Below are 230686 nucleotides of genomic sequence, written 5' to 3'. Positions count from 1 at the left end.
CCACAGATAAAGTAGAGCAGTGTATGGGTAAAACGGTAATATGCCAGCATATCTTTCTTCACGGGACTTTATTCCCCAAATGCCCAAAATAGTGGACAAAGCAATAACCGCAAATTCATTGAGGTAGTAAATATTCCAATCCAGATAACCGATTTGGTGCAAATACAAGGCTACCAGATTCAGCAGATAAACAGAGCTGAGGACAATGAAATGAGTTGTATTATTGGAAGAAGATTTTGAATATGGGGTGGTGAGTGATAGAATGGCATAAACGATTTCGTGACCTACAATAAGGATAAAAATCAGACAAACTACGGCTGCAGGTAAGTATGAAAATCGAGTAAGAAAAAGCAGAGGCTGATCATACGAACTTCCAAAATGAATCAGCCCAAAGGTAACTAATAGTAAGGCCAGGAAAATTAAGAACCTTTTACCCAGTCCAATAGAATCATCTATGGTATTGAAATAATACGAAGCAGGTAGAAATAGCAAAGCGACTATGATAATAGGAATTTCATCGTAGAAGCCAAAAAGACCAATCTTACCAATTCCACTGAGCATAATCAGAAGAATCCAAAGCCCCATACTTAAGAAATACCAAAAATTCTCGAGATAAGTGGCCAGAGTCAAACAACCAATCAACCCCACGTACAAAACAATAAGATATGCATAGGTGTATCCTACAGAAAGAGTATTAGATCCTCCGAATATCTTTTGAAAGATCAAAGGCATATCTGTCGTAATGGTGCTTTCAATGAATTCAGAATGATTTGAAAACACGGGGAATGGAATATGCTCAAGGTATCCTGTAATCTTCCAATAGTAGAACGGGCTCAGTTGCCCCCATTCTATAATTAAAAATGCCCCAAGAAAAATTATAAGGAGTAGCGAAAGGGCTTTGAATGTTAGGCGGAAAGGAGTTTCCCAATCGTCCCAGAAGGCGAACTTATTCATATAATTAGCTAAGCACCTTGGGTACGATAAAATGTCCTTGATCACTTTCCGGGGCATTTTTAAGTGCTTCCTTGTCGGAAAAGTAATTATTGGCTTTATCTGCTCTCAGATGGATGGGTTCTTCATTTACATTGCCCAACGGCTCCACATTAGAGGTATCCACCTCTTCAAGTTTTTCCACCCATTCGAGGATATTTCCTAAATCTTCACTCATCTTTTCCTGCTCCTTATCTGTAAGTTCAAGTCTTGATAAGTGAGCCAGTTTCTGAACGGTCTTTTTGTCTATTGCCATGCGTGTGCTTAATAAGCTTCAAATTTAACAAAAGATGACTGTTCGACGCTTAGCACTTATAACAAAAAGGCATCTCTTGATCAAAAAAGCACCTAACAGCACCCTCCTCCGTCATAGAAGTACGTCGAGGGAGTGATATGAATGTCCTTCTGATTGAGATCGGCTAAGGCGTAAGCTGTTTTGTCACATACGGCCAATGGCTGATTTTGCATCAACACATGCCCTTTTTTATCATCCAGGTATTCATCGTTACCATAATAAATGGCTGCCTTTCCTGTAAATACGCATGGTCCGTCTGAAGGCATGGGATCTTTGATGGCACAGACCTCAAGACTTTCAATGATGATATTTTCTTCCACATCATAGTGATTAGGAGACAAAACTCTGTAAGGCCGTTTGGCTCTTATTTCAACCGTGCCGAAACCAACATCGGTCAACATTTTAATGTAATCCTTCATGGGAATAGAGCCACTCAGGCAAAGTGCACGCAATTTTTCGTCTTCCCTCAAATGATCAGGCATCGTTTGATCGCAAATTGGATCGGACATTACGAGTCTGCCATGTGGTTTCAATACCCTATACATCTCCTGCAATGCTTTTTTTAGTTCATCCGCCTTAAAGATGTTGAATAGGCAATTCTGAGCGGCTACATCAATGGACTCGTCAGCCAGAGGCAAGTCAAGTGCATCTCCTTTTTTTAATTCCACAAAATCACTGTTGAACCAATCGTTTTCTTCTTCAGCTTGTACAAAATTCTCCCTTGATGCCTGTAGCATTTCTTCCACTACGTCCACACCAATGACGCCAGATTTTTTTCTACTGAAATATGAAAACTGAAGCAGCTCCATGCCCCCACCTACACCTACATATAGAATGTTTGGATTGTTCGCCAGGTCTCTGGGATGCACGGTAGTACCACACCCGTAATTCATTTCCTGCATGATTTTAGGCATACTCAGGCCAGGCAGCTGCCAAATGGGTGAAGTGGTACAGCACAATCCTATATCAGGAGTGATGGCTGCGGCTTTATAAACGTCTATTGTAGTGTCTAAATAACTCATAGTTAATGAAAATAGAATAATGAATAATTATTAATTTGATCGTGCAGTTTTAATTGAGGCGACAAGCATTTTTAGTAGTTCCTCGCATTTTGGAGCTAATTCTTGAAAGCTTTCTTGAGTTATCAATCCAGCATCTTTTAAAAGATTGAGCCAATAATCCGTCTCATTTGCTTCCTTTAATGAGATACTGAGTTTATGAATGAAGTCTTTTTTGGTTTGACCAAATTCAGCTTCACGAATCAATGCACCAATGGCTGTTCCACTGCGAACCAGTTGACGTGAGAGATCAAACTCTTTGTGGTTGTTTTTTATTACTTGGACTTCATTGATCACATCAAGTGCAAAGTCATAGCTCTTGGTTTTAGAATGTTCTTTTTCATTAGTTGATTCGATTCTATTATTCATTTTTAATTATTCACTATTCATTAACAACCGTGCCACCGCAGCTAGATCCTGCACCGGCGGTGCAACCATAACAGTGATTATTAAGAATAATTTCTCTTTTGGATAAGACTTCGGCATCAAAATCTTTGATGTGATCAGGAGAACCGCCATTTAGTTTGAGATCGAGCATTTGATTGAAATCGCAATCGTACAGATATCCATCCCACCCTACTGAGATTGTATTTCTACACATGACTCCGTCCGCCGCAGTCGGATTAAATGCGTCTACAAGCTTCTGCATATAGTCTTCATAATTTCCTGAAACCACCAGATAATCCAAAAATCTGGATATAGGCAAATTGGTAATCGCATACAGTTCATTAAACTCAATATTGAACCCGTCTCTCAGCTTTCGCTTGAATTCAGATTCAAGACCTAGTTGATCAGGTGGCAGAAATGCCCCGGATGGATTATAGACCAGATTCAATTTTAGATCCGAATCCGGTTGTCCGTAGCCTACTTTGTTTAGCATTTGAAGTGCTTGAATAGATTTTTCAAATACGCCTTCACCGCGCTGGGCGTCCGTTCTTCGAGCAGAAAAGTGAGGCAAAGAGGATACCACTTCGACCTTATGCTTTCTGAAGAATTCGGGTAGATCATGATATTTTTTATTGGCCAGGATGATAGTCAGGTTGCAACGGACAATAACCTGCTTGCCACGACCAGATAACTCCTCTACAAACCATCTGAAATCCGGATTCATCTCCGGTGCACCACCTGTCAAATCAACAGTTGAGATATTTGACCGATCGAGCGCATCAAGACACCATTGCATGGTTTCCCGTGTCATTATTTCCTTGCGATCCGGACCTGCATCTACATGGCAATGTTTGCAGACTTGATTACACATCTTACCCATATTGACCTGGAAAATATCAATCGCTGTTGGTTTCAAGGGAAACCTATCGATCTTTTCAAGTCTATCAGTAAAGCTTTGCTGATTTATCTCTTCAAGAACCGCCAGTTGTTTGGAAGTTCTTGAAAGCTGATGATGTTGGGCCTGCAGAGATATTTTTCTTTCCTTTTGCATCACATCGTCAGGTCATCGATTTTATTCATCATTTGTACACCATGGACAAGTAAGGCACCACTTTTGATGGCTGCGGCTACATGAATGGCCTCCATCATTTGGGTTTCGTCGGCACCTTTTTCTAATGAATCAGAAGTATATGCATCAATGCAATAGGGACACTGGACGGCATGCGAAACAGCCAATGCGATTAGTGATTTTTCACGTTGGGTCAGCGCGCCTTCTTTAAAAACGTCTCCATAATAGTCGAAGAATTTTTTGCCGAGTTCGGGTTGAAGTTCAGATATATTACCAAATTTTTTAAGATCCTTAGGATCATAGTAAGTCTTTTCCATTCGGGTAGAGTTTGGAATTAATTAGCATGAAATTTTATACGAGGGCATAGATCACTCGCTCTATACCAATCTAGAGCTAAATGAAATCTCAGAATCGTTGTGGAGGACCTCTATGAGCAAGTACTAAATGGTATGATGAAGTATGAGGTTCCATTTTGCTGTCAGCCCAATTCATGGTAGCGCTGAGCAGCAGGTGGAAGATTTTTCTGATTTTTCTTGCCGCTCGCTGAACATAATTTTCAAGATCCTGTCTGTGGTTGAGATCTTGCTTTGTTTCCATGATTTGGCATACGCCAAAGTGCTCAACTAAGGATTTGAATGTATCCCTACTTTGCCACGGTAGTTGAGCTAGTCGACTTGCATTGAATTGGGTCCGGTTCAAGCCAATTAGGTAGGTGCCATTTCTTAGATCTGGCCCTAAAACCACTTCGCCTTGACTGACCAGTCGAGCAGCTTCTATTAAATCCGCCTCGCAAAGTTCCACGCAATCATTCCCAATGGCAATGACATGCTGATAACCCTGGTCAAAAACGCACTGAAAGGCATTTGCCAATCGCTGTCCAAAGGTATTTCCTGTTTGCTCTTCGATTAAGAAACTGGGAAGTCTTGTCGCTTGTACAACCTGAAGGGTCCTGTTCCTAAGCCACTTAAGCGAACTCTTGTTTGTGGTTTGATTTTGAGGGATCAATACTTTTTCATTTCCTTCTTTTTCAGAAGGTTTAGAAAAAATGAGAATAGCGGTATCGTGAGATCTCTTGTTCAATGTGCTAATCTACTAACCCCAGTCCGTCGGAAATAATTCCAGATTCAATATGTTTATTTAAAATCCGCTAGTTGGAGGCCTTATTCTCCTCGTATTTGTAGCTTAACAGAGACAATAAATCCCCAAACCGATCTACCATTTCCTGTTCTTCCGGTTGAATAGTTCTTTCAGCTATTTTCAGTAGAAGAAATCCATAGATACCATTCAGACATATTTGAATCTCGTCTCTTATAGCTCCCTTGGCATGACTCATGTTATTTTCAATAAAGGGAAGGGCTTTTTGATAAACACTGAAATAGTCGTCATCATCCAATTTTAATTGATCATGCATTCGGCTTAAAGTTAGTACCAGCTCTTTCACTTCTTCTAAGTGACCTTTTTCTTCAATACCCTGATCCTTCATTTTTTGCATGAATTCCTCATAGTGATTTACTTCAGCCAATTTTTCTTTATCCGAAATCGGAAAGAAATTAATGACTTGGGTACCGAATTTTTCAAGATCAAACTGATAGGCTCGCATCAGATCTTCCTTTCGGTAGATGGAGATAATGTATTCAGAAATATTGTTTGCTTGATCGGTCATAACGGCCATTTGGTTTAACTATTAATTTTAATTCAAAAACTACCTATCCATCTTTGAACCATAATGCAAATCTGAACCAAACTTTATCTATTTTTGCATTCTTTTTTGAAAAAATGGAGAACATAAGAAATTTTTGCATTATTGCACACATTGATCATGGCAAGAGCACCTTGGCTGATCGATTATTACAACACACAGGTACTGTATCGGATCGCGATATGCAAGAGCAGCTGTTGGATGATATGGACCTGGAGCGTGAGCGTGGAATCACAATCAAGAGTCACGCCATTCAAATGGGTTATAAATTTGAAGGGAAAGACTATATACTCAATCTAATCGATACTCCTGGCCACGTTGATTTTTCTTATGAAGTATCAAGGTCTATTGCTGCATGTGAAGGTGCATTGTTGATAGTAGATGCTTCTCAAGGCATAGAAGCACAGACCATTTCCAATCTTTACTTAGCGCTTGAGCACGACCTTGAAATCATTCCGGTTTTGAACAAAATTGATTTGCCGGGAGCCATGCCAGATGAAGTGTCTGATCAAATCATTGATTTGATTGGTTGTGACAAAGAAGATATTATTCATGCAAGTGGTAAGACTGGCGTCGGTGTGGATGACATTTTGGAGGGAATCATCAACAGAATTCCTGCACCAACGGGAAAATCGGATGAACCCTTACAGGCCATGATTTTTGATTCAGTTTTCAACTCTTTTAGAGGTATCGAGGTAATCTTTCGTGTGTTCAACGGAAGTATTAAAAAAGGAGACAAGGTTAAGTTTGTTGCTACGGGAAAAACTTATGACGCCGACGAAATTGGCATTTTGGGGCTGGAGCAGAAACCGCAAAAAGAAATTTCAGCAGGCAATGTAGGCTATCTTATTTCTGGTATCAAAGTGGCCAAAGAGGTCAAAGTGGGAGATACTATTACTCATGTAGACCGTCCGACTCAGGAAATGATCAAAGGTTTCGAGGATGTGAAACCCATGGTATTCGCCGGAATCTACCCAGTGGAAACTACCGACTATGAAGAGCTCAGAGCTTCTATGGAAAAACTCCAGCTCAATGATGCTTCGTTGGTTTGGGAACCTGAGACTTCCGCAGCATTAGGATTTGGATTTAGATGTGGATTCCTGGGTATGCTCCATATGGAGATTATTCAGGAGCGACTGGAACGAGAGTTTGACATGACTGTGATTACTACGGTGCCTTCCGTACAATTCAAGGCTGTGATGTCTGATGGAACGGAGAGGGCAATTAATGCGCCTTCTGAAATGCCAGATCCAACTCGCGTCAGTCATATAGAAGAACCATTTATTCGAGCACAAATTATCAGTAAAGCGGACTTTGTGGGGCCTATTATTTCTCTATGTATTGATAAAAGAGGAGAAATAAAGAATCAGGTTTACCTCACCTCTGATAGAGTGGAACTCACCTTTGAGCTGCCGCTGTCTGAGATCGTTTTTGATTTCTTTGATAAACTAAAAACCATTTCTAGAGGATATGCCTCATTGGATTATGAACTGATTGGATTACGCCAGTCGAAGATGGTGAAATTAGATATTATGCTCAATGGGGAGCCAGTAGATGCGTTATCCGCAGTTGTACATCGCGACAAAGCCTATGACTGGGGTAAAAGACTTTGTGAGAAGCTGAAAGAACTATTGCCGCGACAAATGTTTGAGATTGCGGTGCAAGCCTCGATCGGGACAAAAATTATTGCTCGCGAATCTGTAAAAGCCATGCGTAAGAATGTATTGGCCAAGTGCTATGGTGGTGACATCTCGCGTAAACGTAAACTGTTGGACAAGCAGAAAAAAGGAAAGAAAAGAATGCGTCAGGTTGGGAATGTAGAAATCCCACAAGATGCTTTTATGGCAGTTTTGAAACTTGATTAACTGGTAAAGACCAAATATAATTTCCTACATTTACCCAAATAGCATAGGAAAAAACAGATAAGTCAATGGCTACAATACTCGACGGAAAAAAGATCTCCGATCAAATTAAAGCAGAAATTAAGACGGAAGTAGAGACCATGGTTGGTCGCGGAGAAAAAAGACCCAATCTGGCAACCATTCTGGTAGGAGAAAACCCAGCCAGTCACACCTATGTTAATCATAAAATCAGGGCGTGCAAGGAAGTGGGTTTCATATCCACACATCTACAGTTCAGTGAGGACATTAGTGAGGAGTATCTCTTGAAAAAAATGGACGCCCTCAATGAGGATGATGAAATTGACGGCTATATCGTGCAGTTGCCCCTTCCTGATCACATTCACAAGGAGAAAATCATCGATAGAATCAATCCGATGAAAGATGTGGATGGATTTCATCATCTCAATTTTGGTCGGATGAGTTCTAATTTACCCTGTCATTTGCCTGCAACACCAAATGGAATACTCGAGCTTTTCAGGAGATACGATATAGAAACCAAAGGAAAGCATGTCGTTATGGTAGGAGCAAGCAATATAGTAGGACTTCCCATGAGTATTTTACTAGCTAAAGGTCACAATCCGGGAGATGCCACAGTTACGTTGACGCATATTCATACGGTAGACCTGGCGAGTCATACGAGGCTGGCAGACATATTGATCGTGGCTACGGGGGTAGCTGGTCTGATTACAGCCGATATGGTGAAGGAGGGTGTGATTGTTGTAGATGTAGGGATCAACAAGGTGGAAGATAAATCAAGAAAATCAGGCTTTAAGATTGTGGGAGATGTGGACTTCGAAGAAGTTGAAAAGAAGGCCAGCTTCATTACTCCGGTTCCAAAAGGTGTGGGTCCCATGACTATAGTGTCACTTCTCATGAATACCTTGGACGCTGCTAAGAAATCTTATTCTTAATTGACCTTCATTCCCAAAATATCAGAGAAACTACCCATTATGGAGATATTCTACTCCATCCAGGGGGAGGGTTTTTATTCTGGAAAACCCGCAATATTCGTGCGATTAGGAGGGTGTGACGTGGGATGCGTGTGGTGCGACGTGAAGGAATCCTGGAATGAAAAAGACCATCCTTTTTTGGCTATCCAAGAGATTTTGGATGAGTTGAGCCAATACCCTTGTAAAACGCTTATTATCACAGGTGGGGAGCCGTTGATGTATGATCTAAAAGAACTAACCAAATGCCTGAAATCGGAGGGTTATCGATTGCACTTAGAAACCTCTGGAGCTTATCCTATGACCGGGGTATGGGATTGGGTCTGTTTTTCTCCTAAGAAATTCAAGGCACCTCATGAATCTGTATATGATGAAGCTCATGAATTGAAAGCCATCGTATTCAACCAGTCAGATTTTAAATTTGCAGAAAAACATGCTGATGGAGTAGGAGAAAAATGTACGCTCTACCTTCAACCTGAATGGGGTAAGGCAGATCAAATGACAGAAAAGATCATAGATTACGCCAAGGCAAACCCCCAATGGAATATTTCATTACAAACACATAAATACCTCAATATTCCATAATATCTTCGTTATTGCATAAAACGATGTTTATGAGAATTGCCCTTACCACTTTAATTTGCTTTTCATTTCTGACCGCTTTTGCTCAAGGCACCAAGTATCACACCATTGATAAAAGAGCCGAAAAATATTATGAAGAGGCTCGTCAATACCTGAAACGATCACAGTTTAGAGAGGCCATGGAACCACTTCAGGATGCATTGGACAAAGATCCCAATTTCATTGAGGTTTGGCTGGCTATGGGGAGTGCCAATTACCGACTGGGGCGTGACAGCCTCACACTAGCTTGTTTTCACAAAGCATTGGAAATAGATCCGGACTATTCAAAATCCATGTATGCCTACTTTTTGATTGGTGAAATTTATTTCAAACAGTCTAATTACGAGGAATCTAAAGCTTACCTGGCTCACTACCTATCCCGAGAAGACACCGATCTTAAAAAAAGGATACAGGCCGAGGTGATGGTGGACAATTGTCAATTTGCCTTAAAGGCCATGACTTCTCCATTTGATTATCATATTGAAATATTACCAGATTTTGCCAACTCCTTTAAATTGCAATATTTTCCTGTGTTGTCAGTAGATCAGCAAAAGATATATTTTACCAGGCGCGAAGGACTTTCGGTCAAGAATGATGAGGATATTTTTTATAGTGATAAACTGAAGGATGGAAGCTGGTCTGTGCCCCAATCTATTTCCGATAATATCAATTCAGAATTTAATGAAGGAGCAGCCTCTTTGTCGGCGGATGGCAGAATGCTCGTGTTTACCTCATGCGATGGCAGGAGGGGGTATGGTAGTTGTGATATCTATGTGTCCTATAAGGAGGGTAATAACTGGTCGGTACCCGAAAACATGGGCCCTATGATAAACTCCGCAGCATGGGAGGCTCAGCCTTCGCTTTCTGCAGACGGGCGGACGATTTATTTTGTTTCCAACAAACAAGGAGGAATGGGGCGAAAGGATATATGGTCGTCGAGCAAGAACAAAAAAGGCAAGTGGGAGCCAGCTATAAACCTGGGGAAGAAAATAAACACCAACAAGGACGAAATATCACCCTTTATTCACGCGAATGGCGAGTCTATTTACTTTTCGTCCAATGGCAGGATTGGACTCGGTGGATTAGACATATACATGAGTGAAAAGACAGATTCTGTATGGTCAGAGGCACTCAATTTGGGATACCCGCTCAACGACGCACACGATCAGGTATCACTTTACATTTCCTCGGACGGGGAGAAAGGATACTATACGATAGAGAAGAAGATGCGCCATGATTTTGAAAGTAAACTGTACAGTTTTGATCTACCCGATAGCTTTCAGGTATCCAACAAAAGTTCTTATCTCAGAGGAACTGTTTCGGATGCCAGCTCAGGAGCACCGCTTCAGGCTGATATTAAACTTTACAAGTTGAATAACGAGAAGTATTTTTCTGAGCTGAGTTCAGATAAAAAGACGGGTACCTATACGGTAGTACTTTCTGAATCGAATCACTATGGATTGTATGTTTCTGCTACAGGCTACTTGTTTAAAGATTTTTCTTTCTCGTTCGAAGATATTGATCAATTCGATGAAAATTTATTGGATATTAAACTAGAGCCTGTGAAGGTTGGTGCCATTACCGTTTTAGGAAATATTTTCTTTGACTTTAATGAGTACAGCCTGCAAAGAAAGTCTATGTCCGAGCTAAAAGAAGTGTATGATTTTCTACGGCAAAACCCGAATGTAAAGGTGGAAATATCAGGTCATACTGACAACATTGGTTCGGCTCAATATAATATGGAATTGTCAACTAAGAGAGCTAAATCCGTTTATGATTTTTTACTATTCAAGAGAATTCGTCCTGAACAAATCACATATGTAGGATATGGACAAGATAAACCGATAGCACCCAATGATAATTTGGAAAACCAGTCTAAGAACAGAAGGATAGAGTTTAAAATATCAAGTATATCCAGTGATACAAAATAAAATCTCAAAATCAGGAATAAAATTTAAGAGAAAAAAGGATATCTGATTGAATTGACATAAGTTTGGAGATTGAATCAATTCAGGTGTTGTTCCATTTGATTGTTTAGCAACGATTTTCGAACCCCGGGATTGAATTATTTTTAAAAAAACCATACCCAAAATGAGAATTGCTCCTATCACTGTCGGATTGCTTACCGGCCTATGCCTGTTTTATCAGGCTAACGAACTAATCACCCAAAAAAAATCCTTTGACACAACTTATGATAACCCTATTCATTATGGACGTGATTCAGAGGCTAAAATTGCAGTGGTCTCTTACATTGACCGAATGACAAGAACCAGAAGAGGAGATGCTTCTGAGGAAATAAAAAGACCAGATATCGGTGCTCAATATTTGAAATCGATTTCCAATGTTAGATCAAATGCAAGAAAACGAGAATTGCTAGATTGGAAAGAAAGAGGGCCTGGCAATGTTCCTGGTAGAGCTAAAGCTTTCCTAGTCGATCAAAATGATGACACTAATTTTAGTTGGATAGTCGGTACTGCGGGAGGCGGTATATGGAAAACCTCGAATCAAGGTGTAAAGTGGATAAATGTAACAGAAGGTGTTCCTAATTTATCCATAGTTTGCCTTGCCCAAAATGATCAAAGTCCGCAAATCATCTATGCCGGTACAGGCGAGAATGCATATAGTGGCTCATTGCATAATGGATCGGGAATATTGAAGTCCACTGACGGTGGAGATACTTGGGCGCTGATTCCAAGTACGATCAAATCTGCATCTGAGGATTTTTCTAATGTCAATAGAATTGTTATTGACCCTACAGATGCCAATGTAATATTTGCATCTACATCTATTAATTTTCGTGCCGAGGGTCCTCATGGTGCTGTAATGAAGTCGACAGATGGCGGTGATTCTTGGACGAAAATCTATGAGTCTACAAACTTGGCGCATCAACTGAGCGCTGATCCCAACAATTTTGAAACCTTATATCTATCCGTTTTTCAAGAAGGAATAGTTAAGTCTACGGATGGTGGTGCTACTTGGAACGCGACTGGAATTGGGGCGGTAGCAAGTGCATTTAGCCCAGGTCGATTTGAATTTGCAATAGCGCCTTCTAATAGTAACTCGCTATTTGCATCGGTAGCATATGGTGGAGTGACAACCTCAGGTTCTGGTTTGTTTTATTCTGCTGATGCCGGTGATACCTGGACTTTGGTAAGAGACGGGTCCGTTGTTGGAGATACAGACTATTTGGTACAAGGAAATTATGATAACTGTATAGCTATTTACCCAGATAACGATAAGAAAATTATTTGGGGAGGAACCAATCTCTGGACTGGGGTCGTAGAATCTGATACGAAGATAAATGGGAAGAAAACTTTCCTCGGTGCTGACGATAGTGAAACCAAATGGTTCTTAGACTTGGTGAATTTTAATAATGGCACACATTATGGCAATAAGCTAGCCATCAAAAACTCTCTTGAAACACCATCATTGGAGATACGCTTTGGAACCAATAAAAAACAAATGGCGCATCGATTTACGGTACCAGCCGGAGAAAATGCAGGTGTGCCAGATGCTGATTATAGTTATCAAAACTATGTAGAAGTGCCCTTTGAAGTATGGGATACAGAAAACAATAAACAATTGATGGTCTCATTTAGAGATCAAGAACAGGACGGTGGTTTTACATTGAATTTCCCTGCAGATGAAGATTTGAGTAACAGTAGAGAGTACATCTTTGTGCATTCTATAGCATACAACGCCAGTTCACCTTCCTCAACAATTACCAAAAGCGGAGGACATGAAGAATCTCAGTATTTGTTCATGTGGCCAAAATTAGTTTTGGATTCAGATTTCAATGCTGGAAATATCGCTGATGCTACTTTCAGTGTCACCTTTGGTGAAGTTGATTTTTATAATATGTCGGTGAGTAATGTGTCGGAAAGCAACGAGGACATGCACCCGGACCATCACTCATTGAGTATTTTTGATATTGATGGAGTAAGTAGAGTTGTGTCTACTAATGACGGTGGTGTAGCTGTAAGTATTGATGACGGACAAACTTTTGGTAGTCGTTCCAAGGGAATGTCAACCACGCAATTTTATAATGTTTCTAAAAAACCAGGATCAGCTTCATATTTGGGCGGAACTCAAGATAATGGGGTTGTGTATTCCAGTGATGATCCTGAGGCCAGCTCGAGCTATCTTTATCAGCCCAATGGCGGAGATGGTTTGGATGTATTGTGGCATGGAAACGATGCCAATGTTATGTTGATTGCTATATATCAGAATATTCTACATAAAACAACTGACGGAGGGGCTACCTGGGAAGATTCTACTAATGGACTTGTAGATTCAGGTAATAATAGTTCTGAGGCTCCTTTCTTTTCAAAATTTGGAAACTCAAGAAACAATTCAAATTTTGTATTTGCTGTGAGCGACAGAGGGGTGTGGAAGTCTACGAACTTTGGAAGTTTGTGGAATTGGAAAGAATTGAAAGCTAGTGATGGCTGGGGGGGATTTCTCGATGTAGAAGTATCCGATGCCGACCCTTCAATCATTTGGGCTGGTGGAGCCATGGACAATGATCGTACGCTGTTTGTTTCTACCGATTTTGGAGATACGTTTAAGCCAGTTAAAAATTATGATTTGTTGCCGGATGCAGGTAATATCACGACTATTGTTCCGGATCCAAATGATGCACAAACTGTATATGTAACCATGTCAAGAACTGGCGAACCAAAAATCCTGAGATCTAAAAATCTGGGTGAAACTTGGGAAGACATCTCTGGTTTTGGTGTCAACAGCGAAAGCAGTAATGGCTTTCCTGATATATCAACCTACGATTTGTTGATTTTCCCTGATGGCATGACAATTTGGGCAGGAACTGAACTTGGACTTTATGAGTCCACTGACAATGGTGAATCTTGGCATTACGCAGATAATGGATTACCCTTTGTTATGATTCAAGACATCAAGGTTCAGGAGGGAGAAGTCGTTGTTGGAACGTATGGCCGTGGAATCTGGAGTGTAGATCTTGGTTTGGCGTATGAAGGACAGAAGGTAATATTATCTGCCGATAACTTTGATCCTGAAGTCAATGTCTATCCAAATCCTGCTTCGGATTACCTCAATATCAATATTGACAACAGTTATGTTCAGTCTATTGAGATTAGAAATATTCAGGGAGCTCTGGTTCACACTGAAGTCGCTGCAAGTGCATGGAAAAGTAAAAGAATTGAGACAAATCACCTGGATAGAGGGATGTATTTGTTGACGTTAGTTGATGGACAAGGAAGATCAAATGTTTCCAAGTTTATAATTGACTGAATCGAATGACTAATATTAATTCTAGAATTAGCCTGATCGTATTGTCCTTTCTTGTGATGTATTCTTGCAAGACAGTGAAAAATAACAAGGAGGATGCGAAAGTAAATACGGCAATTGAAGGGGTAGTTGAGGCCATTGGAGGCATAAACGAAACCCTAGTCAATGATGCTAATACTCTTACCTTATACATACACGTAGAGGAGCGGCAAGGAAGAACGAAGACTTTAAACTATGTGGTAATGGAAAATAAGTCAGGCAATATTGTACACAACGATAAGCACGCGGCAGGATATGTTAAGTGGTTCGATGACTATCGTTTGGAAGTACTCAAGTCCACTGAAATGCTTCAGCCTGGTGAGAAGCTAGCATCGCATGTTTTAGTTGTGGACATTAGAAATCAGAATGTAGTATTGAAATCCAAAATTGAATCTTTGGATCAAAGATGAGAAGTTTCGGATTGAAATTAATGGCTACATCTAAAATTATGAATTTGACTACTAATCAAATAAGAGTAAAGTTAGATTTCCTAAAAGGGATAGACTCATAAGGGATCAGACACTCCATTACGTTAGTATAAAAAAAAGGCATCAGTCCACTCCGGCTGATGCCTTTTTTGTTGATTTAGCTGCTGTTCAGTTTGGTACAAAACGCATTTTTGATCGCCAATTTGGGCAACAATCAAGAACCGGGCGAAAAGAAATTCTCAAACATCGTTCAGTGAAATGCCAAAATATCAGTGCCAATTATTATTTGGAAACAGAGATAAAAATATTCCCATTCAGCTGCAATCACTTATGAATATGGCATTCGTAAAAATTAAAATCCGCACAATTTCGATTCTGCATTATTATTCCTTTTTCTAGAGTAAATGTCGGCATAATAACGTTTTGAATTTTTTGTCTTAGGGCTGTAGGGGTAAAAATGAGCTTCCCTTTTATAGGCCAGTTAAACATATTTTATCATTAAAAACTAAGACAATATGAGAAAACTACTACTTAGTATCATGTTGATGTCCGCACTCATTGGTGAGTCGTGGGCTCAAGATCGTACTGTTTCTGGTAAAGTAACCTCCAATGAGGATGGTTCCACGTTGCCAGGCGTTACGGTAATTTTAAAGGGTACTACCAACGGTACCACATCCGATTTGGACGGAAATTGGAAATTGAGCATACCACAAGAAGGTGGTACGTTAGTCTTTTCATTCGTGGGAATGTCATCTCAGGAAATAGAGGTCGGAACCAGATCGGTTATTGATTTGGGAATGGCTACTGACGCTCAGCAACTAGCTGAAATCGTGGTGACAGCCCAAGGGATTGAAAGAGACGTTCGGAGCCTTGGTTATTCAGCTTCACAGGTAAACTCTGAGGAAGTCACTCGTGGGAGAACCACCGACGTAATGAGTTCATTACAAGGAAAGGTTGCCGGTGTTAATATTACCACGGCTTCCGGAGCTCCGGGTGCATCTACCAAAGTGATTTTGAGAGGCTACTCCTCTATTGGAGGAGCTAATAATCCTCTTTATATCGTAGACGGTGTTCCGATCAATAACAGTTCAAACAACTTCAACGATTCGAACGGTTCGAGCGCAACAGGTTTGGCAACTGATGTTAATAGAAGCCAGGATTTTGGTAACCGGGCTAATGACATTAACCCAGATGACGTTGAGTCTGTTACTATATTGAAAGGTGCATCCGCAACCGCTCTTTATGGTTCCAGAGCAGCGAATGGTGTGATTGTTATCACAACAAAAAAAGGTAAATCACAAGAAGGAGTTAAGTTGTCATTTTCAAGTTCAGCAACTTTTTCTCGACCATTGAGATTGCCTCAATTGCAAGACACCTTTGGTCAGGGCTGGAGTGGTCACTATGCTTCTGAAGAAAATGGTAGCTGGGGTCCTAGACTTGATGGACAGGAGAGATTGCATGGAAATGTGGTAGACAACAGTCAGCAGCTAAGAACCTTTGAAGCAAGAGATAACCTGAAAGATTTCTATGAAACAGGAACTTCCTATATCAACACAATTTCTCTTAGTGGAGGTAATGACTTAGCTACTTACTATCTGTCATACGGAAATGTGAAGGAGGATGGAATTGTACCTGGAGATGCTGATCAGTTGAATAGAAATAGTATTTCACTTAGAGGAACATTAAAAGGTGAAAAATTGAGTACAACTACCAGCTTGAATTATTCAAACAAAAAGCAAAGTGTTATTACAAGTGGTCAAGGTGGAGCAGGAACTACAACCTTCCAGGAGTTGATTCAGGTACCAAGAGATGCTAGTATTGTCGATTGGAGAGACTATAACAACCCTTTTAACAATCTGGATAATTTCCACACACAGTATGCTCAAAATCCATACTATTCTATTAACGAAAATGGTAACAGTTTCAATGAGGATAGAGTTTATGGAAAAATTGACCTGACTTACAAGTTCAATGATTGGTTGAATGCCACTTATAGAATTGGAGCTGATGTAGCAAATTCTCACCTCAAAGATTGGATTGCTATAGCGAATACAACACCAGGTTCTCCTAATGGCACAGTAACTGATATACCTGGTCAGGTGATAGATCAAAGCAGATATGCACGAGAAATTGATCACACTTTTATGGTTAATGCTTATAAAACTGTTACAAGCGACTTGAGTATCTCGGGACTTGTTGGCTTGAATAATAATGAGAGAGTACTTCGCAATCAGACGCAAACCGTTGCGGGCTTAGATATTCCTGGTTATTACAACATCAGCAATAGTTCTTCGAATCCGGTAGTAACTACGTTTGATTCAAAAAGAAGATTGATCGGAGTGTATGGTCAGCTTGAAGCATCATATAAGGATATGTTGTTTGTGACTGCAGTTGCTAGAAATGACTGGTCTTCAACACTTCCAAAGGATAACAACTCTTTCTTCTATCCTGGTGTGAATATGAGCTTTGTATTTTCAGAAGTTACCCCATTTCTAGATGGTATATTGTCTTTTGGTAAAGTCAGAGCCAGTTGGGGACAAACCGGTAATGATGCAGCTCCATACGCTGTCGAGTCAGTTTTGATTCCTGGGCAAGTAGGGCTCCCTTTTGGTAATATCAATTTGCCTTTCAATGGGGTTAACGGTTTTGAAGTCTCTAACATCATTGGTAATCCGGCATTACAGCCTGAGATCACAAGTGAATGGGAAATCGGTGCAGATTTGAAATTCTTTAATAATAGGTTTGGAATTGATGTGGCATACTATGATAGATCGACTACAGACCAAATATTAAGAGTCTCAGTGCCAGTTTCTAGTGGATACACACAGCAAACTAAGAACATTGGCGAAGTGACCAACAAAGGCGTAGAGCTCATGATTACTGCTACTCCTATCAAAACTGCTAATTTCAGTTGGGATATTTCTTACAACTACACCAAAAACAAAAACGAAGTGGTTTCTCTGACAGATGGTCTTGAGTTCTTAGTGCTTCATTCAGCTTTTGGGATAGAAATGAGAGCAGAGCCGGGTAAGCCAATGGGTGCCATCTATGGCCACACTGAGGCAACTGCACCTACGGGCGAAGTCATTGTGAATGGAGCGGGTATTCCTACCGTAGCAACTGATAAAGTTTATTACGGTGATGTTAACCCTGATTTTACTATGGGGCTAGCTAATGCATTCAAATACAAAAACTTTAGATTGAATGTAAACCTAGATTACAGAGAAGGTGGTATGATGTACTCATACACGCAGCGTCTGACTATGTTTGTAGGCAACGCGACCAATACCCTGTTCAATGAAAGAAGACCATGGATTGTTCCTAACTCTGTTGTTGACAATGGTGACGGTACATTTTCTGAAAATACTCAGGCCGTTGACTATTCCAACGTGAATAACTTCCACAATCAGTCGTCAAATAACAGCGTGAGTAGACAGCATATGCATAGTAAAACCTTCTTGAAGCTAAGAGAAGTTTCACTTGGCTATTCTTTCCCAAAGGCGTTGTTGGACAAGACTCCAATAGCTAGCTTGGATCTCAATATTGTAGGTAGAAACCTTCTATTGTTTACTCCGGAAAGCAACAATCTAGTAGATCCAGAATCTACCACTTTTGGTAATGATTTACTAGGTGAATTTGGTGAATTTGGAGTAGGACCTACTACAAGAAGTCTTGGGTTTAGCTTGAAAGCTACATTTTAATTAGGTCAAAATTAAAGAAGATTTATTATGAAAAAATTTATAAATATAAGCTTGGCCATAGCGATGATTTTTATGGCCTCGTGCGAAGATTATCTGGATGTAAATACAGATCCAAATAACCCCACGGACGCAACTGCAGGCCTGGTTTTTCCGGCCGCCACATTATCAGTTGTCAGTGTGATTGGTGGGGATTATGCCCTGACAGGTAACATTTGGTCTCAGTATTGGACACAAAACCATGCGGCGAATCAATACAAAGCCATCGATGGATATAATCTTATCTCTACTTTTCAAGGAGCAAGGTTCCAGGAGCTATATGCTGGTGCTTTGAATGACTTGAGATTTGTGAAGGAGAAGGCTACAGTTGATGAAGATTGGAGTTATTATTTGATGGCTACTGTTTTAGAAGCTTACTCTTTTCAAATTTTAGCGGACTTGTATGATGACGTTCCATTTGATGAGGCTCTACAGGGAGGCGAAGGTAATTTTTCTCCTGCTTATGTGAATGGACAAGTGATCTATGATTCGTTAATCGTAAGATTAGACAATGCTTTAGCTAAAGACTTGTCTGCAATCACTGTTACGAATCCAGGAACAGCCGATCTCATTTTTGGAGGTAATATGGCTGAGTGGGTGAAATTTGCAAATACCTTGAAACTGAAAATTTACATGCGTCAGACCGAGTCAAGAGCATCTGTAGCTCAGGCTGGGATTGATGCTCTTTATGCTAGCAATGCAGAATTTTTGGATGCATCGGCAGCAGTGACAAGCTTTGCAGATCAGGCTAACGCCAGTAACCCACTTTTTGAGCAAGATAGACGCCAATTGAATACTGCCAACAATTTGAAGGCAAGTACTACGATGGTTGATTATTTGACTAACAATGGCGATCCAAGGATCAATTCTCTTTATGAGGTGCCTGCAAACGGAGGATTAATCACCGGTCAGAGACAGGGCGATTATGAACTTTCTACGCTTGACTTGGATCCGGATGACGTTTCCAGAGCTATAGTTACTGCTACCGATCCCGTTTATTTCATTTCTGATGTAGAAAGCTTGTTTTTGCAAGCTGAGGCAGCGGCGAGAGGTTACGGAACTGGTGACGCAAAAACGCTTTATGATGCTGCAGTGAATGCATCTTTCAGCATGTATGGAGAAGATGCCAGCACTTTTATTGCAGCGGCAGGTTTATACGAATATCCAAATGGAACTTTAGCGCAAAACATAGAGGCCATCATCATGCAGAAATGGGTTGCCAACGCCAGAATTAATGGTTTGGAAGCCTGGTTTGATCATTTGAGAACAGGGTTTCCTCTGGAAAGCACGAGTGCTACAACATTCGTATCCGGACAGCTGAACTACCCAGTGAATGGTGTAACGAGCGGTCAGTATCCTAGAAGATACCTGTATCCGGATAGAGAAGTGAGTAGAAATGCAAATACACCTACTCAAAAGGATATTCATACTGCTGTATGGTGGGATCAATAAATGATGGATAATTCAAATATAAGAATCATGAAAAATTTAATATATATAGGATTTTTTCTTCTTGCTGTTGTATTTACAGGTTGCCAGGAAGATTTGGATACAGAGGGTGTTTCAAGGGTTACTACCTTTCCTACCTTTGAACTGACGGATGGAGCAAGTGTGGTGATTACCACAGGTACTAGCTTTACCCCAGATGCGATGGTGACGGAAGGGGATACTCAGCTTACACCTACGATAGTCAATGGTGTTGATAACGCAACACCCGGTATTTATACCGTGACCTATTCAGCAGAAAACTCTGATGGCTTTCCAGGTACCAGCAGTCAACAGGTCATCGTCTATGACCCGGCCATAGTTGCGACAGATGTTTCTGGGAATATTGCTGATATTGGTAGACCGGAAAGGAAAGGTGTAATTTCCCTTGTTCCTGGAACTACTAATATCTTTTTTGGTACTGATATGGGCTTTGGAGGGGTATTCCCTCTTTATTTTCAGATGGATGGAGATGTAATGACTGCTATTCCGCAGACTCTTGCATTTGGCCAGACAAGTGTTGATGCCACCTATGACCCAGTGGCCAGGACCTTTGCCATTACGATAAATCCGGCTGGATTTAGTTACAATTTTCAATACGAATAATAATACGAGATATGAAAAATTATATAATAAAACTATTTTCTCTAATTCTATCAATCGGCATTATTACTGGTTGCGAATTGGATGATCCGGAAATAGAGTATGCTGCAGTTACAGAACTGTCTGGTGAGTGGTATATTCAATATGAGATTCAGCAGACTGATGGTTCTTGGGTGAACCCAGGTTTTGGGTATTTCACCCTACTGACCTCGAACACTGCGGCTAATTCAGAAACGGAAATGATGGTAAATGATACTGACGGTTGGGGAATCCAATACAAAGTAAACGTCAGTGGTCTTTCATTTTCCGCATCAGACGTGACTGAATTGGGCGGCTCAGGAAATGTGACCGTAAGCAACGGAATCGTTATTAAGGATGGAGGGTTCTCCACCAGTGGCGTAGTTGCGGATAGCATTTACCTTGAATTCGTTCAGCCTACGGATGACCCTACGGTCTACAGGGCTTCAGGAGTTCGAAGAACAGGATTCCTTGAGGACGAGCATTGATTTTAATTAAAGTTTAAATATTTCAAAAGAGCTAAATTTATTTAGCTCTTTTGTTTTTATCATAGTCTTCCTAATTATGAAATACATATTCCTTCTATTGATACTTATCAACTTTAATGCTTCCTATGCCCAAACCCAAAAGGATAATATAGTAAACGAAAGGCTAGGAAACATACAAGAAAAAAAATTGACAAAGGCGCCAACTGAGGGGCACTACTACCTTACCGATGATAAGGTGAAATTAACCATACTAAGAATAGATAGCTCATTGTTGGAAAATGTTGTCGCCAGATATAATCTGAGAGATGATCTTTTTGAGACAGAAGGATTAAAGCTATTAGGTAGTGGGGTATTGACCTTCAGTCATAATGAGGAGCAATATGTCAGAAGTAGCCTGGTCAATGAATATTTTGCCTTAAAAGACCAATTTTGTAAAGTCATCTATCGCGGGATATACGAATTTTACGCGACACAAGAAGTTACTTTTATGCCCAGCAACTACAATGTAATATTGGACACCGGTAACAGGGCCGATACATATGTTCAGAACAGTACTTATTATTTATTTAGCAATGGCGAATTGATGTTAAAATCAAACTCAACAAAAAAGATTGCCAAGTATTTGAGGTCAAATCATAAAAGTTTAGTTGATTTTATCAAAAAAAGAAACCTTTCGGGCACGGAGGGAGATGTTTATAGCATGTTGCAATACATAGAGAATATATAAGTTGACTTCACAATGATCTGACACTGATTCATCTGCGAATGCAATTCAAACGTGTTGATTTCTTTCCTTAAAAGTTGCCTCATGCCCCAAAAAGACCTCCAAATATTAGTTGGTTATTCCATTCTGGCTAGCCTCCAAAGAGAGAAAAGATCGACCAATTCGGCAAGTGTGAAATTATAATTTGCCACACTCGTCAATCACAAAATTATCGCATTATTTTGCCATTAAGTCCGTGAAATAACCTTTGTATTTTATTGTCTTAGTCTTACTAAGGGGAATGTTCAGCTGCTCTTTTATTAGTCAGTTAATCATTTTAATCACTTAAAACTAAGACAATGAAAAAACTCTTACTTAGTATGATGTGTTCGCTTGTACTTTCTTTTGGAGTACAAGCGCAGGAGCGCACAATTTCTGGTAAAGTAACGTCTGAAGAAGACAATGCAACCTTACCAGGTGTTACGGTTATGCTAAAGGGCACAACCTCAGGAACCACCACAGATATGGATGGTAATTATAAACTGTCTGTTCCTTCCCAGGGAGGTACACTGGTTTATTCCTTTGTAGGGATGGCCTCTCAGGAAATAGAAATTGGTACACGCAGTGTCATAGACCTGGGGATGGCTGCCGATGCACAGCAACTAGCCGAAATCGTAGTCACTGCCTTGGGAGTGGAGCGCGAGAAAAAAGCACTGGGCTACTCAGTTCAGGAGGTAAAAGGCAAGATGCTTGATCAGTCTAAAGAGACCAATATTGTGAATGGTCTTGCTGGAAGAGTTGCAGGCCTAACGGTGAATAGTTCCTCTGGAGCTGCAGGTGCTTCTTCTAGAATTGTGATTCGTGGAAATAGCTCATTATTAGGTAACAATCAACCTTTGTTTGTGGTTGATGGTATTCCCGTTGATAACTCGCAATTTTCTTCTAGTGCGAGAAACAACACGAACGAACCTTCAAATGGAACAAGAAAAGGTGATGAAGAACAGGGTGGCGCTGATTATGGTAATGCCATCCAGGATTTGGACCCCAGTAGCATAGAAAGCCTTTCAGTACTTAAAGGCCCTACTGCTGTTGCACTTTACGGTTCTAGAGCTTCAAACGGAGCAATCATCATCACTACAAAATCAGGAAAAGGTCAAAAAGGACTTGGTGTGAGCTTTACCACTTCGTATACTCGACAAACACCATTGAGATTACCAGATTTTCAGAATGAGTTTGGACAAGGAACTACCGGAAATAGAGACTACCCTGAGTATCTCGACAAAGATGAAAGCTGGGGAGACAGATTGGACCAAGGTACAACCAAGAGAAATATTTTCAACCAAGATGTACCATGGGTTTCTAATCCCGATAATGTAAGAGACTTTTTTGAAGTAGGAAGCACTTTTTCTAACAGTGTTTCAATTCAAGGAAGCAATGACATGGCCAATTTTAGATTTTCTGTTTCAGATTTGGAGCAAGAAGGTATTATGCCAAATACTGGATTTGATAAAACCAATTTCAGCATCAACACCGGCATGAATATGACCGAAAAGTTGCGAGCTGATGTATCTTTAAACTATAGTATTACGAAAGGTAAAAACAGACCCAATACAGGCTATGACGGTCAAAATGCACTTCAATCTCTATTCAATTGGAATGGACGTCAAATTGACTACGCTCCGTTCAAGAATTACAAAGACGCAGATGGAAACTTGATTTTGAATACTTCTGATCCAAGTAATCCTCAATCTTTCGAGAAACCAATTTCTCCAATACCTGCCTGGTATGACAATCCTTATGCCATCTATAACGAAAACGTGAATGACGACAGGAGGGATAGAGTAATGGGTAATTTCAAGATTGCTTATGATGTTACAGATTGGTTGAACGCTTCAATAAGAGCTGGTACAGATTTTTATGAAGATAGTAGAAGGCAGAGATATAAGGCAGGTTTGCAAGCTGATCCTGCGCTAGTTGATGGCGGTTTCGTTTTTGACAACTATACAGTGAACACTTACAATGTGGATTTTGTATTAACTGCTACTAAGAATCTGACGGATGATATAGCAGGTAACCTGATCCTGGGTGCAAACAGATATAACAATACCGTTTCCAACGAATTCACCCGAGTTCAGGGATTATTGGTTCCGGATATTTATAATTTAGCTAATGCAAAAGGGACGCCGGAAGTGCGAAACTATACCACCGAAAAGCAAATCAATGGCTTGTATTTTGCTGGTCAGATAGCTTATAAGAACATGTTGTTCTTGGATATTACTGGCCGAAACGATTGGTCTTCTACTTTGCCAGCGAATAACAACTCTTACTTTTACCCATCAATAAGCACTTCGTTTGTTTTGACTGATGCATTTAATATTCCCGTAGTCAGTTTTGCTAAGATCAGGGCCGGTGTTTCAAAAGTTGGAAACGATACAGATCCCTATAACACGCAGTCCTTCTTTGTAGCAAAAAGAATTACCAATAATCAGGCGGACATTACTTTTCCATTCGGGGGAGCACCTTCCTTTGCTTTGGGCGATCAGTTGGCGAATGCTGACCTGAAACCAGAAGAGACCGTATCCTATGAAATAGGTACTGATCTTAGGTTTTTTGAAGGCAGAATGAATCTTGACCTGACGTACTATGCAGGAAAAACCACCAATCAACTCGTTCCACTTACCCTTCCATCTACGAGTGGATTCAGCAGCCAATTTATTAATGCCGGTGAAGTCAAAAATTCAGGGATAGAATTTATGTTGAGTGGTACGCCCATTCAGACAAGTACTGGGTTGCAAGTTGATTTGATGGTAAACTTCTCCAGAAACAGGAATGAAGTAGTAGAACTACACCCTGATGTAGAATCTTTGATTATCGAACAGCATAGAGCTCAAACTGAAGCTAGGGTTGGGAGACCATATGGAGAAATCTATGGAACGGCTTGGGCAAGAAATGATGCAGGAGAGCGTTTGATCGACCCATCAAGTGGGCTACCATTTAGAGCTTCAGGAGGAAATCAGTTGTTGGGTAATATTAACCCTGATTTTACAGCTGGCTTCAGTGCCGATGTTTCGTTCAAGGGAATTTCATTGAGTGCACTTCTGGATTGGAAAAGCGGAGGAGACGTATTTGCGCTGACTGAGTTCTTTGGAGGCTACTCTGGACAGTTGACTAAAACACTTGAAGGCAGAGACAATTTCGACTATGTAGCAGAGGGGGTGATCGACAATGGAGATGGTACTTATACTACCAACACCATCCAAGTAGACCCACAAGCTTACTGGCACAATACATTCTCTGCACAAGAAGAAGGTGTATTTGACGCATCATACGTTAAATTAAGAGAAGTGAGATTGTCTTATACATTACCTAAGAATATCATTGAAAAGACTCCATTTAATGCGGTGGATTTCTCAATTACGGGCAGAAATCTTGCAATCCTATACTCAAATGTGGACAGTATTGATCCAGAGAGTAGTGCATATGGAGCAAGTAATGGACAGGGATTTGAAGTAAACAATGTACCGTCAGTAAAGAGCTGGGGAGCTGCTTTAAATCTTAGATTCTAATTGACAAAAAAGAATAATCATGAAAATAATAAAATATATAAAAATTATTCCTCTGGCACTATTCCTATTGCTAGCAGGAGTGTCTTGTGACAATGGCTTTGATGAATTAGCTCAAAACCCAAATGCACCGAATGATGTGCCGGCCAGTTTTGTATTGGCTGGTGCTCAGGTAGATTTGTCTTATCAAACGTCCTATCAAATGGGTATTAATTATATCGGGCTATGGGTACAGCATCACGGTTCTGGAGAATATCCGGATGAAGATCAGTACAGCCCGAGATTGAATGATATCAATGTATATTGGAATAATATCTATGACAATGCTTTGAGGGATTTCAAACATATACTGGATGTGTCTGAATCTGAGGGAAATGTCAACCAACAAGCTGTAGCAATGATCATGAGTTCCTATGCTTATATGTCACTTGCAGACGTATGGGGAGATATCCCATATACAGAAGCTTTAAAAGGAGATGATGGAATATCAACTCCCGTTTTTGACACTCAACAAACGGTTTATGAAGGAATCATAGCTGACCTCAACACGGCAACGGGTTTGATTGTTGCTTCGAGAACCGATGGGTTTGGTTCAGAGGATGTCATGTATGGCGGTGATATGGATAAGTGGTTACGATTTGGTAATTCTTTGAGATTAAGAGCATTTATGCACTTGTCTAAAGTAGATCCTACAACTGCCGAAGCTGGAGTTGTTGCTATGCTTAGTCAGCCATTGATCTCAAGTCAGGCAGAAAATGCAGCTATTCAATATTCTACTACATCTGGTAATAAAAACCCTGTGCACAGTAGATTGGTCGGTAGAGAGAATGATTTTAGGATCAGCGCATCTGTCGCCACTAGAATGATTGGAAATGGTACTTCGGCCGCACCACAGGACCCAAGATTACCGGTATATGCTGAGTTGAATGATGCCAATGAGTATGTAGGTATTCCTAATGGTGTAGCTTCTCTTGCAGCTATTGGGTTGACCAATGCATCTTCCTCAAAAATAGGTGCCTTGTATGCTGCTGATAATGCACCGGCATATTTCATGACCTATGCTGAAGTTCAGTTTATCAGAGCAGAAGCAGCAGCAAGAGGGTGGATTGCGGATGATCCGGCTACAGCGTATGAAAATGCCATAAGCGCCTCAATGGAGCAAAATGGTGTGACCGATGCTGCAGCAATTACTACTTTCTTAGCGTCGACCGGCGTGGCTTACAATGCAGGTACTGCTCTAGAACAAATAGCTACGCAAAAGTGGATAGCCCTATACGGTCAGTCTATCGAGGCCTGGACCGAATGGAGAAGAACAGGTTTCCCTGATATTCCGGTGGCACTGAATGATCAAAATGGAGGAGTCATTCCTCGTCGATTGATGTATGGAAGCGTTGAGGCTACTACCAATGCGGCCAACGTGACCGTAGCAAGCGAACGACAAGGAGGAGCAGAATTGAGCAATAGGGTTTGGTGGGATAATTAATCAAGTCATACCTTATAATAAAAAAGCCTTGACAATTGTTTGTCAAGGCTTTTTTTGTACTAAAATTAGTATTTCTTCAAACTTACTTCCAGGTTGGCTCAGGCGAAATAAAATAACTAGTGCCTCTGGGTCGACTTTTTTATTCAAATAGATAAGGAAACTGATTGGCCAGTTCCTTCTGACTTTCTTTTAGGCTGTAGAGTTGAACATCATTGATTTGATTCGCCTTTTTTAAACAGCCAAGTGCTGACTTCTCATCCTTTTTTTGAGCAAAAATGACTGCCTGATTCCAGAGCACCCAAACTGAATGAGGGTAAAGCATGGTTTGAATCCGGCTGAGATTTAGTTTATACTCAATGTTATCCTCCGCATCTGTTTGAAGGCCTACTCCAAACACTTGACCTCTTATCACATCCAATGTCCTAGCTGCTATATCACCCCTCTCATCAGCTCTTTTTACTTTGCCTTGCAGGTCCCTAATGGTTTGCTTCCACCAGCTCAAAGGATAGGAAGTAGAATCTAGTGGTAAGGAGGTGTCATAGGAGCTGACCTTCAATTGATATAGAGCAGATGATATGATCTGATAAGATTGTCTTTCTTTTTTGAATAGCCTTTGCCTTCGGGAAATATTCTTTTGGAGATCCTTATTATTTCTGTACATCTCGATTTTTTCATCCAACACTTTATATTCAAAAGTGGCAATACTTTTTCTCAATCCAGTGAGGTATTCATACTTGTCAATCATTGACAAACCATCAAGTGTATCCACCCTTAGTATCTCCTTAGAAAGGTATTGAGCTAGCCCTTGATCCGTAATCTCATTCCCACTGCTTAATTTATGCTGAACGTCAAGCCACTCCAACGCAATTTCATATTCTCTGGCTGGTGCCCACCGATGTGGGGCCAGATAGGTCATAAGTAAATTCTTAATTTCATTTTTATCTAGCTCGTTCTGAAAGTCATGATGTTCGATATAGTTCATGTCCCTGCTTCCAACTATTCCATAGTATAGATACTGTTTTCCATTTATCCTTGACTCAAGCTTTGGTCCCGCAACGGCTATTACACCAGTAATTTGCTCTTGTGTATTTGCCAAGAATTGAGCGAATCGGGCTCCACCTGAAAATCCCGAGGTATATATACGATTGGGGTCAATCGAAAACCTATTCTCCGTATCATTTTCTAAGGCGTTAAATATATCCAGGCTTTTAGCAACCGAACCATTTCTTGAGTTATTGGAACAGACCAGGATGTATCCCCGACGGTCTGCCACCTCGGCGTATAATTCTATGGGCAGCTTACCTCTGGCCATTGGCTCGAAGAGGTATATTATTGGCCATCGCTTATTTGAGTCATAGTTGGAAGGCAGATACGCTGCGTAGGATAGCGATGGATCAGTTTGACATCTCACACTATCAATAATCTCTCCTACAGGTAATTCCTGATGGATAACCTGTGCAAATGAAGTGCTAAAGCACAGGTTAAAAAGTAAGAGTCCCAGTGCAGTTTTTTTAAAAAGGAGAAGAAGGTAAAATTTCATACCTGGCAAACACTACAATCAAGCCAATCACTTAGACCAAACCAGGGATTTACAACGAATTGTTATAAAACGACAAAAAGGTGATTTATAACTACTCTCAATCCTTATTAAAGCAAAAACCCCTTTCCTCTGAGTCTTCTACAAAATCAACTTCCAGTCCCATCAGGTACATCACATGTTTTTTCTCGATTACAATTGGGACTTCTTCGTGCAAGTAACTAATATCTGAGTCCTTGAGCTTATCAAAGCCAAGCATATAACCCATCGCTCCGCAACCACCGCCTTTGATACCAATGCGCAAGGCATAGTCCTCAGGAATACCTTTGTTGTTCATGATATTTTTCACTTCCTCAACGGCCTTTGGTGTAATGCTAACGGGTTCCGGACTCATTTTTCTATCTTCCATTTTTCTATGGCAAAAATACTTATTTTTGAATTATACAAATTAAAAATTAGACCTTGGAGGCACTGACAGAATTCGGAAAAATCATTCTACCCGCAGGAGCAGTTTTATACGCCATGTTCCTGACAACACGTATGTTTTTGAATAAGGAATATGAAAAAAGACTCATAGATATCAGAATAAAAAACAATGAGACTGTTCTTCCGGTTCGTCTACAGGCGTACGAGCGTATTTGTCTGTTTGTTGAGCGTATAGCGCCCAAAAATCTAATTGTGCGGCTCAATGTAGGAGAAATGACCGCAGGGGAATTTCAGCAAGTATTGTTGCATGAAATCCGAGAAGAGTTTAATCATAATCTGTCTCAGCAAGTTTACATGTCAGAGGAGTCATGGAATTTGGTTAAAAATGCCATGGAAGAAATAGTCATGCTGGTCAATGAGTCTGCCGGCGAGCTGGATGCGGAGGCAAAGAGCATCGATTTGGCCCGACGCATATTTGAAAAAGTAATAGAAAAACAAGAACTGGGTACTGATGTAGCGCTCACTTTCGTTAAGAATGAAATTCAACAAGTATTTTAATTGGCGCTATGAACAAAGAATCGAATTTTAAGAAATACCGAAAAAGGGCCGAAGAAGTACTCAAAGATAACGAGAGAGTGCAAAGCTTAATTGGTTCTACCAGACGGAAGCTGACAGATGTACTGGAGAACAACGACCGGCTAAAAGAATTTTCCGAAAAAGTGTACGTCATGATGCGAATGGTGAAGGCACAGATCTCTGGTGAATATCGAGAGTTTCCCTGGCGCACAATGGCTATGCTTGTAGGTGCGCTGATATATTTTGTTACACCCATGGATTTGATTCCAGACATCATTCCTATTCTTGGCCTTACAGATGACATATCCATTGTCTATTGGATATATAGAAGCGTGCAAGAAGACATCGAAAAATTCGAAAACTGGGAAAGAACCATCGAAATCTCATGAATATAAAAAAACTCAACCGATATGGGATTATCGGAGGTTTCGTACTCATATTTTTAGCATCTCTTCATTTCGTACGATCCTACCAGGCAGGCTCTCCCAGGTGGTTTTATCTAGTCATGGCCTGTGGAATGGGTATTATCCTATTCAATACGCTTTTTGGCAAAAGAAATAGAAAGTAGAAGGTCACTTCTGAATCCCTCAAATTCAAGTATTAAATCACAAACCTCAAATCTTAAATCCAAATTTGGAATTTTAAATGCGCTTGCATGCTTCATCCTACCTTATTTATATAATTTTACGGCTTGTTTTATCAGGAGTGAGCTAACCACGAGGCAAGCTCAGAAAAACGATTGAGACTAAGAAACTATTTTAACGACAGGAACGCCTGCCGCAGGAACACCTGCCGGACAAACCTCGAAGTATCGAACCTCACTTAGTGAGTAAAAAGAACAAAGATTAATGAAGATTTCACTTAATTGGTTAAAGGATTTTATTGCGTTGAACGAGGACGTAGAAGTAATTTCCGAAATTTTGACAGATACAGGATTAGAAGTAGAAGGCTTAGAGAAATTCGAAGAGATCGAAGGTGGTCTTGAAGGCCTGGTAATTGGTGAGATACTCACCTGCGCTAAACATCCTGATGCCGATAAACTAAGCGTTACTACTGTGGATATCGGAACCGACCAACCAGCACCCATTGTATGCGGAGCACCCAATGTAGCCAAGGGTCAAAAAGTAGTTGTCGCCACAGTTGGAACCACACTATTTCCGGAAGGTGGAGAATCCTTTAAAATTAAAAAAGCAAAGATTCGGGGAGAAGTGTCCGAAGGGATGATTTGTGCTGAAGATGAAATTGGTTTGGGCCAATCACATGATGGTATCATGGTTTTGGACACCGACTTACCTAATGGCACTCCGGCCAAAGATTACTTTAAGCCGGAATCAGATACCGTAATAGAAATTGGACTAACACCGAATAGGGCCGACGGAGCTTCTCACTATGGAGTGGCGAGAGATTTGAAAGCCGCATTCAGACGTCCAACAGTATTTCCTGAACTAAGTAACTTCAAGGTTGATAATCAGTCTAATCCAGTTGCCGTGACTGTAGAAAATCATGAAGCCTGTCCGAGATATTCTGGTTTGACACTATCAAACCTTCAGGTAAAAGAGTCTCCTAAGTGGCTAAAAAATAGACTCAAAAGTATTGGTCTGTCGCCGATCAATAATGTGGTAGACGTGACCAACTATGTGTTGCACGGCTTGGGACAGCCACTGCATGCTTTTGATATGGCAGACATAGGCGGAAAGAAAGTGGTGGTTAAGACATTATCAAATGGCTCAAAATTCACCACTTTGGACGAAAAAGAAAGAATACTTACGGATAAGGATCTGATGATTTGCGACGACAGCAAGGGGATGTGTATTGGTGGCGTTTTCGGGGGTATTGGTTCGGGTGTAAAGGACACCACGACAGAAATCTTTTTGGAGTCGGCTTACTTCTCTGCTGATTGGGTAAGGAATACAGCTACACGCCATGGTATTAAGACTGACGCCTCATTCAGGTATGAAAGAGGTACTGACCCTAACATGACCGTTCATGCATTAAAATATGCGGCACTTTTGATCAAAGAAGTGGCAGGAGGGGAAATCAGTTCAGAGATAGTAGATATCTATCCGGAGCCCATCTCTGATTTTGAGATAGATGTAAAATATAAGAATGTGGATCGGTTGATTGGCAAGCAGGTACCTCATGATCGAATCAAGGAAATTCTTGAGGACCTTGATATCAAAATAAGTGATGAATTAGGAGAAGGATTTAAAGCTACCGTACCTCCTTATAGAGTAGATGTCACCAGAGAGGCAGATGTGATCGAAGAGATTTTGCGTATCTATGGCTACAACAACGTAGAACTAGAGGAAAACTACGGAGCTGATTACCTGGCGGCATTTCCTATACCGGACAAAGATAAAATTCAGTCTAAAACGACTGACTTTCTGGCAGCCCAGGGGTTCAATGAAATTATAAGTAATTCACTGACTAATCCGGATTACGTTGCAAAAACCGGTATTTGGAATCCCGCTTTAAACGTGGAGGTGCTCAACAAACTGAGCGAAGAATTGGGAGTAATGAGACAGGCCATGGTTTTCTCTGGTCTGGAGTCGCTCAAGTACAACATAAACAGAAAACAATCTAACCTCAAGTTTTTTGAATTCGGAAGAACTTATACCTTTCAAGACGGCGATTATCGGGAACAGGAGCAGCTAGCCTTGTTCCTAACAGGAGATCAGACGGACGAAAGTTGGAATGTGGATAAAAAGTCGATTGATTTTTACAACATATCATCTACAGTTCATAAAATTTTGGATAAATTTAGCCTTGCTGAATTTGATTCTGTACCAACAAGCAATCCAGTATTCGATTATGGCCTAGACTTATCAAAGGATGGCCAACTTTTGGTATCCCTTGGTAAAATCAGTCCAAAGGTTCAAAAAGTAGCAGAAGTGACCCAGGATGTATTCTACGCTGAGTTCAACTGGGCCAAGATGCTTAAAAAGTACGGGAAGAAAATTCTTTATAAACCGGTACCAAAATTCCCGGAAGTACGACGAGACTTGTCTTTAGTTTTGGACGAACACGTCAGCTTCCAACAGATTTTGGAATTGGCTAAAAAAGAATCTAAAAAATTGGTTAAAAGGATCAATGTTTTCAGCATCTATCAGGGAGATAGTATTGGGGAGGGAAAGAAGTCTTATGCTTTGAGTTTTATCCTACAGGATGAAAATAAGACACTCAACGACAAAGCCATAGACAAAACGATGAACGGCCTGATAGCCAGTTTTGAAAATGATCTAAACGCAATAATTAGAAAGTAAAAATGTCAGACAATCCTCTACGTACAGAACTCAGCCAATTAGAACGAAAGTTAGTTTTGTTGATCAGCGATCATCAAAAAATGAGAGAGGAAATAAAAGTTCTGAAAAAAGAAAACGGTGACTTGCGTGAGCAAATTGAAAAAAAGGGAGAAGAAATCTCGAGTTTTCAAAATCAAGATAAAATTAGTAAAATTGTGAACGGCATGGCGGTGGGTAGCAATTACAGTGCTGCAGATTTGAGTGACATGCTAAATGAATATATAATTGAAGTTGATAAATGTATTGCTCAATTGAGCGAATAGAATAGTCTCAATGACAGAATTATCAATAAAAATAAAAATAGGCAACAGAGAGTACCCAATGAAGGTGGCTGCCAGTGAAGAAGCAACCATTCGTGAGGCGGGTAAAAAAATAAATGAGAAGCTAAAGTCTTTTCAGGATCAATTTGGTATCGACGATAAACAAGACCTTTTAGCCATGGTGGCTATCGATAGTTTTGTGGAAAAGCTGAGAGCGATGGAGCTCCGGCAGACCACAGATGAGGTTGCAATGGATCAAATTTCTAAACTCAATCGATTAATCTCTGCTGAACTATAATATTCATTTCTGCTAAGCATTCAGTGCTTGCGTGCCGTGATAAATATATATATCATGGACAATACACTACTTATAGTAATATGCTCCCTCAGCGCGCTCGTTGTGGGTTTTGGCATCAGTAAATTCATGGCCAAAAGAGCTGAAGGTAAGCGACTATCTGAGGCTAAAGGGCAAGCCGAAATGATCATCAAAGAGGCTAAAATCAACGCCGAGAGTGTCAGAAAAGAAAAAGAAATTGAAGCCAAAGAACATTTCCTGAAAAAGAAATCTGAATTTGAGGAGGAGGCCAATCGAAAGAAAAATCTTATCATAGCCAACGAAAACAAGGTAAAACAGCGCGAAAGCCACGTATCAAAGCAAATTGAGCAAAACAAACGACTAGAGGCAGAACTGGAAAGCCAAAAGGAAAATGTGGATGCCCAAATGGAGATTGTAAAAAGGAGAAAAGAAGAGCTCGAAAAAAACAAGCAGGAACAAACTGCCATCCTTGAAAAAATCTCTAATCTGTCAGCAAATGAAGCAATCGACCAACTGATGGAAACCTTGAAAGATGAAGCCAGAACCAAAGCGTCTTCACATATCAAGGACATCATCGAAGAGGCCAAACTGACAGCAACCAAGGAGGCCAAGAAGATTGTGATTCAGACGATCCAGCGTACTGCAACAGAACATGCGATAGAAAACTGTGTGTCCATTTTCAACATTGAAAGCGACGACGTCAAGGGAAAAATTATCGGACGTGAAGGCCGAAATATACGCGCACTTGAGGCGGCTACAGGTGTTGAAATTATTGTAGACGATACTCCGGAGGCGATTATCATTTCAGGATTTGATCCGGTCAGAAGAGAGGTAGCAAGATTGTCTCTGCACAGATTGGTTACTGATGGAAGAATTCATCCGGCACGCATCGAAGAGATTGTAGCCAAAACAACAAAAAACATTGAAGAAGAGATTGTTGAAACCGGTGAACGTACCGTCATTGATTTGGGTATTCACGGATTGCATCCGGAGCTGATTAAAATGGTAGGTAGGATGAGATTCCGTTCTTCTTACGGACAGAATTTGCTGCAGCACTCGCGAGAAGTTGCGAAACTTTGTGCCACCCTAGCATCAGAATTAGGACTGAATGCCAAGCAAGCCAAAAGAGCGGGGTTGTTGCACGACATAGGAAAAGTGTGGCCGGAAGAGGCAGAACAACCACATGCTATTGTAGGTATGGAGTTGGCTAAGAAATACAAAGAGCACCCCGATGTTTGCAATGCAATTGGTGCTCACCACGATGAAATTGAAATGACCACGCTCATTTCACCTATCATACAAACATGTGATGCTATCTCAGGCTCGCGCCCCGGAGCCAGACGAGAGATCATGGAATCCTATATTAAGCGACTAAAAGACTTGGAGGCTCTCGCACTTGGATTCGACGGTGTACATAAATGCTATGCTATTCAGGCTGGCAGGGAGTTGCGCGTACTTGTGGATGCAGATAAAGTAACCGATAAGTCAGCCGGTGATCTCGCCTTTGAGATATCCTCAAAAATAGAAAACGACATGCAGTATCCGGGGCAAATCAAAGTGACGGTTATTCGCGAAATGCGTTCGATCAGCTACGCGAAATAATAATAAGAGAGCACTCTGATTTTTAAAATAGATATCAGAGTGTCACGTTTTCGGTTTGATAATTGTCCTACCTGAACCAGGAAAAAAAATACGATTTGGAAAATTATCAGGACAAGCTATTTCCATTTGCTTACAATATTGTAGGGTCTGTCGAAGACGCAAAAGATGTGGTACAAGATGTAGTAATCAAACATTATGCATCAGATTCGGCAGGCATAGATAACGTTATGGGCTATCTGGTTAAATCTGTGATTAACCATGCGATCAATACCAAAAAGCGAAATCAAAAGATAGTGGCGGATCGTCTCTGGTTGCCAGAACCAATGGCCACTGATCGGTCAGATGCTAACATCAATAGAGAGGAAATCATCTCTTATTCCCTATTGGTGATGCTTGAGAAACTTAGCGCCCGAGAGAGAGCCGTTTTTATACTAAAAGAGGCCTTTGATTATTCACATAGCGAAATAGGGGATGTACTGGATATCAGTATTGAGAATGCTCGAAAACTTTTGAGCAGGTCCAAGAAGAAAATACATTCAGAGGAATATCAGTGTGCACCTGCAAATCACAAACAATCGTCAAGTTATCTGAATGATTATATAAAGGCAATCAAGAATGGTGATGTGAAGTCACTCGAAAAAATGCTCAGCGAAGATATCAGCTTGACGGCTGATGGAGGAGGACAGATCAAAGTGGTCAGAGAATTGACAGAGGGTAGAAAGTTGAGCCTAAAGATCTTGTTTTATGTTTTCCAGACTTATCAGGAATTTCAAACTATTAAGATCACCGAGGTCAACCATCAGCCTGCATTGCTGTTTTATGATGATGAAACATTGACCAACTGCCAGGTATTCGAACTGGACGAAAGCCAATCCATGGTGAAAAAGATATACTCTGTTTTGGACCCCGCCAAACTAGAGTTGCTTTCTTAAGATACCGGTGTCACGTTCTGGAGTGATTGTTTGTCATTGAGTTGTAACATTAAAAATACAACTAGATGCAAACACTACTAAGAATTGATTCGAGCTCTCGAGTCGAGGGGTCTCACTCCCGCGAGTTGGGAGATTACTTTGAAAAGCGATGGAAAGCAGCTCATCCCAAAGGGCAAGTGATACATCGGGATTTGGTCAGTAGCGTACTACCACATATCCACAACGATACAATCGAAGGTTTTTGCACAGCTCCGGAAGCACTGGACGAAAGGAAGCAAAAAGCAACCAAACTTTCAGACCATCTCATCTCCGAGCTTAAATCCGCAGATGAATTGTTGATAACCAGTCCTTTGTACAATCTAAATGTTCCATCAAATCTCAAAGCATATTTTGATCAGGTGACAAGAATCGGGCGCACATTTATGGTACAAGATGGTGAATATAAGGGTTTGCTATTGGATAAAGTGGCTTATATCGTAACCGCAAAAGGTGGAAGCTATCAGGGTACGCCGATGGAGGCATATGATTTTCAAGGCCCTTACCTAACAGCCATTCTGCATCATGTAGGAATCCCGGTAAGAAAAATCTTCAACCTCGAGGGAACCGCTGACCAGGGAACACTGGTCAGCAATAAAATAAAACTGACCCAATCAATTGATTCAATGTTTAACCATAAAAATTTAGCATATGAAGACTATGAATAAAACTGACTTCTTTAATGATGTATTAGAAAACAAGGCCTCTATTATCGAACCCAAAGAGGGGGAATCATTCGAAATGAATGGCATCGCTTTCACCTTCAAAGTGACCAGCGAGATGTCTAATGATCAGTTAGGAGTATATGAGATCGTTTTAGCTCCAATGGCGATTGGCGCCAAACTACACTATCATCGGTTTATGGATGAGACTTTTATTGTAGCCAAAGGTGTGCTGACCATTCAAGTTGGGGATGAGGAGCAGCAGGCCGGACCTGGTACGGTCGTGTATGCGCCGCGTTTTACTCCGCATGGATTTAGAAATGACACTGAGGAGGAAGTGAAATTGATCCTACTGTTCAATCCATCTCAGAAAAGAGAAAATTTTTTCAGAGGATTGTCTGAGACTTTGAGTGAAGAAACCATTGATCCTGAGAAGTATCTCAAATTATACAACAAGTATGACAGCTTTCCGGTGGACACATCGAATATGCTGCCGGTTAGAGAATAATTTAAGGTAGCAACTCTTACTGGGGTAGGGTAAAAGGAATCTTCTTCGTTTCATTATTAAGCAAGATTAAAGTAGACCAGAAATAGAGTTCTTAGACTCTTAGAATTACTGATAATTAAAATTTAGATTTTTAGGTTAAGGTGACAAACAGCCTCGGGGTGCAGATCTCGGGGCTGTTGTTTTATAACCTTTTGAACTTATCTTCGTTTTCTTTATTCTATTTTATAGAAAAAGTCTGAATTTGTATAAATTGTTATCATGACTCTACTTTCGCGAACTGAAGAAATGCTTTTGCTGATGGTATGCAAGCTTCAAGACGAAGCCTACGGTATGCAAATCAGAAACGAAGTAAAATCTCTAACCGGCAAACTGTATTCCATAGGAGGAATCTATGTCCCATTAGATCGTTTAGTGGCCAAGGGTTTCCTTGAGATGCAGGATATCGAGGCATCAGGTGATCGTTTAGGCCGGCCAAGGCGGAGGTTTACCATAACGGCTGAGGGCATTCAGGTTTTGAAAGAGACCCGTCAGATAGAGCAATCTATGTGGGAGTTACCAGATGCCGTGATGAAGAAAATGAAATTGGCATGAATGATCGAAAAACGAGAATTCCATGGCTTGGCATACAGCTTCTCAAGATGCTGGTACCCGAGGAAAACCTTTCACTGATTATTGGTGATTTTGAAGAATACCTGGCTGAAGAAGAGCAGGAGAAAGGACGAGTGGCTGTACTGCTAATGTTTTGGGTCCAAATTCTCAAATCAGTTCCGGCCTTTATGATTCAATCTTTGAGATTCAGAATTCTAATCTTCAATCATGCCATACATATGGCAGTTAGAAATATGAAAAGGCATTTCTCTGATGCATTGCTCAACCTGATAGGGTTATCAGTAGGGATTGCTGGATTTCTAATCATTATGATGTACGTGCAAGACGAACTTTCATACGACCAGTTTCATCAGAAATCCGAACGAATACACAGAGTATTGGATTTTCGCAAGGTTAATGACATAGGCGAAGAATCAGCAAGTGCACCCACCCCGCTTGCCGAAAGGATGATACTTGACTATCCGGATCAGATTCAGGCAGTGGTTCGTTTCTTTAATTTTCAGGCGCCGACCCTGGCCCTGGCCTCTTACTCCGAATTGGGAGAAATAAGGCAGTTCAACGAGCCAAGGTTATATTTTGTTGACGGTGAAATTTTTGATGTTTTTGATTTTAAGCTCAAACAGGGGAATCAGGAATCTGCCTTATCAGGCCCTAATAAAATTGTTTTAACTGCTGATATGGCAGCCAAATATTTCGATAAGAAAGACCCCATTGGCAAAACACTTCGATTTGAGGACAAAACAGATTTTGTGGTCTCAGGTGTACTGGAACCTCCACCATCAAATACTCATTTGAAATTTGATTTTTTAGTTTCGTTTGAAACTCTTGATAATCCTATTGTCATGCGCGAGCGATTGCGTACCAGCTGGATATGGAATCCCTGCTGGACCTATCTTTTGTTAAAGCCAGGTGTTTCCCCGGAAGTACTGGAAAGACAGTTTCCAACATTTGTGGCTAAACATTTTCCTGAATCACGCCGAGGCAGGGTTAAACTCTATTTGCAGCCGTTAGAAGCTATTCATTTGCATTCAAATCTGGATTATGAAATGTCTCCGAACAGCAGCATGATTTATGTTCGGATTTTTGTGGCAATTGCTGTTTTCATCCTTCTTATCTCTTGTATCAATTTTGTAAACCTGGTCACAGCTCGGGCAAACAGAAGATTTGCTGAAATTGGGATTCGTAAAATTTTAGGAAGTAGCAGGACTCAGCTGATTTGGCAACTTATACATGAGTCATTTTTTCTAAGTTTTGTAGCACTCTGTCTTGCACTTATTTTGGTGTGGCTGGCTATACCATATGTAAATGAATTGACAGCCAAAGATTTGGTGTTTTCTCCATTGCAAAATCCATGGGTGCTGAAATGGCTAATTATTACCTATTTGGGAGTAAGTGTAGTATCAGGTATTTATCCAGCCTTTTATATAGCTGATATTCAACCGATTCAGGCGATAAAGGGACGTGTGCTCAAAGGTGCTGCCAATGGAATTTCACTCAGACAATGTTTGGTTGTAGGACAATTTGGATTGTCCATGCTATTAATCATAGGAACCCTCGTTGCATTTACGCAATTCGATTATCTGCAAAAGCGTCAATTAGGATTTAAACCGGAGCAAGTACTCCTGCTACCAACGCTTCGATCGCCCATCATGGGCCACTACGAGGCACTAAAAGCTGACTTGTTGCAAAATACCAGTATTGTCTCACTTACAACAGTCGAGGATGTTCCAGGGATGCGGCATCAAACCGGAGGGTATAAGACTGCAGATGGTACTGAACAACAATTTGCCAGATTAATTGTGCATGACGATTTTGCACGGACACTGGGAGTTGAGTTGGTGACCGGCAGAGATTTCAGCCATGAATTCGGTACAGATGCTGAAGAGTCCATTGTTGTCAATGAGGAAATGATCAATCAATTGGGCTGGGGAACACCAGAAAACGCCCTGGGAAAAGTACTCAATGATGCAAAAGTAATTGGAGTGGTGAAGGATTTTCATTTTTCATCACTTCATCACCCGATTGGGCCTTTTGTATTGGAGAGAGTCTACAACGATGCAAGGTCATTGTCGTTTTCTGCCAGATATATCGCCATTCGAATGGAAACCAAAGAGATCGCTGAAACACTTGGCTTTATAGAGGGCAAGTGGAAGTCGTTGGTTCCGAATGCGCCGTTTGAGTATAAATTTTTGGATAACATGCTCAACTCACAATACAAAGCTGAGTCCACACTGAGCACATTGGTAGCTATTTTCTGCTCACTGTCATTGCTTATAGCCTGTATGGGACTTTATGGTTTGGCCTCTTTTGCGGCTCGGCAAAGGTTAAAGGAAGTAGGCATCAGAAAAGTCATGGGAGCGTCTGTTACTAATTTGGTCTTGATGCTTTCATCGTCATTCCTAAAATTAGTCGGATTGGCCGTTTTGATAGCGTGGCCGGTTGCCTATTTTTTACTAAATGAATGGCTTCAAGAATTTGCCTATCGAATTGATATCAACGTTTGGCCATTCTTGACATCAGGACTACTGGGCTTTTTTGTAGTCTTTATTACTGTGAGTTTTCAGGCCCTCAAAGTTTCTCTTGTCAACCCAGTTCATACCCTTCGCAATGAGTGATATTCCGTACTGGTACTAAGGCATTTCTTCTTATCGGGATCTATCAATTGATATTGTGACTTTATCACTCGCTTTGGATTCTTAAGACAAAGGCTCATTGATCCTGAAAAATTTTCAAGCTATCTTAGAATTCAACATTACAGCCCATGAAGAACCAACTCTTAATTCCAATTCTGTTTTTTTCTATTGCCTGTGACAACCCTAACGGTGAAATGTATGGAGATTTAGAAGTGTTTGAGAACTTAATGGAGGTTCCGAATACAGAACAACCCGCTCCACCGCAAGAAGATGTTTCTGAGCAGTTAACTAAGAAAGTAGTCAAAACCGGTGGCCTCGATTTTCAATCAGAGGATATAGAAAAAGACTATAGAATAATTCGTGAAATGCTGCCTCAATTCAATGCCTACATTGAAAACGAAAATCAGACCAAATCAGTCCATCGAATAAGCTACAGCCTGACCGTCAGAGTGCCCTCAGGCGTTTATGATACCCTATACGGTTCGTTTTCCAATATGGCGTATCGTCTTGACAATAAATACTCGAACATTGAAGACGTAACTGAACGCTACTACGATCTCAAAACAAGAATCAAAAATAAGAAAGCACTTGAACAGCGATATATCCAGCTTTTGGACAAAGCAAGCGCGGTAAAAGACATTCTTGAGATCGAAAGAAATCTAAATCAGGTCAGAACGGATATTGAACGCCTGGAAGGACAATTCAACTATTTGAGTAAGCGGGTTAACTTTAGCACCATTCACCTCTCCTTTTATGAAGTATTACCCTATGTTTATGATTCTTCACAACGGCCGGGGTTTGGAGCACGAATTTTAAGCGCGTTAGCAGACGGATGGCAAGGTCTACTGTCGTTGCTGGTCGGACTAGCGACCTTGTGGCCATTTGTTCTTCTTACGGTTGGAGGAATCTTTCTTTTTAGAAGAGTCAGAAAGAACAGGAAGAAATAAGTATACCCTATAACTCATGACACCTCATCCTCTTAAAACTCATATCGACGAAATTGTGTCACTCACTGATGATGAGTTCGAATATATACTAAGCTATTTCAAACCGGTAAAGAAGCGGAAGCATCAATTCATTGTGCAGGAGGGAGAGCTGGCTACCAAAGAATATTGGGTCATCAAAGGATGTTTGAAATCCTACTTCTTCGACGAAACAGGAAAGGAACATATTCTCCAGTTTGCTATGGAAAATTGGTGGACCACAGACTACGACTCCTTTCTAAATAAAACACCTTCCAAAACATCCGTAGACTGCATAGAAGATTGTGAATTGTTATCTATCACTTTTGAAAATCGCGAAAAGCTAACCTTAGAGATGCACAAAATGGAGAGGTTTTGGTCTAAAAAAACCAAGCTAGGCTATGTGGCTGCGCAAAACAGAATCCTCTCGCTATTGAAAAACACAGCTGCCGAAAGATACGATATCCTGCTCAACCAGTACCCTCAACTTTTCCAACGTGTACCTAAAAAACTCATCGCCTCCTATCTGGGTGTGTCCAGAGAAACCTTGAGCAGAATGGATTCATAAATACATTTACCCAGACAAATCCATATTTTCTTTTCATGTGACCTACCTCACAAAAACGTTGTGACATAGCTCCTATGTGCTTAGAAGCGGCCTTTTCACCTTTGTGAAGTAATTTATTTATAACCAAAATGAAAAGGCCATGCCATACATTAATATCAAAGTCACGGACGAACAAGTGACCCGAGAACAAAAGCAGCAGCTGATAGCAGGAGCTACACAGCTGGTGGTAGACATCCTCAGCAAGAATCCCGATACAACCCATGTTGTCATCGATGAGGTACCTGTCGACAACTGGGGAGTATCAGGAAAGCAGTATTCAGTCATTAAAAATTTGAAGTAAAAATGGAAAACAAAACAATAATCGTAACTGGTGCCTCATCGGGTATCGGGAAAGAAATAGCCAGACTATTTTTGGAAAAGGGCAGCAATGTCGTGCTCAATTCCTCGAATGAGGAAAACCTAAAGGCGGCCCGTTTAGAATTGGGTTCACCCGAGCGTGTCATCTGCGTAACCGGGGATATTGCAAAAAAATCGATAGCTGATAAAATTGTAAGTACAGCTATAGAGAAATTTGGAACCATAGATGTCTTGGTCAACAATGCTGGCGTGTTTCAGCCGAAACCATTTCTTGATGTAGCCGATGATGATTTGAACCGATTCCTGAACATCAATTTCAAAGGGACACTCTTTGCTTCTCAGGCAGCTATCAAACATATGATTGCACAAGGTGGTGGTTCCATCATTAACATTGGGACCGTACTGGTAGACCACGCCATAGCCGGCTTTCCGGCAACAGCAGCGGTGGCTAGCAAAGGAGCCATTCATGCCCTGACGAGACAGTTGGCAGCGGAGTTTGGGAAAGACAATATCAAAGTCAACACAATAGCACCAGGGATCATCAGAAGCCCATTGCAAGGGAAAATAGGTGTTGAAGACGCGGATAGTTTAGCTGGGCTTCACCTACTCAACAGAATCGGAGAAGCAAAGGAAGTAGCGGAAGCAGCTTACTATCTGGCAGATGCCGATTTCATCACAGGAGAAACAATTAATGTGGCTGGCGGACACACCGTTGGGCATGCCATTTAAAAAATTTAGGTCATGTACATAAACAAAGCAGAGCAAGTCACTAAAGTCATCAAAAACTACTTTGATGGTATCTACTATGGTGACATAGAAAAGTTAAGGAGAAGTTTTGGCGATGATGTTCATCTCTACGGTGATGTGAAAGGAGACGAATACTTGAAATCGCTGGATGAATACCTCGAGGGCGTAAAAAATCGCAAGAGTCCCAGTGAGCTCAATGAGAAAAATCAGATGGAAATCCTCTCGATTGAAATAATCGGTAATGTAGCCATAGCCAAACTTCATGTGCCTATGTTGGGTTTCAACTATTATGATTTTCTATCCTTAAGCCTGGTTCAAGGGGAATGGAAAATTGTAAATAAGTTGTTCACTCACGTGGAGTAAGTGAATCAGTAGAATTATTCAACTCGGATATTTTTATCTCCGATATGTTTGTCCGAGTTGAAATTTTTTCATACCTTGCTACAAATTATCAATGATATGTTTAGTAAAGCTTGTGAATACGGCTTAAAAGCAATGATCTCAATTTCCGCGAAGTCCTCCAGAGGAGAACGTACTAACCTCAAGGAGATCGCAGGTGATATTGACTCACCCGAACAGTTTACTGCTAAAGTATTGCAGCAGCTTTCAAGAAATAAATTGATTCACTCCGTACAGGGCGCATATGGTGGATTTGAAATCCCCAAGGATAAACTGAGCAAAATAAGATTGATAGATATCGTAAGAACCATAGATGGAGAAAAGATTTTTACAGGTTGTGGTTTGGGGTTGGAAGCATGCGACGCGAACAGACCATGTCCTATTCATCACAAGTTTGCTGAGATTAGAAACAATCTGGCCAAAGTATTGAACGAAACAAGTTTAGAAGAACTCGCAACTGGCGTAACAGGAGGATTGACTTTTCTGCATAGATAAAAAAAATTTAACCAAAACTCGGATAAAATTATCCGAGTTAACTTAAAACAAATTATGGACAAATGAAAACCTTAGAACAATCATTCTCCCAGACCAAGGTATTACTTTGGTATCTAGGCGTCAATTTTCCGCTCGTCGCCATTTCATGGTACGTACATTATTTATTAGTATCAATCAGCGAAACCTATGGTCACAACTATATGGAATCCTTTGGATTATGGTTTCTGATGGCCTTCAAAATAGTAGGCGCCAACCTAATTCTTACTGTAATTATTTTTGACAGAAAAATCACAAAGTCATGAAAAATGGAGCGCAACATTTGGTTAAATGGACTTGGTTGATGGTGGTTGCTGCACTACTGTTGGTGATCGTCTGTGTAGTTCCGGGGTTTCAATATCTCGTATTTGAAGTGACTATGATAGGTTCGGTTATTTCGATTGTTTGGGTTGGCTTTCTTCTTCATGCCACTTCTCATTAGACGGCGCATTTGCATGAATCGGACTTTTTGAAGCATTAAGCTAAATTTTTTTCTTGTTGGTCGGCAAAATTATTATATTAGTAACTGGTTACGTATATAATAACATATAAATGATCTTAAATCAAATAGGAGAAATGGCGTTGGGCAGTAGGCTAAGAATGCTAAGCGAGGTGGTTACACAAGATGCTCAACAGATTTACGAGCTTTATGAGGTGGAGCTTAAACCCAAATGGTTCCCTGTTTTTTATGTCCTTTCTCAGGGACACTCTGCAAAATCAATTACCGAAATAGCCAATGAAATAAATCATTCGCATCCATCAGTTATTAAGATTGTTCGGGAAATGTCAAGATCAGGGCTAGTTGATGAAAAGAAGGACGAAGCAGACGGAAGGAAAAATAATATCTATTTGACACCCAAAGGGGTCGAAATTTCGATTCGCATAAAGGATCAGTATCTCGATGTAAATGCTGCTGTTCAAAAAGCGCTTAAGCAAACCAAACACAATATCTGGCTGGCCATGCAGGAATTTGAATATCTGCTGGAAGAGAAATCTTTGTACTTACGTGTTCAGGAGGAAAGAAAAATCAGAGAGTCAGCAAACATTCAAATAGTCGAATATGAATCCAGGTTCCGCAGCGATTTCAAGAAACTAAACGAAGAATGGATTACCGCTTATTTCAAATTAGAACAGGCGGACAGCATAGCACTGGACAACCCTGAAGGATACATTTTGGATAAAGGAGGAGCCATCTTGATTGCGCTTGATAAAAACGAAGTTTTAGGTGTTTGTGCCCTTTTGAAAATGAATGATGAAAACTATGACTATGAACTGGCAAAAATGGCTGTTTCTCCAATGGCCAAGGGCAAGGGTATTGGTTCCTTACTGGGAAAGGCAATCGTCGATAAAGCGAGGTCTTTAGGTGCTTCCAATATTTATTTGGAAAGTAATACCATTTTGAAACCAGCTATATCGCTTTACGAAAAATTGGGATTTAAAAAGGTAGCAGGTCATCCCACACCATATGAAAGGTGTAATATTCAAATGGAGTTGAAATTGAATTAAACTGATGGAGTTTCACAACAAAGTCGCCATGATCATAAAGAATGATCTATTGGATTGGCAAAAGCTCAATGTGGCATCCTTTCTGGCCGGTTCGATTGCCATAGCGTTTCCTGAAACACATGGGAAAGCATTTGAGAATGCTTCCGGTTCTGAATACCTGCCATTTATAAAGCAGCCCATTTTAATCTATAAAGCAGATGATAAGGCCCAGATAGATCGGGCTTTTTCAAGAGCGAAAGAAAGAGAATTGTATATTGGCATTTATACCCATGCACTATTCGCTACCAAGAACGAAGAGGAAAATCATGCCGTGATCCTGAAATCAACCGACGAAGATCAGGAGCTGGTTGGAATTGTGCTATATGGAGAAAATCGGAAAGTAAGCAAGGCACTCGATGGGCTTGGGTTCCATGGGTGAAATATGCTTAAATTAGTCTTCTGCCAAGATTATGAAAATGAATTTCAAACCAAAATTTACCAATTTCAAGAAGAAAGTTGAAGACAGCTTCAACCGACAACAGTTTATGGAATTGATCGGTGCCAAACTGGTTGATGTAAAGCCTGGCTATTGCGAAATTCAGGTGCCCTATGATCAGACATTGACACAACAACATGGTTTTTTTCATGCCGGTATCATAAGTACCATTGCCGACAATGCGGCAGGATATGCAGGCTTTTCATTGATGGAAGAAAGCTCATCTGTGCTCACCGTAGAATTCAAATTGAATCTTCTATCCCCAGGTGATGGCGAGCTATTAATTGGAAAGTCCAATGTTTTAAAAAATGGCAGAACATTAACCATCTGTAGGTCTGAAATATATATCCGAAAAAATGGAGAGGAAAAGCTTTGCGCAGCCTCTCAAACAACCCTAATTGAGCTAAAGGATAGGTCGGATAAGAATGAGACTGCCTAACATACAATTAGAGCTAGTAAGAACACAAAAAAGAGACTGTCTCAAAAGGCCAAAAGTGACGTCTTTTCGAGGAATCGAGAAATCTCAAACAACTGATATTCAGTTCTTTAAAAGATTGAGGTTTCTCCCTTTTTGGTCGAAATGACGACTTTTGAGACAGTCTCTTCAAATTATGAGTTCAAGCACCTTTTATGGTATCACTTTAAAGCCAATAGTAAGATTTATCGCTTGATAAATTTGCTTACGGAATTGTTCACCGTTAGTGTGTACATCCCTGACATTAGTGCAGAAATGTCTATGCGAATCTCATTTTCAGAGACAGAGCGTGACAGCACTTCCCTTCCATAAAAATCATGAATGATCAGCTTAGTATCCACTTGGACGTCCCGAATATTCAGGTGAATGAAATGGTTGGTTGGATTAGGGTATAACACGACATCGCTGGTTGTTTCAATCGAATGGTCAATTTTCTCTCTTACTCTTGCTGAACCGCCACTGCCAGTTGCTTCAAAATGAGCCCAGCCTATGGTGCCAGAAAAATGGATGTAATAATTGCCGTCGATTCTGGCGGGCATCGAATTGGCCCAGGCGTTGGTGAAATCTACACCGTTGATCTCTACCAGATCTGCGGCCCATGAATTGATGATATCTATATTTCCAGAGGTCACCCAGCAGAAATCGCCGGGGCCATCATGACTGAATGGTAGCGATATCGCAGTAGACGAGCTGCATCCACCCGAGCCATCTGCTGCGAAGGTCGCTGTAATGCTTTTATTGGCATTCATGGTTACGTCTGTTGAGCTGTTAGTACCAGATGCATCTCCGGACCAACTTACAAAGTGCCAGCCGGCATCGGCTGTAGCTGTGGCAGTTACAACTGTTCCGTCAGCGTAAGACCCACCAGCAGGATTTAGAGATACTGATCCGGAGCCAGTAGCACTGGTACTCAAAGTATATGGCCCTCCATTGCTGCTGCCTGTGATTTCGAACCAGTTTAGATTCCAGCCTGCTGCAGTAGCCGCAATGGCTATGTCTTGCTCACCTGCAGTTAGAGTCACCTCATGCGAAATTGTTTGCCAGTTTTGCCAACCGCCCGTATTAGGCATGCCAATGGTTCCGAAGACTGGAGCGCCGCCTTTTTGTTCGAAGCTCAGGCTACCATTTCCAGTCAAACTCGCCACGCGGTAGCTCACCATATAAGTCCCTGTGCTTGGAACATTCACACGATAGGACATCCAATCGCCGGCATCAATATACCCTACATTTTGACCTCCTTCGCTGGAATCTTCCAATTGAATGCCCTCAGATTCGCAAAAATCCTCAGCTTCAATCACACCAGTTATAGCATGAGCTGTACACTCATTTGGATCAACACCGCCACCAATTTCGAGCCAGTTGAGGTTCCAGCCCCCAGATCCGGCTGCTATGGCTACACTTTGTACACCGGCCGTCAGTTGTACGTCATGCGAAATCGTTTGCCAGTTTTGCCATCCTCCGGTTGATGGTACGCTGATCGTACCGAAAAGAGGCGTACCTCCTTTTTGTTCAAGCCTGATCGATCCTCCTCCAGATAAGCTGGCAACTCTATAGCTGATTTGATAGGTACCCGTACTTGGTACATCAATACGATAAGCCATCCAATCATCAGTATCGATATAGCCCACGTTTTGGCCACCCTCAGACGAGTCTTCTAGCTGAACACCCTCAGATTCACAGTAAGACTCTGCTTCTATAGTAGTTGCTCCATTGATATTTATGGCGGTAGCATTGTCACAGTCGCTACCGCCGTTACCGTTTCCCGAGTAACTTTGCACAATGCTTTTGACCACTCCACCTGACCAGGTGAGGTCATTGTCCGACCAGCCGCCGGTAGTGCTGGCACCGGCATTGACAGCTGAGGCTCCTTCCGCCTTGTCGTTGATAGACCAGTTGCAGTGTGAAAGTTTATTGGCTTTCATCCAGCTCACCCATTCATTGGTAGAACTTTCATTCACAGATCCGTTTCCGTCTGCGTTTACAGTTCCCCATTCGGTCACAAACAAGGCCAATCCTGCATTAAGGGCGGCGTCTCCTTTGGCTCTCAGGCTTCCGAAGTGCGTGCCGGCATAAAAGTGAAGCGTATAAGCAGTGTTCGAATCGTTGATGGCGTTGCCGATGACTTGATCGACATCCTGGGACCAGGTGGGTGTACCTACGATCACAAGATTCTGCGAATGCGCTCTGATGCCGGAAATCACATCCTCTGCATAAGGTTTAATGTCGCTTCCCCACGATACTTGCAAGGGTTCGTTGTAGATCTCAAAAATCACATTTGGAGAGCTTCCATACTTTTGAGCCATTTCGGTAAAAAAGGCTTTTGACTGTGCCCAGTAAGCTGGCGCATCATGAGTATGAAAATCAATGATCACATAGATACCGGCCGCAATTGCTGCATCTACAACGGTCTCTACTTTGGCTTTATTACCAGCGGGGTCGTCAGCATAGCCCCCGCCGCCTTCCACGCCCATGGCGGCTCTAATGATAGTGGCATCCCAGTCATCTTTGACCCAATTGACTACACCGACGTTGTAGAATTTATCTCCACCCCAGCCATTGTTGCTCCAAAACAAACTGGGTCCGGCAAAGTCCACTGCCTGACCTTGTTCGTTTTCAATTCGGTTGCCATTGACTTGAAGTCGCCCGTTTTGTGCTACCACCGACTGAGCATAAATATTACCTGATGCCATCAAAATACAGACAAGCAATGCTAGCCGAAGCAGTGAGGGTATTTTTTTTGCATAACTACTAGCTATGTTTTGTTTAGAAAAGTTGGTTTCCATAATTACTGTTTTAATTGATATTTATTTCTGCTAATGAAATACTGATCTAATTTCTGCAGATCATGACTTTCATCATTTTGTTAATTTAGGGAGAGGCTTGAGGGCATCAAAAAATGCGGGGGCTACATTTTTTCGTCATCTGGGCAACGGATGATTAGTCGTTCGGAGATGGAAAAAACAGGAAAATTTCATTAGAAGATGAGGATTTACCCTTGTTATTTGAAACATAAAAGTGGCTGTCTATCAGTCTCATGTGCTATTTTTATGTAATTAGAATGAGGAGCCTATGGTGTAGAATAAACAGTTGTATTAGCTCTTAGGTGAAAAAAAATCAGGGTATTGGCGAGTGGAGAACAAATACATCAATTTTACTACAAAAGTTATGGAAGAGCTTGTTTCAAGCTCGTTGAGAGGGCTTTTTGGATGACCTTGGACGAATGCTAGATTTTGGCCGTGAAGAGCCAGCTAATGGGGTTGCATTTGGGTATGGTTTTGAAAATCTATACTTTCAGAGGTTGACCATTGTAGATTAATCAACAGCTATTGAGATCATGAAGACTTACCAAAACTATCAGTTAGTACTGATGTTCATTCTTACAGGGTATCTACTGATATTTTCAAACCAATCTTATTCACAGATTCACAGATTAAAGTTTGACCATTTGGGTGTGCGAGACGGCCTCTCCGATGCGACAGTCACCTGCGTGCTTCAGGATCAGAACGGCTTTATGTGGTTTGGTACTTATCGCGGAGTAAGTAGGTTCAATGGATACGAGTTTACCTCGTTTCTTTTTAATGAAAATGAACCAAATGCTCTGCACAACAATGTGATCTCATGCATGCTAGAGGATTATACGGGTAAGATCTGGATTGGAAGTTACAAATTTGGCATTGGAGTTTTTGACCCTCATTTGGAATCTTTCACGCATGTGCAGGGAGGAAGGGCAGATAGCCTGATGTTAGCTAATAATAGCATCAATACTTTGTTTGAAGATTCTGAAAACAATCTATGGGTAGGAACAGAGCATGGCCTGTCTATGATTAGTGCGGACAGGAAGTCGTTCAAAAAGTTTTACGAATCAGATACCTCAAAAAATACATTAAACGACGAAACCATCTACGATATAGCTGAAGGGCCCATGGGAAGAATTTGGATTGCTACAGGTCACAGCAATCTTTGCTATTATGATAAGCAAACAGGCCAATTTACACAGGTAGACTACACCGATGTTTCATTGAATAATGGCTCCGACAACTACCAAAAGAAGATCTACTTTCAAGACAGTTTATTATGGGTCACAAGCAATAAGGGAGGCCTATCAAAATTGAACATCATTTCTAATAGCAAGAAGAGTTATTTGCCTGATTTTTCTAACCGTGGGCCCAGTGCGTGGAAGATTATGGATATGCTGGCTTTTGAAGGCAAACTCTGGTTGGGCACTGACGGGGGAGGGCTGGATATTTTTGATCCGGAGACAGAGATCTTTACTAATTATAAGAATACCAGAAATGACCAGTCGTCCCTTACGAGCAATGTACTTTGGTCGCTGTGCCGGGATCGACAAGATAATATCTGGATAGGAACTTACCAGGGAGGAATCAGCAAATATGATGCTTTGAGTAATTTTTTTCACCTAACGGAAAATGAACCAAGTAATCCCAATAGCCTTTCGGGAAAACCGATCATAAGTTTGTGTGCCCGGCCTGAAGGTGGGCTATGGATTGGTACAGATTGGGGTGGGCTTCAGTTGATAAAGCCAGACGGTACTTTTGACCAATTTGTATGGCAGCAGCATCAAAACAGCCTAAGTACCAACGTAGTGAAGTCGCTTTGCTATGATCGAAACGGCAACTTGCTCATAGGCACATACAATCATGGTCTCAGTTCATATGACACCAAAACGGGCCAATTCAAACATTTCAGTAGTGGCAATGAGTTAAACAGTCTTAGTCATAATAACATCTGGTCGATGTATACGGATAGCAGAGGGATTACATGGCTGGGGACATTGGGTGCTGGAATTGCTACCTACAATCCTGATAAGGAAAGTTTTTCAAGGCCGGATGTCGGATATAGAGAAGGTGGACAGCTTCTTGTTTTTCAGATATTTGAAGACTCACAATCTAACCTGTGGTTTAGTACAGACAGTGGGGTTATCTTTTACAACCGTCGGACTGAGCGTTGGGAGCCTTTTTTATTGAGTGATCGAATTGAAAATTCCAATCACGAAATGAATTATGTAAAATCTGTGATAGAAGACAAATCCCATCATATCTGGTTTGCTACCTCCGCGGGTTTGATCAAGTACATGCCAGAAAATGAAACTTACGAATTAATAGATCAGCTCAGGGATCAGCTGGATTTGCCAGTGCTGGACATGGCGGAGGATGATTATGGTAATTTGATTCTCATAGCTAAAACAAATATTCTGCAATTCGATTTGCTTAAAGAGAAAGCCACTAATTACTATATCAGTGATAACTCTTTCACCACTGGAGCTTTGCTTAAAAAACCTTCTGGCGAAATTATTCTTGGAGGTTTTAACGGGTTAACTACCTTTCATCCCAAGGATCTGAGAAAGAACGACTTTGAACCGAGTGTTTTTTTGACCGAATTCCATGTCTTTAATGAGTCGCAAAAGCCGTTGCATAATAATTCCCCATTAGATACGGTCATTACATTCGATAAAGAACTAAACATTGATTTTCAGCAATCTGTAATCAACTTTAAATACACAGCCCTTAATTACACCCAACCAGAGCGCAATCAATTTGCTTATAAGCTTGAAGGCTTTGACCAGGACTGGAACTATGTAGGCAATAGACGTATAGCCACATATACCAATCTGAATCCCGGTACCTACACTTTCAAAGTAAAAGCTTCTAACAATCATGGAGTCTGGAATGAAGAAGGTAAGTCGATAGAGTTAAATGTTCGTCCTCCATTTTGGAAGACCACTTGGTTTAGTTTTCTGTCAACTTTGCTGATACTTATGAGCCTTTATTCAGTTTATAGAATGAGAATCACACAAGTGAAAAGACGCTTTGAAAACAGGACACTTAAAAATGAGAGAGAAATGATCGGCCTTAAGAATGCCAATCTAAAAGAGCAACTGAATGCTACAAAGAGTGAGCTCACCAATATCACAATGAACTATCTGCACAAAAATCAAAAATTGCAGCAGATTCGTCAGAAAATTGAGGATTCTGTCACCGATGCAAACCAGGCCCTGAAAGGCAAGATGAATCGAATAGTAAAAGAGATTGATAAGGAAATTCAGGATCATGAATATTGGGACAAATTTGAACACCAATTCAATAAATCGCATGACAACTTCCTGGATCGATTCAAACAAACATATCCTGACCTAAGTAAGCGAGAGCTTAGAATTTGCGCCTACCTCAGAATGGGATTGGATAATCACGAAATTTCTACCCTTATGAATGTGGCAGTTCGTACCGTTGAGACCTCCCGCTATCGTATTCGCAAGAAAATTGATTTGGAGGAGCGTCAATCGTTTACCAAGATGATACTTAGGTTCTAACTGCTTGTGAGCATGGTAATGGCTTCATTGTCAGCTACTTTTCGGATACTGAAGTAACCATGAGCGAAAAAAAATAGGCCCACAAAAGAGATCTCTTTGTGAGCCTATGATCTTCATTTATTAAACACTAAAAATTATTGTGCGGCTTGTTGCTGCTGCTTCGATGGTAGATATTTAAGAATCCTAAAGGTGGATCTTATCCCCTTAGGCCTGTTTTTAGCTACAGTTTCGAAAGCAACCTTAAACTCAAGCATCAATCCTTTTTTTGTCAGGTGATGAATCTGTGGTCCTATTGCAAAAACTGATTCCTTAGAATCAGGAATATCAACATCATTAGCCGTGTCGTCATTTAATTGCGTTCCAAAATAACCTTGTACACCTAGCCTTGTTTCGCCGGAAGTCCCTGGCTGGAATCTGCCCTTACCAATGATATGATCAACAGAGTAATTCAGGTGATAGAAATTTCCCACCCTAAGGTCCAAATTAGGCACTTCGGTATACTTGCCATTGAAAGACAAATGATGTCTCAAAGACACTGACAGCGCCGGACTAAACATTAAAGTTTGAGAGTAGTACGGTTGGAAAGTAAAAAATTTAGAACCGGCATTGATCGGTGTGGCTCCTCCACCAAAATCATGAGACCCAATGGGTATAATAAAATCCAATTCAACACGATGAAAATAAGGTATGCCAAACAATTTTTTATTGAACCATTGAATACCCGGACCGATAGTGATATCACCCAAACCATTTTTGCCGACTAAATCATATGGGCTTTTGGAATCGATAATAACAATTGGGACAACCACATTCGCTAGGAAGTTTCCTCCTAATATTTGCTTATTGGATATCCACACGAATTGATTTAATAATAAGGTGCTGGATATGTCAATGGCGTCCGTAGTATTTGGCTTTACCTCGTTGCCATCAGGGTCACGCAATGAACCTGAATAATGCGAGAGATATTCCATAAAGAAAATCCCCGGACCTGGAGGTGAGCCGTCCAATACTGTTGTCAATCCGAAATTCCCGGGAGGTTGAGCTAAATTTTGGGCATTTGCCTGCAGGCCTAGCACAAGACATAGGCTTAAAAAGGTTAAGATTGGTTTTGAAGTCATATATTCTAAGTTTAAGAGATTAAAAAATTTAAAAAATAGAAGCTAATCAAATTATAATAATAATTCAAATATAATTTGTCTAAGAACTGACCTACATAAGTGAATCTAGAAAGAAATGCATTAATGCCATTATAATAATCAATCAGGCTATTATTTATACAAGTATGGCCTGTGGCGATTGCTGCTATTCAATAATAAAAAGGTTATTAAATTTCTTATATCCTATAAAACAGATAAAAAATTTGCAATTCCTGATGTGTTATATATTCTATTTATAAATTATATAATTATTGTTCCAAATAAGAGAAAGTTCTTATAATAAGGAGGAATGAGGTGCTTTATTAATCCCGGTGAACGCTTCGGATTAAAAGCTGATCTTCCTGAGAACCTTTCTGATATAAGAATTTCTTACCTTGGTCATAGCACGGAAATTATCTTTCAATCGATAGGTTGAGAGGAATAATTAATCAGTTCTATAATTTTGGGATTGCCGCTCATTTAGGTAATTTGATTTGTCCTCAATAGAAAGATGAAATTTGACAATTAAAACTGAAGTAAACCGGCACGTTGACCAGCTGTTTAGGCACGAATCTGGCAAGATGGTAGCTGTACTTACCAAAGTATTGGGTACAGCCAACATAGATTTGGCCGAGGACGTGGTTCAGGATGCTATCGTTGAGGCCATCAACCAGTGGACTTACAAAGGAGTGCCGGAAAATCCGACCGGCTGGATTTACAATGTAGCCAAGTTCAAGGCACTCAATTTTATCAAAAGAGAAAAGTTAGGCCAAAAACATTCGGCAGAGCTCGCCCACTTTATTCGATCAGAGTCGGTCATGGAGCCTGTAGCAGATCACTTTTTTTCTGAAGAAGAAATTGCAGACGATCAGTTACGAATGATGTTTACTTGCTGCCATTCATCAATCTCAACAGATTCACAAATAGCACTGACTCTTAAGACTCTCTGTGGTTTCAGTATTCCTGAAATTGCAAATGCCTTTCTCACTAATGAAGAAAACATCAATAAACGATTGGTGAGGGCCAGACAGCATATTCGTGAAAGTAAGCTGAGTTTTGAATTGCCTTTTGGTACTGATTTTGAATCCAGGCTCAATAGCGTATTAGAAACCATTTTTTTGCTATTCAATGAAGGGTACAATGCCTCCGAAGGAGAAGATGCAATCCGCCTGGAGCTTTGTGAAGAAGCCATCCGACTGACGCAATTGATCGCTGATTACCCCAAGATTGATCAAAAAAACCAGGTATGGGCATTATTATCTTTAATGCTTCTGAATACCTCACGGTTTAAATCCAGGGGGAATGAAAATGATGAAATTGTGGAATTGGCCAATCAGGACCGTAAGCTTTGGGACAAAGGCATGATTCAAAAAGGAATTGAGTGCCTTGATAAGTCCATTGAAACAAACGTAATCTCCAAATATCAAATACTAGCTGCCATTTCGGCTCATCATTGTACAGCAGCTGCTTATGAAGACACGGACTGGGAAAGTATTCTTTCACTTTATGACAATTTGATGCAAATAGACGATTCCCCGATCATTTTGCTCAACAAGGCTGTAGCAGTTTCGAAAGTACACGGTTCAGCCAAAGCGATTACTGAACTTGAAAAACTTGGAAACAACCCATTACTCCAAAAGTATCCGTATTACTACACGACACTTGCGGAGCTGAATATGGAGCTAGGGGAATATCAAGCAGCCCTTCAATTCTTCGAAAAATCGATTGCTATTTCCCGCAATCAAAAAGAGATCAGGTACTTAAATGATAAGATAAAATACTGTAAATCAGTTATTTGAACTTAAGTAAAAAATATTTCTGAATTCATGTCCCTTTATGCCATGCCAAATTGATTTAGGGGCATAACAAACAATAAAATTAAATACTATGCAAGAATTTATGTTATTGGTTCGTACAGAGGACGACCACTTGGCTGATATGTCACCCAAGGAACAACAAGACCATGTAACCCAAATTGGTAACTACATAGGTAAGCTCATGCAGGATGGGAAGTTGAAAGGCGCCCAACCGCTTGACATGGCTGGCAAAATGATTTATGGTGATAAGGGAGTCTTCAAGGATGGACCTTACAGCGAAAGCAAAGAAGTGATAGTAGGCTACTTTCATATACTGGCCAATGATCTTGACGAAGCCATTGATATTGCCAAAGCAAACCCACTCTTTGAAGCTGCGAAAGCCAGTGTGGAGGTACGTCCAATTAAAGTCATGGAAGGAATAAACTGATAGGAAATGGATAACAACGTAGAATATAACGGACAATGTGCCTTCGCAGTGAGCACAGGAAAAACGGATGTAAAGGGAACAAGTCATTTTGCTACCATCGATGGAAAAACCTATTCGTTTTCAAATCCTGTCGCTAAAATCTTATTCAAAATACTACCCAATCGCATTAAAAAGGCAGATAAGGTTTGGGCTAAAAACAATTGATAAAATGAAGAATAAAGGAGTTAAAATAATAGCGATTGTGCTCTCAGCTATTTTGATCATTGTATTTGTTGGTGCTAAAATTAAAAGAGTAAACCCGCTGGCTTGGGGACACGAGGCTGTCAATACGCCGATGTTCTCCGACGAGGCTATTAACGGCTATGATCCGGTGGCGTACTTTACGGAAGGTAGTGCGGAAAAAGGTGAAGCGAATTTTACTTTTTTGTGGAAAGACGCCACATGGTATTTTTCTTCACAAACAAACTTGGATCTATTCAAAGCTAATCCCGAAAAATATGCGCCTCAGTTTGGTGGCTACTGTGCTTTTGCGGCCAGCAAAGGATTTACCGCAAATACGGATCCCACCACTTTCAAGGTAGTGGATGGGAAGCTTTATTTGTGTGCAGAGCAAAAGTTTCTTGACGAATGGATAGCTGGAGGAGAGGAGAGCAGAAGACTGTCAGAAGAGAACTGGAAGTGATTTTTGATTCAATCTAAAAACTAATCTTCTTCACGTCTATTTTGATATGCTAATGTCTCCCATTGTCATCAGTGAGGACAGCAGCCAATCACCGGATTGATGCAATGTCACCAAGACATGTACCAGGCTTCATGAATACGTAAGTTTGCAAGCAATTTCGAGTTTGCATGACATTAGTTAAATTTGAAAAAGGTGTTGTACATGCAAGGCAATGGAGAGGCAATCCACGATCCTTATGACATTTCTGATGCCGGATTAGCTCTTATGTTTTGAAGATTAAGGTAAAGAATATTGAATTCCTTGTAAACGAAAAGTTCAATCAACTTTTTTGGAACTACGTATCTTCCGGGAAATGGGAACCGCATACGTTCGAAATTATTGATAATTTTGTTTCTGAAAACAGCAGTGTAATTGACATTGGTAGTTGGATTGGTCCAATAAGTTTATTTATGGCTGGAAAGGGGGCTCAGGTCTATTCAGTTGAGCCAGATCCTGTTGCCTATCAGGAGTTAATATCAAACCTAAAATTAAATCCTGCACTAGATCAGCGGATACAATCATTCAACTTTGCCATAGCACCAGAAGACAAAGAAATAAAGCTATATGCAAGAAAATCTCATGGCGATTCTTCATCGAGCATATTGAATAGGATTGAAGACACCAACGATCACATTTATGTGAAAGGAGTGAGTTTTAGCCATTTTTTGAAGATGTCTAAACTGACGCAAGTTGATTTCATCAAAATGGACATCGAAGGAGGAGAATTCGAAGTACTACCTGCTATCGCACCTATGCTAGAAAAACTGGGTATGCCAACCGTTTTTGTATCCTTTCACTATTCATATTTGAATGAATTTCTTTACAAGAAGAAAATTCGTTTAAGATTCCTTTCGCGCTTACTAATGAAAGCAGAGAAAATTTTGAATTATAGCCTTTTCAAAACAAAAATAGCTGCAATGATAAAAAGTGCTATTAGTTTTTCAGAAAAGTACAAATACTTATATACAGAATCCGGGGAGGAAATTAAGTCGGCAAACTTGAGTCCCAGTATAATGGTAAAGAGTCAAATAAATTTGGTGTTGTCTAACAAAAAATGGGTTAATAAAAATGCCAATAAAGAATTAGATTAGAACATGGAGCAAAAAATCAATAGGAAAAAAGTGCTGGTTCTTGGTGGCAGCGGTTTTATTGGCTCAGCAATAGTCAATTTATTGATTTCTCATTCGAATAAATATGACGTCTGGGTGTTGGTCCACAGGAGCTATAACGTACAAGCGTTAGAATCGGTAAAGGTTATCCGGGGTTCTCTGGAAAGCCTTGATCTCAGTTGGTTAGATATTATTCAACCAGATCTGATTCTGCATATGGCCAGGATAAACGGAAGCGGGACCAGGGGTAGGCGTAGGGCTGCTCGCAGAGGGAGAAAAGCGAACCTTAGGTTGATTGACCGTATCAAGTTGTCTTGTCCGGAAGTTCATGTGATATATGTAAGCGGTACATTGGTATATGGGGATCATGGAGAAAAGACTGTGGACGAGGAATGCGCATTGAATCCAATTTCTTACGCTCGGGAGTATATTCATGCAGAAACACCTTGGATGGAAGCTTTGGATGCGGGGGAAATGAAGGTGTCTATGATGCACCCACCATGGATATTAGGGCTACAATCTTGGTTTGGTGAGTTCTTTATAAAATTTATGAAAAGGCACAATCAAATTCCGTTGTTTGGAAATGGGAACAATTGGATGAGTATCATAGACCTTGCTGATTGCGCAGGCCTCATTTTACGTTACATAGAATCTGAAAAGACCAATGATATATTCAATGTATTCAATCCAAATGGGCTGATCAAGATGAGAGATTTTGTCAAACTTATTCAAGAAGAAACCGGATTAGAAATTAAGAAGGTTCCAGTGGAAATGATCACCTCAACATTTGATAGAGCAACTGCGGAGGCATTTACCTTTTCGCTAAAATCTACCTCTTTACATGACGAGCTCATCACTACCTACACTTATAAGCATCTCAACCCAAAAAATATTATAGAAAATAATCTTAGCTTCTCATCATTGTGAAACTTCTGATTCTTTCAACTAGATATCCAAGTCCAAAGCATCCTATGAATGGAAACTTTAAAAGTGAATTTGGGTTGGAACTTAAGAAAAATGGAATTGATTTAGAAATACTGGTACCTCTGTCGATTTGGGAAGTGCTAATCAGTGGTTTTAAAATGGGCCGAGATGAAAGGTATGATGGTATTACTACCTTTCATCCCTGGTTCTTAAAAGTCCCTTTTGGTTCCAGTTATTTGTCTGGATTCCAGCGATTTTTGTTTAGAGTATCCATCAAAAAACATCTGTTAAATTATAAGAGTTCGGGAGGGCGATTGATTCATTCACACTCCATTTCTTTGGCTGGTGCAGCGGCAAATTATTTCAAAAAGTTAGGTTTCATATCAGTAGTTACACTTCATGATCATGAAATACACGACATCAAATACCGCCCAAAGAGTTATCTGAAATTTCTCGAAAAGCAAATCAACAGATCAGATCAATTGATATGCGTGTCTCTGAATCAACTGGCCAATATCAAGGCGTGCATGAATATAAATGTAGCAAACGAGGTTGTTCCTTATGGAATCAAGAAACAAGAAGTGGCCAAAAAACTACCGGCTCAATTTACTATTTGTACCGTATGTAGATTGGTGAAAAACAAAGGAGTAGATTTATTGATAAGAGCAGTTACTATTATAAACAATCGACAAATAGAGCAAATCAAATTGATCATAGTGGGTGCAGGAAATTATGAAATGAATCTACAAAAGTTAGTCACTGAACTAGACCAGAATTCCAACATAGTTTTTTATGGGCAACGGTCGAATGAAGAGATTCCTGGCATCATAGCTAATACGCATCTCTTTGTGCTGCCCAGCTTTGAAGAAGCTTTAGGTCTTGTTTATTTTGAAGCCATGTCGGTGAGGACGCCAATAGTTGGTATAATGGGTCAAGGTATTGCAGACTACGTTGATCATGGCAAAGATGGCTACTTGATACCTCCTCAAGACATGGATGCATTGGTAACTGTAATAGAAACTCTTAGAGAAAGCCCCAAAAATCTCAAAGGAGTGGGTGAAAAAGGCTTTCAGGTATTTGAAGAATCAAATGTGGAGTGGTCAAAGAATGTCAAAAAGCATCTTGAAATCTATGGACGTCTCTTGAAAGTATAGAGAAAATACTCTCCAAATTGCCATAAAAATGTTCTATTAATCCATTGGTCGGTTTTCCAAAGCAGTTCTGATAAACGACTACCAAATCTTGTCAACCAACTAGTTCGATACCAAGCCGGATATAGAATTGAAAATCCCTTGCTTCTTTCGATATCAAATCCCTGAGAAAAAATTTTCTTTACTTCTCCTGGGCTTAGACATTTACTGTCAAGTTGTTTGGTGTCAGAGTAACCTCCCCAAATTTTCTTAAACCTGCGAAATGCTTTGCTCGGACTTAACTTGAGCAGGCCCACCATTACTTCTAAGGCGTACCATTTATTGACGAAAGTCAGAACCAAACGGCCATTTTCATTTAGGTGAAAATGTAACGCTTTGGCTACAGCGTTGAGGTTATCTACAGTATTCAGCGCACCAAAAAAAACATATATCAAGTCGTATTTTTGTTCTGGAAACAAAACATCAAGATCTTCGATCACTCCAGTTTTAACAACAGCGTTTTGTGCTTTTCCGGTAGTTAATTTTGCTTGGGTAAGCCTCACCATTTCGCTAGATACATCAATTCCGGTAATACTGCATTCGGGATAGTTGGTCGCAAAATGAACAAGGTCTAGTCCCGTACCACACCCTACTTCAAGAATATTCTTGAATGGCAAGCGATAGACTTCTTCCCTGAATTGCTGTCTTATTTTTTGTAGTATCGGATTTTCCCAATAGCGTTTATCAAAAGAAGCAGAATCTTCGTTGTAGTACGCATTGACGCTCTCATAATAGGCTCTCATGTAATTCTTATCATAATACAATTCCCAAAATACATCTAAAATATAAATCAGTACATAGGCCTATCGTTTACAATCAAAAAAAAGATCATGTTGATAAGCGCCACTAACCAGAGCCCTTTTCATCTGTGAGCAAAGTATATTTTCTAAAAAGTTGCTTCATCTTAAAGTCCTCTATTTGGGAATCTGGCGAAAAGACAAAGGAATGTTCAGCAGGAAAAAGCTCTTCCATTAATGCTTCCGAATAGTAATCCTTAAAATTGTCTTTAAACAATTCTCCAAATTTTTTTTTGATAGCCTCCTGATATCCACCGCGCTCATTTGAAATTCGCAGAAAATTAAATCGTTGATTCGGATCGAAAGTTGTTTTCAAATCTCCTATTCCGATCAGATCAAATCTCTTTAAGCTTCTCATAAGACCAAATAAGATAAAAAACAGGTAGTTGACAGAGAATAAAATCGAGGAAGAGAAAGATTTATTAAAGACAGATGCGCTGATGCTTTCTTTGCTCTCTTTATTATAGTATTTATCAACCCACTGATTACAACAGATTAGTTTACTAAAGACCCCTTTGTCAATTATTGGTCTTAAATTAATAAGCTCTGTGGCTGTATAAAAATTCTTGTTATATATCTCCAAAAAGGAATCCTCCGTGACATAATTCAAACAGTAAAAATGATTGCCTTGAAAAAGTCTAACGATATTCGTGAAAATCCTTTCTACCAATATAAAGCACCATAAAGTGTTTTTAGAAGTCACTACAAAAAGATCTAAATCAACATGCTTCTCATCGAAATCATATGTAGGATTTTCGGCGGCTATTGAACCTGATATTCCGACAAATTTGATGAATGGCATCTTTGAGAGTAGCGTCAAGCCTTTTTGGCCTTTTGCGGTAATTTTTTCAGCTAGTTCAGATTTTCTTTTTTGATTTAGAATAACTTCTTCATTTCCTTTGCGGGCCAGAAAGCCTTTTGCCTCAATCATTAGCCCTTCATTTTTGAGTTCAGCAAGGGCAGTGTCAAACATCTGATGGTTCTCTCGCCCAACACCCAGCCATGTTTTTAATGCCTCTATTGATACAGGAGCATTAAAAACATCTCTGTAGCATACATGAACAACGATCAATTCTTTAATAGACATCTTCATTGATATAGAGTAGACTAGTTAAATAACCTTGCTAGGGTCGAAATGGTTCTAAAATTTATTGCACAATTTTGGCTATTACCGGACTTTTTTAGCAAATAAATAGTGTAAGCAAATCCTGAATCCAAAAGAGTCAAATTAGAAGTAGTGAATAGAACTTTGTTCGAACTGGGTAAGAAGTTTTTAGATGAATGACAATAACGAAGAAGAGGTAAGATAGTCCGGAAGAAGAAAAAATAGCATCTGATAAGCTTAAAAACTGATCCTCTTCACATCTATTTTGATATCTGAATGTCGCCCTTTGTCATCAGCACAGGAGATTTTGATTTCTCCCTCTTTTGGTGTGAAGTAGATGTTTTCGTTGGCTGAGGCCGATTCATGAAATCGATCATTGATATACCAGAAAACGCGATCTACATTATTGGCGGCCTGGCAGCTAAGCATGATTTGGAGGGAGTCGGTTTTGTCTACCAGATATTCCAATCTGTTCACTGGTGAAGTAATCTTTGGGGCTCCTTCCACAAACACTCGCTCGCAGGTCTCATCGTGTGACGGGATTTTCACATAGTTGATCTTTTCGGTCTCAAAGTAGTCCAGCAAATCAGCCGCATAATTTGGATAAAGTGCTTTCACATATCCGTTCTCGGGAAGACAGGTCTGACAGTATGATTTCGAAGAATCAGCAGATACGTAAATGAATTTCGAATGCAGACAATTTCGATAATCTGACACACCAGGGATATAATAGTCAATGATCTCTTGATTACAAAAGTCTGATTGAGTCAGGCCCGATTCGCTGCAAACATACCTGAAATTGACTCCCTTTGGCATGGCAAACCAATCCTTTGAAGACTCCTGGTCGACCGCATTAAAAATTTTAAATAACAAGGGTGCTGCCACGCCAGCTCCAGTCAACTCTTGCACACCGTGACCTGAAAAATTGCCCACCCAAACGCCGACAGTATATTTTTTGTTGAAGCCGATACTCCACGCGTCCCTTCTTCCGTACGAAGTGCCGGTTTTCCATGCAACTTTGGGTAAATTCTGAGCTTCTTGCCAATGGGCTGGAAGGTCAGGCCGTACCACACTGGTCAGTACTTCGGCAATCATATAGTTTGCCTCTTTGGTCAGAATATTTTGTGTGAAACTGGCCGTGTCAGTCTTTAGAAAATTTAGTTTACCTTTTTTTCCACCATTGGCGAAAGCCGAATAGAGTACAGTCAGTTCTTCCAATGAAACTCCGCAACCGCCCAAGACTGTTGACAACCCCAGGTGACCCTTGTCTTTTTCGATTTGAGCAAATCCGGCCTTTGATAGCTCCTGAATGAATACATAGGGTTGAATTTGATCTAAAACCTTAACCGCAGGAATGTTGAGAGAATGCGCCAGTGCATATTCGATGGTCACTTGTCCATTAAATTTTTCTTCATAGTTCTGCGGCTGATAACCACGGAAATTGACCGGAACGTCTGCGATTTTAGTCTTCGGTGTAATGAGTCCCTGATCAATGGCCAGACCGTACAAAAAGGGCTTCAAAGTACTACCTGGTGAGCGAATGGCTCGAATACCATCTACCTGGCCGGCATCTTCCGGGTTGTGGTAATCTGCCGATCCCACATAGGCTTTGACCTGGAGCGTGGCATTATCAACGACAAGCGCTACCGCATTTTTGATCTGCCGGTGGTAGATCTGCCGAATGTATTGCTGAAGTACAGCCTGAGTTTTAGTCTGGATATTCATATCCACCGACGATCGGATCAATTTCTGAGAGGGAAACTGATTCTTTAGCCGCAAAGAAAGATGAGGCGCTTTTTGAGGAGAACCGGTTCGCATGGCACTAAGTGGCTCGTTGATGGCGTCATTTATGGCCTCTTCATTAAACAAACCAGCAACTCTAAACCGCTCCAGCCACTTGTTGCGCTCTTGCTGAACAAAGCCGTTGTACCTACCTAAGCGCAGTGAATTTGGTCGGTTCGGTATGATAGCCAACGTGGTTGTTTCGGCTAAGCTCAAATGATCGGGCATTTTATTGAAGTAAAGGACTGCAGCTGACTTTACCCCTTCTATATTACCTCCGTATGGCACCAGATTCAGATACAGCTGAAAAATCTCATCTTTTGAAAATTGCCACTCCAGCTGCAAGGCCCGAAACATCTCTACCACCTTGTTGCCATAGGTTCTCTCTTTAGGTGCCAGCATTCGGGCGACCTGCATGGTAATGGTAGAGGCGCCGGACGTTCTTCGACCGGTAAACACATTGTAAATCAGTGCTCTGAAAATAGAAATAGGATTGATACCCGGGTGGTAATAAAAAAACCGGTCTTCTTTGAAAAGGATAGCCTGTTTGAGCGTAGGCGTGATTTCTTCCAGAGTAGTATACATTCGCCACTTGTCGTCAGCAGTCAGATAGGAATGCATAAATTCATCTTTCTGCGAAAGAATGATTGGCGAATATTCTTTATCTATTCTTAGTGGAAATAAAGTGTTCAGGACAAAAAATGCAACGAACGGCAGACTGATTAGTGTAATGAGTTTGTAGCGGTTTCTCAATAAATGATTTAATATTACCTTTATCAGTTCCAATGTTTATCTCTAGCGACTTCTATTAACTAATTCCCAACTACATGAACTTCAAACCTACGCAATATTTGGCTTGTGCCTTTCTCTTTTTTGGTCTATTTGGATGTGGGTCCGATGGAAAGGTTCAATTGATCGATACCAATTTTAAAGAAGAGGTGAGTCTCGAACAAAACCTGAATTTTGTATTCAATAAACCACTGGTAGGCGATACCATTCTTAATTTTTGGGACACTACCAGATACATCACTTTTGAGCCGGAAATCTCTGGCCGATTCAAATGGTCTTCAGAAAGTGTGCTGATCTTCTCTCCGAGCAAGGCCTTCAATCCGGCTACAAAGTATTTAGCCACATTTGCCAATAAGCTAACAGGTCCAAGTGGGTTGAAACTTTCCGGGGACAAGTCTGTTACTTTTTCTACTCCTACCCTTGAATTGGAATTGGTGAACCCTTATTGGAAGGAGACACAAAATGGAGCTACAAACGCGCACCTGGACTTTAGTTTCAATGTGCCAATGGATGGCAGAGACATCGTCAAGCAGCTGAAAGTCCTGATAGATGACAAAGAAACGAAGTATGAATACATAGAAACCTCAAATGAAAAAGTACTAAGTGTTTTCTTGTCGCAAATCACCTTGGAGGACAATGATTTCGATATTCAGGTTCAACTTGAAAAAGGACTTGTGGCCAAAGGTGGAAATTTGGGAAGTAAGGAAGCTTATGATAGAAGTATTACCCTCAAATCACCTTTTTCTGTCAATATCGAGGATGTGGTCTCTGAGCACAACGGAGTGGAAGGCACAATCTCTGTGGAGATTTCACAGGAAGCCGCCAACGATGCCAAGAAGTTCGTTTCAATCAGCCCCAAGGTAGATTACGATTTAGAGTTTACCGAATCAGGTCTGAAAATCAAAAGTCAGGATTTTGATCTGAGCAAAAAATATAGTCTGACGCTCAAGGAAGGACTGAAAGGCAAGTTTGGAGGAGCACTAAAAACTTCCTACCAAAAAGACATCTCTTTCGGAAAACTCCGACCTGAGATCAGTTTTGTAAGCAGTGCCATGTACCTGAGCAAGAAAGGCGCTCAAAACCTTGCGGTGAAGATCATCAGCGTGGAGAAAGTGAGAATTAGTATCACAAAGCTCTACGAGAACAATGTGCTGGCCTTTATGCGAGACCAGCAATACGACTACGAAACCGATGAGTATGGTTACAATTTCTACAACCTAAATATGATGGGAGATGTGATCTATGAGCAAGAAGTGCTCACCAAAACGCTTCCTAAAAATAAGGGCTATCGGGTGCTCAATCTGGACATCGAGGATAAAATCAAAAATTACAATGGCATGTATGCGATCAAGGTCACTTCAGATGAAGAGTATTGGTTGCGTGATCAAAAATTACTGACCATCTCAGATCTTGGACTCGTGGCTAAGGAAGGTAAAAACGACGTCTCTGTTTTCGTCAACTCGCTGAAGACCGCTCAGCCTCAAAATGGCGTGACACTAAAATTTATTGGCTACAACAACCAAGTATTGGGCGAGGCTACCACAGATACCAACGGCTTGGCCATATTCTCTAAAAAGGAAGATCTTCCCGGCAACTTCAATATCCAGTTGATTACCGCTCAGCTGGGAGACGACTACAACCTGCTGGCTTACGACAATTCCGGAGTGAACACCTCAAAGTTCGAAGTGGGAGGTAAATATCCAAATAGTTCAGGATACGATGTGTTCTTGTACGGTGATCGTGATATCTATCGTCCGGGTGAAACCATCAATGTTTCAGGCGTAATTCGTGATGACAGCTGGCGTAAACCTGAGCAAATTCCAGTGAAAATCGTCTTTCAGACACCTGATGGTCGAGATTACAAAACAGCACGCAAAACACTTAATGAGCACGGGGCTTTTGAAGTCTCTCATGCCTTATCGCCTTCTGCTCAGACCGGTTCGCATACCGTTCGAGTATACACCGCCAACGATGTCTATCTGAGTTCCAGAAACATACGGGTAGAAGAGTTTATGCCTGATCGAATCAAGGTGGATGTAGCCATCGACAACACTGATATCGATATTGATGAAACCGCCCAAATTGACATCACAGCTACCAATTATTTTGGCCCACCAGCCGCTAACAGAAACTATGAGGTAAGCATTTCGGCCAGAAAGAAATACTTCTATGCCAGGGATTTTAGTGACTATAATTTTGCGGTAGAAGGAAGCAACGAATACTTCCGTACGGTGGACACCTCAGGTAAAACCGATGACAATGGAAAGGCGAGCTATCAATACCAGTTGGCTTCAGAATATGCCAACATGGGTATGGTGAATGCGGATGTATTTGTAACCGTATTTGATGAAACAGGCAGACCAGTCAATAGCAAACGAACCATCAATGTATCCACGCAGAATGTTTATTATGGAATTGCCAAGGACCGATACTACGCCGCTACGAACAGCGAAATGAAGTTTGCCCTGGTAGCCCTTAATAAAGGAAAAAAGGTGCTTTCCAATGTCAAAACCAGGTTGAGATTGATCAAGCACGAATATCGCACCGTACTATCACGCTCCGGTGGCTATTTCAGGTACAATTCTGAAAGAGTGGAAAAAGTGATAGAAGACAAGGAAATCACCATTACCGGCAAGGATCAGTTTTATAGCTATATCCCTGAAGTCTCTGGCAGATATGAAGTCAGGCTCTCCAAACCGGGTGTCCGTAACTACGTGAGCACCGATTTTTATGCCTATGGATGGGGAGGCACTTCAAACAGTTCCTTTGAAGTGAACAGCGAGGGACAGATCGATATTCAGCTCGACAAGGATCAATACCAACCCGGCGATCAGGCCAATGTCATTTTGAAATCTCCTTTCTCAGGAAAAATACTGGTAACAGTCGAAACAGATAAAATCCTAAAGCATTTCTATGTGGAGACAGACAAGCGGGCAAGTTCCTTCACCCTGGATATCGATGAGAGCTTTGTGCCTAATGTCTACATCACTGCTACGCTATTCAAACCTCATGCACAGTCAGATCTACCGCTGACCATCGCTCATGGGGTAGCACCTGTGATGGTAGACAACCCGAATAACAAACTTCCGCTGGAAATTTCAGCAGCGGAAAAATCAAGATCGAATACCAGTCAGACCATTACTATAAAGTCTACGCCAAACAGTGCGGTCTCTGTGGCCGTGGTAGACGAAGGGATATTGGCTTTGACCGGCTATAAAACACCAGATCCGTATGCCTACTTCTATCGCAGGCGTGCCTTGGGAGTGAACTCTTATGACATCTATCCTTTGCTATTTCCAGAGATTGAAATTGTGAATGGTAGAATAGGTGGTGATGGGTCCCTGGCCAGTGAAATGGACAAACGGGTCAATCCGATGAACAACAATCGGGTAAAACTGGTGTCGTTTTGGAGCGGTCTGTTGGAAACGGACAGCGATGGCGAGGTTACTTATGAAATTGATATTCCGCAGTTCTCAGGTAGTCTTCGCGTGATGGCCTTGGCGCACAAGGACCATACGTTTGCCTCAGCCGCGCAGGGCATGCAAGTGGCCGATCCGATAGTAATCAGCACGGCCTTACCAAGATTCCTTAGCCCTGGAGATACCGCACTCGTACCGGTGAATATCTCTAATACCACAGACAAAAAAACAACAGCACAAACTTCGATAGCCGTCTCGGGTGAAGTAGAAATCGTGGGTTCTTCCTCGCAGAGCGCTGACGTGCAACCCAACGCTGAAAATGTAGTGACCTATAAGATTGTGGCTAAGAAAGCGATCGGGCAAGCCAATGTTACAGTAGATGTAAAGGCTTTGGGTGAAGATTTCAACAACCGCACAGATCTGAGCGTCAGGCCATCGGCTCCGCTTCAAAAAGTATCCGGCTCCGCCATGATCAAAGGGGGTAATACAGAAAACATCACCTTGGGCGCAGGCACCTTTATAGAATCCAGTGTCAATAGAAAATTAGTAGTCAGCAGTTCTCCCCTTATCACGATGAGCAAGGATTTAGATTATTTGGTGAGGTACCCTTATGGATGCGTAGAGCAGACCGTTTCCGCGGCCTTTCCGCAGTTGTATTATCAGGATTTGATCAAAGAACTCTTTGGCTCGGAAGACCAACTCAAAAACCCACAGCGAAACGTGATGGCCGCCATTCAAAAATTGCAGGGCATGCAATTGTATCATGGCGGATTGACCTACTGGCCGGGTGGTGGCTACGAAAGCTGGTGGGGATCGGTCTATGCAGCACATTTCTTATACGAGGCGCAAAAGGCCGGATTTGAAGTAGATAAAAAGATGCTGGACAAACTGCTGGACTACCTGGTGACCAGACTGAAGAAACGTGAGACGACCTATTATTACTACAACGATACCCGGCGTACCATTGCCAACAAAGAAATAGCCTACTCGCTGTATGTGTTGGCTATGGCAGGGAAGCCGCAGCGCGCCACGATGAACTACTACAAAAACAGCCAAAGAGACCTGGCGTTGGATAGTAGATATCTGTTGGCAGCTTCGTATGCACTGATTGGAGACGACAACAGCTTCAGAAAACTCTTGCCTCCCGAGTTTGCCGGAGAAAGGTCTAAAACCATGCATGGCGGTAGTTTCTATTCTTACATCCGGGATCAGGCCATTGCGCTCAATGTCTTGCTCGATGTGGATGCTGACAATCCGCAGGTAGCTACGATGATCAAGCACCTGGCTGATCAAATGAAAAAACGCAGATACCTGAGTACACAGGAGCGTGTGTTTGGATTTCTTGCCTTAGGAAAAGTAGCCAGAAACAATGCAAACTCTAACGTAACGGCTGAAATAAAAGTAGGTGGTAGCAAAGTGGCTGACTTCAGCAAAAAAACCTTGAAACTGACCAGCGAACAGCTCAAAGGAGGCGCGGTCACTATCACTACCGCAGGCCAGGGTGATCTGTACTACTTCTGGGAGACGGAAGGTATTTCGTCTGATGGCAGCTACAAGGAGGAAGATTCCTTTATCAAAGTGAGAAAGTCATTCTATGATCGAAGAGGTAATTTGATCACTTCCGGTAAGTTCTCGCAAAACGATCTCATCGTGGTGAAACTCAACATCCGCTCCAAAAACGGAGAGCGCGTAGAGAATGTCGCCATGACGGACATGCTACCGGCAGGGTTTGAAATTGAAAACTCTCGCATTTCCGACGTGCCAACCATTACCTGGACGAACGACGCGATGTACCCGGACTATCTAGATGTACGAGACGACCGCATTTCTTTCTTCATCAACCTTAGAGGATCAACTGACGATGACTATTACTATATGGTTCGTGCCGTGTCCAAAGGCACCTTCCAGATGGGCCCGGTCGGCGCTGATGCGATGTACGATGGCGAGTATCATTCTTATAGTGGAGGTGGAGTGATCTTGGTGGAGTAGGGACATCCTCCGTACTAGCGGAGAATGGTTTTCAATGAGAGTTATATTCGATAATTTTATTTTCGCAATAAAAAAAATGGAACAATTTAAAATATGTAAGACTTGTACTAAGCGTCAGCTTAATCTTCAAACTGGATTATACTGTGGACTGACAAATGAGAAGCCAAATTTTATAGGTAGTTGTAAAGATTACACTCCTGATGAGGCGATCATTGAAATTCAAGAATTCAAGGCCAGTCCAAAGAAAAATTCTAATTTGATCCTTTTATATAAGGAGATGCCTGTTTTTACTAAAATATACTCAATTGTCATTTTTACTATTCCATTGTTTGTTTTGGCCTATTGGATGGTTTTTACATTTGATCTGTTCAATAATAGAAACATAGAGATGCTACTGGGAATATCGGTAATTGGATCCTTCCCATTGGCAATAATAATCATAGCATTTAAGGATCTGATTAATAATAATTACGAGCACATTAATTTAATTCGAAAAGGATTTGGCTTATTAATCGTTAGCGGAATAATCAATTTACTTTTGATAATTATTTTTATTGCCACAAAGGAAATGGATAAAGAAAATTTTCACTCTTTGCATAATACTGAATTGATACTGTCATTAATGCTTCTGCTTGCTTTTCAATTCTCTATTGTTTTAATATTCCCTATATCAATTAACAGAATTGTTAGATTGATAAGATCAGTTCGAGAAGTTCACTAATCGTACAAAAAAAGTTGGATTTCTCTGAGAGGATCAACAGAGGATGATTACTACTACATGGTTCGTGCCGTATCTAAGGGGACCTTCCAGATGGGCCCGGTCGGCGCCGATGCGATGTACGACGGTGAATATCACTCGTATAGTGGAGGTGGAGTGATCGTGGTGGAGTAGGAAGAGAGTAAATATAAAATTTGTGATTTAATTGTTAACATCATATAGATAATGAAGAGTAAAATTTTAATTCTATTGCTTCTTACTTCAAGAAATATATTTTCTCAAGATCAGCAAACGATAGAATATCTAGATAATAAGATTGCCGATCACTTTGACAATTATACACCAGAACTATATCGCTATGGCGGTTTGACCTTTTATGGTGAAACTGCAACCACATTTTCATCACAACAAGTTGATGAAGAATTAGAGTTGTTCAACCTGTTAAAGGAGTCACCTTTGCTTGACGCACCTTCCAAGAGAGTATTTGCCCTAAGTCACAACCTATTAATTCATTCTCCAAAACAGGGACGGGAATTATTGTCACTTCTAAACAGGCCAACAGAAAACACTGAAATAATTAGCCAACTCTTTTTGGAGGCTTTATTTGCTGGGCCCTATGGAGAAGAGGTAGCTCTAGATAATTTAGAATCAAGTAATCAAAGCTGGAGTGAATATTGGGCAGGTTATTTAAATAGGAATGCGATTTATGATACTTCTATTTCACGAATTATGAGCGCCATTCAAAGTAGTAAAAATGTTGAATTTCAATTGAACCTTTTGTCATCTTTAATGTACATTGGAAGCCCTCAATCCGTTGATTTTGTTAAACAAATAATTGATACAACAAAAAATGATCTTGTACAGGCTAGGGTCATTTTTGTTTATGCCGAACTCACGGGTTACCAAGGAATTCAGGTATTAGAACAAGTTAAAACTGTTGGAGAAAACTCAAAATCTGAAAAAGAAAGTAGTCTGAAATGGTTGAAAGAAGAAACAAACCAAGAGAATATTTTTGGAACAGAGGTGTCCAATGATTCGGATTTTGCTATGCGATTTGGAGACATTAACTCGCCTTCAATGATGTGGCTTGAAAATAATGGTTTTTTAAAAACCAAAATGCTTAATAATCCTAAACCTCTGAGCAAAGAAGAAAAGAATAAAATTCTTGATCTTCTTATTGAATCCAAGTGTTTTGGCCTTGAAGCAATAAAAGGAGCACTTTTCCTGAGCATCAAACAGGAAGACATGGACAAGCTATTAGAACTTAGAAGGCTTAGTTTTTACTCGCCAAATGGATATACAACAGGTAGGGCAAAAACCCTGGGTATCTTTATAAGGTCCTTGAAAAAAGAATGACAGCCGCTCTAGCCCGGCAGTTACTTCCGAGAGTGCTCTTCCTTTTTTTTCATAAAACCCCCTGGCTAACCCATCAATGGTGGCATGGTCTCCCAAATCAATTTTCTCAGCATAAGCGTTCATCGTCTGAAAGTACCACCGCGTTTGAGTGCAACGGAAACAAGTGTGTATCCCTTAGAAATAGCAGAAATTTTTATATTTGAAAATGTCTGAGAAATACAAATTCAGAGATCAAGATGAAAAATAGACTGAATATCAAGATAGCAAACGATGATGATTTCAACTCGATTTATAATTTCGTGAATGAGCTTGAACAAACTGTTTTCAATGTTGAAGATCTAAAGAGAGCGTTTGAAAGCAACGTAAATAATCCTGATCATATCTATCTGATTGCAGAAATGAACGATGAGTCTGTTGGTTATTTAAGTTGCCATTCTCAACTATTGCTGCATCATGGAGGACAGAAAATAGCAGAAATTCAAGAAATGTACGTAAATCCGGAAAGCAGAAAAAATGGAATTGGGAAAGGGCTTGTTGACGAACTCAAGCGGATAGCAAAGCTAAAAGAGATTGAGCAACTAGAGGTAACATCAAATAATAAACGAGGTGATACGCATCGGTTTTATGAGCGAGAGAAATTTGTTCAGTCTCACAAAAAATTTACTTATCGGATAGGATAAAAAATCAAGAGAATCTTCATTTGCCCAATCATTTATCCTCGAGCAACCATTGATATTATTCCTTCATTAGTAAATGAACGATAACCTAAAGTTGCTATGAAACTAATCTTAGTGGGAATATTGACGGTACTGTCCATACAACTGTCAGCGCAAAAAAAGACAGCATTCAATCCGGATGAAAAATTCCCGGCAGATAGTATCAGAGCCTGGACCAGAGAGATCATGAAGGAGGTCAGCATAGGCCAACCCGGCTTTTATAGATATACCAGCAAACCGAGATTTGATTTTGTGATTGACTCTACCCTGCAGACGGTTACAGACTCTTTGACAACCATAGAATTCTATAGAAAACTCAAGCCATTATTTGCTCAAATTGGTTGTCTGCACACTTCTGTTGCACTCTCCGAAGAATACGATAATCACACCAAAAAAATATCAAAACTCATTCCAATCGAGGTATTTATTGATGAACGAAAACAAGTTTTTGTAACAAAAAACCACTCTAAGGACCCATTCATTCCACTTAAAAGCCAGGTGATATCGATAAATGGCAAGCCGATCGTAGAAATACTAAACACCCTGCTCAGAGCCATTCCTTCAGATGGTTACAACCAAACTCTTAAGACGCTTCTCTTAAATCACAGATTTGCATTTTGGTATCAACCCATGATTGAGCTCAATGACACTTTTACTATCAAAGTAAAAGTTGAAAATGAAATTAAGACTTATCACTTGAATGGAGTCGAGCCGGAGGTGTTTCCTTCATTTGAATCTTTAGAATCTTCGGACAAAGAACAGTTGGTGTTTGAAATAAAAGATGGAGTTGGTTTTCTTACTATTCGTTCTTTTGCCAAAACCGTAATTAAAAAGAATGGACAAAAGTTTAAAAAATTTATTGAAGAGACCTTTAAAGCACTCAGCGACCAGCAAATCCAAAATTTGGTCATAGATCTGAGGTACAATACAGGAGGAACAGACACGAACGCGGCATTGCTTGCGTCATATTTTTTTGACGAACCTTTTGACTACTGGGAAAAAATTGAGCTGACGCAGGAGATGGCCGAACAAATAAAGGGAATCTATCGGATCTTTTATTCCAAGCCTGAAAAGATTGATTCCTCCTATCATTGGAAAGGCTCACTTCTTACAAAAGAATTTAATCATTACAATATTGATCCAGCCAAAAACAATTACCACGGGAATACTTACCTAATCACCAATGGAATAAGCATGTCGTCCTGCAGCGATTTCGTGGCCATACTTTCTTATAATGGAAAGGCTAAAGTTGTAGGGCAGGAAAGCGGTGGAGGATATCAGGGAAATACGAGTGGGTTGATGCCTAATGAGGATATTTATGCAAATATGACGATGACCGTCCCACTGCTGAAATATACCAACGCTGTAGATATGAACAAAAATGTTGGAAGAGGCACCATTCCAGATTTCATCGTGACCCCAACGTTAGAGGATTGGATCGAAGGCAGAGATATTGAAATGGATTTTGTGAAAAAAATAATGGAAAATGAGTAGTAGTCACCTCCATGGCCAACCCATTAACGTTGGTTTTGTCTCCGCTTTGCTCTAACCTGCGCCAGCTCAGAACCCCTCCATCGTGTTCTTTTCCTCAATGCTGATTAAAATCAACGTTCCGTAAAGTTTTTTGAACCGGTTGAGAATCTGAATCGATACTCCGTGGAATTTTTGAATGTGTTAGGAATCTGAATCGATGCTCCGCAGAAGTTTTGAATGTGTTCGGAATCCGGTTCGATGCTCCGCAGAAATTTTGAATCGGTTCCGAATCCGAATTGATGCTCCGCAGAATTTTTGGGACAAATGTCCTCCCTTTCGCGGAAGTTACTTCCGGGTGGTGCTCTTCCTTTTTAGCTCCACACAAAATTGCATAACCTTTCAACGCTGGTTTTGTCTCTGCTAGCACGCACTTGAGTGCAACGGAAACGCGTGCATATCTTCAGAAGTCGCAGACGTCGGTGGATTGCCATAGAGATGGCATTATGGCCTTTAAAAGATGCTTTCCGGCATTATTGCCGTAAAAGGAAGAATAGATTCTCATATTTTGGTTCAAATTATATTCATTCAATAAAAATTTCAACCATGAAAAAAATTACGTTCTCACTCGGCTTTTTATTCACGCTAGTTTTTGTTTTTGGAGCTACTTTTAAATTTCTCCATCTACCCGTAGCGGATATCTTGATGTTGGTCGGGGTCACTGGCAACGCTGTTGTATTTATTCCGCTATTAGAATTCAATCAACACGATGTAAAACTGTTTGACGCCATGAAAAGGATATTAGCTGCTTTAGGAATCGCATTGATCTTTTGGTTTGAACTTTTGAGATGGCCTGGGGCTGGAGAAATAGTCACACTTGGCGCTTTCCTGTTTGGATTTGGATTTTTGCCTTTCTTCTTTTTTAAATTATATAAGAAATCGTTGCAGGGTTTATAACCCTGCTCCTCTCTGGCGCGGAAGTTACTTCTGTACGGAATAAGGACTCTCTAGCTCGGAAGTTACTTCCGAGTGTTCTTCTTCAGCTTCAAAGAAACCATCCGGGTAGGGTTAGTACGCTTGATTTCGTTTTACTACAAGTAAGACACCCTATAAAATAGAAACATGAAAAGTAGCGTCAATTTTTGCCTCCTAACCTTAGTAATCGTAATCACATTGCAAGCATGCATATCCGACGATGATGTGAGCAGTAGTGGAACCAATGCGTCAGACTGTGAAACTACCGGCACGGTCGATCAGTCCAGCAACACAACGATTGAAGCCATGAGAGAGGCTATGATCGCCTTCAGAAGTTCACTTTCAGAGACGCAACTGACCACCGCTTCGAATTGTCTGGACGACGAACGTTTTTACCTTTGGCACAATACACCTGCCAACAATGGCAACAGAGATGGCATCACTTATGGTGACTTGTCTTCTGATCAGTTGACCCTTTTCAAGGATTTACTCCAATTATTTCTGAGCATAGAGGGTTATCAAAAAGTAGACGAAATCACGGTTTTGGCTGAAGGATTTCTCAATGAAATTAATTCCAGTCCATGGAGCCCTGACTATTATTCCATAGACATGTTTGGCGACCCGGACAACAGTGGTTCATGGGGATTTCAATTGGATGGGCATCATTGTGCGATCAACTTTTTGGTGCATGGAGATAACGTGTCTATGGTACCCTCATTTTTGGGTGGAGAACCTGTAACGGAGACTTTCAATGGTGTTGATTTTGACATATTTAAAGATGAGAGGGATTTAGCGCTCAATCTATACAATGGCTTTTCAGCCAATGAAATTGAATTCGCAGTATCCTCTGGCAGCAGCGCAACGATGAACGTCGGGCCAGCCTCTCAAAATGGTCAGCCGGATCCCTACATCGGGGCCTACGACTATTCGGGATTCGAAACGGGGCTGAAATATTCGGATATGTCCGAGGCCACGCAGGCGAATTTGATACTCGTTATGAAAGAATATGTGTATAACCTGAACACGACATTTGCTGAACTCTGGTGGGCTGATATCATGACCAACATCAATGATACCTATTTTGTATGGTTGGACAATGTGGAGACTCCTACCGCCACCACTCAGTTTTACTATAGGATCTATAATCCTTACCTCTGGGTAGAATACAACATGGAAAGTCCGGTGGGGCAAGACCTTGAGGATTGGAACCATGTACACACCATCACCAGGATTCCAAATAATCCTGAGACCGAGGACGGAGGCGACTACGGGATATTTGCTCAGATCATCAATGCCGACGGTCCCAAGACTTTATATGAGCATTATGCCCTGGCTGATCATCATAGACTTAGCGAAATCAAATTTGATTATACTGTCAAATCAAGTACTGCTCATCATGGGCATCATTCACATGGCGGGTAAGCCTGTTATAATTAGGTTTTTTGCCTTTGTTGGAGTTGTATCGAGCAAACCTCAAACTGAATAAATAACAATAATATTAGAATTTCTTAACTTTGGTCCATGGGTACAATTGAGTTAAAGTCAAACCTTCATCAATTGATAGATGGTATTCAGAACACCGAACTTCTGGAATCATTTCACGATATACTTTCCGCTAGAAAAGCCGCAAAAGCCGGAAATTTATGGTCTGGCCTGACTGATGAACAAAAAAGTGAAGTTTTGGAGGCCTACCACGTGTCTGAAGACCCCGGTTATCGTGTTTGAGTGCAACGGAAATGCGTATTCGCTGTTTGAAGTGAATTTAAAACAGAAATAAAAGTTGTAACTTTGATTGAAGAAAAAGCCATGGACTTAGAAGCTCGCAAAATATCATTTGTTCAAGAATTCCTCAGACTGCAAAATGAGGAAATCGTTGACAGTTTGGAGCAAATGCTGCGAAAAAGAAAAGCCGAACAGATGGAGAGTAATCTCCAACCCATGAGCGAACAACAATTGAATGATGAGGTTGATCAGGCTTTAGAAGACTCAAAAAAGGAACGTCTCACTACCGTAAAAGATTTAAGGCACAATATCCAAAAATGGAGCTAACCGTTTATTGGACCCGATTTGCCGAGGACAAACTTGCAGATATTTTCAGTTACTACAAATCACAGGCAAGCACGGGTGTAGCCCAAAGAATGGTGGGTGGAATAGTAGATGCAACGATCAAACTCGAAAAACATCCTAAATTAGGCCGAAGAGAGGATTTGCTTGTCAATAGAAAAGAAGAATTCAGATACTTGGTTTATAAGAATTACAGGATAATCTACTGGATTAATGAAGAATTTGAACGAGTTGAAATAGCCAATGTTTTCGACTGTCGCCAGAATCCAACAAAAATGGAATGAAAACAAAAGAACAATACGTAGCTTTTCTAAGAGGAATTAATGTGGGCGGCCATCACAAGCTCCCGATGGCAGATCTGAAAAAAGAAATGGAGAAGTTGGGTTTCGAAAATATTGTAACCCTGCTCAATTCTGGCAACGTAGTATTTGACTCAGTCAGCGATACAGTTGAAAATCTGGAAGTGAAGATTTCAAAGCATCTGGAACAAGCGTTTGGATTTCCTGTTCCGACCATCATCAGAACAGCCAAAACCATTGATGAACTGTTGAGGAGCAATCCATTCGAACATGTCAGTCTTACCAAAGACATTAGGTTGTATGTTTCACTTTTGCGTGAGGACAATAGTCCGGAGTTGGAGTTGCCATGGAAAAATGAGGATGGTTCATTTGAAATACTGGAAGTGCGTGATAAAATGATCATCAGTGTTTTAGACCTGTCTGTCACCAAAACACCAAAGGGAATGGAAGCCCTGGAGAAAATGTATGGGAAGGATATCACCACACGAAATTGGAATACCATCGACAGGATAGGGAAGAAGCTTTAATTTTTCAGCCAAAATATCAACCTTCTGTCATCCAGCCTACTTTTGGTTAACACTTTATAACATCTCTGGTAGCAAAAAAGCAAGTAAATAATGATACATTTATTTTAAGTTCATCAGTCAGGCTAGATTGATTCACATAATGTAAATCAAGACATGTACAAGCTATTTTATGCCGTTGCTTTGATGTTGCTTTTTAACTGTCAGGGTGAAAAGTCAAAAACCACAAATAACGCACAATCGAAATATGGCCCGATTGAAAAGGCAGTGGCTGAAATTGATAGCCTGCTCAAGTTAGATGATAGGTGGTTTTGGGGACATGATTTGTATGGTCCCATTATTTTTATAGATCCTGAAACAAGAGAATTTGCAGCCAATCAAAATAGCAGCTCAGGTCAATTTAGAAAAGAGAATACGGTCTATTTGGGTACTTTGCCTGATACATACAACATTGCTAATACAGCTATAAATTGGGAAGGTAAAAGGTGGACCATGGTCATGTTGCCCTTGCCAACTGATCAGTACGCTCGAAACAATTTAATAATCCATGAATTGTTTCACCGAATCCAGCCAGCCATTGGCTTCGACAGTTTACAGGAAATCAGTAATGCGCATCTGGACACCTATGAGGCCAGAGTATTGCTCATTCTTGAACTTGAAGCGCTAAAAAACGCATTGATCTCCGAGGACATAAGTGAAAAGAATAATCATATTAAAAATGCCCTCAATTTCAGAAGTGCTCGTCACATAAGTGACAAAGTAAAATCAGCAGAGAACGCATTGGAAATGAATGAAGGCCTGGCCGAATATACTGGTGCTATGCTAAGTGGAAGAAGTGATGCGGAAATGAAATTACATTTTAAAAGCAAAATTGAGAATTATTATGCGAGTTCAACATTCGTAAGGTCCTTTGCCTATCAGACTATTCCTGTCTATGGATTTTTTCTTTCTAAAAGAACCACCGCCTGGCAGAGAGAAATTACTGAAAACACTAATTTAACGGACTACTTCGTTAGAGCCTTTTCAGCAGAAATATCGGAAGACATTACGTTCGACAGCATAATTAAGATGGGTGGCTATGACAATGATGCAATCATTGAAAAAGAACAGAACAGAGAACGAAATAGGCTAGCTAAAGAAGAAATGCTAAGGAAAAAATATCTGGAGGAGCCTACCTTAAAACTCAATTTTAAAAAAATGAATATTTCCTTTAACCCAGCAAACATTATTCCTCTGGGCGAACTTGGTACGGTTTACCCAACCATGCGGATCACCGACCATTGGGGAATATTAGAAGTAGAAAACGGAGCACTATTAGATGCAAATTGGGGGTTTGTGATGCTGTCAGCACCAACGCTTATCGAGGCTGAAACTGTTACTGGCGATGGATGGACACTGCAATTAAATGAAATGTGGGAAGTGACTACGGCGAAGGAGCAATACCAATTAAAGAAAAAATAACAGAGCCTCCAGGCACTCAGAGCTAAATTGGTGAATACTGCTAGCCGAGACCGTTGCCGGAATGATCTTTATGCGATACGAGAAGACCTCAAAGAATCAGTACCAGATTATCCTGATGACCATAAGTATGCAAACCAGAAAGATCAGGCCTGATACGAATCGCAGTCCATGTGACTTCTTTTTTACCTCGCCCTTGTTGTTATTATCACTGGCCTCCTTGTTTGCGATTGAATAGATCAGGATGCCAAAAGCCAGCGTAAGCCCAAGGCCGATATATTGCCCATATTCAATAATCCACTCCATATCTTAAATATAATTAATGTGCAGGATTGAGCGTAGGCCTAAGTCGCTTTTAGTTATTTAAACAATATCCCATTCGATCTTACATCAGTAACTATAACAGCTAAACTGCCGAAAAAGGTGAAGGCGATATATTTTTTTTGGATTGATTATAATATCTTAAAGTAAACAAATGCGAAAATATGTTTGAACTGGTTTATCAATCGAACGCCATTCCTGACCTAACAACTGAAAATATAGAGCGTATTTTAGAAGTTGCACAAAACTTCAACTCAAAGAATAATATCTCAGGTTGTTTGTTTTATCACGATCACAAATTTCTTCAACTATTGGAAGGAGATGAAGAAGTAGTTCGAAACTTATTTAATAAAATATGCCAAAATAAATTTCACTCTAAGGTGGAGCTTTTGACAGAGGGATTTAAGGAAGAGCGAACATTCGAGAAATGGAAAATGGCATATGTTGATCTTAGTTCTGACCATAAGCATGACAAGGAAAGGGAATTATTTGTACTTAATTTTCTAGCCTATTCCGAACTAATTGAAAAGCCTAGTCCGGCTATTAAAGAATTTTGGAAAAAAGTAAGAGACTTCCTGGAAAAGAGGCCCATGGGTCAATGATTGTAGTTTCTGAGCATATAAATATGAAGGAAATCCTGTTGGGCGATCAAAAGGAGTTGCATCACCTGATGATGCAAATTTATCCACGGGTCTATCAGCATCTTTGGAGGGATGGCGGAAAATCTTATTTGGAAAAAACGTACTCGCCTGGTCAGCTCGAAAAAGAATTAAATGAACCTAACACTCTCTACTGTTTTGTGCAATATCAATCCGAAACGATTGGCATCATCAGGCTACTCGAAAATGAGCCAGTTGCTAATTTCAGAAATAAAAAGGCAGCTAAATTGCAACGGATTTATCTCAGTGATGCTGCACAAGGCAAAGGTGTCGGCAAAGCATTAATGACTTGGATGCAAGACAGGGCCAGACATAGCGGGTGCTCCATACTTTGGCTGGAAGTAATGGATACCCAGCAAAAGGCCATTGGGTTCTATGAAGGGCTAGGGTTTCAAGCCTTTAATGAAGTTAAGTTCGAATCTGATTTGATGCATAAACATCTTCGAGGGATGTATCAGATGTGGAAAACTATTCTATGATTCTGTAAAATTAGACCTGGCTGTGGAATGCAGTCACGTCGCTTGACAAGTCAACCTCAGAAAGAATTAATTGGGTTAGTGTATCTCCATATTGCATGATTTGATCAATTAGGTTTTGCAGCTGAAGCCTGTCTTTGGCAACCACCTCCAGGTGTACATTTTGACCTCCTGTTATTCGAAAGGCCTTTTTCACTTCGGGGTAACTTTTTAGCGCATGGAGAAAGGGTTTTAACTTTCCATGAAATGCTTTGACAGAAATAAACGCCTCGATGTCATACCCAAGAAGTCGATTATCTACTCCCAAGCTATAGGCCTTGATGATAGATTGATTTTCGAGCTTCTGAATTCTTTCTCTGATAGCTGAAGGTGAAAGCCCGATGATGCGCCCAATTTCTGCAAAGGACAGTCTTGAGTTTTTTTGTAAAATGTCCAATATTTTCAAATCAAGTATGTCTAGCATCGAATCGTTTGTTTTATAATCATAAATAAGTTGATTAGATCAAAATTACTAATTGTTACCATATAATCAGTTTTGTAAATTGTAGTTCACCGAATAATTTTGCTCCAATTATAGATATTGGCTAATTAGAACAACAATCACGTGAATAATTTGACTCCCTTTCATCTCGCCATTCCTGTATCTGATTTAAAAAAATGCAGAAAGTTTTATGCGGAAACGCTCAACTGTCCTGAGGGGAGAAGTTCCGAAAAATGGGTGGATTTTGATTTTTTTGGTCATCAATTGGTCATTCATGAAAAATCAGGCGAACACCAGTCAGAAAAACCGATAGCCAATCCTGTAGATGGTCATGATGTACCCGTTCCTCATTTTGGAGTGGTATTGGACTGGGATACCTGGACGGCATTGGCTGAAAGAATGAAAGCCATAAAAACTCAATTCGTCATTGAGCCCTATGTGCGATTTGAAGGAGAAGTTGGAGAACAGGCTACCATGTTTTTTCTAGACCCTGAGGGAAACGCGCTAGAATTCAAAGCATTTAAGGATATCAATCAGCTGTTTGCAAGCTGATGCATTTAAAGAAGGTTTATGGATTTATGGATCGTTTCTGCTCATTGATTCCACAATATCATTATATCAGTGTCAGCCGTCAACTGGCTAAAGAAATGGCCAGCTCCAGCTCGAACAAAAACGATCGATCCTTTAGTGACATCAACGGATTCATTGTTCATTGTAAACCTACTTTGGCCTTCTGTTACAATATTGATTTCATCCCAGGTGTGAACAAGCGAGTTGTCTCCCCCTTGTGACTGCGGTAGTGCGTACAGTCCAAAGATGACGTTCGACTGCTTCAGAAAGGGGTTCCAGGTATTGGTGCTGCTCGTCTTGTTGGATTCGATTTGTTCTTTAGTAAATAGAGATAATTCCGCTGATAAGGCACCTGATTTTTTCATAGAAATCACTACCACCTGAATGGTGTCCTCGGTTGTGATTTGTGTATCAATATCCCCTTGGGCGATAAGTGTCTGACCTTGCGATACCATTTGTTCAGTAGATCCTGCCGAAATCTTGCCGCTACCATGGAAAACATAAAAAACTTCGTCAAACTCGGTCTGGGCTCTGTTTGAGACCTGATTAGCACCCAGCGCTTCAAAACTTGCACGCATACTAGGTTTGTCGATGAGTTCGATGAATCCATTTTCAGCCTGGGTGGTGAGTTCCCGGATTTCGAACGCCTCGTAAAAACTTTGAGGTAAAGGATCTGCAAGATCTCCGTCATCGACAGGTATGTCTTTCTGATCCTCACTACATCCAATCAAAATAAAAATTGACAAGTAGATAAATAACTGTGGCATGTCTTAATTGATTTTACAGTTAAAAAAAAAGAAGGAGCGTCCTTCACTACCGTCGGTTCTTTTAGGTAACAGCTCAAGCCTATCAGACACTTAGTTCAATTGTTGGGAAACTTTTAGTATAGTAGTCCAAGGTACGCGGGCATGCAAGACGCATCAGAAAATCACTTCACCCAAGGGTATATATTCAAGGAATACGATGATTTGAGGCTCATGCACAATTTATAGATGTCTATTAATTGTCTACAAGATACCGGACAACCGATCCTATTCTATCGCACCTTTGAATCAATACAAGGACCAATTCTAATCAAAAATTGTGCAGTGAAACGGCTAAAATTGATGATTTCATTAGGCCATTCTTTTTACTTAATTGATTAGTGATGAAGAACTTAAAAGTAATTCTTGTTTATGGATGTTTATATTCATTTTTCTCGATGGATTGTGTTGCAAATCCCGGTACCGACCTTCCTGCTACGTATTATTTATGTGATCAGGCTACTTTGCTTGTAGATAATAGCGCATTCTATACTCCAACCAATGACTACATTCTTATCAAGTTAACGTCGGATGAAATTATGTGTGTTTCCGAAAAAAAAGGAAATTTTATTCAAAAATCGTATCCCGTCAAGGCTTTTGGATCATCGTCTGAAAAAAGCTCATACTACATTGAGGAGCAAACCACTAAATATGTATTGAATAAGCTAATGAACACCATAACGGCATACGAGAAGTTGGGCTATGACAATGGAAAAATGGAACACGCAATTTGTACCACCTGGAAGATTCAACCTCTGACCGAATCTGAATACCAAGAGGCCATGAAGTTAAAAAAGGAAAGGATCAATGCTGAACTTGTCTTAAATCAAGCACACTTTACGATTTCTTCTTTTAACTTAAACGAAAGCCATTCAATTTCGTGTGTTGCTAAATAAAAATGACGAATTATAGATACTGCCTCTTTCAGATAAAGGATGTATCCGTTTCAAATTGTCCTTGAATTCATATTTGATCACTCACTCTTAATTGTCCTTCAAAAACTTCAGAATCGCTGCATATATCTGATTCAATTCCTCGTCTGTAATTACATACGGAGGAAGTAGGTAGATCACATTGCCTAAGGGCCTAATCAAAATACCTCTTTCCAAAAAGTAGGGGTAGATTTTTTTGCGAGCATCGCTGTCATACCCCGTTTCACCAAAACCTTTTAGATCGAAAGCTACAATAGTGCCTCGCAGCCGAATGTTTTCGACTTTGTCGACAGACTCTAACTTCTCAACAAACCGTTGATGACTGAGGTTGATCCGTTGAATGTTGGCCTTACATTCAGCAGACGCAAATATCTCGAAACTGGCGTTGGCAGCGGCGCAAATCATGGGGTTGCCTGTGTAAGAGTGACCGTGCAACAAAGCCTTGGATAGTTCATCACTTTGGAAGGCACTTTCAATTTTACCATTACAGGCCGTAATGCCCAAAGGCAGCGCACCTCCAGTGATCCCTTTAGAAATACAGGTGATATCCGGATTAGCCTCAATTTGATCGCAGGCAAAGGTAGTACCTGTTCGCCCCCAGCCTGTCATTACTTCGTCAGCAATGCAAATCACTCCTCTCGATTGTGCAAGTGCCACAAGCTGTTGCAACATATCAGGGGTATACATCCTCATGCCACCTGCACCCTGAACCAGCGGTTCAAAAATGAAAGCAGCACAGGCCTCGTCTTTAGTCAGTTCGTCAAAATGTGCAAGTACCTTTTCGAAGTTTTCCTCTGTCGGGAAATCAAGCGTTTCTATATCAAACAGAAAAGGAAAAAATGGGCGAGTAAACCCACTCCTTTCGCTGACGGACATGGACCCAAAGGTATCGCCATGATAGGCTCCATCCAGCGCAATGATTTTTGTTTTGTGGCTTTGGTCTTGATTGTACCAGTATTGAAAGGCCATTTTCAGTGCCACTTCAATTGACGTACTGCCATTGTCAGAAAAGAAGATTTTGGAGTAATTGTCTGGCAGAATGGTCATCAGGTTTTTAGCCAGCTTCACAGCGGGCTCGTGGGTAAACCCGGCAAAGATGACATGCTCAAGCTCCAGGGCCTGTTTATGAATCGCATTGGCGATATGTTCATTGGCATGTCCATGGATGTTGACCCACCAGGAAGATACGGCATCAATAATTGTTTGGCCGTCATGGGTAAACAGTTTTGCGCCTTTCGCGGATTTAACTGGTATATGTTCGAATGGGTTGATCAAGGGAGTAAATGGGTGCCAGATCAGATCTTTATCAGCTTTTGCGATTTCGGCGCTGTTCATAATTTGATGTTTTGTAACTGTGATTGAATGGTTTTGTTATTAACCTCAGTGAGAGGGTCTATGTGTCCCAGGCAAGGCAATTGTGAATGATTAAGAATAAAGTCTTCAGTCGCTCGGTTGGGCGTGTCATTGAATATGATACCGGCGACATCGTAACCGTTCGATTTTAAATAATCGATAGACAGCATAGTGTGATTAATGCTTCCTAGATAATTTCGGGAAACCAGAATCACCTGCGCATCAAATATTTTGGCTAATCCAATGACAAACTCATTGTCATTGATGGGAACCATCAAACCCCCGGCGCCTTCGATAATGAGTGTATTGTCCGTCATCGGCACAGAAAATTGATCGGCCTTTAGGTTAATGTCCTCAAGTTCGGCGGCGGCATGCGGAGACATAGGGGCCTGGAGTACTATGCCTTCAGGGTGAATCTTCTTATCCCTGCCTACCAGACTGCTAATGGTATCCGAGTCCGTAGGTTGTCCAGCCTGAATGGGCTTCCAATAGTCGGCTTTTAGCTTTTCAACTAAAATGGCACTGACGATGGTTTTACCACTGTCGGTGTCTATTCCGGTAACAAAGTATTTTTTCATGCTAATTTGGTCAATTGATTGATCAGTCCGGTTATATCTTCTTCCGTATTGTGCGTATGAATTGAAATTCGAAGCCTTTCCGAACCTTCTTTTACAGTAGGAGACAAAATGGGACGTACATCGTATCCGTTTTCTTGTAGTGATGCTGCCATGGCTTTTACTCTTTTATTGCCAGGGACTACAATGGGTTGAATAGGAGTGTTGCTTTCCAGTTTCTCCATGCTCGCATCCTTACCTACTTTTTGATTGAACAGGGAGTTGAAATAGTATATTTTGTCCTTGCTTTCCTTTTGAAGTTGAATTTTCGCAGATAGGTAGTCAAATGCAGCATCAATAGAAAAAATACTATGAATGGGCAAAGCTGTGGTATAAATAAATGGACGAGCAAAATTGATTAGATAGTTAATCAATTCTTGCGAACCACAAATACAGGCACCATGTACGCCCATGGCCTTGCCAAAAGTATGGACCCTGGCAAAAATATTTTCTTCAAGCCCTAAGGCGCATAGTTTGCCAGAGCCAGCGTCTCCATAGAGTCCTGTGCTATGAGCTTCATCCACTATTATTTTAGCCTCGTATTTCTGAGCCAATTCAATAATATTACCAAACGGCGCCATATCACCGTCCATAGAATAGACGGACTCAATGATCACATATTTGTCCCCTTTAGCTTGTTCTAGTTTTGCCTCCAGATCGTCGCAGTCGTTATGCCGAAAGGAAAAACGATGGGCCTTACTTAAATAGGCCCCTTCTTTTAGGCAGACGTGTGATAAACTATCATAAATGATAGTATCTCCTCTTTGCGGAATAGTTGATATCAATGCGAGATTCGCAACATATCCTGAATTGAATAGGAGAGCAGCTTCACTCTTGAAAATGCAAGCTAATTTCTGCTCAAGGTGTTCTACGGTGGAAGAATTACCCGCCAACAATCGAGAACCGGTTGAACCATTCAAGTTCACTTCTCTACTGTAATCGTAAGACTTGATTTTTCCGAAAAGCTCCTGAGACCGGCTGAGCCCCAGGTAGTCATTGGATACAAAATCTATCAGTCCATCCGGAGCAAAGAGCTTACGGGTGCTACCTGCTTTTTCCCTTTCTCGAAGTTTTTGTAAGATCTGATCTGTCATAGAGATGATTTTGCAAATCTTTAATTTTCTTCCATCCCAGCCAAAGGAAAATCAAGTTTCTTTTAGGGGAAGGTTATATATTAGCGGTCTTATCAAAAACATCTAATGAAAGACTTATGAAAAAAATCACATTACTACTCGTTGTTGGAACTTTATTTTTTACAACAGCTTCTTATGCTCAAGTATCTTTAGGGCTCAAAGGTGGATTGAATTTCAATTCGGCTGATGTGTCTGGCGGAGGTATAGATTCTAAAACGGGATACCATATTGGAGCCTATGCCGTGATCAAGGCAGGAGCGATAGGAATTCAGCCAGAGGCCTATTTTTCAGTTCAAAATGTAGGAACCTCAGGTGATGATATCGATTTAAGTTATATTCAGGTACCTATCTTACTTAGATTGGGGTTTGCTAAAGTACTTTACTTCAATGCAGGACCTCAATTCGGTTTTAATACAAAGGCGGAATCTGGTGGAGTTGATTATAAAGACCAATTGAAAAATACTGATATTTCAGCTGCTATTGGGGCAGGTCTTGATTTACCTATGGGACTAGGAGCACAATTGAGATATGTAAAGGCACTATCTAATGCATCTGAGATTTCGGGAGATTCTTGGAAGAATGCTATAGTTCAGGTTTCTGTGACTTATGCCTTATTTGGCAACAACTAATAGTTATCGCATAAAATATCAAAGGCTGTTTTACTTGGTAATACAGCCTTTTTATTTATATCCCTACCAAATTCAACTGTATACCTGAAAGGTCTGCAATATCTTCTCCGTGCTCCAAGGCGTCCTCGTCCTCAATATTGTAGTACCAGTTGACTACAATGTTTTTACCGGACGATTTGATGTCTTTCAGGCAAATCATCGTTTCAAGCAGACACTTGTATGTTGATGTATTAAAATAATCAAGCTGAATATTGACATTCAGCTTAGAATATATGCTTTTCTTGAAGTTAGCTAAGGCCTCGTACAACTCGCTAAAAACCTCCCAGGCATTGATTAGTGTAGAATTACCTTTCATTTCCAGAATTGCATTTTCCGGGTTGAAATAAATGTATGGCGTTGTCGGGGAGGGTACCAATAAATATTTTTCCATGCTACTTTACTCTAAACCCCATGACTAACATATCATCCGTTTGAGGTGTGTCCTGTTTCCATTCTTGCAGTTCCTTTTCCAATAGGTTTTTTTGAATCATCATGGCTTTTTGAACGATCATGCCCAGGTACATTCGAAATCGTTTAGGCAGGTACTTTTTGTGCTCTTTTCCTCCTATTTGATCCTTGAATCCATCCGAATACAGATAAAATGTGTCGTTGCTGGATAAATTGAACGAGTGTTGTTCTATCTCTTGCTCTTCAAGATTGTCCTTACTGAAATTTCTTCCTAGCAACAGCTTGTTGCCTTTGGTGAGTGTCCATTCCTTATTCTTGTATAATAGTAAGGGAATACCGACTCCCGCGTACTTCATGGTATTGTACGTAAGGTCAAGTGTGCAAATGGCCATTTCCATGCCCTCCTGAACAGCCTCGTTTTCTGAGAAGTTTTGGCTCAGTGTGTTGATAATATCATTATTAACCTTGGCTAATAGGGCGGAGGGATTATAATCCGTTGTGTACTGAATGGCATTATTCAGCGCATTGATACCTAACATTGATAAAAAAGCCCCTGGTACTCCATGGCCTGAACAATCCGCACATGCTATAATTAGATGATTAGCATTTCTGTTTTTGACATGTTTGAACCAATAAAAATCTCCGCTTACAATGTCCTTTGGCTTGTAGTACACGAAGTAATCCTGAAAGAAGTCGGACAGTAGCTTTTCATCTGGAAGAATAGCATTTTGAATCTTTTCAGCATAACTCAGACTTGAGTGAACCATCGTGTGCTGAGTTTTTATTTCCTTATAGGCTCTGTTAATTGCTTTGGCTTGAGTGATGATTTTGCTTTGATGCTGCTGAATCTCCTGATTTTTTTCTACTAGTTGTTTCGTGATTTTCTTCTCGTTACTTTCTTTAGTTTTCAGTTTTTGTGTAGTCACATTGAACTGACGAATCAGATAGCCTATTTCATCTTTGTTGTTACCTTCGATTTGAACATCATAGTTTCCCTTTGAAATCTCAACAGCTGCGGAGCGGAGTTTTTTAAGTGGTTTGGAAATAATTCGAGCCAGATAAATGGTGAGCCCGGAAGACAACAATAGAATGACAAAAGCCACAATTAGGATGGTGATTCTCATTTCGGCGAGCGAAGCAAAGGCATGATCTTTGGAAGTACTTACGATAAACAGCCAATCTTTGCCTGGAAAGCTGAGGTAGCCTTCCTGACGGTGATAAAAGTACAAGTTATCCTCAGTCGAAAACCGACCCTCTTTCTTCTTTTGTTTCAGAATTTCTTCGGGGATTACCTCTGGATACTTGGCTATCAAGACCTTTTCTGGTTCATGATTAGAATATAGAATATTAAGGTGATCATCCAAAAGATCCATTTTCACCTCATTGTTCGATTCCATGCCCTGGGATTGATTGCTTATAACAGCATATAGGTTTTCGATGAGTACTCGCCCTACAAATACCCCAATCGGTTGATTGGCATTGTTTCGAACTACCGAAGCAAAGTGGAGTACCACACGACCTACTGATTCTGACTTTGAAATATCCATGATCGCTTCCGTATTGTCATTGATATGTGTCCAGTATAGTCGAAGACCATGTTGTTTGCCAACAGAAAGGCCCTTGCTATCTGCCAGTCGAAACCGATTCATGTCAAAGAAAGAAAAGCTGTAGTAAAGTTCATTGGAATGAGAGATTTCGCTTAGAGTTCTATTGACCTCATAAAGGTTCGGTTCCTCTTCTCTAAATACTGAAAGCTTAGCAAAATTCTTTACATCATTGAGACGCTCATAAATAAATCGGTCTATATTATTAATACTGATATCCGCTTTTTGCGAATGCTCTGTCAATATGCTTTCTTCAAGATTGTTCTCGACTGTGTTGTTGACAAACAGAAATATAGTAACTGAGGTGAATACTACTAGCGACAAGCCTAGTAGCACAAATTTTAAATATAGGTTCATAGCTCTTTGTACTGAAAAGACAAAGCTAGATAGGAAGGGGTTCGTCTTTAGATATAAGAGATCAAGGAATTATTAAGAAGATTGGTGTTAGATGTGAAATGGTAAAGCGTATGTAACAAGTAGCGATTCAATGATAATCTAAAATTAATATTTCCAATTCAGGATTTGGCTAATGGATTTGGGTATCCAAAATAGATTTTTGCAATTGATCGGGGTTTTACGAATCTTAGTGGTCATTAGTATTGTCATAAAAACCAAAAACAATGAAAAGAATAGTTCTGATTGCTCTGCCATGCCTATTATTCATTTGCAGCTCCCTGTTTGCCCAGGTAGAATTTGGAGTGATGGCTGGGATAAATTTCAACTCTCCAAAAATAAATGCATTGAATACAGGAGGAAACCAATTGAATGATGTAGGTATCAATAGTTTCGGTTTTCATGTGGGCTTGTACTCTACTATTGATTTAGAGCTTTTTGCTATTCAACCTGAGGTTTACTATTCCCAGCAGGGAGGAAAATATAAAGTAAACAGCACACAGGAGCATGAGGTTAAAATGAGCTTTATTCAGATACCACTTTTGGGGCGATACAACTTTCTCGAATACTTTCATGTGCTCGCCGGGCCACAATTTGGCATTCCTATTCAGAGCGAAATCGCATTTGCTGGAGGTTCGCCAACAGATATAAAGGATCAAACCAAAAGCCTTGATGTAGCTGCTGTTGTCGGTATTGGACTCACAGTACCTGATCTTGGGGTCAATGGTTCTTTGCGTTGGTCTAAGGGATTTTCAGAAATGATAGATGCTGAGAACGCCACCGGGGCTGGTACTGTGACGTCTCTGAAAAACTCAATGATTCAAATTTCGGCTTCTTATGCGTTTGGCGGAGGTAAATAAAAAAAGCTGTCTCGAAAGTATTCTTCAAGGCAGCCTCTTTTTAAATTTCTTGTGCTGAGAGATCAGATACTCAGGATTTTAGTCAATCTAATCAATTCCTCATCAAGTGGTTTTGATTTAGAGATCGCTAACTTGAGATTGGTATAAGTGATTTTGTTGTCTATTACGCCAACCATTACATTCTTCTCGCCATTCATCAATCCTTCTACAGCTGCCAGACCCAGACGTGAGGCCAGTATTCTGTCAAATGCAGTTGGGCCACCTCCTCGTTGGATGTGTCCCAGACTAGTGACTCGAATATCCATCTTTGGTGTTTCTACCTTTACGCGCTCGGCTATCGAAAGGGCGCTTCCCTGCTCGTCACCCTCGGCGACCACGATAATAGAAGAGGTCTTCTTGTTGTCGCGACCGTCTCGAAGTTTCTTGATTACGTCATCAATGGTAGTGGATGTTTCGGGTACCATGACCATTTCTGCTCCGCCGCCGATGCCGGATTGGATGGCTATATAGCCACTATGACGTCCCATTACTTCGATAAAAAAAACTCTGTCGTGTGAAGCCGCTGTATCTCTAATCTTATCAATGGCATCAAGTGCGGTGTTTACAGCAGTATCGAATCCGATAGTGTAATCAGAACCATAAAGATCGTTGTCGATAGTACCAGGTGCCCCTACTACAGGAATACCAAATTCATCGTAAAAGAGATTGGCTCCGGTAAATGTACCGTCACCCCCTATAGCGACGAGTCCTTCTATACCGTGTTTTTTAAGATTTTTGTATGCTTTTTCTCTTCCTTCTTTCGTTCGAAAATCTTCGCTTCTTGCGGATTTTAGAATCGTACCACCAGTTTGTACAATGTTGCTTACGGAGTAAGACTCCATTTTCTGTATTTCGCCGCGGATCATCCCATCGTAGCCATATTTGATCCCGTAAACTTCGAGATCCAAATAAATAGCACTTCTTACTACAGATCTAATACAGGCATTCATGCCCGGTGCATCGCCCCCAGAGGTAAATAATGCAATTTTTTTCATAAGGTATTTACTAAAATTTATACTTAACCTTTTATACCGTTTTTGGGTGTATTGATGTTTTGGGCATTCAAAGTAAGTCATAAAAAACTAAAATTTCATCAATAATTCGAGCGAATGCTATGATTTTTTATACCCAATACGTCAAATCATTTAAAATTTCACATTTTGGTCGTATACCATTCATTTTTGATTTATTTAGCAATTGCAGTTATAGACCAAATGGCCCTGAAGAAAATTCTTATTATTACTTACTATTGGCCACCGAGTGGAGGAGGAGGTGTGCAGCGTTGGCTCAAGTTTGCCAAGTACTTGCCTGAATTTGGATGGGAGCCGATTGTCTTTACACCGGAAAATCCGGAATTTGATTTAAAAGATGATTCTTTGACCAAGGAGGTAAGCCCGGAGCTAGAGGTCATTCGATTTCCTATCTGGGAGCCATTCGGTTTTTACAAAAAGATTTTCAAAAAAGGGGGGAAACTTAAACAAGGTATTGTCATTGAGAAGACTAAAATGTCGTTGATAGACAGACTGAGCGTTTGGATTAGGGCGAATCTGTTTATTCCTGATCCTCGTCGATTTTGGGTCAAACCCTCTGTTGAATTTTTAGTACCGTTTATCCATCAGCATAATATTGATGTGGTGGTCACCACAGGCCCCCCCCATAGCATGCACCTGATTGGTAAGAGTCTGAAGAAAAAGTGCCAGGTGAAGTGGGTAGCAGATTTCCGTGACCCCTGGTCAGATTGGGATATATTGGAAAAACTGGGTGTGAAGGGCATTGCGCTGAGTATTCATCGAAAGCTGGAAAGAAACGTGCTGGGGGTTTCTGACTTAGTACTTGTTGCGAGTAAGGGAATCAGACGGTCGCTGATGGCAAAATATGACAAAACTGAAGTTAGAGTAGTGACTAATGGGTACGATACCGACGATTTGAAAGGAATTTATGCAGACACTAATGAGAAAAAATTCAGAATCACTCATATGGGTTTGCTCAACGAGCTCCGAAACCCCGAAACACTGTGGGATTGTTTAGAGGAAATTTGTGATGAGCGTCCAGACTTTCAATCTGACCTGGAATTGGTATTGGCTGGTATGGTGAGCAGTTCGATTTTGGATCGCATTCAGTCATCACAACAATTGAGTCATACATTGAATCATCTCGATTACATTTCTCACCAAGAAGTATTGGAATATTACCTAAACTCTAGTGTGCTTCTTTTACTTTTGAATCAGACTGATACTGCTCAACTTATTATTCCTGGCAAACTGTTCGAATACCTTATGGTCAATAAGCCTGTGCTGGCCATTGGCAAACGCGAAAGCGAAGTGCAAGAAATACTTAGTGAAACAGAGGCTGGTGAGGTATTCAATGGAGATGATCGAGATCAGATCAAACAGATGATTTTGATAGCATATGATAGGTTTAGAAATGGTGATATCAGCAGGTCATCAGGGAATGCAGAGAAGTATTTACGAAAAAACTTAACTCATGAACTGGTTAGCATTTTGGATCAATTGTCTTTGAGTAAATAGAAAAATAAGATGATTCAACAGTATTTTTTAATGATTGAACTAACTTGTCGAGTTATTACCGATTGGTAATCAAAGGCTATGCAGAGACTTATTAGATTCTACTTATTCCCTTTTTGTTTTGTTTTTTGCAATCACTTGCGAGCTGGTGAAATAATTGCAGTCCAAGATAGCAGTCTGGCGAATTATTTCTTCAATCAGTCCTTTGAAACAAATCATTCCGATTCAATACTTTTCTTTCTAAACCTCGCCATCAAAAATGCGAAAGAAGAAAACAATGACGATATATATGTGGAGGCATTAGTAGAAAAGGCGATTGAATTTGAACGAAATAAAAAAGGAGATAGTAGCAGTTTCTATTTTTACAAAACGATTAATGCAGCTAGGGAAAGTCAACTGTCGTATGCAATTCTGGCCAAGGTCTATAAGCAATATGGAAATTTTCTGAGTCATCAAAACCAATACTTTCCTGCCTTGAATTACCTGGATACAGCAGCTAATCTTTACTTGACTGCTAGCGACACACTCTCCTATGCTGACATCCTGGCGATGAAAGGAGCTGTGCACGACAATGGCGGTAATGAAGGGAAGGCACTTCGATTATACCTGGAAGCTTCAAAAATATATGAGCGGCATGAACGTACTGCAGTCCTCGCAGATATCATGAACAATGTGGCCATAGTTTACAAAAAAATAGGAGACCTTGATGGCTCACTTGAATATTACAACAAGAGCTTGCAGCTGCAAGAAGCAATGAATGATACTGCAGGTGTAGCGATTAGCAAAGTCAATCGAGGGTTGCTTTTCAAAGATTTGAATAGGCTTGATGAGGCCTTGCAGGATATACGAACAAGTCTGCCTATTTTCGTTGAAAGGAAAATGAATTATGCGGCGGCCATTGCCCATCACAATTTGGCAGAGGTTCACCTGCAATTGAATAATTTGGACTCCGTACTTTACCATGTGGACCAATCTGAGCAAATAGCCGTGGATTTGCAGTATTGGCAAACGATTGTTGGTAATAATATAATTCTGACCAAAGCCCTGAGGGGAATGGGACGGCCTGCGTTATCTGCAAAAACGGCCTTAAGAGGTTATAACATGGCCAAAGAGCATGGTTTGCTGGAGCGACAAGAAGAGTTGGCAGGTCTGTTGGCAGAAAATTACGAAATTGTCAAGGACCATGCCTTAGCTTTAAAGTATTACAAGGAGCATAAGCTTATTAAAGACAGCCTGCTAAGCACAGAATCACAAGAACAAATCAATAAGCTCCGCACAGAATATGATTTCCAGCAAAAAGAAGAAGATATTCGGGATTTGGAATTGATCAACACCTATCAAACCACTTTGGTAGAAAAGGAAGAGAAATTAAAGCACGTTTTGGTAGCTGGAATCGTGTTGTTAATGTTTGCCTTGGTATTGTTTTTCTATTTGTATAGACGACAAAGAAATTTCTCGAAAACATTGTCTAAACAGAAGATACAGCTCACAGGTCTAAATAAAGAAAAGGATGATTTGATAGCAATGGTTGCTCATGATCTTAGAAGCCCGCTCAATAATATTAAAGGTCTTCTAGGGATTATAAAAGATGCCAACGGAACAGAGCATGGTAAAATGATCGAATTAGCCAATCAGTCAACAGATGTTCTTAGAAACCGGATCAATAAGATTCTAGACGTTGAAGCAATAAACGTAGGAAGAATTAATCTGAAAATTACTGAGGTAAACGTTTCTGAAGTACTGAAGCAGCTGACACATCATGTATCGCCTGAAGCTGAGAAAAAGCAAATTTCTTTCTTTTCAAGTTCACTTAAGAACCTGACGTGTCGGGCAGATGAAAACTATCTTTTGCAGGTGCTGGAAAACCTTTGCACCAATGCCATAAAATTCTCAGAGCAACAATCTGAAATATACATTAAGGTAGCAAAAAAAGGTAGTAAAATCACCTTTGAAGTGCAGGATCAGGGACAAGGTATCCCGGAAGATGAAATAGAAAATCTTTTTACGCGATATGCGAAAATATCTACTCTGCCTACTGAAAATGAAATGTCTACTGGCCTTGGCCTGCCAATAGTGAAGAAGTATGTAGAGGCTATGGGAGGAGAAGTCTGGTGCAGAAGCAATGTAGGAGAAGGAAGTACCTTTTTTGTGACGCTTGAATCTGGTGATCTTAGTACATCTGACCAATAAACAAGGTATTTTGGTCTTTGCAACCTTATTTCCAGTTGGACCTGATTACATAAGTCATTGAATTTTGGTTATCAAAGGAAACTTAAACCAGAATCGAAATGAAAAAATATCTTACCGTACCGGCACTTATCATTCTTATGTCTTTCTTACACATGTCGGTAAATGCACAAACAACAAGCGACGAAGTGCAAATTCGTAGTACTATTCAAAATTACTTTGATGGATCGCACACTGATAATCCTGAGCTGTTGAAGGCTGCATTTCATCCAGATGCTACGCTCAAATATATAAAGGAAGGAAAGTATCAGATGATTCCTATTCAGAAGTACTTTACCTTCTTTACGAATTCTAAAAAAAGAGAATTTGAAGAGAAGATTTTTTATGTAGATCAATATGGTAATGCAGCTAACGTAAAATTAAGTGCCAGATATGCAACATATCAATTTGTTGATTATATGAATCTCTTAAAAACTGAGGAGGGTTGGAAAATTGTAAGCAAAATCTCCCACCGTGAGGAATTTTAACATAAAACGGCCAAAAGAAAATAATCATTTTGGCCGTTTTTTATGCTCTATTCTTCCTTCTTATCAAGCATCAACATTTCATTGAGGTTGATTTCAGTGATGTATTTGGTCATGCCATCTTTTTCGTATTTTCGATTTACCAGTTTACCTTGTACAGCAATCTCACTTCCCTTTTTTAGATAATCGGTCACCAGCTCCGCTTTCTTTTCCCACGCAACAATATTGTGCCATTGCGTGTCAGTTACCTTATCCCCGTTAGCGTTATAATAGGTTTCGTTGGTAGCCAGAGAAAATGAAGTCATTTTCTTTCCACTTTCAAATGTTCTCAATTCAGGGTCACTGCCTAATCTGCCAATTAATTGTACGCTGTTTTTTAATGTAGTCATAATAAAAGTTTAATTAATGATGATTTTTTGCCTTTGATAGCATTTAACTAATAGTAATACTCATCGGCTTGACAAATATTGAGTATCGCGAAAATACAAGCCGGTTTTTAAATGATTGTAGTCATTTAATATCCGTTTGTAATCAATTGTTGTTGTATATGTGTCACTGAATCAACTTGTTATACATGAACATAAAAAAAGATCAAAGAGTATGTCCTGAATGTGAAGGTCCTATTTTTGGAAGAGCAGATAAGAAGTTCTGTTCGGATGCTTGCAGGAATTCATACAATAATAAAGTGAATTCTGACGCTACCAATCTGGTTCGAAATGTCAATAATACCTTACGGAGAAATAGACGAATCTTGTTGGAGCTGAACCCTTCTGGTAAAACCAAAATTCATAGAGATAAATTACTGAAGGCTGGGTTTGATTTGGATTTTTTCACAAATACCTATGTCACTAAATCAGGCCAGGAATATAGGTATTGCTACGATCAGGGCTATTTAGTACTGGATGAAGTATCCGTATTGCTGATTGTAAAGAAGGAATATTAGAAGGTGACTGACTGTCCGGGGTTCTGAAAGATGATTGCCTCTGGTACAAATTGTTTGATTTTGGCCAGCGATTGTTTACTGCCATTATTAGGAAAATGAACAGCAACCACTTTTTTTGGAGCGATATATTTGTTGATTATCTCAGCACCATAAAACCCAGTCATGTACCAAAAAGGAATAAAGGCGACATCAATATTTTCATATTTCAATTTTAATTCCTGAAACCTATCGGGATTCATGTCGGCGTCTCCCAAATGAAGTATTTTTTTGCCATTGACATTTACAATAAAAATAAGGTCTTGCACCTTTGCATTGATTTTTCCTGCATGGCGTGAATAGGCAGCTTTCACTGTCAGGCCATCTTTAGAATAAGTCTTCCAGGTTCGCGAAAGTGGAAATGTTAATGTTCTATCATGAATACTTTCAAAATTATCCATGACAGACTCTATTGAATCCACAACTTGCGGTGTGGTAAGGCAATTCAATTTTTTTTGGGTGGACATTAGTTTAGCCACCTTTTGTTGATTGAAATGATCAGGATGTGAGTGCGTAATTAATGCAAGAGATAGGTTATTGTATGGCGATTTGCCAGCTACCATTGCATCCAGTTGGGTAGCTCCTGGAGTTGCAAATTTGCCTCTGCCATTATCGAAAAAAGAATCAATCAATATTTTAGTTTCTCCTGACTGGATAAAAATGCCACTATTAGCAATGTAAGTGGCTTTTTGAGAAAAGGAAGTAGTTGATAGACATAGTAGTAGAGCGAATAAAGAAATTCTCAAAAATGGCATGCAAATAATCAGTTTACCTCAGTTTAGTTTATTAACGGACACAAATTTAATAGAATTCGGGATTTTTGCTGCACTTGAGTTCAGACAAGCGTCCAATTCAAAATTCTACTTTTTCTCCGGTCTTCATAAATACAACGGCGTCAGGAAAGTTTTCCCTAATCAGTTTAAGTGATTTAGGGTCTCCAACTTTAGGATAATGAATGGCAATGAGTTGAGCGGGACGAATTTGCTGACTGATTATTTCAATACCCGGTGAATATGCTAAGAACCAATAGGGGACAAGTGCGACGTCTATGGCCTCATTTTGTAGTCTGAGTTTATGAAAATGTGAGATGTCCATTTCCGCATCTCCAAGATGTAGAATCTTTTTTCCATTGACATCCAGGACAAATATAAGATTGTCAACATTGTAGTTTTGTTTCCCGCCGTGACGGACAAAAGCGGAACCGATGATGATTTCGCCGTTTTCGTTTTTTTGCCAGTTCATACCTTTTGTGTAACTCGTCAATTGGGGGGCTATGGTATTAAAAAGGGTCGTATGTCTCGCCAATGAGTCAATAGCCTGCTGTGTGCTAATGAATTTGGTCTCCGAATGAGCAATCAAAAAATTGGCAACCATTTTTGAATAAAAATGATCACGGTGAGCGTGGGTGCTTAAAAAAAGATCAATTTTTTGGTAGGGGCTTTTCTTTTCGTTGACTGCTTTGATCAAATCTTTAGAGGGGTGAAGGTAATCTTCATAGTAATCATCAAATAAAGCATCAATCAATAGACGGTGATTACCTGATTCGATGAGAATACCCTCATTGGCAATGTAATGGATGTTTCCCTGGGCAATCAGCTGGCTTGAAAAACAGCAAAGGACAAAGAGCAGAAATTTCGGCATACTAAGAGTTTTTAATGAAACAACAAGAAGATACAAACAACGTATGAATTTATTATTTGTAATAAGTCTAAATAAGAACTAGTTTTGCCACGTGATACACACTATTTATCATACCACCCACGGAAAAGTTGTCCAAAATGATAAGGACAATTGCTTTTATCTTCAGTATAAAGGCAATGAGTATCGTATGGCCGTTTGCGCTTTGATTGCCTTCAAAAGCAAATTGGATCAATTGAATATAGAAGAGATGCTGCTCAGCGACACTTCACTCAATTCAATTGAGATCATTCCTCTATGCAACAAAGAGCGTCTTCTGGTGTTGACTTTGGATGAAATCATCGAAATGAAAGATTTGATTCCGGGCACTCTTGTTATGCTGGAGCTCAACAGCATCGTGCAGCAGCGTATTGTTCGTGCCTTGGTTTAAATTCCTTCCTCTAACTTAGACTAGTTCTAAATTTCACCCCATTAGAACCATTTCAGCTTTATTTAGTTACCTATAGTATATATTTATATCTAGATGAGGAGCTTTCGAGGCATTGCCTCATCATGAACGTTAAAGACAGAAAGATGAAGGATTTAATAAGACAAAAAGTAGCTATTCAGGACAATGTCATAAATATGCTCAATAAGCAAGTGAAGTTGGAAGCTCAGTCTTCAGCAGCCTATTTGGCCATGGCCGCATGGTGTGATCAGCATGGATTTGATCATAGCGCAAAGTTTTTCTACGAGCAGAGTAATGAAGAAAGGAGTCATATGCTTAGACTTTTTCACTATCTCAGTGATATGGGAGGACAACCAATGGTAGCAACTGTAGAAGCTCCACAGAGCGATTTTAGTTCTTTGAGAGAAGTATTTGAGATTGCGCTGGAAAGCGAGATAAATGTCACCGAGTCGATCAATCAAATTGTGGCGGCCTGTAGAAAAGCAAGTGATTTTGCTACAGAAAACTTCATGCAATGGTTTGTAAAAGAGCAGGTAGAAGAGGAATTCGTAGCCAGAAGAGCATTGGAGTTCTTTGATATGTTAGGAGACGACCCAGCTTCATTACTCATCATCGATGAGCGTATTCTGAAAATAAAATACACTGAGGAGTAAAAATATTTCCCTTAATAATAGGTAAGCCCAGTCTGAGAATTCAGGCTGGGTTTTATTTTTTGAAGTTCTCACAAGGACAGAAAATTTCTATTAATCAAATAGTACTTCTGCGATATTCTTGGGAAATTATCTTACTTGAGATAGGTTATTTCTGATCCGATCTATTGTATTTCTAAACCTGGGGTAAGACAAATCTGGCTTATACAGGTAGTCGACTATGTGATTTTGGAATAAGTGATGTATATCCTGATAGTCAGATGAAATAACTACCAGCTGAGCATTGTTGTCTTCCGTAATTTGCTTGGGATCGCCATAATTTGTATCAAAGAATATGATATCAGCCGGTCTGCTTATTCCTGTTATAATCGAAATTCCCGGAGTTTTACTGATAAACTCAATAATCAACTCACGGGAAAAACGATCTTCGTCATGTACTTCACAATACAACTCTCTCAAAATAACTGTGGCTCTCGTAAATAACTGAATGCTAAATTAAAGAGCTGATGAGATGAGTATTATAAACTTTCGTTTGGTCAACGAAAAGTATAGGCAAACAACGAAGATTACCAGTTAAACAAATCCGTGATGGTCAGAAGGTTTTAATTCGACTCATCAGTTTTGGTCTCATGGACTGACTGACCGGAATTATTTTTTCCCCTACCATAAGGTTAAATTGATCAATATTTTTGATTTGGTCGAGCCGAACCACAAATGACCGATGAACCCTTAGAAATTCCTCAGATAACCTGTTTTCTATTTTGGTAAGTGTCGAGTGAACAACGTAGACCTTGTCTGTAGTCCCAATTTTCACATAATCTCCAAAAGCTTCGAAATACATGATGTCTTTTACTTTCACGCTGACCAGCAATGCATCCTCCTTGACATAAATAGATTCTCCTATGGTGTCAGGTCTGTGAGGTTTGAAATTTTCGCTTGCTTTAGTGGCTGCTTTGAGGAAACGCGAATAATCGTTTACCGGCTTCACCAAATAGTCCAGTACATCTAGCTCAAAGGCTTCCGCGGCATAATCCTTATTACCTGTCACCATGATCGTCTGTGGCGGATTTTTCAAAGATCTTATGAGTTCCAAACCTGAAAGCTCTGGCATTTCTACGTCCAAAAACAAGAGATCCGGACTTGTGTTGACTATGTGTTCAAGCGCAATTAAGGGCTCGTGAAATGCGCCTTCTAGTTCTAGGAAGTTAGTTTTCTTGACAAAGTCAGATATGATCTCTAACTGGAGTTTGTCATCGTCTACAACTACTGTTAATAGTTTTTTTTCACTCATTTTTGTTCTTCTATTTTGGTTAGGATTTGTGCTATGTCGCTATGATGTTCTTGAGCCCTTTTTAGTATCATGTCCACAGGGCTTTCATGATCAATCATGTGCTGAAGGTCTTCTGCTTTTTGAGCTAAATCATCTAGACCTACAAGTTTGATGCTTGATTTAACTTTATGAATATAGGATCTAATTCTGGTTACATCCTTGCTAAGGATGGATTCTTCCAATATCTTGTTTTCATCCAGCATGGTTTCTTTGAATATACTGAGGTATTTAGATGTCATTCCGTCTTCACCTCCCAGTGTCTCCTCTAACTTATTCATAATAGTTGCAACAACATTGTTACCAGCCGGATTGCTTTTTCTTGTATTCAAATGATAGGATAATTTGTTGTAAAATTCCTGAGGTAAAAAAGGTTTCGAAATAAAATCGTTCATGCCGGATTTAAACACTTCTTCTTTGGCATCACCCAATGCGGCAGCAGTAAGAGCAATAACTGGAAGCTCATTAAAATAAGTGTCTTTCGATTTTCTAATGACCTTGATAGTTTCGAATCCATCCATTACTGGCATTTGAAGATCAAGCAATACGAGATCAATGTTTTTTTGCTTGAGTATAGACAAAGCTTCTTTTCCATTGATGGCTTCGACCACTTCACATCCCCAGGATTCCAGAAAGTCTCTCGCAATAACTCTGTTGAAACCGTTGTCCTCTACTAATAAAATATTGGCCGCAAGTAGAGCGAAATTCTTAGTAATTGAACCCTTGTTATTTGTTGTTGGCTCTTCGGCGCACCTTTGAAGAATAAGACTAAAGCTAAAGGTTGAACCTTCAGTAATCTTACTTTTCAGTTGAATTTCACTGTTCATCAACTCTAACAATTTTTTTGTGATGGTAAGACCAAGCCCAGAACCGCCATACTCTTGCGTAGTATTCTTACTCGCTTGCGTGAATATTTCAAAGATGTTTTCTTGTTTGCCTTTTGGAATTCCTACGCCACTGTCTTTTACTTCAAATTGAATGTTATCAAAGTTGTCATGCTGACCGACCATTTTAAGGGATATACTCACTTGCCCGGAGTGAGTGAATTTAATAGCGTTGCTTACCAGATTGTGTAGGATCTGGCCTATCTTAAGCGAGTCTCCAAGGTAAAATTCGGACAAGGATTGATCGTAATCATAAGACAGACCGATCCTTTTTTCATTGGCTTGGATGACATAATTTTCATAAATCAGGTTAACCAGATTGTGGAGATTAAATGTTGACAGATCCAGCGAAATTTTACCCTCTTCTATCTTGTTGAAGTCTAAAATATCGTTGACAAGTGCCAGCAAGTTGTCCCCACTTTGCTTAAGCACATTTAGATGTTGCAGTTGACTTTCTTTGGGTGATTTGCTGAGCATTAAATGTGTTGTGCCGATGATTCCATTTAGAGGTGTCCGAATTTCATGGGACATCATAGATAAAAATCTCGCCTTAGCTTCTGAAGCCGCTTCGGCCTTAAGTTTCGCTATTTTCAACTGTTCCCGCTCTTTTCTTTTGTCAGTTATGTCCCTGGACGAAGTCTGAAAAGAGACGACCTCGAGGTTTTCGCCAAAGATGGGTTTGGTATAGGATTCTAACCAAATATAGTTACCATCTTTTTTTTTGAGCCTATATTCAACCTTTTCAACACTGTGTCCTTGAAGTGTTTTTTGATGAGGCTCTTCTTTCAATTTAAGCACGTCCTCAGGGTGAATAAAATCATAAGGGCTTTTGCCAACCATTTCGACCGGATCGTAACCGATAAGGTCTTTACATGACAGCGAAATAAATTTATATGTACCGTCAGGTTCATGCAAGGCAATTAGGTCCTGAGAGTTTTCAGAAACGAGCTTGTAAAGTGACTCTTTGACTTCCAACTCCTGCTTTAAAGTTTTGTTTTCTGAAAGATCTCTGGCTATCGACCTCAGACGAATCATCTTTTTCCCATCATACTGCATGGTCGTGTTTTGACCTATCCAAATAGGTTCGCCTTGCTTGGGAAAGATCCTGTATTCATAGTAGCACCTGTTTTTGCACTGCTTGAATTGCTTAATATAATAAGCCTGCATGGCTGGCACGTCATCTGGGTATATCATGTCCCAAATGGATGTGTTAATGACCTCATCGAGCTCGCGATTAAGCATTTTTAGCATCTTAGCGTTAGCGAAATTACATATGCCTTCCCCATCTAGCTCAAACACTCCGTCGCCCAGATTGTCAATAAGCTCATTAAATGCGTGATCTAATTGCCGCCTTTGATAATTCTCTTTCCTCAACTGCAAAAGAGCCACTACTTGACGTGATAAGGCCCAAAGGGCGTCTTTCTGATCTTGGTTCAGTTCTTTTTGTTCGTGGTCGATTACACATAAGGTGCCTAGAGTAAATCCTTCATCATCAGTCAAAGGAGCTCCTGCATAAAATCTGACATGTGGATCTCCTGTGGCTAGTGGATTGTCATAAAATCTTTCATCCTGAAAAGCATCAGGAACTTCTAGAATTTCATTGGGTTTGTTGATAGCATGAGCACAATAGGCCAGGTCTCTCTCTGTTTCAGAAACGCCCAGTCCGTGGTGTGATTTAAACCATTGTCTCTTTTCATCAATTAGGCTTATTAGCGAGATTGGGGTGTCGCATATTTGGGCGGCGATTTGTGTAATGTCATCGTAGAGCGACTCTGGCAGCGTGTCAAGAATTTGGTACTTTTTTAGTGCCGTGATTCTTTCTAGTTCGTTTTTTGGATGTTTAGGTTTTGTCAAGGCTTAGAGGTCTTTCTTAAAACTAATCAAAGACTCTGTTTAAACTCCGATCGTGCGCGTAAAAAATCAGCTTTTCATGGTTTCGTTGATTAAAAAAACGGTTTTTATTGAAGTCACTAAACTGGTCAAGTCCTGTTTTCATCGATTTCTTTCTATGCCTCGACTAAATTCATTGATTTAAGAAAACTAGCTAGGATAATTTTAAGTCATAATTATTTGGCCATGAAAAGATTGACTAGAATCGTATTAGTTTTATTGCCCTTTCTTTTTGCTCTTGGAGCATTCGGGCAATGCCCACCTTCTGGGGGAGGAGGCTTCGATGGTGATTTAACTATCACTGGATCATGCTCTGTTAGTAGCGATTTGCTTCTCAACAAAAAGAATCTTACCATATCCAGTACAGGCAGTCTGACTATAACGGGTGATTTTGACAATGATGGCAGTGGTTCAATTATTTTGGATGGAGGAACGCTCACCATTACTGGAGCTTTTAATAATAATGGAAATGGTACGGTGATCGTCCAAAATGGAGGAACACTTGATGTAGGAACAGATTACTACAACAGTGGAAATGGCACCACCAATTTTACAGCGGGCTCTATAAGTATTGGAGGAAACTACGTCAATGCCGGGAATGGTAACATCGATGCCGGTGGCATAGTTAGTATCGGAGGTGATTTTACGATAAACGGTAATGGGACCAATTCGGTCAGCGGAGGATTGTCCATTGGAGGTACGGCCACATTGGGTAGCAAAGGAGTTGATGTAGCCGACGGAGGAGTGGTGCAAGCTGGTTCGATTGTGAGTGTGGGGGATATTGATATCGAGCAAGGAGGAACCATTTATGTCATATCAGGTAGTATAACCGGGACCATCAATAATGATGCGGGTAATACTGATCAGGATTGCACCAACAACTGCTGCGGAGCCTTATGCAATAGTATTGGAGATGAACTCAGTGGTTCCGGACAAACAGTATTACCTATAGAGCTTTTGTATTTCACAGCAGATGCTACGACAGAGGGTATCCAAATTCAATGGGCCTCGGCGTCAGAAATAAACAATGATTTTTATACGCTAGAAAGATCATTTGACGGTGAGCAATATGAAATAATTGCGACCATTGATGGTGCTGGAAACAGCATCGGCAAGCTTGTATATAATTACCAAGATTCTCCAAATTATCAGGGCTTCATCTTCTATAGGTTAACGCAGACTGATTTTGATGGGGGATTTGAACAATTTCAGGCTATTCGCTTTTTTCATCATCAGTTAGTAGAAAGTGGCATAAAAGTTTATCCCAGTCAGGTGAAATCAGGTGATATGGTGACATTAACAAGTATGGGTGAGGAGATTAGAAGTGTGAATCTTATGCTGGTTACGCTAAACGGAAATAGGTACCCGCAAGAAGGTAAACGAGTAGGTGACCGAATTCAATTCATTACCTCGGAAGTACCATCAGGATTGTATATTCTCCAAGGTTATATAAATGGGATAGCTGTAAATGAGAGGTTGTTAGTTCATAACTGAATGGTCTTACTTCACCATTTGACCAATCGCTTTGGATACTTCATTTACAGGCAACAAACATGATTTATTTTCACAAACATAAATCAACGTTTTACCTTTAGATAATTTACCTTCCAATAACTCGAGACTTCCTTCATCTTGGCCTCCAAGAAGAATCTTATTAGGCACATACTGTTTGGCCAATTCTATTTTTTTGGCTTGAGCTTCCTCACCAACTACTGCCACCTCAAAATGTTGCTGTCCCATTAAGCCATAGAGCTTGGCCCAATTGCTATAGAAATAGGGCTGTTCGGTAATTTCCTTCTCCATATTCGCAACCATCTGAACCGCACGGTCCAGATCATCTTGATTGTAAAAAAACTGTCCCAGAAGATACAGTGCCTCAGCCATAGCTGAATTGGAGGCGGGAATCACATTATCAGATAATTCCATTTTTCTGGCGATCAGTTTTTCATCTTGATCTGATGTATAGTAGAACATTTTGGTTTTCTCATCTGAGAAATGCTCGTCAACATATTGCTTCAGTTGTTTTGCGTCATGTAACCAGTTTTCGTCGAAAGTGGCTTCATATAGTTTGGTAAATGCCAGAATGGTGAAAGCATAGTCGTCTAAAAATCCACTAATAGTAGACTTACCATTTTTATAATTCCTTAGTAATTGCCCATTGGACTGGATTTGGTTTGTTCGTATGAAGTTGCCAGCTTTCAATGCCCTATCCAGGTAATCGTCGTTTTGCAAGGCAAAATAAGCATCGACAAGTCCAATGATCATCAAACCGTTCCATGAGGTGAGCACTTTATCATCCAATCCAGGGCGAGTACGGCCATCCCTAACCTTCATCATTTTGACTTTGGAAACGTCAATTTGCTTTTGGACTTCTTGTTCCGAAAGAGTGAATTCGCTTGATAGCTCAGGAATTGTGGTTTTACGTTCGAGAATGTTGTGACCTTCAAAGTTTCCTCTTTTTGAGACCCCATAATAAGCTTTGAAAACTTCTGATTCAGCCCCAAGCGTCTGGTCTATTTCTTCTTCACTCCAAACATAGAATTTGCCTTCTTCTCCCTCACTATCAGCATCTAGTGAAGAATAAAAGCCACCTGAAGGGTCGGACAATTCCCGATTACAGAATTCAATGGTTTCTCTTACGGCTTGCGCATATTTCGCATCGCCAAATACCTGATAGGCATGACTATAAAGACTGATGAGTTGTGCGTTGTCATACAGCATCTTTTCGAAGTGCGGAACGGTCCATGTTTCGTCTACTGAGTACCGGGCAAACCCACCACCCAGATGATCGTAAATGCCACCGTCAGCCATGCCGTCCAGGGTTACTTTTAGGGCCTCTTTGATACTATCATTACTTATAAAATAATTTTGAGTCAATAAAAACTCGTGAATTGCAGGCATCGGAAATTTAGGAGCACCTTGTCTGCCTCCATATCTTTTATCAATGGATTCAACTATCTTCTTACCGGCGGCGGCGTACAACGAAGAACTGAAAGGAGCGCCTGTTTCGTTGAGCTCAGGTACTTCTAATTGATTAATGCCATTAGTTACTTTTTCTGCTTGCTCGAGCATTTTTCCAGGTTGTGTCCTGTACATTTCGGCAAAATAGTCGACAACCTTAGCCCAATTTTCTCTTGGGAAATAAGTACCGGCGAAGACCGGCCTTCCGTCAGGTAATGTGATTACGTTCAGCGGCCAACCACCACGACCAGTCATGAGTTGAGCAGCATCCATATAAATTTGATCAATATCTGGGCGTTCCTCCCTATCTACTTTGATAGATATGTAGTTGCTATTCATTTTTGCGGCTATAGTAGAGTCTTCAAATGACTCATGTTCCATCACGTGGCACCAGTGACAGGCCGCATAGCCAATACTGATAATCATGAGCTTGTCTTCTCTTTTAGCCAGATCCAATGCCTCTGTTCCCCAAGGAAACCAATCCACAGGATTATGAGCGTGTTGTAGGAGATAGGGGCTCGTTTCAGAGATTAAATTGTTGGTGTATTTGTATTCTTGTCCCATGTTTTGCGTGCAAGCGTAATTGGATAGTACAATGATTAATATTAAAACGAGTCCTTTGCGCATATCAGTCTTCTACAGTAATAAGGAAGTAATTTTTCTTGCCTTTCTGTGCCAAGAGGTATTTGTTGTTGAGTAGTTTGAAATCCACAGGTTGGTTTTCGTTGCTCAATTTAACCTTATTTACACTTACTCCACCACCCTTGATCATACGCCTAGCCTCACCCTTCGAAGGGAATACTATTCCGTTACTTTCTTCGGAAAGCAGATCTGTTACATTTTGCGAGTTGGAAAAAGTGTTTTTTGAAATGGTAGTTTGCGGCACGCCATCGAATACTGATAACAGCGTATCTTCATCCAACGATTCCAAATCTTCAGTTGTGGATTTTCCAAATAATATACCGGAAGCCTTTATGGCCATTTCATAATCCTCCTGAGAGTGTACTCGGGTGGTTATGTCCTTACCAAGTTCTTGTTGTAGTTTTCTCTGGTGAGGTGCTTCCTGATGTTCTGCAATCAGGGCATCTATTTCGTCTTTGGTTTTCAACGTAAAGATTTTGATATAATTGGTAGCATCCTCGTCCGAAGAGTTAAGCCAATATTGGTAGAACTTGTAGGGGGAGGTTAGCTTCCGGTCCAACCAAACATTACCTCCTTCGGTTTTCCCGAATTTTGTACCGTCGGCCTTCTTTATCAAAGGTGTAGTAATGGCCCATGCTTCTCCTTGACCTTTTCTTCGAATAAGTTCAGTACCGGTTACGATATTGCCCCATTGGTCTGAGCCACCGAGCTGAATTTTACAATTCTTATTGTTGTATAGCCAGTAAAAATCGTATCCCTGTACAAGCTGGTAGCTAAATTCTGTAAATGACATTCCCGATTCAAGCCTACTCTTGACGGAGTCTTTTGCCATCATGTAATTGACGGAAATGTGTTTGCCAACATCTCTGATAAAGTCCAGAAAGTTGAAGTTCTTGAACCAATCGTAATTATTGACCATCTCAGCCGAATTTTCACCACAATCAAAATCCAGGAACTGCTCAAGTTGTTTTTTGACACAGGCAAGGTTGTGATTAAGGATTTCTTCTGATAAAAGGTTTCTTTCCGCAGATTTTCCAGAAGGGTCTCCCACCATTCCGGTTGCCCCTCCTACAAGAGCAAATGGTTTGTGACCTGTCTTTTGAAAATGGACCAAGGTCATGATCTGAACCAGACTACCGATATGAAGAGAATCTGCCGTTGGGTCAAACCCGATATAGGCAGAGGTCATTTCTTTATTTAACTGTTCTTGTACACCGGGCATCATGTCGTGTATCATGCCCCTCCATTTTAGTTCTTCAACAAAATCCTTAGTCATTGCAATCTGTTATTTTTCAATAAGTGGACAAAGATAGAGCGTTCAAGGATTTTTGAATGTGGTTCTTATAATAATCCCAAAAAATAAATTTCTGACACAATTTTTGTAAATTGACACATGGAATGATTTCATCTGATGGATGAAAATTATTCTCCTTTAGGATTGGGTTAGATGGAAGAAAAGATCGCCCAAATATTAAAGATGTACTTATTGAGAATTAGGCTATTTACTATGAGAATGCAAAAAAAACACCTATGGCTATGGATGTTTATTGTCGCCTTCATTACAGAAGGATATACTCAAAATTTGGATTTAAACGCTAGTTCTGCAGAGCGCAAACGTATAGCAGATGATTATTATGAACACGGTAATGTTGCCGGTAGTCGAGGTCAATTTCGGCTGGCCATATTGTATTATGATAGCGCCATTAGGTTACATGGAGGCTCCAGCGATTACTTTTTTGCCAGGGGACAGGCCAAAGAACTAGCTAACAACAACATCGGTGCTCTAACTGATTTTGAGGCCGCCTTGCGTCTGGATTCAGAACATTATACGTCCATGTTTAAGCGGGCACTCATCTATCATAAGCAAAAAAACTATAAGCAAGCCGCGAAAGATTTTACTTTTCTGATCAACAACGTAGAAACTTTTGAAACAAAAGCTATAGTCTTTAAGGGGGCTTCTTATGACGAAAAAGGTGAAATGATTTTTTCAGGTATCGCCACTTTAGAAGATATGAAAGCGGATGTGTACCTGGCCAGAGCACAGACGTATGAGAAAATGGGTTTTAGTACACCAACTATGCTGGACTATGACAAGGCCATATCTCTCAACAACCACGAACCTAACTACTATGTGCACAGGGGGTTATTCAAACTAAGCAAAGAAGATTCGGAAGGAGCTGAAGCAGATTTTAGAAATGCTTTAGAGATTGATCAATTTCATCGTTTGGCCCTTTACAATTTGAGTTTTTTGGTGGATGAAGAAGAGAAGAACGAAATAGATAAGATTTTGTATGGTGTGGGGGATTTTGCTATGGCCTATTCCAGGAGAGCTTTCGAAAACTATCAAAAGGGAAGGTATGAAGAGGCGTTACTGGACTATGATTCAGCCTTGACTATAAAAAGAGACAATGCCAATGACCTGATGAACCGTGGTATGGTAAAAGCTAAACTTGATCGTCATAAAGATGCCATCAAAGATTTTGAAAGCTCAGTGTACACAGATAATACGCTCACCCGCAACTTTGTTTTAATAGGTAACTCATTTCAGGAATTGAATAACTACCCTCAGGCAGTCACCTACTATCAACGATATCTGCGTTCAGAAACAGGAGATGGAGTGGTTTATTATAACCTTGGGTTGGCTTATATGAAAGCACGAAAAGATGATGAGGCTTGTGAGGCATTGCGTAAAGCTTATGACCTTGGAGAAGAACGTGCCGAACCAGCACTGGAACAAGTTTGTTTTAGACTGGAATAAATTGAATTAAATCACTCTCGCTATGCAAAGATTCATTGGCCTGTTGGTCATTTCACTCATGATATTGAATGCCCAGGCCCAAGACTTCAACGCACTGAAGAAAAAGATTGAGGCCAACCTTCCATCACCTTCAGGAGGATTGTCGGAGAAGGAGGTAGCCGCTGGATTGAAGGAAGCACTTACCAAAGGTGTTGAGACAGGAGTTGCTAGGCTATCAAAGCCCGATGGCTATTTCAAAGACCCACAAATAAAAATTCCTATGCCTAAGGAGGCCAGAGAGGTAGAGAGCAAGTTGAGGAGCCTTGGTCAAGGAAAAAAAGTCGATGAAGCAGTGGAGTCAATGAACCGAGCTGCCGAAGATGCAGCCAATGCGGCCAAAGATTTGTTCGTTACAGCCATCAAAAATATGGAAATCAGCGATGCTATTTCGATCCTTAAAGGAAATGACGATGCCGCAACCAATTACTTAAAGAAATCGACCAGAACTTCCTTGGAGAAAAAATTCGAACCTAATATCAAGGCATCCCTGGAAAAAGTGGATGCGACTAAGTATTGGAATACGGTTTTTGGTACCTATAATAAAATCCCTTTTGTAAATGACGTAAATCCTGATCTTGAAAAATATGTTACCCAAAAAGCCATAGATGGTTTATTTGTTCAAGTGGCCAAACAGGAATTGGAGATTAGAAAAAATCCTCAGGCACGTGTTACTGATCTATTGAAAAAAGTTTTTGAATAAGGTCTTGAAACCTGATCAAAGAGTGATTAGGATTACTTCTTGACATTTTCCAATGTTGATAGTAATAAACGACCTTCAAGGCAGGCGAAAAGTATCTGTACCACAAGGACTAGAGAGTTTTCGTAAACTAAAATCTTCTGAACGGCGTTTGGGGGATAGGTTTCTGATATGACCAAAGGAAAAAGCAACAATTCTAAAAAAAGCTTCAAACGGAGCCGAGGCAGTGATATCGCACTTTCATTACAAAATCATGAACAGATATTTAACAGCATGCTTGATCCTGTTGTTATATATGAAATTGATGAGCAGATCAATTTTGTTCGAATGCTGGATGCGAATAGCGCCTTTCTAAGGGTTTATGGGCTGGAGAGGGAAGAGCTTGATGGGTTGAATTTTAAGATGATCAGCGCAGAAAGTGATCGTGTACCCAAGTTTATTCATGAGATCGGTACAAAGGGGCAATACTTGTTTGAAACCGTGCATAAAACCACATCGGGACGTTCATTTCCAGTGGAAGTCCATTCCCGTCGAATTAAAATTTCGCAATCCAACGCCATCATATCCATCATTCGTGATATTTCGGTCAGAAAGAACGATAAAGAAAGGCTGTTGGCACTCAATCAATCCAAGGATAATATTCTAAAAGTAGTGTCACACGATTTGAGAAGTCCACTGGCACAGATTCAGGGCATTCTACAATTAATTCAAGCTGAGGAATTACCTGAACCGCTTAAGCAATATTTAACCTTATTGGACGAATCACGGGAACATGCAGAACATATTGTGGCAGATTTGTTGGCTACTGACGATTTGGATAATACAGAAGAGTATTTGAAACTGAGGAACTTAAGCGTAAATAACTTTTGCAAAAAAATCATCAAGCACTATGAAATTGTAGCCAAATCGAAGAAAAGGATAAAACTGAGGCATCAATTACTTGAAAAAGATGGTCATATCAGTGCAGACGAACAAAAACTAATACGGGTATTTGATAATCTTATTTCAAACGCCGTGAAATTCTCATTTGTCGATACCGAAATTGATTTTGAGGTGGCCTTAATGAATGAAGTAGTCCAATTTTCAGTAAAAGACTACGGGATTGGTATCCCTGATGAACTACAAGAATTCATATTTGATCAGCACACAAAAGCCAAGAGACCGGGAACCCAAGGTGAAAAGACAATAGGGTTAGGCATGTTTATTTCTAAGTCAATTGTGGAAATGCATGGCGGTAAAATTTGGTTTGAATCAACTCAAGACAATGGAACTATATTTCATGTAAGCCTACCATTGACTTAGGAAAGCAAATCATTTGCAACCTTTTATTGTCATTTAAAGTATTAGTTATAATTTTGTATATTATACAATGTATAACTAATATGAAAAATAAAGGATTAGGCGAATTTGAAGAACTGGTTTTGCTTGCCGTCTGCATTTTGGGAGATGGTGCCTATGGTGTGTCAGTAAAAAGTGAAGTTGAAAGACATTCCGGCCGGAGTGTTTTATTAGGTGCTGTGCACATTACCTTATACCGTTTGCAGGACAAAGGATTTCTGAAGTCGGAGATGGGAGGTAATTCGGCCAAACGTGGAGATCGACGAAAAAGGCTATTCAAAATCACGGAAACGGGCATGCAGCAGCTACAGACTTCTCAGGATGTCCGACAAAAAATGTGGCAATTGATTCCCCAACTTAACGCCGGTAGCTAGTGTCTTCTTCTAAGAAACATCAGGCACCCCGGTTAGCCAAATGGCTTGCCCATAAACTCATCAAAGAAACCTACATAGAGGAGCTTTTCGGTGATTTGCAGGAAATGTTTGAAGACCGCATCTCCACCAAAGGCAAGAGCTATGCACTACTCATGTATTGGCTTGACACCTTTCATCTTTTGATTGGATTCTCCTCCATTGGTATATTCAAAACTCAAAATAACAATACAATCATGATCAAAAACATGTTTAAAATCGCTTGGCGAAATGCGATCAGGCAAAGACAATTTACGGTACTCAATCTGCTGGGCCTCTCCATTGGAATGGCAACTTGCCTTCTTATTGGTCTATACGTCTATGATGAAATATCCTATGACCAATTTCACGCTAAAGGTGATCGAATTTACCGAATCAATCAGCCGGACATCTGGGGAAACTGGGATAAAGAATCAGCCTCAACAGGTCCAAATGTAGCTTTGGCTCTCAAAGAGGATATTCCTGATTTTGAAGAGCTTACGAGGATTAGGAGCCTGAGAGGGCTTGTCATGAAATATGAGGAAGAGGGCAGAAGAACCATTTCTTTCGAAGAAGATTTGAATTTTGCAGTGGATGAAAACTTCTTTGATGTCTTTTCCTTCAACTTCATTCAAGGAAGCCCTGAAACGGCGCTCATAGAACCTAAAAGCATGGTGATGACCGTTGAAACAGCGGAAAGATACTTTGGATATGAAGATCCAATCGGCAAATCCATAGATGTGAAACATTATGACGGCACTTGGCATCCCTATATGGTCAGTGGTGTTTTGGACAACGTTCCGGATCGGTCCCATATTCAGTTTGATATGCTTGTCCCGATGAATAGCCATAGAAAGCAAATGGAAAGCGATGACTGGAAATGGATCTGGACTGCATTTTCCACTTATGGTTTGGTTCAAGAAGGAACAGATATCGAAGCTTTGACAAAAAAAATACAGGCCGTTCCCCCTAAATGGGCGCCGCCAACAACCGAACGCATTTTCAATCAGACTTTTGATGAATTTACCGCTGGCAATCCCTGGACATTATTTCTCCAACCACTCGAGGGAATTTACTTCTCTGAGCGTCCGCCATTTCATCGGTTCGGTCCTACTGGAAACCCCCAGGTCGTAGGCATATTTGGAGTAATTGGCATATTGATACTACTGCTATCAGTCATCAATTTCATGAACCTGTCTACCGCACGCTCAGCTAACAGATCAAAAGAAGTGGGTATCAGAAAAGTACTGGGTTCGGGAAAGAAATCATTGGTCATTCAATTCATCTTTGAGTCGGTCTTATATGTGGTCATAAGTACCATCTTTGCACTAGGTCTGATTGAGCTGCTATTGCCTTGGTTTAACACCTTCACTAATAAAAATCTGGTGCTGTTGACATTCCTGATGCAACCGGCAATCATCTTATTTGTCTTGAGTTTTATTGTGCTGGTAGGCGTACTGGCAGGAAGCTATCCGGCACTCTATCTATCTTCAGCTAAACCTATTGAAACACTAAAGGGGAAATTGAGCAGTGGCTTCAAAAGCAAAGGAATCCGTAACGGGCTGGTGGTGCTTCAATTTACCATATCCATTTCTCTTATCATCTGTGCTTACTTCGTGCAAAAACAAATATCATATTCTTCAAAACTGGACGTAGGCTATGTTAAAGACAATATTCTGCAGATTCATAATATAGAACAAATAGGTTTTGATAGTGAAGTATTAAAAACTAAACTAGAGTCGAATCCGGCCTTCACTCATGTCGGTAAATCATTTGGTGTTCCTCCCAATATTTGGTCTGGAGATCGATACAAGACCGATGATCCGGAAAGCGAAGTGGTTTATATCAGTAATGTCAGGACTGACGAAGATTACATCAACCTGCTGGGACTCGAGTTCATTGCCGGGAGAAATTTCGATCTCCATAGAAGCAACGATAAATATGGTATAATTCTAAATGAAGAAGCCGTTAAGATGCTTGGTTGGAAGTCTAAGGATAAGTCACCAATTGGTAAAAAATTATTGATCGCTTCCGGGGACGAAGATGATTTTGAAGTCATTGGCGTTGTGAAAGATTTCAACTTCAGAAGTGTAAAAAGAAAAATCGAACCATTAATGATTATTCATCATCTGAACGATCGCGTTTGGGACTATGGTTCCGGAATCTCATTCTTGTCCATGCGCCTCAATCCCGAAGGTGTTAGTAATTCCGAGGATTTGCAGCGGGTCATTGAAGAAGTGAAAAGCGCCATTTCCGATATTGATTCATCCATCCCTTTTGAATACAGTTTTATGGATCAGGACTTTGAAAGCACTTTCCGCACCGAACAACGGATGGGTGTGGTTATGAATTTCTTTACCGCTATGGCAATGGTCATAGCCTGTCTGGGTTTGTTTGGACTGGCAGCGTTTTCTGCTGAGCAGCGAATTAAAGAATTGGGGATCAGAAAAGTACTTGGGGCTAAGGCCTATCAACTAGTCTTTTTGTTTACCTCTGAGTTTACCAAACTGATCGCTGTATCTGTCTTAATTGCTTCTCCATTGGCCTACTACTTTACTGATTTATGGCTGGAAGATTTTGCCTACAAGGCACCCATTGAAATTTGGGTATTTGTAGTGGCCGCCATAGGTGCCCTGAGTCTCGCCATTGTTACGATTGCTTATCAATCATTGAGAGCAGCTCATCGAAATCCTGTAGATACGCTAAAAGATGAATGATAAAATGGTTAGAATCAAGCTATAGCAATTAATAGGACCAAGCGCTTATCTAAATCAGGGAGAGCCTGGTCCTATTAACCTCCAATTCCACAGATTTTTTCTCAAAAAAGTTGTATTTTCGAGGTCTGACTAATTGACTTAAATTTTTTTTTAAACAAAAAGTAGGGCTTACGAAATGAAATAAGCCTCGCTAATTAAACTACTTAACCGATGTATTATCCTAACCTAAGAAAGGGCTTGTTAGCCCTAGTCTTCCTGTGCGCGTATGTCGCAGTGAATGGACAAAATTTAAAAACACATGCTGACCAGCATCCCAGAGGTCACGCACTTTACAAACAATCCAAGCTTTTCGATAGTAGAACCGGTCCGGTTGAAAGCAAACCAACAGCAGTTGGGGACAATGCCATAGACAGAATCACCTTCGAATATAATCGCCTGAAGAACCCATATACAGGGAAGATGCCAGCGGGAATTTTAGATTTAGAGCAAGAATTTTCCAACAATATCGCAGAAGGGCAGGATTTAAAAAATTCCGCAGATCATTCTGGAGGCAGATACAGGAAATATGCCTATTGGAGTAACAGGGGCCCATATAATGTGGGTGGAAGAACCCGGGCATTGGCAATAGACAAGACCAATGAGAATGTGATTTTGGCCGGCGGTGTGTCAGGTGGGCTTTGGCGATCAACAAACGGAGGAATTTCCTGGAGAAAAGTGACTTCAAGAAGGCAAGCGCCGGGTATTACTTGTATTGTACAAGACCCCAGACCCGGTAAACACCATGTTTGGTACTATGGTTCTGGCGAGCGAATTGGCAATTCAGCTAGTGAAGGTGGTGCCTTTTACTCCGGTACCGGCGTTTATAAGTCAACTAATGGTGGTCGTTCGTGGAGACTATTGCCTGCTACTGACGATGACGCGATTGGTTCTTTTGGTCCTTTTGATATTACCAATTCTATAGCCATCAACCCAATCAATGGTGATTTATATGTGGCCACGTTCAACGGACTCCATAGATCAAAAGATGGTGGAAATACATTTGACGAGGTGCTTACAGGAGGGTTTGATGCAACCGTTGAAGTGGCTATCACAACTCAGGGACAGATTTATGCCACTATAGATTTTAGCGGAGTACCTAATGCTGGTTTTTTTACTTCTACCGATGGCGACGCCTGGACAGATATTACCCCAAGCCTTTACCCTGCTTTTTCAGGGAGAACAGTCATGGGTATAGACCCCAATAATGAGGATAGGGTCTATTTTCTGAATCATGATCAACTTGGACCTCAGGGCTTATTCAGATATATGGCTTCAGATGCTCCTGGTAGTCAATGGACGGACCTGAGTGCTAATCTGCCAACATCAATTGGTGGACCTGTTGGAAATTTGAACTTTCAAACAGGATATAATATGGTGGTTAAAGTACACCCTGCAGATTCTAATCTAATGTTTGTTGGTGGTACAAACTTGTACCGTTCGACTACGGCATTTACCACACCCGCGGGACAAGAAAGCTGGATAGCAGGGTACTCACCGATCAATGATGTAAGTGTATATCCGGATCAACATCCAGACCACCATGCACTCGTCTTTTATCCTTCTAATCCCAATAAAGTCTTGTCAGGAACCGACGGAGGAGTGTTTTTAGCTGAGGATATAACCACCTCAATTAGCGCGGCCGAACCGGTAGATTGGACATCGCTCAACAACGGATATGTGACAACGCAGCCATATGCCGTAGCTTTCGATCCTGAACCAAATAGTGATGACTTACTTGCTGGTTTTCAGGATAATGGCACTTGGTTCACTTCGTCAACCAAAAAGACAGAGCCTTGGATAGAAGATTTTGGAGGTGACGGTTCTTACAATGCCATAGCTGATGCAGGGGCAACAAGATATGTGTCTGCACAATTTGGAGTTATCTATCGTCTAAACTTTGACAGCCTTAGGGAATTTGAGTCATTCACGAGAGTGCAGCCTGCCGGTGCTAATAACTTGGACTTTGTGGCTCCATTCGTACTTGATCCTCACAATGACAACATCATGTACTTGCCTGATGGCAATAGAATTTGGAGAAACAATGACCTTGATGGAATCCCCTTGTTTAGCAATGCTACTACCACAGTAAACTGGGTAAACTTACCGAACTCTGATACTCCTGCAGGTACTTCGATTACTTCACTGGATTTGTCTACCTACCCTGTAGCGAACAGATTGTACTATGGCACAAATAGTGGCGGTGTCTACAGAATGGACAACGCCAATCTGGACAATCAGCCTGCGGTAGATTTGACTACAGGAAAAGGCCTTCCACCAGGATATGTTAATGATATTTCCGTAGATCCATCCAACTCGGACCGGGTAGTCATTACATTTTCTAATTATGGAGTACAAAGTTTGTTCCTAACCGACGATGCCGGGGAGACCTGGACGAATGTCAGTGGCAACCTAGAGGAAAATGAAGACGGTACAGGAAACGGTCCGTCCGTTAGAAGTACAGCATTTTTTGGCGGTAGCGACTCTTATTTCGGTCCACATTTGCAGAAGGTTTTTGCAGCGACTAGTACAGGACTGTACTATGCCCTTAGACTCAATGGTGACAGAACCCGGTGGTATAAGGAGCCATTTGTGATCGGTAACGCTGTAACAGACGAGGTCAAGACCAGAAAAGATGGCTTTGTAGCAGTTGCCGCCCATGGCAATGGTCTTTTTAGCGCTCGCTTCCCTATCTTTTTTAATCCACTACCAGAATCGAAATTAAGCGTCGCTTACTTGCTCGAAGACCTGGTTGTAGATGAAAATAGCGACGATGTGGTTGTAAATATTGAGGACTTATTTGTGCATTCTCGTGGTCGTCATATCAACGTCGAATTGACCAACTCAAATCCAGATTTGGTCACCGTGACTGACAATGGTAACAGCCTCACGCTATCATTTGCCGCAGATACTTTAGGCTCAGCTACCATAGGATTGATCGCTACTTCAGGAAATGAGCAGGTAGCAGAAGGGTTTACGGTATTTATTTCGAAGCCAACGCTTTATGAGCAACTGGGAGCAGGAGTTTCTTCACTACCATCGCAGAACTTTCTGGACTTTGGTGCCGTAGTACAAACTGCCGACGATTTTGTGGTACCAGCCGGTGATAGCTGGGAAATCAGCAATGTCATTGCCTTTGGTGGAGCGAATAATTCTCCAACTTTTACAAGTGCTACGATTGTCATTTATGAGGACAATCTAGGTGCACCAGGAAACGAAATATACAACAGTGGAGCGATCATTCCAGACTCTAATCCGCAAGATGCCAATTTGAGTTTTACGCTTCCGACAGAAGTAAGTCTGAACAGCGGGAACTATTGGTTGTCTGTTTATGCCAATTTAGCCTTTAATCCGGCGACTACTCAATGGTTCTGGACATCACAAAATGGTGGGATCGGAGAGGAGCCTCATTTCAAAGATAATTTCGACTTATTTGGAACGGGAGCAACTGATTGGACGGGCGTATCTGTGGCCTTTGGCAGACCTCCATTGGATCAGGTATTCCAGGTATTTGGGTCTATAGTAGCGCCTTCAACTGATGCCGCAACTCGAAAGAGGGGAGATCAAACTTTGGCAGAGTTGAATATGGATATAAGTACGTTGGTTTGGCCTAACCCATCCACCGGCCAATTTACCTTTAAGGTTGATATGGGAGATGCTATTAAACTATCCGAAGAGCGAGTGAACATGAGTATTTTCAATACCTCGGGTAGACTGGTTCATGAACTAAGGAATGTCGATACGGCATCAGAATTTGTTTGGGATGCCTATCATCAGCCTACTGGTATTTATATGGTTAAAATTGTAGGACCGGGTACCAATCAGTCATTTAAAATAGTGAAGAAATAAAAGATGATAAAGACTAACCTGATTCGATTGGAATTGGGTTAGTTTTTTATTTTGAATTCAAAATGTCTAACAAATACGCAGTTTTATTGTTGTTGATTTTTGCCTTAGGCTATACTCAGAGCCATGGTCAGGAAAAGCCAAAATTTTCCGATGTGAATGATCAACTGGGGCCCAATTCGATAAAGGTGGTGGGCATAATAAAAGAGGTTCTGTCCGGAGAAGCGTTTTGTGGTAAAAACTATACAACCTCAATCAAGGTTCAGATCAGTGAGATCACTTATCGAGGCAGGGCAATAAAAAATGCCATTTCCTTAAATCAGGATGTCACTTTTGTCTTTGAAGCAATCGTAGTAGATGACCTGAGGAAAAATAAGAAAACACCAATGAAAGGCCAAAATGTGTTGATTTTCGCTAAAGAAAACCTTTGTTCGGACCTCTATCAATCAGTGTATATGGTGTTGAATCTGGAAGAGCGCTAGTATTTACCCTACTTTTTCATATCTACAAATCAAATTAATTCCTGAAAAGGCATAACTTCTTTATGTCATAAGGTATTCTTGCTTTGTACATTTTCAATTCAAGAAACTACGCTTATGATTAAAGCGAATCATCATTTTTTTCAACTCATTTCGGCCATAGTCATTATGAGCTCTTCCGGGGTTTTGGCCAGATCTGTAGATATTTCTCCAGAATTGGCTATCTGGGTGCGTAGCCTACTTGGAGTTTTGGTATTGTTTGTTTCCATTAGGCTGATGGGGTTGCCAACTTGGACCGGTCCGGGCAAACCCCTGATGGCAGTTGTGTTGAGCACCATACTTTTTGGCATACACTGGGTCACCTATTTCTATGCGCTTTACTTTTCCAATGTAGCCGTGGGTATGCTATCCTTATTTACCTTCCCTGTTATGACGGCCATACTGGAGCCTTTGATTGTAAAATCAAAGTTTAGTTTCGTTGATTTGATTTTGGCATTGATTGCCTTTGCAGGAGTGTATTTCTTAGTTCCCGAATTCGACCTCAACAACAAGACTACGCAGGGAGTCCTTATTGGGCTGTTTTCAGCACTGACCTACTCACTTCGCAATCTTACCTTGAAATTGCATGTAAAAGAACATTCAGGAATTACACTCATGTTTATGCAACTGCTTGGATTGGTCGTACTGCTCAGCCCTACACTTTTCTATGGAGGTTATTTACCGAACCTGGTAGGTATACGACAGGATTGGCTTCCACTATTGATTCTAGGCGTCTTTACCACAGCTATTGGTCACACGATGTTTGTCATGTCATTTAAGAATTTTTCTATTACCATGATTAGTATTCTAAGTACACTTACTCCGCTGATTGGCATTGGACTTGGGATGTATTTTTTGAATGAAATTCCGGAAAACAACATCTGGATAGGTGCTGGCCTTATTTCTGTAGCTGTCATAGCCGAGTCGATGAAGGCAATTAGAAGTACTGGGTAACTGATCCGATCTTTGCTATTATTAAGGTTATGTAGAGTTTAAAATGCCCCATTCAGCTACTAAATTATTTAGTTTACCTAATGTTAAACTAAATTATTGTTCAAAGTCAGCAATTCGGAAATGAGCCAGCCCTTATAGTAAGAGACAAATTTAGTTTGGATCCTAAATTATACCCATGAAGCAGCACAAGAGAAAAAGGGAAATTATTGGAGATCACATTTATTTTCTTTCACATGAGCTAAGACGTCCCCTAGCCAATTTTGTAGAGATATTTGAAATTCTGAAATCCGATGGAATAAAAGAGAAGGACCGTTTAAGCCATACGCTACTTCTGAAAAGAGCCCTCGACGATTTTGACAAGGTGCTTATTGAATACAATAGAACAATTTCTGAGGCTAAATAAATCCACGAACGTCGTCATTCAAATTTTGAATTACCTATTGCTAAGGTGATGTAGAGGTTGAAAAACGTGTTGGGCTGACCCATGTTACTAAATTGTAGACTCGAATTCTACATTTAAGAGTAATATGATAAAAACAGCATTTCAGACTATCATTTTGGTTATTGGTTTCGCCTCATGTGCTGACCAGGCCGAATATCAACCACTAGCATCCGAAAAAGTATTGACGCGATTAATCGGAGAAGAGAAATCAAAATCCTTTGTTTTCCAATTGGTGAAAGACAACGAAAAACCTGAATGGTTCGAACTGAATAAAGAGGGGAACAAAATAGTTGTAAAGGGTAATTCACAAATCGCCTTATGTCGTGGGGCTTACGATTATTTAAAGCAGGAATGCAATAGCATCATAAGTTGGTCAGGCAAGAAAGTGAAGATACCAGAAGACCCGCCTGAGGTGAAAAGAAAGGTGGAGACCCCATTTCAATTCAGATATTATTTCAATGTAGTGACCCATGGATATACCACAGCCTATTGGAATTGGGAACGTTGGGAACAAGAAATAGATTGGATGGCAGTGCATGGCATCAACATGCCCCTTATTGGTGGAGCACATGAAGCCATTTTGGCAAGAGTATTTGAAGACCTAGGCTTAAATAAGCAAGAAATAGATCAGTATTTTTCTGGCCCTGCTCATTTCCCGTGGAACCGGATGGGTAACCTGAATGGATGGGATGGTGCATTGCCAACATCTTATTTTGACGAACAAGTTAAGTTGACTCACCAGATGCTGAATCGAATGAGAGCGCTTGGCATGAGTCCTATTGTGCATGCCTTTGCTGGCTTTGTTCCAAAGGGCATCAAAAGAATTTATCCCGATGAAGAAGTTCGCGAGCTCGGCTGGGGAGGAGGGTTGCCCTTGGAGCACAATGCATTCATTTTGTCACCCAATAGCCCACTTTTTGTCGAGCTAGGTAAGCGATACATTCAGGAATGGGAAAAAGAGTTCGGTGCAGGTGAGTACTATTTGGCTGATAGCTTCAATGAAATGGATGTGCCATTGGCTGCCGATCCGGTAGAAGCCCAAAAAGAATTGACTGGTTTTGGAAAATCAGTTTATCAATCCATCAAAGAAGCTAATACTGAAGCTACTTGGGTGATGCAAGGCTGGACTTTTCCGTATCACAAAGATCAAGATGGTAATCTGTTTTGGACGCCAGAACGTTTGGGAGCTTTGGTGTCTGAGGTTCCGGATGATAAATTGTTAATCCTGGATCTGGCAAATGAATACAATCACGTGTTTTGGAAAATTGATCCCTCATGGAAAATGTATGAGGGTTTCTTTGGCAAGAAATGGATTTACTCTTTCATTCCAAATATGGGTGGTAAGGTACCGCTAAATGGTATTTTGGATGTATATGCTACCATTCCGGAGTTGGCACTCAATTATGAGAAAAAAAAGAATCTGGTTGGTTTCGGATTCGCTCCTGAGGGCATAGAGAATAATGAAATTATTTATGAGTTACTTTCAGATATTGGCTGGAGAAATTCAAAGATCGACCTAGATGTTTGGATAGAAAAATACAGTGTTCAGCGCTATGGCAAATTTCCGGATCAGTTGAAGCAGGCTTTTAACGAGCTAAATGAGTCTTGCTTTGGCACTTTTACCGATCACCCCATGCATCGTTATCAGTTTAGGCCCTATAAAAAACCTGAAGGAGTAGAAGACCACGCCACCGTTCATAGATCAGAAAAATTCGAAGAGGCAGTCGGTACATTCCTGAGTTGTTCAGACGAGTTGGGGGCCAGTGAGCTTTTTGTCTTTGATGCCATAGAACTAACTGTTCAATATTTGGGGCTTGTTGTAGATGAAAAGCTTCTGAAATTTTTGGATGATGAGAAAAACGAGCGACCCACTGAATTGCAGGAAATCATGGATATCCTTTTGGTCATGGATAGGTTGCTAGCTACGCATCCCAATCACAGTCTTCAGCGATGGGTAGATTTTGCTCGAAACTGGGGAGCCACAAGTGAAGAAAAAGATTACTATGAATCCAACGCCAAAAGACTGATAACTACCTGGGGAGGAGATCCGGTCAACGATTACTCTGGTCGAGTATGGTCGGGATTGATAAGAGATTATTATGTACCAAGATGGATCAATTATCATAGCGATCAAGGGACGGACAAAAAACAAAGCATGCGGGATTGGGAAGAGAAGTGGATAACGACTCCAGGCATGTCTACTGTCGAGGCTTACGATGACCCCTTGGATATTGCGTATAAAATGTACGCGGAATACAAAAAAACAAAGTAGTCAATCAGAATAAAAGTGTCCTCAGTTTTTCATAAATGCCAAGTCTTATAAAACCATTGTTATTTTAATCACAGGAAATTCTGTTGCCACATGCGAAAAATTATTAAAGAAATACCGCTAGATAGAGACATTGTTATGAAAATATGAAAAGTACATTATCAATCATATTGTTCTGCCTGCAGAGTCTAATCGTATGGGGTCAAAATCAGACTGAAAGCAATGACGATTTTGAATTAAAAAATGACAAAATGGGCGTGGAGGTCGAAATAAAAGGCCGCATATTGAAAGCCGAGCATTTAATTTTTTTGAACTCACCAGAAGGGCTAACCTTGGATGGCGATTTTGGTTTGGAAATAGTCTGGACAGATTGGATGGCCCCTGGCATGCACAATAATGCAGAAAACCCGGTGGTACTGACCAAGCAAGATTTTGAAATAAAGCACGTAGAGAAAACTGAACTATCCAGTGGTAGCCAGCAAGTTGAATTGGACTTTCAGGGTACTTCGAGCCACTTGCAACTTAAAATGACCTATCTCATTGAGCCAGGAAATCATTATGTTCGACGGAAAATTGCAATTAGAGATACGATCTACAACAAGCATTTTTTGCACAAAATAAATGCCTATGATGCTAAGGTTAGCCTTTCTCAATCAGCCAAAATATTGAAGGAAGGCGGGTTTGGACAACCAGTGGCCCTGCAAGCAAATGACATTGGTTTTTTTGCCGGTTTGGAATACCCGGCCTCTACAAATAGTATTGAACCAAATATAAACTCGGGATTTGACCTCACTTGTTCACAATTAAAAGGAACGAAAATTTCCAGTCAGTGGATCGAAAGCGATTGGGTCGTGTTAGGCATGACACCAGACCGTGCGGTGAAAAAATGGTTCATGAATTACGTCAACGATATCAAAATCAACCCAGATAAACCTTACACCCTTTACAACAGCTGGTATGATTTGCGAGGAGAGAAATATCCCGTCGGGAGCTATGTCAAAGAGCTGCATGACGAGGACTATATGACCGAAAGCAATGTGCTACGCCTCTACAATTTGTTTCAAAAAGATTTTTCAAAGAAGTATGATGTTGAATTGAACGCCTTTGTATTAGACGATGGCTGGGATGTGTATGAAAGCGATTGGGATTTAAACAAAAATGAATTTCCAAATGGTCTAACCCCAATTAAAGACAAATTCGAAAAAAATAACACATCATTGGGTTTGTGGTTTGGGCCGAGTGGGGGTTACTCTGCGAGAATGAAAAGGATCAATTGGTATCGAGCCAACGGATACGAAGTAGTAGGGCAAGAAAAACAATGGGGAGGCGCTCAACTCTGTTTGGCAGGGAAAAAATATAGTCAGTCTTTTAAAGAACGAACCAAAGAATTCGTTCAGCAGGGCGTGTCTTATTACAAATGGGATGGATTCCAATTTTCATGCAGCGAATCGAGTCACGGTCACCCCATTGGCCTTTATTCCCAAGTTGCTGTCTTAGATACCCTGCTTTCTGCCATAGAGGAAGTGCATAAAATCAATCCAAAAGTTTATCACAGCGTTACCTCAGGCACCTGGTTGAGCCCCTGGTGGCTCAAACATGCCAATCAGATATGGATGCAGGGGGAAGATTATGGATTGGCCAATGTACCCTCTTACGATCTAAAGGATGCCGCCATTACCTATAGAGATGTAGTACTGTATGACGATTTGCAAAAGAAAAAGCATTGGTTCCCAGTGAGCAACATGATGACACATGGAATCATTAAAGGAAAGCTCGAAGAACTATATCTTGATACACCCATAGACAAATTTGTAGACAATGCAATACTCTATTTTGCGAGAGGAGTTTCAATGTATGAGTTGTACACCAGTCCCGATGTCATGCAGAGCGAAGAATGGGAGGTGCTAGTCAATGCACTGAAATGGGCAAAGTACAACTTTGAAATACTGATGAACACTGAAATGGTGGGAGGAGATCCAGGCGAAAAAGAGCCCTATGGTTATCTGCACCTTAAAGAGAAGAAAGGGATAGTAGCAGCAAGAAATCCATTTATAGAAAAAAAGACGTTAGAGGTGACGCTCCGTAGTGAATTGGGACTGAATGCCGAGGCAAATAATCTGGTACTCGAAAAAGTATACCCCAATCGATGGATTTCTCCCAATTTGTACAAGACCGGTGATATCATAAGTTTGCAACTGGATGGTTACGAAACGGCCATATATGAAGTATATCCTATAGAAGATACTACTGAACCTCTGGTGGCGGGTGTGCCCTTTCAGATGGAAAAAGATGAAGAGGGAAAGTTCTTCTTGCAATATTTTGGGGAAGGCGATCCCAAAATACTCAACGGCCAAATGATCAAGTCAATGATTCATCTTGATCAAAAGATTTCGCCAAACGAATTACCGCAAACCAACCAAGGTCAAGAGCCTCTAATATCAGATTTTGAGGTTAAACGAGAGGAGAGGCTTATTGATATTGATTTCGTATCGACTGCAGAAACTACGCTTTCATTCCTCTTTAAAATGGATAAAACATCGCTAGATCAACTGCCTTGGGTGAATTTTTTGAATCAGGGGGAGTCAATACCAGCCAAATTCAATGGTCAGCACATGGCTAAAAAGTTCGATCCATCAACAACTGGATCAGCATGGTACTCAATCAAAGTCCAGGCCGGTAGGCAAAAGATAATATTGGATCTTGGCCCAACATCATGGAAAGGAAATATTGAGATTTGGGCCATCGGTCAGCAATCCTACCCAACAGTAGATTTGGAAATACAAATGAAGGGGAAATCGCAGACGCGAGTCCTACCCCCTCGAATCCTGAACCTAGGACAAATCGAAGAGAAACGTAGATTAGGAGTCCTAAGGCTCTAAATGAAGAGCCGAATCCTAAGGTGCTAAGGTCAAGTAGAGGTAGTACAGAGCGGCTTTAAGCCACTTAATCAATAATTTACATTACAGTTTTTTGTTACTAACAGTCTTCGACAGCGACCATAATTTAAATTGAAATGAAAATTACACACCTCCTTTTACTTTCCTCATTCTTATTGGCCAGCTGCGTAAAAGATGCAACGGAGAAAAAGCCTAACCTGCTCGTAATATTCCCCGATCAATGGAGAGCACAGGCGATGGGATTTATGGGAGAAGACCCGGTACTCACTCCCAATATTGATAAACTGGCAGGCGAAAGCATTGTCTTTACAGAGGCGGTTGCTAACTACCCCCTGTGCAGCCCTATGAGGGCCATGTTTTTAACAGGAAAGTACCCTTTTCAGAATGGAGTCTACGAAAATTGTATGAGCAATGAAACTGACGCAATCTATGATATTCAGTTGGCACAGGATCAGAAGTGCTGGTCCGATGTATTAAAAGAAAAGGGTTATAGTCAGGGCTATATTGGCAAATGGCATCTGGAAAAGCCGCAAAAACCTTTTTTGGATTGTCTCAACAACAAAGGAAAGAATAAATGGAACGAATGGACGTCTCCTCAAAGACGTCACGGGTTTGATTATTGGTATGCCTACAATACTTATGACTATCACCTGAGACCATTGTATTGGTCCAACGACGCCGGACGTGAGGACTTTCATTATGTTGATCAATGGAGCCCGATTCATGAAGCCGACATGGCCATCAACTATTTGGAAAACAAAAATGGGAAGCTTAGAGATGAATCAAAACCTTTTTCTCTTGTGGTAGCCATGAATCCACCGCATGATGACGGCGAAGGACTGTACGAAGAAGTACCGCAAAAATATATAGACTACTACGGGGCCAAGACTTTCAAGGATTTGGCCGTCAGACCCAATGCACGCCAGGAGGACGGAAGCTATACGGAATGGGCCAAAGGGCATATCAAAAACTACTTTGCCATGATTACCGGAGTGGACGAGCAGATTGGCCGAATTCTTCAATCTTTGAAAAAGCAAGGGCTTGATGAGAATACTATCGTGATGTTGATAGCTGATCATGGAGACCTGTTAGGAAGTCATAATACAAGAGGAAAAGAATTTCACTATGAAGAATCGATGCGCATACCCCTGTTTATCCGATGGCCTGAAAAATTGAAACCGAGGAGCGAAGATTTAATGCTTTCCATACCAGACATTTACCCTACAATTTTGACGCTCATGGGTTTTGAGGATGCGATTCCAAAAGAGGTGACCGGAAGAAATTTTGCTCAGTATTTAATAACTGAAAAGGGTAATACACCCCAATCGCAACTTTATATCAGAGTGAAAGATAGAAGGGAGCCGGACAAGGGTCTTCGTGGAGTCAGGACCCAAAGATACACGCTTGCAATAGATCATGGCAATTACTTTTTCGATGGTGCTGTCCTTCACGACAACATAAGTGACCCCTATCAGATGGAAAATATTGCTACGGAAAAACCTGAAATTGTAGATAGTCTCAAGATTGTATTAAAAGATTGGTTGGAAAAAACAAATGATCCTTTCTCAGGATTACAATAGAAAGTACCTATTCACTATGAAAAAGATGATATCATTTCAATATCTATTTATAATGGGTTGCAGCTTTTTGAGTTTGTGGAGTTGTACAGATCATAAAAAGGTCACATTTGAAACGACAGAAAATAGACTCATTAAACATAGTGCAAGTTTCTACAAACCCACTTTGAGTGCCATAAAACCAACGGGCTGGCTGCACCATTACCTAACCACTCAAAAAAATGGCATTACAGGTCATTTGGATGCTGCAGGTGGATACCCATTCAATTTGCCTACCTGGTCAGATACCGCCAAAGTAGTGGATGATCGTGCACAGTCTACCTGGTGGCCATTCGAACAAACTGGATATTGGATCGAGGGTATGATCCGGACAGGCAGACTATTGGAAGACGAGGATTTGATCCGTAAGGCTAGAAAATACATGGATTACCCAATTGAAAAACCATCAGTAGATGGCTTTATAGGCCCCTCCTTTATGAAAGAAGCTGGCAAGACCAATCGATGGGCGCACGTGGTATACTTCAGAGCTCTAATGACTGAGTATGAAGCCACGCAGAATCCTCAAATTGTAGAAACCGTTTATAATCATCTCAAATATGATTTAGATACCTATCCTTATCGGCATGTTAGGGAGATGGGTATCATAGAATCCATGCTTTGGACCTATGAGCATACCAGAGACGAAAGCTTGCTGAAGAGGGCAGAAGATATCTTCGTCGAAGGAAACAAAATCAACACAAGCAGAAGTTCTTCTGCCCATCAGGTTTTAGACCAAAACCGCCCAATCAATGAGCACGGAGTAACTTTCCTGGAATTCGCACGCTTAGGAGCGATATTGTACATGTACACAGGCAAGTCCAAATATCTTGAAATCACTCAAGCAGCCTATCGCAAAGTAGAAAAACAAGCATTATTGGTGGATGGAGTGAATAGCTCCACAGAACTGCTCAAAGGCAAAGACCCATTGAACAGTCATGAGACCTGTGATATAGTTGAAGTAGCCTATGGCTGGTGTAAAATGCTTCAGGCGACCGGTGACCCTACCTATGCGGATAAAATTGAAAAAGCCGCTTTCAACGCGGGACCCGGGGCAGTCACAGCCGACTACAAGGCCATGCAGTACTTCTCATGTCCCAACCAGGTGATTGCCGGAAACAATTCCAATCACAACGATTACATGAAGGGCAACAGCAGCATGCAGTTTGCGCCAAGTGCATGGATCAAATGTTGTCCTGGTCAGGTATCACGTTCTATGCCGCTCTATGCTTCACAGTTCTGGTATGTCAAAGAGAACCATGTTTTTACAGGAACCTATGGGCCAAATACCTTCAGCGTAACCACAGGCTCTGGCGAAACTGTTCAAATAGACGAGAAAACTAATTACCCATTCGAAGAAAGCATTTTGTTTAAGATCAATACTGAAAAGGACATTCAATTTGCATTAAACCTACGAATTCCTGGTTGGTGTAGCGAACCTACGGTTGAACTAAACGGACGTCGGGTGATAACCTCTGATTTTGGAGGGCAATATGTAAGATTGGATACGCTTTTCAAAAATGGTGATGAGGTTGTACTTCATCTTCCCATGCGGGTGAATATGAGCAAATGGCCCCGAAATACTGGTGCTATCGAATATGGGCCTTTAGTTTTTTCGCTAGGCATAGAAGAAAAACGAGAGATAGATGCTACTTCAGAATGGTCAGTCTCAACAGATTTCCCGGCCCTTAATTTATCTCCAACATCGAATTGGAATTACGCTTTTGCCTTTCGGCAGGACAATTTTCAAGATGTGATTACTGTGAGTAGGACAAGTCAAGAAGTAGGCCAATGGAGCATGGATAAATCTCCCATTTCGATAAAGATTCCGGTGAGAAAAATCAGGAACTGGGAAATAGAAAGGCAAGAGAGGGTACTGCAAGAAGACTATTGGCCAACTCATAAGGCTGACACGGTGGCTTATTGGAATAAAGAGTTTGTGAAATTGGAAGGAGATTTTGCTTTCACCCCGAATATTCCTACCAGGAATTTTCTCATCGAAAATGTCTCTCAAAATATTGATACCATTCAGTTGGTTCCCTATGGCTTCACCAATCTAAGGATGACCATTTTTCCACTATCCCCAATTGATTAGGAGACCTTTTTGATACCTATATAATTTTTAAATCTATGAAAATCGTCTTATCACTTATATTGATAATTAGTAACATTTCTTACGCTCAACTTGCCGATGACTGGATCTTTGAAGCAAACTCACTCGATAAATACCAAGCCCCAACTATGGCCAATGGCATGATTGGCTTACGAGCTTCCAAGAACCCGATGGAAGTCCAGCATACTATCCTTAACGGCGTATTTGACAAATTCGGCACTGACAATGTGCAATGCATCCTGCCAGGAATCAATTTTGCCAACATTGAGCTAAGAACAGAACAATCCGGAAGTAATAAAGTCGACCAAATCACCGATTGGAGCCAGCAACTCAATATGAAAGAAGCTTGGCTCGAGACTAATTTTGTTTTCGGTGGAGACGTTAGCGTGAGTCACAAGATGTATGCCCTTCGCCATCTACCCTATTCAGCTTTGTTTGAAATAGAGCTGGAAGCATTGCGAGAGATAGAAGTGAAAATCATAAACAAACACCAAATTAAAAGTCCTTTAAAGGAAGGAAACGGCCAATTCAAAACTATTAAGAGAGCACACGCACAATTGCCCATTTTGACTTCGAGCGCTCAGTCTTCGACATTTAAGCATACTATTGCCGCATCAAGCGGATTTATTTTAAATGAAGCGCAGGAGGTCCTTTACGATGAGTCGACTAAGAATGAATATCATCAGTACCTCACAATAAAACTCAAAAAAGGCGAGAGATTCTCCTGCTCGCTTGTCGGTAGTATAGTATCAACGGCCGATTTTCAAGATCCTCAAACTGAAGCGGAAAGACAGTGTATTTATGCCATGCTAGAGGGCAAGGACAAATTGGTGCAAAACCACAAAAATGCCTGGAGTAAGCTTTGGGAAACAGACATCGTTATCGACGGAGACGGTGAAAGTCAAAAAGACATCCGATTTGCTTTGTTCAACCTTTATTCATCAGTAAGAAAAGGGAGTACCTATAGTATTCCGCCCATGGGTCTGACTAATCTGGACTACTATGGTCATATTTTTTGGGATGCCGAATTATGGATGTATCCTGGGTTGCTGGCATTAAAACCGGAAATGGCCAAGCCTATGATTGACTATAGGATCAAAACCATCGGTGCCGCAAGAAAGAAAGCACGAACCCATGGATACGACGGAGTGATGTTTCCCTGGGAAGCTGATGATCTTGGGGAAGAATCAACGCCTACCTGGGCGCTCACCGGTCCCTTCGAGCATCACATAACCGCTGTAGTAGGTATTGCCATCTGGAACTATTATGCCGTTACGCAAGACCTTCATTGGCTGAAATCTGAAGGCTACCCGATCTTAAAGGAAATTGCTGACTTTTGGTTAAGCAGAAGTGCAATCGACAAAGAAGGATCCTTCCATATCCTCAATGTGGTGGGCGCTGATGAATACGCTGAAAATGTAGATAACAATGCATTCACTAATGGTGCAGTAATTGCCTCAACCAAGTATGCAATAGAGGCAGCCGGTTTATTGGGCGAACCTATAAATCCAACCTGGAAATCTCTGATCTCAAATCTCGTCATAGAAAAATTCAAAGATGGAACTGTCAAGAACTACAAAGACTACAATGGAGAACAGACCAAACAGGCGGATGTCAACCTCTTGACCTACCCTCTGGGAATTGTCACAGATGAAGAGACCGTGCTAAAGAATCTCAATTATTATCAAAAAGTAGTAGATCTCAGAGGCCCTGCCATGACGCATTCCATATACGCTATTATTTACAGTCGATTAGGCCAAAAGGAAAAGGCATGGGAGTTGTTTCAAAAGGGTTACAAACCTAATCAACGTCCTCCATATGGCGTATTAGCAGAAGGAGCCTACGACAACAATCCTTACTTTATGACGGCTGCAGGAGGTCTCTTGCAAGCCGTTTTGTTCGGCTTTTGTGGAGCAGAAATTACCTCAATGGGAGTCTTCTTCAAGCAACCTCAACTTCCCAAACATTGGAATTCAGTGACTTTAATAGGGTTTGGACCCAAAAAAGAAACAATAACGATTCAAAATCAATAAGTCAGAACCATTCAAAAGATGAAAAATACTCTCATTATTTGCCTCCTTTTAACACTCATTGTGCAAGCCTGTGACCAGCACGGTGGCCCATCATCGTTAGGTCAATCGACTGACAATCAGATAGAGCAAAAAGTGGACTCGATTTTACAGTTGATGACCTTGAAAGAAAAGATCGATCAAATTTCCGGTGTTGGATTTGATACGCGCCCAAACGAACGCCTGGGAATTCCAACTTTGCGTATGACCGACGGCCCTGTAGGTATCCGTTGGGATAAAGCCACCGCCCTGCCTGCTGCCATTTCGCTTGCTTCATCTTGGGATGATTCCCTAATGTACCAGGTGGGTCAGCTATTAGGGAAGGAAGCCAAAGCCAGAGGTCGCAATTTTTTCCTTGGACCTTGTGTCAATATCCATCGTTTTCCGATTGGGGGACGAAACTTCGAGAGCTTCGGAGAAGACCCTTATCTGGCCGGAAGAATTGCCATTCCATATATTCAAGGTGTACAAAGCGAAAATGTACTGGCCTGTGTCAAGCACTTTGCCTGTAACAATCAAGAATGGAATCGAGATGATGTGAATGCAGTTGTAGGCGAGCGAGCTCTACATGAAATATACCTACCAGCCTTTAAAGCGGCCGTTCTGGAGGGTAAGGCCTGGACGGTCATGACTTCATACAATAAAGTAAATGGCAAATGGACTGCAGAAAATGACTACCTGCTCAATGAAGTGTTAAAAAAGAAATGGGGTTTCAAAGGTTTTGTGGTTTCCGATTGGGGAGCTGCACATAGTACAGCAGGGAGTGCCCAGGCAGGGCTCGATTTGGAAATGCCTTTTGGTGAATATTATAATGATTCACTGATCAATAAGGCACTTCAAACCGGAGAGATAAAAGAAGAACTGATTGATGATAAAATAAGAAGACTTCTGCGTGTTAGGTTTGAAGCGGGGATGTTTGGTCCGCAGGAAAAACAAACCGAAGGTATTTTTCATAGCAATTTGCACAAACAGATTGCTTATGAAGCCGCAGTCAACGGAATTGTCCTACTGAAAAATGAGAGTGAGCTGCTGCCCATTGATACAGGAAAGGTTAGAAAAATTGCTGTTATTGGCCCCAATGCCGCCTTTGCACGAATTGGTGGAGGAGGTTCTTCTAAAGTTACACCCCACTATTCTGTGTCTCCAATGGAAGGTCTGAAAAACAAACTGGGAAACTCAGTAGAAATCAGTTATGCTTTAGGTGCTATAATAAAGAACGATGTTCGGATAATTGAAAATTCTTTTTTTGAAAATTACAATGGAAAAAAGGGATTGAAGGCCCAGTATTTTGGAAACATAAATTGCGAAGGTGAACCCAGCTATACGCGGACAGACACCGAAGTCAATTATCTTTGGTACTATGATGCCCCATATTGGGATTTTCATGGAGCAGACGATTCCAACTACTTTTCAGTGCGCTGGACTGGAAAAATAAAAGCCCCTAAGTCAGGCAAATACAAATTTCAAGTGATGCACAATGATGGGGCACGCCTAACCATCAACGGTAATGTGCTTATCAATTTATGGAAAGACAGAAGGAAAAGCGAAATAGACGAAGCTGTGATTTATTTGGAGAAAGGCCAGGTTTATGACATACAATTGGATTATTACAATAACGGGGGTGTTTCTGAAATCAAACTGGGATGGGAAATACCAGATACGGATTTGATCAAGGAAGCTACCGAACTAGCAAAAAAATCCGATTTAGCCATTCTTTGTATCGGCCTATCAGATCATTTTGAAGGCGAGGGCCGAGATCGAGAATTTTTGATATTAGAAAATCAAGATAAACTTATCAAAGAAGTGGTGAAAGCCAACTCCAATACTATTGTGGTTATTATATCCGGAACCCCTCCCATTCTTGAAACCTGGGTGGATGAGGTTCCGGCCATTGTTCAGGCTTGGTTTGCAGGTCAGGAAGGCGGCAATGCCATAGCAGATATATTGCTCGGAAACCGAAACCCATCAGGCAAACTTCCCTGCACTTTCTATAAATCACAGAATGATTCTCCGGGCTTTAGCGATTATCAAAATGACGATCTGCAATCCAAATATGTAGAAGGTATTTATGTTGGCTATCGTTACCTGGACAAGCATAAAATCGAAGCCAGATTTCCTTTTGGACATGGACTTTCTTATTCCAAATTTGTCTATGGCAAGCCTCAATATGCGCTTAATGAAAACAACAAAGCCGAAGTAAAATTTACATTGACAAATACCGGAATATCAGCAGGAGCCGAGGTGGCCCAGTTGTATATAAAACCCTTGAATTCACAGGTCGAAAGACCGGAGAAAGAACTTAAGGCTTATAAAAAGGTGTATCTAAGATCTGGAGAATCAAAAGAAGTCATTTTTGAATTGAATCAGGACGATTTCAAATATTATGATACGAATATCCACGACTGGCAAATAGACAAATCGCAATTCCAACTGTTAATTGGTAGTTCTTCTCAGGATATCAGACAGACCACTACGCCAAAATCACTCTAATAATTCCGTTCCCCGAAACGATTATTCCTTCAATGTCGGTAAGTTGACAACCGTAGGTTCAGTATTATCCCTGTCCTTGGTTTTAACAGATAAAAGAGGGCAAAATACGGTGAAAACCAGATGATTTCCCTTCTTATAATCGTAAATATTACATTTAATAAATATGTACTGATTGGCTCTAAACGTACATTTTGAGGCATTGTAGAGGTGGTGTAAAGGTGTTTTTTTATGACTTTGATCAATAAAAGTCAACATTTGAATAAAGAATAAAAAACGCATTTTAAAATAATCTATTTAAGTATGAAAAAAAGTGTACTCAAAACTTTAGGATCTGTACTGCTGTTACTGATCCTTATTCAGATTGCGTCACCGGTTCAGGCGCAGTCTTCGGTAGTAAAAGGGAGGATAACCTCTTCCGATGAAGGAGAGGGATTGCCCGGAGTTAGCATACTGGAGAAAGGAACCACGAATGGTTCTGTTACAGATCTCGACGGGAATTATTCTCTGAGCGTAAGCAGTGGGGCGACGCTTGTAATCAGCTATATAGGATACCTCACTCAAGAAGTAGCCGTAGGAAGTCAAAGTGAGATTTCTTTAGCCCTAGAGCCGGACATCGAAACGCTCGAAGAAATAGTTGTAATTGGATACGGTACTCAGAAGAAAGCTTCTTTAAGTAGTGCGGTAGCCAGTGTGAATGTAGATAATATTCAAAAGCTTCCCGGAGCCAATGTGGCCAATTTACTTCAAGGCCAGGTACCGGGTGTAAGTGCCAATTTTGCTTCAGGAGCACCAGGAGCCGCACCAGTTGTGCGAGTGAGAGGAGCTGCTACGATTGGTAATAACAATCCGCTGTATGTCATTGATGGTATTCCGGGAGACATTTCCTCGATCAACCCCAATGACATTGAATCGATTAACGTACTGAAAGATGCATCAGCCGCAACGATTTATGGATCAAGAGCATCGAATGGAGTTATTGTGATTACTACTAAAAGAGGTCAGTCAGGAGCTCCGGTAGTATCATTAAACTCATATGTTGGTGTCAGCTCCATTACAAAGAAAGTAGATGTGCTTGATAGAGCAGGGAATAACAGTGTCAGTGCAGCCGCATATGCAGCTGAAGGCATGTCTCCTTTGTCTTATACACAACTAGCTGGCACTACGGACACAGATTGGCAAGATGAAATGTTTAGATCTGGTCTTGAACAGAAATACGACGTGGGCATCTCAGGAGGTAATGAATTTGGTACTTATAACTTTTCTGTAGGTTATTTTGATAAGGAAGGAAACGTGATCGGCTCCGGATTTGAAAGATACAACTTGCGAATGAATTCAGACTTTAAAGTAAGTGATAGAATTACTATAGGTCAGACCATTTCATATGCCAGATCCAGAAGAAATAAAATTGGCGAAGACGAAAGAGAGGACAATTTTGGAAATGCAGGTTTTTCTCCCGTTATGGATATTCTGCAGTCCTTACCTCACAATGCAGTCTATGATCCAACTTCTGCGAATGGGTTTGCTGCTGCGACCGTGGAATCAGGAAATATTGTAGGAAAGACTGAGCTAAGAACTAATGAAAGAACGGTTGATAGATTTCAAGGTAACGTCTATTTAGAAGCTAAGCTTATAGAAGGTCTTAAATTCAGAACCCAGATTGGCCTCAATCATACCAATCAGTTTCAGGTAGATCATTCTCCTACCTATAACTTCGGTCCGCAGGAAGCAAATGAAAGAGCCTGGTTGGAGGAGCAAAATTTCAGAACGTCCAGATGGGTATGGAATAATGTTTTGGACTTTAATCGATCATTTGGAGATCACAATGTATCAGCCTTGCTAGGTGTGGTAGCCGAAGAACAAGAATTTAGATTGACTGGAGCAAGCAACGATGAGTTGCCGTCCAATGACTTGAAGGCATTGGATGATGGAATAGGTAACGCCAACTCCTGGGGAGATAATGTGTCAGAAAGTCTGTTCTCTACTTTTGGACAGTTTAATTACGCTTTCGGGGATAAATACTTGGTTCAAGCAACAATAAGAAGAGATGGTTCTTCAAAATTCGGACCTGCCAATAAGCACGGTGTATTCACTTCTGCATCAGTAGGCTGGAGAATTAGTTCGGAAGATTTCTTCAACGTGGGTCTGATTAGCAATCTAAAGCCAAGATTTAGTATCGGTAAACTCGGTAATCAAAGAATCGGGGACTTTCAGTATATAGCTGACCTGTCAAGTAACCAAAACCAGATCAACTATCCTACTGGAGAAGGAGAGTCTCAGGTAGTAAGCGTGGGAACTATACTTAGGACATTTGCCGATCCTAACATTAAATGGGAAGAGACCAAAACCATGAATATTGGTTTGGACTTGGGTCTTCTGGATGATCAAATTCAAGTCACGTTTGACTACTTTGACTCAGAGACCACTGATATGCTTGTGGGTATTCCTATACCTGCTACTGCGGGTTACAACTTGGTCAACGAAACCAACGGTGGTGCCATGACCAACAAGGGATGGGAAGCTTCCGTGTTGTATAAGAAAGTACAAGGCGAATTCACGTTCGACATAATGGCTAATATTTCTAAAAGCAAAAATGAAATTACCCAGTTGGGATTTGCCGACGAGTCATTCACCAACGGTCAGGTTATCTTTGATACACACCCGACCACGAGAACTGAAGTAGGCAGATCCATTGGTGAGTTCTATATGTACAAAACCGATGGTCTATTTCAAAATCAGGGAGAAATTGACGCACACGGCGTACAGCCTAATGCACAGCCTGGCGATTTGAGGTTTGTAGATGTCAATGATGACGGAGAACTCAATGATGACGACAAAGCCTACGTGGGTAGTGGCTTGCCAGATTTTGAATACGGTATTACATTCAATGCCAGTTACAAGAAGTTCGATTTCAGCCTATTCTTTCAAGGAAGTCAGGGCAACGAAATTTATAACGGAACAAAACTTCTTTTATACAGAAATCAAAATGGCATCAAGAATTTCTCAGCAGACCTGCTAGATGCCTGGACACCATCCAATACGGATACCAGCGTACCGAGAGTGACCATGCTTAATGCCAATAGTAATGACAGACCTTCCGATTACTTCTTGGAAGACGGTTCTTATTTAAGACTGAAGAATATTCAGTTAGGATACAACATTGGAAGTGTGAATAGACTTTTCAGTAGTGCCAGAGTGTATCTGGCCGCAGAAAATGTACTTACTATCACCGGATATGATGGATATGATCCTGGCAACACGGGTTATCAGAACTTCTCAAGAGGTCTTGATGTTGGACTCTATCCGCTATCAAGAAATCTGATTATGGGTGTGCAACTGAAATTCTAATACAGGAAAAATTAAAGAAAAAAATTATGAAAAAGTATATAATAATTTTAACCGTAGCCCTGGCTTCATTTGGATGCGATGATTTCCTTTCTCCTGAAAAGAAACAAGGGCTTTCAGCAGACGCCTTCTGGCAAAATTCGACTCACGCTCGCCAGGCGGTTATAGCAGCTTATTCTGCTTTGCAGGCTCATGATGGCTCTAAATGGACATTTTTTGAGCAAATGTATATCGCAGCCACATGGAAGTCTGATGGTATTTTAAATGCACCGACACATTATGGACAGACCATCGCCAATTTCACAAATGGTTCCGATGAACCCACTTTTTCGGCATTTTGGAAGTCGAATTATACCGGGATTGCCTATGCAAATCAGCTCATTGAAAACATACCAGACGTCGCAGACATGGATGACGCTGAAAAAGCTGAAATAGTTGCCGAGGCCAAGTTTTTGAGAGCAATCTTTCATTTCAATTTACTTGTTGCATTTGAAAACATACCCTTGATAACGAGTACTCAGAAGAGCAGCGATGAATTTTTGGTTACACAAGCTACTCCATCAGCAGTTTGGACGCAGATCGAACAAGATTTGTCTGATGCCAAGGCAGGTATGCCTGCTTCACGTTCTGGAGAAGATGTAGGACGAGCAACTAGTTGGACAGCTTCCGCTTATCTAGGTAAAGCCTTCTTGTTTCAGGAGAAATTTCCTGAGGCCGTTACCGAATTAACTGATGTAGTGAATAATGGACCATATGATCTTTTACCAAATTATGCCGATAATTTTAATGGTCTTGGAGAAAATGGTGTCGAGTCAGTTTTCGAAATCCAGTGGAGTGCAGACAGAGCTAATAACAACGACGAGAGGCACCCGTTCAATTTTGAGGTGACCCCTGGCGCGCTAGGCGGATGGGAATTGTTTTACCCTTCAGATTGGCTGATGACTGAAATGCAGGCTGACTTAACTGCAGGTAGTACATTCAGCGACAGAGTATATTCTTCGGTTTTCTTCAACGATCCAAGTTCTGAAATGCTGGACGTATATTCAGGAGTATCTACGCCATATGCAACTGTACAGGCAGATTTGTCACATCCTAAGTTCTTCAAGAAATATACTGGCGAATTTGACAAGACCTACTATAACGGTATCAATGTTCACATGATGCGATTTGCTGACGTTTTATTGATGCAAGCCGAAGCCATGAACGAAGCGAGCGCAACGAATACGGATGCAGCCATTGCTATTGTCAATAGGGTTCGATCTAGGTCTAATGCAGCAGATATAGCTCTTGGATCTATGACCCAGGCACAATTGCGACAACAAATCAGGCATCACGAACGTCCGGTAGAACTTGCTATGGAATATACCATCCGAACGTTTGACCTTTATAGATGGGCCAACGGAACCGCAGCTCCAGAGCCAATTAGTACGGTCATGGCGGCACACAGCAAACCGTTTGCCGACAACTTTGTAGATGGCAAGCACGATGTATTCCCAATCCCATTAGAGGAAATGAATAAAAATGAAAGTCTTAATCAAAATGATGGGTATTAAAGATTAAAGATTAGTTGAATAATGATAAGAGCAAGGGGAAGTTTTCCCTTGCTCTTTCTAATTTAATGGGATTAATAATAGCAGTATGAGAACGAGTTTAATTTTGGTGATAAGTTTAATGTTGGTTTCCTGCGATAAGCAGAAACAACAGGAGTCCGGACCCACCCCAAAACGCTCAATGTTCACTCAGCTCGCTGGCAACCAGATCGGGCTTTCTTTCAAAAATATCATTCCCGAAAGTGAACGAATGAACAGCTGGACCTATGAATACTACTACAATGGCGGTGGAGTATCCGTCGGAGATGTGAATCTGGATGGCCTGCCTGATATTTATCTGACCGGTAATGTTACTCCAAACAAGCTATATCTCAATTTGGGCGATCTCAAGTTTAAGGACATCACTGATGCTGCCGGACTCAAGGATACCCCAAGCTGGACTACGGGCACTGCAATGATCGACATCAACAACGATGGAATATTGGACATTTACGTCTGTCGCTCCGGTAAACTGTCTGAGGATCAAAGAAGAAACCTTTTCTATGTTTCGACAGGAATGAATAATGGCATTCCTCAATACACAAACATGGCCAGTTCACTAGGTCTCGATGACGCGTCATATTCTACACAGGCAGCTTTTTTCGATTTTGACAAAGACGGAGATTTAGACATTTACCTGCTCAACCACAACGTAGAGGTAAAGCCATATTTCGAGGTTGAGAAACTAAAGAAAAAGAGAGATCCGTTCGTGGGCGATAAATTATACCGAAATGATGGCGCTACCTTCAAGGACGTGAGTGCTACGGCTGGTATTTTAGGTAATGAAATTGGTTATGGTTTGGGTGTATCCATTGGAGATCTCAACGAAGATGGATGGCCGGATATCTATGTAGCCAACGATTATTCCGAACATGATTATTTATATCTCAATAATCAGAATGGCACATTTTCAGAACGGTCAAGCCAAATGCTCAAACACCTGTCATATTATGCTATGGGTACAGATATTGCCGATATCAACAATGATGGACTGCTAGATATCATGACTTTGGATATGGTCGCCGAGGACAACTATGGTATCAAAACCAGCATGAGCGGTATGGACCCGGAGCGCTTTGAGGCTCACCTGGCCAACGGACTACAGCATCAGTATATGTATAATACCTTGCAGCTCAACCGCGGCAATAATCAATTTAGCGAAATTGGCCAGCTAGCAGGAGTTCATAGCACCGATTGGAGTTGGGCTCCTTTGCTATTGGATATCGACCTGGATGGTGAAAAAGATCTTTTCGTCACCAATGGTTTGAAAAGAGACTTTAGAAATAATGACTATCGCAATTACAAAATAAAGCGATTAGAAGCAGTTGAAGGTGATGAAAACGTAAACCGTGCGTCTCTTATTAGAGAATTGGTCAATATGACTCCGCAAAAGAAAATCGTAAACTATGTTTTTCAAAATCAAGGAAATCTGCAATTCGCTAACCGTCAAGAGGAATGGGGTATTAAAGCATCAACCTATTCAAACGGATTGGCCTATGGAGATTTTGACCAAGATGGAGATCTTGATTTGATTGTCAACAACATTGACCAGGAGCCAACAGTCTATAAAAACAATGCCACCGAGTTGACCTCGTATAGCCACCTAAAAATCCAATTTAAAGGCAGCGAAAACAACAGGGATGGAATTGGTGCCAAAGTTACAGTTTGGACTAATAGTTCAACCCAAGTACAAGAACATTACTTGACCCGCGGCTACCAATCCTCGGTCGACAAAGGGATGGTGTTTGGTCTTGGACAGCATAAGGACATTGACTCTCTAGAAATTGTTTGGTCTGACGGAAGAATAGAGCACTTGAGATCAATTAGTGGCAATCAGACCATAATATTAGATTACTCCAATGCCTCAAGCTTAAAACCAAAGACAGATGACAGCTTCCCCATTACCGATTTGACTAAGGTCTACAAGTTGCAATATCAACATCAGGAAACTTCTTTTGATGATTTTGAGAGAGAGAGTTTGCTGCCACATAAGATGTCAGAGCTTGGTCCGGGACTAGCCGTGGCCGACGTAAATGATGACGGGTTAGAGGATATTTTTGTAGGAGGTGCCAAAGGGTTTTCCGGGCAGTTGCTTCTCCAAAATAGAAATAAGTCATTCGAGTTATCTTCTTCAGATCCTTGGAGAAAATACAAAAATAGTGAGGACGTATCTGCTATTTTCTTTGATGCAAACAGCGACGGTCGGCAAGATCTTTATGTCGTGAGTGGAAGCAACGAAGACGAAGAAGGTTCGTCAAACTTGAAAGATCATCTATACCTCAATGAGAACGGTAGGTTTGTGGATGCAAGCAACCTACTCCCTGATATCAGCATAAGTGGTTTTGCTGTGGCGGCATCAGACTACGATCAGGATGGGGATATGGATTTGTTTGTTGGAGGACGACAGATACCGGGTCAATACCCTATGCCTGCAAACAGTTATATCTTGAATAACCAAGAAGGTAAATTCATAAATGTGTCCGATCAAATTGCCCCTGAATTGAATAACCTGGGAATGGTAACAGACGCTATCTGGACAGACTACAACAGAGATGGTTTTATCGACTTGCTTATCGTCGGTGAATGGATGCCACTTACTGCTTTCGAGAATCAAGGAAGCAAGTTTGTCAAGCAAGTAATAAGCGGAACTCAAAATTCAACGGGTTGGTGGTATAGTATAGCAGCATCGGATTTTGACCACGATGGTGATATCGATTTTGTTCTAGGGAATAACGGGTTAAACTATAAATACAAGGCTTCTGTGCCCGAACCTTTTTCCATCTATGCCTCGGATTTTGATCAAAATGGATCAACCGATATCGTCTTGGGTTACTACAACAATAGCAGTCAGTATCCACTGCGTGGCCGAGAATGCTCGAGTAATCAAATGCCATTTATAAAAGAAAAATTTCCCACATATCATGATTTTGGTAGTGCTTCACTAGAAGATGTTTATGAAAAGACGAGACTTGAAAATGCCCTGCAATACCATGCCAGGACTTTTGCAACCTCCTATGTAGAAAACAAAGGAATAGAAGGCTTCGAATTTTCTGAGTTACCAATCTGGGCTCAGCTGTCTTCTGTCAACAAAATTTTAATCAGAGATGTAAATAAAGATGGTCATGCGGATTTAGTAATGGCTGGCAATTTGTATCAATCAGAAGTGGAAACACCTCGGAATGATGCCAGTCTTGGAGCCATCATGCTCAACAATGGGAAAGGCGATTTCGAATACCTACATCACCTTGGTCTTAATAGTGATGTAAAAGACCTGGAAAGCATAATGCTGTCAGAAGGGCAGCAAGCAATTGTCGCCACCACCAACAATGGAACCATTAGATTGATTACAATCCAATAAGACCTCTCTTATTTATTCATTTCAGTATTTTTACTTAATCATCAGATTAGCAAGCATTTGAGAATTTTATATTGTACCCCGTTGATTTGGCTCATGCTGATGAGCAATAGTTTGATCTTTGCTCAGAATTCCATGTGGGACAGGCCTGTGACCTACGCTCGAGCCTTGATTGATAGTTTGGAAGCTAAACTTCCGGTCATGTCGAAGGAAGAGAAATTGAAAAATCTAAACCTGCTGGCCGAATCGTACTGGGAGATTAGTGCTGATAAAAGTGTTTTATATGGCATGGAGGCCTTGGCCCTAGCCGAGGAACTCAACCAGCCAAAGGAAGAAGGATATGCACTTCTCAACATTTGTCAGGGTTATCTAGTCAATGACGCCTACGATCAGGCGCTGGACTACGGTTTGAAATCGCTTAAAGTAAGGGAAGAAGTTGGTGATATGTATGATATAGCATACACACTAAGAACTATCGGCTGGCTATATTATGATATTGGCTATTTTGATAATGCTTTGGAGTATCATTATAAAGTACTCGACATTCATAAAGAGCTTGGAGACGATGAACGTATCGCTTATAGTTTCAATAGCCTGGGACTGATATATGCAAGCAAAAATGACCATGTAAAGGCCATATCCTTTTCCACGCAATCACTCCGTCTCAAAAAACCCTTCGGCAATAAAGAAAGAATCGCCAGCTCGCACATCAATTTGGGTATTAGCTATGCAGCCCTTGGTGAGCTCGACCTGGCTGAGCAAAATTTAGAAAAGGCACTCACATTAATAAGCCCTTTTCAGGAATATTTCGAACGCGTCGAGTTGCTCAACGAACTGGCTTACGTCCAATTCCAGCGCAAGAATTTTAAATTGGGCGAAAAGTATTTGATAGAGGCCAGACAGTACATTGATTCGGTCAATGTCAATAAAGTACTGAAAGAAAGAAATTACTACCTCTCTTCAGAACTGTACAAAGCGATGGGAGACTACAGACAGGCACTTGATTTCTTCGGTGCTTATGATTCGATCAAGAGGGATATATTGTCTGATGAAAAACAGAATCGTCTCGCTGAAATGAGAATATTATATGAGGCCGAAAGAAGAGAAAATGAAGTAAAACTTCTAAAGAAAGAAAAAGAGGTACAGGAGCAACGGAAAAATGCCCTACTGGTAGGTATTATTCTTGTTATTATCATTGCCATACTGATTGTGAACCGACTGGTCAGTGGAATGAAAAAGAATAAAAAGATATTCGAAATCAACAAGAATCTGATTCAATTAAAACTAGAAAAGGAGGAGATCGAGTCGACCAGACTAAAGGACCGATTGGAATATAGGAAGAAGGAATTGACTAACATGGGTCTCTTCATTGCTCAACGAAATGAAACCTATCATGGATTGGCTAATTCGTTGAGAAATTTTGACTTTCTGGACAGAGAAGACGCTGAAAGAAAAATCAAGACGCTGATCAATGACTTTGAAAACCGGCTGAAGATCAATGAAGATATTGATGGGTTTTATTCTGATGTAGAACATCTGCACGATGATTTTTTCTTCCGGTTGAAGGAAAAGTTTCCAAATCTGACAGACAATGATATGCGGATGGCGGCTCAGTTACGTCTCAATCTGAGTTCGAAAGAAATCTCCTCACTCAATAATATTTCGGTCAAGTCAGTAGAAATTAGCCGCTATAGGCTAAGGAAAAAGCTGGAACTGGCACCCGACGACATACTTACGGACTATCTACGCGAAGTGTAGAGGTCATGTAGAGCCAGAATAAGGCGTTCAAGATCGCTCAATAAGTATTTTTGATATTCAACAAAACACAACGTGTTGAATATTTTTAAACATACCCCACTCACTGCCCTAATCTTTATTTGGGTAGCATTGTCGAATTGTGCCACTGAGAATCTCAATTTTATCGGAGAGATTGTGGCCACTTCAGATAGTAGCAATGAACTCAGAATGCATATTGATTTTGAGATCGATCAGAAGTCTTCGGCATATGTGTCGTACTGGACAGAAACAAACCCGGATAAGATATTTCACTCCCAGTTATCTCAGTCAGATAGATCACATCATTTAACTCTAGTGGGCCTGAAGGGAGGTACCACCTATCAGTACCAGGTTTCAGTGTCAAATGTGAACACAAGCATACAAAGTGAAGTAGAAAAATTTACTACCAGCAAATTTCCAATCAATGTACTTCATTTGCGATGGGAACCAGAGGAAAGAACGGGTCTTTCTGGTTACATCCTTTCACAACGCCGATTGGTCAACGGTGTAATATTTATGATCGATGATGATGGGGATGTAGTCTGGTACCAGCAAATCCCCAAACAACCTAAGTTGTCGCATTGGACGGCTCGTCATACCATCCTGGTCCTCTATGGTGCCGCCACACATCGCAACAGCTCAGGAGACCATATAGTAGAATATGACCTGTATGGCAATGAAAGATTCCACCTAAACCTTAGCGAATTAGATATTCCATTGGAAGCTCATCATGAAGTTAGATTCGACGAAAATGACAACCTGCTTACACTCGTGTATCAGCACAAAACATTTGATCTCTCTTCTATCGGCGGCAAGCAAGATCAATCGGTAATGGGAGATAAAATTGTCCGCATGGACACAGCGGGCAATGTTTTATGGGAATGGTCGGTTTTCGATTATACAAACCCTTTGAAAGATTCTACCATCCTCAGAACTGCAGAAGATTGGAGTCACTCCAATAGCCTCTCAATTGATTCAGATGGAAATTATCTCGTTTCGTTCCGAAACTTCAATCAAGTGTGGAAAGTAGACTCCAAGAGTGGAAAGGTACTTTGGAAACTTGGAAAGGGCGGAGATATAGAAATGGAACCTTCAGCACAGTTTTCAGGCCAGCATGCCTTTCATGTCAATCCAGAGGGTGATTATATGGTTTTTGACAATGGACGTCAAAACCGGCAAACACGAATACTTACTTATCAGATCGACGAAGCAAACAAAAAGGCAACCGTGGGTCTCAAGCTGCAATTGCCAGAAAACTTGTACAGCGATAGAATGGGTAATGCCTATCTGATGGACAATGATAATATGCTCGTTTGTGCACCCCGAACCAACTCACTTGTGATCATGAACCAAAAAGGAGAAATTCTTGGTAAGGCACACGTAGGTATTCCGGACCCTTATCGAGCCGAATTTGTTCGCTCACTTTATCCCCTGGATCATGTCAGAGACTAATGAAGGAGATAAAATATCGATGTTCTATCTGTTCAGAACATTTCTTAAGATAGGATCGCTGTCGTTTGGCGGATTTATGGCCCTGATAGCTGTAGTGCAAAGGCAAATGGTAGAAAAAGATCGAAAATTAGACGATCAGGTACTACTAGATGGTGTGAGCCTGGCATCCATATTACCCGGACCACTTGCTGTAAATACCGTAGGGTATGTTGGCTATCAGCTTCGAGGATTTTGGGGCGCCTTGCTCTCTATGCTAGCTGTGACGTTACCCTGTTTTTTGATTGTCCTATTGTTTTCCATGGCCTATTTCGAATATGGAGAATTGACCTTATTCAAAAGTGTAATTACCTGGGTTATTCCTGCTATTGTAGTCATCATTGTCACTGTTGGTATTTCCATGTCAAAAAAACATTTACAAGATTGGAAGCAATATTTGATAACCTTGGCTTCATTTATAGCCTTTCAGTGGCTAGGAGGGATCTGGACCACATTTAGCGTCATGCTGCTGGGCGCGGGCCTTGGCTTAGCCTTTTACAAAACTTCTGAACAAGGCGGAATCTCAAAATCATCAGAAAGCTCGTCGCTTAATCTGGTTAAGAACATGGCTGTACTCGTCTTGCTGATTACCGTAGGCGTTTTAAGTATTTACCTTTTTCAGACAAAGGAAATGGGGCTAATTAGCACCAAAGTACTTGCCGTCTTCTCGAGTATGAGCCTGACCCTATTTGGAGGTGGTTATGTGATTATTCCCATCATTCAGGAAACCATCGTGGCCAGTTTGGGCTGGTTGAGCCTCGAAGAATTTAATACCGCGCTTGCAATCAGCCAGGTGACACCAGGACCGATTCTGATCAGTGCCACTTTTATTGGCTATAAAGTCGCCGGAATTCCGGGTGCTTGCTTGGCCACGGTGGGCATATTTCTTCCTTCCGGTTTGCTGATGGTGAGCTGTAGCCAATTACTAAACAAGTACAAAAATTTAGCTTCCGTTAAAGCGATATTTAGAGGATTGAGGCCAGCCGTCATCGGTTTGATCTTTTCAGCAGCCCTTACTATCGGTTATGAAAGTTTACTCAAGTGGCAGTCAGCTGTCGCATTCGGCCTCTTATTGACTATATCTATATTTTTTAGAACTACAACCTTGTGGGTGATAGCAATAGCTATCGCACTGGGGTCAGTTGGAACATTAATATGAAACACAGAAAATACACACCCATTCAAATCATAGGAACTCAGCGTTCCGGTTCCAATTTGTTGCGCCTTATGCTCAATGAGTTGGATGACGTTAGCGCACCACATCCACCCCATATTTTGAAGACCTTCGTCCCCCTTCTTTCGAGGTATGAAGATATAAGCGCAGACGTAAATTTCCAACAGTTGATTTCAGATGTTTGCCAGCTGATCCAAACCAATCCCGTAGTTTGGGAAAAAATCGAGCTCGACGAGGAACGCATTTACCAACAATGTGAAAACCGCACATTAGTTGAGGTGTTTCGAGTGGTATATGAGCTCATGGCAGAGGCCAATGGAGCCACACATTGGTGTTGCAAAAGTATGGGCAATGTAAAATTTACCGACGAGTTGGAATCTAGTGGCATGCAACCGATGTACATACGTTTGGTACGTGATGGAAGAGATGTTGCCGCCTCCTTCAAAAAAGTTGCAGTCGGAGAGAAGCATGTCTATCATCTGGCACATTATTGGAAAAACTTACAGAGCTTGTCAAAAAAACTGGTTGACAGCGTGGGACACTCACGGGCGATTACCATCAGTTATGAAGAGCTGATTCGTGAACCGGAGCAGACTATGAAAGGAATTTGCGACTTCTTGCAATTGCCATACACATCGAAAGTTTTGAACTATTTCGATTCCGTCGAATCACTACATACGGCAGAATCAGGATTCATGTGGCAAAATGTAAAAAAACCAATCTTGAGTAACAATTCTGAAAAGTATAGGAAAATACTGTCAAAGGAAGAGATCGAAATATTCGAAGCTGTTGCCGCTGATGTGCTGGAAGAAAACGGATATACTTTGTCAACCGGAATCAAGAAAAGACAGTTCTCGACAGAAGAGATAGATGTATTTGACAAAGAGAACATTCAGATGAAGCAGGAGACCTTAAAACAAGCACATCTGAGAATTGATTTATCCAAAAGACACAAACAAGAAATTTTCATTAATTCCATTAAAAATCGAAAGCTCATTCATACACCTGTGCTCCTGTGACGTTTTTTGGGCAAAAAATGCGCATTTGTAGTGGCCGTGTAGGAGTGAATTATTTAACATTTCAAGGCTGACAAGATACATTTGAGCATAAAATTATTGGATTTAGTATCCTATTGACTATCGATCATATTAAACCGACATCTAAAATAAATTACTGCTTCGGAGGACCGATGTGGCCGTTGAAAATGAATACAAACAGATGAAAATTACAGCCATACTTCAACTTTTATTAGTTGGTCTTTTACACCAGTCTTGCCAACAAGATCGTCATGAATTGACTTCAGGATTGATTAGCGGGTTTCCAAATACACTTGATCTTTCTGGCATACCCGAAAAGTCAAAGGATCGTTCTGTCTATAGTTTTTCGGATCTTGGCGCATGGCATAGTTATTCCTTGAGTCCACAGCCGTCCGGAGGTTTTGTCGGACCTTTTTTGATGACAGACGACAATGGAATTTGGGCATCGCAGCAGCTGATAACTTTGAACCTTTCGATAAATGATCAGCCGTTAGATTGGGGCTCAGCTCAGATGCTGGAGAGCATTTATTTACCTGGCCAGTTGGTGCAATCCTATCAATTGGATAGTCTGATCATTACCCAGCGGTTAATTTTTGTTTCCAAGCGTTCTACTTTGGTTCAGTTTGAAATTGTTAGCCTAAATAAACAGCCTAAAGTGAATGCCTTTTTTCAAGGAAAAACATGGTTGACGGATTGGAAATTTAGCAATCAGAATGGCGGTCTACGATTAAATTCTAGTGAGAGTCAAACCCAGGTAATTATTACTTTTCCTGAAGATTTTGAAGGTAGTATCGACCAGGGTACATTTTCATCAGAGAAAGAAACCTTCAACCTTAATTCGAATTTTCCAGTAAAACTCTGTTACGTACAATCAGCTTATTTCACCAAGGAGGAAAAGAATGAAGATCGGGAAATAGTTGAACAAGCCCTTTCAAATCCCAAATGGAGTCTGGAAAAAAACAACAGCAGGTGGACAGATTACATTGAAAAAACGCTAACCCAAATCGATGGTCAACAAATTGATTCTGTCTATAGTTTTCTGGCCATCAAATCACTCAATACACTCACCAACAACTGGCGAAGCGCCGCCGGAGAGCTAAAACATGATGGTTTGTTTCCCTCATATGCTTATGGAGGATTTCACGGTTTCTGGGCATGGGATTCATGGAAACATGCCGTGGGCTTAGCAGATATCATTCCAGAACTGGCCAAGGATCAGATTCTGACCATGTATGATTATCAGGATATCGATGGCATGATCGCAGACTGCATTTTCCGTGATACATTAATCGAAAAACACAACTGGCGCGACACCAAACCACCTCTTTCTGGCTGGGCAATTGCTAAAGTGTTCGAAGCCACAGGCGATACCGCATTCGTAAGAGACCTTTATCCAAAGCTTGAAAAATACCATCAGTGGTGGTACAAATATCGTGACAACGACGGCAATGGCTTGTGCGAATATGGCTCCACAGATGGCACCAGAGTAGCTGCGGCCTGGGAGAGCGGCATGGACAATGCAGTCCGGTTCGATGAAGCAACTATGATGACCAATGACGGAGGAGGATATTCTCTCAATCAGGAATCGGTTGATCTCAATGCATATCTCCAAGTAGAGAAAATCTATTTGGCTCAGTTAGCAAAAGTTCTTGGTAAAAAGAATGAAGATCAGAAATACACCAAAGAAGCAGAACATTTGGCCGGTCTCATCCGGGATAAATTTTATTTCGAAAATGAAGGGTACTTTTTTGATGTCATGCTCGATGGAAAAATGATTGATGTCTATGGTCCAGAAGGGTGGATACCGCTATGGGCAGGGTTAGCCACTGAAGAGCAGGCTCAGAACTTAGTGGAGAAGATCATGGATGAGTCCAAATTTAATACGCTTGTACCATTACCGACATTGGACGCTTCCCACACCAAGTTTAATCCGAAAAACGGCTATTGGAGGGGACCCGTGTGGTTGGATCAAGTGTACTTCGCTATTCGCGGACTGGAGAAATATGGCTATCAGACTGAAGCAGATTTGCTTAAAAATAAACTGATCCAAAACGCAGAAGGTCTTTTGACTGATATACCGATTAGAGAAAATTATCATCCAATAACCGGACAAGGACTAAACGCCAAGCACTTCAGTTGGTCGGCAGCTCATCTGCTTATGTTGATACGAGAATAATTTGGAATGAAGAAGAGAATGAAATACATATATGCTATAGTATTGGCGACTGTCTCGATATTCAGTTGCACTGAACAGCAAGGCCCTCGTCACGATTGGGAAGACGAATCAATCACAGAGATCAATAAACTACCTGCCAGATCAGACTATTTTCCATATGAAACTTTGGACCTGGCTCAGGCCAAAAACAAAGATGGATCTGAACGATATATGTCTCTTGATGGAAAATGGAAGTTCAATTGGGTTCGTAAGCCAGCGGACCGTCCAAGCGATTTTTACGATTTAAAGTTTAGTGATAGTGGATGGAAATTAATCGACGTACCGGGTAATTGGGAGCGGCTGGGGTATGGCGTGCCCCACTACCTGGACGTTGATTATCCATTTGCGGCCAACCCTCCATACATACCCAATGATTACAATCCTGTAGGATCTTATCGCAAGACCTTTGATTTGCCCACTACTTGGAGCGGCTCATCTGTTATTATTCACTTCGGAGCAGTGCGCTCAGCATTCTATCTCTGGATTAACGGCGAAAAGGTAGGCTACAGTCAAGGGTCAAAACTACCTGCTGAATTTGATATTACGTCATTGGTCAAGCCTGGTAAAAACCTGGTGGCCATAGAAGTCTACCGATGGAGCGATGGGAGCTACCTTGAGGATCAGGACATGTGGCGCTTGAGTGGAATAGACCGTTTCGTATTCGTTTATGCACAACCCAAACTTCATATAGCAGACCACACCATCGTGGCCGGATTGGATGAGAACTACGAACATGGTACGCTCAATATTGAGACCGTAATTTCCGGAGCTTCAGCGATTGGTTCATTGGAAGTATCCCTAATGGCCAAAGACGAGACGATTTGGCAAGGAACTCAGCCTATTGAGTCCCAACTCCAAAAACGAAACACTAACACTCAAATCTTAAATTTTGAATCTCAAATCTTAAACCCCGCTAAGTGGTCTGCCGAAACACCGAACCTTTACCAATTGAACCTTGAGCTAAAGGACAGTCTTGGGAATACCGTTGAGGCCTATGCTCAAAAGGTTGGGTTCCGTACAGCCGAAGTTAAAAACGGCAATTTCCAAATCAATGGTCAGGTAGTCACCATAAAAGGTGTAAACCGCCACGAACATGATCCGGTAAATGGCCACGTCATAGATGAAGCCTCTATGATTAGAGATATTGAGCTGATGAAGCAATTCAACATCAATGCAGTACGAGCCAGTCATTATCCAAATGCTACGCAATGGTATGAATTATGTGACCAATATGGACTTTATGTAGTAGACGAGGCCAACATCGAATCTCATGGTATGGAGATTGGAAACCCCGAAGTGACGCTGGCCAACAATCCGACCTGGGAAAAAGCTCATTTAGATCGGGTCAGACGTATGTATGAGCGCGACAAAAATTTCACCAGCATAGTGACATGGTCTCTAGGCAATGAGGCAGGTTTTGGTGTGAATTTTCAGGCCACATACGATTGGTTGAAAGCGCAGGATGCCAGCCGCCCTGTCCAATACGAAATGGGACAGAATACAAATTATTCTGACATTCAGGCACCTATGTACCACTCAATTGATCGCATAGTCGAATATGCCGAGAAGCACGAAAACAAACCACTGATCCTTTGTGAGTACGCCCACGCCATGGGAAATAGTGTAGGCAACCTACAGGACTATTGGGATGCAATAGAAAGTCACAAAGAGTTACAAGGCGGTTTTATCTGGGATTGGGTCGATCAGGGACTATTGGAGACTACCGAAAATGGAGAAGAGTATTTTGCTTATGGTGGCGACTATCCCCACGCTCCGGTAAAGAGCGATTCTAACTTTTGCATCAATGGTTTGGTCCAAGCCAATAGAAAAATCAACCCACACATCTGGGAAGTAAAAAAAGTATATCAATACGTGAAAGTGACCCAGCGAAATGCCAATCAGGGTAAAGTGACCATTCATAACAAATATGATTTCATAAACTTGAATCGATTCGATTTTGAATGGGAAGTAAAAAGCGAAGGTCAATTAATTGCCTCAGGTTCATTGCCAACAATTAACATCAAACCGCATGAATTCAAGGATATTGATATTCCTAACTTCATATTCAGAAAGGAACCCAACAAGGAGTATTTTCTGACAGTTTCTGTCAAGACAAAGCAAGAAAGAAACTTGGTTCCAGCCGGGCATGAAATCGCTTGGGATCAGTTTGTACTGGAAGTGGACAGAGCGGCACAAGTAAAGCCAATGGTAGTTCATGGCGCATTGGTTTTGGAGAGTGACAATCTTCATTATCGAGTCGGGAATGGCAATAATGAAGTTCTTTTTTCAAAAGAGACAGGAAGGATCGCCTCCTGGCGAGTAGGAAAAAACAATTTATTGAAAAGTGGACCTATTCCAGATTTTTGGCGAGCTCCAAATGACAATGATCTTGGAAATGGAATGCCCGAGCGAAACGGTATGTGGCATTTTGCCGGGGCCAATCAGAAGCTGTTAGAGCTTAAAATTGTTAAAGAAGAAGGGACGCAGATCATTATTGAAGCACTATATGCTTTGCCCGATGCCAACGATTCTCAGTTTACAACACGCTATACCCTGACAGGTGACGGAGCGATCCATATCAGCAATACCTTTATACCAAATGGAGATTTACCCAAATTGCCTCGGTTGGGCATGTGCATGGAACTGAACGCCGCGTACGACAACTTTGAATGGTTTGGGAAAGGCCCTCAAGAGACTTATTGGGATAAAAATACTGGAGCTAAGATTGATAAATATGCAGGATCTGTTTGGGATCAGTATCATCCGTACGTTCGCCCGCAAGAATTTGGCAACAAATCTGAAATCCGATGGGCATCGCTAACAGACAGTAATGGAATGGGAATTCGAATAGACGGGGATTCGCTGCTCAATGTGAGAGCAATGAATCTTAAATTGAAAGATATAGATCACACCCCGCGGCCAAGCCCAAACCGGCACACCACAGATGTGAAAAAGCGTGATTTAATTACGGTAAACATTGACCACTTACAAATGGGAGTAGGAGGAGACACGAGCTGGGGCCGACGTGTACACGAAAAATACACGATTCCGGCAAAAAAATATACCTACGGATTTAAACTCACTCCTATCACTGGCAGAAACAGCCACCCTCAACCGAATGGAATATCGGCATTAGGTCAAAAATGATGGAACAATAAGCCGAGCCAACTAGAATCAAAATGCAAGAGCACGACATAAGGGAGGTAATAAAGCAATATGACCTAGGGAAGATTCAGAAGATTGAATCTTTGACTCAAGGTTATGCCAATGAAAATTTTTTAGTAGAAACCGATAAACAAAACGTACTCTATCGGATATGCAAGCAACAACCATTGCATTTAATTGAGTATGAAGTACGTCTGATGGGTGCGTTGAGAGTGGCCGAATTCAGGACAGCATTTCCAATTGCGGATAAGAATGGACATTTTATTCAAGCCAAAGGGACCGATCATGTCATGCTTTACGATTTTGTGCAGGGCGAAGAACCAAAGCTAACTGTCGAAGTGGCATATCAGATCGGAGTAGAGGTGGGTAAACTCAGTTTGACAACCTTGACTCCCTCCTTAGAAAAAAAGAATGCCATTCACATTGACGGTTGCCATCAGCTTACCTCAGAATTCATACGTTGCAAAAATCAAATGTTGGATATTTTCGGCTACTTCAAGGAGCAGACCGACTATCTAGCCCGCAGATTCGATGATTCATTGCCGCGTGGTATTGTTCATGGTGATATTTTCCCAAACAATACCATCTTTAACGGCGGGGAACTACGGGCAATTATTGATTTCGAAGAAGCGTGCAGCGATCAATTGATGTTCGACGTAGGCATGACCATCAACGGCTTTTGCTTTGTCAATAATCACCTCCAATCCACCTTGCTGGAAGCTTTCCTGGAAGGCTACAACTCTCAAAGAAAGATGACGGACGCTGAGTGGAAAGCCCTACCGATCTATATGCAATGGGGGAGCCATGGTATGCTGAGTTGGCACCTGAAAAATGAACTTATCAATGTACATAATCAGGTGCAATACGAACGAGTTTTTGAATTGATGCAACGCACACAATGGATGCGATCAAATGAAAATCAAATTTTGGAATTGGCTAGTCAATGGATGAATCAAAAAAGCATGAAACCGACCTGCTAAGAATTTAACGACGTCATAAAAGTATCGGTCCTCTGATGCAGATGACGGTGATGGAGGTTCCTGCTTCGATCCAGATCAGCCAGGTGCACTGATCCCTGGGGGAACCGCTGATCGATAAAAGACAAACTAAAACAGATGAAACTACAAAATAATACTTATCACATTCAAAACATTCCTGTTGAGAATCTTGCTAAAGAATTTGGGACACCACTCTACGTGTATGATACTGAAGTTATCAAAGAGCATTTGGATCGCTTCAGAGAGGGATTCAGCAGTGTCGATTTGAGAGTGAAGTATGCATGCAAGGCGCTTACCAATATGAGTGTCATGAAATTTCTTTTGAAGCAGGGTACAGGCTTGGATACGGTCTCACTACCTGAAATTCAGATGGGACTAACGGTCGGCTTTCAGCCCAATGATATAGTGTTTACTCCAAACTGTGTTGATTTTTCGGAGATTGAACAGGCGGTGGAAATGGGCGTAAAAATCAACATAGAAAACCTCTCTAATCTTGAGAAGTTTGGACAAAAATATAATGGGAGCGTTCCAGTATGTATAAGACTCAATCCGCAGATCGCAGCTCAAGCCAATAGTGAGAAAGTCGATTGGTGGCACAAACAATCAAAGTTTGGAATTTCGTTGGACCAGATAGATGATATAAAGGCTCTGGAAAAGAAGTATGATTTGACTATTGATGGTATTCATATTCATTCTAGTTCGGTAATCATGAGCCCGGAGATTTTCATCAGTGGTGCAAAAGCGGTCTTCAACATTGCCATGCGATTTGAAAAACTAGCATTCATCGATTTCGGAGGTGGAATTAAGGTAGATGTAGGAGACGGTAACGAAGTAATCGATGTAATAGAGCTTGGTAAGCAATTGGACCAGGAGTTTTCAGTTTTCTGCGAAAAATACGGCCGCAAACTGGAACTTTGGTTTGAACCTGGAAGATATCTGGTAGGCAATGCCGGCTATCTGATTACAACATGTGTGGTGAGAAAGAGAAACGGAGGTACTGAATTTTTAGGAGTAGACAGTGGTTTTAATCAGCTCATCAGGCCCATGATGTACGGTGCTTATCATGAGATACATAATGCTTCGAATGCCAACGGAGCGCTAAAAAAATACACAGTAGTAGGTAATATCTGTGAAATTGACAACTTCGCCATCGACAGGATGTTGCCAGAAACTAAAGAGGGGGACATTGTCATCTTTAAGAGTGCTGGTGCCTACGGATACAGCATGGCCTCCACCTACAATTCAAGATTCAGACCTCCAGAGGTAATGGTAGAAGGAGGGCAGGCGCGCCTTGTACGCAGACGGGACAACTATGAAGACTTGGTAAAAAATCAAATCTTGGTAGGTTGATTTATTTGTGCTGTAATCAATGTTATAAACGTATAAAGTACATTTAATAAAAATGATATATATTGCTATAGAATGTAGTTTGGGTCCAGGGGTTTCTTTCGGTTTGGCAGACACAATTTTGTTCACAATTTTGAAATAAGCTCATTTTTAGTGAGTTTAGCCATTCCCCCCAAAACGATTGAAATAAATCTCCCCCCATTTTGAAATATATCTAATCCCATTGCCGGGGTGAATTGGCAAATATTGCATTGTGTTTAAAGTTGTAAAACATAAAATTGGAAAATTTGATGCTGTGCGCCTAATTAATGATCATACTGGGGAATATTTAGAAGTGCTCACCGAATTTGGTGCAGGGCTCAATGACCTGGTTATCAAAAACGCCAATGATCAACTGGTTTCTGTTATAGATGGATATCGCTCCGGGAAAGAAATCATCAACGATCATCATTCAGCATTCAAAGGTTCAAAGTTATCTCCGTTTCCGAATCGAGTTACTGAAGGTCGATATGTATTTGAGGGCACTACCTATCAGTTGCCGATCAACGAAGTAGACGCCAACAACAATCTGCACGCTTTTTTGCACTGTAGACCTTTTGAACTGGTAGAAGAGTCAGCTGGCGAATATGAATCTTCAGTTAGGCTTGTTTACAAGTATAAGGGTACGGATCAAGGCTATCCCTTTTCATATTGTCTTACACTGATTTACAAGTTTCGTGAAGATGGAGCAGAAATGCAGACCGCAATTACCAATACGAGCGCATCTAATATTCCGATAGGAGATGGCTGGCATCCCTATTTTAGGTTCGATAATGTGAATGCTGTGAAAATGCAAATGAGTGGTGCAGAACGAATAACCTCAAACTTCGATAACGAGTTATTGGCGAGGCACGGATTTGAAGAGGAAAGGACTATAGAAGAGCTCCAACTTGATGATTGTTTTGAGATAAACGGAAGCGACCAATTTTCTGTAAAACTTAAGGATTCAACAAATGAAATAGAAGTGTGGCAGGAGAGTGAAGATAAAAAGTACAAGTATGTACAAATATTTACACCGCCCGGCCGAAATTCCATTGCTGTTGAACCGGTCACCTGTGCACCCAACGCCTTCAATACTGGGCAAGGATTAATTAGATTAAAACCAAACGAAAAGGTGTCGATGAGTTTTGGCATCAGAAACTTACTACTAAATAAATAATATGAATTTTTCGACCTTAGATTTTATCATTTTCGCTGCTTATTGCGCAGTTATTTTGGGTGTGGGCTTATTCGTGTCCAGGGACAAAAAAGGCCATGAAAAGAATGCCGAAGATTACTTCTTGGCGGGAAAGTCACTGCCTTGGTGGGCCATCGGAGCTTCACTGATTGCCGCCAACATCTCTGCAGAGCAATTTATTGGCATGTCAGGTTCAGGATTTGCGCTGGGATTGGCTATTGCCTCCTACGAATGGATGGCAGCCATTACACTGATCATCGTCGGAAAGTACTTTCTTCCAATTTTTATTGAAAAGGGACTATATACAATTCCGGAATTCGTCGAAAAGAGATTTAGCACCAATTTGAAAACTATACTTGCAGTTTTTTGGATAGCCCTGTATGTTTTTGTGAATCTAAGCTCTGTATTGTATCTGGGTTCGTTGGCTCTTGAAACAATCATGGGTATCCCAATGATGTATGGCGTGATTGGTCTGGGGTTATTTGCCGCTGCTTATTCACTTTATGGTGGATTATCCGCTGTAGCCTGGACAGACGTTATTCAAGTGGTATTTCTTGTGCTGGGTGGGTTGGTAACAACCTATCTCGCCCTAAACGTAGTATCAGATGGCCAGGGAGTGATTGCCGGATTTAATCAACTGATTGCTGCAGCACCGGATAGTTTCCATATGATATTAGATGAATCCAATCCGGAATTTAAGAACCTTCCAGGCATATGGGTATTGGTCGGTGGAATGTGGGTAGCCAACATCTATTACTGGGGATTCAATCAGTACATCATTCAAAGAACTTTGGCCGCCAAGTCACTTGAAGAGTCTCAAAAAGGTATTGCCCTGGCTGCTGGCTTGAAGTTAATTATACCTTTCATTGTAGTTATCCCGGGCATCGCCGCCTATGTCATGGTAAATGACCCTGAAATCATGGCTCGTTTAGGTGAAGCTGCACAAATGAACCTACCTGGGGAGGGAGCTTCAGACAAAGCATATCCATGGTTATTACAACTATTGCCTACCGGGTTAAAAGGAGTAGCATTTGCAGCTTTGGCCGCAGCGGTAGTCTCTTCACTGGCTTCCATGCTGAACTCCACTTCCACCATCTTCACAATGGACATCTATAAGCAGTATATCAACAAAAACGCGAGCGAAAAACAATTGGTATCTACTGGTCGATTGGCGGCTGGAGCTGCATTGGTTGTGGCTTGTGTCATGGCACCGCTATTGGGTGGAATAGATCAGGCTTTCCAGTTTATTCAGGAATATACAGGCATCGTTAGTCCTGGTATTTTGGCAGTATTCATTCTTGGTCTATTCTGGAAAAAGACGACTAACAAGGCCGCTATATGGGGAGCGATTCTTTCTGTGCCGATTGCTATCGGCCTCAAAATGGTTCCTGGAATTCCATTTATGAATCAGATGGGATTGACAGCTTTGGGAACTATGATTGTAATTGCAGTCATAAGCCAGGTATCTGGTGGAGGAACTGATGATCCGAAAGGGATTGAATTGCACAAGGGCCTATTCAAAACCAGTCCAACGTTCAACATATCCGCTTTTGCTATTTGTATCATCACGGCAGTGTTGTACGCCTTGTTCTGGTAGACCATCTCATTAAGATAATTTGATAACCTCTTAGACTTGGTTCTAAGAGGTTTTTTTATGTCCAGCAAAACAGATTATGCTGAATACTTTTTTTTCAACTTTACAAGCCATGTTCACCAATAGCATCAACTCTTACGAGCTGAATTCGTATCTTTCCATTGGACTGTTAACTCAATCAGATGATCGTAAAGCTTGCCTCAGGTCCACTGAAAACTAAATATGGAGACTTTCAGGAAGTCCTCTATTACGATGGCCAAACAGAGTCATTGGCACTTATCAGTGGTGATATCAATAATCAGGAGGATATCATGTGTCGTATCCATTCGGCCTGTGTCTTTGGGCACTATTTCAACAGCATAGAATGTGATTGTCAGGAGCAGATGAATATTTCTCAGGAGCTCATTCAAAGAGAAGGCAAAGGAATCATCATCTTGCTCAATCAGGAAGGCAAAGGCAACGGGCATTTTGCTTTGCTCAATAGTGTGAAATATAAGAAAGAAGGTATGAAACAGGCCGATGCCTATGAAGCAGCAGGCTTTAGGAAAGACAACCGCGATTTTAGTGCAGCAGCAAAAATCCTGAAAGACATAGGAGTAAGATCAATCAGAATACTTACTAATAACCCTGACAAGGTCGATACACTGGCTCAACATGGCATTGAAATCACAGGCATCAAAGAAATCATCCTTTAACTTCAAATTACGAAATAATGGACATAGAAAGAATGTTGCATCGAGTTGGGCGTGTCATTGGAAAGGGCAGGGTCTTCAAGCTCATGTTCAATATATTTCCAGGCTTCAGGCGGACAGGAGCTAAAATGATTAAGGCCAGTGATGATTTTCACTATGCCAAAATCAAATTACCACTGAATTATAAAACCAGAAATTATGTAGGTACTATTTATGGCGGGTCTATGTATAGCTGTGCTGACGGAATATATATGGTTCAATTGATTAATATTCTGGGTAAGGACTACGTTGTTTGGGATAAGTCAGCTTCCATCCGGTTTAGACGACCTGGCAACACCACGTTATTTGCAGAGTTCATCATCTCCAAAGAATTTATCATAAAGATAAAAGAAGAAATAAGCGAGTTAAAGGAGAAGGACTATACTTTAAAGGTTGAGCTGATGGATGAGAAGGGAGTGGTCTATGCGGAGGTAGAGAAGGTGCTCTATATAGCATCGAAAGAGCACTACAAGGAAAAAAGGAAGGTAAGACTAGCCCTTCAAAAGGACTAAGATTTTAAGATGAGATTGGCTAACTTGGCTAGAACTAACTTAGAAAACATGGAAAATGCAAATCAGAACCCATTCAACAAGTCTGAGCTGACCACCATACTAGTAGTTTCGGATGTTCAAAAATCCAAAGTGTTTTATCAGAAGGTACTAGGCTCAGAATTATTCAGAGAATATGGAGGAGACTCTGTTGTGCTGAAATTTTTGGGACATTGGATACTGTTGGTATCATCGGGCGAGCCAACAGCAGATAAACCGGACATCCGATTCGAGCCTCCAGCTCAACCAAATAAAGTAGGGCACGCCTACACTATTCGTGTTGAGGATTGTCAACATTCCTATGAAATTCTTAAGGCTAGAGGAGCAGAGTTTATCACCCCACCATACGACTGGGGGGCAGAAATTAGATGTTTCTTTCAAGACCCTGACGGGCATCTGTTCGAAATCAGTGAATATAGAGGGTAGCACAAACCAAATCTGTATTTGAAGAGCTGATTATTTCAGATTTCTTGCTTCTTTATTTCCTGTGAGCAAAACTATCTCATCACTTGTTGTTCTTTACCCTATTGGCATACCCATTGCTTCGCAAGCACATCTATTTACCGGTAAGGTGATTCCCATAAGTAAATTAAATATTGATCTAAGGCGTGGAATTTTTTTCACTGGTGCATTTATTCATAAACATAAATAAATACAATATGTGGAAAACCTTGCCTTTATACATGAAAATTTTTATTGGTCTCGTCTTGGGTATCTTTTGGACTTTTGCTTCGAGCGTGCTCGGCCTGAATGGCTTTACGATCAATTGGATAGACCCATTTGGAACCATTTTTATCAGGTTGTTGAAATTTATTGCGGTACCGTTGGTGCTTTTTTCAATAATCAATGGAGTGGCCGGTTTGAGCGATATATCTAAACTCAAGCGTCTGGGTTTTAAGACCCTGGGTATTTACATGGTTACCACCGTACTTGCTATCTCCATTGGCCTGGGAATGGTCAATATACTGAAACCGGGTAAACGGATTGAGAAAGAGCAGCGCATAGAAAATCGCATAAGTTATGAAGTGTGGTTGATGGATAATCATATGGCAGCCACGGCAGATGGTAGATCTTATTTGAAAGATACCGCGTTCAGCAAGTATCATGATATTTCCATGGCGCGATTGGAGGCCAATACTGCGGATCAAATGTTGAGTGAAAAAATCAGCCTGGCTAATGCAAAAAAGAATCAAAGCCCTCTTCAGTTTATTGTGGACATGGTGCCTGAAAACATTATTTTGTCTATGTCAAATAATCAGTTGATGCTACAACTGATTTTCTTTGCCATTTTTTTTGGAATTTGTGTGGCCATTGCACCTGAAAACAGCGCTGCTGGCATAACCGACTTTATTTCAGCAATGAATGAAATATTCCTCATCATGGTTCATGCCGTCATGAAGGCCGCTCCTTTATTCGTTTTTGCTCTGGTTGCAGGTACAGTCGCAAAAATGGCCGATACACCAGGAGAAATTATAGAAATTTTTATTGGTCTCGGCTATTATTCCCTAACTGTCGTGCTGTCGCTTATGATCCTTGCTTTTATTATCTATCCCGGTATATTAAAGTTATTTGTCAAGGGTTCATCTTACAGACGGTTCTTCAAGAACATTAGTCCCGCTCAGTTCCTAGCCTTTTCGACCAGTTCGAGTGCTGCAACTTTGCCTGTCACAATGGAATGTGTAGAAGAAAAAATGGGTGTCCCGAAAAATATCTCCAGCTTTGTTCTTCCCATAGGAGCTACGGTGAATATGGACGGTACCAGTTTATATCAAGCCGTGGCAGTCATATTTTTAGCACAGCTTCATATGATTGACCTAACATTTGCTCAGCAATTGACCATTGTGCTTACCACTACACTCGCTTCTATTGGAACTGCTGCTGTACCATCTGCAGGATTGATTATGCTTATCATAGTACTCCAATCAGTGGGACTCAACCCAGCTTGGATAGCTATCATATTTCCTGTCGATCGGATTCTGGATATGATTAGAACCACCGTCAACGTGACTGGTGACACCATGGTCTGTGCGCTGGTAGCTCATTCTGAAAACCAACTAGATGGTGAAGAAATCAGAATTGAAAGTTCAGTCGAAACGCAAACCCTATCCAATCAGGAGTATTCAGTAACCAAATAATGGTATCCGACTGCCCACAAAGGGTAAGTAAATCGTGTGGATATACTAACTCTCCAAGGGCATTATCTAGAGATAATGTGCAGACTAACCTTGTTGTAACCAGTAAATACAGAGGATAATATTAAGGCCATTGAACTAAGTAGTTCAATGGCCTTATTTTTTTGTCAAAATTACTTCTGCACGTGTGCATGTAGCGTATCGACCACATTATGACTTTCATCTTCTTTAAACCCGACCAACTCAAGCTGTATATTTTTGGATTGGGCATTAATCTTAAAGTCTTCAATTAGCTCCAGTACATCCCAATGTATATCCTGGGTCCTTGTGGCGTCGATAATAACGTGTGAGTTTTCTGGTAGTAGTCCAAATGTTTTTATGAAACCGGCTTTATTTAGAAAGCTCACATCCTCAGAAAGCTCAATTTTAATTGGTTCACCTTCTTTCACTTCTTTTGGATCGAAATGGTAAGGTGTTTTAAAATTATTCCATAGAATAAATACTACCGCTACGATCATACCAACACCGATTCCAGTCAATAGGTCGGTGAAAACTATACCGAGAATAGTAATGATATAAGAATAAAACTGAGAGTGACCAGTCTTATACATCGCTTTAAAAATGGAAGGTTTCACCAATTTATACCCTACGACAAGTAGGACAGCAGCCAGACTAGCCAGTGGAATCAAATTCAGAATATGAGGAATTGCTATAGCACATACAAGCAGCAATACACCATGCGATATTGCTGAAAGTCTGGTTTTACCGCCTGATTGAACGTTCGCGGATGACCGTACAATTACCTGAGTAACTGGCAAACCGCCAATCAGCCCGGACACGGAGTTGCCAATCCCCTGGGCGATTAATTCTCTGTTGGTAGGTGTAATCCTTCTTTCCGGATCCATTTTGTCGGCAGCTTCCACACTCAGTAGGGTTTCAATACTAGCTACTATGGCTATTGTAAGTGCTACCATGTAAGTTTTTTTCTGTGCAAACATGGCAAAATTTGGTGAAGTAAACTGATCGAGGAATTCGCCGATAGAGGCAGTCACCGGGATACTCACCACATGTTCGCCGTGCAATGAAAAATAGGGCATGTTTTCAAAAAGCAAATTGAGCCCAACACCAGCCGCTACTGCGAGTAATGGTCCGTTAAGTATTTTGGTAAAACTGAGTTTTTTCATAAATGGCCGTTCCCACAAGAGAAGAATAGCCAGTCCAACTATACTAATTATCATTGCACCTGGCGTTATATTTTCCCAGGCGTAAAACAATTCAGAAAAGGTGTTGTGGCCATCGGGTTGAATAAACCCCATATCTCCTTCAGGGTCCAAATCATATCCAAAGGCATGAGGAATTTGCTTAAGGATGATAATTACCCCTATTCCAGATAGCATTCCTTTGATCACTGAAGAAGGAAGATAATAAGCAAATACGCCTGTTTTGAAGATGCCAAGAAGGACTTGAAATATCCCTGCAATAACAACAGCAGCAAGAAAATTTTCAAAGCTCCCCATGTCACCGATGGCTGTAAGTACGATCACTGCCAAACCTGCCGCTGGCCCACTAACACCAAGTTGTGAGCGACTAATGGAAGCAACGACAATTCCGCCTACGATTCCGGCAATGATCCCCGAAAATAAGGGCGCTCCTGAAGCCAGCGCGATGCCAAGACATAAGGGTACGGCTACTAAAAATACGACCAAACTCGCCGGTAGATCACTACCGATGTGATCAAAAAGTCCGTGATTTCCTGTTTTTTTCATAATAATATTGATGAACAGACCCAATGGGTCTCTTGAATTAAATAATTGACAAAGCTAGATTTTGAAAACTGCCTTTAGCAGAATACTCTAGTCTGATCAGGAGGGGGAGTAATTACAGGAAGATAGAGCTCTTGGTGTAAAGGACAGCGTTCCGGATGCTTAAGGATATTTTCTTGTCCTGAAGATATTTCAACAGAATTTCGCAAGTCGTGATTGATATTTTCCTTATCCTCTTTACTTTCTTTCTTTTCTTCACTGGATTCCTGCCCATCCATATCTGTCTCTTCAACATTTACGCTCTGGACATCCAGCGAAAAATCAGGAACAACTGCAGAAATTACAAAAGTGATCATCAAAAAAATGATCAGCGATTGGCTCACAAGTGATGTAATTTCCTTTTTGCTCATGTATTTATTTGATCTGTCGATCAATAGTTTTGCTGCTAAGATTCGCTATTTTTTACTTATAAACAAACAAAAAGTTTCATTTGGTAGTGGCATTTGTTAAACGGCAATTTGCTCATGCTTAAAGAAAAGGTAAAGACGACAGAACCTATTTCATATAATCGTGTTGTATTGATGAAAGTGTTGACATATGTATTTTGAATATAAAGAAAGTGAACTGCACGCTCTTTTGCGTTTGACCGATAGTGTAGGTTTGGTAACGGAAGATGCCAATATGAAAAAAGGCCTGATACATATCATTTGGAATCAGAGCCCAGACGAGGTAAGCTTTTTTGTAGATGATTTGCCGATTACACTTTTACCTGATCAAATGACCACGGTGACCTACGTGCATCTGATACACTTCGATACACCCTTACCTGAGCTCACTATTGTGTCATTCAACCGTGAATTTTATTGCATCAACGATCATGACCTTGAGGTGTCTTGTAACGGGATACTGTTCATGGGTTCCAGAGATATACCCATTATTCATCTCAACAAGAGTGAAAAATCAAAAATGGAATCTTTATTGGATGTATTTAAGGATGAATTTGAAACGAAGGATAATATTCAGGGTGAGATGCTTCAAATGCTTTTGAAGCGATTGATTATTAAATGCACACGCTTGGTAAAAGAGCAGGCATTCGGTGAATCCCAGGACAACGAATCCGTAGATATTATCAGGCGATTTAATATCCTCGTTGATGCTAATTACAAATCTTTAAAGCAAGTAGCCGACTATGCAGAATTAATGTTTAAATCGCCGAAGACTCTTTCGAACGTGTTCAATCTTTATGGCAGCAAGTCACCCTTACAAATCATACATGATCGGATAGTTATAGAAGCGCAGCGATTATTGATTAAGACTGAAAGGACAGGCAAGGAAATAGCCTTTGAACTCGGATTCGAAAATGTATCTTCCTTTAATAAGATGTTTAAAAAAGTAACCAGTCAATCCCCAATAGAATTCAGAACCAGTAAAAGACAAAAGGAAAAATTGACAATCATTAAGGAAAAATCGACTCTTACCTGATCCAGCTTTCACGGTTTATATGATTAGAAATAAAATTTCAAATTATATAAAAAATTAAAAATGGAAAGTTTTAAAGTACCAACAAGAGAAGAAGTTTCAGCAGATAATCAAGCGATCTTCGATAATCTCAAAAGTCAAGTCGGGTTTGTTCCAAATCTTTATGCGACCTACACACATTCTGAAAATGGATTAGCCGATTATTTGACGTTGGCCAATAGGAAAACAACCCTCTCAGGTAAAGAAAAGGAAGTGATCAACCTGGTTGTGAGTGAAGTAAATGACTGTACTTATTGCAAGGCTGCCCATACCGCAATTGGTAAAATGAATGGTTTTACCGAAGAGCAAATCTTGGAAATAAGAAGTGGTGAGGCGTCATTTGACCCAAAATTGGATGCACTGGCAAAATATGTCAAAAGTGCTGTAATCAATAGAAGTAAACCTGAGCAAAGCACTATTGAAGCCCTATTTGATGCAGGTTATACAAAAGAGAACCTGGTAGATACTATCATCTTAGTTGGAGATAAAACCATAAGTAACCTTCTCTATGGATCCACAAGTATTCCTGTTGATTTTCCTACTGCTCAAGAGCTGGAGACTGCGGCTGTTTAAAGTAATAGATGTTATATAAATCAAATCCCGAAGGCGATGCTTTCGGGATTTTTTTGTTTGTTTTATTAGCAATAGAATTGACAATACTCAATAATTTGATAGGGCATAAGGCAGGTTTGATGAAAGCGATTACTTTTGAGGCTTTAAGAAAATCTAACGAGATACAAATCAAATCAAACATGGGTTTATTACAAGGAAAAACAGCGTTGGTGACTGGAGCTTCTAAAGGGATTGGCCGAGCCATCGCTATGAAATATGCCGAACAAGGTGCCAATGTAGCTTTTACCTATTTGTCAAGCGTCGAAAAAGGTGAAGCATTAGTGAAAGAATTAGAGGCAAAGGGTGTAAAGGCAAAGGGTTATCGTTCTGATGCGTCAGACTTCTCTGCCGCTGAAGAATTGATCAACAATGTAGTTGCTGATTTTGGTAGCCTGGATGTATTGATCAATAATGCAGGTATAACAAAAGACAACTTACTCATGAGAATGACTGTTGAAATGTGGGATGATGTTATCAATGTCAATCTTAAATCGTGCTTTAATACGGTAAAAGCTGCGACACGTACTTTCATGAAGCAAAAGGCCGGATCGATAATCAATATCACCTCTGTGGTAGGTGTAAAAGGTAATGCAGGGCAAGCTAACTATGCGGCCTCCAAAGCCGGTATTATTGGATTCACAAAATCTGTCGCTTTGGAATTAGGATCAAGAAATATCAGATGCAATGCTGTAGCACCTGGTTTTATCGAAACAGAAATGACTGAGGTCTTGGATGAAAAAACTGTTCAAGGTTGGAGAGACGCCATTCCTATGAAGCGGGGAGGACAACCCGAAGAAGTAGCTGACTGCTGTGTTTTTCTTGGGTCAGATCAATCGACTTATATCTCTGGACAGGTTATTCAGGTGGATGGAGCTATGCTCACTTGATAGAAAAAAGTAATTGAGATCATCACCCGGGTTAATCCGGGTGATCTGTCTGAAAATACATAAATGCATATAAGACAGATATTTGGAGTCAGCCATTTTTCTTTTCCGAGTCCAATCATTATCTTCATTTTTTCGTTACTACACACTCATCACTATCTGATAAATTGCCAGATTTAATTTTTGAACATTCGGCTTGGTTTGTACCGTTCTGCCTGCTACTGGCAGCAGCAATATCCTATCTGGTCTATTCAAAAAAAACTCCTTGGAACGGATTGACTAATTGGTTGCTGACAGTCTTGAGATTCGTTTTGATTTTCGTGCTACTGATTCTATTACTCAATCCTCTTCTGAATCAAATCGTGAGCGAAGTAGAGCGTCCTGCATTCGTGATTGCCGTAGACAATTCTTCTTCGATGATCCAGGGATTAGACTCAATTGAACAGCGAGATCTCCTATCCTCTGTCGGTTTACTAAAGAGTAAATTGGAGTCGAAAAATTACGAAGCAAACATTCACACGCTTGATGCTGATCTTCAAAGTGTAACAGATATCAGGTTCGATCAGAAAACAACCAATCTGGATAAATGGTTGAGAGACTTGCAATCTCGATATGAAGGGAAGAACCTTGAGGGCATCTACTTAATATCCGATGGCAAGTATAATCAAGGAACTTCACCAGCCTATTTTACATACAACCATAAAGTACTTGCACTCGGAGTAGGAGACACCTTACAGAAGAAAGATATTGTATTGCAGAATGTGCTTTATAACAAAATCGCCTATCAAGGTAATAAATTTCCGGTTGTGGTGGAGATTATTAACTACGGGTATCAACAAGAGCAGTCCCATCTGGAAATTAGAAGTAAAGGTAAAGTAGTCACTTCAAAGGCGGTAAAATTCAAAAATGAAGAAGGGTTGACCCGAATTGAGCTGGAAGTTGAAGCGGAGGAAAATGGCATGCAGCAATTGGATGTAAAAGTAGTTGGCATGCCAGATGAGTCTGTAGCAGCGAACAATTACAGAAGAATATTTATTGACGTAATAGATGGAAAGCAAAAAATATTGCTAGTTGCCCCCTCACCTCATCCCGATATTAAGGCGCTTGCCGCAGTAATTGAAAAAAACCAAAATTATGAACTAACGACTTACATACCTGATGTAAACGAACTTAAACCTGATAAGTATGATTTGGTTATTTCACATCAGGCATACAGTAGATATAAGAAAGCAAATGAGGCAGTTCAGGCACAAAGAGATCAAGGAGTGCCCGCATTACTCATTTTCGGTGATAGATCAAATATTCTAATGGCCAGCCGTACTGAAGATCTGTTTACTTTTTCACAAAAGGGTGCAAAGAGAGATATGGTTTTCGGTGCCGTCAACGATGAGTTCTCTCTTTTTTCGATGAGAGAAGATATAAAATTAAATTTCGCCAATTTCCCTCCAGTTAGTGTGCCGTATGGAGAATCAATTTTGCCTCCAAAGGCTGAAGTACTCTTATATCAACGTGTGGGCAGTATCCAAACAAAAAAGCCCCTCTTCTATCTTAATGAGCAAAACGGAGTAAAAATGGCTTTTTTTCTTGCAGAAGGTCTCTGGAAATGGAGAATGCAGGAATTTGCAATCACTGAGTCATCAACATCATTTGACGATATTTTTCTCAAGACGATTCAGTATCTGAGTACTAAAATTGACAAAAGAAAATTTAAATTCTATCCGTCAGATAATATATATTTTGAGAACCAAACTGTACAATTTCATGCGGAGATTTACAATCAAATCTATGAACGAGTTTTTGGAGAGCAGGTACAGGTTACAATAACAAGCAATGAAGAGTTTCTAAAAGAGTACAACTTTACTCCCAGCTCTGCATATTCAAGATTAGAAGTCTCGAACTTGACTCCAGGCCTTTATGACTATCAGGCAAAGGTCACTCTTAATGGGAAGCAGGAGGTCGTTTATGGAAAATTTTCGGTAAAAGAACTTCAGCTGGAAGAGCTAGATCAAGTGGCAGATTTTAATTTGATGAGACAAGTGGCCTACAATACAAATGGGAAATTCTATGATAGTGTTGAAAATTTGATTTCTGATATCGATAATTTTCAATTAAAAGGTGTAATTCATTCTCAAGAAGATATTTTCCCTGTCATACATCTGAGGTGGATTTTATTTGTTCTACTGACTTTTGCATCATTGGAGTGGTTCACTCGAAAATATAATGGCGGGTATTGATCATAACTATTATAATAGAACTCAAAACCAAACTCCAATCAGTATTGGGTTTTCTGATATCAAGGCATTTTTGACTGAGATTACATATTGAGGTATAGGCATGCCCAAGCCAGGCTATGTTTGCTAAATTGGAGTAAATACCGAATCGATATAAACTATGGCATATTTTCAACATAGTAGCACTCCTATTTAGGTGTATATGACATAAGTTGATTATTGTTGTATACAAGGACAAACAAGCCAACTACCTATGAATTTTTTTAAGAGCCTATCGAAGATCAAGACATTACTATGTGCCGGCATTTCCATCACGTTACTATCTGCCTGTGGTTCTAGCTACAAACTGGAATTTATGGTATCCGAAGAGGACGAGGTGGTAATGAGGAAGATTGTGGATCAAATCAATGATCATTCAAAATTTGAAATAGAAATTCAAGTGCAGGATTCATTGACTGAGGTGGATGCCCTACACCAACTGCAAAAGGGCAAATTTGACTTGACTTCCGTAGACAATACACTCGATTTTCATGAATCCAAACGAAAGCTAAGAACCGTGGTTCCATTTTTTCACGAAGTATTAGTTGTGGTTTCCAGGCACGAAATGTCTCAAAAGGAAGTTGATGATCATATCAAAACGGGAGATTATTTGGTATTAGCCAAAGAATCAGACGAATTGGATTTCTTTAAAAAGTTGATCCCAAGTTTCACAGGAGATTCGACAATCAACTACAGATTGGAGAGTCATTTCGACCTGAAAAAAGACCTAGCCGAGAACAACATCTTACTTTTCTTCTCAGCACTTGAGAACTATGAGTTAGGTCAGATGCTTTTTAAAGGAGAGTCCTATGTTTATTCTCTCGACCACGAGGAAACTTTTGGACACGGGTCTTTTATAGAGGGCTTCTGCAAAAGTTATAAAAAAACAACACCTTATGTTCTTTCAAGATATTCTTTTGGTGTGACATTGGAAAAACCGATCTACACATTGGCCGTCCATGAACTTTTGATTGCGCAATCCGATCTTTCTAACAAGGTAGTTTATGACTTGATTCAAACCATCCATCACCACCACATAGTTCCAATTTTCGAATCCTCTAATAGCTACACATTTGAGGTCAACCACCAGGACATTAACCTAAGCTTTCCGTTTCATGAAGGTACGCTGGATTACGTCAATCGAGATAAGCCTTCATTTGTAGAGCGATACTCCGAATTTATGGGGTTTATTCTTTCCTCACTAATCCTGTTGATGGGACTGATTGCTAGTTTGAAAGCGACTATGAATCAACGCAAAAAAGATCGGATGGATGAATACTATCGAGAGCTCATTGAATTAAAAGAAAACATTGGCGATTATAATAATGGCCAGTTGAGAGACCAACTGACCAATATGCAAAACGTAGTGTTCGAATTACTAATACGAGAAAAGCTGAGTGCTAACAATGAATTTCTCATCTTCATGATGCTATGGGATGAAATCCATCATGAAATGATGAGAAGAACCGAAAAACCTGAACCAGTCCAAAGCCTGGAATAACGAATAAATTAAGCGAAGCGAGCAATTAGTCCAAATACTTGGCGTAAAACAACATGCCCAGGTGAATAAAGGTGTGAAACGGAGAACTGTCAAGGCAGAATAAATGGAAGGCATAAAATTCCATAATTGTATTGATGTTCACCCATAGTACACCTTTCTTTTTTCAATTCGCAATTGGCTCCCACTTACTTTGTCTCCTTAACAAAATTAAATACTATGACAAAAGTAAAATTCATTGCTCCAATGGTTCTTGTCCTATTATCGATTGCCGGCGGATGTTCAAAGAGTGAGGGCTCTAAAATGGAAAGTGGCACAACACCGGATGAAAAAGTACTGGGTACGGACTCAAAAACAATCGTGAAATCTGAGACAGCCGAACCAGTTAAAAGCAGTACAGAGACCAAATCAAATAATTCCGGTGCAGGGTCATCAGCTGACATACCATTTCCGAAGGTAGAAATTGACCTCCCAGAGTTGCCATTCGACAAGAGCCTTTTACCACAAGTAATGGCCCTGGATCAAATGCTGATGGACGATGCAGAACTGGAGGCGGTTCACAAAGCCATCTATGCAGAGCTGCGGCATCTGGAAGAAAAGAGCGAAATATCAATGAGTGGAACTTCTGAAGACATTATCAAGGCTGTTTTGGTAATGGTGAATGGCATGAAGGACTTTGAGCAATTTGTACTTCCCATGGCAGAAAAAGCCACTGAAAGCTTCAAATCCAAATATCAGGATGATGCGGACTTCGGAGAACGCTATCGAACTACTTATTATGCAGCTGAAGAAGAAATTAACGGACCTACTGTGGTTAATAGCGAAGACAACTATGTGATTAAGGATAGAGTTAAGCGTAGTGAAGTGTCATCACATTTTAGGAATGGCTATATGTCATCGAGAAGTTCGGAGTTGTCCGCTATGGAGGATTTGTTGAATTATGGGGAAGAGATAAGGCAGAGTATTATTGATCGGGTGGTAAGCAGTGCCAATACTGATTTGATGGTGGCCGATTACAAAAAGGGAAAAGACCTTGTGGATATGCTTAGCTCAACAAAGAATATTTTGAGTTTGGTTAAGACCCTCGATTTGGACAATGAGAAGGTCGCCAGCACATTGGCTGCAGTTGATAATAAAAAGAAAAGCCGGATTGAGGAAGTTAAAAAAGCGTTGGAAGAGTACCGTTTTCCCCAGGCCTACAGTGCAGCAGATGGGCCGTCCGATGGCTCAGACCTTGAAGATCGGATGAAAATGTATTTGGAAAAGAACAGTTATGATGTTAGGAAGATAGTATTGGCCAGCCGCTGGATTCCTGTCCGAAACATTTATGATGTATTGATCTATTATCAGATTGATTTCTATGTAGCGGCCAAATATCCTGATAGTGAGAATAATGTTTTGGACGTACTTTATGTCACTGGTAAAACTGGAGGTGCAGACAAATCTTCATTTGCTACTTACTCCGTTGGTGGCATTGGTCAAATGCTGGAAAGTAATCTTTGAATTAACATATGAGCAAAAAAATAGTCCTGAATTCAAACCCAGGACTATTTATTCTACTAAAATATTGTTTTTATTCTTCTTCCTTCTTCTCTTTCTTGGAAGACTTACTTTTCTTAACCGAAATGGTCAAAACATCATCTTTAACCTTATGATCAGCTACAAGCGTTTCACCCTCGGCCACATCACCTTTCAAAATCTCTTCAGCGATTGGGTCTTCCAAATACTTCTGAATAGCTCTATTCAATGGCCTTGCCCCATATTGGGCATCATAACCTTTTTCAGATAAGAAGTCTTTGGCTTTTTCCGTTAATTCAATGTTATAGCCCAGATCAATAATTCTTTCAAGCAGTTTGTCCAAAGAAATATCAATGATCTTGTGAATATGCTCTCTTTCGAGTGAATTGAAAGTAATTACATCATCCAACCGATTCAAGAATTCCGGACTGAATGTTTTTTTCAATGCACTTTGAATAGTTGATTTCATTACATCGTCCAGATTGTCCTTTTTGGACTTGTTCATAAAACCAATTCCAGCACCAAAATCTTTCAAATCACGAACACCAATGTTCGAAGTCATAATAATAATGGTATTGCGGAAGTCAACTTTTCGTCCAAGGCCATCTGTCAAAATACCATCGTCAAGTACTTGCAGCAAGATATTGAATACATCAGGGTGAGCTTTTTCGATCTCATCCAGAAGTACTACACTATATGGCTTTCTTCTTACCTTTTCGGTAAGCTGGCCACCCTCTTCATAGCCTACATATCCTGGAGGTGCTCCAACCAATCGTGACACAGAGAATTTTTCCATGTATTCACTCATATCGATTCTTACCAGAGCATCATCTTTATCAAACAAATAATGTGAAAGTACTTTGGCCAATTCGGTCTTACCTACGCCAGTTGGACCCAGGAATACAAATGAACCAATTGGTTTTCTAGGGTCTTTTAAGCCGACACGGGTTCTTTGAATAGCCTTTGTTAGCTTTTCTATCACTTCGTCTTGACCAATGATCTTTAGTTTGAGATCATCTTTCATGCCAAGCAATTTGTTACTTTCTTTTTGAGCTACTCGTTTAGCGGGTACGCCTGTCATCATGGCAATAACTTCAGCCACACTGTCCTCATCTACGGTAAATCGCTGAGATTTAGTTTCCTCTTCCCATTTGGCCTTCGCTAATTCCAACTGCTCGATAAGCTTTTTCTCTTTGTCTCGAAGCTGGGCAGCCTCTTCATATTTCTGGCTTTTTACCACCTGATTCTTCTGAACCTTAATATCCTCTATAGATTCCTCAAGACTAACAATTTCATCCGGAACGTAGATATTGTTGATATGTACTCTTGAACCCGCTTCATCCATTACGTCGATGGCCTTGTCAGGCAAAAACCTATCACTAATGTATCTGTCTGAAAGATTTACGCAAGCAGCAATCGCTTCCTCGGTGTAATTTACGTTATGATGACTTTCGTATTTGTCCTTGATATTGTTTAAGATTTGGACGGTTTCATCCACTGTGGTAGCATCTACCATTACAATCTGAAATCTCCGTGCTAAAGCTCCATCTTTTTCAATGTACTGCCTGTACTCATCAAGTGTTGTAGCTCCGATACATTGGATTTCTCCTCTCGCCAGAGCCGGCTTGAACATATTAGATGCATCCAGAGAACCTGAGGCCCCGCCCGCTCCAACAATAGTGTGCAACTCGTCGATGAAGAGAATGACTTCAGGAGATTTCTCAATCTCGTTCATTACCGCCTTCATTCTTTCTTCGAACTGACCTCTGTACTTAGTACCAGCCACAAGTGAGGCCAGATCAAGTGTTACAACTCGCTTGCCAAATAGCACGCGTGATACTTTTTTCTGTATAATTCTAAGTGCTAACCCTTCAGCAATGGCAGTTTTACCAACACCAGGTTCACCAATAAGAATAGGGTTGTTCTTTTTCCTTCTACTAAGAATTTGTGCTACCCGTTCAATCTCTTTATCACGCCCTACGATTGGATCCAAAGCATCTTCTTCGGCCATTTTTGTAAGGTCACGTCCAAAGTTGTCCAAAACCGGTGTCCTCGATTTGTCACCACCTTTTGAAGTTTCTTTGCTTGAAGATGATCCGCCTCCGGCGCCACTTCCTGATCCGAATAACCTTGAAGAATCTTCATCAGGTTCGTCGGTATCCGAAGAACCCATTGGATGTTCGGTCTGGTATTCAAGCAGTTCTTTTACTACATCGTAGGCGACATCAAATTTGTCTAAAATCTGAGTACCTATATTATCTTCATCTCTTAGTATGGAAAGTAGCAAATGCTCAGTGCCGATTAAATGGCTCTTGAATATTTTTGCTTCCAGATAAGTGATTTTTAATACTTTTTCTGATTGACGGGTTAGAGGAATATTCGCCAGGTTTTTGACATTGTTGGTAGCTGATCCTTTTGTGGCCTTTTCTATAGAAGCTCTAAGTTCGTCCAAAGACACACCTAGTTTTTTCAATAAGCTCACTGCTACACCTTCACCTTCTCGGATCATTCCCAATATCAAATGCTCTGTTCCGATATAATCATGACCAAGTCTCAACGCTTCTTCTCTGCTCAGCGAAATGACTTCCTTTACCCTATTTGAAAACTTTGCTTCCATACGCTACTTTGTGTATAGTAAAAATAAATTTTAATCTTCTAAAATCTAAACATTAGACTAAAAACGAAAGAATTAATTGAATCGTTTCTGAACTTTCGATTTTATAAGTATTTGTCTGCATCCGGCCCAACGCAACTGAGCAAATCCAGGATACTAAGGTTAGTAGCAAATTTGCTACCAAATAATTGCTGATACGGGATTGGGGTGAAATACTCTCTACAAATATAATCTGTTTTGGGGTGGATTACCGAACGAACATCCTCCGTTTCGTTGAATGGCCCTTTTTCATAGGTGGATGAGTATTTTATGACGGTGTCAATATTGAGTACTTTAAGACAGAATGTCAGCAGCTCCCTATTGAGGGTCAGCAACGTGTCGTGCCGGGCAAACATTATTTTGTGCAGATACGGCTCGTAATATTCAAAGAATGGAGATTTGTTGTAGGCCGAGATGATAGCACGCCAGTGGTTGTTGAGCCACTTTTGGCCATAGTCGATCTTAATTTCATCCATTGGAGTCTTTTTATTTCCCCCGATCACAGGGATGGCCAATGGCAAAACACGGTCTGAACCTAAAATATAACACCTGTTTCGATAGGTCTGTTTTACGAAATGTTCTTTAGCCTCGATCCATACTTCATCTCTATTTTTGATTAAACTGAAATATTCGAGGCACGGAAAATATTGACTCTCAATTAAAGTTCTCATAAGTATTCTGACAAATCTCCTAACCCTTCTCTTATCAATACGGGTTCATCTTCGGTGCAATCGACCACTGTGCTGGCGGTGACTTCTCCATAACCGCCATCAATTACAAGATCCACTAGGCCGTTGTACTTTTCATAGATTAGCTCTGGATCGGTCGAATACTCGAGTACTTCGTCGTCGTCACGAATGGAAGTAGTAATGATCGGATTCCCAAGATTTTTGACAATCTCTCTGGGAATGTTATTGTCAGGCACTCTGATACCCACTGTTTTTTTAGAAGCATGTAAGAGTTTAGGTACCTTGCTACTTGCATTTAGGATAAATGTAAATGGCCCCGGAAGCGCTTTTTTCATCAGTTTAAAAACCGGATTGGACAGTGATTTAGTGTATTCTGAGATATGGCTCAAATCATAGCATATAAATGAAAAATTGGTCTTGCCTTTTATTTGTTTGAGCCTTTTGACCTTTTCTATAGCCTTAGCGCTAAAAATACTACACCCCATCCCATAAATAGTATCAGTAGGATAAATGATAACCCCACCATTTCTTAGAATTTCGCTGATGCCTTCAATTTTTTGAGGGTCGGGATTCTCCTCGTATAGTTTAATGAATTCTGTATCCATGATTTGAGTGCTAAAATTAAAACAAATGAGTTAAGATTATTCTAAATAATTACTTTTGCCGCCAATGGATAAAAAGAAAATAGTGATCGGTTCGGCAATCGTGGCTTTCTCCATGATGCTTTCCTCTTTTGGTTTTTATTTTTGGCAGATGATCTATTCTCCCAATTTTTTGGTGGAGCAAGATCCTAAACCGCTAATGATAAGAACAGGGCATACGTTCAAGGATGTTCAGGAACAACTGTATGAGGGGCGCTACCTGAATGATTTGGTGTCTTTTAGCTTTCTGGCGAAGATGATGGATTATGATCAGCTAGTGAAGCCGGGTTTGTATTTAATTGAACCCGGAATGACCAATGTTCAAGTCATTCGAAAGCTGAGGGCAGGTGACCAAACTGAGGTCAATGTTACCTTTAACAATGCAAGACTTCTTAAAGACCTTCCGGAAAAAATAACAAGAAATTTGGAAATGACCGAGCAGCAATTTGCAGATTTAATTCTGACTGATTCCGTTCGGCGGGCCTATGGATTTGACAGTCTTTCGTTTATTGGGATGTTTATCCCAAACACTTACAAAATGTGGTGGAATACCAAGCCAGCAGATTTATTGGCTCGACTAAAAAAGGAGTACGATAAATTTTGGAACGCCGAGCGATTGGCTAAGGCAGAAACCATTGGTTTGTCGCCAAAAGAAATTTCAGTCTTAGCATCTATAGTACAAGCAGAGACGATTCAAAACGATGAACTGAAAATAGTTGCGGGATTGTATTTGAACAGAATAAAAAGGGGTATTCCGCTGATGGCAGACCCTACGTTGGTATTTGCAAGTGGTGACTTTCAGATTCGTAGGGTGTTGAACAAGCACAAAAAAATAGATTCTCCATACAATACTTATTTGAACGCTGGTCTACCTCCAGGCCCAATTAATATGCCCAATATTAACTCCTTAGATGCGGTGTTGAATTACGAGAAACACAAATATTTGTACATGTGTGCCAAAGAAGATTTTTCAGGTAGACACAACTTTGCGACCAATCTGATTGATCACAATCGGAACGCTGAAAAGTTTCAGCGAGCAATGAATAAGGCCGGAATTTACAGATAATGAAAGAGCATTCTTTTTTCAACGATGTCTATGAAGTAGTTAAACTCATTCCGAAAGGTCGGGTGACAAATTATGGGGCGATCGGAAAGTATTTGGGATCAGGATTAAGTGCCAGGATGGTGGGATGGGCCATGAATGCTGCGCATGGACAGCATGATGTGCCAGCCCATCGGGTAGTGAACAGCCAGGGATTATTGACCGGAAAGATGCATTTTGCTACGCCCACTCTGATGCAGGAAAAGCTGGAAGCTGAGGGGTTGACCATTGTTAATGACAAGATCCAAAGTTTTAAAGAACACTTCTGGGATCCGGCGATAGAGCTCGAGCTATGATTTTTTGCTGATCAATAATAGTCCGAGATAGGTTAGGAGTCCGTTGACCAATAGCAATTCAAATCCAAACCTATAACCTCCGAATAAGGCTTCTGAGTACAAATTAATCAAATACGTGAAAGTTGGGGCCATCAGGCAAATCATAGGCACATATTGGTCTTCCACTTGTTTTCTGGTAAATAATCCAAAAGCATAAAGTCCTAAAAGAGGTCCGTAGGTATAACCTGCTACTCGAAACACGGAATTAATTACACTGTCATCATTGATGGCCTCGAAGATGAGTATTACTACGAATATCAATATTGAAAAACCAAGATGAACAAGTAATCGATTTTTACCGTCTTCTTCGCTCGGATTTTTGTCCAGAAAGTCAATATAAAATGAGGTGGTCAGAGCAGTAAGCGCTGAATCCGCACTAGAATATGCAGCAGCAGTGACACCTAATAAAAAAACTATACCACCAAGAATGCCAAAATGATTCATAGCCAAGTAAGGATAGAGTGCATCAGTAGTTTGAGTCAGATCTATTTGATTGGCCTCAACAAAGTGATAGAGCAAAACGCCTAGTGATAAGAAGAGTAGATTGGCGAAAATAAGAACGATGCTAAACCAGAAGACATTTTTCTGAGCGTCTCCCAGCGAACGGCAGGTCAAATTCTTTTGCATCATGTCCTGATCTAATCCAGTCATGACAATCGCAATGAAGGCACCGGCAAAAAATTGTTTGAAGAAATTACGCGGTGCATTCCACTCCCAAATAAAGGTGTCTGACAACTCACTCGTTTGCAATACTCCGAACAGATCGCTCAGGGATAAGTCGAGTTGGTCACTTATGACTGATATACTAATTCCCACAGCCAGTAGCATGAACAAAGTCTGGAGTGTATCGGTCCATACAATGGTTTTTATTCCACCTTTGAAAGTATAGAGCCAGATAAGAGCAATTGTAACGAATACGGATACAGAAAACGGAATGTCAAATGCATCAAAAAAAGCAATTTGTAATACAGACGCAACCAAAAATAGTCGGAAGGAGGCCCCAATAACACGAGAGATCAAAAAGAAAAAAGCACCAACTTTATATGACATTTCACCAAAGCGGGAATCTAAATATTGGTAAATCGAGACCAAATTCATTTTATAATAAAGTGGCAGCAACACAGTGGCAATGACAAAGTAGCCGACCAAATAACCTAACACCATTTGAAAGTAAGCCCAATGACTGTTTCCCACTTCTCCGGGCACGGAGATAAAAGTAACCCCAGACAGGGATGCGCCGATCATACCAAAGGCCACTAGATACCAGGGTGACTGGCGATTGGCAGTAAAAAATGACTCAGCGTCAGAGTTTTTGGAAGTGAAATGAGCAATAGTCATCAAGAGAATGAAGTATCCTGCGATGACCGAAAAAACTAGGAATGGACTCATAGAGTAGGCTATAATTGTTTTATTGTAGCAAACATACTGATTCTTGTCATAGGAACTAATCAGGGGTTTTGGCGCAATCTTCGGTTATTGGAATTATATTGCGGATCGGTTTTCAATTAGGTATAGAAACGGTCAAGAAATTCAATTATTTATGAGTGAAGCAGGGAATATACATTTCAATAATGAAGATGCACATTGCAAAGAATTTGCGAAGGTATTGAATGGAAGAGTAAATGATTATTTCAAGTCTAAAGGAATTTCTAAATACGGAAATGGGGAGATGTATTTTAAGACGGTGTTTATGCTGTCTCTGTTTTTTGCCCCTTTTGTAGCTATTATTTATTTCGAACCGGCAGGTTGGGCAGCTCTTGGATTGGCCATACTTATGGGAATCGGAATGGCAGGTATTGGGCTGGGTATCATGCACGATGGTAATCACGGGTCGTATTCCAAACACAAATGGGTGAACAACTTGATGGGCTACACACTCAATTTGGTAGGTGCTAATGCTATGAATTGGAAAATTCAGCACAATGTAAAGCATCATACCTATACCAACATTGAAGATCATGATGAAGACATTGAGCCTAAGGCTATCTTGCGATTTTCGCCGGCAACCCCGCTGAAAAAAGTTCATAAATACCAATACCTGTATGTTTGGTTTTTCTATTCTTTGGGTACATTTTTCTGGGTTACAATCAAAGATTTTGCAAAAATCACGAGATATAAAAAGGAAGGTATTCTTTACAAAAATGTGAAAAGTGTATTGACGGAGTATATCATCTTGATAGGAACCAAGATGATATATTTTAGCTGGATTATAGGTATTCCTGTCTTCCTTACTTCCTATACTGGAGGCGAGATTTTTCTCGGCTTTTTTGTCATGCATTTGGCTGCTGGATTAGGTGTAGGAGTGATATTTCAACCTGCTCATTTATTACCCGAAGTGGAGTATCCGGAACCAGATGAAAACGGAAAAATGAAGTATTCCCGCTTTGTACATCAGTTGTATACTTCAGTGAATTTTGCCAACAAGAGTAAGCTGGTTACCTGGTACGGTGGAGGGCTGAATTTTCAAATAGAACACCACCTCTTTCCGCATATCTGTCATGTTCACTATTCATCTATTGCTCCGATAGTAATAGAAACAGCCAGGGAATTTAATATTCCTTATCATGCAAAAGAAGGCTTTTTCGAAACCATGATGGAGCACACCAAGATGCTTAAATGGTTGGGTACTCCGGATAGTCAATTGGTAGAAGCTTAACCCTATTGGCTCCGAAACCAAAAAGGAATTGTAGCAAAATCTTCAGCCAAAGGAGAGTCGATCGAGTCTAGCTCAATTCTTTTTATATCCAAAATATTTTCCCCCTGAAGAAAATGGTCTGTGGGTATTACGGTGATGATTCCTTTTTGATCTTTATCAGGGTGAGTGAAGAATCGAAAATTCAAATCCTGATAGAGTGAATCATTTATGGAAACCTGGTAAATTGAACTCATACACAAAAGTGCCTTACCAAAATCTTCGTCTGCAAAATTTTGATTGCCAATATGAAGATTACCTCCCTCCAACCTGGTCTTAAACCGCCAGTTTAAACCATCCTCTTTCATAGGAATAAAATCTTCACAATGTTTTTTGATCAGTTGATTATCTCTGGCATCATATCTTAGAAATAATTTAAAATGAGGCTTTTCTATAAAATCGGAAGATATACTGGCATGGCTGATATAATCATCTTTCGGTCTGAGATTGTCGTAGTAGTTGGCTGACATGGAGAGTGCATCTTTTTTCCCGGGATAGTACTGATGCTGATCAAATTTGAAGATAAGTGAGAAGAATAGTAAAAAACCGGCAATGGCATACACCAATCTAATCTTTCGCTTCGAGAACTTACTGATCATATAATAATAGATGCTTCGGCTAAGTACAGACAATGTGATAACATTATAAAGTCTGTAAAACGGGTAATAAACCCTTGAAAGCCATTTGATTTTTTTGAAAAAACCTAGCGTAAAGTAGTCCGTCATGTAAATAAATCCGGTTAGCAACAAGGTGGGAAACAGGATAATGGCAGAAATACCAATCACAGGATCCATCCAGTCCGGAGTAAGATCACCCACTGCATTCATGGTAATAGCAATGATGCCCAGAAACATTAAGTACAAACCAAAGGCCATCAGAATGGAGATGACTAAAAAGGCAAAGGCAAAAATGACGCTGCATATCTCATCGAGCTTGATTACAAGCTGGTCTAGGCTAATGACTTTCTTTTTAAGTCTTTCTGTGAAGAAAGCACTGTAATTCAGACTAGAAAAGTCAATATTGGATTGCACAGAGCGGAGGCCTATGGTGCCGATCCAAAATCCACGAAGCATCAGGTGTGAGATCAGGCAGATAACAAGAGCTTCCAGAGATTTGTGCACTAGTCCTAAAAATAGATAAAGCACGCTGTACTTACTTGACTGAAAATTATATTGATATTCTATTTCAGTAATAAAACCTTCAAAGGATATGGTAGCCTGAATGAGAAGAAATATGGTAAAAGCAGAGACCAGCAATTCTAGTTGCCAACTTTCCCGCTCCAACTTCTTAAGCCAGTCACTGATCTGATCTTTTGGAATGTCGCTCATTTAGATTTTCTGTTTGCGAGGATTAATCTAAATCATTCTAAGGACATTTTGAAACTAGCCGCTCTTTTAAGGTCTGGATGCTATGCAGACATTAATAATTTTATGAATTAATGTCTGCCTGCGACCTTTGGTAGGTTTTAATGCCTGAAAGAGAATAAACATTAAAAGTATACAATTTTAATGTTTACCAAAAAAATGCCTTAAATTTAAAGTCATAAGTCTGCAGAAACATTAAATACTCTTACGCATGGCAGTTAAATACGCAATTAACCCTGACAGAAATAAACCATGGAATGATATGCCTCTATTTCCAATAGACAAGGAGAATTACCACAATTTGGAAATTTATGAAGCACTTGTCGAGTCTAAAGCTGCCCTGGCCAGATTGCAGGGGAGAAGTGCCACATTATCGAATCAAGGGGTTCTGATCAGTACCATCAGTTTGCAGGAGGCAAAAGCTTCTAGTGCCATTGAAAATATTTTCACAACGGACGACGAACTCTACAAGGCCTATAGTGAAACAGACCAAAAACCGATTTTCGGTCCGCCTAAGGAAGTATTACGTTATCGAGAGGCGTTATGGCAGGGACATGCGTATATGAAAGGCAAGAAGGAATTCGATCAGGGTTATTTAGATCTGGTTTATCAAACGATAAAGGAAGCGAATGATAGTATACGCTCACCGTTTAGCCAGATTGTGATCAGGCAGGGAGGTAGTGAACTGAATACAGGGCAGGTTATTTACACCCCGCCGAGAGGTAAAGGAGTTCTGGAGAATCAACTGTCTAATCTTCTTGAATTTCTCAATGATGATCAAAAATATCCAGTAGATCCCTTGATGAAAATGGTCATGGGACATTTTCAATTTGAGGCCATTCACCCCTATAGGGATGGCAATGGCAGGACTGGAAGAATATTTAACATCCATTACCTGACCCATATAGGCTTGTTGGATTTTCCCATCTTGTTCTTAAGTAAATTTATTATCCAAAATAAGGATGAATATTATGGCTGTCTTGCCGGTGTTTCACAAAGGGGAGATTGGAAGAAATGGATTTTGTATATGCTAAAGGCTGTTGAACTAACATCCAACGATACCTACAACAAAATCAATGAAATATTATCGGTGAAAGATGAAATTCTTGAAGAACTGCAAAAAAACTCATCTATCCGCAGACCAGAGCTATTGGTAGAAATCATCTTCACCCAGCCCTACACCAAGGTAAAACACTTGACCGATAAAAAAGCCTTTGCCGAGAACACCGCAAGGAACTACCTAAATGAGTTGTGCGACTTGCAGGTACTGGAAAAAAGAACCATTGAGGGGCACCATTACTACCTCAATCTGGAATTGTACAGAATCTTATCGAACTAACTCAGTTCTTTGATGTTCCAAAAGCAGATGCTAAATCCTCAATAATGTCATCGATATGTTCTAAGCCGGCCGAAATCCGAATCAAGTTTGGTGCTATTCCCGTAGCTGCTCTTTCATTATCTGTGAGCCTGGCATGAGTAGTCGAAGCCGGATGAGTAACAATGGTACGTGTGTCGCCAAGATTGGCCGTGAGGCTACACATTTCTACGCTATTGAGGAAATTTTTGCCACGTTCTAATCCACCTTTTATACCAAAACATACCATACCACCACCACTTCTCATCTGCTTTTTAGCAATATCATATTGAGGGTGCGACGGCAAAAATGGATACCGTACCCATTCCACATTTTCGTTGGCTTCCAGCCACTCGGCTAATTTCAATGCATTCTCACTATGTCTCTCCATACGGATGGCAAGTGTCTCCAAGCTCTTTGATAGCACCCAGGCATTGAAAGGAGATAGGGCAGGCCCGGTACTTCTACTGAAAGTATAGATTTCCTTAATAAGCTCGCTTTTCCCAACAATCATACCTCCCATTACCCGGCCTTGGCCATCCAGATACTTGGTTGCAGAGTGAATCACCAAATCGGCACCATAAGGAATGGGTTGCTGCAAATAGGGCGTAGCAAAACAATTGTCTACTATCAGAATCAGATTGTTCTTTTTAGCGAAAGCTCCGGCAAATTCAAGGTCAATCAGTTCTATGCCCGGATTGGTAGGTGTTTCCAGGAATAATATTTTAGTATTAGGTTGGACCTTGTCTTGCCAGCTTGATGTGTCATCTAAATCCAGGTATGTGCTTTCTATGTTGTACTTTGGTAAGAACTTGGTAATCACTGAATGAGAAGACCCAAAGATCGATCGACAGGAAAGCATATGATCACCTGCATTCAACAAAGTGGCAAACGTTGAAAATACTGCCGCCATTCCTGTGGCGGTGGCATAGCCAGCCTCAGCACCCTCGAGTGCGCACATCTTATCAATGAATTCTGTTGTGTTGGGGTTGGTAAATCGACTATAAGTATTTCTATCTATTTCCTCAGCAAAGGTCGCTCGCATTTCTTCGGCGTCATCGAATACAAAACTTGAGGTGAGATACATTGGAGATGCATGCTCCTTTTCATGAGTGGTCTCGATCTGGGTTCTAATAGCATTAGTTTCGAAATGTCGGTACTTTTTCATGGTATGCCTTCAATAATTTTAACAATCAGTAATTCTTGATTTGGGTTAGATGCCTGGGTGTTTAATAGAATTATCACATGGATTCTATGTGATTTTTGCAAATATGTAAAGTTCGCGTCGAAAATTGGGTAGTAGGCTAAAGTATTCTGGTACATTTATTAGGTTTGCGCCTTCAAAATCCCATGAGAAAAAAAGCCCTCACATATCAGCATAATGCGCCTTTCGAATTGGAAAGAGGCGATGTACTCGCTCAACTCGAAATCGCTTATCATACCTACGGCAAGCTGAATGCGGACAAGAGCAATGTGGTATGGGTGTTTCATGCATTGACAGCAAATTCTGAAGCCATAGATTGGTGGGACGGTCTGTTTGAAAATGACTCAGTCATCAATCTGGAAAAGCATTTTATTGTGTGTGCAAATATATTGGGGTCTCCCTATGGTACCACAAGCCCACTTTCTGTTAATCCCGAAACCGGTAAGCCTTACTTCTCTTCTTTCCCCAGGATAACCATTAGGGATATGGTGGAAGCGCACAAATTACTCAGAGATCATTTGGGAATTGAAAAAATTGCCATAGGATTAGGTGGCTCTATGGGAGGGTTTCAAACCTATGAATGGGCTGTGCAGGACCCTGAAATTTTTGAGAGGCTGATATTGGTAGCCACGGCACCAAAGGAATCACCCTGGAGAATATCTGTGCATGCAGCGCAGCGCTTGGCTATCGAAGCCGATCCAAGCTGGAAAAATAATGATCCGGAGGCTGGAGCTGCCGGAGTTGCCGCTTCGAGGGCCATCGGCATGTTGTCATATCGCAACCATGAAATTTTTGAGCAAACCCAAAGTGACGAAGAGGCAAAAGTGGACGATTTTAAGGCAGACTCCTATATTAGGTATCAAGGTTCGAAATTGGCCAATCGTGGTTTCAGCGGATATTTACTTTGGAATCTTACCAAAGCACTAGACAGCCATGATCTAAGCCGAGGAAGAGGTACACTAATCGAAGTTTTAGAAGGCATCCGAATTCCTGTATTGCAGATAGGTATTACTTCAGATCTCCTTTTTCCAATCAGGGAACAAAGGAAAATAGCTGATCATCTATACAATGTGCACTATCATGAGATTGAATCATTCTATGGACATGACGGATTTCTTACCGAAACTGAGAAAATCAACCAGCTGATTGAAGGATTTTTGAGCTAATTAATAGGTTTATAATCAGTTGGTTATGAATCTCATTGATAACTATTAACTATTGAATTGAATAATTCAGTTTAAAGCTTATCCCATTCCCATTATCTTCGCGTGACTTTAGTTACAAACCAATAGGCGTAGCTGACGTACATTTGCAACAAGAAACCCAAAATTGAATTGGTAATGAAAATAGAACAGATATACACAGGCTGTTTGGCACAAGGCGCATATTACATTCAAAGTGGCAATGAAGCAGTTATCATTGACCCATTGAGAGAAGTAGATTCTTATGTAGAAAAAGCAAAAGAAAATGGCGCGACCATCAAATACATATTCGAGACGCACTTCCATGCAGATTTTGTATCTGGACACGTGGACCTGGCAAAAAAGACAGGAGCAAAGATTGTCTTCGGACCCACAGCCAAAACTTCGTTCGAAAGCTATATTGGGACTGATGAAGAGCTTTTTGAAATTGGTGAGGCAAAAATTAAACTGCTTCATACGCCTGGGCATACCATGGAAAGCAGCACTTTCCTATTGATTGACGAAGAGGGAAACCAAAAAGCAATCTTCTCCGGTGATACACTGTTCATAGGTGACGTCGGTCGTCCTGACTTGGCAGTAAAATCTGATTTGACAGAAGAAGATCTGGCTGGCTACTTGTATGATAGCTTAAGAAACAAAATCATGACCTTGTCTGATGAAATAGTAGTGTACCCTGCGCATGGCGCAGGTTCTGCTTGTGGCAAGAATATGTCTTCAGAAACCTGGGATACTTTGGGCAATCAGAAGAAAACCAATTACGCGCTTCGTACAGATATGACCAAGGAGGAATTCATAAAAGAAGTGACCGAAGGTATCATGCCACCTCCTCAGTACTTTGCAAAAAATGCAATGATGAATAAGTCCGGATATGAGAGCATTGATACCGTAATGGAAACAGGAACTGTTGCGTTGGATGTAGAGACCTTTGAGGCCATGGCAAATCATGAAGGAGCGCTGGTACTAGACACAAGACATCAGAGCGAATTTGTAAAGGGCCATATTCCTAACTCGATCTTCATTGGAATCGATGGAAACTTTGCTCCCTGGGTAGGAGCATTGATTACGGACTTGAAGCAGCCAATTATCTTTCTGGCCGACAGTGGCAGAGAAGAAGAAGTGGTGACAAGATTGTCAAGAGTAGGCTATGACAATACGTTAGGCTATTTAAAAGGAGGTTTCTCCAGCTGGAAGGCAGCCAACAAAGAAACGGACACATTGGCATCTATCACTCCTCAGGAGTTTGAGAAGCGGATGAATCAGACAACATTGAATGTGCTTGATGTACGAAAACCTGGTGAATTTGAAGCGGAGCATGTAGATCAGTCAGCAACATTCCCACTGGATTTTATAAACTCTCATATGGACGAAGTCAATCCCGATACACAATACTACCTGTATTGTGCTGGTGGCTACCGCTCGGTGATTGCCTCTTCAATATTAAAATCTAGAGGAATTCATGACTTGGTGAATGTAGAATTGGGATTTAAAGGAATTATTGAAACAGGAATTAAAAGAACGGACTTTGTATGTCCATCGACTTTAAAGTAATAATAAATGTACCAGAATATTGACGAAATAGATTTCGCAGAAAAGTTTGAAGCTGACGACAATGGAGTTTTGCTCGATGTGAGAACGCAGGAAGAATACGATGCCGGCTTTATCCCCGGATGTGAGCTAATGGACATTTTCCAGCCTGATTTTAAGTCAAAACTAGAAAACCTGGATAAATCTAAAAACTACTATGTGTACTGCAGAAGCGGTAACAGAAGTGGCCAGGCGTGTGGTTTAATGGCACAAATGGGATTCGAAGGGGAATTGTACAATCTCGAAGGAGGAATCTTGGGCTGGACTCAAGAACTCGATTATTAATATTCACTTGAATTTATCAATATGGAGCTGGTTGAATGGATACGGCAACCCTGGCCTTGGTACGTAGCGGGTCCTATGCTCTCCGGAGTGATGTTTCTGTTGCTCTACTTTGGGAACAAATTTGGAGTATCCAGTAATCTTCGGTCCTTATGTAGTATTGCCGGGGCAGGCAAGGTGTCGTCATTTTTTAGATTTGATTGGAAAGCAGATATCTGGAATCTGATTTTTGTTGTGGGCGCTCTGATGGGTGGATTTATTGCCAGAGAATATTTAAGTTTTTCAGACGCAGTAGAAATTTCCGAAAATACAAAGCTTGAATTAGAAGCATTAGGAATTGAAAATCCAGGAGCTTCTTATTTGCCCTCATCAATTTTTAGCTGGGAGGCGTTGTCCACTCCCAAGTATGGGGTAATGCTCGTGATAGGAGGAATATTGGTAGGGTTTGGAACGCGATATGCTGGCGGTTGCACCTCCGGGCATGCTATTAGTGGGTTGAGTAACCTACAGCTACCCTCGTTGATAGCTGTAATCGGTTTTTTTATAGGAGGGGTGATTATGACCCATTTTATACTTCCGTATCTTTTAACTTTTTAAGTCCAAGATTTGAAATTCATTAAATATTTATTGACAGGGTTAATCTTTGGAATCATTTTGACTAAATCTGAGGTTATTTCCTGGTTCAGGATTTATGAAATGTTCAGATTCGAATCATTCCATATGTATGGTGTGATTGGGTCGGCTGTCTTTTTTGGGGTGATCATTACTCTTAGCATCAAACGTTTCGGGTTGAAGTCAATAAATGGAGAAATTATAGCACTCAAACCAAAGGATCGATTGTTTAAATCGGCCCTGTTTGGCGGTACATTATTTGGGTTGGGTTGGGCGATGACTGGTGCCTGCCCGGGACCTATGTTTGTGTTGGTTGGCAATGGCGCCAGTGTTTTTTTATTAGTAATAGCCAGTGCCATGTTTGGCACTTTTCTTTACGGAATCCTTAGGAAATACCTGCCGCATTGATGGTTACAGCCATAACTGGAATTCTGTTCTGATATCTACTATGAGATAGAATCTTAATTCCTGTGGATTCTTTAAAATTCATTTCTGGTTGCCACTCTATAATTAAATAAATGAGTCTTTTTTCTCTTTTCGGGACTCAATTAAGGTCTGTTGATAAGGATCATCAATCACTCACTACGTAAAAATTTAATTGGATTGATAAGTGCTGCTCTCACGAGCTGGTATCCTATGGTAGCTACTGAAATTAAGAAAAGGACAAATCCGGAACCTATAAAAACCATCGGATCTAATGAAATCCGGTATGCGAAATTATCAAGCCATTGATTCGCAAAAAAGTAAGTGATTGGCCAGGCGATGAGGTTAGCAATCAGGATCAAAATCATATAATGTTTCGCCAGAAGGATTACCAATTTGCTTAATTGCGCACCAAGGACTTTTCTAATGCCTATTTCTTTTAGTCTGGTTTCGATGGAGAAGGCTACTAGAGTATAAAGTCCTAGACAAGCAAGAGCAACAGCAAGAGATGAAGAAGAAGTGATTAATGATGTCAATTTTTCTTCCCTTTCGTACATGGCCTGGATACCGTCTTCCAGGAAACTAGCTTCAAAGGGTAGTACACCTGACACCTCTCGCCAGTCGCTTTCCAGTGAGAGTAACGTCTGCCTAAAATCATTGCCCTGAACTTTAATTAATAATTGCTCAAGATTTACAAAGGGCATAACAATTCCGATCGGCCCAATACTTGAATGCAACGAGCTGAAATGAAAATCTTCTACAACCCCGATGACAGTTCGTTCACGATTGTGAAAATTGATCTTTTGACCTAAGGGGTTTTTGAGCCCAAGTTTAGCTACCGCTGATTGATTGAGAACTAATGCCGTTGCAGAATCATTTGGAAAATCCCTTGAAAAAAAACGACCTTCCGTTAGCCTGACTCCAGTGACATCCAGAAAGTCTTGCTCAGTTTGATAATATGATACCTGATGCGAATCCTTGTCTGTTTTTCCCTTAAGCCAGGCCGGACCGCTGGAAGCTGATCCGTCAAATGAATGGCTGGCCTTGGTCAGGTTAATGACGCGAGGATTACTGAGCAGCTTATTTCTTAACGCCTCATAATGTCCGGCATCGGCACTCATACGCAATTTTACTATGCTGCTGTGATCAAACCCTAGAGACTTACTACGGATGAAGTCCATTTGAGAAACCACGATCACACTCGAGATGATCAATCCCAAAGCAATCACAAACTGAAAGACAAGAAGACCTTTTCTTAACCATGCGCCCGAGCCGCTGGCATGCAGTTTTCCCTTTAGTGCAAAAATAGGATTAAAGGCAGAAAGGATAAATGCCGGATATAAGCCAGCCAATATTCCAATGGCTACTGTTATGAGGATGAATAAAGGGATTGACATGAAATAGTCGAGTAAAGAATTTCGTAGGTCCAAATCAAAAAGTTCATTGAAGTAATACTGGCAGGCGAATACGATGAATAAGGCTAGCCCGAAACTGATCAGACTTACTAAAATCGATTCAATTAAAAACTGCTTGGTGATTTTGGTCTTTACAGCGCCCAAAACTTTTCGAATACCTATTTCTTTTCCTCGGCGCATAGACATGGCCATGGACAGATTCATGAAATTACAACTGGCAATTAGAAGGATCAGCAGAGCGACAACGCTCAACCCAATCACGGAGTTTCTATTGCCCACACGCACAGACTCCCCAATATTTGTATATCGGGAAGACCCGAGATAGATGTCCCCGAGTGCCTGTAGTTCTACGGATATTTTAATGTCTGATCCTGTTTTATAATGCTCTTTATACAACTTTGTGATTTGGGTTTTGAATTCTTCAGAATTCGTTTCTTGACTAAGTTGAATATAAGTCCAAAATCCAGCCCATCCCCAACTATTGAGATCTGCTAAATACCCATCAGGCACAACATATGTAGGAAAGGAGATGAGTAGATCAAAGGTAATGTGCGAGTCTACAGGTATTGGTGCCAGGATACCCGCTACCTTCAAAACCGTCTCATTTTCCATAATAATAAGCTTGCCCATAGGGTCTTCCCGGCCGAAGAATTTTATAGCGGTTGACTCGGTCAGTACGATATTTCCGGGGTTGTCAAGTGCAGTGTCCCAATTACCTGATTTCAAAGGAAAATCAAACATCTCCAGAAAGAGCGAATCAGCAAAAAAACCGTTGCCCTGATAAAATGAGCGGTCGCCAACCGTATACAGCAATTCATCTGTATGGCGCAGTCTCGTGGTTTTCTCGACTCCGAAAAAATTGGCTCTAATAGCAGGTGCAAGTGCAGGAGGGGTCCTTGCCCAGTGATTCGTGCTGTTAGGTTTTTCAAAACTGTTAGTCACCCTAAACAGCCGTTCACTCTTTTTGTGGAATTGGTCAAAATTGAGCTCCCTTTTGACGAATGAAAAAATCATGAAACAACAAGACAGGCCTATGGCTAGGCCGAAAATGTTGATACTTGCGTACGTGCTGTTTTTTTTAAGCCCTCTGAGAGCAACTAGTAGATAGTTTTTGATCATTGCGAATGAGTTTAGTGATGCTGAATCATTTGAATGGGTTCTTTTTAAAGTGTACTTGTTGATGAATTGGATAATGCTGAGCCAATAGAGAAGTCTGGCTTTCCATAGACCCTTATGCATCACATGGTCAGCAAATCTTTCGTGCATGTCTCCCTGAATAGATTCTGCCAGCTCGTTTTGACAATACCAGCGAAACAAGCGGTCGGCTAACCTCGGAGGAAGTATGTTGCGTGTATCTTTCATTTCATCAAGAATTCAGGAATCATACTCCAAAGCTGATTCCTCGCCGCTCGCGATTCCTTCAAAGCTGTTTTTCCCAACGCACTGATCATGAAAAGTCGCTTTCTACGACCTCCCCTGGCGGTACTGCTGCCTCCAATGTTCGATTGGACAAACCCCTTTTCTTCTAGTCGATAAAGTGCCGTATGTACACTGCTCATGGTTACGGAACGTTTCAATTTTTCCTCAATGGCTTTAGTAATGGACAGGCCATAAGACTGATCATGTTGCGCCGCGACCAAAAGCAATACGATCTCTTCGAATTCACCAAGTGCGTATTTCATTATTTACCTATTTGTAAAACAACTGATTGGTAAACGTGGAAGGTTTGAATAAAGTTACAAGTTCAATGGCGACTCAATTATTTGAACAATGGGATTACAGTCCTATCTGTGGATCAAAATAATAAACCTTTCACTGTATATTTGAAAGAGATCTAAACCGAAAGTTGAACTTTCAAAACCTAATCCAATGGAAGCAGAAAAGCTAAACATCATTTTTTACGTATTTATTGTCATCTTTTCGATCACGGCAATTATTACTTTTCTGGGTATCACCAATGTGATAAAATCCATGAATGCCAAATATCTCAATGGTATGTTCGCAGCGCTTATTTTAGAAGTAGTAGCGGCAGTAATACTTTCGTACAAGCAAATTGATTTTACGTGCCAGACCGAGGAGGTCGTTATGCGACTTACCAAAAAAACAACTGGAATCCCTGAGAACAGTACAATGGAAGAACGGATATCTCTGCTTGAAACGCGTCTTTCTGAGAACGAAAATTCTGACGGTAAAGTAGGCGATTTAAATAGGAAAGTGGCGAGCCTGGAAGAAGCACTATCCAATTGCCAACAAACGGAAGGAACAGCGAACGATGAAATCAGTACACTCGACAAAGTGTTCTACTCGAATGTGATTAAGTTGAGAATTGTGGCAGATAAGTTTAGAGGCAGGACGATCAATTTGCTCTGGGACAAGGCCAATAAAAAGGAGGTTTATGAAATTCTTGGACAAATTTTTGTGGATTTGGGCCATGTAGGACCTGAAGATGAGTTGTCCGATGACTACATCATACAGAAATACATCAAGTTTGCTACCGACAGCGGTTGGGACTATTTACTCAAGAAAAACGAGGCAGGAGCGTACAATCAGGTACTGGTGGATGAATATGCAACTACTTTGTTTTTAAGAAAATACCTGAATCAAAAGTATCCTTTGAAAAAAGAAGAATCAAATGGGTAAACCTGTTAACGACCGCTTTATTAAGGATCTGGAGGTGGATGCTTCTACCCGTAACGTCAACTACTCTTTGTCCGCAGAAAGAGATAGTTGCTAGATAATCTCTTTGTTCTTTTCGAATCTCGAAATTTTTAATGCGTAACTCTAAGCCCTTTCTCTGATTCGCATTTTTCTAATGTTTCTGAAAAGGAATGATCAATGTGAAATAAGCCAATCTTATAACCATTCCTGAAAAAAATCTTGGAATCAGTAGAATAAATAAGACCTGATGCATTCTTAAGTATGGAGTGTTGGTCTTGCAATGCCAATAGGCCATAGCCTCACTAAAAAGCCGACAGCAGCATTGAGATTTTGAACACCTTTTAAATTAAAGAGAATGAGAGTAAAAAAAAACAAATTGTTACTGGGATTATTAGGTATATGGTTGGTTATGCCGTCCTGCAAAGAAGACGAAGCCACATCATTCACCAGATATTATATCTCCGGTCTGCATGTAGCAGACCCTGGAACCACAGGTACCTATACACTGGGTAATATGGAAGGAGAATTTGTTTGGAGTATAAGCAACACAGATTTGGCCGAAATAAAATCATCTTCTGGTACCGATGTCGAAGTAAGTTTTAAACGAAGCGGTGAAGTTGTGCTTACCGTAAGCGACGGATCAAAAACGGGTACCTTGGACATCACAGTTTTGAGCATGGATGCCTCTGACGTAAATGTTACTTATAGCGGGACCGGAATACTTAGCAACAATTCTGAAGACACCGTGTTTATGACCTTCGGTGCTCCATTGGTTGCTGTTCCGGAATTAACATTGAATGGCATTAACGCGAATGATACTTCTGCTTTTTATCGCGATAAGGATAATAAGGCCATTGCCCCTTTTATCTCTTCAGGAGCAACACTATCCACCTTGAAAGCCTACAAAAATAGCAGTACTGTTTATTATTCTATTTATAAGGCAGGTAGCAGTAATGGACAGCCTGAAGCTCGATTGGGATCAGTTGCCATTAGTGAAATATATGGTGGAGACACAGCGAATAGTCTATATATCAAGCTGCCTTTGGTTGATAACGTGGCTCCTGTTGGGCAAACTAAATTATCAGAAAAAGTAGCTAATGATAATACGAAAGTAAGCATTAGAGTAACATTTAATGAGGCCATGAGGGCTGTCAAGGCATCAATAGCTGATACTCTAGTGTTTGTAGATATTTCAGGAGGAGGAGTCAAGTCCATTACAGATACACTTTGGTCAACAAATGATCCTGCTGTATGGACAATGGATTATCTAACGAACGGAGGAGGAGATGGTACTTTGACGGTTTCGATAGGTGCAATTGTGGATTTAGCTGGAAATAGTCCCGTAGCGTTGCCCGATGCTACAATGCAAATAGATAATACGTCTCCTGTGGCCTTGGGCTCAGTTTCAGTTCTTCCTAACTCTCGGGCAATTTCCATTGATACGGAAGGGCAATGGCTCGTTTTAGCAACTGGAGCTGATGCACCTACAGTCTTGAGTGATTTTACCAGCGGGGGGGTGGGAGATACCATATTCGTTGCTGAACCAGGTATTTACGACGTTTATTTTATTTCGGTAGATGAAGCTGGTAATGTGAGCGACATTGTTTCTGAGTTAGGGATAACCGTGTTGGAGTAATTTATTGCAAAATGTATTTAATAGCCCAATGATCATTAGACTGTTGGGCTTTTTTATGACTTACCCTCATGTTGTCCTTTCTTGTTTAACCTTGGTTTATTTCTATTGTACTTCAATTCTTTGTTTCATATTTGCTACATAATATGTAGCTTTGCTATCTATTATGTAGCATCATTGATCAGTAAAGACCTCGGTGGTTCTCAAAAGGTTTTTCTTAGTGAGAACCTCTGTGACTATGATAGGCTGAAGTCTATGAGAATATTTTTTATCGGCACGATCTAATTCCAAAAAATGATCTTATGACGTTGCAAAACTTTAACCTTAATAAATAATTATGTTTATTGTCAATTACAACTATATCAAACCTATTGAAGAAGTTAATAATTTCACAGAGGCACATCGAGCGTATCTAAGCGAGCATTACAAGACAGGAAAATTCATACTTGGAGGACCTAAAGTGCCCCGTGACGGGGGTGTCGTGATCGCAAATGCTAGGTCGAAACAGGAGGTGGAAGTAATCCTGTCCAAAGATCCGTTCATCATAGAAGGTATTGCTGCATGTACCTTGATTGAGTTTAACCCTCTATTAAGTGCTTCGGATCTTGAGCGTTATAAAGTTGAAGTTTAACAGCAATATATTTACAAAATTCATCAATTATGGCATTACCAGTTCCAGGAAAACCAGTTAGAGGATCGAAGACTGGGCAGCCCATCATGGCTCTCTTCGATTTACTTGGTAGAAGTTGGGCAATGGGTATCATTTGGCATCTTTACAATGGCCCAAGTACTTTCAGGAGATTGCAGGAATATTGCGAGTCTATTTCTCCTACTACCTTAAATAAGCGACTCAAAGAGCTGAAAAACTCGCATCTGATAGAAAGAACGGTAGATGGATATGCTCTTACGAAGCGAGGAAAGGAGCTGTTCGAGTTGATCGAACCGTTAGGCATATGGGCTAAAACCTGGGCGAAAAGTTTTAAACAAGATTGATAGAAAAGATGAGAAGAATTGATAAACCTGTTTGGGGAGAATACCCTGCGTATTCCAAAATTTATCTGGACTTGCTAGAAGATGACGGGAAAGTACTCGAGCGCCTTTGGAGTAGTTTTCTTGAGATCAAGGAACTGATTTATAGCCTTTCTGAAGAGAAGCTCGTTTATCGTTATGCCAAAGACAAATGGACGATCAAGGAAATATTGATTCATCTGATTGATGATGAACGTATTTTTGCTTATCGGGCACTTCGCAATGCTCGCAATGATGAGACTCCTTTGCATGGCTTCGATCAGGACACTTATGTCAAATATTCTAATGCTAACAACAGAAGCTTAGAAAGTATTTTTGAAGAATATGAACTGGTTAGAAAGTCTACTATTGCTCTTTTTGAATATTTGCCAGAGGACTCTTTTATGAGAAAGGGATCTGGAATCGATCTCGATGGTAGCATTGTGAATGAACGAACTGTAAGAGGACTAGCCTACCATATTGCAGGTCATGAGCTCAGACATCTCAATGTCATCAAAGAGAGGTATCTTTCAGACGAGGGCGGAAGTGCCTCATGAGAAAATTTCAGATCGAATCTAAACCTCTTATACCTATGAAACTTAAGTATGTATTCTTACTGTTAGCCGTTTTAGGGCTTTGCTATACCTGGTATTACAATATTCAGTTTTATCTGAACGAAGAAAACACTTCAATTGTCAATTATTTGGCGCAAACCAAGACCACTTTTCCTGCCAGATCATTTAGCGCAGATTTGTTGGTTGTAGTTTTTACTTTTTTTGTATGGTATATACCTGAGGCTATCAAACTCAGAATGAAACATTGGTGGGTGTTTATCCCGCTGACATTTTTGGTTGCAATTGCCTTTGCCTTTCCATTGTTTTTATACTTCAGAGCGGCGAAAATGGAAAGCGAAAGTGCCAATTTCATGACTTAAACCCTTTAATACGCAGACAAAAAAATGCCCGAAAAATTCGGACATTAAATAGCTTTTTTAAGGACTGCTGTGTTTGCAATTCGTAACCAATTTATCCTGCCACTCTCAGTTTGTTCATCTTAGACTTCTCGAACTTCTCTTCAGCGTAGGCTTTGGTAACTATCAGCTTCTTGGCATCCTTCTGAGAAGGTAATTCAAACATCGCATCGTTGATGATTGCCTCACAGATTGACCTGAGTCCACGAGCACCTAACTTGAAATCAAGTGCTTTTTCCACGATATAGTCCAGTGCTCCTTTTTTGAATTCTACCTCAATACCTTCCATGTCAAAAAGCTTGGTGTATTGCTTGACCAGTGCATTCTTAGGCTCTGTCAATATTTGACGTAGTGCTTTGCCATCTAATGGATTGAGATGTGTCAATACCGGAACACGACCAATCAATTCAGGGATTAAGCCAAAACTCTTCAAATCCTGAGCTGTGATGTACTGCAATAAATTTTCCTTGTTTACCTCTCCGTAAGTATCCTGCTTCTTAGAATTGAATCCAAGCGGGCGGGTATTCAAGCGAGTAGCTATGTTTCTACTGATACCGTCAAACGCACCTCCACAGATAAAGAGAATATTTTCTGTATTTACAGAAATCATTTTTTGATCCGGATGCTTTCTGCCACCCTGAGGAGGGACATTCACTGAGGTGCCCTCAAGTAATTTGAGTAACGCCTGCTGTACGCCTTCGCCGCTCACATCGCGAGTGATAGATGGGTTATCAGACTTACGAGAAATCTTGTCCAACTCATCAATGTAAACGATACCACGCTCAGCCGCTTCCACATCATAGTCAGCTGCTTGTAGCAACCGGGTTAGGATGCTTTCTACATCTTCGCCTACGTAACCTGCTTCAGTTAGCACGGTGGCATCTGCTATGCAGAAGGGAACCTGGAGTATTTTGGCTAGCGAACGAGCCAGATAGGTCTTGCCTGTACCGGTTTCTCCGACCATTACAATATTCGATTTCTCAATCGTCACCTCATCCTCATTCACCGGTTGAGAGAGTCTCTTGTAGTGATTGTAAACCGCTACAGAGATCACTCGCTTGGCTTCATTCTGACCAATCACAAATTGGTCTAGGTGTTCTTTCATTTCAATAGGCTTAATGAGGTTGAAATTTGGAGCATCAAGATTGCTCTTGGTATTCGACTCCTCACTAAGTATCTGATTGGCTTGCGCAATACATTTGTCACAAATGTGAGCATGTATGCCTGAAATCATCAAATCAACATCCTTCTTATTCCTTCCGCAAAATGAACAGGTTACTTGGGCCATAATTAATTAATTTTCAAAATTTTTCAAAGATAACGATTAATCGCCAGCTTTTCGTTCAAGAACCTCGTCGATCAAGCCATATTTTTTAGCTTCTGACGCTCTCATCCAGTAGTCACGATCAGAATCCTTTTCGATTTGGTCGTAAGTTTTACCACTGTGTTTGGATAAAATTTCATACAAATCTTTCTTTACAGAAAGGGTTTGCTTCAAGGATATCTCCATATCGGAGGCCTGTCCCTGCATACCGGCCATGGGCTGATGTATCATGATTCTGGCATGAGGCAGTGCTGCTCTTTTGCCAGCAGCTCCACCTGCTAAGAGGACAGCACCCATAGAGGCGGCCAGTCCGGTACAGATGGTATTCACGTCAGGATTCACATAGTTCATGGTGTCATAGATGCCAAGTCCTGCGTACACAGAACCACCAGGACTGTTTACATAAAGCAAAATGTCTTTTTTAGCATCTACAGATTCTAAAAAAAGCAACTGGGCAGTGATGATATTTGCAATATTATCATCCACTCCCATGCCCAGAAAGATAATTCTGTCCATGATGAGTCGAGAAAATACGTCGATCTCTCTGAAATTGGTAGGGCGCTCTTCAATGACCGCACGAGTCATGTTTTCGATATGACCGGTGTATTGGTCAAATGTATTTCCATTTATATTTTGGCCTTTTACAGCGAAATCTCTGAATTCTTTCTTATACATTTTTTCTAGATGTTATATGCGGGTACAAAAAAACAAAAAAAGTCCTTAATTCAAAGGACTCTTTTTAAAGACGACGGGTGAGGACAAAAGTTTATCCTCCAACCGCTATTTTTTTAGGAAAACGGAATTATGCCTTCTCCTTGTATTCTTCAGCAGTGACTTCCTTGGCTTTGATCGTAATATTTGCTCTGATAAAGGCCATCACTTTGTCGTTGTATACTTTTTCGTTCAGCTTCACATAATTCTGGCCCTCTTCACCTTTAAGGTAATTGTCAGCAAAAGAATCGATGTTTTGTTCCATGGCCTCGGACATCCCCATAGATCCAAATTGTGCCCTGATCATGTTTTTAGCTTCGTTTACTACTTCTTCGTGCTCTGTTTTGATCTCGTTGTCCTTGGTGATCTTGTTTTTGATCAAAGACCATTTAAGGTCATTAGCGTATAAAGGATAATCTTTATCAATTTGTTCTTTGGTCAACTCATTTTTGTTGGACAGCTCTAACCATTTTTTTAGGAAAGTGTCAGGCAATTCCATCTTAGTCTTTTCAATGAACTTGTCCCTGATTTTCAGGTCGGTATAGCCTTCAGTTTCTCTATTGTAGTTTTCACTGATTGAAGACTTTACTTTTTCTTTAAATTCTTCTTCAGATTTCACAGCGTCTTTACCGAAAGTTTTGTCAAACAGATCTTGGTTCAATTCTGCAGGAATGGTTCTGTTCACATTCTTAACTTCGAATTTAATTTTGCCTTTCAATTCCTGATTAGCCTCACCAAGAAATGTTTTTCTAATGTCTTCATTTTTGATGGCCTTGGCAGGATCAAATTCAATTACATCTCCGGCCTTTTTACCAATAAAATCTTTCTGTGCTTTCTTTTCTACTTCGTTGAGATCGAGCAAGCCGCCAGCATTTTCTTCTTCTCCTTCAGTCTGGATATTGCCAAATAGAGAATCTCCAGCTTCAGAAATCTCAGGATTAGTCATTTCACCAAACTGCTTCTGAAGATTTTCCAAAGTCTCCGCCATTAGTTTGTCATCAATCTTGATAGAGAAGGTATCCACCTTAATCTTGCTATCAACCTTCAAGTCGAATGTTGGTGCGATACCAATTTCGTACTCAAAGTCGAACTCTTTTCCACCATCCCAATCCAAATCAGCAGCTTTCTCAGCGTTCGGTAGTGGGTCTCCCAATATCTGGAGATCGTTTTCTTTGATGTAATCCATCACTTTGTGCGATACCATATGATTGATCTCGTCCACAAGAATGGATTTTCCGTACATTTTGTTTACCAGACTTTGAGGAACCTTACCTGGTCTGAACCCTTTGATCTGAGCTTTTTTACTATACTCCTTAAGTTTTTCTTCAACTTTGGGTTGATAATCAGCCTCCTTTAAATTAATTTTAATAAGAGCCTCTGTTTTCGAAATTTGATCTAACTGAATGTCCAAAATTGTGATCTTTTATGGTATGAATTCAAAAAATTAAAAACCCTCTTTCCTGAATATTCACAAGAAAGAGGGTGTCTGTTTGTGCGGATGGAGGGACTCGAACCCCCATGCCTCGCGGCGCTAGATCCTAAGTCTAGTGCGTCTACCAATTTCGCCACATCCGCATGTGTGAAATTTTTGGAAGTGCAAAGGTATGTAGATAATTCAATTAGACAATGGGTGGTTGCAAAATATTTTTTGTTTTTTCTGAACCAAATAAATGAAGTGGATTGCATTTAAATTTGTAGTGAGATATTAATACTAATAAAATCAAAACCAAATGATGGATACCCGTATGGTGATAGATGAGGAGGAGGAGAAGAAAGAGATCATACGTCGTTACAGAAAGCTACTTCGTCATGCCAAACCATTCCTTAAGGACAACGATGCCAAGGAGATAAAGAAGGCATTTTATATTTCTGTCGAAGCGCATAAAGATATGCGCCGTAAATCGGGCGAACCTTACATCTATCACCCCCTGGAGGTGGCCGATATCTGTGTCAACGAGATTGGACTGGGAACAACCTCTATCATATCAGCCTTATTACATGATGTAGTCGAAGATACGGATTGGGAATTGAATGATATTAAACGAGAGTTTGGTCCCAAAATAATGCGTATCATAGATGGACTCACTAAAATATCGGGCGTTCCTGGAGAAAGTGTTTCAGAGCAGGCAGAAAACTTTCGTAAGATGCTCCTTACGCTATCTAGTGACACACGTGTAATTTTGATCAAGCTGGCTGATCGATTGCACAACATGAGGACTTTGGAAAGTATGCCAAGACACAAACAGCTGAAAATAGCCTCGGAAACCTTCTATTTGTATGCTCCTCTCGCTCACCGGTTGGGACTATATGCCATCAAAACCGAATTGGAGGATCTCTCTATGAAATATAGGGAGGCCGACGAATACAGAGCCATCGCCGACAAAATAGAAGAGTCAAAGGACGATAGGAATAAGTTTATACGGAACTTTGTCCGACCAATCCAAAAGTCAATTAATGATCAGGGATATGCCGTAGAAGTAAAAGGACGTACCAAATCCATTTATTCGATTGCTCAGAAAATGAAAAAACAGGATATACCCTATGAAGAGGTGTATGACCTGTTTGCCATTCGTATCATTATTGATACTGATGTTGACAAAGAAAAAGCAGCATGCTGGCATGTCTATTCAATTGTTACAGATTTTTATCAACCCAATCCGGATCGGTTGCGAGACTGGGTCAGTATACCAAAAGCAAATGGCTATGAGTCGCTACATACCACAGTGATGACCAAAAAGGGTCAGTGGGTGGAAGTTCAAATCCGTACCCGCCGTATGGATGATATTGCCGAAAAAGGTTATGCAGCACATTGGAAATATAAAGATGGTTCGGCTAAAGAAAATGAATCAGCACTTGATACCTGGATCAATCGCGTACGCGAATCACTTGAGCAAAATGATATTTCTGCCATAGAGTTTGTTGATGATTTTCGTTCCAATTTGTTCATGGAGGAAGTTTATGCCTTTACACCAATGGGCAAACTGATCACCTTGCCTAATGGCTCTACGGCTCTGGACTTCGCCTTTGACGTTCACTCAGAAGTAGGGGCCAACTGTATAGGAGCTAAGATCAACCACAAGCTTGTGCCAATTAATACCAAACTTAAAAACGGAGATCAGGTTGAAATTTTAACTTCTTCTAAGCAAAAACCGAAGGAGGATTGGTTGCGATTTGTGGTTAGCTCAAAAGCTAAATCAGGGATCAAAGATTTTCTGAAAGAAGAGAAGAAAAAAGCGGCCAAAGAAGGAAAAGAAATTGTAATAAGAAAGCTAAAGCAAATCAAGCTTACGCTGAACAATGATACAATCAATCGACTCATTGCCTATTTTGGAGCAAAGAGTCCGTTGGACTTCTTCTTCGAAGTGGGCACTGGAAAAATCAATCCTAAGGACATTAAGAAGATCAGTGAGATCAAGAAAGAGGCCCCAAAGAAATCAAAGCGAAGTTTTGAGAGTGCTGATGAGGTCAAGAAAACAATAAAAAAAGTCCATGCCACAGGTACTGCAGACATGCTTCTCATAGGAGAAGATATGGATGTTGTCGATTACAAATTTGCCAATTGTTGTAAACCTATTCCCGGTGACGACGTTTTTGGATTTGTGACCGTTAGTGAAGGAATCAAAATACATCGGACTTCCTGCCCGAATGCTACAGAACTGATGTCCAACTATGGCTATCGGATTATCAAAGCTAAATGGACTTCACAGCAAGAGATTGCATTTCTGGCAGGTATTCGAGTGATAGGGACAGACAGAATTGGTATGGTCAATGATATTACCTCGATCATATCTACAGACCTCAAGGTAAATATGAGGTCTTTGACCATAGATACGGATCATGGGATTTTTGAAGGCAATATCTCAGTGTATGTCGATGATACCAGTCACCTGAATACTATGTTGGAGAAACTGAAAAAAGTGGATGGAATAGAAAGTGTCAGTCGCTTCGATTTATATGATAAATAATATGTTTAATAGGCTATATTTGCCCGCGGAAAAACAACCGTGTTTTAGAATGTCCAAGTATTGAGCGAAATCAAACATCATATCGATCCTAAGACCAAGATTTATGAAGAAGTAAAAAATATTTTTACTGAATTTCTCGAATCAAAGTCGCTTCGTAAAACACCCGAACGGTATGCTATTCTTGAAGAAATCTATAGCAAGTCGGGTCATTTCGACGTGGAGACATTGTACATCAGCATGAAAAATAAAAACTATCGCGTCAGTCGCGCTACGGTTTATAATTCGCTAGACCTGTTGGTGGAGTGCAATCTTGTGACCAGGCATCAATTTGGTCAGAACCTGGCACAATATGAAAAGTCTTACGGATTTAGGCAACATGATCACATCCTGATGGCCGATAGCGGCAAAGTGCTGGAATTTTGTGATCCGCGAATTCAAAATATCAAACAGACACTGGAAGATATGTTTGATATCGATATTACACATCACTCCTTATATTTCTTTGCAAAAGAAAAAACCAATAAACAGTAAAAATTTACTACCCTATGAATTATAAAATCAATCACGAAGGTGAAATAGTGTTCATTAATTTCCACGGTGACCTGATAGGAGAAGAGAATGGCCCGGAAATCATAGAATCAGTAAATGATACATTAAGCAACAACATCATCAAATGCGTGGTGGATATCTCTGATGTGAGGTATATCAACAGTAGCGGTATTGGTGTATTGATTACCATTTTGACCAAGTTTAGAAACAAAGGGGGCGAGGTCATCATTGTAAACCCATCCGAACATGTAAAGAAACTATTGGTTATCACTAAGCTCAATGCGATTTTTTCCATTGTGGATACCATAGCTGAAGCAAAAGAAGAACTAAATAAATAATTACCACATGTCTGTAGATGTATTGCTTGGACTTCAATGGGGAGATGAAGGAAAAGGTAAAATTGTAGATTATCTCACTCCAAAATATAATGTGATTGCTCGATTCCAAGGTGGACCCAATGCTGGTCACACATTGAAATTCGGAGATACCAAACATGTATTGCACCAGATCCCTTCTGGTATTTTTCATAAAGGTGCCGAAAATATAATTGGTAACGGTGTCGTGCTTGATCCGGCCATTTTCAAAAAAGAAATTACAGCACTGGAGAAATTTGAAAATTACGATAAAAACAGTCTTTTGATTTCTAAAAAAGTACAGTTGATTCTACCCACACACAGAATCTTAGATGGTGCTTACGAAAATGCAAAAGGCGACAAAAAGATAGGTTCTACCTTAAAAGGTATCGGCCCAACTTACGAAGATAAAATTTCCAGAGTAGGATTGAGAGCAGGGGATATCATGAACTCTGATTTTGATGCAAAATATAAGGCATTGAAGCAGCGTCACTTAGATATCTTATCTCGATATGATTTTCAATTCGAATTGGAAGAATTGGAGGCAGCTTTCTTAGAGGGTGTTGAGTTCTTAAAAACCTTCCAGTTGATTGACAGTGAGTATCACTTGAATAAGAAATTGGCAGATGGTCAGTCTATTTTGGCTGAAGGCGCACAGGGTTCTTTGTTGGATATCGACTTCGGAAGCTATCCATTTGTGACTAGCTCGAATACAACTACAGCGGCTGCCTGTACTGGGTTAGGTGTAGCAGTGAACAAGATTGGAGATATTTTTGGTGTATTCAAAGCGTACTGCACCCGAGTAGGGAGCGGACCTTTCCCAACAGAACTTCATGACGAGACGGGAGAATTGTTAAGAAAGAATGGTGGAGAATTTGGTGCCACCACAGGTCGGCCCAGAAGATGTGGATGGCTGGATCTACCTGCCTTGAAATATGCCATCATGGTCAATGGAGCCACCAGATTGTACATGATGAAAGCCGACGTACTTTCCGGTTTTGAAAAAATTGCTGTTTGTACATCATATAAAGATGCAGATGGTAATTTGTCAGATCAAATGCCATATGATTTGAATGACAATGAGGTAACCCCGGTCTATGAATCGTTCGAGGGCTGGTCTGAAGACCTCACAGAAGTAGGTACATACGAAGCTCTGCCACAATCGCTTAAAACTTATGTTGAGTTTATTGAAAAACAAGTAGGTCTACCCATCGATATTGTTTCGGTAGGGCCGGACAGAAAGCAGACGCTGCTTAAATAAGGATAAGGTAGTCATTTACCTGCTAAGAAATACAAACCGAATGGGATAGCTCATTCGGTTTTTTTGTTTGGAAAAACTCCCTTTTTGCACTTTTGATCGGTTTTGCAAAAAACACCCACCTCTTTTGAAAGAATGCTAGTCCTAGTCTGATGACGACAATTTCTATTTTCGATTATTATTTATCACAATAGAATTAGAAAGATGAAAAAAGTCATTCTGCTGGCTATGATATGCCTCGGCACCTGGACCTCCAAAGCACAATACAGCGAAAAAGAAATAGAAGCCAAAATTGACAGCATCCTACCTCTGCTTACACTCAAAGAAAAAGTAGCGATGTGTCATGCTCAGAGCAAATTTAGTTCGCCTGGAGTATCTCGTTTGGGTATTCCTGAAGTATGGATGTCGGATGGCCCGCATGGAGTAAGAGCTGAAATCAGCTGGGATAGCTGGAATTACGCTGGTTGGACGAATGATTCTATAACTGCATTTCCTGCACTTACGTGTTTGGCTGCTAGTTTCAATGATTCTCTTTCATATGCCTACGGTGTGGCAGTTGGCGAGGAGGCCCGATATAGAGAGAAAGACATTCTATTGGGTCCGGGTGTCAATATTTATAGAACACCAATGAACGGTAGGAATTTTGAATACATGGGTGAAGACCCGTACCTGGCTTCGCGCCTCGTGGTACCTTACATTAAGGGAGTACAAAAAAATGGGGTTGCAGCATGTGTAAAACATTATGCACTGAATAATCAGGAACGCTGGAGAGACCACATCAATGTGGAAGTGAGTGATCGCGCTCTATATGAAATCTACTTACCAGCCTTCAAAGCTGCAGTCGAAGAAGGAGAAGCCTGGTCCATTATGGGGGCTTACAATCAGTTTCGAGGGCAACACTGTTGCCATAATGAGATTTTGCTCAACAACATTCTAAAAAACGATTGGGGATTTGATGGCGTGGTGGTCACCGACTGGGGTGGCGCTCACGATACCAAAGAATCAGCCCTTCATGGGTTAGATATTGAAATGGGTACTGGCACCAATGGCTTGACTTATTCTAAAGTAAATGCCTATGAGAATTACTACCTTGCTGGACCATTTTTGGAAATGCTCGAAAACAAGGAAGTGGAAGAATCTATAGTAGATGACAAAGTCCGAAGAATTTTGAGACTCATTTACAGAACCAGCTTAAACCCAAACCGTCCATTAGGAAGTGTAAATACTACTGCTCACCATGAAGTGGCAAGAAAAGTAGCTCAAGAAGGTATCGTATTGTTGAAAAACAAAGAAGATATATTTCCGATCAAAGATGAAACTGAGATCACCATTGCTGTAATCGGAGAAAATGCGACACGAATGATGACTCGAGGTGGCGGATCTTCAGAATTGAAGCCACAGTTTGAGGTTTCTCCATTGGAAGGGATAAAAGCCAGATACAAAAATGCGAAAATCACATATGCCATGGGCTATGCATCTGGCGCACCTGCTTATGCTAGAGTCAACCCATCTCCGTACGATGCAGATTCCTTGAAGTCAATTGCCATAGATGTGGCTAAAAAAGCTGATCTAGTTTTGTTTGTTGGCGGATTAAATAAAAACCACCACCAGGACTGTGAAGGCGGAGACAGAAAGATTTACAATCTACCATTTGGCCAGGAAGCGCTCATTGACGAGTTATATGCTGTAAACAAAAACTTGGGTGTAGTAATGGTCAGCGGCAACGCAGTAGCCATGCCATGGTTGTCAAAAACCAAAGGACTTATTCAGGCGTGGTATCTTGGATCGATGACCGGGCATGCATTGGCTGATGTGGTTTCAGGAGATGTAAATCCATCCGGAAAATTGCCTTTTTCTTTTCCTAAAAAATTGGAGGACAACGGGGCATACGCATTTGGTGAGATCTCCTATCCTGGAGATAGCATCATGCAAGAGTATAAAGAGGATATCTTAGTAGGCTATCGCTGGCACGATACCAAGAAAATTGCACCTGAATTCGCATTTGGGTATGGGCTGAGCTACACGGATTTCTCCATTTCAAATATCCAGTCTGATCAGTCCATATATGCTGCTAACGAGGCCATCACAGTTTCTTTTGATGTCAAAAACGAAGGAGGAATCACAGGAGCTGAAGTAGTGCAAGTGTATACGGGAAAGATCAAATCTAAAGTGCCTAGGGCTCTAAAAGAACTCAAGGGCTATCAAAAACTGGCCATCGCATCTGGTGCGAGCCAACCTGGTACTGTGACAATCAACGTATCTGATCTGGCCTATTATGATGATTCAATTTCCGAATGGGTTGTAGAGCCTGGTGACTACTACCTATATGTGGGCAATGCGTCCAATAACATTACTAAAAAGATCAGAATATCAATAAGTAAAAAATCACGATCATGAATCGAACAATATTAGGCTCATTATTAATTATGGTGGGGTTTGCTTGTCAGCCAAAACAAGAAGCTCCAACCTTGGAAGCTTCAAAGGAGATCTCGAAGTTTTCTGTAGAAGGAAAGGAAGTTACTATATATACTACTGCAAGTGAAACGGATCTCAGACTTTCAGAAACTGCGAAAGTATCATTCATAAAAGCTAATCAACCGAAGGAAACCGAGTGGTCGATCTTTGTCAATCCGGACAAATCTTTTCAGAAAATGCTTGGTATTGGTGGTGCCATTACGGATGCCTCGGCTGAGACCTTCGCCAAACTTTCACCCGAGAAGCAAGAAGAGCTGCTTGAGGCCTATTACAACGAAGAGACTGGCATTGGCTATTCGCTTTCTAGAACTAACATCCACAGTTGTGATTTTGGTAGTGGCAGCTACACCTATATAGAAGAAGGTGACAAGGATTTGAAAACTTTCGATATTAAACATGATCGTGAATTCAAAATTCCAATGATTAAAAGTGCCATCGCAGCAGCTGGTGGAGAACTTTTGTTGTATGCTTCCCCATGGAGCCCTCCTGCTTTTATGAAAGGAAAAGAACACATGCTGCAAGGTGGAAAACTACTCCCGGAATACCGTGATGCTTGGGCGACATATTACACCAAGTTCATCAAGGCTTATGAGCAAGAAGGTATGCCGATTTGGGGGATATCAATTCAGAACGAACCTATGGCTACACAGACCTGGGAATCATGTATTTATACTGCCGAAGAAGAGAGGGACTTCTTGAGAGATCATTTGGGTCCGATCATGGAAAAAGAAGGATTAGGAGATAAAAATATCGTGGTTTGGGATCACAATCGCGATTTGATTGTAAATAGAGCGAATACGATTTTCGGAGACCCGGAAGCCGCTAAATATGCATGGGGGATCGGGTTTCATTGGTATGAAACCTGGACAGGTGCAGATCCTAACTTTGGGAATTTGAGGATGGTTAACGAAAATTTCCCTACGAAGAATTTACTATTCACCGAAGGATGCAATGAGAGTTTTGATCCGGCCAAATATCAATATTGGCCTAATGCCGAGAGATATGGCCGGTCAATGATCAATGATTTTAATCAAGGAACCGTTGGTTGGACCGATTGGAACATTGTTTTGGACGAAACAGGAGGGCCAAACCATGTAGGCAACTTTTGCTTTTCACCCATCCATGCTGATACGCAAACAGATGAGCTGATATATACACCTTCTTATTACTACATCGGCCACTTTTCTAAATTCATCAAACCTGAGGCCACACGCGTCAGCACAGCTAGCAGTAGGAGTCAGCTATTGAGCACCTCATTCCTGAATGTTGATGGTACTTTAGCAACTGTTGTGATGAATCCCCAGGATGAGGCCATCACTTATAAAATGTATATTGGCATGAAGGCAGTTGAAACAACTATTCCGGCCCATGCTATGCAAACCTTAATTACGAAATAAATGAGACGTTTTGTTAATGTACTTTTCCTAGCTCTCGGTGCCTGTATGCCAGAGCAGGAAAGTACTTCTACTAATGAGAGAAGTCCTATCGAAGGCACCTGGCAATTGTTGTCGGCTGAGAATATTACAGGTGAGGATACGGTATTCACAGACTATACAAAAGGTATGAAAGGGATCAAAATGATCAACCAAAATTACTTCGCCTTTTTTCAGCATGACTTAAACAAAGGCACCGATAGTTTAAATACTAAATACGGTTCCGGTAGTGGGTCGTATAGCTATATGGATGGCCATTACATAGAAAACCTGGAATACTGCACAGCACGACAATGGGAAGGAAACACTTTCGAATTTGAGTTGACCATCAAAGGAGATACCCTGATCCAAGAGGGCAAGGAAAGAATTGAAGAACTGGGGGTAGATCGAATCATTAGAGAGACTTATGTCAAATTGAAATAAACGAAAAACCAATCGACCAGACGATGTCCTATTTCTTAATTGACACTAATCCAGCATCTTTTCAAATTCGTCTACTTTGAACTTAATATCATCTTCTCCAACTTGATCAAACGGGTTTTCCAAATGGTTTTGAATGTTGTCTAAGCTCACCAGTATGAAACTAAAGATGACTGGCATGAAATATTCCAACCCGGGGCTATAGTGCTCCGAGGCATATTGAAAGTACGGTCCGTATATTACAGGAAAACTATAGATAAAAACTTTGCTGTATGCCCTCAAAGTAATGGGCGTTCGATAGTTTAGGATGACACGCATTCGTTCAAGCGCAACAGCCATTTTACTAATGTACTGGCTCACTCTGGACATTTCTCCTACTTGTAGTCCATGTAGTCTGAACTGCTGACTAAACGCTGATAGCTCTGATACCTTTTTAAAGACTTTTTTGTCTTTGCTTTTGCCATTTTTCGAACCTTCGATAAACGTGTCACTTAGTGAAGAGTAAATGTCTATAATTTTTGTCCTGACCTCCTGTGAAAAATCGGTATGTTTTGGATCGAGCCAATCTCGGGAGGCCTGGTAAAGTGACACCATATGTGCCCTTAGATCCGATAGCTGCCCCAAGGCACTTTCACGGCGCTTGTAGGCACTGTCGATTGAAAATACTACCGGAAAAACAATCGCAATACCAACCAGGTTGAGTGGAAAGTCAGCAACCAAACCATAATGTCCACAAAGCCATGTTGAAGCTATTGACAATGAGGTGAGGATAAAGGTTTTGTAATTGATAATAAGGAATATACTTCGAAGGATTGTCATTTTCATTTTCTGATTTGACGGCAAACATAATTTAATCTAAGAAATAAGTGAAGAAAAAATTAACGTGCTCATGAGCTACCGGTTTTTTCTATAGAAAATATCTAACCTTAACTAAAGTAGATCCAAATTGAAGCGATGATACAAACCAATATACCTGATAGGACTACGTCTTGTCTTGTATCCACCATTGATAATTTGTTGAATGTCACGCGGTCAATTTTGTCATAATCAGGGCTATTGGTTAGCAGGCTAACCAAAATGAGCACGGCCACACATATTACAAATAAAAATATGGCAAAGTGCAGGTAATTGATATCACAGAAATAGAAGAATGCACCTTGTAATTGTTCTTTGTTCACTTCACCCACCAGTCGTGCTATGCCGAGAATAAATCCCGTAATCATTGAGGCCATAGCACCTTTAGAATTTAGCCTTTTGAAAAAGATGCCCAACAAGAAAACGGCAGCTATAGGCGGAGAAATGTAGGCCTGAACACTTTGAAGGTAGGTGAAAAGTTGATTAGAAATATTATCAATAAACTGGATCCAGAGGATTCCGAAAAAGACCAAGCCAACAGTCGCGAGTCTGCCAACGGTCACCAGGTGTTTTTCTGATGAATCAGGACGAATTTTTTTGTAAATATCTAATGTAAAAATGGTCGAACAGGAGTTGAAAACAGAAGAAAGCGAACTCATAAGCGCTGCTAGCAAACCGGCTAAGACCAGGCCTTTCAATCCGGAAGGCAGAAGGACTTTTACAAGCATCGGCAGCGCATCATCAGGAGTACTAAGTAGAAGCTCTCCTTTTTGACTCAACGCCCAGGCAATGATGCCGGGTATAACAAATATCAAAAGAGGCAACATTTTTAAGTACCCGCCAAAAATGGAGCCTTTGCGGGCCTGTTGAATGTTTCTGGCAGCAAGTACACGTTGCACGATAAATTGATCTGTGCACCAATACCAAACGCCAAGAATTGGGGCACCAAAAATGATTCCTGTCCATGGGAAGTCTGGATTGGCTATTGGCTTCCAGAGGTCGAAATAGCTTGCGTCTACACCTGCAGTAAGCGCTCCCCAACCACCTAAATGGTTGAGTCCAATGACTGTGATCACCAGCGATCCGGCAATTAGAACGAACATTTGAATCATATCTGTGTAAATCACCGCCTTTAACCCTCCAATCGTGGTATATAATCCAGTGACCACAACAATTATCAGTGCACCCACCCAAAAATCAATACCCATGGCCTGAAATATAATTCCACCAGCAGCGATTGTTACCGATATTTTCGTCAGAATGTAGGCGACTATGGAAATGACAGAGAGATATGCTCGAGTGTTTTTTGAATAACGTAATTCCAAAAATTCTGGCATGGTAAAAACACCACTGCGCAAGTAGAATGGAACAAATACCCAGCCTAAAAGTAAAAGTATAACGCCAGCAAGAAGTTCGAATTGTGCTACAGCTACACCGCTGTTAGCTGCCGTGCCTGCTAATCCTATAAGATGTTCGGATCCGATATTAGAGGCAAATAGTGAGGCTCCAATCACAAACCAGCCCATGTCTTTGCCACCAAGAAAGTAGCTCTTGGAGTCTTGTTGTTTCCTACTCCTTTTTGCTACAAAAATAGCTATCAGGAAAATACAAATGAAGTACACTCCTATGACCGCTATATCAATAAATTCTAAATCAAGCATTTCGGGCTATCAGCTATAAAATAGGTGCCACCCCTCTCGGGGCGACACCGTGAACGGTATAAAAGATCTTAGTTCTTGTAAAAGAAATTTTCCTTCTGGTCTCCAATCATCAATTTAAATTCACCCTCCTCGGTCACACGCTTGCTGTTTTGATTGATGAATGATAGATCAGACTTAGCTAGTTGAAAATCTACTTGCGCAGAACCTCCTTTTTTGATCTCTACCTTTTTGAATTTTTTTAGTCTCTTCTCATTGGGTGTGATAGATGCGAAAAGGTCACATACATAAAGCTCTACGGCAACCTGCCCATCTCTGTCTCCGGTGTTGTTTACAGTAATAGATACATTCAGCTGCTCATTACCAGATAATGTAGTTTTGTCCAGTTTCAAATCACCATAACTGAATGTGGTATAGCTCAGTCCATGGCCAAAGGGCCATTGAGGGGAGAATCCGCCTAAACCATAAGTGTCTGGCTCAGATTCCTTGAAATTCTCTGAATTTTTGCGATCATAAAGTATTACATCTCCAGTGTTTTTTGGATACGTATAGGGTAATCTTCCATTTGGATTGTAGTCTCCAAAGAGAATTTCCATTGTGGCCTTTGCTCCCTCACACCCTGGTCTATATAGATTAAGTATTCCGTTTACTTTAGGCTCGATTGAAGATATTATCCTAGGCCTCCCCTGCGCCAGCAATAGGACAACTGGCTTACCTGTGGCCACCGCAGATTCCACCAGAGCGATTTGATTAGGATCCAATGTCAGATCATCGATGCCTCCCGGTGATTCTGCATAAGATTTTTCTCCTATGGCCAATAAAATAACGTCGGCCCGATTTGCATTATTTTTTACGAATGACGTGCTTGTGTTAGAAGCAGCCATATAGTTGGAAACCGCGTTGGTGATCACTTGTTTTTCTCCAATTTTTGCTTCTAAAGCGTCTTTTAGCGTTTGAGTGTTTTCATTGTACGCAGCCTCATTGTCTCCTTGCCAGGTGTAGGACCACGAACCATGAAGCGCGCCAATATTATGTGCTCCCGGGCCTACGAGTAGTACCTTGCTTTTTTTAGTAAGAGGAAGAATATTGTCTTTATTCTTGAGAAGTGTAATCGATTCCAGAGCAGCATTTAGTGCCAGCTCAGCATATTCAGGTTTTCCAAAATTAGCTACAGCTTCTTTTTCCGGATAGGCATTATCGAAAAGGCCAAGGTCAAACTTCAGTTTCAATATCCTGTAAACTGCTTCGTCAATTCTTTCTTCACTGACTTCGCCTTCATTGACAAGCTCAACTAAATAATCATAGAAAGAGTAGTCAAGTGGTACCATACTCATGTCTACTCCGGCGTTTACAGCAATTTTTACGGCTTCTTTGGGCGTTGCAGCCACTTTGTGCCTGATATGTAATCTGATAATATCTTCCCAGTCAGACACGGCCAAACCTTCAAATCCAAGTTCATCGCGCAAAATATCTTGTAGATAGTAGCTACTGGCGTGTACGGGCACTCCATTTACCTCACCTGAGTTAATCATTACAGTAGATGTGCCATTGGCCACAGCCGCTTCAAAAGGAGGGAGATAATATTCCCTGAGCTGGACATCCGGAATATAAGCCGGAGTCCTATCCTTCCCGCTTAGTGGAGTGGAATATCCCAGAAAATGCTTCATGCAACTAGCCACTGCTGTCGGGCTTTTGAGACCATCCTCTTCATAAGCGTTGACAGCTGCTCCACCCATAAGAGATGTCAGGTACACATCTTCACCATAAGTTTCTTCAAATCTTGACCAGAGTGGTTGTCTGCCAATTCCCAGAGTGGGGTCAAAGTTCCATCGAATACCGGAGGCACGAACTTCCATTGCTGTTGTTTTAGCCCCTTTGGATACCAGTTCTTGATTTCTTGTGGCAGCCATACCAATGTTATGAGGAAAGAGTGTGGAATTCTTTGTGTATGAAGTACCATGAATCGCATCTATGCCATAAAGAATCGGAATTTTGAGTTGGGTTTCATTCAAGGCTATATCTTGAATATTGGTCAACAATTCATGCCATTCTTCCAGGGCAAGAGGTGTTCCATTTACATTTATGATAGAACCTACATTTTTTTCTAAAATCGCGTACCTCAGGTCTTTCGTATTCAATTGGCCGTTTTCATGAATTTTGCCTAAAGTAATTTGAGTCATTTGTCCTACCTTCTGCTCCAACGTCAGCTGGTCCAGCAAATCAAGAACCTTTTGATCTTTGTGAACTTCAGGCTTGGATATTGAACCACATCCGTATAAGACACAAATGGATAGAATTGAAAAGATGTATTTTTGTAATAGAAGGGGCTTCATCGACCGAAAGTATTTTTAGTTAGAATAATGAGTCACTATACAAAACTCATTTATTTCTTTCCGACATCCCTAGGCATTTCTATCAATGAACAGGGGTAATTGTTTCAGGGGTGGGTTGGTGTAAAATATTATTGAAATATTTACATCTATTAATGTGAACGGTATGAGAAAGTATAAATTATTAGTGCTAATTCTTGCATGGCAGTCCTTCGTCTGCCTGGCTCAAGACAGGAACAGTAAGTTTATTTCAATTCAGGCAGAGCTTTCGCAAAACACGGTAGCCTCCATTCTTCAAGATCACAATGGTTTTCTATGGATAGGCACACGCAATGGGCTCAATCGCTATGATGGTGTAAATATGACCACCTATGAGTTTGACGAGTCAGATTCTAGCAGTTTGAGTAATGATTATATAAGAACAGTATTCGAGGATTCTGAGAATCGCTTGTGGGTAGGGACAATGGGTGGAGGCATATGCCTTTATGATGAAGATCAAGATGCCTTCCAGCGATTTAGTATAAAAGGCATGCCAGCTTACTTAAGGGAAGCAAGTGTCAAGGCATTTCTGGAAGATGAGAATAATAACCTATGGTTTGGAACGGAAAAATATGGACTGCATTATTATAACAAAGCGACAGGGAAAATAAAGTCCTATCAAAAAAACCTGGATGATCCTTTTAGTATTTCATCGAATCATATCACCGGTATTGAAATGGATGACATGAATAACCTTTGGGTGGCAACCTGGGGCGGCGGGCTCAATCTGTTCGATACCAACAGTCAGCGCTTTATTGTTTATATGCATGATGAGAATAAGGAAGAATCCATTGTTTCAAATGTGATTCGCAAGCTATACAAAACTAAAAAAGGAGAAATTTGGCTTGGTACACATGGTGGTTTGGATAAGCTTCAATATCACGAGAGTGGACGATATGTGTTTGCACACCAAAAATTAGATTCCGAATTAGGTAAAACGGGCACAAGAGTGATTCTGTCTATCCTTGAAGATGAAGAGGGTCGACTGTGGGTAGGTACGGAGAACGGCGGACTCAATGTGATTAATGTCCAAAGTAGAGAGTCTATACTATATACGTTTGACCCGCGCCGAGAGTATTCTCTTCAGAATAATTCTATTTGGAGCCTGTATCAAGACAATACGGGTATTATTTGGGTAGGTACTTTCAATAAAGGAATTTTCAAAATTGACGAATATTCGAGGAAATTTGAACATTTCCGACATAACCCACATTTTTCCAATTCCTTGAGCAACAATGCTGTGAGTTGTTTTGCTGAAGATAAATACGGCAATGTCTGGATTGGTACCGACGGAGGAGGGTTGAATTATTGGAATGCACGGAGCAATACATTCAAGGCCTATACTACACAAACCCGTCCCAACAGTCTAACGAAAGATGCGATACTTTCATTATTACTAGATAGCCAAGAGAATCTTTGGATAGGGACCTGGGACGGGGGAGTAAACCTAAAGAGAAAAGGCTCAGACAAATTTGAAAAATTTGAACTGAAGCATCCTTCAAACAAAAGCCAGGGCTTTGAGAACGTATTTGCCATTCATGAAGATAAAAAAGGTAGAATTTGGTTTAGTGCTTTTAGAGATGGGCTTTTTGCCTACGACCCGTCAGATCGATCTTTTCTGGGCTTTAATCACGATCACGACAATCCACACAGTATCAGCTCAGATTATGTTAGAGCGATTCTTGAAGATAGAGAAGGTTATCTCTGGATTGGAACTGAAGGAGGCGGACTCAATAAAATGTATGAGTCCAATGGACAATTCAGTTTCAAAAGGCATGAAAATGATCAAAACAATTCAAAAAGTATTTCAAGCAATTCTGTAATTGCACTAATGCAAGACGAGGACGGAATTATTTGGGTCGGTACCTTTTCAGGGTTGGACCGATTGGACCCTACTACAGAGGAGTTTACTAAAATTGGTAAAAAACAAGGATTACCAAATGAGGTGATCTATGGAATTCAAACAGATGGAGAAAAAAACATTTGGGTGAGCTCCAACCGAGGAATTTCTAAATACCACCCCGAAACCGGAGAGGTGCAAAATTACACAGTGTCGGACGGCCTCCAGGGGATGGAATTTTTTAAGAATTCGAGCTACAGGTTAAGCAACGGAGACATGCTTTTTGGAGGTATCGATGGATTCAATCAATTCAAACCTGATCAAATCAGCAAGAATACTTATGAGCCAAAAGTTTTTTTCAGTGATTTTAAATTGTTCAACCAGTCTGTAAAAGCCGGGCCTGAATCTTCTTTGAAAAAGAATATAAGAAAAACAAAAAAGATCAATTTAACCTACGATCAAAACGATTTCAGTTTTGAATTTGCCGTCCTTAGTTTCACCCAGACATCCAAAAATGAATACGCTTATCAGCTGGTTAATTATGATGAAGGGTGGCAGAACGTCGGTAATCGTAGAGAGGCATATTATACAAATGTTCCACCAGGATACTATGTTTTTAAGGTAAAAGGCACCAACAATGACGGAAAGTGGAGCGGGCATGAAGCAGCAGTAGAAATTGTAATTTCGCCAGCTTGGTATAATACCTATTGGGCGTACTCTTTGTACATAATTATTATTACCAGCCTTTTGGTCTGGGGAATACAGACCATAGTAAACAGAGAAAGACTACAGACACAACTGCACGTTGAGCACATGGAGCTTTCGAAAATGCAGGAACTGGATGAGATGAAATCGAGTTTCTTCGCAAACATCTCCCATGAATTCAGGTCACCACTTACCCTGATCCTGGGGCCACTTAAAGCCATGTTCGAAAACGTTGAGTTTGCCAGTATCAAAGAACAGGTGGGCATGATGATTCGAAATGCAGAAAGCCTACTCAATTTGATCAATCAGTTACTCGAATTGTCAAAACTAGAGTCCGGTAAAATGAGACTTGAAGCCGTAGAACAAGATGTTTCCAAATTCTTAAAACCTGTTATACACTCTTTTTCATCTTTTGCCGCACGAAAAAATATCAGTTACAAAGTGACTGTACCAAGAAAAGAGATTCTACTATTTTTTGACAGAGAGAAGTTGGAAAAAATTGTGGTCAACCTTCTTTCCAATGCATTTAAATACACACCTGAATTTGGGCATGTTGAGTTTGAACTGGTTGAGAACAAGCTTGACGTGACACTCATAGTAAAGGACGATGGAATTGGTATCCCTGAAGATGAGATGGAATACATTTTCAATAGATACTATAGAGTACGTGACGCAAAAAACAAGAAGAGCAAAGGCACCGGAATTGGACTTTCTTTGACAAAAGAACTTGTAGAGCTGCATAGAGGAGAAATAGATTTAGAGAGTAAAGAAAATGAGGGTTCTGTATTTATCGTTCACCTGAAGAAAGGAACGGATCATCTAAATCCAGAAGATTTCTCTAGCGCGGATATCGAATATAAGTTTGAAAATCAAGAGCTCTTCAAGTCTGATCAGCAGGCCAATGCCCAGCCTTTGACAGATAGTTTGGAAAACTTAGAAGACCAGGAAAAGCTACCTTTGATATTAGTCATAGAAGACAATAACGATATCAGAGGGTATATCAAACAAATTCTCGAGCCCGATTACCGTGTCATTGAAGCCGACAACGGAATGGATGGATCTGAGTTGGCGTTGGAGCGGATACCAGATCTAATTATTTCAGATATCATGATGCCAGGGTTGGATGGGTTTGAAGTCTGTAAAAAGGTAAAAGAAGACATGAAGACCAGTCACATTCCAGTTATTTTGCTTACTGCAAAGGCCTCTAATGATAGCGCTGTGGAAGGATTCGAGAAGGGAGCAGATTATTACATTACCAAACCATTCAATCCAAAACTACTAGCACTCAGGGTTAGAAATGTGCTCAACATTCATGATCACATCAAAAACAACCTGCTTAATAAAAAGACTTTGAACATTGAACCTACCAATGTAAAGATTGCTTCTCGAGATGAAGATTTCATAAAAAGAGCAGTAAAAATAGTAGAGGATAATATGTCCAACTCGGAGTTTTATGTAGATGACCTTGGGCGCGAACTGGGGCTGAGCCGCATGCAGTTGTATAGAAAGTTGAAAGGCTTAATTGGCCAGTCCGCAAACGAATTTGTAAGATCTATTCGATTGAAGCGCGCGGCGCAATTGATCCGTCAAAATCAATTAACTATATCAGAGATCACTTATCAGGTTGGCTTCAATGATTTACAGTATTTCAGAGATTGTTTCAAAAAACAGTTTGGGGTAAATCCTTCAGAATACGCCAGTGATGCAGAAGAAAAAACCTCTTAAAATCACTAATTAAGGAGATTTAAGGGGTTTTGAAATAATTACCATCCGCCTTTGTGATAAATGCCCAGCGCATTACGGGTATAGAATTGAGAAGTTTGAGAATCAATTTTTATTAAAACTATTCACTAAAATCAAAAAATTGAAAGGCATGATAAAACTTAGACAAATGAAGGTTAGGCTAGGAGGTCTAACCAAAGTGATTTTATCATCAGCGCTGCTACTGCTCATTGCAGTGGCATGCGATGATGATGAAGGGACAAACACTATAGGTGAAGTGTTGTACATCGACGGACCGGCATCAGTATCGCCATCGTCGACTGTAACCTTTACAGCTGCTGAAGCTGGAGGCACCATATCTTGGACGGTAACCGGTAATGCTACTTTGGGTACTACTTCTGGCTTAGATGCCGAGGTTACATTTGGAGCCGTAGGTACAGCTACTGTGTCAGCCACAGGAAGTGGCCTATCAGGTACTCGCTCAATTAGTGTAGATGGTGTTGCTGCCGAAATCAGTGCAGTTGCTTTTGCCACCGCTGGTAAAATCAATAATGGAGGAACCGATGTGGTGACCTTTACATTTGCTGCACCCTTGGCTTCAGTACCTACTGTTGCATTGACTGGGGATTTTACAGCAGGCTCTATTTCAGCCTTGACTGAAGTTTCCGGTAGCAATATGACACAATTTGAAGCCACCGTGACTGGCGGTACTGGAAATGGCCAACTCAATGTGGTCTTGACCGGTGTAGCTGTTTCTGCAGATTATGGCGGAGCAACAGCTGATTTGGAAGCTGCTATTCATGAAGTAGACAACGTGGCACCATTTGGTGCACTTGCAGTTTCTTCAAGCGATGCAAATTCAGGAACCGCGCTTACATTCACTGTAACATTGAATGAAGGAGCCAGGGCCAATGGTGCTTCTATGACTGTTGATTTGACAGGTGCAGGTACAGAAAGCACACCGATAGAAGTCGCACTTACTGCAACCGAGGATGCGGCAGTTTGGACAGGTACTTATACTGTAGCAGGAACTGACGAAGGTACACTAACAGCAGTATTGGATGCTGCCACAGTTGTAGATATGGCAGGTAATGCACCTACAGAACTTGAAGTTAATGGATCGGTAAACATAGATAATACAGCTCCGGTACCTACACTTACAGCTTCTGAGGATCCTGCAACTACACGATTAGTTAAAATTACTCCAAGCAGCGAGGATGTATTGTGGTTATGGCTACCTGAAAATTCTCAATTTGTTCCGGAAACCTCATCAGATTTCGAAGGTGAAGGTAAAGGCGCTTCCAAGTTTGTAGCTTCTCCTGGGACCTACAAAATCTACTATATGGAAGTAGATGCTGCCGGAAATTCAAGCTCAATAGTACTGTTGGAAAATATAGTAGTTGCTGAGTAAGCAAGCATCAAAACTGTTAATTAATAAAAATTAAAAGACATGCATAAAATAAAAATATATAGCGTCAGACTTAGTGGTTTGATGTCAATGTTGCTGATGCTGCTAACACTCCTTTCGTTTAGTGTTCAGGCTCAGGACAAAGTGGTTTCCGGAAAAGTAACTTCGGCCACAACAGGTGAAACACTTCCTGGTGTAAGTGTATTAATAAAAGGAACGGCGACAGGTACCGTCACCAATTTAGACGGAGACTACAAGATCACTTTGAACTCCGATGATGACGTACTGGTATTTTCTTTTATCGGTATGAAAGCTCAGGAAATGAGTGTTGGAGGTCGATCTACTATAGACGTCGGGATGTTAGATGACATTACTTCGCTGGAAGAAATTGTAGTCGTGGGGTATGGCTCTCAGAAAAAGAGTGTATTGACTGCAGCGATCTCAAGTGTGAAAGCTGAAGATCTGGCTAATTTCTCTGCCGGATCAGTGGATCAGGCATTACAAGGAAGAATGGCAGGTGTTCAGATTGTGCCTACTTCAGGGTCACCTGGAGCTGGTTATGATGTGAAAATACGTGGAGCAGGATCAAACGGTAATACTTCACCATTATATATAGTAGACGGAATGAGAGTACCAGACATTAGCTGGTTGGATCCATTTGAAATTGAAGCAATCGAAGTATTGAAAGATGCTGCTTCTGCTGCTATTTATGGAGCTGAAGGTGCTAATGGTGTGGTTTATGTTACAACCAAACAAGGAGTAGACGGTCCTGGTAAAATTAGCTACGATTTCCAGTTTGGACTACAGTCTGAAAATTCGCCTTTGGAGGTGATGAATCTTGCTCAATTTGATGAATACAATACAGAAGCTGGTATTTCAAGAAGATCTGATGAGCAGGTACCTACTGTTGGGACTAACTGGAAAGACGAAATTTTCGATACAGCTCCATTGCAGAGACATGCACTGACTTTTTCTGGCGGAAACGCAGACACGAAATACATGTTCGGTGGATATTTTCTGGATCAGGAAGGTATAGTCGGAGGCGAAAAAGCATCGATTAATCGTTATGGGTTGAGATTCAATTTGCAACATAAAGTGAACGACTGGGCTAAGATTACAAGTAACTACTCGTTCGCTAAGTTCGAAAGACAATCAATTCAAGAGAACTCTGAATTTGGAGGAATTGTACAAAGTGGGATTGTAATGGACCCTGCTACACCTGTGGTATACGCAAATGGTATCCCTCAGTGGATTACCAATGAATATGGTGCAGACCAAGCGTATAAAACCAATTCTGATGGTTTGTATTGGGGAATGTCTGCTTTGGTGGACGGAGAGACTTCGAATCCACTTGCTAAAATGGAGCAAGTTCATGGTTCGTTCAATGCAACAGTTTTTTCTGGAGCTACAGCTGTAACAATATCACCAATCGAAGGTTTAGAAGTTACTTCTAGATTAGGAATTATTTCTGGTAATTTCTACAATCACTATTGGCAAGAAGAGTGGTTCTTCAATGATAGAGATACCGAGGATGCAAGAGTTGCAGACACTTACAGTGACTACTTCAACTACCAATGGGAAAATTTCGCTTCTTACACCAAGCAATTAGGAGAGAACAACTTCAACGTTTTGGTAGGTACTTCTTACTTCGAAACAGAAAGCGGTTATTTAACAGGAAACGGAACAACATTGTTGAATGCCATTCCTCAATTAGCCTATTTAGATGCTGTTCCTAATCGTTTGCAAAATACAAATGCACAAGGCAATAGAAACACGAACGTACTGAATTCATACTTCGGTAGATTGACCTACAATTACAAGGAGAAATATCTTTTCTCAGCAACCATGAGAGCGGATGGATCTTCTGTACTGTCAGAAAATAACCGTTGGGGATACTTCCCTTCAGTGTCTGCTGGATGGGTACTTTCAAGTGAAGATTTCTTCGGAGCAGGGCCTCTTAATTTCTTGAAGCTGAGAGCTTCATGGGGTGAAAACGGTAGTTTGTCAAGTTTGACTAGTCAGGGAGCTGGAGCTTCATTGGCCACAGTCAGTGCAGGTTTTATTTATGAAGATGCCTCAGGAAATTTCCTAACAGGTGCTGAGCCAGTTCAGTTGGCTAACCCTAATCTTACTTGGGAGACTTCAGTGCAAACTGATTTCGGTATCGATATTGGACTCTTTGAAGATAGACTAACAGCATCTGCTGATTACTTCATCAAAGACACCAAGGATTTGATTGTTCCTGGTAGTCCTCCAAGCTTTGTCGGCAACCCAGCAGGCCCGGTAAACTCAGGTGAAGTTAGAAATAAAGGTATCGAGTTGGAGTTAGGCTTTCAAGAGCAAAAAGGTGACTTCAAATATGATGTTAGCGTCAACTTTACCGCCATCAAAAACGAAGCAACTTTTGTAGACCCTAATAAGGAGTACGAAGCCGGTGCTGATGTGGGTATCGACTGGAATGATGCCACTGCGATGCAACAGGGATTTCCAATTTGGTTCTTCAGAGGATATCAGACAGATGGTATTTTTCAAAACGATGCTGAAGTAACAGCATACACTGAGAACGTAGCAGGATATACACCTTCTCCTGGTGATCCGGTAATTGTAGATACAGATGGAGACGGTACGATTACACCAAGTGATTTTGTGCAAATCGGAACTCCTCATCCTGATTTTACTTTCGGTACCACTATCGAATTGGATTATAAAGGATTTGATTTCAAAATATTCGCTCAAGGATCCATCGGTAATGATGTGATTATGGGATTCAATAGAACGGACAGAATTCAGGCCAACAAACCAGAGTTTTTCTATAATGATAGATGGACTGGTGAAGGTTCCACCAACAGTTGGTTCAGAGCTGGGGTAGCAGGACAGGCTTATACCAGTGATCTAATGGTTTTTGACGGATCTTTCTTCAAAATAAGACAGATGCAATTAGGTTATAATCTACCGAAATCTGTGTTGGATAAAGCAGGATTGACGAAATTGAGACTGTATGTTTCGTTGGACAACTTCTTCACATTCACCAAATACAAAGGATTCGATCCTGAAATCGGTGGAAGTAACAACGCAAACAGTTTAGGAATCGACAGAGGATCTTATCCTGTGCCGAAGACATTTGTTACAGGCTTAACGCTACAGTTTTAATAAAAAAATATTTAAGACATGAAAAAGAAAATAGCAATATTGGGAGTAGCTTCAGCACTTGTAGCTGTTGTACTTGCAGCATGCTCTGATCAATTAGAGCAAGACGTAAATGGCGTTTCGTCTATCGAGACATTTTATGCCACAGATGAAGATGCAGAGCTGGCTATTATAGCTACCTATGATATGTTAACTGCTGATAACCTTTTTGATTGGGCAAGCCCAACCCTGATTAAGACATTACCTTCTGACGAAGGTACTGCAGGGGGTGGTAACGATACTGATCAGCCTCGCTATCAGGCATTAGACAACTTTACATGGGATAGTGCAAATCCAGCTATTCAGGCTACTTGGCAAGTGAATTTCTACGGAATTTTCAGAGCCAACATGATTATTCAAAATCTGGAGCCAGAGAATGACTTGAGAAAGAGAATCATTGGGGAAGCCAAAGCTTTGAGAGCCTATTACTATCTGGAGTTGGTTACTCAGTTTGGGGATTTACCTTTAGTATTGAAAGGATTAGAGCCAACTGAATTTAATCAGGCCAGGGTACCAAAAGCCAATATTTATGCACAGATAGAGACTGATGCAACAGAAGCCGCTGCTGCCCTTCCAAACAAGAGTGATTACTCCGCAGGAGATCAGTTCAGAGCATCAAAAGGTATGGCCTATGCCTTGCTAGGTAAAGTGTTGCTTTATCAGGCGAGATATACTGAAGCAGCTGCTGCATTCGAAAATGTAACAGGTTACGGCTTGGTACCGAACTATGCAGATGTTTTCAAAGATGCAGAAGAGTTCGGAAGCGAATCTGTTTTGGAAGCTTCATTTTCTTCTAAAGTACCTTATGACTGGAACTACCCTTGGGGAACCAGATTCGAAAATAACCTTCATGTTCAATTGATGGGAGCTAGAGCGGGATCAACACCCGAACTAGGACTTATCGCCGGATGGGGATTCAACTATCCTTCTGAAAAACTGTGGGATGCGTTCAACACCATGGGGGATACTGAGAGAAGAGATGCGACGATGTTTTCAGAAGCTCAGTATTTAACATACAAAAGTACTGACCCCGATTTCGATGGAAGTACCTGGTGGGATTATAACCGATACTTTAGATTAAAGTACGGATCATTTGATGCAGAAACTAACCAAGATGGCGCACCAAAAGAGCTGAACTACGGTACCAACTGGAGATTGATCAGATATGCCGACGTGCTATTGTTGAAAGCTGAGGCGTACGCCATGGCTAATCAGGATGGTCCTGCACAAGCTGCTTTGAATGAAGTGAGAGCGAGAGCTGGATTGGCAGATGTAACTGCTACAGGAGATGCTTTGATGGCTGCCATTCGAAATGAGAGATTTGTTGAATTGGCATTTGAAGGCCATAGATATTTTGACCTAATCAGATGGGGAGAAGCTATCGCTAATGCTGAATTGGGCGTGCAAGTACCTGCTACCTTTTCAGGAGGAGACCCAGCGCACTATGGAGACAACTTCAACTATGGTACGCATCAGGTTTTCCCAATTCCGATTTCAGATATAGCTGCGGCTACTAATATGACTCAGAATCCAGGATACGGAAACTAATATGCAATACGATTTTGCGTAATATTATTATTCAAAGGCTGCCTTTAAATCAAGGTGGCCTTTGTTTTTTGTAAATTGAACGGTAATGACAAGTAAGAATATAATATGCCTTTTCTCGGCACTTTTGATAGTTGGCTGTGTCGAACAAGAACACAATGAAGACGATACTGTTTTCCAAAGATTAGATCATTCATTATCAAATATTGATTTCTCAAATGATTTGGTAGTCAATGATTCTGTCAATTTCTTCAATTATGGATATTACTATATGGGCGGTGGTGTTGCTGTTGGAGATGTAAATGGTGATGGGCTTCAAGATTTATACTTCACTGGCAACAGTGTAAAGAATAAGCTCTATCTCAATAAAGGAGATCTCCAATTTGAAGATATAACTACTGCTGCCGGTGCAGGCGCTGACAACCGCTGGATCACAGGAGTAGCCATGCACGACATCAACGCTGATGGCCTTATGGACATATCCATATCCGTTGCAGGTATTTGGGCCTCAACCAAAAATATTTTATATATCAATCAGGGAGTAAATGATCAGGGAATTCCTCAGTTTGTAGATGAAGCCGAAGATCGAGGTGTCGCAGATGAAGGACTTACTATTCAAACAGCCTTCTTTGATGCCGATCAGGACGGAGATATTGATATGTATGTTGCCAACTACGAGCAAACCTCTTTTGGGACGCTCATACATCAGTATAAACAAAAGGTGGACAATCCGGTCTGGAAATCCTCCGACCACCTATATATCAACGACGGCACCGGCCACTTCACAGATGGAACAGAAAAAGCAGGGATGCTCAATTTTGGACTAGCTGTTGGTGTAATAGCCTCCGATTTCAATAACGACAATCTCACCGATCTGTATGTCTCCAACGATTTCAACACACCTGACAATTTCTATTTCAACAATGGAGATGGAACTTTTACAGATCTGATAAAAGAAACAACCCAGCACACCTCTTTTTATGGAATGGGAATAGACGCTGCTGATATCAACAATGACGGGCTAATGGATTTTGTCCAAATGGATATGACGCCAGCCGATAACTTTCGGTCAAAAGCCAACATGGCCAGTATGGACATTGATGGATTTTGGGAAAATGTAGACGCCGGATTTCATTATCAGTACATGTACAATGCACTCCAACTCAACCAGGGAGTTAAAAAAGATGGTCGGCCCTTTTTTGCTGATGTAGCCAAAATGTCAGGAATAGATAAGACAGACTGGAGTTGGGCCTGTTTGTTTGCAGATTACGACAATGATGGTCTGAGCGACCTTTTTGTGACCAACGGCACCAGAAGAGATATCAACAACAAGGACTTCTTTAAATGGATGGACCGTTTGGATATAAAAATGAAAATTAAGTACAAGGAGCTGACATTTACGGACATCACTGAAAAGCTACCTTTCCATAGGATGGACAATTACATTTTTAAAAACATGGATGGTAAGAATTTTGAGAAATCAAACCAGAAATGGGGTATTCAATTCGAGGGTTTTTCAAACGGCGCTTCTTATGCAGACCTGGATAACGATGGAGATGTTGAAATCATCATCAACAACATCGATTCTGTGGCATCAGTATTTAAGAACTTAAGTGCAGAAAACGGAAAAAGCAATTTCTTGAAATTGAAATTGGAAGGCCCAGACAATAACCCTTTGGGCCTTGGAGCGAAGATTAAATTATATACAGACCAAGGCGTTCAATTTAAAGAACACACACTGGTAAGAGGGTATCAATCATCGATCGAGCCCATTCTCCACTTTGGCTTGGGTCTGCAAGACAAGGTAACAAAAGTAGAAGTGTCATGGCCAACCGGCACAAAGACAATACTCGAAAATGTCTCGGCCAATCAGACCTTAACAGTTAGTGCGGAATTGGCCAAGCTTGCAAGTAACGAACCAAGAGTAGAACCAAGACTTTTTGAAGAAATTACAGTAGAGGGGCTTGAAGAGTATCAGAATAAGGAGAACGATTTTGATGACTTTGATTACCAAATTCTGCTTCCGCATAGAATGTCTCGACTCGGGCCTGCAGTTGCAAAGGCTGATATCAATAAAGATGGTTTGGAAGACCTTTTCATAGGTGGGGCCAAAGGAATAGAGCCACTCCTATATATCCAAAATAGTGAAGGAGGATTTGTCAAAACAAAATTCGCAAGTATGGATAGTATTTACGAAGATGTTTCTGCCACTTTCTTTGATGCAGATGGAGATCAAGACATGGATTTATATGTTGTAAGCGGTGGAAATGATCATGAAGCCAACTCCGAATATTATCAGGATCGACTCTATATAAACGAACCTTCCGGTCTTAAAAAATTCACATCCTTGCCTGAAATAACACTAAGCGGAGGTGTAGTACTTCCATTCGACTATGATCAAGATGGTGATGAGGACTTATTCATTGGCGGACGGCAACTGCCTCGTCAGTACCCTTTACCCGTCAATAGCCTTTTGTTGGAAAACCTATCTGAGACAGGGGAGTTGAAATTTCAACTATCAGACCAACCAGATTTTAATGAATTGGGAATGGTTACCGATGCAACTTGGATTGCATTAGATCCGTCAAAAGACAAAAAACTTGTTGTAGTTGGTGAATGGATGCCGATGACGATATTTGGATTATCCAACGGCCAATTTGTAAATGAAAGTGACAACTATGATTTAGGTAATACCACTGGTTGGTGGAATACTATCGAAAGTGCGGATTTTGACAATGACGGAGATGAAGACTTGGTAGTTGGCAACTTAGGATTGAACTACAAGTACAAGGCCACTGAAGAGGCCACTTTCGATATCTATGTCAATGATTATGATACCAATGGAAATCTGGATATCGTTTTGGGTTATTATCAAGGCGAAGAACAGTATCCAGTAAGAGGAATGCAGTGCAGTTCTCAGCAAATTCCAGATATTCAAAAGAAGTATAAAAACAAATACAACGCTTTTGCTCAAGCTACTCTAGCGGATATTTATGGTGAAACACATTTAGAAAGCAGCATCCATTACAAGGTTAGTAATTTTTCAAGTCTCTATATAGAAAATAATGGTGATGGGAGTCTGATCGCTAAAAACTTACCCTTCGAGATTCAGACATCCTCTCTGAATGCGGTGGAAGTAGCAGATTTTAATGGAGACGGTCATCTGGATATACTCGCCGGTGGCAATCAGTTCAATTCGGAAATTGAAACACCTAGAAATGATGCATGTTTCGGCTGGTTGTTGGCAGGAGATGGCAAGGGGGAGTTTTCCTATGTAGGCTATGAAAGATCTGGATTATACGTGCCTTATGACATTCGAAATGTGGCTCGATTGAAGACCAGAGACGCATACTTAAATGTATTCATCTCCAATTCAGCACCGGCAGTGGTTTATCGGAATTTGAAATGAGAAACGCATATCTCTTATTGGTAGCCTGGGCAGTGTGGTCCTGCAACCCACCTGATTATCGAACTCAGTCGACCATCGAGATGACCAATGAGTTAAATGAAATCGCAGAATCAGCTAAACTCAATAATAACTATCCCTACTTTACCAGCAATCTTTTAAGAAAATTGGAAATTGGCATTCACGGCCTGCCCCATACCATGCGACATGGAAGTTGGCTGGACTATGTTTTGGTTCTGATGCTCAAAGGAGACAATGAAAAGTGTATTGAAGTAATAGATACCTTTCTTCAAGGGAATCAATTCTCTGAGATTAACAATGCAAGTGTCGACTTCTTTAAAGTAAAAGCACTCGCTTATCTTCGGCAAGGAGAGATTCAGAATTGTATCAACAATCACTCAGGTCAATCTTGTATAATGCCAATTCTAGGGGATGGTATTCATACACTAAAGGCACCTGCCTCAAATGCAATCGGGATATACGAGCAACTGTTGGCATTTGACAGCACTGACCTTCAATCTCGTTGGTTTCTCAATCTGTGCTACCAAGCCATCGGTGATTATCCAAACCAGGTTCCTCCGGAATTTCTTATACCACCCGAAGCATTTGCATCTGACATAGAATTTCCTGTATTTCCAAATATAAGTATGGAAACAGATGTGGCTGTCAATAACCACGCAGGAGGCGCTAGTGTTGAGGATTTTAATAATGATGGCTACCTCGACATTTTCACTACTTCATATAGTCTGGGAGAGCAATCTATGTTATTTCTTAATGATGGAAATGGGAGCTTTTTAGATAAAACAATCGAATATGGTTTGAGAGGGCTTGTTGGCGGGCTCAATAACACCCATGCCGATTTCAACAATGATGGATTAACTGACATATATGTCATGCGAGGCGCCTGGTTGTCAACCAATGGACAGATACCCAACTCCTTATTAATCAATCAGGGAAACAAATTCTCTGATGAAACAAAATCTGCAGGTCTTTACTCAAATGAGCCCAGTGGAGCGGTGGCCGTGGCAGACTTCAATTTGGATGGCCATTTGGATCTGTTTGTGGGCAATGAATCCTCTGGAAGAAACGCCATCTTTCCCTGTCAGCTTTTTGCTAATAATGGTGATGGTACATTCACCGATATCGCGTCAAAAGTTGGTCTGGAAGTCAATCAATTTGTGAAAGGTGCTACCTGGGGAGATGTAAACAATGACGGGCTCCCAGATTTATACCTATCCATATATAATGGACACAACAAACTCTTTATTAATAGAGGAGGAGCCACAACGGCAGCCTGGGTCTTCGAAGAGGTGGGCAAGGAAGCAGGAGTCAATGAGCCTGTGATGAGTTTTCCCACTTGGTTTTGGGATTATAACCAAGATGGATGGCAAGACATCATGGTGGTGGGTTACGACAACAGAGAGGCCTATCGGATCGCCAGTGAAGTGGCCAAGGATTATTTGGGAGAACCGTTTCATGGAGAAACACCACGTCTGTACAAGAATAATGGTGACGAAACCTTTACAAACGTCACTAGCGAAGTTGGGCTGGATAAATTACTCTATGCCATGGGAGGAAATTTCGGTGATTTTAATAATGATGGCTACCCGGATTTTTATTTGGGTACAGGAGAGTTCAACATTTGGGCGACCATTCCAAACAGAGCTTTTTTAAATCAAAAAGGAGAGCAATTTGTTGATGTAACCACGGCAGGCCAATTTGGTCAGATTCAAAAAGGTCATGGCGTAGCTTTTGGAGATCTGGACAACGATGGAGATCAGGATATTTATCATCAAGTAGGAGGAGCAGCCGAAAGTGATGTGTTTCAAAATATGCTATTCCAAAACCCGGGGTTTGACAACAGTTGGCTTACGCTAAAACTGAAGGGAGCGGCGGCTAATCTATCAGCCATAGGCGCTAAGATTGAGGTACTTGTGACTCAGCCTTCGGGAGATAAGAAAAGCGTTTATCATTATGTAGGTACCGGCGGGTCCTTTGGCGCAAATACCTTGAGAGCAGAAATAGGCTTAGGAGATGCAATAGATATTGACCGAATTACCATCCTATGGCCGGACAAGAGCTTATCAACTCAAATTATCAAGAATATCGAGATGAACAAGGCTTATGCAATAGAGCAAAATAAAAGCCCGCTGCCGCTGAACCTTGAATCTTTCAACCTAAAGACAAAATCAAATCATGAACATCATCATTAGAATAATATGTTGCCTGGTTATTACTGGTAATCTAATGGCACAGAATAGCTACGAACTGATATGGTCGGACGAATTTGATTATGTCGGATTACCGGACCCAGTAAAATGGAGTTATGATATAGGAGATGGTTGTCCCAATGTTTGCGGTTGGGGGAATAATGAACTCGAATACTACACCGAAGGAAGATTGGAGAATGCAAGAGTAGAAGATGGTAATTTGATCATCACAGCCATCAAGGAAGACTTTGGTACAAAGAATTATAGTTCAGCAAGATTAGTCACCAGAGACAAAGGAGATTGGACTTATGGTAGGATTGAAGTAAGGGCCGACTTGCCGAGTGGAAAGGGTACGTGGCCAGCCATTTGGATGCTGCCTACAGATTGGTCCTATGGAGGTTGGCCAGACAGTGGAGAAATCGATGTTATGGAACATGTAGGATATGAACCCGATCAAATTTACGGCACGGTTCATACCAAAGCCTTCAATCATGCAATTGGCACCCAAAAAGGAGGTGATATTGTTATCGCTGATTGCGAAGAAGAGTTTCATACCTACGCTATAGAATGGTCTCACTCCAAAATTGACTTCTTCGTCGATGAAAATAAGTACTACAGTTTTTCAAAAATAGCTGGCTCAGATACATGGCCCTTTGATCAACGATTTCATTTGATCTTAAATATTGCAGTTGGGGGCAATTGGGGAGGAGTTCAGGGAGTGGCTAAGGATATCTTTCCCCAAGAAATGAAAGTTGATTATGTCAGAGTTTATCAGCTGATTAGTAATGTCAATAAAAAAGGAGGTACAGGAGAGTTAATGCTCTTCCCAAACCCTGTCAAGTCGAGACGATTTACAATCCAGACCGACACACCTTACCAGGACGAGATTAAGATTTATGATGTAAGCGGTAATCAGATTGATTATCAAATGTACATCAATGAGGAAAGTGTTGAAGTTCATCTGGGTAATGAATCGAGTCAAATGCTATTAGTATCACTTGTTGATAACACAGGGGTAGTCTCTAGCGGTAAGGTCTTTGTTTATTAAATAGCTTTAGTCGATCTAAAGGAGCCTTTTTCTATAATTGTGAAAAAGATTTAAAAAACTTTTTAAATGGGTTAGGAAAAGAGGGATAAGTATTATTATCTTTGCGTCCCGTTAGGGGGAAATGTACTGAGAGCAGTGCATTTACATTGACATTTTGCGATAAGGAATTAGGATTTTTCGGGTGTGTTTT

The 230686-nt window shown here is 40.8% G+C and carries 184 protein-coding genes and 1 tRNA gene (1 of these 185 cut by a window edge); 136 read left to right on the top strand and 49 right to left on the bottom strand.

Translation table 11 applies throughout. From position 1 onward, the window contains the following. The 8 genes from ABJD64_RS23370 to ABJD64_RS23335 form a co-directional block, all read right to left on the bottom strand. A protein-coding gene (locus ABJD64_RS23370) for a hypothetical protein (protein ID WP_348181278.1) crosses the window boundary here: on the bottom strand, positions 1–954 show its beginning. 1737 nt of this gene lie to the left of the window's left edge; the window shows 954 of its 2691 coding nt (coding positions 1–954); it begins with the start codon at positions 952–954; its stop codon lies off the left edge, out of view. A 4-nt stretch (positions 955–958) separates the two neighbouring features. Continuing rightward, positions 959–1246: an Asp-tRNA(Asn)/Glu-tRNA(Gln) amidotransferase subunit GatC gene (gatC, locus tag ABJD64_RS23365; protein WP_348181277.1), complete on the bottom strand. Its 288-nt coding sequence runs from the start codon at positions 1244–1246 to the stop codon at positions 959–961. 92 nt (positions 1247–1338) lie between these two features. Continuing rightward, on the bottom strand, positions 1339–2307 hold the full coding sequence (arsM, locus tag ABJD64_RS23360; protein WP_348181276.1) for an arsenosugar biosynthesis arsenite methyltransferase ArsM: 969 nt from the start codon (positions 2305–2307) through the stop codon (positions 1339–1341). 30 nt (positions 2308–2337) lie between these two features. Then, positions 2338–2712, bottom strand: coding sequence for a four helix bundle protein (locus ABJD64_RS23355; RefSeq protein ID WP_348181275.1), 375 nt, complete (start codon positions 2710–2712; stop codon positions 2338–2340). A 13-nt stretch (positions 2713–2725) separates the two neighbouring features. Then, positions 2726–3781 carry an arsenosugar biosynthesis radical SAM (seleno)protein ArsS gene (gene arsS / locus ABJD64_RS23350; RefSeq protein WP_348181274.1) on the bottom strand — a complete coding sequence of 352 codons (1056 nt, stop codon included), beginning with the start codon at positions 3779–3781 and terminating at the stop codon, positions 2726–2728. Beyond that, on the bottom strand, positions 3781–4116 hold the full coding sequence (locus ABJD64_RS23345) for an arsenosugar biosynthesis-associated peroxidase-like protein (protein ID WP_348181273.1): 336 nt from the start codon (positions 4114–4116) through the stop codon (positions 3781–3783). The genes arsS and ABJD64_RS23345 overlap by 1 nt, the downstream gene beginning before the upstream one ends. 88 nt (positions 4117–4204) lie before the next feature. Next, positions 4205–4879, bottom strand: coding sequence for a DUF2064 domain-containing protein (locus tag ABJD64_RS23340; RefSeq protein WP_348181272.1), 675 nt, complete (start codon positions 4877–4879; stop codon positions 4205–4207). A gap of 67 nt (positions 4880–4946) precedes the next feature. Then, positions 4947–5462 carry a DUF4924 family protein gene (locus ABJD64_RS23335; protein ID WP_348181271.1) on the bottom strand — a complete coding sequence of 172 codons (516 nt, stop codon included), beginning with the start codon at positions 5460–5462 and terminating at the stop codon, positions 4947–4949. A gap of 113 nt (positions 5463–5575) precedes the next feature. On the opposite strand from ABJD64_RS23335, the gene lepA reads away from it, so the two are divergent. The 13 genes from lepA to ABJD64_RS23270 all read left to right on the top strand — a co-directional run bounded on the left by lepA (position 5576) and on the right by ABJD64_RS23270 (position 26779). Next, positions 5576–7363, top strand: coding sequence for a translation elongation factor 4 (gene lepA, locus ABJD64_RS23330; RefSeq protein ID WP_348181270.1), 1788 nt, complete (start codon positions 5576–5578; stop codon positions 7361–7363). A 65-nt stretch (positions 7364–7428) separates the two neighbouring features. Continuing rightward, the gene (locus ABJD64_RS23325; protein WP_348181269.1) at positions 7429–8310 is read left to right on the top strand and encodes a bifunctional 5,10-methylenetetrahydrofolate dehydrogenase/5,10-methenyltetrahydrofolate cyclohydrolase; all 882 of its coding nucleotides are present in this window, start codon (positions 7429–7431) and stop codon (positions 8308–8310) included. A 39-nt stretch (positions 8311–8349) separates the two neighbouring features. After that, complete coding sequence (locus ABJD64_RS23320; RefSeq protein ID WP_348181268.1) at positions 8350–8931, top strand: 7-carboxy-7-deazaguanine synthase QueE; 582 nt, start codon at positions 8350–8352, stop codon at positions 8929–8931. Positions 8932–8960: 29 nt separating this feature from the next. Beyond that, positions 8961–10898, top strand: a complete 1938-nt coding sequence (locus tag ABJD64_RS23315; protein WP_348181267.1) for an OmpA family protein — start codon at positions 8961–8963, stop codon at positions 10896–10898. A gap of 160 nt (positions 10899–11058) precedes the next feature. Next, positions 11059–14235, top strand: coding sequence for a T9SS type A sorting domain-containing protein (locus ABJD64_RS23310; RefSeq protein WP_348181266.1), 3177 nt, complete (start codon positions 11059–11061; stop codon positions 14233–14235). Positions 14236–14240: 5 nt separating this feature from the next. Continuing rightward, complete coding sequence (locus tag ABJD64_RS23305) at positions 14241–14681, top strand: hypothetical protein (RefSeq protein WP_348181265.1); 441 nt, start codon at positions 14241–14243, stop codon at positions 14679–14681. 533 nt (positions 14682–15214) lie between these two features. Beyond that, complete coding sequence (locus ABJD64_RS23300; RefSeq protein WP_348181264.1) at positions 15215–18400, top strand: SusC/RagA family TonB-linked outer membrane protein; 3186 nt, start codon at positions 15215–15217, stop codon at positions 18398–18400. 27 nt (positions 18401–18427) lie between these two features. Then, positions 18428–19888, top strand: a complete 1461-nt coding sequence (locus ABJD64_RS23295; RefSeq protein ID WP_348181263.1) for a SusD/RagB family nutrient-binding outer membrane lipoprotein — start codon at positions 18428–18430, stop codon at positions 19886–19888. Between the two features lie 27 nt (positions 19889–19915). Next, complete coding sequence (locus tag ABJD64_RS23290; protein WP_348181262.1) at positions 19916–20527, top strand: immunoglobulin-like domain-containing protein; 612 nt, start codon at positions 19916–19918, stop codon at positions 20525–20527. An 11-nt stretch (positions 20528–20538) separates the two neighbouring features. Next, positions 20539–21030 (top strand): lipid-binding protein, encoded by a 492-nt coding sequence (locus tag ABJD64_RS23285; RefSeq protein ID WP_348181261.1) that lies wholly within the window; start codon positions 20539–20541, stop codon positions 21028–21030. Positions 21031–21106: 76 nt separating this feature from the next. Next, positions 21107–21757: a hypothetical protein gene (locus ABJD64_RS23280; protein WP_348181260.1), complete on the top strand. Its 651-nt coding sequence runs from the start codon at positions 21107–21109 to the stop codon at positions 21755–21757. Positions 21758–22092: 335 nt separating this feature from the next. After that, entirely contained in the window at positions 22093–25299 is a 3207-nt protein-coding gene (locus ABJD64_RS23275) for a SusC/RagA family TonB-linked outer membrane protein (RefSeq protein WP_348181259.1), read from the top strand. A 19-nt stretch (positions 25300–25318) separates the two neighbouring features. Next, positions 25319–26779: a SusD/RagB family nutrient-binding outer membrane lipoprotein gene (locus ABJD64_RS23270; RefSeq protein WP_348181258.1), complete on the top strand. Its 1461-nt coding sequence runs from the start codon at positions 25319–25321 to the stop codon at positions 26777–26779. 139 nt (positions 26780–26918) lie between these two features. On the opposite strand, the gene ABJD64_RS23265 is transcribed toward ABJD64_RS23270, so the two are convergent. Both ABJD64_RS23265 and ABJD64_RS23260 read right to left on the bottom strand, forming a co-directional pair. Next, positions 26919–28319, bottom strand: a complete 1401-nt coding sequence (locus ABJD64_RS23265; protein ID WP_348181257.1) for a hypothetical protein — start codon at positions 28317–28319, stop codon at positions 26919–26921. Between the two features lie 97 nt (positions 28320–28416). Continuing rightward, entirely contained in the window at positions 28417–28725 is a 309-nt protein-coding gene (locus tag ABJD64_RS23260; RefSeq protein WP_348181256.1) for an iron-sulfur cluster assembly accessory protein, read from the bottom strand. A 53-nt stretch (positions 28726–28778) separates the two neighbouring features. On the opposite strand from ABJD64_RS23260, the gene ABJD64_RS23255 reads away from it, so the two are divergent. From ABJD64_RS23255 to ABJD64_RS23145, 23 genes are all read left to right on the top strand, one after another. Further along, the gene (locus tag ABJD64_RS23255; RefSeq protein WP_348181255.1) at positions 28779–29300 is read left to right on the top strand and encodes a hypothetical protein; all 522 of its coding nucleotides are present in this window, start codon (positions 28779–28781) and stop codon (positions 29298–29300) included. Between the two features lie 8 nt (positions 29301–29308). Next, positions 29309–29707, top strand: coding sequence for a YkvA family protein (locus ABJD64_RS23250; RefSeq protein WP_348181254.1), 399 nt, complete (start codon positions 29309–29311; stop codon positions 29705–29707). Further along, entirely contained in the window at positions 29704–29886 is a 183-nt protein-coding gene (locus ABJD64_RS23245; protein ID WP_348181253.1) for a hypothetical protein, read from the top strand. Before ABJD64_RS23250 ends, ABJD64_RS23245 begins: the two co-directional genes overlap by 4 nt. A 280-nt stretch (positions 29887–30166) precedes the next feature. Next, on the top strand, positions 30167–32581 hold the full coding sequence (gene pheT / locus ABJD64_RS23240) for a phenylalanine--tRNA ligase subunit beta (RefSeq protein ID WP_348181252.1): 2415 nt from the start codon (positions 30167–30169) through the stop codon (positions 32579–32581). Positions 32582–32583: 2 nt separating this feature from the next. Further along, a complete protein-coding gene (locus ABJD64_RS23235) occupies positions 32584–32883 on the top strand; it encodes a hypothetical protein (RefSeq protein WP_348181251.1) in 300 nt (99 codons plus the stop codon). A gap of 10 nt (positions 32884–32893) precedes the next feature. Beyond that, positions 32894–33178 (top strand): cell division protein ZapA, encoded by a 285-nt coding sequence (locus ABJD64_RS23230; protein WP_348181250.1) that lies wholly within the window; start codon positions 32894–32896, stop codon positions 33176–33178. Positions 33179–33232: 54 nt separating this feature from the next. Beyond that, complete coding sequence (gene rny / locus ABJD64_RS23225; RefSeq protein ID WP_348181249.1) at positions 33233–34798, top strand: ribonuclease Y; 1566 nt, start codon at positions 33233–33235, stop codon at positions 34796–34798. Positions 34799–34893: 95 nt separating this feature from the next. After that, positions 34894–35730: a sigma-70 family RNA polymerase sigma factor gene (locus ABJD64_RS23220; RefSeq protein WP_348181248.1), complete on the top strand. Its 837-nt coding sequence runs from the start codon at positions 34894–34896 to the stop codon at positions 35728–35730. Between the two features lie 65 nt (positions 35731–35795). Beyond that, positions 35796–36434: an NAD(P)H-dependent oxidoreductase gene (locus ABJD64_RS23215; RefSeq protein ID WP_348181247.1), complete on the top strand. Its 639-nt coding sequence runs from the start codon at positions 35796–35798 to the stop codon at positions 36432–36434. Continuing rightward, positions 36418–36936, top strand: a complete 519-nt coding sequence (locus ABJD64_RS23210; protein WP_348181246.1) for a cupin domain-containing protein — start codon at positions 36418–36420, stop codon at positions 36934–36936. Before ABJD64_RS23215 ends, ABJD64_RS23210 begins: the two co-directional genes overlap by 17 nt. 258 nt (positions 36937–37194) lie before the next feature. Next, a complete protein-coding gene (locus ABJD64_RS23205; RefSeq protein WP_348181245.1) occupies positions 37195–37527 on the top strand; it encodes a PadR family transcriptional regulator in 333 nt (110 codons plus the stop codon). Continuing rightward, on the top strand, positions 37524–40160 hold the full coding sequence (locus ABJD64_RS23200) for an ABC transporter permease (RefSeq protein WP_348181244.1): 2637 nt from the start codon (positions 37524–37526) through the stop codon (positions 40158–40160). Before ABJD64_RS23205 ends, ABJD64_RS23200 begins: the two co-directional genes overlap by 4 nt. A gap of 146 nt (positions 40161–40306) precedes the next feature. Continuing rightward, a complete protein-coding gene (locus ABJD64_RS23195) occupies positions 40307–41125 on the top strand; it encodes a DUF4349 domain-containing protein (protein ID WP_348181243.1) in 819 nt (272 codons plus the stop codon). A gap of 16 nt (positions 41126–41141) precedes the next feature. Next, complete coding sequence (locus ABJD64_RS23190) at positions 41142–41708, top strand: Crp/Fnr family transcriptional regulator (RefSeq protein WP_348181242.1); 567 nt, start codon at positions 41142–41144, stop codon at positions 41706–41708. Between the two features lie 139 nt (positions 41709–41847). Continuing rightward, positions 41848–42048 (top strand): 4-oxalocrotonate tautomerase family protein, encoded by a 201-nt coding sequence (locus tag ABJD64_RS23185; protein ID WP_348181241.1) that lies wholly within the window; start codon positions 41848–41850, stop codon positions 42046–42048. A 2-nt stretch (positions 42049–42050) separates the two neighbouring features. Beyond that, the gene (locus tag ABJD64_RS23180) at positions 42051–42794 is read left to right on the top strand and encodes an SDR family oxidoreductase (protein WP_348181240.1); all 744 of its coding nucleotides are present in this window, start codon (positions 42051–42053) and stop codon (positions 42792–42794) included. A gap of 12 nt (positions 42795–42806) precedes the next feature. Next, positions 42807–43175: a nuclear transport factor 2 family protein gene (locus tag ABJD64_RS23175; protein WP_348181239.1), complete on the top strand. Its 369-nt coding sequence runs from the start codon at positions 42807–42809 to the stop codon at positions 43173–43175. Between the two features lie 96 nt (positions 43176–43271). Beyond that, positions 43272–43706: an Rrf2 family transcriptional regulator gene (locus ABJD64_RS23170; RefSeq protein ID WP_348181238.1), complete on the top strand. Its 435-nt coding sequence runs from the start codon at positions 43272–43274 to the stop codon at positions 43704–43706. 62 nt (positions 43707–43768) lie between these two features. After that, complete coding sequence (locus ABJD64_RS23165; RefSeq protein ID WP_348181237.1) at positions 43769–44008, top strand: hypothetical protein; 240 nt, start codon at positions 43769–43771, stop codon at positions 44006–44008. Further along, positions 44005–44184 carry a hypothetical protein gene (locus ABJD64_RS23160; protein WP_348181236.1) on the top strand — a complete coding sequence of 60 codons (180 nt, stop codon included), beginning with the start codon at positions 44005–44007 and terminating at the stop codon, positions 44182–44184. The genes ABJD64_RS23165 and ABJD64_RS23160 overlap by 4 nt, the downstream gene beginning before the upstream one ends. 110 nt (positions 44185–44294) lie before the next feature. Then, positions 44295–45248 (top strand): bifunctional helix-turn-helix transcriptional regulator/GNAT family N-acetyltransferase, encoded by a 954-nt coding sequence (locus ABJD64_RS23155; protein WP_348181235.1) that lies wholly within the window; start codon positions 44295–44297, stop codon positions 45246–45248. 4 nt (positions 45249–45252) lie between these two features. Next, positions 45253–45666, top strand: a complete 414-nt coding sequence (locus ABJD64_RS23150; RefSeq protein ID WP_348181234.1) for a DUF2000 domain-containing protein — start codon at positions 45253–45255, stop codon at positions 45664–45666. Positions 45667–45703: 37 nt separating this feature from the next. Then, positions 45704–46162 carry a PaaI family thioesterase gene (locus tag ABJD64_RS23145; protein ID WP_348181233.1) on the top strand — a complete coding sequence of 153 codons (459 nt, stop codon included), beginning with the start codon at positions 45704–45706 and terminating at the stop codon, positions 46160–46162. 221 nt (positions 46163–46383) lie between these two features. On the opposite strand, the gene ABJD64_RS23140 is transcribed toward ABJD64_RS23145, so the two are convergent. Then, complete coding sequence (locus tag ABJD64_RS23140) at positions 46384–48981, bottom strand: carbohydrate-binding protein (protein ID WP_348181232.1); 2598 nt, start codon at positions 48979–48981, stop codon at positions 46384–46386. A gap of 551 nt (positions 48982–49532) precedes the next feature. On the opposite strand from ABJD64_RS23140, the gene ABJD64_RS23135 reads away from it, so the two are divergent. Further along, on the top strand, positions 49533–52526 hold the full coding sequence (locus ABJD64_RS23135; RefSeq protein ID WP_348181231.1) for a two-component regulator propeller domain-containing protein: 2994 nt from the start codon (positions 49533–49535) through the stop codon (positions 52524–52526). Positions 52527–52660: 134 nt separating this feature from the next. On the opposite strand, the gene ABJD64_RS23130 is transcribed toward ABJD64_RS23135, so the two are convergent. Further along, on the bottom strand, positions 52661–53644 hold the full coding sequence (locus tag ABJD64_RS23130; protein ID WP_348181230.1) for a transporter: 984 nt from the start codon (positions 53642–53644) through the stop codon (positions 52661–52663). Between the two features lie 536 nt (positions 53645–54180). Here ABJD64_RS23130 and ABJD64_RS23125 point away from each other — a divergent pair. From ABJD64_RS23125 to ABJD64_RS23095, 7 genes are all read left to right on the top strand, one after another. Beyond that, on the top strand, positions 54181–55461 hold the full coding sequence (locus ABJD64_RS23125) for a sigma-70 family RNA polymerase sigma factor (protein ID WP_348181229.1): 1281 nt from the start codon (positions 54181–54183) through the stop codon (positions 55459–55461). A gap of 88 nt (positions 55462–55549) precedes the next feature. Continuing rightward, positions 55550–55906 carry a YciI family protein gene (locus ABJD64_RS23120; protein WP_348181228.1) on the top strand — a complete coding sequence of 119 codons (357 nt, stop codon included), beginning with the start codon at positions 55550–55552 and terminating at the stop codon, positions 55904–55906. A 6-nt stretch (positions 55907–55912) separates the two neighbouring features. Next, a complete protein-coding gene (locus ABJD64_RS23115) occupies positions 55913–56110 on the top strand; it encodes a hypothetical protein (protein ID WP_348181227.1) in 198 nt (65 codons plus the stop codon). A 4-nt stretch (positions 56111–56114) separates the two neighbouring features. Continuing rightward, positions 56115–56588 (top strand): YHS domain-containing (seleno)protein, encoded by a 474-nt coding sequence (locus tag ABJD64_RS23110; protein WP_348181226.1) that lies wholly within the window; start codon positions 56115–56117, stop codon positions 56586–56588. Between the two features lie 269 nt (positions 56589–56857). Beyond that, positions 56858–57718, top strand: coding sequence for an FkbM family methyltransferase (locus ABJD64_RS23105; RefSeq protein WP_348181225.1), 861 nt, complete (start codon positions 56858–56860; stop codon positions 57716–57718). Positions 57719–57721: 3 nt separating this feature from the next. Then, positions 57722–58663 (top strand): NAD(P)-dependent oxidoreductase, encoded by a 942-nt coding sequence (locus ABJD64_RS23100; RefSeq protein WP_348181224.1) that lies wholly within the window; start codon positions 57722–57724, stop codon positions 58661–58663. Positions 58664–58707: 44 nt separating this feature from the next. Beyond that, positions 58708–59814: a glycosyltransferase family 4 protein gene (locus ABJD64_RS23095; RefSeq protein ID WP_348181223.1), complete on the top strand. Its 1107-nt coding sequence runs from the start codon at positions 58708–58710 to the stop codon at positions 59812–59814. Here ABJD64_RS23095 and ABJD64_RS23090 read toward each other — a convergent pair. The 3 genes from ABJD64_RS23090 to pbpC all read right to left on the bottom strand — a co-directional run bounded on the left by ABJD64_RS23090 (position 59790) and on the right by pbpC (position 64287). Continuing rightward, the gene (locus tag ABJD64_RS23090; RefSeq protein WP_348181222.1) at positions 59790–60593 is read right to left on the bottom strand and encodes a methyltransferase; all 804 of its coding nucleotides are present in this window, start codon (positions 60591–60593) and stop codon (positions 59790–59792) included. The two genes, ABJD64_RS23095 and ABJD64_RS23090, sit on opposite strands and share 25 nt — an antisense overlap. Positions 60594–60696: 103 nt before the next feature. Beyond that, positions 60697–61734, bottom strand: coding sequence for a hypothetical protein (locus ABJD64_RS23085; RefSeq protein WP_348181221.1), 1038 nt, complete (start codon positions 61732–61734; stop codon positions 60697–60699). Positions 61735–61989: 255 nt separating this feature from the next. Continuing rightward, positions 61990–64287 carry a penicillin-binding protein 1C gene (gene pbpC / locus ABJD64_RS23080; RefSeq protein WP_348181220.1) on the bottom strand — a complete coding sequence of 766 codons (2298 nt, stop codon included), beginning with the start codon at positions 64285–64287 and terminating at the stop codon, positions 61990–61992. A 74-nt stretch (positions 64288–64361) separates the two neighbouring features. Between pbpC and ABJD64_RS23075 the strand changes: the two genes are divergently transcribed. The 12 genes from ABJD64_RS23075 to ABJD64_RS23020 all read left to right on the top strand — a co-directional run bounded on the left by ABJD64_RS23075 (position 64362) and on the right by ABJD64_RS23020 (position 79314). Next, positions 64362–69731, top strand: coding sequence for an MG2 domain-containing protein (locus ABJD64_RS23075; protein ID WP_348181219.1), 5370 nt, complete (start codon positions 64362–64364; stop codon positions 69729–69731). A 76-nt stretch (positions 69732–69807) separates the two neighbouring features. Continuing rightward, complete coding sequence (locus tag ABJD64_RS23070) at positions 69808–70452, top strand: hypothetical protein (protein ID WP_348181218.1); 645 nt, start codon at positions 69808–69810, stop codon at positions 70450–70452. A 222-nt stretch (positions 70453–70674) separates the two neighbouring features. Continuing rightward, positions 70675–71805: a hypothetical protein gene (locus ABJD64_RS23065; protein WP_348181217.1), complete on the top strand. Its 1131-nt coding sequence runs from the start codon at positions 70675–70677 to the stop codon at positions 71803–71805. A gap of 236 nt (positions 71806–72041) precedes the next feature. Beyond that, on the top strand, positions 72042–72485 hold the full coding sequence (locus tag ABJD64_RS23060) for a GNAT family N-acetyltransferase (protein WP_348181216.1): 444 nt from the start codon (positions 72042–72044) through the stop codon (positions 72483–72485). Positions 72486–72581: 96 nt separating this feature from the next. After that, positions 72582–74015 (top strand): S41 family peptidase, encoded by a 1434-nt coding sequence (locus tag ABJD64_RS23055; protein WP_348181215.1) that lies wholly within the window; start codon positions 72582–72584, stop codon positions 74013–74015. Positions 74016–74597: 582 nt separating this feature from the next. Beyond that, positions 74598–74948, top strand: coding sequence for a hypothetical protein (locus tag ABJD64_RS23050; RefSeq protein ID WP_348181214.1), 351 nt, complete (start codon positions 74598–74600; stop codon positions 74946–74948). A 165-nt stretch (positions 74949–75113) separates the two neighbouring features. Continuing rightward, on the top strand, positions 75114–76388 hold the full coding sequence (locus tag ABJD64_RS23045; protein ID WP_348181213.1) for a DUF3500 domain-containing protein: 1275 nt from the start codon (positions 75114–75116) through the stop codon (positions 76386–76388). A gap of 99 nt (positions 76389–76487) precedes the next feature. After that, positions 76488–76691 carry a hypothetical protein gene (locus ABJD64_RS23040; RefSeq protein ID WP_348181212.1) on the top strand — a complete coding sequence of 68 codons (204 nt, stop codon included), beginning with the start codon at positions 76488–76490 and terminating at the stop codon, positions 76689–76691. A 63-nt stretch (positions 76692–76754) separates the two neighbouring features. Next, positions 76755–77015 (top strand): hypothetical protein, encoded by a 261-nt coding sequence (locus ABJD64_RS23035; protein WP_348181211.1) that lies wholly within the window; start codon positions 76755–76757, stop codon positions 77013–77015. After that, positions 77006–77314 carry a type II toxin-antitoxin system RelE/ParE family toxin gene (locus ABJD64_RS23030; protein ID WP_348181210.1) on the top strand — a complete coding sequence of 103 codons (309 nt, stop codon included), beginning with the start codon at positions 77006–77008 and terminating at the stop codon, positions 77312–77314. Before ABJD64_RS23035 ends, ABJD64_RS23030 begins: the two co-directional genes overlap by 10 nt. Continuing rightward, entirely contained in the window at positions 77311–77856 is a 546-nt protein-coding gene (locus ABJD64_RS23025) for a DUF1697 domain-containing protein (protein WP_348181209.1), read from the top strand. Before ABJD64_RS23030 ends, ABJD64_RS23025 begins: the two co-directional genes overlap by 4 nt. Positions 77857–78009: 153 nt before the next feature. After that, positions 78010–79314, top strand: coding sequence for a hypothetical protein (locus ABJD64_RS23020; protein ID WP_348181208.1), 1305 nt, complete (start codon positions 78010–78012; stop codon positions 79312–79314). A 96-nt stretch (positions 79315–79410) separates the two neighbouring features. Here ABJD64_RS23020 and ABJD64_RS23015 read toward each other — a convergent pair whose 3' ends face one another. Beyond that, positions 79411–79617 (bottom strand): hypothetical protein, encoded by a 207-nt coding sequence (locus tag ABJD64_RS23015; RefSeq protein ID WP_348181207.1) that lies wholly within the window; start codon positions 79615–79617, stop codon positions 79411–79413. Between the two features lie 179 nt (positions 79618–79796). On the opposite strand from ABJD64_RS23015, the gene ABJD64_RS23010 reads away from it, so the two are divergent. Both ABJD64_RS23010 and ABJD64_RS23005 read left to right on the top strand, forming a co-directional pair. Next, positions 79797–80234, top strand: a complete 438-nt coding sequence (locus ABJD64_RS23010; RefSeq protein ID WP_348181206.1) for a BLUF domain-containing protein — start codon at positions 79797–79799, stop codon at positions 80232–80234. Positions 80235–80257: 23 nt separating this feature from the next. Beyond that, complete coding sequence (locus ABJD64_RS23005; RefSeq protein ID WP_348181205.1) at positions 80258–80770, top strand: GNAT family N-acetyltransferase; 513 nt, start codon at positions 80258–80260, stop codon at positions 80768–80770. Positions 80771–80780: 10 nt separating this feature from the next. Here the strand turns inward: ABJD64_RS23005 and ABJD64_RS23000 are convergent, their stop codons facing one another. After that, positions 80781–81230, bottom strand: coding sequence for an Lrp/AsnC family transcriptional regulator (locus ABJD64_RS23000; protein ID WP_348181204.1), 450 nt, complete (start codon positions 81228–81230; stop codon positions 80781–80783). 141 nt (positions 81231–81371) lie between these two features. On the opposite strand from ABJD64_RS23000, the gene ABJD64_RS22995 reads away from it, so the two are divergent. Beyond that, positions 81372–81800 (top strand): VOC family protein, encoded by a 429-nt coding sequence (locus tag ABJD64_RS22995; protein ID WP_348181203.1) that lies wholly within the window; start codon positions 81372–81374, stop codon positions 81798–81800. Positions 81801–81841: 41 nt separating this feature from the next. Here the strand turns inward: ABJD64_RS22995 and ABJD64_RS22990 are convergent, their stop codons facing one another. Further along, a complete protein-coding gene (locus ABJD64_RS22990) occupies positions 81842–82585 on the bottom strand; it encodes a cupin domain-containing protein (RefSeq protein WP_348181202.1) in 744 nt (247 codons plus the stop codon). A 380-nt stretch (positions 82586–82965) separates the two neighbouring features. Between ABJD64_RS22990 and ABJD64_RS22985 the strand changes: the two genes are divergently transcribed. Further along, positions 82966–83517: a hypothetical protein gene (locus tag ABJD64_RS22985; RefSeq protein WP_348181201.1), complete on the top strand. Its 552-nt coding sequence runs from the start codon at positions 82966–82968 to the stop codon at positions 83515–83517. Between the two features lie 87 nt (positions 83518–83604). Here ABJD64_RS22985 and bioA read toward each other — a convergent pair whose 3' ends face one another. From bioA to ABJD64_RS22970, 3 genes are read right to left on the bottom strand one after another with little or no spacing between them, the layout of a single operon-like run. Then, the gene (gene bioA, locus ABJD64_RS22980) at positions 83605–84888 is read right to left on the bottom strand and encodes an adenosylmethionine--8-amino-7-oxononanoate transaminase (RefSeq protein ID WP_348181200.1); all 1284 of its coding nucleotides are present in this window, start codon (positions 84886–84888) and stop codon (positions 83605–83607) included. Beyond that, positions 84885–85484 (bottom strand): dethiobiotin synthase, encoded by a 600-nt coding sequence (bioD, locus tag ABJD64_RS22975; RefSeq protein WP_348181199.1) that lies wholly within the window; start codon positions 85482–85484, stop codon positions 84885–84887. Before bioD ends, bioA begins: the two co-directional genes overlap by 4 nt. Then, entirely contained in the window at positions 85481–86614 is a 1134-nt protein-coding gene (locus ABJD64_RS22970) for an 8-amino-7-oxononanoate synthase (RefSeq protein WP_348181198.1), read from the bottom strand. The genes bioD and ABJD64_RS22970 overlap by 4 nt, the downstream gene beginning before the upstream one ends. Positions 86615–86730: 116 nt before the next feature. Here ABJD64_RS22970 and ABJD64_RS22965 point away from each other — a divergent pair, with 116 nt between their 5' ends. After that, a complete protein-coding gene (locus tag ABJD64_RS22965; RefSeq protein WP_348181197.1) occupies positions 86731–87282 on the top strand; it encodes a porin family protein in 552 nt (183 codons plus the stop codon). A 55-nt stretch (positions 87283–87337) separates the two neighbouring features. On the opposite strand, the gene ABJD64_RS22960 is transcribed toward ABJD64_RS22965, so the two are convergent. Further along, positions 87338–87712, bottom strand: a complete 375-nt coding sequence (locus ABJD64_RS22960; protein ID WP_348181196.1) for a DUF1987 domain-containing protein — start codon at positions 87710–87712, stop codon at positions 87338–87340. A gap of 1 nt (position 87713) precedes the next feature. After that, entirely contained in the window at positions 87714–89690 is a 1977-nt protein-coding gene (locus ABJD64_RS22955; RefSeq protein ID WP_348181195.1) for a SpoIIE family protein phosphatase, read from the bottom strand. A 263-nt stretch (positions 89691–89953) separates the two neighbouring features. Here ABJD64_RS22955 and ABJD64_RS22950 point away from each other — a divergent pair, with 263 nt between their 5' ends. Next, complete coding sequence (locus ABJD64_RS22950; protein ID WP_348181194.1) at positions 89954–90586, top strand: porin family protein; 633 nt, start codon at positions 89954–89956, stop codon at positions 90584–90586. Positions 90587–90648: 62 nt separating this feature from the next. Here the strand turns inward: ABJD64_RS22950 and pfkA are convergent, their stop codons facing one another. After that, on the bottom strand, positions 90649–91620 hold the full coding sequence (gene pfkA / locus ABJD64_RS22945) for a 6-phosphofructokinase (protein ID WP_348181193.1): 972 nt from the start codon (positions 91618–91620) through the stop codon (positions 90649–90651). Positions 91621–91839: 219 nt separating this feature from the next. Between pfkA and ABJD64_RS22940 the strand changes: the two genes are divergently transcribed. The 3 genes from ABJD64_RS22940 to ABJD64_RS22930 all read left to right on the top strand — a co-directional run bounded on the left by ABJD64_RS22940 (position 91840) and on the right by ABJD64_RS22930 (position 95864). After that, complete coding sequence (locus ABJD64_RS22940) at positions 91840–93153, top strand: glycosyltransferase family 4 protein (protein ID WP_348195315.1); 1314 nt, start codon at positions 91840–91842, stop codon at positions 93151–93153. Positions 93154–93231: 78 nt separating this feature from the next. Next, on the top strand, positions 93232–95340 hold the full coding sequence (locus tag ABJD64_RS22935; protein ID WP_348181191.1) for a tetratricopeptide repeat-containing sensor histidine kinase: 2109 nt from the start codon (positions 93232–93234) through the stop codon (positions 95338–95340). 98 nt (positions 95341–95438) lie between these two features. Then, a complete protein-coding gene (locus ABJD64_RS22930) occupies positions 95439–95864 on the top strand; it encodes a nuclear transport factor 2 family protein (protein ID WP_348181190.1) in 426 nt (141 codons plus the stop codon). A 47-nt stretch (positions 95865–95911) separates the two neighbouring features. Here ABJD64_RS22930 and ssb read toward each other — a convergent pair whose 3' ends face one another. Further along, the gene (gene ssb, locus ABJD64_RS22925; protein WP_348181189.1) at positions 95912–96250 is read right to left on the bottom strand and encodes a single-stranded DNA-binding protein; all 339 of its coding nucleotides are present in this window, start codon (positions 96248–96250) and stop codon (positions 95912–95914) included. Between the two features lie 185 nt (positions 96251–96435). Here ssb and ABJD64_RS22920 point away from each other — a divergent pair, with 185 nt between their 5' ends. After that, on the top strand, positions 96436–96804 hold the full coding sequence (locus ABJD64_RS22920; RefSeq protein WP_348181188.1) for a hypothetical protein: 369 nt from the start codon (positions 96436–96438) through the stop codon (positions 96802–96804). Here the strand turns inward: ABJD64_RS22920 and ABJD64_RS22915 are convergent. Both ABJD64_RS22915 and ABJD64_RS22910 read right to left on the bottom strand, forming a co-directional pair. Next, positions 96801–97595, bottom strand: coding sequence for an MBL fold metallo-hydrolase (locus tag ABJD64_RS22915; protein ID WP_348181187.1), 795 nt, complete (start codon positions 97593–97595; stop codon positions 96801–96803). The two genes, ABJD64_RS22920 and ABJD64_RS22915, sit on opposite strands and share 4 nt — an antisense overlap. 97 nt (positions 97596–97692) lie before the next feature. Next, on the bottom strand, positions 97693–98481 hold the full coding sequence (locus ABJD64_RS22910) for an MBL fold metallo-hydrolase (protein ID WP_348181186.1): 789 nt from the start codon (positions 98479–98481) through the stop codon (positions 97693–97695). Positions 98482–98572: 91 nt separating this feature from the next. Between ABJD64_RS22910 and ABJD64_RS22905 the strand changes: the two genes are divergently transcribed. Continuing rightward, entirely contained in the window at positions 98573–98908 is a 336-nt protein-coding gene (locus ABJD64_RS22905) for a hypothetical protein (RefSeq protein WP_348181185.1), read from the top strand. A gap of 143 nt (positions 98909–99051) precedes the next feature. Further along, positions 99052–99579, top strand: a complete 528-nt coding sequence (locus ABJD64_RS22900; protein WP_348181184.1) for a ferritin — start codon at positions 99052–99054, stop codon at positions 99577–99579. Between the two features lie 126 nt (positions 99580–99705). Here ABJD64_RS22900 and ABJD64_RS22895 read toward each other — a convergent pair whose 3' ends face one another. The 3 genes from ABJD64_RS22895 to ABJD64_RS22885 all read right to left on the bottom strand — a co-directional run bounded on the left by ABJD64_RS22895 (position 99706) and on the right by ABJD64_RS22885 (position 103641). After that, positions 99706–100035 carry a hypothetical protein gene (locus ABJD64_RS22895; RefSeq protein WP_348181183.1) on the bottom strand — a complete coding sequence of 110 codons (330 nt, stop codon included), beginning with the start codon at positions 100033–100035 and terminating at the stop codon, positions 99706–99708. 133 nt (positions 100036–100168) lie between these two features. After that, positions 100169–100867: a LytTR family DNA-binding domain-containing protein gene (locus ABJD64_RS22890; protein ID WP_348181182.1), complete on the bottom strand. Its 699-nt coding sequence runs from the start codon at positions 100865–100867 to the stop codon at positions 100169–100171. Beyond that, positions 100864–103641 carry a PAS domain S-box protein gene (locus ABJD64_RS22885; protein ID WP_348181181.1) on the bottom strand — a complete coding sequence of 926 codons (2778 nt, stop codon included), beginning with the start codon at positions 103639–103641 and terminating at the stop codon, positions 100864–100866. Before ABJD64_RS22885 ends, ABJD64_RS22890 begins: the two co-directional genes overlap by 4 nt. A gap of 222 nt (positions 103642–103863) precedes the next feature. Between ABJD64_RS22885 and ABJD64_RS22880 the strand changes: the two genes are divergently transcribed. Further along, the gene (locus ABJD64_RS22880; RefSeq protein ID WP_348181180.1) at positions 103864–105171 is read left to right on the top strand and encodes a hypothetical protein; all 1308 of its coding nucleotides are present in this window, start codon (positions 103864–103866) and stop codon (positions 105169–105171) included. A gap of 6 nt (positions 105172–105177) precedes the next feature. On the opposite strand, the gene ABJD64_RS22875 is transcribed toward ABJD64_RS22880, so the two are convergent. Next, positions 105178–107202, bottom strand: a complete 2025-nt coding sequence (locus ABJD64_RS22875) for a thioredoxin domain-containing protein (protein ID WP_348181179.1) — start codon at positions 107200–107202, stop codon at positions 105178–105180. Positions 107203–107266: 64 nt separating this feature from the next. After that, positions 107267–108556, bottom strand: coding sequence for a tyrosine--tRNA ligase (gene tyrS / locus ABJD64_RS22870; protein WP_348181178.1), 1290 nt, complete (start codon positions 108554–108556; stop codon positions 107267–107269). A gap of 237 nt (positions 108557–108793) precedes the next feature. Here tyrS and ABJD64_RS22865 point away from each other — a divergent pair, with 237 nt between their 5' ends. The 32 genes from ABJD64_RS22865 (at position 108794) to ABJD64_RS22710 (ending at position 162175) form a co-directional block, all read left to right on the top strand. Continuing rightward, on the top strand, positions 108794–110038 hold the full coding sequence (locus ABJD64_RS22865) for a tetratricopeptide repeat protein (protein WP_348181177.1): 1245 nt from the start codon (positions 108794–108796) through the stop codon (positions 110036–110038). Positions 110039–110060: 22 nt separating this feature from the next. Then, a complete protein-coding gene (locus ABJD64_RS22860; RefSeq protein WP_348181176.1) occupies positions 110061–110777 on the top strand; it encodes a DUF4197 domain-containing protein in 717 nt (238 codons plus the stop codon). Between the two features lie 168 nt (positions 110778–110945). Continuing rightward, a complete protein-coding gene (locus ABJD64_RS22855) occupies positions 110946–112076 on the top strand; it encodes a PAS domain-containing sensor histidine kinase (RefSeq protein WP_348181175.1) in 1131 nt (376 codons plus the stop codon). A gap of 80 nt (positions 112077–112156) precedes the next feature. Beyond that, complete coding sequence (locus tag ABJD64_RS22850) at positions 112157–112486, top strand: helix-turn-helix transcriptional regulator (RefSeq protein WP_348181174.1); 330 nt, start codon at positions 112157–112159, stop codon at positions 112484–112486. Continuing rightward, the gene (locus ABJD64_RS22845) at positions 112486–115218 is read left to right on the top strand and encodes an ABC transporter permease (RefSeq protein WP_348181173.1); all 2733 of its coding nucleotides are present in this window, start codon (positions 112486–112488) and stop codon (positions 115216–115218) included. Before ABJD64_RS22850 ends, ABJD64_RS22845 begins: the two co-directional genes overlap by 1 nt. A 210-nt stretch (positions 115219–115428) precedes the next feature. After that, complete coding sequence (locus ABJD64_RS22840; RefSeq protein ID WP_348181172.1) at positions 115429–119103, top strand: T9SS type A sorting domain-containing protein; 3675 nt, start codon at positions 115429–115431, stop codon at positions 119101–119103. Positions 119104–119165: 62 nt separating this feature from the next. Continuing rightward, on the top strand, positions 119166–119582 hold the full coding sequence (locus ABJD64_RS22835; RefSeq protein WP_348181171.1) for a hypothetical protein: 417 nt from the start codon (positions 119166–119168) through the stop codon (positions 119580–119582). 114 nt (positions 119583–119696) lie between these two features. Continuing rightward, positions 119697–120572, top strand: coding sequence for a DMT family transporter (locus tag ABJD64_RS22830; RefSeq protein WP_348181170.1), 876 nt, complete (start codon positions 119697–119699; stop codon positions 120570–120572). A gap of 175 nt (positions 120573–120747) precedes the next feature. Then, positions 120748–120975, top strand: coding sequence for a hypothetical protein (locus tag ABJD64_RS22825; RefSeq protein WP_348181169.1), 228 nt, complete (start codon positions 120748–120750; stop codon positions 120973–120975). A gap of 124 nt (positions 120976–121099) precedes the next feature. Further along, a complete protein-coding gene (locus ABJD64_RS22820; protein ID WP_348181168.1) occupies positions 121100–123286 on the top strand; it encodes an alpha-N-acetylglucosaminidase in 2187 nt (728 codons plus the stop codon). 143 nt (positions 123287–123429) lie between these two features. Next, complete coding sequence (locus ABJD64_RS22815) at positions 123430–126162, top strand: hypothetical protein (protein ID WP_348181167.1); 2733 nt, start codon at positions 123430–123432, stop codon at positions 126160–126162. A 134-nt stretch (positions 126163–126296) separates the two neighbouring features. Continuing rightward, entirely contained in the window at positions 126297–127760 is a 1464-nt protein-coding gene (locus ABJD64_RS22810; RefSeq protein ID WP_348181166.1) for a sulfatase, read from the top strand. A gap of 16 nt (positions 127761–127776) precedes the next feature. Further along, positions 127777–129888, top strand: coding sequence for a beta-L-arabinofuranosidase domain-containing protein (locus tag ABJD64_RS22805; protein WP_348181165.1), 2112 nt, complete (start codon positions 127777–127779; stop codon positions 129886–129888). Between the two features lie 35 nt (positions 129889–129923). After that, positions 129924–131939: a glycoside hydrolase family 65 protein gene (locus ABJD64_RS22800; RefSeq protein ID WP_348181164.1), complete on the top strand. Its 2016-nt coding sequence runs from the start codon at positions 129924–129926 to the stop codon at positions 131937–131939. An 18-nt stretch (positions 131940–131957) separates the two neighbouring features. Then, entirely contained in the window at positions 131958–134465 is a 2508-nt protein-coding gene (locus ABJD64_RS22795) for a glycoside hydrolase family 3 C-terminal domain-containing protein (RefSeq protein WP_348181163.1), read from the top strand. Positions 134466–134765: 300 nt separating this feature from the next. Then, a complete protein-coding gene (locus tag ABJD64_RS22790) occupies positions 134766–137810 on the top strand; it encodes a TonB-dependent receptor (protein ID WP_348181162.1) in 3045 nt (1014 codons plus the stop codon). Between the two features lie 26 nt (positions 137811–137836). Next, positions 137837–139360, top strand: coding sequence for a RagB/SusD family nutrient uptake outer membrane protein (locus tag ABJD64_RS22785; protein ID WP_348181161.1), 1524 nt, complete (start codon positions 137837–137839; stop codon positions 139358–139360). An 85-nt stretch (positions 139361–139445) separates the two neighbouring features. After that, positions 139446–142754, top strand: coding sequence for a VCBS repeat-containing protein (locus ABJD64_RS22780; RefSeq protein ID WP_348181160.1), 3309 nt, complete (start codon positions 139446–139448; stop codon positions 142752–142754). A 99-nt stretch (positions 142755–142853) separates the two neighbouring features. Continuing rightward, positions 142854–144509 (top strand): tetratricopeptide repeat protein, encoded by a 1656-nt coding sequence (locus ABJD64_RS22775; RefSeq protein WP_348195313.1) that lies wholly within the window; start codon positions 142854–142856, stop codon positions 144507–144509. A 75-nt stretch (positions 144510–144584) separates the two neighbouring features. Continuing rightward, positions 144585–145979, top strand: a complete 1395-nt coding sequence (locus ABJD64_RS22770; RefSeq protein WP_348181158.1) for an aryl-sulfate sulfotransferase — start codon at positions 144585–144587, stop codon at positions 145977–145979. Further along, the gene (gene chrA, locus ABJD64_RS22765) at positions 145966–147174 is read left to right on the top strand and encodes a chromate efflux transporter (RefSeq protein WP_348181157.1); all 1209 of its coding nucleotides are present in this window, start codon (positions 145966–145968) and stop codon (positions 147172–147174) included. Before ABJD64_RS22770 ends, chrA begins: the two co-directional genes overlap by 14 nt. Further along, positions 147171–148208 (top strand): sulfotransferase, encoded by a 1038-nt coding sequence (locus ABJD64_RS22760; protein ID WP_348181156.1) that lies wholly within the window; start codon positions 147171–147173, stop codon positions 148206–148208. The genes chrA and ABJD64_RS22760 overlap by 4 nt, the downstream gene beginning before the upstream one ends. Before the next feature lie 199 nt (positions 148209–148407). After that, positions 148408–150402, top strand: coding sequence for a trehalase family glycosidase (locus ABJD64_RS22755; protein WP_348181155.1), 1995 nt, complete (start codon positions 148408–148410; stop codon positions 150400–150402). Between the two features lie 18 nt (positions 150403–150420). Next, a complete protein-coding gene (locus tag ABJD64_RS22750; protein WP_348195311.1) occupies positions 150421–153588 on the top strand; it encodes a glycoside hydrolase family 2 TIM barrel-domain containing protein in 3168 nt (1055 codons plus the stop codon). 32 nt (positions 153589–153620) lie between these two features. After that, a complete protein-coding gene (locus tag ABJD64_RS22745) occupies positions 153621–154586 on the top strand; it encodes a homoserine kinase (RefSeq protein ID WP_348181153.1) in 966 nt (321 codons plus the stop codon). A gap of 135 nt (positions 154587–154721) precedes the next feature. After that, positions 154722–155954 carry a diaminopimelate decarboxylase gene (gene lysA / locus ABJD64_RS22740; protein WP_348181152.1) on the top strand — a complete coding sequence of 411 codons (1233 nt, stop codon included), beginning with the start codon at positions 154722–154724 and terminating at the stop codon, positions 155952–155954. A 292-nt stretch (positions 155955–156246) separates the two neighbouring features. Beyond that, on the top strand, positions 156247–157149 hold the full coding sequence (locus tag ABJD64_RS22735; RefSeq protein ID WP_348181151.1) for a hypothetical protein: 903 nt from the start codon (positions 156247–156249) through the stop codon (positions 157147–157149). A 1-nt stretch (position 157150) separates the two neighbouring features. After that, positions 157151–158764 carry a sodium/sugar symporter gene (locus tag ABJD64_RS22730; protein ID WP_348181150.1) on the top strand — a complete coding sequence of 538 codons (1614 nt, stop codon included), beginning with the start codon at positions 157151–157153 and terminating at the stop codon, positions 158762–158764. Positions 158765–158943: 179 nt separating this feature from the next. Beyond that, entirely contained in the window at positions 158944–159456 is a 513-nt protein-coding gene (locus ABJD64_RS22725; protein WP_348181149.1) for a GTP cyclohydrolase, read from the top strand. A 17-nt stretch (positions 159457–159473) separates the two neighbouring features. After that, complete coding sequence (locus tag ABJD64_RS22720; RefSeq protein ID WP_348181148.1) at positions 159474–160004, top strand: DUF4442 domain-containing protein; 531 nt, start codon at positions 159474–159476, stop codon at positions 160002–160004. 48 nt (positions 160005–160052) lie between these two features. Then, positions 160053–160466, top strand: a complete 414-nt coding sequence (locus ABJD64_RS22715; RefSeq protein WP_348181147.1) for a VOC family protein — start codon at positions 160053–160055, stop codon at positions 160464–160466. A gap of 257 nt (positions 160467–160723) precedes the next feature. After that, positions 160724–162175, top strand: coding sequence for a dicarboxylate/amino acid:cation symporter (locus tag ABJD64_RS22710; protein ID WP_348181146.1), 1452 nt, complete (start codon positions 160724–160726; stop codon positions 162173–162175). Between the two features lie 170 nt (positions 162176–162345). On the opposite strand, the gene ABJD64_RS22705 is transcribed toward ABJD64_RS22710, so the two are convergent. Beyond that, the gene (locus tag ABJD64_RS22705; protein ID WP_348181145.1) at positions 162346–163938 is read right to left on the bottom strand and encodes a SulP family inorganic anion transporter; all 1593 of its coding nucleotides are present in this window, start codon (positions 163936–163938) and stop codon (positions 162346–162348) included. 74 nt (positions 163939–164012) lie between these two features. Then, positions 164013–164345: a hypothetical protein gene (locus ABJD64_RS22700; RefSeq protein ID WP_348181144.1), complete on the bottom strand. Its 333-nt coding sequence runs from the start codon at positions 164343–164345 to the stop codon at positions 164013–164015. 187 nt (positions 164346–164532) lie between these two features. Here ABJD64_RS22700 and ABJD64_RS22695 point away from each other — a divergent pair, with 187 nt between their 5' ends. The 6 genes from ABJD64_RS22695 (at position 164533) to ABJD64_RS22670 (ending at position 172220) form a co-directional block, all read left to right on the top strand. Beyond that, the gene (locus ABJD64_RS22695; RefSeq protein ID WP_348181143.1) at positions 164533–165417 is read left to right on the top strand and encodes a helix-turn-helix domain-containing protein; all 885 of its coding nucleotides are present in this window, start codon (positions 164533–164535) and stop codon (positions 165415–165417) included. A gap of 60 nt (positions 165418–165477) precedes the next feature. Then, entirely contained in the window at positions 165478–166026 is a 549-nt protein-coding gene (locus ABJD64_RS22690; RefSeq protein ID WP_348181142.1) for a carboxymuconolactone decarboxylase family protein, read from the top strand. 179 nt (positions 166027–166205) lie between these two features. After that, positions 166206–166952, top strand: a complete 747-nt coding sequence (fabG, locus tag ABJD64_RS22685; RefSeq protein ID WP_348181476.1) for a 3-oxoacyl-[acyl-carrier-protein] reductase — start codon at positions 166206–166208, stop codon at positions 166950–166952. Between the two features lie 164 nt (positions 166953–167116). Next, entirely contained in the window at positions 167117–169183 is a 2067-nt protein-coding gene (locus tag ABJD64_RS22680; RefSeq protein ID WP_348181141.1) for a VWA domain-containing protein, read from the top strand. Positions 169184–169433: 250 nt separating this feature from the next. Beyond that, positions 169434–170720: a hypothetical protein gene (locus ABJD64_RS22675; protein ID WP_348181140.1), complete on the top strand. Its 1287-nt coding sequence runs from the start codon at positions 169434–169436 to the stop codon at positions 170718–170720. Between the two features lie 216 nt (positions 170721–170936). After that, positions 170937–172220: a hypothetical protein gene (locus tag ABJD64_RS22670; protein WP_348181139.1), complete on the top strand. Its 1284-nt coding sequence runs from the start codon at positions 170937–170939 to the stop codon at positions 172218–172220. 70 nt (positions 172221–172290) lie between these two features. Here ABJD64_RS22670 and ABJD64_RS22665 read toward each other — a convergent pair whose 3' ends face one another. The 3 genes from ABJD64_RS22665 to ABJD64_RS22655 all read right to left on the bottom strand — a co-directional run bounded on the left by ABJD64_RS22665 (position 172291) and on the right by ABJD64_RS22655 (position 176182). Next, complete coding sequence (locus ABJD64_RS22665) at positions 172291–174852, bottom strand: ATP-dependent Clp protease ATP-binding subunit (protein WP_348181138.1); 2562 nt, start codon at positions 174850–174852, stop codon at positions 172291–172293. Between the two features lie 101 nt (positions 174853–174953). After that, positions 174954–175559: a WbqC family protein gene (locus tag ABJD64_RS22660; RefSeq protein WP_348181137.1), complete on the bottom strand. Its 606-nt coding sequence runs from the start codon at positions 175557–175559 to the stop codon at positions 174954–174956. After that, positions 175556–176182, bottom strand: a complete 627-nt coding sequence (locus ABJD64_RS22655; RefSeq protein ID WP_348181136.1) for an L-threonylcarbamoyladenylate synthase — start codon at positions 176180–176182, stop codon at positions 175556–175558. Before ABJD64_RS22655 ends, ABJD64_RS22660 begins: the two co-directional genes overlap by 4 nt. Before the next feature lie 64 nt (positions 176183–176246). On the opposite strand from ABJD64_RS22655, the gene mltG reads away from it, so the two are divergent. After that, complete coding sequence (gene mltG / locus ABJD64_RS22650; RefSeq protein ID WP_348181135.1) at positions 176247–177284, top strand: endolytic transglycosylase MltG; 1038 nt, start codon at positions 176247–176249, stop codon at positions 177282–177284. Next, on the top strand, positions 177284–177616 hold the full coding sequence (locus ABJD64_RS22645; RefSeq protein ID WP_348181134.1) for an MGMT family protein: 333 nt from the start codon (positions 177284–177286) through the stop codon (positions 177614–177616). The genes mltG and ABJD64_RS22645 overlap by 1 nt, the downstream gene beginning before the upstream one ends. Here ABJD64_RS22645 and ABJD64_RS22640 read toward each other — a convergent pair. Beyond that, positions 177611–179044: a sodium:solute symporter gene (locus tag ABJD64_RS22640; RefSeq protein ID WP_348181133.1), complete on the bottom strand. Its 1434-nt coding sequence runs from the start codon at positions 179042–179044 to the stop codon at positions 177611–177613. The genes ABJD64_RS22645 and ABJD64_RS22640 overlap by 6 nt on opposite strands. Before the next feature lie 151 nt (positions 179045–179195). On the opposite strand from ABJD64_RS22640, the gene ABJD64_RS22635 reads away from it, so the two are divergent. Continuing rightward, the gene (locus tag ABJD64_RS22635; protein ID WP_348181132.1) at positions 179196–180311 is read left to right on the top strand and encodes an acyl-CoA desaturase; all 1116 of its coding nucleotides are present in this window, start codon (positions 179196–179198) and stop codon (positions 180309–180311) included. Between the two features lie 2 nt (positions 180312–180313). On the opposite strand, the gene ABJD64_RS22630 is transcribed toward ABJD64_RS22635, so the two are convergent. Further along, positions 180314–181675 carry a hypothetical protein gene (locus tag ABJD64_RS22630; protein ID WP_348181131.1) on the bottom strand — a complete coding sequence of 454 codons (1362 nt, stop codon included), beginning with the start codon at positions 181673–181675 and terminating at the stop codon, positions 180314–180316. Between the two features lie 247 nt (positions 181676–181922). Here ABJD64_RS22630 and ABJD64_RS22625 point away from each other — a divergent pair, with 247 nt between their 5' ends. Continuing rightward, entirely contained in the window at positions 181923–183050 is a 1128-nt protein-coding gene (locus tag ABJD64_RS22625) for a Fic/DOC family N-terminal domain-containing protein (protein WP_348181130.1), read from the top strand. A 1-nt stretch (position 183051) separates the two neighbouring features. On the opposite strand, the gene ABJD64_RS22620 is transcribed toward ABJD64_RS22625, so the two are convergent. After that, entirely contained in the window at positions 183052–184233 is a 1182-nt protein-coding gene (locus tag ABJD64_RS22620) for an O-succinylhomoserine sulfhydrylase (protein ID WP_348181129.1), read from the bottom strand. 182 nt (positions 184234–184415) lie between these two features. Between ABJD64_RS22620 and metX the strand changes: the two genes are divergently transcribed. The 5 genes from metX (at position 184416) to ABJD64_RS22595 (ending at position 188357) form a co-directional block, all read left to right on the top strand. After that, positions 184416–185435 (top strand): homoserine O-acetyltransferase, encoded by a 1020-nt coding sequence (gene metX / locus ABJD64_RS22615; protein WP_348181128.1) that lies wholly within the window; start codon positions 184416–184418, stop codon positions 185433–185435. A gap of 174 nt (positions 185436–185609) precedes the next feature. Continuing rightward, positions 185610–187019: an MBL fold metallo-hydrolase gene (locus tag ABJD64_RS22610; protein WP_348181127.1), complete on the top strand. Its 1410-nt coding sequence runs from the start codon at positions 185610–185612 to the stop codon at positions 187017–187019. A gap of 6 nt (positions 187020–187025) precedes the next feature. Continuing rightward, complete coding sequence (locus tag ABJD64_RS22605; protein WP_348181126.1) at positions 187026–187340, top strand: rhodanese-like domain-containing protein; 315 nt, start codon at positions 187026–187028, stop codon at positions 187338–187340. 21 nt (positions 187341–187361) lie between these two features. Further along, complete coding sequence (locus tag ABJD64_RS22600; protein WP_348181125.1) at positions 187362–187934, top strand: YeeE/YedE thiosulfate transporter family protein; 573 nt, start codon at positions 187362–187364, stop codon at positions 187932–187934. A gap of 9 nt (positions 187935–187943) precedes the next feature. Continuing rightward, positions 187944–188357 (top strand): DUF6691 family protein, encoded by a 414-nt coding sequence (locus ABJD64_RS22595; protein ID WP_348181124.1) that lies wholly within the window; start codon positions 187944–187946, stop codon positions 188355–188357. 167 nt (positions 188358–188524) lie between these two features. Here the strand turns inward: ABJD64_RS22595 and ABJD64_RS22590 are convergent, their stop codons facing one another. Further along, positions 188525–191149, bottom strand: coding sequence for an ABC transporter permease (locus ABJD64_RS22590; RefSeq protein WP_348181123.1), 2625 nt, complete (start codon positions 191147–191149; stop codon positions 188525–188527). Beyond that, entirely contained in the window at positions 191146–191469 is a 324-nt protein-coding gene (locus tag ABJD64_RS22585; protein ID WP_348181122.1) for a helix-turn-helix transcriptional regulator, read from the bottom strand. The genes ABJD64_RS22590 and ABJD64_RS22585 overlap by 4 nt, the downstream gene beginning before the upstream one ends. A gap of 187 nt (positions 191470–191656) precedes the next feature. Between ABJD64_RS22585 and ABJD64_RS22580 the strand changes: the two genes are divergently transcribed. The 6 genes from ABJD64_RS22580 (at position 191657) to ABJD64_RS22555 (ending at position 196020) form a co-directional block, all read left to right on the top strand. Next, positions 191657–192427, top strand: coding sequence for a hypothetical protein (locus ABJD64_RS22580; protein WP_348181121.1), 771 nt, complete (start codon positions 191657–191659; stop codon positions 192425–192427). Between the two features lie 373 nt (positions 192428–192800). Beyond that, positions 192801–194081: a hypothetical protein gene (locus tag ABJD64_RS22575; protein ID WP_348181120.1), complete on the top strand. Its 1281-nt coding sequence runs from the start codon at positions 192801–192803 to the stop codon at positions 194079–194081. A gap of 334 nt (positions 194082–194415) precedes the next feature. Continuing rightward, positions 194416–194709, top strand: coding sequence for a YciI family protein (locus tag ABJD64_RS22570; RefSeq protein ID WP_348181119.1), 294 nt, complete (start codon positions 194416–194418; stop codon positions 194707–194709). Positions 194710–194738: 29 nt separating this feature from the next. Continuing rightward, a complete protein-coding gene (locus ABJD64_RS22565; RefSeq protein ID WP_348181118.1) occupies positions 194739–195071 on the top strand; it encodes a helix-turn-helix domain-containing protein in 333 nt (110 codons plus the stop codon). An 8-nt stretch (positions 195072–195079) separates the two neighbouring features. Beyond that, the gene (locus tag ABJD64_RS22560) at positions 195080–195643 is read left to right on the top strand and encodes a DinB family protein (RefSeq protein WP_348181117.1); all 564 of its coding nucleotides are present in this window, start codon (positions 195080–195082) and stop codon (positions 195641–195643) included. Between the two features lie 35 nt (positions 195644–195678). Beyond that, positions 195679–196020: a DUF2834 domain-containing protein gene (locus ABJD64_RS22555; protein WP_348181116.1), complete on the top strand. Its 342-nt coding sequence runs from the start codon at positions 195679–195681 to the stop codon at positions 196018–196020. A gap of 91 nt (positions 196021–196111) precedes the next feature. Here the strand turns inward: ABJD64_RS22555 and clpX are convergent, their stop codons facing one another. From clpX to ABJD64_RS22535, 4 genes are all read right to left on the bottom strand, one after another. Beyond that, positions 196112–197344 carry an ATP-dependent Clp protease ATP-binding subunit ClpX gene (gene clpX / locus ABJD64_RS22550; RefSeq protein WP_348181115.1) on the bottom strand — a complete coding sequence of 411 codons (1233 nt, stop codon included), beginning with the start codon at positions 197342–197344 and terminating at the stop codon, positions 196112–196114. 36 nt (positions 197345–197380) lie between these two features. After that, positions 197381–198055 (bottom strand): ATP-dependent Clp protease proteolytic subunit, encoded by a 675-nt coding sequence (locus ABJD64_RS22545; RefSeq protein WP_348181113.1) that lies wholly within the window; start codon positions 198053–198055, stop codon positions 197381–197383. A gap of 127 nt (positions 198056–198182) precedes the next feature. Next, positions 198183–199502, bottom strand: a complete 1320-nt coding sequence (tig, locus tag ABJD64_RS22540; RefSeq protein ID WP_348181112.1) for a trigger factor — start codon at positions 199500–199502, stop codon at positions 198183–198185. Positions 199503–199584: 82 nt separating this feature from the next. Beyond that, positions 199585–199666, bottom strand: a tRNA-Leu gene (locus ABJD64_RS22535). A gap of 155 nt (positions 199667–199821) precedes the next feature. Between ABJD64_RS22535 and ABJD64_RS22530 the strand changes: the two genes are divergently transcribed. The 7 genes from ABJD64_RS22530 to ABJD64_RS22500 all read left to right on the top strand — a co-directional run bounded on the left by ABJD64_RS22530 (position 199822) and on the right by ABJD64_RS22500 (position 208547). Continuing rightward, a complete protein-coding gene (locus tag ABJD64_RS22530) occupies positions 199822–202056 on the top strand; it encodes a RelA/SpoT family protein (RefSeq protein WP_348181111.1) in 2235 nt (744 codons plus the stop codon). 60 nt (positions 202057–202116) lie between these two features. Then, positions 202117–202587 (top strand): transcriptional repressor, encoded by a 471-nt coding sequence (locus tag ABJD64_RS22525; RefSeq protein WP_348181110.1) that lies wholly within the window; start codon positions 202117–202119, stop codon positions 202585–202587. A 14-nt stretch (positions 202588–202601) separates the two neighbouring features. Then, on the top strand, positions 202602–202943 hold the full coding sequence (locus ABJD64_RS22520) for an STAS domain-containing protein (protein WP_348181109.1): 342 nt from the start codon (positions 202602–202604) through the stop codon (positions 202941–202943). 7 nt (positions 202944–202950) lie between these two features. Then, on the top strand, positions 202951–204219 hold the full coding sequence (locus tag ABJD64_RS22515; RefSeq protein WP_348181108.1) for an adenylosuccinate synthase: 1269 nt from the start codon (positions 202951–202953) through the stop codon (positions 204217–204219). A gap of 201 nt (positions 204220–204420) precedes the next feature. Next, positions 204421–206613, top strand: coding sequence for a glycoside hydrolase family 3 C-terminal domain-containing protein (locus ABJD64_RS22510; RefSeq protein WP_348181106.1), 2193 nt, complete (start codon positions 204421–204423; stop codon positions 206611–206613). Next, positions 206610–208088: a glycoside hydrolase family 30 protein gene (locus ABJD64_RS22505; RefSeq protein WP_348181105.1), complete on the top strand. Its 1479-nt coding sequence runs from the start codon at positions 206610–206612 to the stop codon at positions 208086–208088. Before ABJD64_RS22510 ends, ABJD64_RS22505 begins: the two co-directional genes overlap by 4 nt. Then, positions 208089–208547, top strand: a complete 459-nt coding sequence (locus ABJD64_RS22500; protein ID WP_348181103.1) for a hypothetical protein — start codon at positions 208089–208091, stop codon at positions 208545–208547. Between the two features lie 45 nt (positions 208548–208592). On the opposite strand, the gene ABJD64_RS22495 is transcribed toward ABJD64_RS22500, so the two are convergent. The 3 genes from ABJD64_RS22495 to ABJD64_RS22485 all read right to left on the bottom strand — a co-directional run bounded on the left by ABJD64_RS22495 (position 208593) and on the right by ABJD64_RS22485 (position 213390). Beyond that, complete coding sequence (locus ABJD64_RS22495) at positions 208593–209369, bottom strand: bestrophin family ion channel (protein ID WP_348181102.1); 777 nt, start codon at positions 209367–209369, stop codon at positions 208593–208595. A gap of 101 nt (positions 209370–209470) precedes the next feature. Then, positions 209471–211060 carry a sodium:solute symporter gene (locus ABJD64_RS22490; RefSeq protein ID WP_348181100.1) on the bottom strand — a complete coding sequence of 530 codons (1590 nt, stop codon included), beginning with the start codon at positions 211058–211060 and terminating at the stop codon, positions 209471–209473. Between the two features lie 68 nt (positions 211061–211128). Further along, positions 211129–213390, bottom strand: coding sequence for a glycoside hydrolase family 3 N-terminal domain-containing protein (locus ABJD64_RS22485; RefSeq protein ID WP_348181099.1), 2262 nt, complete (start codon positions 213388–213390; stop codon positions 211129–211131). A gap of 163 nt (positions 213391–213553) precedes the next feature. Here ABJD64_RS22485 and ABJD64_RS22480 point away from each other — a divergent pair, with 163 nt between their 5' ends. The 7 genes from ABJD64_RS22480 (at position 213554) to ABJD64_RS22450 (ending at position 230496) form a co-directional block, all read left to right on the top strand. Continuing rightward, positions 213554–217696, top strand: a complete 4143-nt coding sequence (locus ABJD64_RS22480; protein WP_348181098.1) for a two-component regulator propeller domain-containing protein — start codon at positions 213554–213556, stop codon at positions 217694–217696. Between the two features lie 148 nt (positions 217697–217844). Continuing rightward, positions 217845–219104 carry a hypothetical protein gene (locus ABJD64_RS22475; RefSeq protein WP_348181097.1) on the top strand — a complete coding sequence of 420 codons (1260 nt, stop codon included), beginning with the start codon at positions 217845–217847 and terminating at the stop codon, positions 219102–219104. Positions 219105–219143: 39 nt separating this feature from the next. Beyond that, complete coding sequence (locus ABJD64_RS22470; protein WP_348181096.1) at positions 219144–222251, top strand: TonB-dependent receptor; 3108 nt, start codon at positions 219144–219146, stop codon at positions 222249–222251. Positions 222252–222269: 18 nt separating this feature from the next. After that, a complete protein-coding gene (locus ABJD64_RS22465; protein ID WP_348181095.1) occupies positions 222270–223835 on the top strand; it encodes a RagB/SusD family nutrient uptake outer membrane protein in 1566 nt (521 codons plus the stop codon). A gap of 85 nt (positions 223836–223920) precedes the next feature. Continuing rightward, positions 223921–227241: a VCBS repeat-containing protein gene (locus ABJD64_RS22460; protein WP_348181094.1), complete on the top strand. Its 3321-nt coding sequence runs from the start codon at positions 223921–223923 to the stop codon at positions 227239–227241. Beyond that, positions 227238–229451: a CRTAC1 family protein gene (locus ABJD64_RS22455; RefSeq protein WP_348181092.1), complete on the top strand. Its 2214-nt coding sequence runs from the start codon at positions 227238–227240 to the stop codon at positions 229449–229451. The genes ABJD64_RS22460 and ABJD64_RS22455 overlap by 4 nt, the downstream gene beginning before the upstream one ends. Continuing rightward, positions 229435–230496 (top strand): family 16 glycosylhydrolase, encoded by a 1062-nt coding sequence (locus ABJD64_RS22450; RefSeq protein WP_348181091.1) that lies wholly within the window; start codon positions 229435–229437, stop codon positions 230494–230496. Before ABJD64_RS22455 ends, ABJD64_RS22450 begins: the two co-directional genes overlap by 17 nt. Positions 230497–230686: the final 190 nt, after the last annotated feature.

Source organism: Reichenbachiella sp. (assembly GCF_039944555.1).
Taxonomy (GTDB): Bacteria; Bacteroidota; Bacteroidia; order Cytophagales; family Cyclobacteriaceae; genus Reichenbachiella.
The sequence above is the reverse complement of the archived record's forward strand: the minus strand, read 5'-3'. Positions and strand labels throughout refer to the sequence as shown.

Coding starts and splice junctions, on each gene's coding strand:
- ABJD64_RS23275 (WP_348181259.1), top strand. CDS start 22,093: ATGAAAAAACTCTTACTTAGTATGATGTGTTCGCTTGTACTTTCTTTT.
- ABJD64_RS23000 (WP_348181204.1), bottom strand. CDS start 81,230: ATGCTAGACATACTTGATTTGAAAATATTGGACATTTTACAAAAAAAC.
- clpX (WP_348181115.1), bottom strand. CDS start 197,344: ATGGCCCAAGTAACCTGTTCATTTTGCGGAAGGAATAAGAAGGATGTT.
- ABJD64_RS23245 (WP_348181253.1), top strand. CDS start 29,704: ATGAATATAAAAAAACTCAACCGATATGGGATTATCGGAGGTTTCGTA.
- ABJD64_RS23190 (WP_348181242.1), top strand. CDS start 41,142: ATGACACCTCATCCTCTTAAAACTCATATCGACGAAATTGTGTCACTC.
- ABJD64_RS22590 (WP_348181123.1), bottom strand. CDS start 191,149: ATGAAAGATACACGCAACATACTTCCTCCGAGGTTAGCCGACCGCTTG.
- ABJD64_RS22750 (WP_348195311.1), top strand. CDS start 150,421: ATGAAATACATATATGCTATAGTATTGGCGACTGTCTCGATATTCAGT.
- ABJD64_RS22785 (WP_348181161.1), top strand. CDS start 137,837: ATGAAAAAGTATATAATAATTTTAACCGTAGCCCTGGCTTCATTTGGA.
- ABJD64_RS23095 (WP_348181223.1), top strand. CDS start 58,708: ATGAATGGAAACTTTAAAAGTGAATTTGGGTTGGAACTTAAGAAAAAT.
- ABJD64_RS22800 (WP_348181164.1), top strand. CDS start 129,924: ATGAAAATCGTCTTATCACTTATATTGATAATTAGTAACATTTCTTAC.
- arsS (WP_348181274.1), bottom strand. CDS start 3,781: ATGCAAAAGGAAAGAAAAATATCTCTGCAGGCCCAACATCATCAGCTT.
- ABJD64_RS23070 (WP_348181218.1), top strand. CDS start 69,808: ATGGAACAATTTAAAATATGTAAGACTTGTACTAAGCGTCAGCTTAAT.
- ABJD64_RS22500 (WP_348181103.1), top strand. CDS start 208,089: ATGAGACGTTTTGTTAATGTACTTTTCCTAGCTCTCGGTGCCTGTATG.
- ABJD64_RS22855 (WP_348181175.1), top strand. CDS start 110,946: ATGACCAAAGGAAAAAGCAACAATTCTAAAAAAAGCTTCAAACGGAGC.
- ABJD64_RS23210 (WP_348181246.1), top strand. CDS start 36,418: ATGAAGACTATGAATAAAACTGACTTCTTTAATGATGTATTAGAAAAC.
- gatC (WP_348181277.1), bottom strand. CDS start 1,246: ATGGCAATAGACAAAAAGACCGTTCAGAAACTGGCTCACTTATCAAGA.
- ABJD64_RS22470 (WP_348181096.1), top strand. CDS start 219,144: ATGCATAAAATAAAAATATATAGCGTCAGACTTAGTGGTTTGATGTCA.
- ABJD64_RS22575 (WP_348181120.1), top strand. CDS start 192,801: ATGAGAGTAAAAAAAAACAAATTGTTACTGGGATTATTAGGTATATGG.
- ABJD64_RS22460 (WP_348181094.1), top strand. CDS start 223,921: ATGACAAGTAAGAATATAATATGCCTTTTCTCGGCACTTTTGATAGTT.
- ABJD64_RS22860 (WP_348181176.1), top strand. CDS start 110,061: ATGCAAAGATTCATTGGCCTGTTGGTCATTTCACTCATGATATTGAAT.
- ABJD64_RS22520 (WP_348181109.1), top strand. CDS start 202,602: ATGAATTATAAAATCAATCACGAAGGTGAAATAGTGTTCATTAATTTC.
- ABJD64_RS22775 (WP_348195313.1), top strand. CDS start 142,854: ATGAGCAATAGTTTGATCTTTGCTCAGAATTCCATGTGGGACAGGCCT.
- ABJD64_RS23110 (WP_348181226.1), top strand. CDS start 56,115: ATGAAGAATAAAGGAGTTAAAATAATAGCGATTGTGCTCTCAGCTATT.
- ABJD64_RS23285 (WP_348181261.1), top strand. CDS start 20,539: ATGAAAAATTATATAATAAAACTATTTTCTCTAATTCTATCAATCGGC.
- ABJD64_RS22505 (WP_348181105.1), top strand. CDS start 206,610: ATGAATCGAACAATATTAGGCTCATTATTAATTATGGTGGGGTTTGCT.
- ABJD64_RS22560 (WP_348181117.1), top strand. CDS start 195,080: ATGAGAAGAATTGATAAACCTGTTTGGGGAGAATACCCTGCGTATTCC.
- ABJD64_RS23300 (WP_348181264.1), top strand. CDS start 15,215: ATGAGAAAACTACTACTTAGTATCATGTTGATGTCCGCACTCATTGGT.
- ABJD64_RS22620 (WP_348181129.1), bottom strand. CDS start 184,233: ATGAAAAAGTACCGACATTTCGAAACTAATGCTATTAGAACCCAGATC.
- chrA (WP_348181157.1), top strand. CDS start 145,966: ATGTCAGAGACTAATGAAGGAGATAAAATATCGATGTTCTATCTGTTC.
- ABJD64_RS22940 (WP_348195315.1), top strand. CDS start 91,840: ATGGCCCTGAAGAAAATTCTTATTATTACTTACTATTGGCCACCGAGT.
- ABJD64_RS23100 (WP_348181224.1), top strand. CDS start 57,722: ATGGAGCAAAAAATCAATAGGAAAAAAGTGCTGGTTCTTGGTGGCAGC.
- ABJD64_RS22730 (WP_348181150.1), top strand. CDS start 157,151: ATGAATTTTTCGACCTTAGATTTTATCATTTTCGCTGCTTATTGCGCA.
- ABJD64_RS22660 (WP_348181137.1), bottom strand. CDS start 175,559: ATGAGAACTTTAATTGAGAGTCAATATTTTCCGTGCCTCGAATATTTC.
- ABJD64_RS22830 (WP_348181170.1), top strand. CDS start 119,697: ATGATTAAAGCGAATCATCATTTTTTTCAACTCATTTCGGCCATAGTC.
- ABJD64_RS23290 (WP_348181262.1), top strand. CDS start 19,916: ATGAAAAATTTAATATATATAGGATTTTTTCTTCTTGCTGTTGTATTT.
- ABJD64_RS22965 (WP_348181197.1), top strand. CDS start 86,731: ATGAAAAAAATCACATTACTACTCGTTGTTGGAACTTTATTTTTTACA.
- ABJD64_RS22555 (WP_348181116.1), top strand. CDS start 195,679: ATGAAACTTAAGTATGTATTCTTACTGTTAGCCGTTTTAGGGCTTTGC.
- ABJD64_RS23115 (WP_348181227.1), top strand. CDS start 55,913: ATGGATAACAACGTAGAATATAACGGACAATGTGCCTTCGCAGTGAGC.
- ABJD64_RS23020 (WP_348181208.1), top strand. CDS start 78,010: ATGTACAAGCTATTTTATGCCGTTGCTTTGATGTTGCTTTTTAACTGT.
- ABJD64_RS22715 (WP_348181147.1), top strand. CDS start 160,053: ATGGAAAATGCAAATCAGAACCCATTCAACAAGTCTGAGCTGACCACC.
- ABJD64_RS23195 (WP_348181243.1), top strand. CDS start 40,307: ATGAAGAACCAACTCTTAATTCCAATTCTGTTTTTTTCTATTGCCTGT.
- ABJD64_RS23060 (WP_348181216.1), top strand. CDS start 72,042: ATGAAAAATAGACTGAATATCAAGATAGCAAACGATGATGATTTCAAC.
- ABJD64_RS22930 (WP_348181190.1), top strand. CDS start 95,439: ATGAAAAAATATCTTACCGTACCGGCACTTATCATTCTTATGTCTTTC.
- ABJD64_RS23270 (WP_348181258.1), top strand. CDS start 25,319: ATGAAAATAATAAAATATATAAAAATTATTCCTCTGGCACTATTCCTA.
- ABJD64_RS22530 (WP_348181111.1), top strand. CDS start 199,822: ATGATGGATACCCGTATGGTGATAGATGAGGAGGAGGAGAAGAAAGAG.
- ABJD64_RS23355 (WP_348181275.1), bottom strand. CDS start 2,712: ATGAATAATAGAATCGAATCAACTAATGAAAAAGAACATTCTAAAACC.
- ABJD64_RS23120 (WP_348181228.1), top strand. CDS start 55,550: ATGCAAGAATTTATGTTATTGGTTCGTACAGAGGACGACCACTTGGCT.
- ABJD64_RS22670 (WP_348181139.1), top strand. CDS start 170,937: ATGACAAAAGTAAAATTCATTGCTCCAATGGTTCTTGTCCTATTATCG.
- ABJD64_RS23295 (WP_348181263.1), top strand. CDS start 18,428: ATGAAAAAATTTATAAATATAAGCTTGGCCATAGCGATGATTTTTATG.
- ABJD64_RS22625 (WP_348181130.1), top strand. CDS start 181,923: ATGGCAGTTAAATACGCAATTAACCCTGACAGAAATAAACCATGGAAT.
- ABJD64_RS23235 (WP_348181251.1), top strand. CDS start 32,584: ATGTCAGACAATCCTCTACGTACAGAACTCAGCCAATTAGAACGAAAG.
- ABJD64_RS22950 (WP_348181194.1), top strand. CDS start 89,954: ATGAAAAGAATAGTTCTGATTGCTCTGCCATGCCTATTATTCATTTGC.
- ABJD64_RS22910 (WP_348181186.1), bottom strand. CDS start 98,481: ATGCCGAAATTTCTGCTCTTTGTCCTTTGCTGTTTTTCAAGCCAGCTG.
- ABJD64_RS22990 (WP_348181202.1), bottom strand. CDS start 82,585: ATGCCACAGTTATTTATCTACTTGTCAATTTTTATTTTGATTGGATGT.
- ABJD64_RS22835 (WP_348181171.1), top strand. CDS start 119,166: ATGTCTAACAAATACGCAGTTTTATTGTTGTTGATTTTTGCCTTAGGC.
- ABJD64_RS22760 (WP_348181156.1), top strand. CDS start 147,171: ATGAAACACAGAAAATACACACCCATTCAAATCATAGGAACTCAGCGT.
- metX (WP_348181128.1), top strand. CDS start 184,416: ATGAGAAAAAAAGCCCTCACATATCAGCATAATGCGCCTTTCGAATTG.
- ABJD64_RS22780 (WP_348181160.1), top strand. CDS start 139,446: ATGAGAACGAGTTTAATTTTGGTGATAAGTTTAATGTTGGTTTCCTGC.
- ABJD64_RS23025 (WP_348181209.1), top strand. CDS start 77,311: ATGAAAACAAAAGAACAATACGTAGCTTTTCTAAGAGGAATTAATGTG.
- ABJD64_RS22605 (WP_348181126.1), top strand. CDS start 187,026: ATGTACCAGAATATTGACGAAATAGATTTCGCAGAAAAGTTTGAAGCT.
- ABJD64_RS23090 (WP_348181222.1), bottom strand. CDS start 60,593: ATGAGAGCCTATTATGAGAGCGTCAATGCGTACTACAACGAAGATTCT.
- ABJD64_RS23165 (WP_348181237.1), top strand. CDS start 43,769: ATGAAAACCTTAGAACAATCATTCTCCCAGACCAAGGTATTACTTTGG.
- ABJD64_RS23230 (WP_348181250.1), top strand. CDS start 32,894: ATGACAGAATTATCAATAAAAATAAAAATAGGCAACAGAGAGTACCCA.
- ABJD64_RS22655 (WP_348181136.1), bottom strand. CDS start 176,182: ATGGATACAGAATTCATTAAACTATACGAGGAGAATCCCGACCCTCAA.
- ABJD64_RS23175 (WP_348181239.1), top strand. CDS start 42,807: ATGTACATAAACAAAGCAGAGCAAGTCACTAAAGTCATCAAAAACTAC.
- pfkA (WP_348181193.1), bottom strand. CDS start 91,620: ATGAAAAAAATTGCATTATTTACCTCTGGGGGCGATGCACCGGGCATG.
- ABJD64_RS22890 (WP_348181182.1), bottom strand. CDS start 100,867: ATGAGTGAAAAAAAACTATTAACAGTAGTTGTAGACGATGACAAACTC.
- ABJD64_RS22985 (WP_348181201.1), top strand. CDS start 82,966: ATGAAGAACTTAAAAGTAATTCTTGTTTATGGATGTTTATATTCATTT.
- ABJD64_RS23140 (WP_348181232.1), bottom strand. CDS start 48,981: ATGGAAACCAACTTTTCTAAACAAAACATAGCTAGTAGTTATGCAAAA.
- ABJD64_RS22545 (WP_348181113.1), bottom strand. CDS start 198,055: ATGTATAAGAAAGAATTCAGAGATTTCGCTGTAAAAGGCCAAAATATA.
- ABJD64_RS23015 (WP_348181207.1), bottom strand. CDS start 79,617: ATGGAGTGGATTATTGAATATGGGCAATATATCGGCCTTGGGCTTACG.
- ABJD64_RS22495 (WP_348181102.1), bottom strand. CDS start 209,369: ATGAAAATGACAATCCTTCGAAGTATATTCCTTATTATCAATTACAAA.
- ABJD64_RS22745 (WP_348181153.1), top strand. CDS start 153,621: ATGCAAGAGCACGACATAAGGGAGGTAATAAAGCAATATGACCTAGGG.
- ABJD64_RS23145 (WP_348181233.1), top strand. CDS start 45,704: ATGAATTTCAAACCAAAATTTACCAATTTCAAGAAGAAAGTTGAAGAC.
- lysA (WP_348181152.1), top strand. CDS start 154,722: ATGAAACTACAAAATAATACTTATCACATTCAAAACATTCCTGTTGAG.
- pheT (WP_348181252.1), top strand. CDS start 30,167: ATGAAGATTTCACTTAATTGGTTAAAGGATTTTATTGCGTTGAACGAG.
- ABJD64_RS22610 (WP_348181127.1), top strand. CDS start 185,610: ATGAAAATAGAACAGATATACACAGGCTGTTTGGCACAAGGCGCATAT.
- bioD (WP_348181199.1), bottom strand. CDS start 85,484: ATGAAAAAATACTTTGTTACCGGAATAGACACCGACAGTGGTAAAACC.
- ABJD64_RS22850 (WP_348181174.1), top strand. CDS start 112,157: ATGAAAAATAAAGGATTAGGCGAATTTGAAGAACTGGTTTTGCTTGCC.
- ABJD64_RS22600 (WP_348181125.1), top strand. CDS start 187,362: ATGGAGCTGGTTGAATGGATACGGCAACCCTGGCCTTGGTACGTAGCG.
- ABJD64_RS22880 (WP_348181180.1), top strand. CDS start 103,864: ATGAAAAGATTGACTAGAATCGTATTAGTTTTATTGCCCTTTCTTTTT.
- ABJD64_RS22645 (WP_348181134.1), top strand. CDS start 177,284: ATGAAAGAGCATTCTTTTTTCAACGATGTCTATGAAGTAGTTAAACTC.
- ABJD64_RS22820 (WP_348181168.1), top strand. CDS start 121,100: ATGATAAAAACAGCATTTCAGACTATCATTTTGGTTATTGGTTTCGCC.
- ABJD64_RS22960 (WP_348181196.1), bottom strand. CDS start 87,712: ATGGAAAAATATTTATTGGTACCCTCCCCGACAACGCCATACATTTAT.
- ABJD64_RS23200 (WP_348181244.1), top strand. CDS start 37,524: ATGAATGATCGAAAAACGAGAATTCCATGGCTTGGCATACAGCTTCTC.
- ABJD64_RS23260 (WP_348181256.1), bottom strand. CDS start 28,725: ATGGAAGATAGAAAAATGAGTCCGGAACCCGTTAGCATTACACCAAAG.
- ABJD64_RS22915 (WP_348181187.1), bottom strand. CDS start 97,595: ATGCCATTTTTGAGAATTTCTTTATTCGCTCTACTACTATGTCTATCA.
- ABJD64_RS23205 (WP_348181245.1), top strand. CDS start 37,195: ATGACTCTACTTTCGCGAACTGAAGAAATGCTTTTGCTGATGGTATGC.
- ABJD64_RS22580 (WP_348181121.1), top strand. CDS start 191,657: ATGGAAGCAGAAAAGCTAAACATCATTTTTTACGTATTTATTGTCATC.
- ABJD64_RS22700 (WP_348181144.1), bottom strand. CDS start 164,345: ATGAGCAAAAAGGAAATTACATCACTTGTGAGCCAATCGCTGATCATT.
- ABJD64_RS22675 (WP_348181140.1), top strand. CDS start 169,434: ATGAATTTTTTTAAGAGCCTATCGAAGATCAAGACATTACTATGTGCC.
- ABJD64_RS22515 (WP_348181108.1), top strand. CDS start 202,951: ATGTCTGTAGATGTATTGCTTGGACTTCAATGGGGAGATGAAGGAAAA.
- ABJD64_RS22805 (WP_348181165.1), top strand. CDS start 127,777: ATGAAAAAGATGATATCATTTCAATATCTATTTATAATGGGTTGCAGC.
- ABJD64_RS22755 (WP_348181155.1), top strand. CDS start 148,408: ATGAAAATTACAGCCATACTTCAACTTTTATTAGTTGGTCTTTTACAC.
- ABJD64_RS23005 (WP_348181205.1), top strand. CDS start 80,258: ATGAAGGAAATCCTGTTGGGCGATCAAAAGGAGTTGCATCACCTGATG.
- ABJD64_RS22570 (WP_348181119.1), top strand. CDS start 194,416: ATGTTTATTGTCAATTACAACTATATCAAACCTATTGAAGAAGTTAAT.
- ABJD64_RS22955 (WP_348181195.1), bottom strand. CDS start 89,690: ATGAACCTATATTTAAAATTTGTGCTACTAGGCTTGTCGCTAGTAGTA.
- ABJD64_RS23135 (WP_348181231.1), top strand. CDS start 49,533: ATGAAGACTTACCAAAACTATCAGTTAGTACTGATGTTCATTCTTACA.
- ABJD64_RS22810 (WP_348181166.1), top strand. CDS start 126,297: ATGAAAATTACACACCTCCTTTTACTTTCCTCATTCTTATTGGCCAGC.
- ABJD64_RS23085 (WP_348181221.1), bottom strand. CDS start 61,734: ATGTCTATTAAAGAATTGATCGTTGTTCATGTATGCTACAGAGATGTT.
- ABJD64_RS23170 (WP_348181238.1), top strand. CDS start 43,272: ATGTTTAGTAAAGCTTGTGAATACGGCTTAAAAGCAATGATCTCAATT.
- ABJD64_RS22630 (WP_348181131.1), bottom strand. CDS start 181,675: ATGAGCGACATTCCAAAAGATCAGATCAGTGACTGGCTTAAGAAGTTG.
- ABJD64_RS22710 (WP_348181146.1), top strand. CDS start 160,724: ATGAAAATTTTTATTGGTCTCGTCTTGGGTATCTTTTGGACTTTTGCT.
- ABJD64_RS23050 (WP_348181214.1), top strand. CDS start 74,598: ATGAAAAAAATTACGTTCTCACTCGGCTTTTTATTCACGCTAGTTTTT.
- ABJD64_RS22935 (WP_348181191.1), top strand. CDS start 93,232: ATGCAGAGACTTATTAGATTCTACTTATTCCCTTTTTGTTTTGTTTTT.
- lepA (WP_348181270.1), top strand. CDS start 5,576: ATGGAGAACATAAGAAATTTTTGCATTATTGCACACATTGATCATGGC.
- ABJD64_RS23075 (WP_348181219.1), top strand. CDS start 64,362: ATGAACTTCAAACCTACGCAATATTTGGCTTGTGCCTTTCTCTTTTTT.
- ssb (WP_348181189.1), bottom strand. CDS start 96,250: ATGACTACATTAAAAAACAGCGTACAATTAATTGGCAGATTAGGCAGT.
- ABJD64_RS22635 (WP_348181132.1), top strand. CDS start 179,196: ATGAGTGAAGCAGGGAATATACATTTCAATAATGAAGATGCACATTGC.
- ABJD64_RS23160 (WP_348181236.1), top strand. CDS start 44,005: ATGAAAAATGGAGCGCAACATTTGGTTAAATGGACTTGGTTGATGGTG.
- ABJD64_RS22825 (WP_348181169.1), top strand. CDS start 120,748: ATGAAGCAGCACAAGAGAAAAAGGGAAATTATTGGAGATCACATTTAT.
- ABJD64_RS22640 (WP_348181133.1), bottom strand. CDS start 179,044: ATGAGTCCATTCCTAGTTTTTTCGGTCATCGCAGGATACTTCATTCTC.
- ABJD64_RS23155 (WP_348181235.1), top strand. CDS start 44,295: ATGATCTTAAATCAAATAGGAGAAATGGCGTTGGGCAGTAGGCTAAGA.
- ABJD64_RS23185 (WP_348181241.1), top strand. CDS start 41,848: ATGCCATACATTAATATCAAAGTCACGGACGAACAAGTGACCCGAGAA.
- ABJD64_RS22485 (WP_348181099.1), bottom strand. CDS start 213,390: ATGAAGCCCCTTCTATTACAAAAATACATCTTTTCAATTCTATCCATT.
- ABJD64_RS23055 (WP_348181215.1), top strand. CDS start 72,582: ATGAAACTAATCTTAGTGGGAATATTGACGGTACTGTCCATACAACTG.
- ABJD64_RS22450 (WP_348181091.1), top strand. CDS start 229,435: ATGAACATCATCATTAGAATAATATGTTGCCTGGTTATTACTGGTAAT.
- fabG (WP_348181476.1), top strand. CDS start 166,206: ATGGGTTTATTACAAGGAAAAACAGCGTTGGTGACTGGAGCTTCTAAA.
- ABJD64_RS23180 (WP_348181240.1), top strand. CDS start 42,051: ATGGAAAACAAAACAATAATCGTAACTGGTGCCTCATCGGGTATCGGG.
- ABJD64_RS23150 (WP_348181234.1), top strand. CDS start 45,253: ATGGAGTTTCACAACAAAGTCGCCATGATCATAAAGAATGATCTATTG.
- ABJD64_RS23335 (WP_348181271.1), bottom strand. CDS start 5,462: ATGACCGATCAAGCAAACAATATTTCTGAATACATTATCTCCATCTAC.
- ABJD64_RS22510 (WP_348181106.1), top strand. CDS start 204,421: ATGAAAAAAGTCATTCTGCTGGCTATGATATGCCTCGGCACCTGGACC.
- ABJD64_RS23250 (WP_348181254.1), top strand. CDS start 29,309: ATGAACAAAGAATCGAATTTTAAGAAATACCGAAAAAGGGCCGAAGAA.
- ABJD64_RS22865 (WP_348181177.1), top strand. CDS start 108,794: ATGCAAAAAAAACACCTATGGCTATGGATGTTTATTGTCGCCTTCATT.
- ABJD64_RS23045 (WP_348181213.1), top strand. CDS start 75,114: ATGAAAAGTAGCGTCAATTTTTGCCTCCTAACCTTAGTAATCGTAATC.
- rny (WP_348181249.1), top strand. CDS start 33,233: ATGGACAATACACTACTTATAGTAATATGCTCCCTCAGCGCGCTCGTT.
- ABJD64_RS22475 (WP_348181097.1), top strand. CDS start 217,845: ATGATAAAACTTAGACAAATGAAGGTTAGGCTAGGAGGTCTAACCAAA.
- ABJD64_RS22840 (WP_348181172.1), top strand. CDS start 115,429: ATGTATTATCCTAACCTAAGAAAGGGCTTGTTAGCCCTAGTCTTCCTG.
- ABJD64_RS22815 (WP_348181167.1), top strand. CDS start 123,430: ATGAAAAGTACATTATCAATCATATTGTTCTGCCTGCAGAGTCTAATC.
- bioA (WP_348181200.1), bottom strand. CDS start 84,888: ATGAACAGCGCCGAAATCGCAAAAGCTGATAAAGATCTGATCTGGCAC.
- ABJD64_RS23320 (WP_348181268.1), top strand. CDS start 8,350: ATGGAGATATTCTACTCCATCCAGGGGGAGGGTTTTTATTCTGGAAAA.
- ABJD64_RS22920 (WP_348181188.1), top strand. CDS start 96,436: ATGAACATAAAAAAAGATCAAAGAGTATGTCCTGAATGTGAAGGTCCT.
- ABJD64_RS23040 (WP_348181212.1), top strand. CDS start 76,488: ATGGGTACAATTGAGTTAAAGTCAAACCTTCATCAATTGATAGATGGT.
- ABJD64_RS22465 (WP_348181095.1), top strand. CDS start 222,270: ATGAAAAAGAAAATAGCAATATTGGGAGTAGCTTCAGCACTTGTAGCT.
- ABJD64_RS23310 (WP_348181266.1), top strand. CDS start 11,059: ATGAGAATTGCTCCTATCACTGTCGGATTGCTTACCGGCCTATGCCTG.
- mltG (WP_348181135.1), top strand. CDS start 176,247: ATGGATAAAAAGAAAATAGTGATCGGTTCGGCAATCGTGGCTTTCTCC.
- ABJD64_RS22705 (WP_348181145.1), bottom strand. CDS start 163,938: ATGAAAAAAACAGGAAATCACGGACTTTTTGATCACATCGGTAGTGAT.
- ABJD64_RS22585 (WP_348181122.1), bottom strand. CDS start 191,469: ATGAAATACGCACTTGGTGAATTCGAAGAGATCGTATTGCTTTTGGTC.
- ABJD64_RS23315 (WP_348181267.1), top strand. CDS start 8,961: ATGAGAATTGCCCTTACCACTTTAATTTGCTTTTCATTTCTGACCGCT.
- ABJD64_RS22970 (WP_348181198.1), bottom strand. CDS start 86,614: ATGACAGATCAGATCTTACAAAAACTTCGAGAAAGGGAAAAAGCAGGT.
- ABJD64_RS23265 (WP_348181257.1), bottom strand. CDS start 28,319: ATGAAATTTTACCTTCTTCTCCTTTTTAAAAAAACTGCACTGGGACTC.
- ABJD64_RS22900 (WP_348181184.1), top strand. CDS start 99,052: ATGAAGGATTTAATAAGACAAAAAGTAGCTATTCAGGACAATGTCATA.
- ABJD64_RS23345 (WP_348181273.1), bottom strand. CDS start 4,116: ATGGAAAAGACTTACTATGATCCTAAGGATCTTAAAAAATTTGGTAAT.
- ABJD64_RS23130 (WP_348181230.1), bottom strand. CDS start 53,644: ATGACTTCAAAACCAATCTTAACCTTTTTAAGCCTATGTCTTGTGCTA.
- ABJD64_RS22565 (WP_348181118.1), top strand. CDS start 194,739: ATGGCATTACCAGTTCCAGGAAAACCAGTTAGAGGATCGAAGACTGGG.
- ABJD64_RS22665 (WP_348181138.1), bottom strand. CDS start 174,852: ATGGAAGCAAAGTTTTCAAATAGGGTAAAGGAAGTCATTTCGCTGAGC.
- ABJD64_RS23305 (WP_348181265.1), top strand. CDS start 14,241: ATGACTAATATTAATTCTAGAATTAGCCTGATCGTATTGTCCTTTCTT.
- ABJD64_RS22875 (WP_348181179.1), bottom strand. CDS start 107,202: ATGGGACAAGAATACAAATACACCAACAATTTAATCTCTGAAACGAGC.
- ABJD64_RS22690 (WP_348181142.1), top strand. CDS start 165,478: ATGGAAAGTTTTAAAGTACCAACAAGAGAAGAAGTTTCAGCAGATAAT.
- ABJD64_RS22725 (WP_348181149.1), top strand. CDS start 158,944: ATGATCGTAAAGCTTGCCTCAGGTCCACTGAAAACTAAATATGGAGAC.
- ABJD64_RS22480 (WP_348181098.1), top strand. CDS start 213,554: ATGAGAAAGTATAAATTATTAGTGCTAATTCTTGCATGGCAGTCCTTC.
- ABJD64_RS22455 (WP_348181092.1), top strand. CDS start 227,238: ATGAGAAACGCATATCTCTTATTGGTAGCCTGGGCAGTGTGGTCCTGC.
- ABJD64_RS23030 (WP_348181210.1), top strand. CDS start 77,006: ATGGAGCTAACCGTTTATTGGACCCGATTTGCCGAGGACAAACTTGCA.
- ABJD64_RS23010 (WP_348181206.1), top strand. CDS start 79,797: ATGTTTGAACTGGTTTATCAATCGAACGCCATTCCTGACCTAACAACT.
- arsM (WP_348181276.1), bottom strand. CDS start 2,307: ATGAGTTATTTAGACACTACAATAGACGTTTATAAAGCCGCAGCCATC.
- ABJD64_RS22695 (WP_348181143.1), top strand. CDS start 164,533: ATGTATTTTGAATATAAAGAAAGTGAACTGCACGCTCTTTTGCGTTTG.
- ABJD64_RS22720 (WP_348181148.1), top strand. CDS start 159,474: ATGGACATAGAAAGAATGTTGCATCGAGTTGGGCGTGTCATTGGAAAG.
- ABJD64_RS23325 (WP_348181269.1), top strand. CDS start 7,429: ATGGCTACAATACTCGACGGAAAAAAGATCTCCGATCAAATTAAAGCA.
- ABJD64_RS23280 (WP_348181260.1), top strand. CDS start 21,107: ATGAAATACATATTCCTTCTATTGATACTTATCAACTTTAATGCTTCC.
- ABJD64_RS22790 (WP_348181162.1), top strand. CDS start 134,766: ATGAAAAAAAGTGTACTCAAAACTTTAGGATCTGTACTGCTGTTACTG.
- ABJD64_RS22490 (WP_348181100.1), bottom strand. CDS start 211,060: ATGCTTGATTTAGAATTTATTGATATAGCGGTCATAGGAGTGTACTTC.
- tyrS (WP_348181178.1), bottom strand. CDS start 108,556: ATGACTAAGGATTTTGTTGAAGAACTAAAATGGAGGGGCATGATACAC.
- ABJD64_RS23215 (WP_348181247.1), top strand. CDS start 35,796: ATGCAAACACTACTAAGAATTGATTCGAGCTCTCGAGTCGAGGGGTCT.
- ABJD64_RS22795 (WP_348181163.1), top strand. CDS start 131,958: ATGAAAAATACTCTCATTATTTGCCTCCTTTTAACACTCATTGTGCAA.
- ABJD64_RS23065 (WP_348181217.1), top strand. CDS start 70,675: ATGAAGAGTAAAATTTTAATTCTATTGCTTCTTACTTCAAGAAATATA.